This window comes from Bacillus cereus group sp. MYBK220-1 (assembly GCF_051916445.1).
GTDB classification, from domain to species: domain Bacteria; phylum Bacillota; class Bacilli; order Bacillales; family Bacillaceae_G; genus Bacillus_A; species Bacillus_A cereus.
This window is the reverse complement of record NZ_JBQAGQ010000001.1, coordinates 1,095,758-1,326,443: the sequence shown is the minus strand read 5'-3', so window position 1 is coordinate 1,326,443 and position 230,686 is coordinate 1,095,758. Positions and strand designations below refer to the sequence as shown.

The following is a 230,686-nucleotide window of genomic DNA, read 5'->3' as shown; positions in this document are numbered from 1 at the left end:
TAAAGCTATTAAGCGTCATCATTTGGATAGAGCAATACAAATTATTAATGAAGAATATTCAATCCCAACTGTTTTAAATGAAGAAATTACAGTTAAAAACTCACAAATAAATATGGCAGACATTCAGTAGGAGGAAAGAACATGCAAAGAAAGATTTTAGTAATTACTAGCAGTTTAGCAGGATTACCAACTGTCAGTGAATTTAAAACAAAAGAAGATGCAAAAGAGCAGGTTAGAAAGCTTATTCAAAAAGGAATGAGTCAAAATGTGATTCGTATAACACAAGAAATTCCAATGAATATTGAAATTCAAGTGGATGTTGAATTTGAGGAATAAGAGAGGTTTAGAAGAAAATAGATATGGATAGCATGATTGTTTTGAATGAATAAGAAAAGAATCCGTTGCAGCGGATTCTATAAGAAAAAATATCTCTAGATAAGTATAACATTGAATAACGTTTTTGAGAATTTATGAGGTGGCTAGTATGGGGATTATTCGAGTGAAAAAAGATAGTAATTATTCCGTTATAAATAATACTGGTTTAAAAGATGAAAGGTTGTCATGGAAAGCGAAAGGAATCTTAGCCTATGCGCTTACATTACCAGACGATTGGACTTTTCATATTAGTGAATTAGCTCGACATGCTAAGGATGGAGAAGATTCGCTCCGTACAGGTTTTAAGGAATTAAAAGAATTAGGTTATGTAAAACGTTATCCTGTTCGTGATGGGAATACGAAAAAAATTACAAGGTGGGATACGGAAATTTACGAAACGCCACAAAGGGACATGCCACAAATGGAAAACCAAGATGTGGTAAAGCCATATGAGGAAAATCAGAAACTACTAAATACTAATAGACTAAATACTAATAAACGAAATAATAATGATTATGATGATATGGATAAATTAGAATCTCGTGTATTCATCAATGAGAGGGTTAAAGTAAGTTGTAACTTTATTAAGGGGATGGGCATTCCGTTAAGTGAAATTGCAATTGCAGAGTTGGGGAGCTTTTGTAATTTGTTTAGTGGGGAGTTAATTCATCATGCAATTAATAAAGCCGTTGATGAGAATGCACCAAGATGGAACTACATTAAGGCTATATTGAGGAATTGGAAGGAGCAAGAAGTTAAAACATTAGTTGATGTGGCCATACTAGATAGACGTTTCGAAATGAGCAAGAAAAAGAAATATAACGGGACAGGTAGGAAGTATTCAAATAGAAAAGAGATTGTACCCGATTGGTTATATAAAGATGATGAATCAACAAATCTAGAAGAGGAAAGAAAAACTGTACAGTCTATTGATGAAGAGCGTGAGAGATTACAAGAAGTGTTAAATAAATATAGGTCATAAGAAAAAATGCTAGATGATTTACAAGTAATAAAGATTGAAAAGGCTAATAAGCATATTCATGCTATTAAATTAGTATTAAGAGACTTTGTAAAAAGAACGGAAGTGGGTGAATCAGTAAGTGTTCAAGTGGCTCAAAGATTATAAGAAATTAGAAGAAGAAATTGCTTATTTAGAATACAACTTAGACAAATCAAAAGCCGAATTGAAGCGTTGGATTAGCGGTGATTTGCAAAATGTACGATTAACCGCTGAATCGGAAGGGGCTAAGGTAGAAGGACGGATTGAGGCAATTGAATATGAATTAGCTCATAAGATGAATGAAGAGTATGATTTAAAGCTTTTGATTAATAAGTTTACAGGACTGGATCATCAAATACTTAAAATGAAATATGTTGATGGAATGACTTTAGAACAAATTGCGTTTGAATTACATTATAGTACAGGTTATATACGCCGAAAACACGCTGAAATAAGGAAGATTGTCAAGTTTTTAGATGGATTTTAATGTTACCTTTTTGTAGGATACATGCAGTGTACAGAAAGTATTGAAAAAGTGATTTATAGTAGTAATATAAGATTTCGACGAAAGGGCAACTATTTTTATGGTTGCTCTTTTTGTTGTGAAAGAAGGTGAGTAATATGAAGTGATTTGATGGATTAATGGGTCTTTAGCTTCTAGTTATATTTAGTAAAGTAGTAGTTTTACAGGCGAAAATAATAGAAAAACAAGGAGATGTTTAATGATGAGTTTATTAGCTGCTTCAGTCAAAACAAAGAATTTGCCACAACAGGTGTTACGTTGGCAATCAATGGTAGAAAGCGAATGTTCTACACAAGGTGTACCTGAATTAGTTCCTTACGTGCTTGGAATTATTATGGTGGAAAGTGGAGGGAATTCTGAAACGACACCTGATATTATGCAGTCTAGTGAATCACAAGGATGGGCAATGAATACAATTAAAAACCCGAAAGATTCAATTTATTACGGAGTGAAGCATTTAAAGGGTGCTTTTGATGATGCGAAGAAAAATGGCATTACAGATTTAAGTGCCATTGTTCAATCGTATAATTTTGGACGAGCTTACCTTCGCTGGTTAGCTTCTAACAATAAACAGCATTCATTACCGGTGGCAGATCTGTATTCTAAAACGGTTGTTGCGCCATCACTTGGAAATACGACCGGTGCTATGGTGAAATATAGTAACCCTATCGCTGTTGCCTACAATGGTGGTTATCGATATAAAAACGGAGGGAATTTCTTCTACTCTGAAATTGTTAAACAATATGTAGATTTTGATGGAGGAACTGGTGGCGGTGACAATAAGCCGTTACAACCAAAAGGACTGGGAATTGCAACGTCTAAATACCCAGAAGGATGGGGCATCAATTTATATAGTGGTCCTGGAAAAGATGCTTGGTTTACAGGTCATGTCATTAATACAAAAATGCCATATTTAATTATAGATGCTGCTTGGTATGGCGGGAATGAAAATATGCTTTGCTTAGGTTGGGAAGCCTGGGCAAAAGAAGAACACTTTGAAGTGCAGTGGTTCCACGCTTACTCAAAATATCCAGCAGGTTATGGTATTAACACATATGATGGTCCAAATGGAAATTATAAAGGAAATGTGGATGGATCTTATCCATATGGTGTTTTTGCGAGAAAAGATGGTTACATTGATATTGGACAAAACACATGGGTAAAAGAAGAGCATTTTAATGTAAGGTAATAACAAAGTTTTTTATTATTTGATTTAAAATTATAAATTTTAATATATAGAAAAATATAAAAGGGTGCTTTTTTAAGTGCCTTTTTATATTACGTATGAATAGAAAGGAAGATTATTATGGCAAAATTTATTTATCCAACAGATATAACGAGAGTAACAAGTGGATTTCGGGGGAGCAGACCAGATCATCATGGGATAGATCTTGCTGAATCGGGCTATCATCCAATTTATGCAGCAGCTAGCGGACGAGTTAGTCGTTCTTATATTTCATCCAGTTATGGTGAATGTATTATGATTGTGCACACTATTGATGGGGTTACATGGGAAACAGTATATGCCCATATGCGTAGCGGTTCTCGAACAGTAAAAGAAGGTGATTATGTTACACAAGGACAAACTATTGGGGTTATGGGGAACACAGGGGATTCTAGTGGTCAACACTTGCATTTTGAATTGCATAAAGGGTCTTGGAACATCAATAAGAGTAATGCTGTGAATCCATTAGACTACTTAGGAAAAGGAGACGGTGGTGGTACAACTGACCCTTCTGATAAACCGCTACAACCAAAAGGGCTGGGAATTGCAACGTCTAAATACCCAGAAGGATGGGGCATTAATTTATATAGTGGTCCTGGAAAAGATGCTTGGTTTACAGGTCATGTCATTAATACAAAAATGCCATATTTAATTATAGATGCTGCTTGGTATGGCGGGAATGAAAATATGCTTTGCTTAGGTTGGGAAGCCTGGGCAAAAGAAGAACACTTTGAAGTGCAGTGGTTCCATGCTTACTCAAAATATCCAGCAGGTTATGGTATTAACACATATGATGGTCCAAATGGAAATTATAAAGGAAATGTGGATGGATCTTATCCATATGGTGTTTTTGCGAGAAAAGATGGTTACATTGATATTGGACAAAACACATGGGTAAAAGAAGAGCATTTTAATGTAAGATAATATCTTTAAATCAGCATGTATTAAGTAGGATGAAAAAACTTGTTATCATACCTCTTGAGATTAGAGTAATATCTGTAAAATGCTGGGCGGAATATAGAGTGCGATTTTTGAAAGAGCAACTGATGTAAAAAGTTGCTCTTTTTCTTTTTTTTGAATGTGAGGACCATAACCCATTATATAGAATATGGGCTGTCTGAGGATTTAGTTTCTAGATGTACTTAATAATTCAGTGGAATTTTAAATGATAAAAAATAAAAAAGGAGATAATCAGTAATGGAAATTAGAAAAAAATTAGTGGATCCAAGTAAATATGGTATAAAGTGTCCCAATACAATGACACCAGAATTCATCACAGTACATAATACGTACAATGATGCATCAGCAGAAAATGAGATATCGTATATGATTGGGAATAATAATTCAGTGTCGTTTCATGTTGCAGTAGATGACAAAGAAGCAGTACAAGGTATTCCGTTTGATCGTAATGCTTGGCATGCAGGTGATGGTAACGGAAATGGTAATCGTAAATCTATCGGAGTGGAAATTTGCTATTCTCTAAGCGGTGGGGATAGATATTACAAGGCGGAGGATAATGCAGCAATTGTTATTGCTCAGTTAATGAAACAATTCAATATACCGATTAGTAATGTACGTACACATAAATCGTGGAGTGGAAAGCATTGCCCACATCGAATGCTCGATGAAGGAAGAGTGGATCAATTCATTGAGAAGATAAACAAAGCATTTAATGAAGATAATAATAAACCACTACAACCAAAAGGACTGGGAATTGCAACGTCTAAATACCCAGAAGGATGGGGCATCAATTTATATAGTGGTCCTGGAAAAGGTGCTTGGTTCACAGGTCATGTCATTAATACAAAAATGCCATATTTAATTATAGATGCTGCTTGGTATGGTGGGAATGAAAATATGTTATGTCTAGGTTGGGAAGCGTGGGCGAAAGAAGAACACTTTGAAGTAGAGTGGTTCCATGCTTACTCAAAATATCCCGCAGGTTATGGCATTAACACATATGATGGTCCAAATGGAAATTATAAAGGAAATGTGGATGGATCTTATCCATATGGGAATTTTGCAAGAAAAGATGGTTATATCGATATTGGGCAAAACACATGGGTAAAAGAAGAACATTTTAATGTGAGATAAGGATATGAGAGTAGGATCACTCGTATGATTCTCTTTAATTTTTGAAAAGGAGATGAGAACGATGGAAGAACAAATCTTCAATTCAATGATTCAACAAGGAGCATTCGCAGCTTTATTTGTATGGATGCTGTTTACTACGCAAAAAAAGAATGAACAGCGCGAAGAACAATATCAAAAAGTTATTGAAAAAAATCAACAGGTCATTGAAGAACAAGCAAAAGCATTTAGTTCGTTGTCGAAGGATTTATCAGATGTTAAGCGAAAAATCTTGGGGAACGATGATGAGAAATAAAATATGGTATTAAAGTATTTGTCGCATATGCAGGTTCTCAAATAGGAATTCGATTCATATATAGTTAATGAGAAAAAGCCCTAATACCGATAAGTATTGGGGCTTTTTCTCATTAGCTATAGTGAATAAGTTTGTGGTGGATTTTTCAAGAGGAAAGAGTAAATGAAGTCTAATATTAATGTAAATGAAATGAAACTTTGAATGCTGCTTAGTTATAACATAGTCTTATTCAGGATTTCGTTAGTTCATTTTCTAAATTTAGGGAATAAATATAGTTTAGTACCTTGCAATAAATAATACTAAGTGGTATATTATGGATAAAACAGGTACCGTGTATTGAACAGTACTAAGATAGGAAAGGAGGATGGCACTTGAACGTTCAGTTTAAAAAAGGTGTGCTTGAACTTTGTGTATTAGCACTTGTAAAACGTAAAGATAGTTACGGTTATGAACTTGTTCAGCAAATTTCTAATAAATTTTTAATATCGGAAGGGTCAGTATACCCTTTATTACGTCGTTTGACGAAAGAAGGGTATTTTCAAACGTATTTAAAGGAATCTACGGAAGGGCCACCTCGTAAATATTATCAATTAACAGAGCAAGGGGAGACGCAATTTCATTTGTTAGTAACAGAATGGCGTGATTTTGCGAAAGGGGTACAAGAAATTATTGAAGGGGTGGAATGGGATGAGTAAAGAAGGGTTTCTTAAAGAGTTATCAAGTTATCTTAGAAAGTTACCAGAGGAAGAGAGGCAAGATATTTTATTGGATTATGAAGAGCACTTTCAGTTTGGACTAGAAGAGGGGAAAACTGAATCGGAAATAATACAGAGCCTTGGTTCTCCGAAAGTAATCGCGAAAGAATTACTTGCGATGTATCGCTTCGATGAAATGAAAAAAAATCCATCGACTTCAAATGTGACAAGAGCTGTTATGGCAGCGATTGGACTTAGTTTGTTTAATTTTATTATTGTGTTAGGCCCGTTAGTCGCAATTATTGCTTTTATATTTTCTTTTTGGATCGGTGGTATTGCTAGTGTAGTAACACCATTTTTCATTATTGGAAAAGTATTTATGGGTACTTTTATATGGTTGGATCTTTTCGTTAGTATAACGTTTGTTGGGGTAGGTTTATTGTTATGTATTATCGCTTTTTATAGTACAAAGTGGTTTAAGAGATTGTGTGTACGATATGTAATATGGAACTTCAAAATGATAAAAGGAGAGTAAATGATGAAAAAACTATTTTTAATCGCTATCGCTTGTATCATTATTGGAGTAATAGGAATTTCCCAAACATATGAAAAAGCAGTACAAACTGCTGAAAAAGGCGATAAAGAAAATGTAATTAAAAACGAAACATTAAAAAATATAGAAGTTAAGTTAGATGCCGGGGATATTATTGTCCAAAAATCTCCTGACTCTTCTTTTTATGTAAAGCAATCGGGAGATGTACGTAAACAAGAGATTCGTATCGCAGAAGATGGTGACACATTAAAAATTATTGGGGAAAGAGAAAAAGGTGCTTCATTTGATTTTTCTTTTTACGATTTTAGGTTTCAAACGTCTAAATTGACTCTCCTTGTGCCCGAACGCTCTTACCAAGATGTAAAAGTAAATTCATCTGCTGGACAAATCGAAATGAGTGATGTGAAAAGTGATAGCGTAAGTGTTAGAACACTTGCTGGAGAAGTAGAGTTGAAACAAGTAACGGCTAAGAATGTGGAGGGATCGACAAAAGCTGGTGAGGTGAACTTTAAGAAGGTATTAGGGAAAGTGACCGCAAAAACAACAAGTGGGGAAATAAATATTCAAGATCATGATTCTAAGTATAATCTAGAAGCAAGTTCAACTGCGGGAGATATAGATATTACTTTATCGGAAAAACCACAAGATGCGGTAATTACTGGGCAAAGTGCTGCTGGAGATGTAACAATTTTTAATGAAGAAAATAAAAATGTAACAATTGGAAATGGCAGTAAAAAGATTAGCGGTAAAACGGCTGCGGGAGATGTGACGATTGAAACTCGTTAATAAGAAATAGAATGCATGGAAATCTATCAAAATACAAAAAGAAGATAATTACCGTATATAAATAAGGTAATTATCTTCTTTTTGTTATTTTTAATGTAAATCACGATATACGCCAATTACTTTCCCGATAACTGACACTTGTTTTAAAATGATAGGTTCTAATGAAGAGTTTTCTGGTTGTAGACGGAAATGGTCTTTTTCTTTATAGAAACGTTTAACTGTTGCTTCGTTATCCTCTGTTAAAGCGACTACAATTTCACCATTATATGCAGACTGCTGTTGGCGAACAACAACTAAATCTCCATCGAAAATACCAGCTTCAATCATACTATCTCCAGAAATACGTAACATGAACACTTGGTCTGCTCCAGCAACAATACTAGCTGGAAGTGGGAAATGTTCTTCTACGCTTTCGACCGCTGTAATTGGTAAACCAGCAGTGACTTTTCCGACAATTGGAACTTGAATAACAGATTGTGTTTCCGTATCCATTCGGTCTTCACCTAAAATTTCAATTGCACGTGGTTTTGTTGGATCGCGTCGAATGTATCCTTTTTCTTCTAATCGTGATAAATGTCCGTGCACTGTAGAACTAGAAGCGAGGCCGACTGCTTGACCAATTTCACGTACGGAAGGTGGATATCCTTTTTCTTGTACTTTTAGCTTAATAAAGTCGAGAATGTCTTGCTGGCGTTTCGTTAACTTTTCCATGTTTTCTAACACCTCGTTTTCTTTCATTTTTCTTATTAATAAGTATAACATGTGAAAAAACATTCTACAAACATAAGTTCGAACAAATGGCGGATTTATGTTACACTATAGGGAAATAATAGGGAGAAAGAGGGGTTCAAAATGAATGCAATTATTTATGCACGTGTGAGTACAACGAAAGAAGCGCAAGAAACATCATTATTACGTCAAAAAGATGAATTATTGCATTTAGCTGAGCGCTATCAAATGAATGTTACTAAGGTGATTGAAGAGCAGGCTAGTGGATATACAATTGAACGTGACGGTATATTAGAGGTGTTGGATACAATTCGAGACGAACAAATTGATGTGTTACTTATACAAGATGAAACGCGTCTTGGTAGAGGAAATGCGAAGATCGCGTTAATGCATTGTTTACATAAAGAAGGCATAAAAGTATATACGCATACACATAATGGTGAATTACAATTGTCGGATTCTGATTCAATGGTATTAGATATTATTGGTATTGTTGAAGAATATCAAAGAAAGATTCATAATTTGAAAATTAAACGAGGTATGCAACGTGCAGTAGAAAAAGGTTATCGTCCAGAAAAAAATTTAAAAAATCGTCATTTAAGTGTAGGAAGAGAGAAAAAAGAAGTGCCAATTGAGGAAATTGTACGTTTGCGAAAAAGTGAACTCACGTTTGAAGAAATTGCAGCAACATTACGTGGATTTGGTCATAATGTTTCAAAGGCGACTGTACATCGTAGATATGTAGAGTATACGAAGCAATTGCTTGATAAAGAAGAGTAACTATTGTATGATAATAATCAGTTTTGATTAGAAGGGGGATTCGAGATGATTAATCACGAACTCGTTGAACGCATTAACTTCTTAGCGAAAAAAGCAAAAGCTGAAGGTTTAACTGAAGAAGAGCAACGTGAGCGTCAATCGCTACGTGAACAATATTTAAAAGGATTTCGTCAAAATATGTTAAACGAACTTAAAGGTATTAAAGTTGTTAACGAAGAAGGTACAGATGTTACACCGACGAAATTAAAAGCTTTAAAAAAGCAAGATAATGCAAGATTAAATTAAAAGATGGGCGAAGCCCATCTTTTTTATATTTAAAAATCGTTATTTAATAACTTTCCAGTTGTTATTAACTGTTGCTTCTATCGTTTTATGTTCCAATATATAATTAGCGATAAGTTCAGACATATCTGTGGGGATATCTTTTACTACCGGTTTGTTTTGAAACATAAAGAAATTTCCCCCGCCACTTGCACGATAATTATTCATTACAACGTCATATTCTTCATTCATATTAAGAGGAGCACTGTTATGCTGTAAAGATTCTACTCTTTCACCAATTGGTTTTGAAATGTTTAATACGTATGAAATCCCTTCCCACATATCATAATTATAATGTTGTGGCTTTGGTTCTATGTAGGTAGGACTTACGGTGATGGATCCATCTGTTTTTAATGTGAAATAAGAAGCAGAGAGTTCAAGAGCATTTTTTATGTCCGCTCCAGTTAGTCTAATTACTTTTAATGTGTTCGGATAAATATAATTAGAAACGATGTCACGCATTGTTACATGTTCCGGGAAACCTGGAGATGTATTATGGAACAAACTTGTACAAGAAATTGATACATTAGCTATATCCATCTGTATTTTATTTATGAATTCGATAAAAGGATGATCATGCAAACGAGTTTGCATAGCATCTGAAATTTGCATATCCCCCTGAATGATTCCAATAGGTTGATCAAGCCACTTTTGTGTTTTCTCTTCATAATCGGCTACCAATGAAAGTGCATCTTGGTCAGCCTCAACTCCTTGTACAGATAATAATTCAGAAGAACTCTCTTTTTTAACCCATTTATGTTTTGTTTTTTCGAATGTTATTTTTACTTTTCCAACTGAGTTTCCATTACATCCGGTCTGTAAAATTGTTACACCGTTAGCCATTGTGTGAGCAATTTCCCGGTGTTGGTGGCCTGTTAATAAAATATCTATGTCTTCAATTTCATGGCACATTGCATATCCTTGGTTTTCTCCTGTTAAAACTTCAGTCGGTACCCCGGTTTGTAAATCTCGTTCAACTCCCCCGTGATACGCTACGACTAGTAAATCTGGTTTCTCATGTTTGCGAATGTAAGAAACCCACTTTTTCGTTGTTTCTAATGCATCTTCAAATTGTAAGTCTTTAATGTGATGGGGTTGTTCCCAATTGGTAATGTAGTGCGTTGTCACCCCTAAAATAGCAATTTTTATATTGGATTCAATCTGTTTGATTATATAAGGTTTTCCGAAATAAGGTTTCTTTATGTTTTTATCTAAAATGTTTGCTGATAGGTACGGGAAGTTCGCAGTAGTCACAGCATTATTTAATATACCCATCCCGTAATTAAACTCATGATTGCCGATAATTGCAGCGTCATACTGTAAGTAATTCGCTAATAAGGACATTGGGTTTTTTTTGTTTTTTTCGTATGTAACATAATGATAAGTAAATGGTGTTCCTTGAATAAAGTCGCCATTATCAATTAAAAGAACGTTTGTATTTTGGGAACGTTCTTTTTTTATAAGAGTAGAAATTTTAGCTAAACCAAGTTCTGCTGGGGAGTTATCTTGGTAGTGAATAGGATAAACAGTGCCATGTATATCGCTTGTTAATAAGATGTTTAAAGTTACAGTTTGATTTTGTTCCAATATGACTCACCTTTTCTATTGTTATCTTCCAATTCATCATATCAAATATGTGAAGAGAATTTTAATGTGAGTGTATAGAATGTGTAAAGATTCTGTAAATAATCAATTATTTGTAAAAATATGTGATATATTTCTTCATGTTTATGAAAGGTTATTTTATAACAATGAAAAATGGAGGCATTAATATGTTGAAAAAAGTTTTTGCAATGAGCACAACAGTTGTACTAGCAGCGGGATTATTAAGTGGCTGTGGAACGAAGGAATCAAGTGCAAGTAAAAATGAAGATACGAAAAAAGGGTATGTACCGAAGACTTTAAATGTTCAATTTGTTCCTTCTCAAAATGCAGATACGTTAGAGGCGAAGGCAAAACCGCTTGAGAAGCTATTAAGTGATAAGTTAAATATTCCAGTAAAAGTTAGTATTTCAACGAACTACAATACAATTGTAGAAGCGATGGCATCTAAACAAGTAGATGTAGGATTTTTACCGCCAACAGCGTACGTATTAGCACATGAAAAGAAGGCTGCAAATGTAATTTTACAAGCACAACGTTTTGGAGTAGAGGATGAAACAGGAGCTCCTACAAAAGATTTAGTAGATTATTATAAATCTGAGTTTGTTGTTAAAAAAGACTCTAATATAAATAGTGTAAAAGATTTAAAAGGTAAAAAGATTGGTTATCAAGATGTAACATCATCAGCAGGGTATGTATGGCCTGCAGCTGTTCTATTAAAAGAGGGAATTGATCCGTTAAAAGATGTGAAACCTGTTACATTAAAAGGTCACGATCAGTCGCTTATTGCTCTTTTAAATGGTGACGTAGATGCAGCTGTTGTATTCCAAGATGCTCGTAATATTGTAAAAAAAGATTATCCGAATATATTCGAGCAAACGAAAATAGTGAAATTTACGGAGAAAATTCCAAACGATACGATTTCGGTACGTTCTGATTTAGATGAAGAGTGGAGCAAGAAATTACAGGATGCTTTCATTGAAATTGGAAAAAATGAGGAAGGTCACAAAATCATTAAAGAAGTATATTCACATGAAGGATATGTTAAATCTGATGATAGTAAATTTGACATCGTTCGTGAATATGGGAAGAAAGTAAAAACGCAATAATACATATGGAAATGGCAGCTAGCCGAAAGGGAATGTTTTCAGTTAGTTTGCCGTTTTGAATACATAGAAGGTAGGTAAGATGTGTGATAGAATTTCGAAATGTCTCCAAAGTGTATCCAAATGGTACAAAAGGATTGAATAATATAAACTTGAAAATTCAAAAAGGTGAGTTTGTTGTAATGGTAGGGCTGTCCGGAGCTGGAAAGTCTACACTTCTAAAATCGGTAAATCGTCTTCATGAGATTACAGAAGGCGAAATCATGATTGAATGTGAGTCTATTACTGCTGCAAAAGGAAAAGATTTACGACGTATGCGCCGGGATATTGGTATGATCTTTCAAAGTTTTAACCTTGTAAAGCGATCAACAGTATTGAAGAATGTATTAGCTGGCCGTGTTGGATATCATTCGACATTGCGTACAACGTTAGGTTTGTTTCCGAAAGAGGATGTGGAGCTCGCATTTCAAGCGTTAAAAAGAGTGAATATTTTAGAAAAAGCATATGCACGTGCTGATGAATTATCAGGAGGACAACAACAACGTGTATCGATAGCTAGAGCATTGGCGCAAGAAGCAAAAATCATATTGGCAGATGAACCTGTTGCGTCGTTAGATCCGCTAACAACAAAGCAAGTATTAGATGATTTAAAGAAAATTAATGAAGATTTTGGAATTACAACAATTGTAAACTTACATTCTATTGCTTTAGCTAGGCAATATGCGACGCGTATTATTGGATTACATGCAGGTGAAATTGTTTTTGATGGTTTAGTAGAAGCAGCAACGGATGAAAAGTTTGCTGAAATTTATGGTGACGTAGCACAGAAAAGTGAATTGTTAGAGGTGGCAGCTAAATGAATGATGTGACGATATATTCGAAGTCGATACCGAAGCCGCCGAGTAAGTTAAAACATATGTTAACGTTTATTCTATTCATTTTACTGTTGTGGGGAAGTAGTATACAGGTCGACGCATCATTTTCAAAGCTAGTAGTTGGTTTTCCTAATATAATGGATTTGTTAAAAGAAATGGTGCCGCCAGATTGGAGTTATTTTCAAGTTATTACAACAGCAATGTTAGATACAATACGTATGGCGATTATTGGGACGACTTTAGGAGCGATTTTAGCTATTCCACTTGCACTGTTTGCGGCAAGTAATGTGTTTACTAGTACATTTTTATACAGTCCAGCTCGATTGATTTTAAATTTTATTCGAACGATACCAGATTTATTATTAGCGGCAATTTTCGTAGCTATTTTTGGAATAGGACCACTTCCGGGTATTTTAGCTCTTACTTTTTTCTCAATTGGGCTCGTGGCGAAATTGTTGTATGAATCAATTGAATCAATTGACCCTGGCCCACTAGAAGCGATGACAGCTGTAGGGGCTAATAAGGTGCAATGGATTGTTTATGGAGTCATTCCACAAGTAAAAGCACACTTTGTTTCCTATGTACTATATACATTTGAGGTGAATGTACGGGCAGCGGCTGTCCTAGGTTTAGTAGGAGCAGGTGGTATTGGACTATATTATGATCGTACACTTGGATTTTTACAATATCAACAAACTGCATCTATTATCATCTATACTCTTGTTGTTGTATTGGTAATCGATTATGTAAGTACATTGTTGCGGGAGAAATTATAATGAGTAAAACGACGATAATCGTACCAAAACCGAAGAAACCGAGTGTGTATCGCTCGTTTATTTTTATAGCACTTACATTTGTTTATATATGGGCTTTTTCAGGAGTACCGCTAGAGGGAATAAAGGAAACGGCGGGAGAAATTACAAAAGCAATTATGACAGGGATATTGAATCCAGACTGGTCGTATGTATCTTTGCCAGATGGTGAAGATTTATTACATGGATTAATTGATACGTTGGCAATTGCGATATTAGGTACATTTATTTCTGCATTTTTATCTGTTCCGTTTGCTTTTTGGGCGGCAACGAATATGAGTAGTGGAAAATTAACTTCAGGATTTGGGAAATTTGTACTTAGTTTTGTTCGTACGTTTCCTGAATTAATTATGGCTCTTTTATTTATAAAAGCTGTTGGTCCAGGCTCTTTTGCAGGAGTATTAGCCTTAGGATTGCATTCTATTGGAATGTTAGGAAAACTATATTCAGAAGGAATTGAAAACATAGATAAAGGACCGACGGAAGCGTTACTAGCAACAGGAGCAAATCGTTTTCAAATACTTTGGTATGCGGTGTTACCGCAAGTGTTACCAGATTTTCTATCGTATACGTTATACAGATTTGAAATTAATGTACGATCCGCTGCGATTTTAGGGGTTATCGGAGCAGGAGGGATTGGTACGCCACTAATTTTTGCGCTGAGTTCACGCAATTGGTCTCGCGTGGGAATTATTTTATTGGGCATTATTTTAATGGTCATTATCATTGATTTTATTTCAAGTTCGATTCGGAAACGGATTGTGTAACTGATTTGAAAAGCATCGAATGTAGATGCTTTTTTTATGTTTTAAAAACGTATTTAAAAAGTAAGTATAGAAGAGATTTGTATAAATATACAGATAATTCCCTTTCTTTTTAAAATAAAAATAATGAAAAAGTATGTCATATTGAATACCCATACATTCCCGGAAACATTGATTTTTTTATAAAAAATCAAAAAAATATCAACATATTTGTCGATACATGTTGTATAATCTTGCGTGGGAAGCTATCATATAAATGTATAAAACGTTTACTAATATAAGCGAAGGGAAGAATAGCATGTCACATTCAATCGAACAACTTTCTATCAACACGATTCGCACATTATCCATCGATGCGATTGAAAAAGCAAACTCTGGTCACCCAGGAATGCCAATGGGTGCAGCACCAATGGCTTATACATTATGGACTCAATTTATGAAACACAATCCAAATAACCCAACGTGGTTTAACCGTGATCGTTTCGTATTATCTGCAGGTCATGGTTCAATGTTATTATACAGTCTACTTCACCTATCTGGTTATGATGTAACAATGGATGACTTAAAGAACTTCCGTCAATGGGGAAGCAAAACTCCAGGACATCCTGAGTACGGTCATACAGCTGGTGTAGATGCAACGACTGGTCCACTTGGACAAGGTATTGCAACTGCTGTAGGTATGGCAATGGCTGAAAGACATTTAGCTGCTAAATATAACCGTGATGCGTATAATGTAGTAGATCATTATACATACGCTATTTGTGGTGATGGAGATTTAATGGAGGGCGTTTCTGCTGAAGCATCTTCATTAGCTGCTCATTTACAATTAGGTCGTCTTGTTGTGCTTTACGATTCAAACGATATTTCATTAGATGGCGATTTAAATCGTTCATTCTCTGAAAGTGTAGAAGATCGTTACAAAGCATACGGATGGCAAGTAATCCGTGTTGAGGATGGAAACGATATTGAAGCAATCGCGAAAGCAATTGAAGAAGCGAAAGCTGACGAAAAACGCCCAACGCTAATTGAAGTAAGAACGACAATTGGTTTCGGTTCTCCAAACAAATCAGGAAAATCAGCTTCACATGGTTCTCCACTTGGTGTAGAAGAAACAAAATTAACGAAAGAAGCATATGCTTGGACTGCTGAGCAAGACTTCCACGTAGCAGAAGAAGTATATGACAACTTCCGTAAAACAGTACAAGATGTTGGTGAAACTGCGCAAGCTGAGTGGAACACGATGCTAGGTGAATATGCACAAGCATACCCAGAATTAGCAAACGAATTCCAAGCAGCAATGAACGGTCAACTTCCAGAAGGTTGGGAGCAAAACTTACCGACTTATGAATTAGGATCAAAAGCAGCAACTCGTAATTCTTCTGGTGCTGTAATTAATGCAATTGCAGAGTCTGTACCATCATTCTTCGGTGGATCTGCTGACCTTGCTGGTTCTAACAAAACATACATGAATAACGAAAAAGACTTTACAAGAGATGATTACAGCGGTAAAAACATTTGGTACGGTGTACGTGAGTTCGCAATGGGTGCAGCAATGAACGGTATTGCACTACATGGTGGTTTAAAAACTTACGGTGGTACGTTCTTCGTATTCTCTGATTACTTACGTCCAGCAATTCGCCTTGCAGCATTAATGCAATTGCCAGTAACGTATGTATTCACACATGACAGTATCGCTGTTGGTGAAGATGGTCCAACACATGAACCAATCGAGCAATTAGCAGCGCTTCGTGCAATGCCAAACGTTTCTGTTATCCGTCCTGCTGATGGTAACGAATCTGTTGCAGCTTGGAGACTAGCTTTAGAATCTACAAACAAACCAACTGCTTTAGTATTAACTCGTCAAGACCTTCCAACATTAGAAGGTGCAAAAGATGATACGTATGAAAAAGTAGCAAAAGGTGCATATGTAGTTTCTGCAAGCAAGAAAGAAACGGCTGACGTAATCTTACTTGCAACTGGATCTGAAGTAAGCCTAGCTGTTGAAGCTCAAAAAGCATTAGCAGTAGACGGCGTTGACGCAGCTGTTGTCAGCATGCCATCTATGGATCGCTTCGAAGCTCAAACTGCAGAGTACAAAGAATCTGTATTACCAAAAGCAGTAACAAAACGTTTCGCAATCGAAATGGGTGCTACATTCGGATGGCACCGTTACGTAGGTCTTGAAGGAGATGTGTTAGGTATCGATACATTCGGTGCTTCTGCTCCTGGTGAGAAGATTATGGAAGAGTATGGATTTACTGTAGAGAACGTTGTTCGTAAAGTAAAAGAAATGCTTTAATGATTTCAGAAAAATCTCTCCGGCATGGAGAGGTTTTTCTATGTAAATGAGTTTTTTCGACAGAAAAAGTTTTTTATCTCTCCGCAGTCAGACAATCATTGCAAATTTTCTTATATATAATGAAGAGAAAAGGTTGTCCAGATTGGGAGTGGAAAAATGAAAACGTATGAATTGTATTTAATTCAAGAGGATATTGCGAAAGCTTATTTTGGTCGTGAATATTTGTTTTTTGATTTATTTGCTCGATTTTCAGAATCTGGGTCCCTTTCGGAGAAAAAAGTGTTATATAAGCAAATGATGTATATAACGATGCCATTGCAAGTAATGAAAATTCATCATAAATTAGAACAAGCTTTGCGCGTTCTTGGTAAATATGATAGAACACATCATACACATACACTTTATACGGGAGTGGAGTACGGCGAAATAATGGTGAAACCGCACTATATTCGTATGAATACCTCTGGAAATGTCTCTATGGAAACGACGTTCTTTGAGGTGTTAAGAAAGTGTGAATTAACATTTTTAGCTATGGATTATGAAAATACAAAGTACGGATGGCTGAATCCTCTAAAACAAGTACGAACATATGTGTAAAAAATGTCGAATTGTATCTTGTCTTATTGAAAAGGTTTTAGTACACTGTAAGGTAGACAACATGAAGGAGGAAAATATATGCCAATTTGGTTAGGTATTCTAGTGGGCGTAGTAGCACTAGTAGCAGGCGTGGCGTTAGGATTTTTCATTGCCCGCAAATACATGATGAATTACTTACAAAAAAATCCACCAATTAACGAACAAATGTTAAAAATGATGATGATGCAAATGGGACAAAAACCTTCCCAAAAGAAAATCAATCAAATGATGAGCGCAATGAACAAGCAACAAATGAAATAAGCGCTAAAAGACACTCGCTAAGAGTGTCTTTCTTTTTGTTAGTTATAGTTTTTAAAACTTTTAAAAATTCTGTATTTTTGGTAAACTGAAAACATCGCTCATTTTAAGGGAGGAGGAAAAAAATGAAAGTGTTTATGAATTTAGCGTGGTTTTTTAAACAAGAAAAACGAGCGTACATAACTGGAATTATTTTATTGTTTGGCGTTGCACTTTTAGAACTTGTAGCACCAAAAGTAATTGGAATCGTTGTAGATGAAATTAATGATGGAACATTGACGACCGATAAGTTACTAAAATGGGTTGTACTATTAGTAATTGTAGGTATTACGATGTACATATTACGTTACATATGGCGTATTATGATTTTCGGGTCTTCATTAAAATTAGCTCGCCAATTACGAAAAAATTTGTATGAACATTTTACAAAGATGAGTCCATCTTTCTATCAGTCAAATCGGACAGGTGATTTAATGGCACATGCGACCAATGATATTCAAGCGATCCAGCAAACTGCTGGAGCAGGTGTTTTGACGCTTGTTGACTCATTAGCTGTCGGAGGATGTGTACTCGTAGCGATGGGTTTTACAATTAGTTGGAAGTTAACATTATTAAGTTTAATTCCAATGCCGATTGTAGCTATTTCGACAAATTATTATGGCACTTTATTACATAAAAGGTTTCATAAAGCACAGCAATCGTTTTCGGAAATCAATGATAAAGTGCAAGAGAGTATGAGTGGAATGAAAGTGATTCGCTCGCTTGGACAAGAGAAAGAAGATTTACAGGCGTTTCGAAGAAAATCAGAAGATGTTGTACATAAAAATGTGTTAGTTGCACGTATTGATTCGTTATTTGATCCGACAATCTCTCTTATCGTTGGATTTTCTTTTTTAATCGCAGTATGTTACGGATCGGTATTAGTTGTAAGAGGTGAATTAACAGTAGGTGATCTCGTTACATTTACGACATATTTAGGTACCCTCGTTTGGCCAATGTTAGCGTTTGGATGGTTATTCAATATTATGGAGCGTGGGCGTGCTTCATATGATCGTGTAGAAAAAATTCTTTCACAAAAATCAGATGTAGTAAATAGCGAAAATGCTGTACATACAATAGCGAGCGGTAATGTTTCGTTTGCCGTTGATTCATTTTCGTATAAGAAAAATGAATTGTTACATTTAAACGATATTCACTTTGATTTGAAGAAGGGCGAAACGCTAGGAGTTGTAGGACGTACAGGCGCAGGGAAAACGACTTTATTAAAATGTTTAATCCGTGAGTATGATCATTTTAATGGTGAATTAAAAATTGGGGAGCGAGATATTCGAGATATAACACTTCATGGTGTCCGTTCTGCCATTTCATACGTGCCGCAAGATCATTTTTTATTTTCAGCAAGTATTGGCGAGAATATTGCCTTTGGAAAGGCGGATGCTACATATAATGAAATTACCCAAGCAGCAGAGATTGCTTGTATTCATAATGACATCCTCCAATTTTCAGAAGGATATGAAACAGTAGTAGGGGAAAGAGGTGTTTCGTTATCTGGTGGTCAAAAACAGCGAATCTCTATTGCTCGTGCTTTATTAACAAATGCTGAAATTTTAATTTTGGATGATTGTTTATCAGCGGTAGATGCAAAAACAGAAGAGACGATTTTAAGTGCCTTAAAGAGGGAGAGAGCAGGGAAAACGACGATTATTACTGCACACCGATTAAGTGCAATTCAGCATGCCAATCTTATTCTTGTTGTTGATGAAGGTAGAATTGTACAAAGAGGTACACATGAGGAATTAATGAAGGAAAACGGCTGGTATAAGGAAATGTATGAAAGCCAGCAATTAGAAGCTTTAGTCGAGAAAGGAGGCGTATGATGGTAGAGAAGAAGCGAAGTGATTTAAGTAGATTGCTTTCCTATATGAAGCCATATAAAGGGTTACTATCTTTAGCATTTATCTTTTTAGTTGGTGCGACAGTAACGGAAATGATGGGTCCTTTTTTAATTAAACAATTCCTCGATGAACACCTAGTACCGCGGGATTTTGAACGATCAGCGCTCGTTACTTTATTTGTAATTTACATAGTTGCTCATTTATTAAAAGTACTATTTACGTATTTAAATCTATTGTACTTTCAGAACATTGCTTTTAAGATTGTTCAAGATATGCGAGTTGAAGTATATGAACATGTTCAAAAGCTATCATTAAGTTTCTTTGATCGTACGCCGATTGGTACACTTGTATCGCGTATAACAAATGATACGGAAGCGATTAAAGATTTTTATGTCAGTGTATTATCAACATTTGTAAAAAATGTAGTCTTTTTAGTAGGTATTTTAGTAGCGATGTTTTTATTAGATGTAAAATTAGCGCTATTTTCTCTCGTATTAATTCCGATAATGTTTGCGATTATGGTATTATATCGCCGGAAAAGTGCAGCTTTTTATTTAGAAGTACGTAATCAACTAAGCGTGTTAAATGCAAAGTTGAACGAGTCCATACAAGGAATGAATATTGTTCAAGTGTTCAGACAAGAAAAACGTATGAGAAAAGAGTTTGAAGAAGTGAATAATAAACATTATAGTGCAGGGCGACGTACTTTGAAGTTAGACGCATTACTTTTACGACCAGCTACGGATTTAGTACATATTGTAGCTATTGCGTTAGTACTAGGTTTATTTGGGATTGATGCTTTAAAGAGCCCTGTTGAAGTAGGAGTTTTATATGCTTTTGTTAACTATATACATCGTTTCTTCCAACCTGTAAATGAGATGATGATGAAATTGTCCTTCTTCCAACAGGCACTTGTTTCGTCATCACGTGTATTTCATTTAATGGACGAGAAAGATTTAGCACCGGTTCAAAAAGGCAATGAGAATCCTCAAATCGTGGATGGAGATATTGAATTTAAAAATGTTACTTTTTCATATGATGGAAAGCGTGACGTTTTAAAAAATGTATCATTTCACGTGAAACAAGGGCAAACGGTTGCTTTTGTTGGGCATACTGGTAGCGGAAAAAGTACGATTATGAATTTGTTAATGCGATTTTATAATATTAAGTCAGGAAATATTGTAATAGACGGTGTAGATTTAGAAAAATTTGAAGAACGAGAAATTAGAAAGAAAATAGGACTCGTATTGCAAGATGCATTTTTATTTGCTGGAAATGTAAAGCAAAATATTCGTATGTATAATGAAGAAATTACGGATGAAGAAGTAAAAGAAGCTGCTCGATTTGTGCAAGCGAATACGTTTATTGAAAAGTTACCAAAACAGTATGAAACAGAAGTAGTAGAAAGAGGTGCAGCATTTTCAAGCGGTCAACGACAATTAATTGCTTTTGCTAGAACGATAGCAACGAATCCGAAAGTATTAGTATTAGATGAAGCAACAGCTAATATCGATACAGAAACAGAAGAGGCTATTCAAACAGCGTTGCAACAAATGCGAAAAGGTAGAACGACGATAGCCATTGCGCATAGGTTATCTACAATTCAAGATGCGGATCAAATTTTTGTGATGCATGATGGAGAGATAGTAGAGAGAGGGACACATCAAGAATTATTAAGTGAGCAAGGTTTGTATTATAATATGTATTTGCTACAAAATAAAGTGAGTTTGCAAAAGGCCTTGTAATACAAGGTCTTTTTTATTTTGTATACAAAATATGTTTACTCTTTGTTTCTATAGCATAAATGTCGTGTCCTCTTATGAAACTTGTACATATTGTATGTATACGAAGTAAAAAAATGATAGGAGATTTTATATGCAAAACAGATCAAGTTCAAATGTTACGTTTATTGATGTGTCTCATTGGGAAGGGAATATTGATTGGAATGCAGTGAAGGCATCTGGAATTCCAGCAGCGTATGCAAAAGCGACAGAAGGTGTAAACTACATTGATCCTACTTTTACTAAGAATGTACAAGCAGCACGAAATGCGAATGTATTAATTGGTGCATACCATTTTGCGCGCCCAGAACAAAATGATGCAATTTCAGAGGCAAAATATTTTGTGAGTATATTACAAAATAACCAGACAGACTTAATGCCAGTTCTGGATTTAGAATCACCAACAGATCCGAGTAACAGTAATTTAACTGGTAACGCTATATCGAATTGGGCAAGAAGCTTCATAAATTATGTGAAACAGGCTACTGGAAAAGATGTAATGTTATATACAGGAGTTTGGTATATTAATGAGTTCGGAATTAGCGGATTAAGTGATATACCGCTTTGGATTGCTAAATACTCGAGTACACCGCCTGCTGATGCTGGTGGATGGACAACGTGGACAGCGTGGCAGTACACAGATTCTGAACAAATTTCAGGCGTAGGAAATTGTGATGTATCAGCTGCAGTTTCATTAGAAGCTTTAAAAGGGAGTGGAGCAAGTGGTGGAGGTAATGTTTCCCCGCCTAATAATGCAACTCCAGTGTACGGGGTTGCTATAATTAATGGAGATAATGTGAATTTGAGAAGTGGACCATCTTTGCAGTCTAGTGTAATTCGCCAATTGAATCGTGGCGAAACATATGAAGTTTGGGGAGAACAAGATGGATGGCTTTGTTTAGGGACAAATCAGTGGGTATATAATGATCCGAGTTATATTCAGTATAAACATTATGTGGCGACTATTACTGGTGATAATGTAAATTTGCGTGATGCTCCATCATTAAATGGAAATGTTATAAGACAGTTACATCATGGTGAATCGTATCGAGTATGGAGTAAGCAAGATGGATGGCTTTGCTTAGGGACAAATCAATGGATATACTACGATCCAAGTTATATTCAGTATGGTGTACAATAGAGTGAAAATAAAAGGTGCCCCGTCAGAGGTGCCTTTTATTAAAAATATACAACTTTTACAAAGTCTATATCGAAACCATAGTATACTATAATAGATATATTTATAAAAAATAATCGATAATGAAATAAAGGGGTAAAAATATGAATTATGTGCTAATAGGTACGGTTTTAATATTATTAGCTGTAGTATTTGTGCTGTTTTATAAAAATAAACAGTTAGAATCAGAGAGTCAACAAGTAGAATTTGAAAAGAAACAAGCGATTGAAACGTATAAAAATGAAATTGCAGCTACGGTGATAGAGCATAAAGAACAACAAAATAATTTAAAAAATATGGAACAGAAAAAATACAATGATTTACAAGTAAGTGCAAATAGAGAAATTGAAAATATGCGTATGATGAAAAATCAATTAGCTGTGCAGCATAGTAAAGAACGTAGTGAAATGCAAAATAAGCATAATAACGAAATACATATGTTTCAAAAACTAATTGCAAATCTACGAGAATATACTAAAAACGGCGCTGAAATGAATACGTACGAAACATTACATTATATGAAACGAGGATTCATAGAGCAAGGCACCATATTAGATGCTGAAATTCAAATCATGCCGAATGTTTTTATTAAAAATAATAGTGAAATAAACGATAATCGAATCCATCATCTCATCTTGTGCAAAACTGGTATTTATCTACTTGAGACGAAAGAATGGGAAGAGAAATTAATTCATGGTTTAACGAAAGAAAATGCTGGTATATATTCATTTATGATTGATGAAATGGGTAAGTATCAACAAGAAGTTGAAAAAGAAGAGACATTTGAATATATAGTAGGTAAAGATTCGTCAACTATACAAGTGAAAAATGAAGGGAATCCAGTATATAGGGCGAAGAAACTATCTCAAATTTTATACAGTGGTTTGAAAGAAATGCAGGCTAATAGTATAAAAGAAAAAGTAAAACCAGTTGTATATTTTTATAATAAAAATGGAAAAGAAATAGTAGACCTTTCTAGTGAGGAAACACCTAGATTAAAAGATCGGGAGCAAATTGTAACGTTCTTTAGAAATGAAATATTAGCAGGGGAAGTAGTATATACAGTGCAAGAATTAGAACAGATTCAAGAAATGATTAGCCGGATGAATTATATAGTGAGTTAAAAGGGGAGATCTTTCTGAACGCTATGCTACGTGGCATTTTGTATGTCTCTTTTTGTTTATATATAGTAATGTACATTGTATTTATATTCGTCATTGATATGGTCCATATACCCTTAAGTGTAAGTAGCATTTTTGTAGTATTCATACCATTTGTTTTATTAGTCATGATTCAAAGGGCTATTTTATATGTTTCTAAAAATCGTAATGAAGAAAAGAAGCAAATGTTGGGGGGGTTAATAGTAGCACTCATACCATTAATAGTGTGCACTGTACAACTAAGTGTAAATGAATATACATCAAAGTTTAATCAAAATAGATGGTTAAATCATGCAGATAAGCGGGTACATATGGTAGATGATCTATTACAAAAATATAAATTAATAGGGAAATCAAATGAAGAAATTACACAATTGTTAGGAGCCCCAACGGAAACGAGAAGTGGGGAAGAAGGAGTTATCACTTTGTATTATCTTGGGACTGAACGTGGCTTTATTCCAATAGATAGCGAACAGCTTATTTTACAATTTGATAGAGATGGTAAAGTCATGGAATATACGGTGCATAAAGATTAAAGAAACGTGGAGGGAAGCTATATGTTATAGCTTCTTTTTTATTTTTCAATATGTCAAGGAAGGGGGAGAAGGTTTTTGAGTGGAATAAGGAATGAAAGCGGAGGTGATGCATATATATAGATGCATTGGGCGATTATTCGCCCGATTGGTGAGGGTTAATAATCAATAAGTACGGACCAAAACCCCACTGATGAAAGTTTCACTTTATCATATTGTATAAATGAAAAGGAGGTAAGACGGTGAAAGCAATCCCGACTGATGTCCTGAGTAAAGAATTGATGGAAAGAGAAGGAGTTATATCTATTACAGTAAAGGAATTTGAAAAAATAGAAGTAGCTGGAGTAGTAGTAGCTGGTCCAGCGGTTATTTTGATTAATCAAGATTAAGTACATATCATTGAAATAAAAAGCATCCATCTAGGATGCTTTTTATTTGTATGTAAGCATAAATATGATGGATAATTGTGTTACTGGAGGGAAAGTCTGTGGCAATAATTATAACAATGTTAGTAATGGGTATTTTATTAGGATTTGTTGGAGCTGGAGGAGCTGGGTTTATTATCGCGATACTCACTTTAGTATTCCAAATTCCTATTCATGTTGCTCTTGCAACATCTTTAACTGCAATGGCATTTACGACATTATCAGGTGTTGTAAGTCATTACCGTGAAGGCAATGTTGCACTTATTATAGGCGGGATTGTTGGGGGATTTGGCGCAATTGGCTCTTATATTGGTTCTAAATTTGGTTCACTTATACCAGCACATCTTCTTCATTGGTTTACAGCTGGGATGTTATTTTTATCGGCAATTTTTATGTTTATTAAATTAATTATGTTCCAAAACAAAGAAAAGTCGTCTTTATATAAACATAAAGAGTTTTCCGTGAACTACTTGTTGAAATGTGTATGCCTTGGATTAGTTACTGGAATGATGGCTGGTTCATTTGGGATTGGTTCTGCACCGTTTATTCAACTTGGATTAATGGTTCTATTGGGATTAACGATTCAGCAATCTGTAGGGACAACAATGCTTGTTATATTACCGATTGCAATTGGAGGCGGGATAGGATATAGTTCGGAAGGATATTTAGATTATATATTGTTATTGCAAGTATTAATTGGGACCATGTTAGGGGCATACATTGGCGCGAAGTTTACAAATTATGCACCGCGAACGCTTTTGAGGTTTTCGATGATTATGACACCGGTTTTAGCTGGATGTATGCTATTGATGGAATAAGGTGAAATTATAATAAGTAGGGGGTTACTGCTTACAAATAGCGGGATAAAATTAATATAGCAAACTATTAATATATTTTACGAATGAATTATGTAGGTAATTCATATTTCCCATATAAAAGGATTTGTTTTAATATTATGAGTGTAAAGTTCGAGTATTTGAAGTACTACTTGAATTATATCCCTATCCCTTTTCTAAAAATGCGAACAAGTTTTGCCCTATTCTATTCAATAGTTAATTGCATAGAAATATATTGTTCGATGACCATTATGGAACGTACATAATGGGAAAATCCCGATCCTTAAAGAGGATGCCCCTAATCTTCATGTGAAAATATGATCGGATAAGAAAGCTGACCAATTTATGGTCGGCTTTCTTTTTGTTCAAAAACAATTTTTTCTTTAATTTCTGTTTGTAATAATACAGTTTTTCCGAAGCGACGTTTGCATTCCGCACGCACTTTTTCAATGGCTAGTAGCTGAGTAGTCGCGGGAACTGTGACAATAGCTTGGCGAGCCTTTCGATTTTCTTCACAAAAGACACATTCCACAACATAATTAGAAATCATATTTTCATCCTTCCAGTTTTAATTTCTAAAAAAGGATTGTCTATGAAGTTGATGTAATTTTTCGTCATTGTTTTATTATTTTCCTCTTTTTTTCAAGGGGAAAATAAAAAAGAGGGCGAATTTTAGTAGGGGAGGGATGTTTATGGAGAGATGGATAGGTAGTGCAGCGGTATGTGTAAATGAAAGAAATGAAGTTTTAATGGTACTGCAGGGCAAAGAGGGAGAAGAAAAAAGATGGTCTGTCCCAAGTGGAGGACTTGAAAAGGGAGAGACACTAGAAGAATGTTGTATCAGGGAAGTTTGGGAAGAAACAGGTTATAATGTGGAAGTGGTAAATAAAATATATGAAAAAGAGGGTATTACATACGGTGTTCCAGTGTATGTCCATTATTATTTTGTTAAACAAATAGGCGGTAATATGAAAATCCAAGATCCTGATGAGTTAATACATGAAATTGCTTGGAAAGGGATACATGAAGTTGAACAATTGTGTTTAGCTTTTCCAGAGGATTATGAATTGCTGTGCCAATATATAGATAAAGAAGCAAGTATGTAAATACTTGCTTCTTTAATGTATCCAAGACAAGAAAAGCGGAACGATAACTAAACTAGCGCCTGCTGTTAAAAGCATGGATAAACTTGCAATTGTTCCTTCCACAGGACCGATTTCGAATGCTTTTGATGTACCGGTTCCATTTGCGCTCGTTCCTAACATAATACCTTTTGCGATTGCTGTTTTAATGCGGCAAATACGTATGAGAGAAGGACCGAGCAATGCTCCTGTTAAGGCAGTTAAAACGACAAATACAGCAGTTAATTGTGACATACCACCAATCATTTCTGAAATAGCCATTGCGATTGGTGTTGTTACGATATGTGGCGCTAAACTATGTTCTAGTGATGAATCAATTTGAAAATAATTTGCTAGTAGTGCTGAAGTAATGACTGATAAAAACGAACCGACAATGACATTAAGTAAGATAGCCATTCCATGTTTCTTTAATAAATCAAAATATTTATAGATTGGCCATGCAAAAGCAACTGTTGCGGGCTTTAATAATTCAGTTAACCAGTGACCACCAGATTCATATGTTTCATAAGGTGTATCTAATCCGAGCAATAAAGCAATTAAAATAATGGGACAGACGAGAAGAGGAGAAAGTAGACTCCAATTCCAACGTTGATACATTTTTTTTGATATCCAATATGTGAATAGTGTTAATAGTAAACAAAGAAATCCGATCATTGCGTTGATCCTTTCCGCTTTAGTAGCAATTCTGTTAAAAGTCCTGTAACTAAGGTAACGCAAAGAGTGCTAATCATAATAATTAAAATGAGATCGATTCCATATTGTGTTAGTGTATCTCTGTAACGTATGACAGCGACTGCAGAAGGGATGAAAAATAAAATAAGTTCTTTTAATAAAAAATCTGCTCCGTTCTGTATCCATTCTTTTTTAACTAGGTTAAATTTTAATGAAATTAATAATAAAAAAATACCGATTATACTTCCTGGAACTGGGAGGTGTGCCTGTTTTGCAATCCATTCACCTGTCCAAGCGAAACAAAATAGTAATAAAATTTGTCCGCTTAACTTCCACCATTTCATACAGTAACCACCTCTTTCTTTTTTTACATAAAAATTGTAAAAAAGAATTAACAATTTCTACTATACGTTCATTCAAAATATTTGTCTAATATATAAATTATATGTTATTAATATATTAGACATATTAATCGAAAGTGAAAAGGGTGTCCAAAAATGGAATTACGGCATTTGCAATATTTTGTTGTTGTGGCAGAAGAGTTACACTTTGGACGGGCAGCTGCTCGTTTACAAATGACACAACCACCACTTAGTCAACAAATACAGCAATTAGAAAAAGAAATGGGAGTTACATTATTTTCAAGAACGAAAAGAAAGGTTGAACTAACAGAAGCAGGAGAAATGTTTTTAAAAGAAGTAAAAAAAGCGTTTGAACAAATTGAAAAAGCAGTAGAAGTTGCACAAAGTGCGCAAAGGGGAGAAGTAGGATCACTTTCAATTGGTTTTGTAGGTGCGGCGATATATGATATTTTACCATCAATTGTTAGGGAATATAGAAAGAAATTTCCGAGAGTGTCTGTTGCATTACATGAATTGTCAACACCAGATCAAGTTCATGCACTTCATGATAACCGTATTGATATTGGCTTTTTACGTCCACCAATTCCAACACAATTATTAGAATTAGAGCCAATTCAAAGGTTATCTTGCACCTTATGTTTACCAAAGGCACATCCACTTGCAGAGAAAGATGAAATACATATAGAAGATTTACGAGATGAGCCGTTTGTATTTATTACGAGACCAGTATGGCCAGCTTTGTATGATACAATTTTATCTCTTTGCAGAGAAGTTGGATTTAGTCCACGTATTGTACAAGAAGCAACAGAGTATCAAACAGTTATGGGGCTTGTAGCAGCAGGGATTGGAATTACAGTAATACCCGTATCGGCAAATAAGTTATATAAAACAGAAGTTGTATATAAAGAATTATATGATTCTAATTTTGTGGCAGAAATGTCAGTAGCTTACAAAAAAATGAATAGTAATCCAGAGCTGCTAGAGTTTTTAAAAATTGCAAGAGAGAAGAAAAGAATAGAAGTAGAGGATGAGCAATAGTAGTAACAGAATATGGATTTAATTCAAATCCATAAAAGTACACCTTATTAAACAATAAAGCGGAAATGCAACTTAAGTTGCATTTCCGCTTTATTGTTCTTTTTTTAGCTCGATACTGAATAGATAAACGTGTTCATTTTCTTTTAAGAGTAGATCAATACCTGTTTCTTCATCAATGGTAGGAACGCTTACAGTTTCTTTACTTGTTTGGATTACAGCAGCTAAAATTGTTTTTTGATTGTATTTTAAATTTTTTATAGATTGGATTGTAGTAGTTGCGGAGCTATTTACGCTTGGTGGTGCTTCTTCATGAACAAGCGTTGAAGCACCTTCAATATTCATATACCACTGCCTTTTTTCTTGTATATCTTTATCGAATTGGAAATGTGGTGGTAAAAAAGAAAGCTTTACTTTCTTTTTTGAAAAATGTGAGGTAGCTATATTAGCAATTTCTTTTGTTTTTTTACCATTGTTATAATAATCAATTGTAGCATTTATTTCATCTTTATCATTTTTAAGCGTAACGTTATAAAACATGCTATTTCCTTCTTGAAAAGGAGTCATTTGTAAAATAGAAGCTTGCTCTTTTGTTAATTTGTATGGCTCAACAATGGCAACTTCATTGTTTTTTATTTGGCTACAACTTGTGAGTAATAATAAAAACAAGATTGATAGTAATTTTATACGCATGCAATCTCCTCCTTTTTACAATTATATTCTAAATGTGATTTTTTATCATTTCGTTTTCTAGGACTAAAGACTTAGAAGAAATTCCGATTGTAGTGCGATGTTTAAAATGTCATATTTTTATACACTAGTAGTATAGAATGCGTATGTAATAAGGTAGGGGAAGAATTTTATGTCTTTATGTCGGTTAGCGAGAAAAAATATAAGAACATTTGCTACCAAAAGGATGAAGCAATTTATGTGGATTGCTATGAGTATTATGATTTTGTTTTTTATGATATCGTTACAATTTAATGAAGGAGCTATTTTGAAAGTAGGGGATGCATTTGTAGTTCAAATGTATTTTTACACACTGTTTATTGTACTAATTTTCATATGTATTTTTACTACATATAAAATGATGTACTCCCTTTTGCTAGTGAGGAGAGAGGAGTTTACATCTTATGTAGCAGAAAATATAAAAAGAAAAGAAGTACTATGTTTATTATGTCAGGAGCAATTATTCATTTATGGAGCAGCGTTTGTTTTTGGATTAGTTAATGGGATGTTATTTTTAAAATTATTTACGATTATTTTTATAAGAATAGCAGGAATACAAGGGATAAATAGTGCACCGATTACAATATATGCAATAGTAGTAGTGAGTATAATTATGATTGTTATCCTTCTATTATCGATGGTGCAATGTTTTCGATTTGTTCAAAGTTTACAAGATAAAAATTCGTTGCATTTCAAGAAAAAGGCATGAGAAATCATGCCTTTTTCCATTTTACACATAAAAATAATCATGTTACAGTGAAAAGACCTGACAAAGAATGGGAAGGAAAGGTTGTATAGAATGACAAATGAACAATCAATTGTAAAAGTCGATCGGTTAACGAAGCGAATCGGATCAAAGACACTTGTACAAAATATTAGTTTTGAAGTGAAAAAAGGCGAGGTTGTCGGTTTACTCGGACCAAACGGTGCTGGAAAAACGACTTTAATGAGAATGATGGTTGGTATGATCCGTATGACAGAAGGTGAAGTATGGATTGATGGTCAATCTGTGAAACAGCAATTCGAAAAAACAGCTGCGAAAATTGGAGCGGTAATTGAGACACCTGAATTTTATCCTTTTTTGAGCGGCTATGAAAATTTAACATATTTCGGACGAATGAATGGTAATGTGACCGAAGAACGTATCGATGAAGTAGTGAAATTGTTAGGGATGGGACAAGTAATTGATCGCAAAGTAAAAGCGTATTCACTCGGCATGAGACAACGTTTAGGAATCGCTCAGGCACTTATTCACGATCCAGACGTGTTGATACTAGATGAACCGACAAATGGATTAGACCCTAGTGGAATACATGAAATGAGAATGTACATAAAAAAAATTGCACATGAACAAGGAAAAGCTGTACTTGTATCAAGTCACTTACTTTCAGAAGTTGAATTAATGTGTGACAGAGTTATCATTATTCAGCACGGGGAATATGTGGCTACGCAAAATATTCAGCATAGCCAAAGCGAAGAGATGGAGACGATCCGTATACGTGTAGATGATGCGAATAAAGCAGCAGAAATATTAGGGCATGATGTTTTAGTAAAAGATAATGAATTACTTATTAATGTAAAAGATGAAGAAATCCCAAATGTTATTCGTACATTGCTTGAGAAAAATATTCAAGTGTATCGTGTATATGAAGAAAGAAAAACGTTAGAAGAGCAATTTTTAGAATTAACAGGGGGAAAAGATATTGTTTAATTTAGTATATAACGAACTGTATAAAATATTTAAGCGGAAGCGAACGATTATTCCATTTGCAGTTATTGCAGTATTAATAATCGGATTAGGATGGGTTACGGTAAAGTATTTTGAACCGGAAACAAAAGGATGGAAAGTAGATTATACAGAACGAACTGTAGAAATTGAGAAAAAGCTTGGCATGAAAAAAGAAGCTATTTTAGCAGAAAAATCAGGGGATGAGCTTGTAAAAGAATACCAGCTTAAGATGAAGCATTTAGATACGGATACAGCACCGGCAAGCAGTTCTCCACTTTCTTTCATGAGAGATACAGGTTTTATCGTATTTCCAATTTTGCTCCCATTTATCCTCGTGTATGCAAGTACAATTTTTGCGAATGAATATAGCTGGGGAACATATAAATTTTTAACGATACGACCAGCGAGTCGCTTTAAAATTTTAACAGCAAAATTTTTAGCAATCGTTATATTTGCAGCTTTATTATTTATATTTAATATGATCTTCTCCGCTTTATGTGGACTTGTTATTTATAAATTCCAACAGCCTGCATGGAGTGAGTTTATTTTCCAAGATGGAAATATAATAAAACAAAACATTTTTGTAGAAGCAAGTAAATATTATGTTTTATCGTGGTTACCAACGGTTGTGTACGCATCGTTTGCATTTATGATTTCTGTGTTAACGAGATCTAGTGGAGGTGCAATTGGTATTTCACTATTCCTTGCTTTATCAGGCAATATTGCGTTATTAGCAGCCACTAGATATAACTGGGCGAAATATTTATTGCCAGCAAACACAGATTTATATAGTATTTCAAAGAACGGAAGTTTTATTGATGGAGTAACATTCCCGTTTGCATCATGTATGTTGCTACTTTATTTGTTCGTATTTTTATGTATTTCATATACTGTGTTTTTAAAACGTGATTTAACTTAATAAGAAAAGCCGTTCAGGGTGCTGAGATGCACTTTGAACGGCTTTTTTTTATGAGAATTGTTTAAGTGCTCTTTCGGCTAGTAAAGCAAAGTATTCTGCACTTATAGGCAGTGCCTCTTCATTAATTGTAAAAGCAGGATGATGCCATTCATGTGTACCGCTCGTTCCCATAAAGACGAATGAACCTGGTATTTCCTGTTGGTAAAATGAGAAATCTTCTCCAGCCATTGATAGACTAGGCGAGATGATATTAAGATTCATCTTTGTGGCAACTTGAGTAGATAAGTCTGTAAGAGCTTTATCGTTGTGAACAGCAGGAGGACCTGAATAAAAACGGAATTTCGTTTTTACACCTAATGCATCAGATACACCTTTAATAATACGCTCCATGAGTGCTGGAATCTTTTCACGTGTTTCAGCTTGGAACGTGCGAATCGTTCCTTCTAACGTAGCTTTTTCAGGAATCACGTTCCACGTATTTCCTGCGTGAATATTTGTAACACTAACAACTGCATTATGAGATGAACTTATATTTCGGCTTACAATTGTTTGCAGTGCCATCACAATTTGAGAGGATGCGACAATAGGATCTACGCCAGCATCTGGTACAGCCGCGTGTGTACCAACTCCGTGAATTTCAATTTCAAATCGATCAACTCCAGCCATCAGTGGACCATCTTTAATGCCAATTGTACCTACTGGTAAATCAGGTTTATTATGCATGCCGAAAATCGCTTGCACATTACGTAAATGTCCAGCATCAATAACTTTGCAAGCGCCATTACTACTTTCTTCAGCTGGTTGGAATATGAAGCGAACCGTTCCATTTAGGGAAGATTCTCTTTCTTTTAATAAGAAAGCAGTACCTAAAATGGCAGCTGTATGAAAATCGTGTCCACAAGCATGCATTTTCCCTCGTACTTTAGATGCATAGGACAAATGTGTTTCTTCTTGAATAGGAAGGGCATCAATATCAGCACGAACTGCTACAATTGGCCCGTTTTTATTACCAGACACTTCAGCGATAATTCCTGTTTCTAAATTGGAGTCAATGATAGTAATGTTTTTTTCTTCTAACCAATTTTTTATTGCTTTTGTTGTTTCGAACTCTTCATATGATAGTTCTGGATACTCATGTAAATGTCGACGGATGGAAATAAGTTTTTCTTTTAGTTGATTTGAAATAGATACCATGTAGTATGCCTTCTTTCTTCAGCAAAATATTTATCATAAGTATACAACAATAAAAGAGAGGATTCTCAAATGAAAATCCTCTCTCGTTTATCCCGTATTAATGGGCAGTCCGATTGGTTCAACTAATTAAAGTTTCACTTTATGCTGCGACTTTTTTATGCGTATGATGTTTACGATAACGTCCACGCATTGCGTATGCAATTTGCGGGATTGCAATCCCGATTAAAATAAGTGATACACCGAACCATTGTGAAGATAGTACAGCCTCTTTTAAAACGAATACGGACATAATTGTTGTAACTGGTAGTTCCGCTGCACCAAGAATAGTTGCTAAGCCAGAACCGATTTTTGGAATACCGATTGTAAAGGCAATAGATGGAATTACGATACTAAATGTTCCTAATCCTAAACCGTATTTCCAAAGACCTTGAGAAATGGCACCATTAAAAATAAATGTTGGTGGGAATACAATCATGACTAAAGTTAAAGCACCAGTCATTAAGAGAACACCGCGCGGTAATGAAGGTACTTCAACAGCAACTTTTCCGCTCACGAAAATGTATGTTGCGAATGTAACAGCAGATAATAAACCTAAAATGATCCCAGTCGTATCGAAAGCACCTGCTGATTGTTCAAGTAAACCACTTGATAAAAATGTCCCTACAAGTAAGAAAATAACAGAAATAACTTTTTCTCTTGAAGGTAATGTTTTTGTTGCGACTGCTTCAATGATAATTCCGACCCAAACAAATTGGAATAAAAGAATAATTGCAATAGAAGCTGGTACAGTTTTTAATGAAGCATAATAAAAAATTCCGGTAAAACTTGCAGATGTTCCTGCAACGAATAAAAGTAATGCTTGCTTTAAAGGAACGCGATGTCTAGAAAATAGAAGTGTAATAGCAAGCAAAATAATCCAACCGAACAAATATTGGCTGCCAATTACCTCTCCAAGTGAAAATCCTTCTGCATATGCAAGCTTAACAAAAATAGCTAAAATTCCATAACTACACGCTCCTAATAAAACTAAAAGAGAATAACGAAGCATGAAAAATTCCTCCCATCTATATGAAGTTGTTCCGTATCGAAAATATATAACTAGAGGGAAGTATACAAAATTAGAAATAAAGGGTCAAATGAAAGAAAAGTATGACATTTTATAGAATAATAATAAAAGTATGATATTTATGCATAATCTTGAAATTATTAATAGTAGAAGTATTATAAAATCAACTTTGCATTGTATAGAGCTAGCATTTGAAAAAAATATTTTTTAAACCAATATGTATATGGACGTACTAGTAACGTGCTAATTATTTGAGAAACTATGTTACCTTTGTTATGGTAGTGACAATTAAAGGAGTTTCATAATCCATTTGAGTTTTTTCTATATAATAGAAGGAAATGAAAACGTTTTATTAGAAACTGTGAGGAAGTACGGTTTTTCTTATTGCCACGTTGTAAAAGTGATTTCACGAATTGTTCATAGTATTTTTATGTGTTTTTGTTACAATATTTAGGGAGAGGAGTGGAATGATGCAAGATATTAGTATTTTTTTAGCGTTTGGCGCCGGGTTCTTATCATTTATTTCCCCATGTTGCTTACCGCTTTATCCGGCATTTTTATCGTACATAACAGGTATGTCGGTTTCTGAATTGAAAGAAGAAAATGCAATGCTTCGCAAAAGAAGTATGATACATACAGCGTTTTTCTTACTTGGATTTTCAATTATATTTATTGCAATTGGATTTGGTACAAGTTTTATTGGAGGAATCTTTACTGACTATAAAGATTTAATCAGACAGTTAGGTGGTATATTTATCATCGTGTTCGGCTTAATTATTGTTGGGGTGTTTAAGCCGAAATTTTTAATGCAAGACCGTAAATTTACATTTAAAAATCGTCCAAGTGGCTATTTTGGATCAGTACTAATTGGATTAGCCTTTGCAGCAGGGTGGACGCCATGTACCGGACCAATTCTAGTGTCTGTAATTGGATTAGCAGCAACAAACCCAGAATCAGCAATGATTTACATGATTGCTTACATACTTGGATTTGCTATCCCGTTTTTCGTACTGTCATTCTTTATTACGAAAATGTCTTGGATTAAAAGAAATAGTATGGCCTTCATGAAAGTCGGAGGATATATTATGATTGTTATGGGGGTCTTCCTATACTTTAACTGGATGACGAAAATTATCGTATATTTCTCAAGTTTATTTGGTGGTTTTACCGGTTTTTAGTATTATTCTGCGAAAATGTTGGAAATACTAACGGAAAAGCATATAATGAAAGTATATTTTGCATATAGCCACAAAAAAGGATGAGAAAATATGAACATAGTTCTTTTATCAAGTATCGTTGCTGTTTGTATGGCTGTCGGTGCGATGTTTATTCGTTTAAAAGCAGCTAAGAAACCTGCAACATTGAAAAAAATTATACTTCCGCCATTTTTTATGAGCACGGGAGCATTGATGTATGTTTTTCCTGAATTTCGATTAACTCCAGCGGAAATGTTAGAAGCAATTGGCGTCGGTTTGTTTTTCTCTATTTTTCTTATTAAAACATCTAAATTTGAAATTAGAGGACAAGAGATTTATTTGAAGCGTTCAAAAGCCTTTGTTTTTATATTAATTGGATTACTTGTAGTGCGGATTGTATTTAAAACATACTTAAGCCAATCTCTTGATTTAGGACAACTTAGTGGCATGTTCTTTTTACTTGCGTTCGCGATGATTGTGTCATGGAGAATTGCAATGTATCGTTCCTTTACGAAATTACAGAAGGAAATGGAAAAAGAAGATGGTTTTTATAATGAAAAAGATATGAAGCTAACTTAAAAACTGTATATGTACCAAATAAAAAGACAGCGTCAAAGGCGCTGTCTTTTTTATCGAAAATAATATGAAGTTACTTTGCGAGTAAAGATCGATAGTTAGAATAATCAATCTTTTTTTCTTGTAGTTTTTTAATTAAAAATTTATGATCACGCTTTGGTGTGGCAATGATATATCCTTTAATAAGTAAGTCTTGTGTAATTTGAGAGGCATTTTCTTGTAATGCAAGTTCCCCGATTTTTCCAGCAATCTTTGATTTTGCAACATCGCGAAATAGTTCTGGAACAGGACTTACAAGCTCTTCTAACAATTGTTTTTGTTCGTCAGCCCATAAATGTCTCGTTTTATTTATGTAGTGTTCTTCCCAATCCAAAATGGACATGCCGTCTTCTTTTGGTAAACGTTTTAAAAATTTTCTGAACATAAAGTATCCACCGATAGACATAAGCCCTAATAAAATAACCGTCCATAATACAATGAACCAACTGAACCATCCTTCGAGCAAGCATATCCCCCCTTAATGATAGCGGTTTTCTTTTATTCATATTATATACAGTGAGATTCATAGAAAGCAAGAACGCTTGGTCATTTTGACCAAGCGTTATCATCTAAACAAAGTATAGTTGTTCCACATGTAAATTATTATTATCATCTTCTACATATTCAATGATTAATGTGCCAACTTTACGATCTTTATCTTCAGTTGTGAAAATAGAGTAAGAAGTAAAACGTGTTTTTGATAGGCCGCTTATGTGTGTAGGTAAAGAAATGTAGTCGTTATCGCGGAAGAATTCCATCAGTTCAATATCCTCAAATTCTTTTCGGTCAACTTGTTTGTTTGTATAGCGGCGTTGAAGTTGTTTTAAAGATTCATTCCAAGAAATTGCTTTTGTGTCGTATACCATTGTTCTATCTCCTTACTGTATGTAATTATTAAGAACATACGTTCTAATCTAGTATACTCTTTTTATTAGAAAAGGGAAAGCAAAAAATAATGTAAGCTTGGATTTCCAAGCTTACATTATTGATGCGTCCGTCATAATCTCTATTTTTCATTATAAGTTAGATAAGAATAAGAAACAAGATGATATATATAATGTTGAGAGTTTTCAAGATTCTGTATATTATAGGTGTACTAAAGTGTAAGGGAATGAGAGGTGTGACATACGTAATTTCACTGCAAGGGCCGATGGCTAGCGGAAAAACAACATTAGCAAAAAGGTTAGAAAAGAGAGGGTTTCGAGTTATATATGAAAATCCATATCCAATTGTAGAGAAGCGAAAAAAATTGAATTTAGATATGAATTCAAAAGTAGGGTTTATTATGAATCAAAAAATGTTTATGGAAGCAAAAATAAAGGAGTTTCAAAATGTGAAAGATTCAGTCGTAATTTTTGATCGCGGACCAGAAGACATTGAGTTTTTTACACTCTTTTATCCAACGATTATAGGAGAAGAGTGGGATATAGAAACTGAATTGAAAGATGAATTATATAAATTAAGAGAATGCCGTTCGGATGTGATTTTTTACTTAGATGTTACGAAAAAGAATGTATATGATAGAAAAAATAATGATAGAACAAGAAACAGAAGTACGTTTGAGGAGCAATTTAAATTAGTAGAAACTGAAAAAGACTGGTATAAACAATTTCCTGTAACTTATGTGGACACGAATAGATTAACAGTGGACGATTTAGAGGTATATTTTATGGACTGGTTAAAGGAGAGAGGGCTATGAAAAAAATACTTTTATTTGTATACTCAACATTTGCAGAGTTTGAAATAACAGTAGCGACGGCATTGCTGAAAAATAAATATGAAATCATTACAGCGGGCTTAACGAATGAATTGGTTATAAGTGAAACTGGGTTGCAAGTGCAGCCACATATAGAAGTAAGTGAAGTACGTGTAGATGAGTATGAGGGGATACTTATTCCAGGTGGAGAAGAAGTACAGTTGGAAGATGCAAAACCTCTTTTTTCAATCATTCGTCAATTTCATGAACAAGAAAAATTAGTGGCGGCAATTTGTGCTGGACCGTATGCGCTAGCAAAAGCAGGGTTATTTAAAGAGATTTCTTATACTGCGACTATAGATTATCAAAAATTCGATTGTTTTCCAGTAGAAAATTTCGTGTATGAAGAAGTTGTGCAACACTCAAATATTATTACAGCACAAGGGCATGCATTTGTACCATTTGGAATAGCAATTGCCTCTTATTTTGGAGTGGCAGACAAACATAATACAGATTTTTATTGTGGTAAAGGTAATGTAGTAATGGAGAAACTTTTACGAGAAAACGTGTAAAAGCTAGCAAATGCTAGCTTTTTTCTTTTTTACACCGATAAATTACTAACGTTTTTGGATCGCGCCATATACCGTTATGGAGAGATAATTCCTTGTTGATTTCTTCTGTTAGCCATTCTTTCATCTCGGCTTGAAGATACATATTATCGGGTATATTTAACGATGGAAACATGCTGGAAATATAGTTTACTATTGGGGTAGCATGATCAAAAACGAGCGCATTATGAATAACTGTTTCTTCAACCGTTTGAAAAGCAGATGCTACTATCTCTTTACCATTTTCTAAACAAAATGGAGAGACTGCTGGTGATGTTTTCGGTAGATCAAATGCGTCAAGCATGTTGTTACACATTTCAACTATACGAGGTAATGAAACTTTAGAATTTGTTGTAGCTAAAAGTGTTCCGCCAGAACGAATGACTTTATAAAAGCCTTGAATTGTTTTTTCAACATCTTTCACATGGTATAACATATGTCTTGCAATTATTAGGTCATAACAATTTGTTTCGAAAGGAAGTTTACTAGCGTCCCCTCGTTTCCATTCTATTAAGTTATTTATTTTAGCAGCTTCAGCAAGCATAGCTTCGGATTGATCAAACCCGGTTAATGGGCCTTTATGACCATTTGTTTGTAAAAGGGAAAGGAATTTTCCACTAGCGCACCCAACCTCTAATATGTTTTCATCCCCTTGAAGGTGTAAATGTTCAATGACGATCTTATCTAAATCTACGTGTTTTTCTTCGTAATGTGTATGTGTGTCGATGCGTGTTTGTAAATGGTTGCTAACGTTATATTGACGTTTTACATCATTCATTTTGTCACATTCCGCCTTTGTGCAAAATTGTTGGATTGCATGTGTTAATACATCTGTTTTCTTTAAACCTTCGTAATGGAGTGCTGATTCAAACCTTTCAAGTAATTTCTCTTCAATTCGAAAATGAATATCTTTTCGTTTTGTCACTGAAATTTCGCCCCTTTGCATCTGTTAGTGAGACTATAGCACGTCTGGAAATTTTGTGTAAATCATTTGTGTACACAAAATTAGGGGGATGAAAAAAATGTTTGAATATGATTTTAAACTATTGACGATTTAACCGTTTTCATATATTCTTAAATTAAGTAATATTCAAATAATTCAAAAGAAATGAGAGAGTCACATGCTTCTTCAAGGAACACATCGAATTGGTCGTATGGCCATGCTGTTGGCACTTGCGGATGAGAATGAAAGTCCTGTATTATCCATTCCAAAAGGTTGGAAGTATTGTACGGGGAAAGTGGGTTCGATGAATTCGCAAAAGGTTGTCGCAGCAATGGAAACAGCGGCTAAAAGCAACCAAGTTATTGAAACAGACGTTTACAGAGAAACACATGCACTTTATCATGCAATTATGGAAGCTTTGTACGGAGTGACGAGAGGTCAAATTCAGTTAGCAGACGTTCTTCGTACAGTAGGACTTCGTTTTGCGATTGTGCGCGGTACACCATACGACGGGAAAAAAGAAGGCGAATGGGTTGCTGTTGCATTATATGGAACGATTGGTGCACCTGTAAAAGGATCTGAGCATGAGGCGATTGGTTTAGGAATTAATCACATATGATTTGCCCATAGTCTATTAGTTAGAAGGGGGCCTTACTTTTTTAGGACAGAAGTCTGTCTTAAAAAGATAAGGTCCCCTTTTGCCTTTTTAAGGAGGAAAAATGATGATTACGTTAACAGGACATACATTGACAGTTGAAGAAATGAAGAGGTTATTACTGGAAGGAGAAGGTGTAACAGCTTGTCCAACTAGTATGCAAAAGGTAGCGGAGTGCCGCGAAGTAGTTGAGAAAATTGTAGAGGACGGAAAAGTCGTTTACGGTATTACAACTGGATTTGGAAAGTTTAGTGATGTGCTTATCCAAAAAGATGATGTAAAGGCACTTCAACATAATTTAATTCAGTCACATGCATGTGGGATAGGTGATCCATTCCCGGAAGAAGTATCGCGCGGAATGTTAATTTTACGAGCGAACACGATGCTTAAAGGAGTATCAGGCGTAAGGCCGCTTGTTGTAAATATGCTTCTTGAGTTTGTAAATCGTAAAATTCATCCAGTCGTTCCGCAACAAGGTTCACTTGGTGCAAGTGGAGATTTAGCGCCTTTATCTCATCTTGCGCTCGTATTATTAGGCGAAGGTGAAGTGTTCTATAAAGGGAAACGCGTTCATGCAATGGTTGCTCTTACAGAAGAAGGGCTTGAGCCAATTGAACTTGAAGCGAAAGAAGGTCTTGCGTTAATTAATGGTACGCAGGCGATGACAGCACAAGGAGTTCTTTCTTATATAGAAGCAGAAGCAACGGCGTATCAAGCTGAACTAATTGCTTCGATGACAATTGAAGGGTTACAAGGCATTATTGATGCATTTGATGAAAATGTTCATAAAGCACGTGGTTATAAAGAGCAAGTGGATGTAGCAAGCAGAATTCGTGACATTCTTCATGATAGTAAGTTAACAACAAAACAAGGAGAACTACGTGTACAGGATGCCTATTCACTTCGTTGTATCCCGCAAGTACACGGTGCTTCTTGGCAAGTATTAAATTATGTGAAAGAAAAATTAGAAATTGAAATGAATGCGGCGACAGATAATCCGCTAATCTTTGATGGCGGGGAAAAAGTAATTTCAGGTGGTAATTTCCACGGTCAACCAATTGCATTTGCGATGGACTTCTTAAAAGTAGGAATGGCAGAACTTGCAAACATTTCAGAGCGTCGTATTGAGCGTTTAGTAAATCCGCAGTTAAACGATTTACCGCCATTTTTAAGTCCAGAACCAGGACTTCAGTCTGGTGCAATGATTATGCAATATGCTGCAGCGTCACTAGTTTCTGAAAATAAAACGTTAGCACATCCGGCGAGTGTTGATTCAATCCCGTCATCAGCTAACCAAGAAGATCACGTAAGTATGGGAACAATCGCTTCACGTCATGCACATCAAATTATTCAAAATGTAAGACGTGTTCTTTCAATTGAAATGATTTGTGCGATGCAAGCGGCAGAATATCGCGGGATTGAAAACATGAGTACAGTGACGAAGAGCTTCTACCATCAAGGGCGTCAGCAAGTACCATCTATTACAAATGATCGCATCTTCTCAACGGATATTGAAAATATTGCACATTGGTTAAAAACGAATTATTCGATAAAAGAAAGATTGGATGTAAACGCAGCACTATAAAACGAGAAAAGGGAGAGATTGAAATGGAAAAAGTAAAACAAACAATTCGCGCGCCAAGAGGTACAGAGTTACAAACGAAAGGGTGGGTGCAAGAAGCTGCACTTCGTATGTTAATGAACAATTTAGATCCGGAAGTTGCTGAAAAACCAGAAGAATTAGTTGTGTATGGCGGAATTGGCCGTGCAGCTCGTAACTGGGAAAGCTATCAGGCGATTGTAGATTCATTAAAAACGTTAGAAAGCGATGAAACGTTACTTGTTCAATCAGGAAAACCAGTTGCCATTTTTAAATCACATGAAGATGCACCTCGCGTTCTGTTAGCGAACTCAAACTTAGTACCAAAATGGGCAAACTGGGATCACTTCCGAGAACTAGAGAAAAAAGGTCTTATGATGTACGGACAAATGACAGCTGGTAGCTGGATTTACATTGGAACACAAGGGATTCTACAAGGAACATATGAAACATTTGGTGAAGCAGCTCGTCAACATTTCGACGGTTCATTAAAAGGTACATTAACACTTACTGCTGGTTTAGGTGGTATGGGTGGTGCACAACCTCTTGCTGTAACGATGAACGGCGGTGTTGTCATTGCTATTGATGTTGATAAGCGCAGCATCGATCGTCGTATTGAAAAGAGATATTGTGACATGTATACAGAATCATTAGAAGAAGCATTAACTGTTGCGAACGAGTATAAAGAGAAGAAAGAACCAATTTCAATTGGCTTGCTAGGAAATGCGGCAGAGATTTTACCAGAACTAGTGAAGCGTGATATTACGCCAGATTTAGTTACAGATCAAACATCTGCTCATGATCCATTAAACGGTTATATTCCAGTAGGTTACACATTAGAAGAAGCAGCGAAACTTCGTGAAAAAGATCCAGAACGTTACGTACAATTATCAAAAGAAAGTATGACAAAACATGTGGAAGCGATGCTTGCGATGCAAGAAAAAGGTGCAATTACATTTGATTATGGAAATAACATTCGCCAAGTTGCTTTCGATGAAGGTTTGAAAAATGCTTTCGATTTCCCAGGATTCGTTCCAGCATTTATTCGTCCATTATTCTGTGAAGGAAAAGGGCCATTCCGCTGGGTAGCACTTTCTGGTGATCCAGAAGATATTTATAAAACAGACGAAGTAATTTTACGTGAGTTCGCTGATAATGAACATTTATGTAACTGGATTCGTATGGCACGTCAACAAGTTGAGTTCCAAGGACTTCCATCACGTATTTGTTGGTTAGGTTACGGTGAGCGTGCGAAATTTGGTCGCATCATTAATGAAATGGTTGCAAATGGTGAATTATCAGCACCGATTGTTATTGGTCGTGACCATTTAGATTGCGGATCAGTAGCATCTCCAAACCGTGAAACAGAAGCGATGAAAGACGGTAGTGATGCAGTAGCTGACTGGCCAATTTTAAATGCATTAATTAATAGTGTAAACGGTGCGAGCTGGGTATCTGTTCACCACGGTGGTGGCGTTGGTATGGGTTATTCACTTCATGCGGGAATGGTTATCGTTGCAGATGGAACAGAAGCAGCAGCAAAACGAATTGAGCGCGTATTAACTTCTGATCCTGGTATGGGTGTTGTTCGTCACGTGGATGCAGGGTATGACTTAGCTGTGGAAACTGCGAAAGAAAAAGGCGTTAACATTCCGATGATGAAATAAGGAGGAGAAAACATGCTGGACACTTTACTAATAAATATCGGTCAATTACTAACAATGGATCAAGAAGATGGCTTGTTAAGACGGGAAGCGATGAACACGCTTCCTGTTATCGAAAACGGTGCGGTTGGAATTGAAAATGGTGTAATTACTTTCGTTGGAACAGCGGAAGAAGCGAAAGGATTACAAGCGAGAGAAGTTATTGATTGCGGCGGGAAAATGGTTTCTCCTGGTCTTGTTGACCCGCATACTCACCTTGTATTTGGTGGATCTCGTGAAAATGAAATCGCACTAAAACTACAAGGAGTTCCGTACTTAGAAATTTTAGAACAAGGCGGAGGCATACTTGCAACTGTAAATGCAACGAAACAGGCGTCGAAAGAAGAACTTGTTCAAAAAGCGAAATTCCATTTAGACCGTATGCTATCTTTCGGAGTTACTACTGTAGAAGCGAAGAGTGGTTATGGATTAGATGATGAGACGGAATGGAAACAATTAGAGGCAACAGCACAATTACAAAAAGAGCATCCAGTCGATTTAGTTTCCACATTTTTAGGTGCTCATGCAGTTCCGAAAGAATATAAAGGTAGATCGAAAGAGTTTTTACAATGGATGTTAGATTTATTACCAGAAATGAAAGAGAAACAATTAGCGGAGTTCGTTGATATTTTCTGTGAAACAGGTGTGTTCTCTGTGGAAGAATCAAAAGAATTTTTATTAAAAGCGAAAGAGCTTGGCTTTGATGTGAAAATTCATGCAGATGAAATCGACCCTCTTGGTGGTGCGGAAGCAGCGGCAGAAATCGGTGCAGCATCAGCGGACCATTTAGTTGGAGCTTCTGATAAAGGGATTGAAATGCTTGCAAACTCGAATACAGTAGCAACATTATTACCAGGAACAACTTTCTATTTAAATAAAGAAAGCTTTGCTCGTGGTCGTAAAATGATTGATGAAGGTGTTGCAGTTGCGTTAGCTACAGACTTTAACCCAGGTAGCTGTCCAACTGAAAATATTCAGCTTATTATGAGCATTGCGATGCTAAAACTGAAAATGACACCAGAAGAAGTTTGGAATGCCGTAACGGTTAACTCATCATATGCTATTAACCGTGGTGATGTAGCTGGGAAAATTAGAGTTGGTCGTAAGGCAGATTTAGTTTTATGGGATGCTTACAATTATGCTTACGTACCGTATCATTACGGCGTAAGTCATGTGAATACAGTATGGAAGAATGGTAATATTGCATATACAAGAGGTGAACAATCGTGGAGCACGGCCACTATTTAAAGAAAAATGCAAAGTTTATTGATCGTGAAGTGACAAAATGGAGTGAGATGATTAAAGATTGGGAGGAAGGCGTAGAAATATTCGGTGCTGCCTTAATTGGAGCACCCCTTTCTAAACCATCTATTAGTCATTCAGGAGCAAGTTTTGCTCCAAAGACAATTCGTGCGATGTTAGATGCATATAGCACATATGCAATTACAGAAAAACACGATATGAAAGAAAGTGTCTTATATGATTGCGGCGATATTACGATGCATGTGACGGATATAAAAGAAAGTCATAAACGAATTGCGGAAACAGTTGGTCATGTAACGAAAGTAAACCCGAACATGATACCAATCGTTCTTGGGGGTGACCACTCGATTAGTTTTCCGAGTATAACAGGTTTTGCAAACAGTAAAGGAAAGGTCGGAATTATTCAATTTGATGCTCATCATGATTTACGTAATTTAGATGATGGAGGCCCGTCAAATGGTACACCATTCCGTAGTTTACTAGAAAATGATGTCATTACAGGGAAACAACTTGTTCAAATTGGAATTCGTAATTTTTCTAATGCACGTGCGTACCATGAATATGCAATAGAGCATGGTGTAACAGTGTATACAATGAAAGACGTACGAGAGCGAGAAATAAAAGATATTATCACGGAAAGTATTGAATTATTAAGAAATCAAGGTGTGACTTCTATTTATATTTCTCTTGATATGGATGTGCTAGACCAAGCGTTTGCGCCAGGTTGTCCAGCAATTGGGCCTGGTGGAATGGATAGTACGACTTTACTAGATGCGATTGAATTCCTTGGTAAAGAACCGCTCGTTCAAGGGATGGATATAGTAGAGATTGATCCAACTCTTGATTTCAGAGATATGACGAGTAGAGTAGCAGCGCAAGTGATTATGAGTTTTCTTTTAGCGAGGGAAACGGTTAGTAAGCAAGTTAGTATATAGACGGAAAAGTAGATCTTTATTTATGCCTTAACAAAAACACATCACTACTTAAATGTAGTGATGTGTTTTTGTATTAAAAGAGAATGAATGTGTGTGGAACCGTTAATGGAATTGCGATTTTTATAGTGTATTGTGTAAATTTAATTTCTTGCTTCTGAAGTATTGACGTGTAAAATAATTTTATGATAAAATAAAAATTTTGCTAAAAAACTAAAAGTATGTTAAGCTTGAGAAGGTTACCATATATGGAGGTGGATTATTTGTTTCAAATTGGCGATAACATTGTTTATCCAATGCAGGGAGCAGGTATAATTAAAGCCATAGAAGAGAAGGAAATCTCAGGAGAAAAACAACAGTATTATGTTATAAAAATGTCGGCTAGTAATATGGAACTAATGATTCCAGCAGGGAGAATATTGAATTCGAATATACGTCCAGTTACGGATATAACCGCATTAGCACACATAATGGATATTTTTCAACATGGGGAATCAGATAGATTACTTACATGGAAACAAAGGTATAAATTGAACACTGATAAAATAAAGACGGGTAAAATGCAAGAAGGTGCTGAAGTTGTGCGTGATTTAATGCGTATACAGAAAGAAAAAGCACTTAATGCAAGCGAAAAGAAGATGTTAGATAACGCATATGAATTTTTGATTAGTGAACTGGGATTAATTGAAGGTATCACAGAAAATCAGATAAAAAGCTTTTGTTAAGGTTCATTACAAATAATGTATTATATCCCAAAAAAGATCTTGAATTTTTTGGGAACATAATTATAGAAAATTTATCATTTCAAAGACATTCAACTCTTTCAAACCACTTTTAGAGCATTACCTCTATTGTTATTACTACAATCAAATCCATTTTTATTTTTTAATTTCATTTATGAATGTTCGAAGTTTAATTGAATACTTCGATAAAATAGTTACTTGATTTTTGCAATCCTGATTCACACTGGCACGGACGAGGAGCCGTAAGGATGAAAGAGAGGTAGGGCTTTCATTGTTTTAGGTATATAAGTTATTATTTTTAGAAGAATACTGAACCATTTTTACTTCTATTGATAAGGTGTTTTTTTTATTAAAGAGATAAACGAATTGACAGCCATATATGGTCAACAAAAAAGGTTTCCTCCTAAGGAAACCTTTTTAATATTATTTATAGCATTTTATTTTTTGGATATTCGAATTTTTTATTGTAAAGTCGTAAAAATTGACGTTACTATCTAAAAGTAAGTATGATGCGGTTATAGTAAGATTTTTTAGGGGGAAGAAAAATGGCAAGTTCAAGTAATAAAGCAGCGAGTATTTATGAAGGAACAAATGTAAATGCTGGGGGATTTTTTGAAAACGTTGAAGAAACAAAGTTGTTTGATCCAATTCAAGTTGGAGCTTGGTCTCTTCGTAATCGTATAGCGATGGCACCGATGACAAGATGCTTTGCAGATAATGAGACTGGAGTAGTTGGTGCGGATGTAGTGGAGTACTACAGAAAACGTGCTGCGGATGGAATTGGACTAATTATTACAGAAGGAATTGTCATTAGTCCGAGAGCAAAAGGAAACCCAGGAGTACCAGGTATTTATACACAAGAGCAAATCGATTCTTGGAAACCTGTTACAGAGGCGGTACATAAAGAAGGCGGGACGATTATTGCTCAAATATGGCATGTTGGGCGTATGAGTCATCATGAAATAATTGGTGGTCAAATGCCACAAGCACCGTCGGCTATCGCTGCAGAGGGAAATGTTCCACGCTTTCGTAAACCGTTTGATACGCCAGAAGCAATGACGTTAGAAGAAATACAAGAAGTGATCGGGCAATACGCACAAGCTGCGAAAAATGCGATCGAAGCTGGATTTGATGGAGTAGAAATTCACGGTGCACACGGATATTTAATCGATCAATTTACGTATGAGTTTGCAAATAAGCGAAAAGATAAATATGGCGGTGATTTAAAACAAAGGTTAACGTTTATGAAAGAAGTAACGGCGGCTGTAATAGAAGCTGTTGGAGCTAATAAAACACTTCTTCGTTTCTCTGCTTTCAAAGGTGATAATCCTACTTATATGTGGGAAAACCCTGAGTTTGCAATTGAAACGTTCATAAATATGTTTAAAGAGGTTGGGTTAACGATGATCCATCCTTCAACGATGAATTATACCCAAGAGATTGCTGACGGAAAGAATTTTCATCAACTAGTAAGAAAATATTGGGATGGTACGATTGTTGGGGTTGGTAATTTAAATCCGAAAGAGGCCGAAGAAGCGTTGCAAGAAGGAACGATTGATGTAGCGGCATTCGGAAGACCGTTAATTGCTAATCCAGACTTTGTTCATCGAATTAAACACGCTGAAAGTTTAGTTGAATATGACGCGAAAGAGCATCTTGCTACGTTAGTATGAATAAAGATAAAAGGAGAGCACATCTAGTGTTCTCCTTTTATTATGGAATTTCATAGGGGGAAGCGGGATGAGTGAAACGCTACTCGTTATTATTAGTATATTACTATTTTTAATGTTGCTTTTAATCGTCTTTTTTATCATTACATTTTTTATAAAAAAACGAACACACCATTCTATTTTAAAATTACATCCGTACTTAGGAAGAATGCGCTACTTACTGGAAAAGATAGGGCCTGAATTTCGACAATATTGGTTTGATCATGATACGGATGGAAAGCCTTTCTCACGTTATGATTTTCAAAGTGTTATGTTTTTAGCGAAATATCGCTCTGAAATACTTGGTTTTGGATCAAAACGAGATTTTGAAGCTTCTGGATATTATATTGCTAATACATTATTTCCGATATTAACTGAGGAATTAAGTGTGAATCTCACGCAAGAGCGGGAAGGTAAAAAGTACGTGATTCATAAAGAAGGGTTATTTTCAAGAAGAGAAAAATTGACAGCGGATACAACGAATCTTTGGCTGTACGAAGAAGAAGATGCAATTATAGTCGGTGAGAACCGTAAATATCCGTGGAAGCTACATGGCATGTTTGGTGCATCTGCGACTTCTTACGGTGCGATTGGAGAAAATTATATTTTAGCGAGTGGTTTTGGAGCAAAAATGGCAGGCGGATCGTGGATTAATACGGGTGAAGGTGGCGTTATTCCAGAACATTTACATACAGGAGCGAATATCGTTGCGCAAATTGGTCCAGGGTTATTTGGATACCGTGATGAAGACGGTAATTTTTCAATGGGAAAATTCATGGAGAAAGCGAAAGAAAGTAATATTAGAGCATTCGAATTGAAATTTGGGCAAGGTGCTAAAATACGTGGTGGTCATTTAGAGGGGCAAAAAGTAAATGAGAAAATTGCTTCTGTTCGCAACGTCCGAAAGGGAGAGACGATTAATTCACCGAATCGATTTTCATTTTTAAAGAATGCAGCGGATACACTTTGTTTTATTCAACAGTTGCAAGAAAACAGCGGTAAACCAGTTGGAATGAAAATTGTAATTGGTCAGCAGGAGCCTTTGGAAGATTTAATAAAAACAATGAAAGAACTAAACATTTACCCAGATTTTATTACAATCGACGGTTCAGAAGGCGGGTCAGGGGCAACGTATAAATCGATGGCAGATTATATGGGACTGCCGCTTATTCCAGCATTACTTACATTTATTGATACAGCAAACCATTATGGTGTTCGTAACAAGTTTAAAGTATTTGCATCGGGTAAATTAATCACACCAGATAAAGTGGCGATTGCTTTAGCGATTGGGGCGGATGCTGTAAGTTCAGCCCGCGGATTTATGATGGCAAGCGGCTGTATTATGGCCCTTCAATGTAATTCTGGCCAATGTCCATCTGGTGTAGCCACGACGAATCCGCATTATCAAAAAGCGTTAGATCCGTATGAGAAGAAGTGGCGAGTCATGAATTATATTATTAGTATGAGATATAGTTTATTTTCATTAGCGGCAGCGGCGGGAGTGAAGAGCCCGCGCCATTTAACTAGAGAGCATATTGTTTTTAAAGACGAGGTGGGGAGAGTAGTTCCTCTTTCGGAATTGTTTCCTATAGTAAATCAAACCTAAAAGTATATTTGATATGTAAGATTTTTTTAAGGAATAATCATATTTTTGGAAAAATTAGGAGTATAATAGGGAAGTATTTTTAAAAATGACTATTTTTAGGGAGAGATTCACTTGCAGCAAGGTTCGTACAGTATTACAATTTTTTTACTCGTCATAGGGCTCGTTATATTTAGACGCATGCGCTCTATGAATCGACCAATTAATAATAAAGGAAGACGACTACTATTGCCATTATTCTTCTTATTACCAGGTTTTTCTTTATACGCAGCACCGATACAACTTGCTGGTTGGCAAATTGGTATAGCTGCTGGGATCGGACTGTTATTGTCAATTCCACTTATTATTTTAAGTGGGTATGAAGTCAGAGAAGATGGTCAAATTTATGCAAAAAAAAGTATCGCTTTTATTGCTACATTTTTAGTTATCGTTCTTTTACGTGCTTATTTTAGAAGACATTTACAAGGTCTAGATCCAAAGTCAATCGGCATTCTTTTCTACACTCTTGCGGTTTGTTATATAGTACCTTGGCGTATTGGATGCTATATGAAATTTCGTAAAGTATATGTAGAGAAAGCAAAATTTGAGACGTCAATAAGCTAAAAGTCATACATTTGTATGGCTTTTAGTTTTTAAAATTTATCGGGTAAAGGAATGAAAATAAGGTGTGAAAAAACACTCTTTAATTTTCAGAATATTATTACTTTAATCTCTTGAAAAATCATTGTAATCCACTGGGATAAAGGCGTTTATAAAGGTTTTCACATGTAATGAAAAGTGCTCGTTCACTTGAAAGAACAAAAAATGTTTGTTAAGGTAGGGAACCATAAGCGAAAACAAGAAAATAGAAAAAGTCATTTTTCGAAATTTTGAATGGCTTATGGACTAAGGGAGAGATTTGGTGAAGATTGAAATTATGGTTTCGCTTGCTATTTATATGGCAGGTATGTTGTATATCGGATATTGGTCTTATAAGAAGACATCCGATTTATCAGATTATATGTTAGGCGGGAGGGGACTCGGCCCAGCAGTTACAGCTTTATCAGCTGGTGCTTCTGACATGAGTGGTTGGATGCTAATGGGATTACCTGGTGCGATGTATGCAACAGGATTATCAAGTGTATGGATTGCGATAGGTTTATTAATAGGTGCGTATGCAAACTATTTAATCATTGCCCCGCGTTTACGAACGTATACAGAAGTGGCAAATGATTCAATTACGATTCCAGACTTTTTAGAGAATCGGTTTAAAGATCGTACGAAAATACTTCGTTTTGTCTCCGCTATCGTCATTTTAGTATTTTTCACATTTTATGCATCGGCTGGTTTAGTTTCAGGTGGACGTTTGTTTGAAAATTCTTTTAACCTTGATTATAAAATTGGTTTATTTGTAACAGTAGGTGTCGTTGTTGCGTATACACTATTTGGTGGCTTTCTAGCCGTAAGTTGGACGGACTTTGTGCAAGGTTGTATTATGTTTATTGCGCTTGTACTAGTGCCAATTGTTGCTTTTACGGATGTCGGTGGTGTAACAGAAACATTTAATACGATTAAGCAAGTCGATGCATCGCATTTAGATATGTTTAAAGGGACCACAATACTTGGTATTATTTCATTTTTAGCATGGGGCCTTGGATATTTTGGTCAACCACATATTATTGTCCGCTTTATGGCAATTACCTCTATTAAAGATTTAAAAACTTCTCGTAGAATCGGTATCGGTTGGATGACGATCTCAATTATAGGTGCAATGCTTACTGGTCTAATTGGTATCGCCTATTATGCTAAAAATAATGCGACATTACAAGACCCAGAAATGGTCTTTGTAACATTCTCAAATATTTTATTCCATCCGTATATTACAGGATTTTTATTATCAGCTATTTTGGCTTCGATTATGAGTAGTATTTCCTCACAATTACTTGTTATTTCAAGTGCAGTAACGGAAGATTTCTATAAAACATTTTTCCGTCGTAACGCAAGTGATAAAGAACTTGTATTTATCGGTAGGCTGTCAGTATTAGTTGTAGCGATGATTGCAGTTGTTTTAGCGTATCATCCGAGTGATACAATTTTAACGCTTGTTGGATATGCTTGGGCAGGATTTGGATCAGCATTTGGACCAGCAATTTTATTAAGTTTATATTGGAAGAGAACGAACAAATGGGGCGTTCTTGCTGGGATGATTGTCGGTGCATTAGTTGTTATCACTTGGGTACAAATTCCAAGTTTAAAAGCGACTATGTATGAAATGGTACCGGGATTCTTCTGTAGTTTATTAACTGTTATCGTTGTAAGTTTATTAACGAAAGAACCCGTTAAGGCAGTTCATCGTGAATTTAATGAGATGGAAGCAGTACTGGAAGAAGAAAAGAAATGATTTGCAAAAAGAGTAAACGGTGAATAGCGTTTACTCTTTTTACATGTAAAATGAAAGTAAGGACTTATTGACAATAAAAAATAAGTAACTTATAATAAATCTTAAGTTCGAGATAAATAATGTTCATAATGAAAATTTATTATGGTTATAAATCGAACAAATATTTTTTGTGAATTATCTTGAATTCGAGATAATTCGATAGGTTAGACGCCGATACGTAATTTTGTGATTAATATCTCGAATTCGAGATAAAATTATAATGACGGATTTTACTTTGTAGCATGGACAAAATGAATAATGAATTTAAATGTAAAAGAATTTTTATAATGAAATAAAAAAGGAGTGGAAGAAATGGAAAAGAAAACAACGGGAATCCATCATATTACAGCGATTGTAGGGCATCCACAAGAAAATGTAGACTTTTATGCTGGTGTATTGGGGTTACGTTTAGTGAAACAAACAGTGAATTTTGATGATCCAGGTACGTACCATCTTTATTTTGGAAATGAAGGAGGAAAGCCTGGAACAATTATTACGTTTTTCCCATGGGCAGGTGCTCGTCAAGGTATTATTGGAGATGGTCAAGTAGGAATTACATCTTACGTTGTACCAAAAGGTGCAATGGAGTTTTGGGAAAATAGATTAGAAAAATTCGATGTTTCGTATACAAAAATGACTCGTTTTGGAGAGCAGTATTTAGAATTTGATGATCCGCATGGTTTGCATATAGAATTAGTTGAAAGAGAAAAAGGCGAATTAAATAATTGGAGTTTTGGAGAAGTTACACCAGAAGTAGCAATTAAAGGGTTTGGAGGTGCTGGTCTTTTATCTACACAGCCTCAAAAAACTGCTGAATTGTTAGAACATATTATGGGTCTTGAGAAAATTGGAGAAGAGGGTGAATTTGTTCGATTCCGTTCTTCTGCTGACATTGGAAATATTATTGATTTGAAATTATCAACAATCGGTCGTGGCCAAATGGGCGTTGGCACAGTTCATCATATTGCCTGGAGAGCGAGTGACGATGCTGATCAGCTAGACTGGAAAGAGTATGTGTCGCGTTTTGGATATCACGTAACTCCTGTACAAGATCGAAATTATTTTAATGCGATTTATTTTAGAGAACATGGTGAAATCTTATTTGAAATTGCAACAGATCCTCCTGGTTTCGCTCATGATGAATCGTTAGAGACGATGGGTGAGGAATTAAAGTTACCGGAACAATATGAACAACATAGAAAACAGATTGAACAAACGCTTTTACCATTTGAAGTGAGAAATTTAGATTAAAGTGATTGAAGGGGGAAAAGGATTATGATGAAACATGTTTTTCAAAAAGGAAAAGATACGTCAAAACCAGTGTTGTTATTACTTCATGGCACAGGTGGTAATGAATTAGATTTACTACCACTTGCAGAAATAGTTGATCCGGAAGCGTCGGTATTAAGCGTTAGGGGAAATGTGTTAGAGAATGGGATGCCGCGTTTCTTCCGCCGATTAGCAGAGGGCATTTTTGATGAAGAGGATTTAATTTTCCGTACGAAGGAATTAAATGAATTTTTAGATGAAGCGGCTAAAGAATATAAATTCGATAGAAATAACATTGTAGCTATCGGTTATTCGAATGGGGCAAATATCGCAGCAAGCTTATTATTCCATTACGAAAATGCATTGAAAGGTGCTGTGCTTCATCACCCAATGGTACCAAGAAGAGGAATGCAATTAGCAAATTTAGCAGGGAAATCTGTATTTATTGCTGCTGGGACAAATGACCCAATTTGTTCATCAGCAGAGTCAGAGGAATTGAAGGTACTATTAGAAAATGCAAATGCGAATGTAACAATGCATTGGGAAAATCGAGGGCATCAATTAACGATGGGTGAAGTAGAAAAAGCAAAAGAGTGGTATGACAAAGCATTTTAAAAAAGAAGCATCTGCTAACGATTAGCAGATGCTTCTTTTTTATTTAAGACTGGATTGCAAGGTGAGATGAAGAAAGTGGTAGCTCAATATCAACAATTGTACCTTTATTTAATTCGCTTGAAATGTGTAATTTACCATGATGTTCTTCAATTATTTTGTAACACATCATTAATCCTAGTCCTGTGCCTTTTTCTTTTAAACTATAAAAAGGTTCGCCTAGACGGGAGATACGATCTTCTGGAATGCCACAGCCTTCATCGATAATTCGTATTAAGATGAAATTATTCTCTAATGGTTTTGTTTGGATGAAAATATTTCCGCCATTTGGCATTGCTTCTATCGCATTTTTTAATATGTTTATAAACACTTGTTTTAATTGGTTACCGTCACATTGAATATCATATACGTAATCAAAATGATCCATGATGATATGAACGCTATGCATAATTGCAGTCGGTAAAATAAATGTAACTACCTCTTCAATTAAAGTTTGTATGTTACAAGTTTGGATAGATAATACTTGTGGCTTAGACATCGCCATAAATTGACTCGTGATGGATTCCATTTGTGAAATCTCACTTAACATAACATCGATATACCATTTCTGCTCTTCACTTATTTCAGGGAGGAGCAACGTTAGAAAACCTTTTAGAGAAGTGAGTGGATTTCGAATTTCATGGGCAATTCCAGCTGTCAGTTGTCCGACTACTGCGAGCTTCTCTGATTTTCGTAGTAACTTTTCAGTTTCTTTTAGCTCAGTAACATCTCTCCCCATCACGATAAGACCTTTGCGAGAACCATCAGGATGATAAAGCGGAACTTTTGATATACTTAAGATTAGATCGAAATCATCTCTATGTATAATAAATTCCTCACCATGAAGAATTTGTCTTTGTTGCCATGCTAGTTCATCGATTTCTTCACAATGTAAAAAAGCTTCTCGGTATGCTTCATTATATTGAATGAGTTCGCTATCTTTTTTCCCGTGGTAAGGTACATGATGGAAATTGAAGCAAGAAAGTGCGTAGTCATTTGCCTCAAGCCAGCGCCCTTCATGATCTTTAAATATAACAAACGCAGGCATGGAGTTTACTAATGTACGTAATCTCTTCTCACTTTCTTTTAGCATATTCTCAATTCTTTCTGATTTTTCAAGCGGCTTCATAATAGCATATACGCCAGTAAGACGATTTTGAACAAAAATAGGAACTAGTTTTGTCACAACATCTAATAAGAATCCATTTTTATGATAAATAGATAAGATATACTCTTGTTGATTATCCGCTTCAGTATTCTTTATATTTTGTAATACTTGCTCAGAAATATGGGCTTCTAAAATAGAGGTAATATTTTTCTGTTCTAATTCTAAAGAAGTGTAACCTAATATTCTTTCGGCAGAAGGATTTATATGTAGAATAACTCCTTCTAAATTTAATGAAATAATACTATCAGGATTGTGTTCGAACAGAGATGCGTACATTTCTGTTAATGAACGATCTTGTATATGGTTTCGCAAACGTCTAGAAATGTTCGGATGACGTTTTTTTTGAGTTGGTGAATATTTTTTACGACTCATAATAGTTCCTCCGTACAAATAGCATCTAAAAAGATTTGTCTATTCATAACTATAATATAGATGTAATGTGTATTTCTATAAAAAATGGAAGTTATAGAATAAATTTTGTTTTTTTTATTTTTTGCAAGGTGAATGCAGGATGGTAATAAGGGGAGCTTATATTGTTTTATAAACCTTTTGTAAGTTACAGACGGCTGTTTTCCGTATAACATTAGGGTAGAGGAGGGGGAGAGAAAATGAAAAATTATATTCAAGGGATTGATCACGTGCAAGTAGCTGCACCTGTAGGGTGTGAAGAAGAGGCGCGTGATTTTTATGGGAATACGATTGGTATGGAAGAAATTCCAAAGCCAGAAGAGTTGAAAAAACGAGGTGGATGTTGGTTTAAATGCGGAAATCAAGAAATCCATATTGGTGTCGAGCGGAACTTTATACCAGCTAAAAAGGCTCATCCAGCTTTTTATGTGAATGAAATTAATGAATTTAAGCAAACACTTATAGAGCAAGGTGTTAAAGTGATTGATGATTATGCACGGCCAGATGTAATTCGATTTTACGTGTCAGATCCATTTGGAAACCGAATTGAATTTATGCAAAATAAAGACTAGGTGGATTCCCACCTAGTCTTTAACTTCTTCTGAAAAGTCCTAACACTTCTACAGTTTCTGTAATATTAACGAAAGCATTCGGGTCGATTTCAGAAATTGTTAGTTTCATACTTGCTAATTCTTCACGAGAAACGACGGTCATAAGTACACGCTTTTTCTCGCTTGAATAAGCACCTTCGCCATCAAGTAACGTTATTCCACGTACAACAGTTGAAAGAAGTTGTTTTTTCATTTTTTCTGCTTCATTTGTTACAATCATAAGTGTAACTTTACGATGTTTTGTATGAACAGCATCAATTACTTTACCAGTTACATAAATTGAAAGTAAGCTTGTAAGTGCAACATCCCAAGTGAAGAAGAATCCTGCGATTATTACAACGACTGCATTTAAAATAATAAGGAATCCGCCAAGTTTAATGTCTCGCTTGCGGGATAAAAGCATACCGATAATATCAAATCCACCAGTGGATCCATTACAGTTAAAAACAAGACCAATACCAGCTCCGGCGATGACACCCCCGAAGATAGAAGATAACAATGGATCTGTTGCTACGACTTTTACTGGAACGTAGTATAATGCAACAGATAATACAACTACAGAGACAACTGTGTTAAAAATTACTTTTTTTCCAAGACCTATGTACCCTAAAATAAGGATAGGTAAGTTTAATACAAAGTTAATAATGCCTGTGTTTACAGGGGTTACAATCCCTAAAATAATAGCAATTCCGCCAATTCCACTACTTAAAATTTTGTGGGGGATAAGGAAAAGATTAAAGGCAACTGCAATAATAATAGAACCGATAATAACACCAAGGAATCTGACCATTTCTTTCCCGTCCTTCACTGAAAAATTCATATTATTTCAAGATTATATATGATATTGAAAGTTTTGGGTAAAAACAGTTTATTTTGGTAAATTAGATTAATCAAAAGAATTTGAGTATTTTATCATTTGGAAGGGGATACAGTTGTGAAGATAAAAACATATCAACAGAAAAGCCCGTTGAAGCAAGAATGTGAGGATTCTTATTTTTGTAATAAAGAAAAAAAGATTTATGGTGTATGTGACGGTGCAACACCACTTGTCCCGTTTCGTGATGAAAAGGGACATAATGGAGCATACATCGCTTCGCATTTATTTGCAAGTTATTTTACTGCATTACGAGAGAATCATAGTTTACAATTTGCAGTTGCCAAAGCAAATGAAGCATTGCAAAGCAAAATGTTAGAATATGAAGTAGACACGAGAAAAAAAGAGCATTTGTGGTGCACATGTATCGCGGCAATCCAAATAGTTGGTGAGAAAATTGAATATGCGCAGCTTGGGGACTGTATGATTGTCGCAACTTTTCAAAATGGAACGATGCAAGTATTAACGAAAGACACAGTGGAAGGAATTAGTAAAAGAGCAAAAAAGAAGAGGGAAGAAGATCGTAAAAAAGGGTTATCTGTACCAGAAGAATATGTTTTTCAAGATGTTCGAGAACAGTTAAAATACAATCGTTATCTTGCAAATATGCCAAATGGTTATTCAGTTGCAAATGGAATGAAAGAAGCGATACATTATTTACAACATGGTGAATTACATACAGATGAAGTGAGTGGGATTTTTATTTGTTCAGACGGGTTATTTCACCCAGATTGGTCATTAGAACAAACTGTTGCATATATAAGAAAGAATAGTATAAACGAATATATAGCAATTATTGAAGAGCTAGAAGCGGAAAAGAGAATAAGGCCAGATGATAAAACGATTATTATGATTGATTTTTAAGAGGAGGCAGTTCAAATGGAAATTAAACGTGTCAATCTAACATTTCAAGATGAATTAGTTCCTTTAGAAAAAGTAAACAAACTGATTATTCACCATACAGCTGAAGATGGATGGGACGTGTATAAAACGCATGAATTTCATCAAACTGTAAGGGGGTGGAGCGGAATTGGTTACAACTATTTTATCGAAAAGGATGGAACTGTAGTGGAAGGACGAGGTTTACATATTGGAGCGCACGCGAAAGACCATAACCGCCATACAATTGGAATATGTATGACGGGAAATTTCGATAAATACGATCCCACTCCCCCGCAAGTGAATGCATTATATTCTTTATGTAAACTGTTTATGAAGCAATTTGCTATAAAGAAAGAAAATATACTAGGTCATAGGGAGTTAGAAGGAGTTACAAAAAGCTGTCCTGGTAATCGTTTTTCTATGGTAGAGTTAAGGAAGATATTATCTTAAATATAGAGGAGTAACAACGATGATGAATATAAAAATACCAAATGATAAAAAAGAAGAGCTTGTAGCGCAAATTCAGCAATTTTTCATGGAAGAAGATCTAGATGAAATTGGACGTTTCCAAGCAGAGCGTTTAATAGAAGAAATGATTAAATTAGTTGGACCATTTGCATACAATCAAGCAATTGGAGATGCAAGAAAGCTTGTAAGTGAGAAATTAACGAATATGGAAGAAGATTTATACGTGTTAGAGAAGAATGAAGCGAAATAAAAAAAGAGCCGATGGGCTCTTTTTTATTTTTCTTTCTTATGTTCCTTATATTCATGTACTTTTTCTTTCACATTACCAACTGTATCTTTAGCAGTGCCTTTCACCTTATCCCATTTTCCTTCAGCTTGTAATTTCTTATTGTCAGTTACTTTCCCAACAACTTCTTTTACTTCACCTTTTACCTTATCAATGGCACCTTCTACTTTTTCTTTTAAACCATGATCATGTTTAGTCATACATTTCTCCTCCTTGTAGTTTGATTAGAATTCTCTTTTCATATTGCAAGTTGAATGATGTATCTAGTAATATCGTAACAAATCTAGTTTGAATATTCAAATGATTAATAGGATAGAAAAGGATTTGTCATAAAATGTTTAAAAATGTAACGGAAGGAGAAATAAAGTAAATTATATGTCTTTTGCGGTCCATATTGATTTTGTATAAGCAATTTTCATGTGGGCACGTTCCATGTTATTTTGACTGCCGCTACCGAACCTTGCTTGTCCAACTATTAAAGTACAATTGGATTCAATAGCTGTTTTAATTCGTTTTTGAATTAATGCAGTGTGACAGCCTTTACGCTGAAATTCTGGTAAAGTAGCAGAAGCAGCTAATGATGCGACACCTTTATTTATATACAGGACACCAATACCAGCAGGGATATTTTGAACTTCAGCTATGAAAAAATGCCATCCTGGTTCATTGTAAAGAATTTCATTATTTTGGCGTACGCTATCTTTTGTAAAGGATGGCATATTAAATCCACGTACATATATGTCTGCAAAAATATCAAATTCATTTTCTTTCAGTTTTCGTAATGTAATATTAGAAGGAAGAAGTGATGAACTCTCTCTCGGTATACTATACAAAGCAGTATGGAAGCTAGATTGGTAAAAACCTTTTTGAGATAAGTATTGAAATAGTTCAGTTGTGCCTTGCGCTGGTGTAATTTCAAAACGGCAAGGAATTTGTAGTGATTCATAATAAGAAATAATTGCATCAATCGCATCTGCATTTGTAATACCTTTTACCGTATTAAAAGCAGGACCGGCAATTATTTTTGATGAAAAGGCAGTGGCACTACCGAAATTTTTCATTTGCACTTGCATTGGGTTTCCGCTCATTGTTTGTAGTCTCTCTAATCTAGAAGAGAGCATATCAATTTCTGCATTTTCAATTTCTGTTGCTATATCGAGTGTCATAACAGTAGTCATAAAATTCCTCCGTTAATAAATATATTTCATAGTACATATACGATTTTTGTTTTGAGATTCCTGTTGAAATGTGAGAGAATAAGAGGTTTTTTGGAAGGGAAATGGAAGTGAGCTGTCGAAGGGAGTGGAAACAGATTAAAGGTGGTGCTCTCATGAAACAAAAAACCGTGCAGACATGCTCTAATTGTGGTTCTCAAAACATAGGAGAAGGTGAGTTTGTCGGATATGCACAAATACGGAAAAAGGAAACGATGTTCACATCTTCACCGGTGGATGCTTATATTTGTACAGATTGCGGGAATATCCTTCTATTAAAAGTACGACATTATGAAAAGTTTAAGCAGAAGCCGTTATGATCATTGAGAAATGGTCATATCCAACGTTGTATACGAAACGACTTATGTTAAGGAAAATGAATATGAGTGATAGTTTACATATATATGAGTATGCTACAGATAAAGAGATGATAACTTTTACTGTATGGGATGCTCATCAATCGTTATGTGACACATATAACTATGTAGAAGAAATTGTGGGGCAATATAATGAAGGGCAAGTAGCACCTCTTGGAATTGTATTAAAAGAGGAGAAAAAACTTATAGGCACGTGTGGATTTATAAAATATGATTTGGTCACACATACAGCAGAAATTGCATACGCCTTATCTCGAAAATATTGGGGAAGAGGATTAGCCACGGAGGCTGCATTAGCTTTTTTCTACTATGGTTTTCATGAGTTGCATCTTAATAGTATTGAAGCGGGATGTGATTCAGAAAATGAAGCATCTGAAAAATTAATGAAACGTTTGAATATGGAGTACAAATATACAATTCAGAAGGATATGTTTATTAAAGGTAAGAATCGCGATACAAAAAGATATTGTATATCTAGAGAAGGATATATGAATCAATGAAATATCTTACATTGAAAACTCCTTTAAATGAATCAAGGAGTTTTTTTATTTTGATAACAACAAATCGGAGTTTATCTTTTTGTTCGTGTGTTAGGAGTATGGGAGATATATCGAATTTTAGTAGAAAATAAGGAATACAGTAATCGTTTTATTTTTAAACTGAAAAAGAAAGTAAGAAAAAAGATAGATAGTTTATCGTTCTGAATTATTTCCAAAGAAATAATTCAGAAAATACAGAAAAATGTCGTAATCATTTGCGGAAGTCTGTTATAATAAACGAAAAAATGAAAACGCTTTAAAGGGGGATATAACCAATATGATGATGAATGTACCGCTAACAATTAGTTCTATGATGGAAAGAGCAGAGAAACTGTTTTCGAAGAAAGAAATTGTTTCACGGACGCATGATACAGTTACAACGTTAACGTATAAGCAGTTAGGGGAAAGGACGAGAAGACTCTCCAGTGCGTTGAAAAAGCTTGGAATTAAAGAAGGTGAACGTGTAGGAACATTAGCGTGGAACCATCATCGGCATGTGGAAGCGTATTTTGCTATTCCAGGTATTGCTTCTGTTTTGCACACAATTAACATTCGTTTATCTCCTCAACATATTTCATATATTATTCAGCACGCAGAAGACCGAATTCTACTTATAGATGAAGATCTCGTACCGCTTGTTGAAAATATTCAATCACAATTATCAACTGTACAAGCTTACATTATTATGACTGATAAAGATGAACTCCCAAACACTACGCTGAAGCCTGTATATCATTATGAAAAGCTATTAGAAGAAGGCGATCCAAATTTCCAATTTGTAAAAGATATTGATGAAAATACACCAGCTGGTATGTGTTATACGTCAGCGACTACAGGAAATCCGAAAGGTGTTGTATATACGCATCGTAGTACTGTATTACACTGTATGGCACTCGGTTTAGCGGATACAGCTGCTTTATCGGAAAGTGATGCTGCAATGGCGATTGTACCGATGTTCCATGTGAACGCTTGGGGACTTCCTTTCGCTGCTACTTGGTTTGGGTCAAAACAAGTTCTTCCAGGACCGATGTTTACTCCGAAAATTTTATTAGAGATGATTCAATCAGAAAAAGTGACGTTAGCTGCGGGTGTGCCGACAATTTGGCTCGGCGTATTACAAGAGTTAGAAAATAATAGTTACGATTTATCTAGTATGACGAGAATACTATGCGGAGGTGCAGCTGCGCCGAAAAGTGTTATTAAAGCATTTGAACAGAAACATAATGTTCCGTTCATACATGCATATGGTATGACTGAAACGAGTCCACTCGTAACACTTGCGCGTTTAAAAAGTTATGAAACGGAAGTATCGTATGAAGAGCAACTAGAAATTCGCTCTAAACAAGGATATCTTGTACCTGGTGTCGAGATGAAAGTAGTCGGTACAAATGGTGACGTGAAGTGGGATGGTACTGAGATGGGAGAATTATGTTTACGAGCACCTTGGATCGCTGAAAGCTATTATAACGATGATCGTACTGTCGAAGGTTTTCGCGATGGATGGTTATATACTGGTGATGTTGTCACAGTGGATGAGGAAGGTTGCGTGAAAATTGTTGACCGTACGAAGGATGTTATTAAAAGCGGGGGAGAATGGATTTCTTCGGTCGATCTTGAAAATGCTTTAATGGCACATGATGCTATATTTGAAGCGGCTGTCGTTGCAGTTCCTCACCCTCAGTGGCAAGAGCGACCAATTGCCTGCGTTGTTCAAAAGAAAAATAGTACGGTTACAAAAGAAGAAATATATGAGTTTTTAAAACCACAGTTTGCGAAGTGGTGGTTGCCAGACGATATTGTCTTTATGGAAGAAATACCGAAAACATCTGTTGGGAAGTTTTTAAAACAGGCGCTTCGGAAAGAACTGGAGCATTTGCATAGAGAGAAATAAGTGAACTTCTATTTGTAAACTCTAATACATTAACGGTTGACAAAAGAGGGGTGGAAAGATAATATAATTTTTGTGATATGTTATCTAAAAACAATTTTAAGTTTACAAATAGGAGAAGCAAATATGAATACAAAAAATTTAGTTTTCGTCGCTTTATTTAGTTCTATTATGGGAGTGTTAGGGTTAATACCTCCGATTGCTCTTTCTATTACACCAGTTCCAATTACATTGCAATCACTCGGTGTTATGCTTGCGGGTGGGTTGTTAGGATCACGTCTAGGTGCGTTAAGTCAGCTTATTTTCTTACTTATTGTAGGAGTTGGAGCACCATTGCTTGCTGGTGGACGTGGTGGCCTTGGTGTATTTGTTGGACCAAGTGCAGGATATTTACTTGGTTACATCATTGGGGCGTTTGTTATTGGTTATTTAATTGAGCGTTTACGTGAAGTTTCTATTATAAAAGTATTATGTATTAATATAATTGGTGGTATTTTCGTAGTTTATGTATTTGGTATTACTGTACAAGCGTTCTTAATGGATGTTTCTGTATGGGAGATAATGAAAGTGAGTGCTGTGTTTTTACCAGGGGATTGTATAAAAGCAATTATTGCGGCAGTTCTCGTAACAAAATTACATCGTTCATTGAAACATATTATTACGCCCGCTTTAAAGAATGGAAAATATACAAATGCGGGATGATAAAGGGAAGAAACACGTTAATTGCGTGTTTCTTTTTATTATTATTGTAAAGAAAGGACGTCTCATATGGGGATTACAAAAGAATATAAAAAGCATGCCTCTTTACAACCAAATAAAATAGCGATAAAGGAAAATGATAGAGTTTTAACATATAAAGAGTGGTTTGAATCAGTTTGTAAGGTAGCAAGCTGGTTAAATGAAAAAAAATCGAAGAATAAAACGATAGCAATCCTATTAGAAAATCGTATAGAGTTTTTACAACTATTTTCTGGTGCCGCTATGGCCGGGTGGGTTTGTGTTCCGTTAGATATAAAGTGGAAACAAGATGAGCTCAGAGAAAGAATTGAAATTAGTAATCCGGATATGATTGTGACAGAACGATATAAGGTGAATGATCTATTGGATGAAAAAGGAAGAGTAATTGAAATTGATGAGTGGAAAAGAATGATAGAGAAATATCTTCCTACATATTCCACTGTAGAAAGTGTACAACATGCTCCTTTTTATATGGGATTTACATCAGGATCAACAGGAACAGCAAAAGCATTTTTACGTGCACAGCAATCGTGGGTTCATAGTTTTGATTGTAATGTACATGACTTTCATATGAAAAGGGGGGATTCAATTTTAATAGCTGGGACGCTCGTTCATTCTCTTTTCTTATACGGGGCAATAAGTGCATTATATGTAGGACAAACAGTGCACATTATGAGAAAGTTCATTCCGAATCAAGTATTAGATAAGTTAGAAACTAAAAATATATCGGTTATGTATACAGTTCCGACAATGCTTGAATCTTTATATAAAGAAAATAGATTAATAGAAAATAAAATGAAAATTATTTCATCAGGAGCGAAATGGGAAGCTGAAGCGAAAGAAAAAATAAAGAATATATTTCCTTATGCGAAAAGATATGAATTTTATGGTGCATCAGAGTTAAGTTTTGTAACAGCACTAGTCGATGCAGAAAGCGAAAGAAGGCCAAATTCAGTAGGAAAACCTTGTCATAATGTGCAAGTTCGAATATGTAATGAAGTAGGCGAAGAAGTACAAAAAGGTGAAATAGGAACTGTTTATGTGAAAAGTGATCAGTTTTTTATGGGATACATAATAGATGGGGTTTTAACACGGGAGTTGAATGCAGAAGGCTGGATGACAGTGCGAGATGTAGGCTATGAAGATGAAGAAGGCTTCATATATATTGTTGGTAGAGAGAAGAATATGATTTTATTTGGAGGAATCAATATTTATCCAGAAGAAATAGAAAGTGTATTACATGAACACCCAGCTGTTGATGAAATAGTTGTAATTGGTGTGAAAGATAGTTACTGGGGTGAAAAGCCGGTCGCGATCGTAAAAGGAAGTGCTACAAAACAACAATTAAAGAGTTTTTGCTTACAACGATTATCCTCGTTTAAAATACCGAAAGAATGGCATTTTGTAGATGGAATACCTTATACAAATAGTGGGAAAATCGCTCGTATGGAAGCAAAAAGTATGATTGAAAACCGGGAGAAAATATATGAATAGAGCAGTTATTGTAGAGGCGAAAAGAACACCTATTGGTAAGAAGAATGGGATGTTAAAAGAGTATGAAGTTCAGCAATTAACAACGCCGCTTCTTACGTTTTTAAGTAAAGGGATTGAGAGGGAAATAGATGATGTCATATTAGGTAATGTTGTTGGGCCAGGAGGGAATGTTGCGAGACTATCTGCTTTAGAGGCGGGACTTGGCTATCATATTCCTGGTGTAACGATTGATCGGCAATGTGGTGCTGGTTTAGAAGCAATTCGAACTGCGTGTCATCTCATTCAAGGCGGGGCAGGTAAGTGTTATATCGCCGGGGGAGTAGAGAGTACAAGTACATCACCTTTTCAAAAAAGAGCACGATTTTCACCTGAAACAATTGGTGATCCTGACATGGGAGTAGCGGCTGAATATGTTGCGGAGCGTTATAATATAACGAGAGAAATGCAAGACGAGTATGCTTGTCTTAGTTATAAGCGGACACTGCAAGCGTTAGAAAAAGGATATATACATGATGAAATATTTTCTTTTAATGGATTATTAGATGAATCTATAAAGCCAGAAATGAATTATGAACGAATCATTAAAAGAACAAAGCCCGCATTTTTACAAAATGGAACAGTGACGGCAGGTAATTCATGTGGTGTAAATGATGGGGCATGTGCTGTTCTTGTAATGGAAGAGGGACAAGCCCGAAAATTAGGGTATAAACCTGTCCTTCGTTTCGTTCGTAGTGCTGTAGTGGGAGTGGATCCTAATCTTCCAGGGACTGGTCCGATATTTGCGGTGAACAAATTATTAAACGAAATGAATGTAAAAGTAGAGGACATCGATTATTTTGAAATAAATGAAGCATTCGCCTCAAAAGTTGTTGCTTGCGCAAAAGAGTTACAAATTCCGTACGAAAAAGTAAATGTAAATGGTGGAGCAATTGCGCTCGGTCATCCGTACGGCGCATCTGGTGCTATGCTTGTAACACGTTTGTTTTATCAGGCACAAAGAGAGTCTATGAAATATGGAATTGCTACATTAGGAATTGGAGGCGGGATAGGGATTGCGCTATTATTTGAGAAAGTAGAAGACTAGCGAGGTAACTAGTTTTCTACTTTTTGAGGAACATAAACATTACTACCAGGTTTCGCTTTCATTTCGTTCCAAGCAGCAATCGCATCAGCTTTTGCTTTCCCTTTATTATTTGGATCTTCGAAAAAGTCACGAGTAAAGCGATTGTATTCAAATTGTGCACCGATAGTTGTTTTGTATGCAGGGTCTTTTTTTCGTTTGTTTTCTTCATGCCAAAAAGCTACCGCGTCTTCATATGTTTTTCCAACATTGTCTTTAAAAAACTTTTGAAGAGCTACTGTAAAGCGGAAGTTTGCTCCGATTTTTTCTTTGAAAAAAGCACGAACCTCTTCGCTACAGCGGTGATTGTTAGTAATAATCGTTTGAAGAGAAAGGTCTTTATAGGATAGGGAAGCTTTACTCACCTTTTGAACAGAGCTGTTTTTTAATATTTTACCAGTAGTTAAATAATGTGAGATACGCTCGGTTATTTCGATCTTAGAGCCACTAGCTGGCAACCCATTCTCACGACAAAATGTTTGGAGTTCTGCTTTTAACCAATAATAGTTTTGGAAATCTTCAATTGATATAGACTTTGTTAAAGGTGGACGCATGAATGTAACAACTACTTTCTTCCATAATTTTCTTTAATTATAAAACGTATGTTCTTTTTATGGAAGGGTTAATTTGTAAATATAATGGGAAGAGGAGATTACATATGGAAAATGTAATGCAAGTTCGTGTTACGGGAATTTTAATTGAAGGTAAAAAATTATTGCTAGTAAAGCAAAAAGTTGCTAATAGGAATTGGTCTTTACCTGGAGGAAGAGTGGAGAATGGCGAAACGTTAGAGGAAGCAATGATTCGAGAAATGAGAGAAGAGACAGGGTTAGAAGTTAACATTCAGAAGCTACTCTATGTTTGTGATAAACCAGATGCTCGCCCGTCTTTATTACATATAACGTTTTTGCTTAAAAGGATTGAAGGTGAAATTATGCTACCTTCTAACGAGTTTGATCATAATCCAATTCATGATGTGCAAATGGTGCCGATTAAAGATTTAAGTCATTATGGTTTTTCGGAAACTTTTATCAATCTTATAAGTGAAGGTTTTGTAAATGCAGGGAGTTATCAAGGTTTGAAACAAAATATAGGTCTGTAAATATAGGGGGAAGGATAGCCTTTCGCTATCCTTCATAACATGTTTTAAACTGCTGACTGTAAAGAAGAAACAAGCTGATTTAAAAATTCATCTCCACTCATAATTGCTTTCCCGCCACCGCGGGCACTCTTTTTATTTCCGCCACCTTTTCCTTCGATTGTAGGAAGAGCATCTTTTAAAAGAGCATTCATATCGAGCGATACTGATTTTCCGCAAGCGAGAATACATTGTAGTTTGTCATCATTTTCGATGACGAAATACGTAATTGCATGCTCTTGTTGTTCTGTAATAATAGCGGAAAGCTTTGCGATTTCTTGCATAGAACGATTTGTAAATACTTTAGAAATAAGTATGCCGGCATGTATTTCCGTAGGGTGTTGAAGTAGTTCATTTGCCTCTGCAAATAATAATTTTTCATTCATTGTTTGTATTGCTTTTTCGTTTTCTTTTTGAGAAGTAAGCAGTTGCGCCACTTTTGCTGGAATATCAGTTTCGCTACTGTTTAATTGTTTAGAAACATTTTTCATAATTTGTTGCTGTTGTCCCATTAATTTAAGTGTACGCCAACCAGCGATAAACGTTAAGCGTATACCACCTTTATTGCGCTCCCATCCTAGTACTTGAATAGGACCAACTTCACCAGTTCGTTTCGGATGCGTTCCACCACAGCCGTTGTAGTCAAAGTTTTCGATCATAACAACGCGTATATTTTCTGTCATAGTCGGTTCTTTACGAAGGGGCAACCTTTTCGCTTCTTCTAAGTTCATCCACTGGATGCGGATTGGATGGTTTTCAAAAACAATTTTGTTTGCAATTTGTATTGCTTTTTCAACCGTTTCTGCATGAAGATTTTCTGTTTCTAAATCAATTGTTACTGTTTCTTTACCAAGATGGAATCCAATTGTAGGCATGTTAAAATGGTCCCAAAAAGCAGCAGATAAAATGTGCTGAGCTGCATGTTGTTGCATATGATCAAAACGGCGATCCCAATTGATTTTACCTTCTACGTCTTCTGTATGTAATTGTTCTGCAATGTAGTGACGAATTTCGCCGTTTATCTCTTCTACATTGATTACATTGATATCATTTAATGTACCAGTATCATATGGTTGTCCGCCACCTGTCGGATAAAATGCTGTTTCATTCAAAACAACGTATAAGTTACCGTCTTTATCATAATCTTGCTTTATAATTTTAGTAGTAAAGTCTTGCTTATAAGCGTCAGTGTAATATAATTTGTGCTCCAATTTTCTTTCTCCTCCCGCATTAACTAGTTTCATTGTAAAGCAATTGAAATTAGTTTCCTAATATTTCAGAAGAAAGAAACTATTTTTAGAATTTTCTTGCTATAATAAGAAAAAGAAAATGCGGGGGTGGAATGAATATGTTATATGAAAACGGCGTAGATAAACTGCTTAGTTTAAGCAGAAATATTTCTGAATTATATCGAGAATTAAATGAAATGACCCGGATTTTAACGGATTGTAATCGAGAAAGTGTGAAGTTTGATCGGTTATATGTAAAAGAGTTACTTTGGAAGAAAGAAGATGTAATAGAGAAATATGACCAGCTACTTGTACAACTTTGTATTAACGAATGCTTTGATCTAAAAAGTGTCATTACAGGGGAATATAAGTATACATATGAAGAAGTAGAAAACATAGTTTTACAATTTAATGAAAAGTATAATGTCGCAATCTTAATTAAAGATGTGTGTAAAGAATTACAGTTCACATATGGAATTGATATGGACATAACGAGAACAACTCGGGTATCAACAGCTCAAGTATAGAAAAAGGAAAAGAAAGCAGATCCTTTGCTTTCTTTTTTTTGTGAAAATAGAGAGAGTAGGTTTAACGATGAAGGGGAAGCTACAGCATATTCATCCGCTTGGAATGAGTATTATTTTAGGGACATTGTTTGCTAGGTTTGCAACTTCAATGAGTATCCCTTTTTTAGCGATTTATTTAACGACTGTTAAAGGTGTATCAGCTGGAATGACTGGTGCTATTATCGGAACGAGTGCACTTGTTGGTGTTTTTGCTAGTTTTATCGGAGGGAATTTATCAGATCGATTTGGCCGGAAAACAATTATGCTCTGGTCCATGATCGTTTGGATTTTTGTGTTTATAGGTTTTTCACTTGCGGATCATGTTTTAAGTTTCTTTTTATTAAACGCTTTAAATGGATTATGTAGGTCGTTTTTTGAGCCAACATCAAGAGCATTATTATCAGATTTAACAAAGCCTGAGTATCGGTTACTCGTCTATAACTTACGATACGGTGCAATAAATGTTGGAGTTGCTATTGGACCAATTGTTGGATTACAGATTGGAAGTGCAAAATCAACAATTCCTTTTTTAGTAGCAGCTGGGGTATATATTCTATATACAGCTATATTAGCGTTCCAATTTAAGAAGTATCCAATGGAAAAAAAGAAAGTGAGTACAGAAAAACCTGTTACAATGTTAAATGCAATGCGTATATTGCGAAAAGATATAGTATTTTTAGTTGCTTTAGTCGGTATTATTTTGAGTAATTGCGGTTTTTCACATTTAACGACGACAGTATCTCAATATTTTGCAAATGCACATATATTTGAGGATGGGGTGAAGCTATTCTCATATATGCTCGCTTTAAATGCAATTGTTGTAGTGATTATCCAATACCCTGTTATTCAAATGTGCAAAAAGTATACACCGTTAACATCAATTATGGTTGGGACTTTATTTGTGAGCGGGGGATTATTTGGCTTTGGAATAGTAGAATCTATGCTAGGTGCTGCCGTTTGTACAATTATTTTTACAATTGGAGAAGTCTTAATGTTTTCGATGACGGATGTATTTATTGATGATATTGCTGTTGCGCATCTAAAAGGAACATACTTCGGTGCGATGGGTTTTTCGGGAATTGGAGCAGTAATAGGTCCGTGGTTTGGAGGAGTACTTCTCGATTACTACGGGTACCAAAATGGGTTTGCAGTATTTTCAGCACTAGCTATATTTTCAACTGTGGCATTTCCTGTGCTTTTAGTTACAAAAGGTTTATCGAAAAAAAGATATGATAGAAATTCTAATATAGAAATGCATGCGAAATAACATAAGCCCCAGTAACCAACTGGGGCTTAGTGTGTATTATATTAACTCTTAATTTGAAAAAAGAACTTTCATTTCATGCTTATCAGCAACTTCATTTTTGGAAATATGAATGGCTAAATATCCATTTTCTAAGCAGGCTAGCATCTTCTTATAAATAATATTATCGGGTAAAGGAATGATCCGCTGTAAAGAAATATTATTATGAAGTATGCAAATGGTTAGGCCTGTCTTCATCTTTTTAATGACTACATTTTGTTCAGTTACATTTGGTACATCTGTTTCCAAAATGTATTCTTGTTCCGTTTCGCAAAGGTCAATATGAATTTGATTTGGGAAACTAAAGTTACTACAAGAGTCAGAACAAAATTGATCCATCCATTCTTCGAAACCATCAACATGAAAAAGACAATCCTTCTTTTTCTTGCCCATGTAAGACACCCTCCGTAAAATCTCAATTCATACTATGTTATGCATGAATGAATTAGGGGTGAAGAATAAATGGAAAAATATAAACATTGTATGTGGAAAAGATAGCTAGTGTGCACTTTTTGTTTTACATATCATGATGCGCATGATGTTTTTGGCGTGAATGGTTACGGTTTTTTACTTTATGAGATCCGCTTAATGGTTCAGGTTGTCCTTTTTTTTCTTTCGCTTCACGATTGTTTTTTCCCATGGTATGTGACACCTCCTCTTCCTCTTTAGAATGAGAGAAGTTTGCAAATTTATACGAGAATGTTTTTAGAAAAAAAGGTAAAGATAATTGGGACTAACTATTACAGAAAGGGGATTATATAATGCCATATCATAAAGATAAACAACAAGCGTTTCAAGCAGCGCAGCAAGGCGTTACACAAGCAGAAAATGCATTTAACAACATTGTGAAAAATGATCCAAACTACGGTCATGATTTAAAAGAATTACGCCAAGAGGTTCAGGAAGCATATGAACAAATTCAAAATGCACTAGAGGTAGCTTCAGAAACACAACGTCCACAACTTGAGCAATATGAAAATAATCTCCAAAATATAATGCGAAATGTAGATCAATTAGAAAAGTAAATGAGGTTGTTGTTTATTCGACAACCTTGCTGCTTTAGTAAACGTTATGCTAAAACAGAAAATTTTTCTATTAGTTTTTTCTTTGCTATGTGCAGTACATATATTTCAAGTGGAAAAAGTGGAAGCGAAAATGTTGCTCAGAAAAGAGTTAGAACCAACTGGTTATGTAACATGGGAAGTACCTAATAATGAAAAAATTATTGCAATTACATTTGATGATGGACCAGATCCAACGTATACACCACAAGTTTTAGATTTATTACGTCAATATAAGGCTGAAGCGACATTTTTTATGATTGGATTTCGAGTTCAGCGCAATCCATATTTAGTGAAACAAGTGTTAAAAGAGGGACATGAAATTGGAAATCATACGATGAATCATTTGTATGCGAGTAATTCATCAGATGAAAAATTAGAAAATGATATTTTAGATGGAAAGAAATTTTTTGAAAAATGGGTGAAAGAACCTTTGTTATTCCGTCCTCCTGGCGGATATATTAACGACGCTGTATTTAAAACAGCGAAAGAAGCTGGTTATCAAACTGTTCTATGGTCGTGGCATCAAGATCCACGTGATTGGGCAAATCCAGGGGTTGAATCCATTGTAAATCATGTAGTGAAAAATGCTAAAAGTGGCGATATTGTATTGTTACATGATGGAGGAAATGATCGTAGTCAAACGGTAGCGGCACTAGCAAAAATTTTACCTGAACTGAAAAAGCAGGGCTATCGATTTGTAACGGTTTCGGAATTACTACGTTATAAACATTAGAAAAAATCCCAAAAGGAAAATAGACCTTTTGGGATTTTTCTTTACTGGTTCTTTTTACGTTTCTTATTATTTTGTCGCTCTGCTGGAGTTAAAGGCTCGTTTGCAAATTCTTCATTGTAACCAGTTCCTTGTCCTTGTGCAGATGTAGCATTCATTCCTGAAATAGTATGATTTGCTTTTCTTTTACCCATTTTATTTCACCTCTATAACATTTTTTGTATGTTGAATGATGAGCAGTTCATAGTATGTACGAACTGTAAGTAAACCGCGGATAGAGCACTTTACTTTATGATAATAGTATTCATAAGGAGCATGAAAGCTATTCAAATTTAGAAACATAAAGAAAACTTATGATAATCTATAAGTTTCTTATTATTTACTTATTTAGAAAGTTGTAATAAGATATTATCGTAAGGTATTGAAAAGTTTGTCTACATTTTATATTCAGACAACTTAGTCACGTTTAACAGGGGGGAAACATAATGGTCAAACATAATCCATTTCAATCACGTGCAACTTTTGAAGTAGATGGAAAAACGTATCATTATTATGATTTGAAAGCGCTTGAAAATGCAGGGGTTGGCAACGTATCTCAATTACCATATTCCGTGAAAGTTTTACTTGAATCAGTACTTCGTCAAGTAGACGGACGTGTAATCACAGAAGAGCATGTTACAAATTTAGCGAAATGGGGAACGAAAGATGTTCAAGATATCGATGTTCCATTTAAACCATCTCGTGTAATTTTACAAGATTTCACTGGTGTTCCAGCTGTTGTTGATTTGGCTTCGCTTCGTAAAGCAATGGCAGACATGGGCGGAGATCCTGACAAAATTAATCCTGAAATTACTGTAGACCTTGTAATTGACCACTCTGTACAGGTTGATAGAGCGGGTACGGCAGACGCGCTTGCATTCAACATGGACTTAGAGTTTAAACGTAATGAAGAACGTTATAAATTTTTAAGCTGGGCACAGAAATCATTTGATAACTACCGTGCGGTTCCACCAGCTACAGGTATTGTACACCAAGTAAACCTTGAATATTTAGCACCAGTTGTTCATGCTGTGAAAAATGCTGAAGGTGACTTAGTTGCATACCCAGATTCATTAGTTGGAACAGACTCACATACAACAATGATTAACGGTATCGGCGTTCTTGGATGGGGCGTTGGTGGTATTGAAGCAGAAGCAGGAATGCTTGGACAGCCTTCATACTTCCCAGTACCTGAAGTAATCGGTGTGAAATTAACTGGTACACTTCCAAGTGGTACTACAGCGACAGACGTTGCATTAAAAGTAACACAAGTATTACGTCAAAAAGGTGTAGTTGGTAAATTTGTTGAGTTCTTCGGTAATGGACTAAAGAGCATGCCTTTAGCTGACCGTGCAACAATTTCAAATATGGCACCAGAATACGGCGCAACTTGTGGATTCTTCCCAATCGATGATATTTCATTAGAATACTTACGTTTAACAGGTAGAGATGAAGAACAAATTCGCGTTGTTGAAGAATACTGTAAAGCGAACGGTTTATTCTATACAGCAGACAGTAAAGATCCAATCTATACTGATCTTGTTGAAATTGATTTAAATACAATTGAATCTAACCTTTCTGGACCGAAACGCCCACAAGATTTAATTCCACTTTCAGATATGAAAGATGCGTTCCATAAAGCTGTTGTAGCACCAGTTGGAACACAAGGACTTGGATTTAATGAGCAAGAGTTCGATAAAGAAGTGAAGGTTACATTAGAAGATAAAGAAGTAACGATGAAAACAGGTGCAATTGCAATCGCAGCAATTACAAGCTGTACAAATACATCAAACCCATACGTATTAATTGGAGCAGGTCTAGTTGCGAAGAAAGCAATTGAAAAAGGACTTGTAGTACCTGAGTATGTAAAAACATCATTAGCACCAGGATCTAAAGTTGTTACAGAGTACTTAGATAAGTCTGGTTTAACAACATATTTAGATCAATTAGGTTTCCAAACAGTTGGTTACGGCTGTACGACTTGTATCGGTAACTCTGGTCCATTAGCGCCAGAATTAGAAGAAGCAATCGCAGCAAACGACTTACTAGTAACATCTGTTTTATCTGGTAACCGTAACTTTGAAGGTCGTATTCATCCACTTGTAAAAGCAAACTACTTAGCATCACCACCACTTGTTGTGGCATATGCACTTGCAGGTACTGTTGATATTGACCTGAAAAATGATGAAATCGGTAAAGATGCAAATGGCAATGCTGTTTACTTCAACGATATTTGGCCATCAGCTAAAGAAATTGAAGATGTAGTTCAAAGCGTTGTTACATCTGAACTGTTCAAGAAAGAATATGCACAAGTATTTAACAGCAATGAGCGTTGGAATGAAATCCAAACTTCAAACGAAGCTTTATATACTTGGGATAATGATTCAACATACATTCAAAACCCACCATTCTTTGAAGGTTTATCTAAAGAACCAGGTGAAGTTGAAACGTTATCAGGCTTACGTGTAGTTGGTAAATTTGGTGACTCTGTAACGACAGACCACATTTCACCAGCAGGTTCAATCGGTAAGCACACACCAGCTGGACGCTACTTATTAGAAAACGGCGTACAACCAGTTGACTTTAACTCTTACGGTTCTCGTCGTGGTAACCATGAAGTTATGATGCGTGGTACATTCGCGAACATCCGTATTAAAAACCAAATTGCACCAGGAACAGAAGGCGGATATACAACATACTGGCCGACTGGTGAAGTAACATCAATCTATGATGCTGCTATGAAATATAAAGAAGATGGCACAGGTCTTCTAGTTGTTGCTGGTAAAGATTATGGTATGGGAAGTTCTCGTGACTGGGCTGCGAAAGGTACTAACTTATTAGGTATTAAAGCAGTAATCGCAGAAAGCTTCGAACGTATTCACCGCAGTAACTTAGTGTTAATGGGTGTATTACCACTTCAATTTAAAGATGGCGAAAGTGCTGAAACGTTAGGTCTTGTTGGTAACGAGTCATTTGAAATTCAAATCGACAAATCAGTTAGACCACGTGATCTTGTAAAAGTAGTTGCAACTGATTTAGATGGCAACGAAAAACAATTTGAAGTAGTAGCTCGTTTCGATAGTGAAGTTGAAATTGATTACTACCGTCACGGTGGTATTCTGCAAATGGTTCTTCGTGAGAAAATTGAAGAATCAAAAGTGTCGAACTAAATAATTGAAATGAACAATAAGGAAGCTAACAATAGTTAGCTTCCTTATTTTATGGAAAGGGATGAAACCATTTGGTTTCATCCCTTTCTTTTTACTATAAAAATGGAGGAAACGTCATGACAGAGTATAAAAGAATATTGTTGCCGTTACGACAAGAGAAAATATTAGTAATAGCAGCTGTATGTAGTGGGATAATTGCTGCCATTTTAAATTTATCACGCCCAATTTTCATGGGATTAATTGTAGACAATCTTATTCAAAGAGAGCTAAAAGGTGCGTATTTATATATAGCTTTGTTTGCGGGTAGTCGTTTTTTAATGTGGGCGAACAATCTTTTATTTGATTATATAAGTTCAAAAGCGAGTCAACGTATATTACAAACGAAACGTATAGAATTATTGCGTCACTATTTCTCATTACCGTTTGAAGAGAGTGAGAAGATTAAGCAAGGAGAGTTAGAAACTTTGGTCGTGTCTGATATTCCGAACTGGGTCAGATTATATGGCTCTATATTAATAGAATATATACACGCTATTGCCCAATTTATTGGAGCTTTCATAGCACTACAACATATAGATATACAGTTTATATTGTGGGTAACTCCGTTTTTATTTTTAAGTACAATTGTTCCAATACTGATGGGAGAAAAGGTAAGAGATATTGCAAGCGTTGCTCAAAAAAATCACTCAAGTGTTGTAGAGATGGTGTCACAGTTTGTAAAGGGGATACAAGATTTGCGGAGTTTACAAAAAGAAAAATGGGCAATTCGCTTATTTAAAAGAGTAACGGCACAATCGTATAAATCGGAAGTAAAGAAGACGATGATGCAACATTGTATTGGAGTAGTTGGAACGGTGATTGAAACAGGAGCATATATCCTTGTTCTCATTATAGGTGCACAAAAAATAATGAGGGGAGAAATAGAAGTTGGTTCACTCATTGCAGTGTTAGCGACAATTGAGATGCTCTTTTTCCCTGTCCGTTATGTGGGCGATTTATTAATAATGACACAAGTTGCAGTCGCTTCGGCAAATAGAACTTTTTGCTTTTTAAATAAACGAGCAGCAGATAACAATGTAGAAAGAGCGATGGGTATCAGGATAACAAATGTTTCATTTCAGGAGAATGACGAAGAGAAATGCAGAATTCGTAATATTGATTTGCAAATTCGTCCTGGTGAACTCGTTATTATTGTGGGAGAAAGCGGTGCAGGAAAAACAACGCTTTTAAAGTTAATAACGGGCTTGTATAAACCATCTAACGGTAGCATTGCTTATTATGGTAATGAAGCTCGTATGACTACAGTTTGGCAAGAACCACGTTTTTTCCGAACGACGGTAACAGAGAATATGTATTTCGGGGAAGAGTGTTTAGAAAATCAGTTAGAAAAAAATAGTGAACTTATAAATGTAACGCCGATTATTAGAGGGTTACCTGAAGGGAGTCAAACTGTGCTACATAAAAGCGGTGAAGAGCTTTCAGGAGGCGAAAGAAAACGTCTCGCATTATTGCGAGCGATTGTATCAAATCCAACTCTTATTATTTTAGATGAACCGACGGCTGGGTTAGATCCAGGCAATCAAGAACTGGTTTGGAATATGATTGAAGGGATAGGAAGAGATGTAACGAGAATTGTGGCAACACATGATGTAGAGAGAGCGATGATAGCAGATTGTGTTGTTGTCATAAAGAATGGGACTATTGTGGAATGTGGGAATCCTAGAGAATTATTAAATTGCAACTCATTGTACAAAGAGTTGCAAACAAAAAGATAAGAGATATGTAATGCCCTTATCTTTATTCAGCTATTTGCCGGGCAGCCCGATTGGTGAGGGCTGATTAAAGTTTCACTTTATTCGTTCTCATTAAGTTGATAAGTATAAGAATTCGGATCACTAGAATTAACTTCTTTGACGAGAGTAAGTTGATTTGTATCTGGATTATATTTGAAAATCTTAATTGTATGTTCGCTACTTAGTAATGGATTATATTCTTGAATAGCGAATGTATTTTCCGCAATTTGTGTCATATTACTGGTGGGAACATTTTCTATGGAATCATGATTTGTAGAAATTTCAACGACTTTTTCACTGTTGAAAAATAAAAGAACGATTACTAAAATAACTAAGCATATTCGTATATAGCGTAGCTCTTTGGTGATAGGGTGTTCTCCCAAAATAATCATCCTTTCTATAACTATTCTATAGTAGTAATGGTAGTCATCGTGAAAAAAGTAATAATGCCGAGGCCTGCCCAAAGGATAAATGAGATTAATGCGATATAGAGACAAATACGTCCAACTTGTTTTTTTTCAGGGTCTTTACTAAATAGTGAGATAATCCATGTGATAATTCCGATTGGGGAAAATATAAAACTAAGAATATATAGAAGTATTTTTTCAAATAAATTCATGAGAGCTCCTTTCATTGTAAAATATTCTATTTATTTCTAATTATATGATGGAAAGGTAAAAATTTAATCACAGTTATAAAAATTCTGATTATTTAGAATGTGAATATTTCCAAGCTTGTCCGTATAAGCTAAAATAAGATATATAGTATTTTGATGAATGTGTTAAAAGAAGATAATACGTTAGGGTGATATAAAATGTGGCGGAAGCTTACGATTATTGTAGTGTTACTTTGTTTAGCGGGATACGCAGCTTATGAACAGTTTGGTAATAAAGAGCAGGCGGTAAAAGTGAAGCAAGAAAAAAGTGAAGCTGCGATGAAAGAGATTATCGCAAGGAATGGTATTGAAATAGGGAAGAGTGCGCCAGACTTCGAATTAACGAAGTTAGATGGAACGAATGTAAAGCTATCAGATTTAAAAGGAAAGAAAGTGATTTTAAACTTTTGGGCAACGTGGTGTGGACCTTGCCAACAAGAAATGCCGGATATGGAGGCTTTCTATAAAGAACATAAAGAAAACGTAGAAATTTTAGCAATCAACTATACGCCTTCAGAAAAAGGTGGGGGGGAAGAAAAGGTAAGCAATTTTGCTAAAGAAAAAGGAATTACTTTTCCTATTTTATTGGACAAGAACATTGATGTGACAACAGCGTATAAAGTAATTACGATTCCAACTTCGTATTTTATAGATACAAAAGGTGTCATTCAAGATAAGTTTATTGGGCCGATGACGCAAAAAGAGATGGAGAAAAGGGTTGCTAAATTAAAATAATGGTGAAAAGGTAGAGGTGGAGAGTTCCCATTTCTGCCTTTTCTTTTTCAAGTAGTAATAACTTCATGATATGATGTAAGAAATATAATCGTTTAGAGATAAAGGAGTGTATGGAGTGGGGAATGTATCCTTACCGTTAGATTATGTTGTAATTGATTTTGAAACAACAGGATTTAACCCTTATAATGATAAAATCATTCAAGTTGCAGCGGTGAAATATCGTAATCATGAACTGGTAGATCAATTTGTTTCATACGTGAATCCAGAGCGGCCAATTCCGGACCGAATAACGAGTTTAACCGGTATTACCAATTATCGTGTTTCAGATGCACCGACGATTGAAGAGGTATTACCTTTATTTTTAGCATTTTTACATACAAATGTTATTGTGGCCCATAATGCTTCTTTTGATATGCGCTTTTTGAAAAGTAATGTAAATATGCTAGGGCTACCTGAACCTAAAAATAAAGTAATTGATACTGTATTTTTAGCGAAGAAATACATGAAGCAGGCGCCTAATCATAAACTTGAAACGTTAAAGCGAATGCTTGGAATTCGTTTAAGCTCTCATAATGCATTTGACGATTGCATTACGTGTGCTGCTGTTTATCAAAAGTGTGCAGCTATTGAAGAAGAAGGACAGAGAAAAGTAAATAAGGTCTCACTTGATGAAATCGTAGTATACGAAGCGGTGAAAGAAATGCTTGCACGTAATAAACGTAATGTAGAATGGCTACGTTGTATGAATGTAGGAAGTTATTTAGATATAAAAGCTTTTTATCCAGTTATGAGAGTAAAGGTAAAAGGGCGAAAGAAATATGTATTAACAGAGATATTAGAAGAAGATGTGAAAGAAATATGTACAAGTTTAAAATGTGAACCGGCGTTAAAAAGTGAAGTTGGTAATACGAGAATTATGCTTAATAGCTTAGAGGATGTTATGAAATTAGAAAGTTATATTTTAGAGCAGTATGATTTTGTATTACAGGCGCTTCATGATTATAAAGAAAATGAAATGAATGCAGATGAAAAGTTGAAAGAGTATTTAAATATTATGGTATAAAAAACTCCGTGTGCAATATATTGTACACGGAGTTTTTTTAGGAGTACTAAAACATAAAATTTTCTTGCAAATCTGATTAAAGAGTTTTTTGTTTGCTCATACTATGTAATAAGAAAGCGAAGGAGAGAGGGTGAACAACATGAGAAGAAGTCGCCGTAAATCGTTTGAAGAACTTGTAAATGAAAATAAACAACAATTATTAAGCGATCGTGATGCAATTGATCGCATTGAAGAGCGCATTGAAAAACGTTATGAAATGAAACTTTTTAAGCAAGCTGAATAATTCTTAACACTAGTACGATACTAGTGTTAAGGAGGCGATAGTAATGGGTAATCCGAAAAAAAATTCAAAAGACTTTGCACCAAATCATATTGGAACACAATCGAAAAAAGCTGGTGGAAATAAAGGAAAGCAAATGCAAGATCAAACAGGTAAACAACCGATTGTTGATAATGGTTAAAGAAAAGGAGAATATTACATTCTCCTTTTTTATGTATAAATTTGAGGAAAGATAGGTAATTTAAGATGGTGTGTATATACAATATTAGGAGGGAAGTACATGCCAAATCCAGATAATCGAAGTGACAACGCTGAAAAGTTACAAGAAATGGTGCAAAATACAGTTGATAACTTTAATGAAGCAAAAGAAACAGCGGAACTTTCTAATGAAAAAGATCGTGCTGCTATTGAAGCAAAAAATCAAAGACGTTTAGAAAGTATTGACTCATTAAAAAGTGAAATCAAAGATGAATCTTAACAAAATGTACAAAAAGGGCTGACTTTTGTCAGCCCTTTTTCGTAATCGTAAAATTTTCAACGAGTAAACGCCAATTTTGTGGGAATGGTAAACCGATTTTCCAGTAACTAATACCACCTATACCTTGTTCTTTCATTAAATTGAATTTACTTTGAACAGACCGTGAATCTTCAAACCAAACTTCGTGTTGCACGCCGTTTTCATCAAAATAATTAAAATGAGGAGCTTGGGCTGTGAAATCATAACGAATAGGGACATTATATTTACGAGCTAGTGCAACAGCTGCGACAGAGCTAATTGCTTTTGCGGGTGGATTTCCTTGTTTAAATGGAAGCTTCCAATCAAACCCGTATAAATTTTGCCCCATCATAATTTTTTGTGGAGGCATTTGAGATTTTGCATATTGAAGTACTTCTTTCACTGGACCGATAGGAGAAATCGCCATCGGTGGACCGCCTTGCCATCCCCAGTCATATGTCATAATGACGACGAAATCAACAATTTGCCCTTGCGCTTTATAATCGTGAGCTTCGAAAAATTTTCCCTTTTGATTTGAACTTGTTTTCGGTACGAGAGTTGTGCTCAATGTGTACCCGCTAGGTAAGCGTGTTTTTACATTTCGTAAAAAGCGATTATACGCCTCGCGGTCTTCAGGTGCTACACTCTCGAAATCGAAATGAATGTCTCGCATGCCATATTTTTGAGCTGTTTGCAAAATGTTAGTAATAAATTTGTTTTGAATCGTTGCGTCGCGTAAAATAACTGATGTTAGATCGGCACTGAAATTACCATTTTCAATATTTGTAATAACGAGCATAGGGATTGTTTTACCTTGCGTTGCAATATTAGCAATTTTAGCTGTTTCAGTAGGTTCTTTTAATGTGCCATCTCTTTTTGCCTCAAAACTAAAATAGGCTAAGTATGTTAAAAATGGATTGATGGCGCGTGTCGCATTAACTAAACTCTCTTTAATCGGTATAGTTGAAGGTTGTAAATAAGCGATGGATTCTACAGCTCGTTTTGTGCCTTTTGGTACATATAATTGTTGTCCGACATGGAGAATAGATTTTAAAGATAAATTATTAACTTTAGCTAAACTAGCGAGGGGGACATTATATGTTTGAGAAATTCGATATAGGCTGTCACCAGGCTGTACATAATAATTATTCCCTTTCGTATTAACGATAAGTGCCTGACCGACAACGAGCGTTTCAGCTGGATTTAATCCATTGTCTTTTACTATTTCGTCAGGTGTTGATCCATATTTTGATGCCAAGCTATATACGCTATCACCACTACGAACCGTTACAATTTGAATCATATGCTGGCTCCTTTCGGGAAAAGATTCACTATTTTTATTTTATTTTTGATGTCACTGTATTATGATTAAATGTATGCAAGGTAGCAGAAGTGAAAGAAGGCGAATACATATGTTTGTAGCAGAACATGAAGTTGAAATCCGTTATGCGGAAACAGATCAAATGGGTGTTGTTTACCATTCAAACTACTTAGTGTGGCTTGAGTTAGGTCGCACGAAACTTATACAAGATTTAGGTTTTTCATATGTTGAAATGGAGAAAGAAGGAATTATTTCTCCTGTGTTAGATTTACAAATTTCATACCGTAAAGCGATGCGTTACGGAGAAAAAGCAATCGTAAAAACATGGGTAGATACTGTGAGCCCACTTCGCGTTGTATATGGATATGAAATATATAATGGTGATGGTGAACTGTGTATTACTGCAAGCACAACGAATATTTGTGCGAAAAAAGAAGGGTTCCGCCCTGTATCATTTAAAAAGTTATATCCTGAGTGGTATGCGAAATATGAGGAAATTAAGAAAAAATAAAAAAGCGTGGCAGAAGCCACGTTTTTTTATTTTTCATAATTAAATTGTGGGAAGTCGTCACCTTCGTTAAGTGTAACAGATAAATTATGTCCATCGAAGAACCATTCATCATCGCCTTCAATAAAGAAATTAATACCTTCTTCTTGAATTTGAACAGCAGGATGTGCAGGATCATCTTTACGAATACCTAAAGAAAGTCCTTTTTGAACAGTACTGCAACCACCGTATTGTACGAAAAAGCGTAGTGTTTCATTTGATTGTAAGTTTAATTCAGTTTTATACCATTGTGCTGCTTCTTTTGTTACGGAAAGATTCATGTATAGTTCCTCCAAATTATGTTGCTTTTTCTTTAGTATAAAAAATAACGCAAAAAGACGCTATTAATATGCTTCACGTTTTCTTTTTGCGTTATGTGGGTTGCGATCTTATTTTTGCTTTTTTGAAAAGTTTGCTTTTGGTTCAGTTTTATTTATAATTCGTCCGATATTTGCACGGTGTTTATAAATAACCATACCTGCTAATAAACACATCGCAATAATGAAGATTTTATCCCCGCTAACAATGGATGCAATAACAGCAACAACTGCTGTTACCATAGAAGAAAGTGATACGTATCTTGTTGTAAATAAAAGGGTGAAAAATACAACAGCCAATATTGCAAAAACAACTGGTGAATAGCATAATAGCACCCCAGCAGAAGTTGCAACTGCTTTACCACCGCGGAATTTCGCGAAGATTGGATAGACATGTCCAAGAACAGCCGCTAACCCGAACCATAGTGGATGAATATCTAACCCGAAAATCATTGGTAGACTTGTTGCTAATGTCCCTTTTAAAATGTCAGCAATTGTAACGGTAAAACCTGCTTTTTTCCCTAATGTGCGGAATGTGTTTGTTCCGCCTAGATTACCGCTCCCGTGCTCACGAATATCGATTCCGTAGCCGATTTTTCCAACAACTAGTGCAAATGGAATCGAGCCAAGTAAGTAGGCAACGATAAATAAAAGATATGTAGTAACCATAAGTTCAGTCTCCTTTATTCAAATGTGTTGATAAAGGGTAAAAAGAGTTTTTCCCGTATATTGTACCATACATTTGTAAAGAGCACATTTCTTTTTTGTAAATGAAAAATTCATTATTTCGTGAAAAAAATTTCACAGTAATGTTACATTTCTCACAGAAACAGTAAGACTATATGTAGTAACATTTTAATCAAAAGATAACAACATATTGGTGGAGGGTTATAAATGTTACAAAATAATACACGTGGAGAAGAAGAATTAATGAAAGTGTTTGAGACAATAGTCCACGGCAATGAACAAGATTTGATGCAAGAAAATGCAAATGTAGACGGCCGCTCTCCAATGGGCGTAATGGGAACATTCGCATCTGAGAGTGCAAAATATTATGCTGTTGAGAATTTATTGTCAGATCAAGTGAAAAAAGCGATAAATGAAAATATATTATATCCACATGATTTAGATTTTTATGCAACAGGAACGACGACTTGTTCACAAATTCCGTTAGCGCAAATGCTTGCTAATGGTTTTCATACTGGACATGGACATATGAGACAACCGCAAGACATTAAAAGTGCATTGGCTCTTTCGTCTATTATTTTTCAAGCGAATCAAAATATGCAGCATGGTGGTCAATCGTTTGCACTCTTTGATATTGATTTAGCACCTTATGTACGAAAAACAATTGAGAGACATAAAAAACGATTACAATCATATCCGCTTACGAAAGAACAAATAGAAGAATTTGCATGGGAAGAAACGGAAAATGATACGTATCAAGCGTGTGAGGCTTTCGTTCATAATTCGAATAGTATGCATAGTAGGGGCGGAGGACAAGTACCGTTTATTTCTATTAATTATGGAACAGATACATCAAAAGAAGGAAGAATGTTAATTAAACAACTTTTAAAAGCGACACAAGCTGGACTTGGTAAAGGGGAGACACCGATTTTTCCGATTCAAATTTTCAAGATGAAAAAAGGTGTGAATTTTGAAGAAAGTGATCCGAACTACGATTTATTTGAATTAGCATTAGAGACAACGGCTGAACGATTGTTCCCTAACTTTTCATTTTTAGATGCTCCGTTTAATGCAGTACATTATGATGGAAGACCAGAAAGTGAAGTATGTTACATGGGATGTCGTACCCGTGTTATGTCTAATATACATGGAGAAGAAACAGCGATTGGTAGAGGGAATTTATCATTTACGTCTATTAATTTAGTGAAATTAGCGTTAATTAGTGGTTCAAAAGAAGCGTTTTTTGAAGCGCTAAACTATTATTTAGATTTAGGAATTAAGCAGTTATTAGAAAGATTTGCGTATCAATGTACGAAGCGAGCAAGAGATTTTCAGTTTTTATATTCACAAGGTGTATGGCGTGGTGGAGAAACGTTGCAGCCTGAAGACTCCGTAGCCTCGATTTTAAAACAAGGGACGTTAAGTATTGGTTTTATCGGTCTTGCGGAATGTTTAGTAGCTTTAACAGGAAAGCATCATGGGGAAGATGAAGAATCATGGAAACTTGGGTATGAAATTATTTCCTTTATGAGAGATAGAATGGATAAAGCGACAGAAGAACATCAACTGAATTTCTCAGTAATTGCAACTCCAGCAGAAGGATTATCAGGGAAGTTTGTGAAAAAAGATAGAAAAGAATTTGGCGTGATTAGCGGTATAACGAACCATAATTACTATACGAATTCATTCCATATTCCAGTTTATTATAACATTCAAGCGATAAATAAAATCCGTTTAGAAGGCCCGTTTCATGCTCTATGTAACGGGGGACATATTACTTATATTGAACTAGACGGAGCAGCAATGCATAACAAAAAGGCATTAAAACAAATTGTACAAGCCATGGCAGAACATGGCGTTGGATACGGTTCAATTAATCATCCTGTTGACCGTTGTAAGTGCTGTAGTTATCACGGGGTTATTGGGAATGAATGTCCAAGTTGCGGGAATGAAGATGAGGCTAATATAGAAAGAATTCGCCGTATAACAGGCTATCTTGTAGGAGATATGTCAAAGTGGAATAGTGCGAAACGTAGTGAAGAGATAGATCGGGTGAAACATAAATGAAAGTGATGAATATTATTCATGATAGTGTAGTAGATGGAGAAGGATTGCGGACAGTCGTGTTTTTTGCGGGCTGTCCGCATCGTTGCGTTGGTTGCCACAATCCGAAATCGTGGAATATTTGCAACGGAACGGAAATGACAGTAGAAGAAATTGTGAAAGAGATTGCAAGTAATCCATTAACTGATGTAACATTTTCAGGTGGAGATCCATTTTTTCAAGCTGCTGAAGTGAAAATGGTAGCAAAAATCGTGAAAGATTTGAAAAAAAACCTATGGATGTATACAGGTTATACGTTAGAAGAGATACAGAGTTCTCAAAATAATGATATGATAGAGTTGTTACATTATGGGGATGTTTTAGTCGATGGAAGGTTTGAAATTGAGGAAAAAGATTTAACACTTCCATTTCGCGGAAGCTCCAATCAACGTATTATTCGATTGAAAGAGTAAAAAGGCGGGATAGATTATATGAATAAAACAGTATTGCTTGTTGAAGATGAAAGAAGATTACGTGAAATTGTTAGTGATTATTTTCGTAATGAAGGCTTTGAAGTAATCGAAGCAGAAGATGGAAAAAAAGCGTTAGAGTTATTTGCAGAGCATGAAATTGATTTAATTATGTTAGATATTATGTTACCGGAAATAGATGGATGGTCTGTTTGTAGAAGAATTAGAAAAGAATCAGCAGTACCAATTATTATGTTGACAGCACGTTCGGATGAGGATGATACATTGCTAGGTTTCGAATTAGGTGCAGACGAGTATGTAACGAAACCATTTAGCCCGAAAGTATTAGTAGCTCGCGCAAAGACGTTATTGAAACGTGCGGATGGTGCGGTAGGAGTAGCGGAAGAAAATGCTATGTCTTTAGCTGGAATAGAAGTGAATCGTCTATCTAGAACTGTTTTAGTAGATGGAGAAGAAATTATATTGACACATAAAGAATTTGAACTTCTTGTGTATTTAATGGAGAACAAAGGAATTGTGTTATCACGTCAACATTTATTAGACCAGTTATGGGGATATGACTATTACGGTGATGACCGAACGGTTGATACCCATATTAAAAAACTTCGAAATAAGCTAGGAGATAAAGCGAAGCATATCGGTACTGTTATTCGAGTTGGTTATAAATTTGAAGAATAATCTAGAACGATTTGTGTAATTTAGCCTAGGGAAATGGTAATTTTATACTCTCTTTTGAAGGTAAAATGTACAAAAAATACTTTTTTTGTCTACAATGTTAGATAAGTGTATTTTTTTAATTGGATTTCACGATGAGTTCACAAGAAGGACACAAAACGTGACTATACTGAAAATACGAATTCACCAGAGAGGGGAAATAAAACATGGGATATTACGACGGACCAAATTTAAATGAAGAGCATAGTGAAACGAGAGAAGTGAGAAAATCAGGTAGTAAAAAAGGCTATTTCTTCACAGGTTTAGTGGGAGCTGTAGTCGGAGCGATTTCGATTAGTTTTGCAGCACCATATATGCCATGGGCTCAAAATAATGGAGCGCCAGTATCATCATTTAGTTCGGATTCAAAAGTAGAAGGTACTGTAGTTCCTGTTGTAAATAAAGCGAAAAATGAAACTGATTTACCTGGTATGATTGAAGGGGCGAAAGATGTTGTTGTAGGTGTTATTAATATGCAACAAAGTGTTGATCCATTTGCAATGCAACCGACAGGTCAAGAACAACAAGCCGGTTCAGGATCAGGTGTTATTTATAAAAAAGCAGGAAATAAAGCATATATTGTAACAAACAACCACGTAGTAGATGGAGCAAATAAACTTGCTGTGAAGCTGAGCGACGGAAAGCAAGTTGATGCGAAATTAGTTGGTAAGGACCCTTGGTTAGACTTAGCGGTTGTTGAAATTGATGGATCTAATGTAAATAAAGTTGCCACTTTAGGTGATTCAAGTAAACTTCGTGCGGGTGAAAAAGCCATTGCAATCGGTAATCCACTTGGATTTGATGGAAGTGTAACGGAAGGTATAATCAGTAGTAAAGAACGCGAAATTCCGGTTGATATTGATGGGGATAAACGACCAGATTGGCAAGCACAAGTTATTCAAACGGATGCAGCGATTAATCCAGGTAATAGTGGTGGTGCATTATTTAACCAAAATGGTGAAATAATTGGGATTAATTCAAGTAAAATTGCACAACAAGAAGTTGAAGGAATTGGATTTGCTATTCCAATTAACATCGCAAAACCAGTTATTGAATCTCTTGAAAAAGATGGAGTAGTAAAACGTCCAGCTCTTGGAGTAGGTGTTGTTTCACTAGAAGATGTGCAAGCTTATGCAGTCAATCAATTGAAAGTACCGAAAGAAGTAACAAACGGCGTTGTATTAGGTAAAATTTACCCAATATCACCAGCTGAAAAAGCTGGTTTAGAGCAATATGATATTGTAGTAGCATTAGATAATCAAAAAGTAGAGAATGCTCTTCAATTCCGTAAATATTTATATGAAAAGAAAAAAGTAGGCGAGAAAGTAGAAGTTACATTCTACCGTAACGGTCAAAAAATGACGAAATCGGCTACTTTAGCAGATAATTCAGCTACAAAGAATCAATAATCGAAATAAAAGAAAGTCTCTTTCATATTGAAAGAGACTTTCTTTATCGGCTATACTAAAGGAATAGGAGGGATTAATTATGACAATTGAAAACCCAACTCGTACGGAAATTGGTGAAGTGTTAAAGAAAAGCAAAACAATTGCGGTTGTTGGATTATCAGATAAGCCAGAACGTACATCGTATATGGTTTCAAAAGCAATGCAAGATGCTGGATACCGCATTATTCCAGTTAATCCAACAGTAGATGAGGTGCTCGGAGAAAAGGCAGTTTCTTCACTAAAGGATATTAAGGAACACGTTGACATTGTAAATGTATTTCGTCGCTCAGAGTTTTTAATGGATGTTGCAAAAGAATTTGTAGAGATTGATGCAGATGTTTTTTGGGCACAATTAGGAGTACAAGATGAGGATACATATAAACTTTTAAAAGAAAAAGACTATACTGTAATAATGGATCGTTGTATTAAAGTAGAACATGCGATGACAAAATAGTATAGATTTAAAGGTAGAAAGATTGATTCAGCCCTCATTATAGATAAGTAGGGCCGATGAACGAGGTGTTCATCATGAGATTTTTTAAAGGCTGTTTTTGGGGATTGTTATTTGTAATCCCATTTTGGATCTTGATCATTTGGATCATAATAAAGGTTTGGAATGTGTAATCTTGGAATACATATCCATTTCTCGTTGACAAACGATTATTTTTCTGAAATAGTAGCCTAGAGGAATCCTTGTGAGAAAACAAGGATTTTTCTATTGAAGATGGTATATAAAAGAGATAAGATAACTTGCCAAAACTATAGTCGAGGCGTTATTCTATAATAGAAACATATGTTCTGATTTTGGATTAGGAAAGGGGCAAGGAGTTTGGCGAAGCATCAGTTCCAATATAATGAAGATGCGATTCAAGTGTTAGAAGGACTTGAAGCCGTTCGAAAACGCCCGGGTATGTATATCGGGAGTACGGATAGCCGTGGATTGCATCATTTAGTATATGAAATAGTAGATAACTCCGTTGACGAAGCGTTAGCGGGATTTGGCGACGAAATTTCAGTCGTAATACATAAAGATAATAGTATTAGCGTTATAGATAAAGGGCGAGGAATGCCTACGGGAATGCATAAACTTGGGAAACCTACACCTGAAGTTATTTTAACTGTACTTCATGCAGGTGGTAAGTTTGGTCAAGGTGGTTACAAAACGAGTGGTGGTTTGCACGGTGTTGGGGCATCGGTTGTAAATGCCTTATCAGAATGGTTAGTCGTAACGATTAAGCGTGACGGAAATATTTACGAACAACGCTTTGAAAATGGCGGTGTTCCTGTAACGACGCTTGAGAAAATCGGGAAGACGAAAGAGTCTGGTACTACGATGCATTTCAAACCAGATACAACGATTTTCAGCACGACAAATTACAATTATGAAACATTATGTGAGAGATTACGTGAATCTGCATTCTTATTAAAAGGAATGAAAATCTCGATAAAAGACGAACGTAATGATTTAGAAGATATATTTCATTATGAAACAGGAATCGAAGCTTTCGTTTCATATTTAAACGAAGAAAAAGATTCAATTCATCCGGTTGTATATTTCACTGGTGAACAAAACGGGATTGAAGCAGAACTAGCATTCCAGTTTAATGATGGTTACTCAGAAAATATTCTTTCGTTTGTAAATAACGTACGTACAAAAGATGGTGGAACACACGAAGCTGGATTTAAAACAGCGATGACGCGTGTGTTTAACGAGTATGCTCGTAAAGTAGCACTATTAAAAGAAAAAGATAAAAACTTAGAAGGTACAGATATTCGTGAAGGTGTAGCGGCTATCGTTTCGGTACGTGTACCAGAAGAAGTGCTTCAGTTTGAAGGGCAAACGAAGGGGAAACTAGGTACAAGTGAAGCGCGTTCTTCAATTGATGCCATTGTATCTGAGCATTTAGCATACTTTTTAGAAGAAAACCCTGATGTAGCTACACTTCTTGTGAGAAAAGCAATTAAAGCAGCACAAGCCCGTGAAGCAGCCCGTAAAGCAAGAGAAGAAGCGCGTAGTGGTAAGAAAAAGAAAAAATCAGAAGGTACGTTAAGCGGGAAATTAACACCTGCACAATCACGTAACCCGCAAAAAAATGAACTGTACCTAGTAGAGGGTGACTCTGCCGGTGGTTCTGCGAAACAAGGACGAGACCGACGTTTCCAGGCCGTATTACCGTTACGTGGTAAAGTAATTAATACAGAAAAAGCAAAGCTTGCTGATATCTTTAAAAATGAAGAGATTAATACAATCATTTATGCGATTGGCGGCGGTGTAGGAAATGAATTTGATGTTGAAGATATTAACTACGATAAAGTTGTAATTATGACCGATGCCGATACGGATGGGGCTCATATTCAAGTATTGTTATTAACGTTCTTCTACAGATATATGAAGCCACTTATCGAAGCTGGTAAAGTATTTATCGCACTTCCTCCTTTATACAAAGTAAGTAAAGGAAAAGGTAAGAGTGAGGTAATTGAATACGCTTGGTCAGATGAGGAATTAGACGGTGTAACGAAAAAAGTTGGAAAAGGCTATATGTTACAACGTTATAAAGGACTTGGTGAAATGAATGCGGATCAATTATGGGAAACAACAATGAATCCTGAAACGCGTACATTAATTCGCGTGAAAATTGATGATGCAGCAAGAGCAGAGCGTCGCGTTACAACATTAATGGGCGATAAAGTAGAACCGCGCCGTAAATGGATTGAACGTAATGTACAGTTTGGTATGCAAGAAGAAGGAAATATTTTAGAAAATGAAATGATTATGGAGACGGAGGTGGAATAACATGCAAGCAGAGAAGTTTCATGACCTCCCGCTTGAAGACGTGTTAGGTGATCGCTTTGCACGTTATAGTAAATATATTATTCAAGATCGTGCACTTCCAGATGCACGTGATGGCTTAAAGCCAGTACAAAGACGTATTTTATATTCTATGTATGTAGAAGGTAATGTACATGATAAAGCGTTTCGTAAATCAGCTAAAACAGTAGGTAATGTTATCGGTAATTATCATCCACATGGAGATTCCTCTGTATATGAAGCAATGGTACGCTTAAGCCAAACTTGGAAAGTACGTAATGTTTTAGTTGAAATGCATGGTAATAACGGTAGTGTTGATGGGGACCCAGCGGCAGCGATGCGTTATACGGAAGCTCGTTTATCACCAATCGCATCTGAATTATTACGTGATCTTGATAAAGAAACAGTTGAATTCGTGTCAAACTTTGATGATACGAGTGAAGAACCAGTTGTATTACCAGCAGCGTTCCCGAATTTATTAGTGAACGGATCTACAGGGATTTCCGCTGGTTATGCAACAGAAATTCCTCCGCATCATCTTGGAGAAGTTATTGATGCTACAATGATGCGTATCGATAAGCCAAATAGTACTGTTGACGATTTATTAACAGTTATGAAAGGACCAGATTTCCCAACAGGCGGTATTATTCAGGGGATTGATGGTATTAAAAAGGCGTATGAAACAGGTAAAGGTAAAATTATTATTCGCGGAAAAGCAGAAGTTGAAACAGTGCGCGGTGGGAAACAACAAATTGTAATCACTGAAATTCCTTACGAAGTGAATAAGGCAAACCTTGTAAAGAAAATGGATGAATTACGTCTAGATAAAAAGTTAGATGGTATTGCTGAAGTGCGTGATGAGACAGATCGTACTGGTTTACGAATTGTTGTTGAATTAAAGAAAGAAGCAAACTCCGAAGGTATTTTAAATTATTTATATAAAAATACAGATTTGCAAATTCCATATAACTTTAATATGGTAGCGATCAATAATCGTCGTCCAACACTTATGACATTACCGAAAATTTTAGATGCTTATATTGGACATCAAAAAGAGGTTATTACGAGACGTTCGCAATATGAATTAAGAAAAGCAGAAAATCGTCAACATATTGTAGAAGGTTTAAAGAAAGCATTATCGATTTTAGACCAAGTAATTGAGACAATTCGAGCTTCAAAAGATAAACGTAACGCGAAAGATAATTTAAGTGCAAAATTTGGTTTTACAGAAGCACAAGCAGAAGCAATTGTTTCCTTGCAATTATATCGCTTAACGAATACAGACATTACGGCGTTACAAGAAGAAGCAGATGAGCTTAATAAGAAAATTATTGAGCTACAGGCAATTTTACAAAGTGAAAAAAGATTACTTCAAGTAATTAAAACAGATTTAAAGAGAGTTAAGAAAACATATAGTGATGATCGACGCGCGATTATTGAAGATCAAATCGAGGAAATTAAAATCGATGTAGAAGTGATGATCCCACAAGAAGATGTCATCGTTACTGTAACGAAAGAAGGATATGTGAAACGTACTGGATGGCGCTCACATAATGCCTCAAACGGCAAAGACTTCGGTATGAAAGAGGGTGACATCTTACTTGAACGATTCGATACGAATACGACAGAGACAGTCCTCTTATTTACGAATAAAGGAAACTATATATATCTGCCAGTATACGAAATGCCAGATATTCGTTGGAAAGATTTAGGTCAGCACGTTGCTAATATCGTTTCACTCGACCGGGATGAAACAATCATTTGGGCAACGGTTGTACCGAACTTTGAGGAAGAAAAACGATTTATCGTATTTGTAACACGAAATGGTATGATAAAGAAAACAGAATTAAATCAATATAAAGTTCAGCGTTATTCAAGGGCATTCGTTGCTGTAAACTTGAAAAAAGATGATGAAGTTGTCGATATATTTGCGACAGATGGAACGAGTGATATTGTTCTTGCTACACACGGTGCATATGCACTTATTTTCCATGAAGATGAAGTAAGTCCAGTCGGTGTAAGAGCTGCTGGTGTTAAAGCAATTAATTTAAAAGAAGATGACTATGTCGCTTCTGGTAAACCGTTAAATGGTGACAAAGATCAACTTATTCTCGTAACACAGCGCGGTGCTGTAAAACGTCTAAAAGCATCAGAAATTGAAAAGTCAACGAGGGCGAAACGCGGTCTTGTTATTTTCAAAGAATTAAAACGTAATCCGTACCGCATTGTCGGTATTGAAATTGTTCGGGACGATGAATTAGTTTACATGAAGACAGAGAAAAACATTGTAGAAGAGATTGATCCGAAAGCGTATCGAAATAAAGACCGGTATAGTAATGGTAGCCTTGTGCTAGATGTTAATGATACTGGTGAAGTAGTAGAAACGTGGACGAAGAAAAGACCAGAATAAAGAGGGCATCTTGCTATGAATAGTAGCAAGATGCTTTTTTCTAGGCAATTTATTATGTAAATAATAATAATCTTGTTATAATAACTGAATGAAATCGTTCTCATAAAGTGAAACTTTAATCAATGGGGAGTTTCTTCATCCTCACTGATTATTAGTTGAACCAATCGGGCTTTAACAAGCAGTTGATTCCTCACCTAATGCCTTAGCTTTCACTGAATTTTGAGTTAGGAATCTTACTGCCCGTTAAAGCGGGACAAATGGAGGGGCAACATGAAAAAAATAGGTGTAGGGATTGTAGGATATGGTTTTTCTAGTACGACATTTCATATCCCACTATTACAAACAATAGAAGAATATGATATTCGTGCTGTATTATCCTCAAAAGAAGAGGTAGTAAAAGAAACATTACCAAACGCTAATGTTGTTAGTACAATTGATGAATTGGTGAAGCGAGCTGATGTTGACTTAGTTGTTATTACATCACCTAATACAACTCATTTTCCATATGTAAAAGAAGCAATTTTAAAAGGTAAGCATGTTGTTGTAGAAAAACCATTTGTTGTCTCAATTGAAGAAGGAGAAGAGCTTATTTCATTAGCAGAGCAGCATAATGTAATGTTAAGCGTATATCATAATCGTCGTTTTGATAATGATTTCTTAACAATTAAGAAATTGTTAGGAGAAAACAGAGTAGGGAATGTATACGCATATGAATCGAATTTTGATCGTTTCCGTCCACATGTACGTGATCGATGGAGAGAAAAAAATCTACCAGGATCCGGTATATTATACGATTTAGGATCGCATTTAATTGACCAAGCGTTATCAATATTCGGGAAACCAGATGCGATAAGTGCAGATGTAATAAAACAACGACCAGGTGCAGAGGTGGATGATTATTTCCACATAGTACTTCATTACGGAGTTAAACGTGTCATTTTACGTAGTAGCAGTTATGTGAAAAAAGCTGGACCGCATTTTATAGTGCATGGAGAGAAAGGTTCTATCGTGAAGTACGGTATGGATTCGCAGGAAGAGCAATTAAAAAATGGAATGAAGCCAGGTGATAACGGTTATGGAGTAGACGATGAAGAGGATTTTGCTACTTTAGAAACAGAAGAAAGCTTAGAGCGTATTCCAACAGAAGTCGGTTGTTATGACAATTATTATAAAGGTGTACGAGATAGTATATTAAATGGTGAGGAACTACCTGTAACAGCAAAAGAAGGTTTAGATGTTATTAAACTGATTCAATTAGCGATTGAAAGTAGTGAAAAGGGTAGAGTCATTTCTATAAAATAAAAAAGACACGAAATTCGTGTCTTTTTTATTTTTGTGGAACAGAAAGACCATAGAAGAACATCGTAACGATATCTTTTATATGTTTTTCCCGATCTCCTTCAAGAAGTTGTGCTCCAAATTCATCACCTAATTTTGTAAACATTTGAATGTAAAGTAACATCATTTCTTTAGTAAGGTGTGGATTAATTTCGTTTTTGCGCTGAGCTCGTTCTAATATTTCTAAATACCAGGGTAGGATTTTTTCATTTTGATAACTATAAATAAACTTACGGAGTTCTTCGTCCCTTTGCATCATTTGTAGTAACATATCAGGTTGAAATAATCCGCCAGTATTCATTTTTCTTACAATCATTTTTTGCATCATATCATGAAAAGGTAATTTTTCTTCTGCAAGCTCTTTATAATATTGAAATTCAGATATGATAAATTCTTGTATAAGCTCCCTAAATAACGCATCTTTACTTCCGAAATGATTATAAATTGTAACTTGAGAAACGTTTGCTTCTTTTGCGATATGTTCTATTTTCACTTCATTAAATCCACGTTCTGAAAATAATACGAATGCTGCTTCTTTAATGGCACGCTTTTTCTTTTCTTTTACTCTTTCAAAGCCGTTCAATGCAATCACCTCACTTAAAATATACAAGAAAAAATAATGGAAAACAATAATTTTGAAATATGGACTAATAAATATTTCAAAAAGTTGTTGCGAATATGGAAGATGAGGAGTACAATAATTTTGAAATATCACACATTAAATATTTCAAAAAATGAGGTGGAATTATGATTTCAGTTCAAGATGTCACAAAACAGTTTTCGAACGGAAAAGGTTTGTTTCATATTACATTTGATGTAAAAGAGGGAGAAGTATTTGGTTATTTAGGACCGAATGGTGCCGGGAAATCAACGATGATTCGTAATTTAATGGGATTTATAAAACCGACAACTGGTAAAGCGACAATTTTTGGATTAGATTGTTGGAATGAAGCGGCGAAAATTCAAAGGGAAGTTGGTTACTTACCGGGTGAAATTTCTTTTATTGAAGGAATGAACGGATTAGAGTTTTTAAAATTAATGCAAGGAATGCGAGGATTAAAGGATACGAAAAGACGAGATGAACTGATAGAGCGTCTGCAATTTGATGTGAAAACACCGATTCGCAAAATGTCTAAAGGAATGAAGCAAAAAGTAGGGATAGTCGCTGCATTTATGCACGATCCAGAGGTGTTAATTTTAGATGAACCAACATCTGGACTTGATCCACTTATGCAGCAAGTATTTATAGATTTAATATTAGAGGAAAAGCAAAGAGGAAAAACAATCCTAATGTCATCACATATTTTTACTGAAATTGAGAGAACTTGTGATAGAGTAGCTATTATTAAAGATGGTCGACTCGTAACGGTTGAAAATATTCACGATTTACAAAGTATGAGAAGACAGGTGATAGATGTAACAGTATCATCACAAGAAGAGATTGAGTCCCTTACAAAGTGTAATTTGCAATTTGAAGCGGTAAAAGGCAGAGAGGCATCTATCATTGTACAAGGAAACTATCAAACTGTTTTACAAACACTTTCAAACTATAATGTAACGGCACTTCAAACGAGAGCGATGGATTTAGAACATTTATTTATGCATTATTACGATAAGAAAGAAGGGGTAACGCATGAATAAGCAATTATTTTTAGCTAGTTTGAAAGAAACACAAAAAAATATTTTGAGTTATGCGTCTGGTGCAGCTTTATATCTGTGGTTATTAATTTGGATATTCCCGTCAATGGTATCAGCGAAAGGGCTAAATGAATTAATAGCTGCCATGCCTGATAGCGTGAAAAAAATCGTTGGTATGGAAAGTCCGATTCAAAACGTAATGGATTTTCTAGCGGGCGAATACTATAGTCTATTATTTATTATCATTTTAACAATTTTTTGCGTAACAGTTGCGACACATTTAATTGCTCGTCATGTAGATAAAGGCGCAATGGCATACTTGCTAGCAACACCTGTATCTAGAGTGCAAATTGCGATTACACAAGCTGCTGTTCTCATATTGGGACTTCTAATTATTGTATCTGTTACGTATGTAGCTGGGTTAGTAGGTGCAGAATGGTTTTTACAAGATAATAACTTAAATAAAGAATTATTTTTGAAGATAAATGTAGTCGGAGGGCTCATATTTTTAGTCATTAGTGCGTATTCATTTTTCTTTTCTTGTATATGTAATGACGAAAGAAAAGCACTAAGTTATTCAGCGAGTTTAACTATCTTATTTTTCGTATTGGATATGGTAGGGAAGTTAAGTGATAAGTTAGAATGGATGAAAAACCTATCATTATTCACGCTGTTTCGTCCGAAAGAAATTGCTGAAGGATCATATAATATATGGCCGGTAAGTATAGGTTTAACTACTGTAGCGCTTTGTATTTTTATCGTAGCGATTGTAGTATTTAGGAAGAGGGATTTACCGTTATAGAGTAGAAAGTCCACTGAGAAAGTGGGCTTTTTTTATTTGTAAATTTAAACTATTATGTTTATTGCATCCTTATAAAGGATATTTATCTTTTTAGTTACAAAAATATTCAAAAAAGTGAACCTTTTTCTAGGTTCATACGTCTAATATATGTAAAGTTAAATTGGAAGTGATGAAGTGAGGATGAAACAGGAGGAGCAATTGTGAAAGTAATCCCTTTATATAAAATGATTGTAAAAGAAGAAACGGATGTTTCTTTAGCGAAAAAAGGTGATCATGAAGCCTTTATAGCGCTTATACATACAGAAAAAGCGAAGATGTATCGAATAGCAAAGGCGATGTTACGTGATGAGACAAATATAGAGGATGCGATACAGACAACAATTTTAAAAGCCTATGAAAATATAAAAAAATTAAAAAAAGAAGAATTTTTTCAAACTTGGTTAATTCGAATACTAATAAATGAGTGTAACAATATTATTAGAGCGTATAAAAATGTAATTGTGACAGAAGAGAATGATTATATTATGAGTGCGTGTGATCAGTATGAAGATATAGATTTGTGTAATGCGATTCAATCGTTACATGAAGAATTAAGAGCTGTTACGGTGCTTTATTACTATGAGGACATGAATCAAGAGAGTATAGCAAAGCTGTTAGAAATACCGAAAGGAACAGTGAAATCAAGATTATCACGTGCGAGGGAACAACTACAAAAACGATTAAAGATGGAATAGGGGGTGTAAAGGATGGATAATGAAAAATTATTTGATGAGAAATTAAAAAAGAGAATAAAAGATGAAACTGTTATAGTACCTCCAGAGTTAAATGAAAAGATTAATGGCACGCTACATAATCTTAAGGTAAAAAAGAAGAGTTACAAAATTCATATGATGATAATTAGTGCAGCGGTTTGTATACTTTCAGTGGTATCTATGTCTGAGTTTTCTATACAAAGTTTTGCGCAAAATGGTGGAGTATTTGAATATGTAAAGAAAAAAGCGTTTTCTGATTATGAAAATGAAGAAGAAATAAAATCGAATGTACATTATCCAGATAAAGAAAAGATTCATCAAAAAATGCTAGATTCTATTGATTATTTTAAAAATATTTCAGGACAATTTGAGGAATATTCTAGCTCATCAAGAATTGCTACAACATATAAGTATGCGATTGATACGGAGAAACAAAGAGGTATCTCTTCGAAAGAAGATAAACTAGCCAAAAAACGAACAATTATATATAACGAGGGCAAGAAAAAAGAGTTTGATGATGAGAAGTATACCTATAAAGAGACAAAATGGAACCCGAAAGAAAGAAACAATGAACTATTAAAATTAAATCCTACGGAAAGGTTAGTGAGAAAATCAGATGAGAAAAAGAGATATGATGATGAATATGTAGGGCTAGCTAAATATAGTATTCAATCAGAATTCGCAGATTTATTAATTCGATATAAAGATTGGAATTATAAAGAAACGAAATATCTTGGATTAGATTGCTACAAAATTGAAGGAGTTATAAACATAGAGATGCCTGTTAGCACCTCTGAAGATTTAAGAGGGAAATTCGAAATGGTTGTGGAGAAAAATACAGGGATTATGTTGAAATTTCTTAGTTTTCAAGAAGGCTTGATTCAATATTCAGTTACGACTGAATGGATACAAATAGATAAGGGATTGAAAGAAAGTATGTTTCAAAAGGATAGCGCTAAATATGAAAAAATGAAAAACATATTGGATGAATAGAAACAGGAGGAGAGTAAATGGGGAATCATTCATTTTTAAGAGAAGAGAAAAATAAGCAAAAATATAAAAAGAAAAAGATAATAAGTTTACTACTGGCGGTATTACTATTTGGTGGAATTGGCTATGGAGCCTATGTATATATGAAAACTTCTAGTCTTGTACAAAAATCTAATTTGAATTTAGCACGAGGTGAAAAATCTAATTTACGTGAGAAATCTGTAAAGCCAATTGCAAATCATGTTTCACTTTTAATTATGGGAATTGATGAAAATCAAGAACGACAAAAGGAATATAATGGTGCATTTCATACAGATGCATTATTGTTAGCGACTTTTAATAAAGACGATAAAACAGTGAAATTAACGAGCATACCGCGTGATACATATACATATGTTCCAGTTGAAAAGAAAAAAGATAAAATAACCCATGCATATGGAAGTGGTTTCGTTAAAAATGGTAAAGATGGAGGACCGCAAGCTTCTGTGGAAGCGGTAGAGAAATTGTTACAGGTGCCTGTTGATTACTTTGTGAAATTTAATTTTGGTTCCTTTACTAAAATTGTTGATGGGTTAGATGGTATTGAAGTGGATGTCCCAGTTGAATTTACGGAGCAAAATAGTAAAGATGAACCTGATGCGATTCATTTGAAAAAAGGATTACAAAAATTAAATGGGGAAGAAGCACTTGCACTAGCAAGAACGCGCCATATTGATAGTGATGCAATGAGAGGACAGCGCCAACAACTGGTTATTGAAGCGATTTTAAGTAAATTAAAAAGTGTAGGATCGGTTACGAAGCTAGAAAAAATAGTTGAGGCGGTTGATGGTGATTTTAAAACAAATTTAGTAATGGATGATATTTTATCTTTTTATAAATACGGTTTAAACGGTTCAGTTGAAAAAATACAATTAGCTGGTGATGATTTATACTTACCTAATGGCCCAAACGGGCAACGTGTATATTATTATAATCCTAATAAAAAAGATCTACAGAGTTTGAGTAATACTCTTAGAACACATCTAGGATTAAGTGAAAAACAGATTGAGGAGAATTAAAGCAGATGTAATGTCTGCTTTTTTATTATGTTAAATAGTATGTCTTTTATCCTTAAATGTTATATACTATTTTCAAATTTAAGATAATAGTGTAACATAAATTATAGTTTAAGTTAAATAACAGGGGGGCTATTACATAGAATATATCATTAGCAATTATTGAAATAGTATGGGAGAAATGAAAATACAGGGGAGTATCAAAAATGAGAATCGTAAAGAATTTAACATTCCAAGTTATTGTGGCTATTATTTGTGGTATTGCAGTAGGGGCAATTTGGCCGAGTGTTGGACAACAAATGAAGCCAATTGGTGAAACATTCATCAATATGATTAAAATGGTTATTGCACCGATTATCTTTTTAACAATTGTGCTAGGTATTGCAAGTATGGGAAGTATGAAAAAGGTAGGCCGTGTTGGTGGGAAGGCACTATTATATTTTGAAATTGTTACAACAGCGGCTTTAATTATTGGTATCATCGTAGCGAATGTTGTACGTCCAGGAGATGGATTAGATCCCTCAAAACTAAAGGGCGGAGATGTTTCACAATATGTTCAAAGCGGACAAGAAATGAAATGGATGGATTTCTTTTTACATATCGTGCCGTCTAACATGTTTGAAGCATTTGCCAAAGGTGATATTTTACAAGTTCTGTTCTTCTCCATTTTATTCGGCGCAGGGTTAACGATGTTAGGGAAAAATGGACAACCGGTTATTGACTTTTTTGAAAGATTATCGAAAGTATTTTTTAACATTTTATCAATTGTAATGAAATTAGCACCGGTTGGAGCATTCGGTGGGATGGCATTTACAATTGGGAAGTATGGTTTAAGCACGCTCATACCACTTGGTAAATTAATGATTTGTGTATATGCGACAATGGCATTATTTGTTTTTATTGTTTTAAATTTTATTTGTAAACTGTACAAATTTAGTTTGTGGAAATATTTAGCGCATATTAAAGAAGAATTACTTATTGTTCTCGGGACATCATCGTCAGAATCAGTACTGCCGCGGATGATGACAAAGATGGAAGACTTCGGGTGTTCGAAGCCGGTAGTAGGTTTAGTCATTCCAACAGGTTACTCTTTTAACTTAGATGGAACAACGATTTATTTATCAATGGCAACTATATTTTTAGCGCAAGTTTTTCACGTCGATCTTTCACTAGGTCAACAATTAACTATAATAGCTATTTTGTTAGTTACATCTAAAGGAGCAGCAGCAGTAACCGGCGGGGGATTCATTGTACTAGCATCTACTCTATCTGCAATGAATGTTATCCCATTAGAAGGTTTAGCGTTATTACTTGGTGTAGATCGTTTCATGTCAGAAGCACGTGCTATCGTTAATTTAATTGGTAACGGTATTGCAACTGTAGTTGTTGCGAAAAGTGAAAATGAATTTGATGATGAGAAGTATACGAGAGTAGTAGAGGAAATGAAAAGAGAGAAAATGGTCGGGTAAAAAGTCAGCTTTGCTGACTTTTTTATTTTTGTAGAAAAGATGTTTTTAGATATATGCATTATTTATTAGCAATAATTAACAAGTATTCAAGTGGTAAATGAGATGAAAGTGATTAAAACAACGAATGTGTATGAATGCGAAATAAGGTTTGAACAAAATATGGAATTTTTATGAATATTACTGTAAAAAAATAATTTTTTAAAAATTTTCAATAATAATACTTTACAAAAATTAAAAAATTAGTAGAATAAGAATTAGTAAGAATCGTCTGATAAATATATAGAGAAAAACAGAATTATCAGAAAATTCTTTAATAGCTATCGTTAAGAATTAGGGAGGGTACAAAATGAAAAAGAAACAAATGAAAAAACTAACAGCAGTTGTAGCACCGGTTTTAGCAATGAGCATGGCGTTAACAGCATGTTCTACATCAGGTGGAGATAAGAAGACAAGCACAAATTCTAGCTCTAGTGGAGATAGTAAATCAGGGGAAAAATTAGCAGCAAAACAAGTGTTAAATCGAACAGTAACACAAGAGATTCCGACGATGGACTCTTCAAAATCAACTGATACAGTATCTTCACAAATGCTAGGTAATACGATGGAAGGGTTATATCGTCTTGATAAAGATAATAAGCCGATTCCAGCAGCAGCAGAATCTAGCACGAAAAGTGAAGATGGTAAAAAATATACGTTCAAACTACGCAAAGATGCAAAATGGTCAAATGGAGATCCAGTAACTGCGAAAGATTTCGTATACGCTTGGCAACGTCTATTAGATCCAAAAACAGCTGCTGAGTATGCATTTATCGCATTCCCGATTAAAAATGCAGAAGTAGTAAATAAAGGAGAAAAACCTGTAACTGAATTAGGAGTAAAAGCAGTAGATGATCTTACGCTTGAAGTTGAGTTAGAGCAAGCAGTACCGTACTTCTTAAACTTAGTAGCATTCCCATCATATTATCCATTAAATGAAAAGTTCGTAAAAGAAAAGGGCGAGAAGTTCGGTTTAGAGTCTGATACAACTGTCTATAACGGACCGTTCGTTCTTAAAGATTGGAAGCATGAACAAGGATGGCAATTAAAGAAAAATGATCAATATTGGGATAAAAAGACTGTGAAACTGGAAGAAGTTAACTTTAGTGTTGTTAAAGAGGCTGCGACTTTAGTCAATCTATATGATAGCGGTCAAGTTGACTTTGCTTTATTAAATGGAGAGTTCGTTGATAAATATAGAAGCAAGAAAGATGAATTTGGCACATATTCACAAGTGAGTACGTATTTCATTCGTATGAACCAAAAACGTGATGGACAAGACACGCCATTAAAGAGCAAAAAATTACGTGAAGCAATTGCGCTATCAATTGATAAAAAGAATTTAGCAAATGTAATTTTAAATGATGGATCAAAAGAAGCTGACTTCTTAGTACCAAAAGGGTTAGCAATTGGACCGGACGGTAAAGATTTCCAAGAAACATTTAAAAACGGTTTGAAACCAAATCCTAAAAAAGCTGCTGCAGCTTGGGAAGAAGCGAAAAAAGAACTTGGAAAAGATCAAGTTACGATTGAATTCTTAAACTACGATACTGGTAATGCGAAAAAAGTTGGCGAATATATTAAAGATCAGATTGAGAAAAACCTAAAAGGTGTAACAGTTAATATTAAACTTCAACCATTTAAGCAAAAACTAAAATTAGAAACTGAACAACAATATGATATTTCGTATGGCGGATGGAATCCGGATTATGCAGATCCAATGACGTTCTTAGATATGTTTGAGACTGGACATTCTCATAACCAAATGAGCTTCTCTGACCCTAAATATGATGGCATGGTGAAAAAAGCTGGAACGGAATTAATGAGCGATGCGAAAAAACGTTGGGAAGAGTTAGGAAAAGCTGAAAAAACATTACTTGAAGAAGATGTAGCGATTGTACCTTTATATCAACGTGGAGATTCTTATGTTTTACAACCAAATGTAAAGGGAGTAGTAAAACATAATATCAGTCCAGAATTTAGCTTTAAATGGGCATATGTAACTGAAAAATAATAGAGTTAAAAAAGCATTTCAAAGTAGCTTAGCTACTTTGAAATGCTTTTTTTGTGAGCTTAAAATACTAATTTTTAGTATGGTTAAATAGAGGAGAATAAGGTGTATAGTATGTACATATAGTAGATGGGGGATAAATCCTACTAGAATAAAAAGTCAGAATATTTAAAATTAAACTATTTACAAATGCGAAAAAAAGAGTAGAATAACATTAGTTGTAATTTTCTGAAAAACGAATCTTTAGTAAGGGGTCTCTCAAGGGTTGGTAATGTACATATAATTAGGGAGGGTACAAAAATGAAGAGAAAAAAGATGAAAAAGTTAACGGCAGTTGTAGTACCAGTTTTAGCGATGAGTGTTGCATTGACAGCATGTTCTGGGTCAGGTGGGGAAAAGAAAACGACTACTACATCAAATAGTGGGGAAGAAAAAAAATCTGATATTAAATATGCAGCGAAACAAGTATTAAATCGTACGGAAAACCAAGAAATTCCGACGATGGATACTTCTAAATCTACTGATACATTAGGTGCGCAAATTTTAGGGAACACGATGGAAGGCCTATATCGCCTTGATAAAGATAATAAGCCAATTCCTGCTGCGGCAGAGTCTAGTACGAAAAGTGAAGATGGTAAAAAGTATACGTTTAAACTGCGAAAAGATGCAAAATGGTCAAATGGTGATCCTGTAACAGCGAAAGATTTCGTTTTCGCATGGCAGCGCTTACTTGATAAGAATACTGCGGCAGAATATGCATTTATTGCTTACTATATTAAAAATGCGGAAGCGATTAATAAAGGAGAAAAACCTGTAACTGAATTAGGAGCGAAGGCGGTAGATGATTACACGCTGGAAGTAGAATTAGAAAAACCGGTACCGTATTTCTTAAATTTATTAGCATTCCCATCATACTATCCATTAAATGAAAAATTCGTAAAAGAAAAAGGTGATAAGTACGGTTTAGAAGCAGATACAACTGTGTATAACGGTCCATTCGTTATGTCTTCATGGAAACATGAACAAGGTTGGCAGCTGAAGAAAAATGATAAGTACTGGGATAAAAAGACTGTGAAATTAGAAGAAATTAACTATAGTGTAGTAAAAGAGGTTGCAACGAAAGTAAACTTATATGATACAGGATCAATTGATTTTACATTACTATCAGGAGAGTTTGTAGATAAATATAAATCGAGCAAAGAAGAATATGGTGAGTATGCGGAATCAAGTACATTCTTCTTACGTTTAAATCAAAAACGTAACGGACAAGACACGCCTTTAAAGAGCAAAAAACTTCGTGAAGCAATTGCATTATCAGTTGATAAAAAAGGATTGGCAAATGTAATTTTAAATAATGGATCAAAAGCAACAGATCAATTGGTTCCAAAAGGACTTGCGACAGGGCCAGATGGTAAAGATTATCAAGATACATTTAAAAATGGTCTGAAATATAATCCGAAAAAAGGAGCAGCAGCGTGGGAAGAAGCGAAAAAAGAACTTGGAAAAGATCAAGTTACAATTGAATTGCTAAGTTATGATGATGGAACTGCGAAAAAGATTGCTGACTATGTAAAAGATCAAATTGAGAAAAATTTAAAAGGTGTAACGATTAATACAAAAATTCAGCCGTTCAAACAAAAATTAAAATTAGAAACTGCGCAAGATTATGAAATTTCTTATGCAGGTTGGAGTCCAGACTATGCGGATCCAATGACATTTATTGATATGTTTGAATCGAAGAGCCCGTACAACCAAATGAGTTATTCAAATCCAAAATACGATGAAATGGTAGGAAAAGCAGGTAATGAATTGATGAGTGATGCGAAAAAACGCTGGGAAACGTTAGGGAAAGCTGAAAAGTTATTCCTTGAAGAAGATGCAGGGTTAGTTCCTTTATATCAAACAGGAAGATCGTACGTAATGAAACCGAATGTAAAAGGAATTGTGAAACATAACATCAGTCCAGAATATAGCTTTAAGTGGGCGTATGTAACTGAGGATGGCGGAAAAAAATAAAGTGAAAGCATTTCAAAAGTGGCTGAGCTGCTTTTGAAATGCTTTTTAGTATGCATAAGGGAATAAATCTCGTTAGCCTATTGAGAATCGGGTAGGTAATTAGGAAGGTTCTATCGGAGGAAAATAGAGAGGTCAGTAAGTAGTAAGACAGATGAATGATAGTAAGAGACCTCATGCTAATAAGAAAAATATAGAACGTAGTAATAGATTGGAATAAGGGAAGGGATGTTTACATATAGTAGACGGGGGATAATTCATATAGTAGTTAAAACAGCAAGTTACTATAATAAAAAAATAAATATTTAGAAATTTACAAAAATACTTTACAAAATCTAAAAAAACAGTAGAATATTAATTAATAAGAATTTTCTGATAACGAAAGTTAGTAGAGAATTTCTAAATGTTAATATCGTACATATAATTGGGGAGGGTACAAAAAAATGAAGAGAAAAAAGATGAAAAAATTGACAGCGGTCGTAGCACCAGTTTTAGTAATGAGTATGGCATTAACAGCTTGCTCTGGATCAGGAGATAAAGAGAAGGCAAGCACAACACCGAAAAGTGGTGAAAAAGAAGGCGGAAAGTTAGCGGCGAAGCAAGTGCTTAATTTAACAGAGTCTCAAGAGATTCCATCTATGGACTCTGCTAAAGCGACAGACCAAGTATCGTTTCTAGCTTTAAACAACGTAATGGAAGGTTTATATCGACTTGATAAAGATAATAAGGCAGCTCCAGGGGTTGCTGAATCATATAAAAAGAGTGATGATGGTAAAAAGTATACATTTACATTAAATAAAAGTGCAAAATGGTCAAATGGAGACCCTGTAACAGCGAAGGATTTCGTGTTTGCTTGGAAACGTGCGGTAGATAAAAATACAGCAGCGGAATATGCATACATTATGTTTGATTTAAAGAACGCAAAAGCAATTAATGATGGGAAAGCACCACTTGATACGTTAGGTGTAAAAGCTGTAGATGATTACACATTAGAGGTAGAATTAGAAAATCCAGTTCCTTACTTTGTAGAATTAACTTCATTCGGAACATTCTATCCGTTAAATGAAAAATTCGTAAAAGAAAAAGGTGAAAAATTTGGTTTAGAAGCAGATACAACGTTATACAACGGACCATTTATATTAACAGACTGGAAACATGAAGAAGGATGGAAATTAAAGAAAAATGCACAATATTGGGATAATAAAACAGTTAAGTTAGATGAAATCAACTTTAACGTAGTAAAAGATAGCGGTACACGTGTAAACTTATATGAAAGTGGACAAATCGATCGTGCGGGACTTACATCTGAAATGGTTGACAAATATAAATCAAATCCAGACTTCTATACACAAAAAACACCATCAACGTTCTTCTTACGTTTAAACCAAAAACGTGGTGGGCAAGATACAGTATTAAAAAACAAAGATTTACGTTTAGCGATTGCAAAGGCATATGATAAAAAAGGCTTAACGAACGTTATTTTAAATGACGGATCTACACCGGCAGATTACTTAGTACCAAAAGAATTTGCGAAGAGTCCAGATGGAAAAGACTTCCGTAAAGATAACGGAGATATTTTAAAAACAGATGTGAAAAAAGCAAAAGAGCATTGGGAAAAAGCGAAAAAAGAACTTGGAAAAGAGCAAGTAACGATTGAGCTATTAAACTACGATAGCGATAATGCGAAAAAAGTAGGGGAGTTCTTAAAAGGAGAACTTGAGAAAAACTTACCAGGGTTAACAGTGAACTTGAAAAATCAACCGTTTAAACAAAAGTTAAAATTAGAATCAGATTTAGATTATGATTTATCTTACGCTGGTTGGGGCCCTGATTACTTAGATCCAATGACATTCATTGATATGTTCGTTACAAATGGTCCTCATAACCAAACTGGATATTCAAATCCAAAATATGATGAAATTGTAGAAAAAGGTAAAGGCGAGCTATTAACGAAAACGAAAGAACGTTGGGATAGCTTACTAAAAGCTGAGAAAATGTTACTTGATGATGCTGTAATTGCACCATTATATCAACGTGGTGATGCTATCGTTCAAAGACAGAAAGTAAAAGGTATTGTTCACCATCCAGTTGGTGGAGACTACAGCTATAAATGGGCATATATTACAGAGGATAAATAAGATGAGGGGCGTACAATACGCCCCCTTTTTCTATGCACTTTTCTTCCGTCCTCGAATATATAAAATAAAAAAGGGAGAATCCCATGAAACGAAACACATACATCGATTTCCTAGCTTATTACGGAATAGGAAGTGCTCATCCTGGTGGTTTTACGTTAACAAAACAATTGTTAGCACAACTGCCTTTTAAATATGGAGCGAATGTCCTTGAGATAGGTTGCGGTACGGGGAAAACAGCGGCATATATGACAAGGGAATTTGGTTATAAAGTAACAGCGGTTGAAAAGAATGAAATTATGATTCAAAAGGCAAAAGATAGATGGTTGTTTGAAGGGTTAGATATACAATTAATTGAAGGAAATGTAGAGAATTTACCGTGTTTGAATAACTCATTTGAGTTCGTACTTGGAGAATCAATCATCGCTTTTACAGACAAAGAAAGGGTTATCTCGGAGTGTTATCGTGTATTACAGCAGGACGGTAAGCTTGTTGTCATTGAAATGATTATTGATAGGCACATTGATAAGGGTGAGGAAGAAAAAATCGCCCAATTATATGGTATGAAAGAACTGTTAACTGAGAATGAGTGGGTACAATTATTTCAGAAAGCAAATTTTAAAAGAATTACAATTGCGGGTGGTGGCACGATTGCAGAAACAATCTCTGGCTCTGTAGAAGAGCCAGAATGGAATGTATCCTCACATATTCCGAATGAGTTATATGAGGCGTGGGCACAGCATGAAAATGTACGGCTTATGTACCAACACATTTTAGGGCATCGTATTTTTATATGTGAAAAATAAAGAAAAAGAGTTGGCTAAAGGTAGCCAACTCTTTACTATGTTAAATGAAAAATAATGCAGCTAATGTAATTCCGAAGATGAAACCAAATCCGAGTTCAACACCCCAGCCACAACCGCCGCCTCCCCAGCCGCCGCAACCACAACTACTACAACCACGACCACCACATCCGCAGCTGCTGAATCCACCACCGCATCCGAATCCACAACTATCACACCTGCTAAGGCCTCCACAAAGGTCACAACCACCGTTTGCATAAGCGTCGTAGTATCCGAACCCTGAATCAAAAGATGAGCGCTGTTGCACCGGTTCAATCCATACAGAGTTTTGTGTCACATCGATTATTTTACCTAAATGTATACGGCCATCACGGTCTTCAATCCGAACAACTTTTCCGAAATAACGTTGGCATGTATGATAACATTTTTGTCTATGCATATTCTTTCCTCCTTCCGCATTACAGTAATACGATATGTAAGGGGGACAAGTGCGGCTTGTACGAATGCCCTATCTATCATAATTGTTATAGGAAAGGGGAAATATAAGAAGAGGATATATAAGGAGGAAAAGGCATGAAATCTACAGATCAGTTTCAGACATACGAAGTACCATGGGAAGATTTTATTGAAGCGTTACGAGAGGAAATGAAGAAGCAAGTAGGGACAGATATTATTGATACAGTAGTTTGCAATTTAGAAGATGGTTTTGAAGTGTATACATATGTGCAGGGGGATTTAGATTTTGAATATAAGGAAGCGCTTGAGAGAAAATACGGAAGTGATGCGAAGACACCTAATGTGTTAACGATAATGTTATTAGCTAGTATTTATAATACAGGTGAAGAGAATATACGCTTGCATGCGGATCATAAAGAGAATCCGATTGTTGAAGTGTATGTAAAGCAATGAAACACGCTGTGAAAGGCGTGTTTTTTAATTGTATGATAAAATGTTAGAAAATTAAGAAAGAAGGTGATGAGTTGGGAATTAAACATCTTAATTTAACAGTTGCAGATGTAGTAGCTGCAAGAGAGTTTTTAGAAAAGTATTTTGGCTTAACTTGTAGTGGAACAAGGGGGAATGCCTTTGCAGTTATGCGTGATAATGATGGATTTATACTAACGTTAATGAAAGGGAAAGAAGTTCAGTATCCAAAAACATTTCATGTAGGATTTCCACAAGAAAGTGAAGAACAAGTAGACAAGATAAATCGAAGATTGAAGGAAGATGGATTTTTGGTCGAGCCTCCTAAGCATGCCCATGCGTATACGTTTTATATTGAAGCACCTGGTGGATTTACAATAGAAGTGATGTGTTAAGTCAAAAATCAAACTTTTTGTTATGTGTTTTTAAAATAAAAAGTAGGAAAAGTCTGTTTTAAGCGTGGAGCTTAAACAGGCTTTTTTACTTATATAATTGGATAGAGAATGCTAGAAGGAATATTACCAAGTGTATGATCTGTTTACATAATAAGGTTATGGTGGGTTAGTTGTCCTAAAATACAAGTCATATATCTTGTTTCCTCTCATAAATTTAAACATAGGAATTTGTCTACAAAGGTGGCGAAGCCTCATCATGAAAATCCGAATTTGTGCCACGTTCATGTTGTTTCTATTTATATGTTTACCTTTATCAGCTTTTGCAAAAGGAGAGGAGGCAAAGGAAAGGGTCGTTTCACTTGTATATGACGATTCGGGCAGCATGAGAAATAACGATCGCTGGAAATATGCCAATTATGCTTTGCAAAGTTTAGTTGCGCTATTGGATGAAAAAGATAAATTTTCTTACGTTCCAATGAGTAAGCCGAATGATCCATTAAACATTTCGTTAACGAAGGATAAAAGGCAAACAGAAATTGAGGGAATTGGAGCGTGGAAAACGTATTTAAATACTCCATTTAGCGCGGTAGAAACGGCGATGCAATCTATAAAAAAGGAAGCAGATATAGATGGAAAACGTGAATTTTGGCTTATTGTATTAACTGACGGGGCATTTAATGATTTAGAGAAAGATAAGGTTGGCGGAAAAGAACAAATTTTGCAGAAATTAGCCCAGTTTAAGAAAGAAATGGATACAAAAAAGATATCGTTACATCCAGTCTTAATTACGATGGAAGAAGATTTAGGACAACAAGAAAAAGAACAACTAAATACGTTCAAGGAAATATGGAAGAAAGAGATAAATGGTGTTACGATGCCGTCAAGCGGAGAAGATGGCATTGTAAAAAGTGTAAATCAAGTGGCAGCATTAGTTGCAAATCGTGATCCATTCTCCTCTGTTGAATCGATTGTAAAAACGAAAGTAGTGGGGAAAAGAGTAGAGATTACAACACCATTTCCGTTAAAGCGTATGACGCTTGTACGACAATCGCCTTCTCTGCCCGATTATCAGGTCACACAAATTTCTAAACCATTACAATTACAATCTTCTTTTTCCATACATGCACCAGGAGAAGCAAAATTGTTCGGAAATATAGTTCATATAAGTACGGAAAATGAGGAAGTTATTAAACCAGGAACTTATACGATAGAAGTGGATCAGGACATTGAGAAAGAAGGACTACAAGTATTAGTTGAACCAGCGCTTAATTATACGGTTTCTACTTATGACAAAGATGATAGTAGTCAAAAAAATGTAGAGAACATGTACGAAGGTGTTACTGCTGTTATTGAAGCAAAGCCTACGGAGTTGCCAGTTCAGTCTTCTTACTTTCAGGCAGAAGTAGAAATAGATGGAAAACAATATGCAATGAAGTGGAACGATAAAAGGCATGTGTTTTATTACGAAACGAAGCTTGGTAAAGGGTTAGTACGCGGGAAAGTTCATATGAATATAAAGGGGTTTTATAGACAGACGAAAGAATTTAAAATTGAAACAGCTGAGAAACCGAAATTATCACTTCAAACTGTTACAAAAGATTATGAAGAAAAAGTGACAAATTTAGAGAATAGTAAACCATTTGTTTTACAACCACAGTTAGATGGTAAGTTAATGACAGAAGAAGCTGTAAAAAAACTATTAAAATCTACTGGTGTCACATCTAAACAATCAATCAATTATGAAATAAAGCAACATGGAAATCAAATCTATGTTTATCCTCGTCCCTATTACTCCGACACATTTAATTTTACAGATACCGGCACCGTAGAAGCTACCATCGTAATGCAGGATTCAAAGTTACAAGAAGTAAAGAAAAACATAACATTCCATATTCAAGATGCTCCGTTTTATGAAAAATATGCGCTTATTTTTAAGTTTGTCATTCCTATCACTTTATTACTGCTAGCAGTAGGAATCATTGTTTTAGGATGGATTGTTCGGCCAAGATTTCACCGGAAAGCACTACTGTATTATGAATGGGATCAAGAGGTAGCGAAAGATTGGCTATATCAATCTGAACCAGAATTACTTCGAAATAAATGGTGGAACCATTATTTTGGTATCCCATTTAGAGCAGAAAGAAAAACCGTGCAATCCGTTACGTTTATAGCGAAGAAAGGTTCGAAATCTGTCTTTGTAGCGAAAGAATCACAAGTAGTTGGAATGATTATTGATGGAATGTTTATAGCAGAGGATGAAGTAGGAATGGAACATAAGACACTATATCCAAATGAACTTTTACTAATTGATAGGGGATATGGTAAAGAGATTTACAAGTACGAATGTGAATAGTAGGTAGGGATAAGAAGGGGATGGAGTATTGATCCTCTTTCCCTTTTTTCAAACAAGCAAGAATAGGAAGGTGGTTCACATGACATTACAAGTTCCAACAATATTAATTGGTTTAGGTGGAATCGGTAGTACTGTGACGCATCAAATATATGAAAAACTGCCTGAAGAGCGCCGGAAAAAGGTAGCAATGCACGTATTTGATACAGATGTGAATACATTAAGTAAATTCGATCATATTCGAAAGTTTAAGACACAAACAAGTTCTAGTAAAACGCCTAGGGAGTATATTGCGGGAGATCCAACGATCCCAGAGTGGTTTCCGATGGATCCGACTATACTTGATAAACCATTAACAGAAGGAGCAGGACAGTTACGCGTCATTTCACGTTTAGCGTTACGTGCTGCGATGAAAGAAGATAAATTGACGTCTTTTTGGCAAGAAATCGAGAAGATTTTTCCGGTTACAAGTGATCAAACGGAATATGGTGTGCGTGTCATTATAGTAACATCACTAGCAGGCGGAACAGGTTCAGGGATGTTTCTGCAAATTGCTTTATATTTACGTGAAATGCTTCGGAAGAAATTGCAGCATCATAACATTTTAATACGCGGTGCGTTTTTAATGCCGGATGTTTTAGTAAAGACGAGAACGGTTAGCGCGAAAGAATTTGAAACGGTGCAAGCAAATGGCTATGCATCGTTAAAAGAATTACATGCTATTACGCTCGGGTCTACTGGAGAATTATCAAAACGCGGCGGTGTAACAATTGAATTAGAGTATCGCCCTGATCAAGTAGATGAAGACGGAAGAACGAATCATACAATTAAACAACATCATTTACCGTACAATTATTGTTTCTTATACGATTACGAAAACCTACATGGACACCATTTACACAATTTATCAGACTATATGGAACAGATGGCAAATACAATTTATTTACAGTTATTTAGCCCGATGTCCACAAGTCATTTTGCACAGGAAGACAATCAAATTCAGCAATTAGCAGAATCAAGCGGAAAAGGACGATATTGCGGGGCAGGAACGGCAAAACTCATTTATCCATATGAACATGTGTTAAAATATTGTGCTTTAAAATGGGCTGTGCAAGGTTTAGATGAATCGTGGCTTCATTTAGATCAACTGTTTCAAGAGAAGAAGCAAAGATACGATCAAGATGTAAAACGTGGGATGCAACGTGAAAAGCCGGAGAGAGGTAAAAGTTATTTAGAGGACTTGGAGCATCTTGCTACCCGTCCAGAGCAAGCTCATATTTTCTATAGACAAATGTACAATGAAACACGTGAAGGAGCAGAGGGTGGTAAGCTCGGAGTTGCGAAATCAAAACTTTTTTTAGAAGCTGTAGAAAGTTATGTACAACGAACGGTGCAAAAAGATGAGGAATTAAATCGTCTGCAACATGAGTGTAAAATTTCAGCTACGAAATTGAAAATGATGGAACAAATGAAGGGTGAAGTGGCAAGAGTGGATCATGCGGTTCGTTTATATGCGTATGCGATTCCGAGCCGGGTACATGAACATGTAACGACACTTTTATATGACATGATTGAATCAGACCGCTTTTCACCAAGTGGCTCTGAAGGGCAGTCCTATCAATTAAATACATGGTTTTTAAAGAAAACAGATCCCGTTCACCCAGTAGCAGCACGTTTTATGTTATATGAAATTCGAAAGCAGTTAGTAGAAAAAATGAATCGACTACATGAAAATAATGAACAAAAGCGTAATGTAATTCAAAATTACGATAAAAAATTTAATGTGGGTAATATTGATGGAACGGTAACGGCTGTACGCCGAGTAGAAATTGCTCAACAACAAGGCTGGTTCGGAAAAATGATTAATAATCAGCAACGTTTATTCAAAAGAGAATTTGAAGACATCGTAACGCAATATGTACACAAATTAAATGAATATCGAAAAGAAATGCTATTAGAACTTGTATATCAATCGCTATATCAAGCAGTTAATAAAATGATTCAATATTGGGAAAGATTTTTTGATAATTTACATGAAACACGTGAAAATTTACTGTTTGAAATCCAAAAGCGCAGTAAGGAATTTGAAGGGAAAACAAACCCGACGAATGTATATGTATTAGCTGAGGAACAGCTGCAAGAAAAGATATGGCAAGATATGCAGCAACATTTAAATTTAGGTGTACTACCGAAAGATATATCAGCGGAAATTTATATGAGTTTGTACGGGGAATACTGTCGTGATGCGAAAACAGAAGAGATTCAGTCGAAAAAGGTAGAGGATTTCTACCGAGAACATATACTGAGCTATTGTTATGACGAACTGCAAGTACGCTATCGTGATAAATTAGAACTGAATATTATTGAAGCGTTGCGAAAAGAAGCAGATTATAAGAAACGTGATCGCGATGAATACGTTCGTGAAAAAATTGAAGACCTGTTCCATTTAGCGAGTCCATTCGTTCCGAAAGTTGCTCATCATAGGGAATTACAATATTGGGGTATACATCCTTCTTTAAAGAAAGAGTTGCAAGAGGAATTAATTCAAGAAATGTTTAAAGAAAAAGATACAGTACATGAAGCCTTTTCGCCATTTGAAGTGATCTGTTATCGAGCGCATTACGGCTTATCGCTGCAAGACTTTCCTAAATTATCATCAGGACATATTTCAAATGGATTTATGAATGATAAAGGTGACTATTTCCAATCGTATTATCGCCGTGTAAACAAATTAAATAGTAAAAAATCTAGTTTAACGCCGCATTTAGATAAGTATTGGCATTTACCAGCCTTTATGCCAGATTTAAACGCGACTCAAACAAAATTAGATTATGATAAATGTAATCGTGCATTACTATACGCATATATGTATCGCTGGATTAGTTTAGTTGCTGTTGATGGACAGTTTGTGTATCAATATAACGGTGTAGGACGTAGCTTTTTAATTCAGTCGATGGGGAAAAATATTTCAAGCGAAAGTTATAAATTACACAGAGCGTTGCTTCATAATCCGTTTATTTATGAAAACATCTTGTCACGATTTGAAGAAGAGCAAGAAAAGGCGATGATACAAGGTGGACATTTATATACACATCCGTTCGTATTAGGAGCCCAAGATGTAAGATGGCTTAGAAAAGAACATGTCCACAATCTTTTAGATATGATTTTAATGTATGACCGTGAAGCGAAGTATGATCCGACGTTAGAAGAAACATCAGATGAATTATTAAGACTATTCCTTGATGAAATCGAGTTGTATTTCCAGAACTATTACGGTACAGGTGCCGATATGGTGGCAAAGAAAGAGAAAGAAATGTTTATTAAACAATTGTGGGATCGCTCGCATGCAAAAGGATATGTAGATCCAAATAGCGCTCCGTATAAAAAATGGCAAAATTTATTAGGTGTTCAAGATGAAGAAGAAACGTCAAAAACGAATGTATAATGAATGAAAAGGGAATCCTTAAAAGTGGCAATACAACTTTAGAAAAGAGGGATTCTGATGCCGTTTTTAGGAAGTGTATATCAAATATTTGGGTTATATCCGGAACTTTATTATGGGATGATTTCAGCGGAGCTGCAAGAGGAAGCTCAGAAGGAGCATCTTGAAAATAGTAGTGCAGAAGCTGAAGCGGAAGAATAAAAAAAGTGCAGATGAAAATCTGCACTTTTTTGTTAGTATTAAAATGGTAAAATAACCTCAAATGAATTATTATTTTTAAATAATAACTCATTTGAGGTTATTATGATTTTCATTGCATTGTATGCAATGAAAATTGTATGAAAATCAATGTAATAAAATGTGTATGAATATTAAGGTGGAAAACAACAATGTTTTTGAGAAAATAATTATGTATAAAAATAACATTTGATACATAATCAACCGATTATTTTTGATTGATTTATTATTGACAATATAATTAATTGTATGATAAATTCAATCAGCATTCTTAATGGTTTTTTTGTACCATTAATATTTTGAAAATTCAATATGCTATAAGGGAATTGATTTTTCTGTTTTTTTGAGGTGGGTTACTAAGTCTATAGGGGAAGTGAACTATGTATATTTTTATTTTTAAAATAGAACAGTAATAAAGAATGTAACAAGTAAGAGATAAACTTGAAAAAGAGGTTTCAAAGAATGAGTCTTTTCATAAAGAAAGCAATGGATGAAGAAAAGAAAAAAGTATTGAATCAAACTTTAGGAGCGATTGATTTAACTCTTTTAGGTATTGGAGCAATTATTGGTACAGGTATTTTCGTATTAACTGGTATTGTAGCAGCGAAACATGCTGGTCCGGCGATTGTATTATCTTTTGTATTAGCGGCAATTATATGTGCATGTGTAGCTTTCTGTTATGCTGAATTTGCATCTACAGTTCCAGTTTCGGGAAGTGTATATTCATATACATATATGACACTAGGTGAGATTTTTGCATTTATAGTTGGCTGGTGTGTTATGCTGGAGTATTTATTAGCGACTTCTGCGGTTGCAGCAGGCTGGTCAGCATATTTTCAGTCATTGCTACTAGGTTTTAATATTCACATTCCTACGGTTTTTGCTTCGGCACCAGGAATGGGGAAGGGTGGAATCATTGATTTACCAGCAGTTCTTATTATTTTAGTTGTTACATTTTTATTAAGCCGTGGTGCAAAAGAAAGTGCACGAATAAATAATATAATGGTTATTATTAAACTGGCTGTTATTGTAGGATTTATTGTTGTAGGGACACAATATGTAAGACCAGAGAATTGGCAACCATTTCTACCGTTTGGTTTTCACGGTGTGGTAGGAGGCGCTGCTACTGTATTTTTTGCTTTTTTAGGATTTGATGCAGTTGCAACAGCCGCAGAAGAAGTGAAGCGTCCACAACGTAACGTGCCAATTGGGCTACTTGTTTCCTTGTTCATTTGTACGGTTCTATATGTAGGTGTTTCATTCGTGTTAACTGGAATGGTTCCGTTTACGGAATTAAATGTTGCTGATCCGGTTGCATATGCGTTGCGCATTGTAGGAGAAGATAGAATTGCTGGGTTGTTATCGGTGGGAGCGATAGCAGGGCTAACAACAGTTCTGTTAGTAGCTATGTTTGCATTTGTTCGTGTATCTTATTCGATGAGTCGAGATGGATTGTTACCAAAAAGACTTTCAAGTGTCCATAAACGTTTACAAACTCCATTTTTTAATACATGGGTTACAGGTATACTAGCAGCTTTATTAGCGGGATTAGTGGATTTGAATTTATTAGCTAATTTAGTGAATATGGGAACGATAACAGCATTTGTGTTTGTATCTATAGCTGTCATTGTATTAAGAAAGACACATCCTAATATGAAGAGGCCATTCCGTGCTCCTCTAGTACCTTTTTTACCTATCGTTTCGATAGTAAGTTGTATATATTTAGCTTTGAACCTTTCTAAGCTTACTTTAATTAGTTTTGTGGCATGGATTATAGTAGGGGTTTTCATATATTTTGTATATGCTAAAAAACATAGTAATGTTAGAAATAGAAATAAAGTATAGTCCATTGAAATAATACTTGTAATGGAAATGAAAACACGCTACTTATTCATATAAGAACAAGTAGCGTGTTTTTTCTATTTAATAATCCCATTTTCTAAAATTTTCATAGTTGGTGCCACTTTCACATTAGCTTTTGAAAAGGCACTCGGCCAATCATCTTCGACTTGTTTCCATTCTTTATATTGAAACGCTCTCGCATAATCACCAAATCCGAATGGATCAAGTTGCTGTTTTTGAATGTTGTGGATTAAATCGTTCAAATCTTTGTTTAGTTGTTTTGTAATAAGAGAAGTTAATTTCTTTCTATCTTTGTCTATATCCATATTGAATGTAAGTTCAGAGACAGCAATTTTTAAATCCATTTTAACATTAAATTTGAAGTGGTTATCGCTATAGTCTGTATGGATATCACGATTCATGCTAAGAACATTTATTGTTACGAAATCGCCGCCATCGGTATCTTTTAAATCACTATTACTTTCAACTGAAGTAGAAGGGATTTTCAATGTAAGCGAAACCGGTGTATTCGCTTTCTTTTGTAACAAAAGAAGAAGGGCGCTTTCATAACGATTTAATGACATTTTATAAATTCCGCGAGAAGTTAATAGCGCGGAACCAGTAACGATAACATCCTTTTTACCTTTTTTTATTTCTGAAATAGCAGGTGTTATACCTTTATTAAACGTTTGCCTGTGAAATTCATGGAATGTCGTAAAAACGGTCCGATTGTACAGTTTGTTCGTGTTAATTAAATCTGTTAAATACTCGGGAAGGGCAGGCTTATCTTTAAAGTTATTATATATAACTGAAGAAATTGGACCGTCTACTGCAACCATGCGCATGTTTCCAGTGTTTTTAGGATCACGATACCAAACATCAAGGTAAGGCATAGCCCCTTCTTGTTTTAAAAAATTTGTGCTAAATAAAATGAGCTGTAACTTTTCTGTAGATACTAAACCGCCACTTGAACTATTAAACGTTGCTTTTGCTTCTCGAGGTGTACGTACTTTCGCTTCATGTGTTTCGTACTTTTTTTCTACGTCTTCATTAAAAATAGGATTTACGTGGTACACAATTAATTTTCCTTTTGCTTTTGCGTCAAAGCCGTAAATTAATGAAATCGATTGTTTTTCTAAGTCGAGGCGATCTCCACAGCCTGTTAAAAAGGTTATGAGAAAGTAAAGTATAGTGAAATGAATAAAGCGCCTCATTTAAACTCTTCTCCTTTTCCAATGCTGATAAAGTGTCATGTATAAGAGAAATACGACTGGGAATAGAAAAACGATAAAATAACTTGCAGTTCCCCAAAATTCTCGCAACGAACTTATTTGGTAAGAGGAAGGGATATAAAAGAATAAGATGAAAATACACCCGAATAATAAAACATAAATAGGTAATGAACTGCTTTTTTTGTTAAGTAATTGATTAATTCCATCTGAAGCAGTGAAAATATAAGGAATACAGGAATCAAAAATAATAAAGAGATAAAATGACAAAAAGATAATTTCAAATCGCTCAAGAAATGAGAAGTGAAATGGTGTAACAAGAGAAAGAGTCGGCCATAAAAACTTTGTTATACCATCTGGACTAAAATAAACAAAAGAGACAAACGTGACTTGAAGATAAATAAATAGCGTAATCAAATTTGCAAGAACAATTCCTTTTTTTGCAGATGATTTATTACTGAGATAAGGATAAAGGACAAATGCAAACTCAAATCCGAGAAACGCAATGATAGTTGATTTTACTGTGTTTAAAACTGGTATCCAGCCTTCTTTAAGAAGAGGAAGAAGATAAATCCAATGCCCATCTTTAAGCGGAATAAACAATAGAAAAGGCATCCATAGTGTGAAAAATACAGTGAAAACAGCATAGCGACTTATAATAAGAACGCCTTTACATGCTAGCATTAACATTGGAATAGATAGTAAAATCATAATTAAAAACATTGGAGTTCTAGGTAAAATCCAAATGTGAATAACGTATAAGAGGGAAAAAATTAAGGAAATAGCTGCAAGGACAGCATATAAAATCCAAAAAATCATTCCTACTCTTCCTAGCCACTCCCCAAGATAACGAGTCAGCACATCGAGTAAAGTATATCCAGGATGATTTTCCATAATTTTCACAATACATAAACTGACTAAAGTAGTGAGAGCACATCCAATAATAATAGACATCCAGCCATCTGTATTTGCCCCTTGTGCAACTTCACGCGGAAGTGTAAGGACACCGAATCCTACTTGAACACCACTAATCGTTAAAATGTATTGAAATAAACTAATCTCCCTCTTTGCACGTTTTGTCACTTATTATCCTCCTTTTCCTCAACATCTCTTTGCCGGTTATCTTGTTTTAATTGTAGAGATAGTGGTCGTTTCTTCATAATTTTCCATGGGAAACGTACAAGGGTATCTTTTAAATCCGAAGCAAATAACGGAGAAAAAGGACTACCATAAGGAACACCGAGAGATTCCATAGAAAGTATATGAATAATAATGATTGCCATCCCAACCATAATTCCAATGACGCCAAATAAAGAGGCGGCTATCATCATTGGGAATCGAAGAAGTCGAATTCCTGCTGACATTTCTAAGTTAGGAATAATGAAGGAGGCAACCGCAGTAATTGATACGACGATAACCATAACATTACTAACAATCCCAGCTTGAACGGCAGCTTGTCCAATTACAATTCCTCCTACGACGCCGATTGTTTGTCCAACAGGCCCAGGAAGCCGAATCGCTGCTTCTCGGAGCATTTCGAGAACTAATTCCATTAATAAAGCTTCTAATATGGGGGGAAAAGGAATTTTGGCTCGAGATTCTCCAATCGTTAACAACAATTTGAGCGGAATCACTTCATAATGGAAGGAAATCATAGCAATATAAAGAGCAGGAGCAAATATTGCAATAAATAGCCCAGTGAAACGAAGAAGTCGTATAAAAGATGGAATCATGGGTCTGAAGCTGTAATCATCTATCGTCTGAAAAAAGGATGAAAAGGTCATAGGTCCTATTAATACGCCTGGTGAGCGATCTACAACAACGGCAATTCGCCCATCTAGAATATGATGTGCTGTTGTGTCAGGGCGTTCAGTTATTGATAATTGCGGAAAGAGAGTAAAGGAATTATCTTCAACAAACCCCTCTAATTCACCAGTAGTAAGAATCGCATCAACTTTTACTGACTCGATACGGGATGCCATTTCTTTTACGACATTTTCGTTCGCAACATCTGCTAGATAAAGCAAAAAAACCTTTGAAGTAGCTCGTTCACCAACAGTGAATTCCTTCACTTTTAATTCGCGATTTGGAATATATCGACGAATAAGTGCAAGGCTGTCGCTCGCTACTTCATTAAATCCTTCGTGTGAGCTTTTTATGGAGCTCTCTGTTGTAGGTTCTTCAATGCTCCTTTTTGGTGCCGCTTGCGTATCAAGCTCTAAAGTGGATAGTTGTCCGTTTATAAATAAAATACTTTTGCCGTGTAAAAGAGATTGTTCAATGTCTGTCCACTGTTGAACTTTTTTAATATTTCCGATAGAAACAGAGGCTTCCCAAAAATCGTCTTCATTCCACTCTTTAAATAAGAGAGGACGAAGAATGTTTACGTTAATAACAGTTTTGTCTACAAGTCCTTCCATATATATAAGTGCAGCTTCCTGTCCGTTTTTTAATGGAAAAGTGCGTGTTATTAATTCTGGAATACCGCTAAACATTTTGGACAAGTGCTTTAAATTAAGGGAAAGGGAAGAAGAGATAGATTTATTTAATGCGTAATCAGCTTGCTCTTGGGTAGAAAAAGATTTTTCACCACGAATCCATTTATTAAAAGACCCCATTTGTTCGCTTACTCCTTGTTATGTTTTATCTCGATTGGTGAGGGCTGATGATCAGTGGGGGATGAAGAAAACCCCCCACTGATTAAAGTTTCACTTTATATGGGTTATTATGGATAGTTACAAGCTGATATATGCGTAGTTTAAATTTTATATTGTATATTTTTAACTTTAACGCTATAATTATAGTGTTAAAGATGGAATCGTGATATGACCTGTTATGACTCTATCGTTTTATTTATGAATAAATGGATTGGTATTTTAGCAAGATGTGCTAATAAACTACTCCACCATGATAATAACGTGCCGAAATGCGGTGCGTATATTTTCGTGGTGGAGTTTTTTTATTCTCAAAAAGGGGGAAAGACCATGAATAACAACATGGTTCATATTACAATTGACGGAAAAAAGTATACAGCGGAGCCCGGTTCAACGATATTGGGTGTTATTAATGAGAACGGGATTGAACATCCGCAAATTTGTTACGTGCCAGAAGTAGATCCTATTCAAACATGTGACACTTGTATTGTAGAAGTTGACGGAAAGTTAATGCGATCTTGTTCGACAGTAGTGATGGAAGGTATGAACATTGAACGTGCTTCTGTTCGCGCAAAAGAAGCACAAACAGAGGCGATGGATCGGTTACTAGAAAATCATTTATTATACTGTACAGTATGTGACAACAACAATGGGAACTGTAAACTGCATAATACAGCAGAATTAATGGAAATTGAACATCAAAAATATCCGTATGAACCGAAAGTAGATGTAAGTGAAGTTGATATGACGCATCCGTTTTATCGCTATGATCCTAATCAATGTATTGCATGCGGTCAATGCGTTGAGGTGTGTCAAAACTTACAAGTAAATGAAACGTTATCGATAGACTGGGAAGCGGAACGCCCACGAGTTATTTGGGATGAAGGAGTAAATATTAATGATTCTTCATGCGTTAGCTGTGGTCAATGTGTAACGATTTGTCCTTGTAACGCTTTAATGGAGAAAACGATGCTCGGTGAAGCTGGATTTATGACGGGATTAAAACCAGATATTCTTGAACCGATGGTAGATTTAATTAAAGAAGTTGAGCCTGGATATAGCGGTATTTTTGCGGTATCAGAAGTGGAAGCGGCCATGCGTGATACTCGTACGAAGAAAACGAAAACAGTATGTACATTTTGTGGTGTAGGTTGTTCGTTTGAAGTGTGGACGAAGGGGCGTAAAATTCTTAAAGTACAGCCATCTTCAGATGCACCAGTTAACGCAATTTCCACTTGTGTAAAAGGGAAATTTGGTTGGGATTTCGTAAATTCTAAAGAACGAATAACAAAACCTTTAATTCGTAAAAATGGAACGTTTGTTGAATCTACATGGGAAGAAGCACTGAATGTAGTTGCAAATAAATTAGGCGCTATTAAAGAAGAGTACGGTAAAGGTTCTATCGGATTCATTTCTTCCTCTAAAATTACAAATGAAGACAATTATGTAATTCAAAAATTAGCTCGACAAGTATTTGGAACGAATAATATTGATAACTGCTCACGTTATTGCCAATCACCAGCAACGGATGGTTTGTTCCGTACAATTGGTATGGGCGGTGATGCCGGAACGATTAAAGATATTGCGCAATCTGGTCTTGTTATTATTGTAGGATGTAATCCGACAGAAGGTCATCCTGTTCTAGCTACACGTATTAAACGTGCACATAAATTACACGGACAAAAGTTAATTGTAGCTGATCTTCGTAAAACCGAAATGGCAGAGCGATCAGATGTCTTTATTAGTCCAAAACAAGGAACAGATCAAGTTTGGTTAATGGCTGTTACGAAATATATGATCGATCAAGGTTGGCATGATCAGGAATTCATTAATGAGAATGTAAACTTCTTTGAAGATTTCAAAGAAAGCCTAGAGGAATATACACTTGAATATGCAGAAGAAGTAACAGGCATTTCAAAAGAAACACTTATTCAAATGGCTGAAATGATTCGTGATGCAGATGGTACATGTATCCTTTGGGGTATGGGGGTAACGCAAAATACAGGTGGTTCTGATACTTCCGCTGCAATTTCAAACTTACTTCTTGCAACAGGGAACTATCGTCGTCCAGGAGCAGGTGCATACCCACTTCGAGGCCACAATAACGTACAAGGTGCTTGTGATATGGGGACTTTACCAGGATGGCTTCCAGGATATCAGCACGTTACTAACGAAATGGAACGTGCGAAATTTGAAACTGCTTACGGAGTGAAAATTGATAGTGAACCAGGTCTTAATAATATCGAAATGCTTCACGCAATTGACGAAGGAAAAATGAAAGCAATGTATCTTGTAGGAGAAGATATGGCTCTTGTAGATTCTAATGCAAATCATGTACATGAAGTGTTATCGAGCCTTGATTTCTTCGTTGTGCAAGATGTTTTCCTTTCTAAAACTGCTCAATATGCAGATGTTGTATTACCAGCAGCGCCATCTCTTGAGAAAGAAGGTACTTTCACAAATACAGAGCGCCGTGTCCAAAGATTATATCAAGTTCTTCCTACGCTAGGAGATGCGAAACCAGACTGGTGGATCGTCCAGGAAGTTGCGAATAAACTAGGTGCAAACTGGAATTATAGCCACCCAAGTGAAATCTTTGCTGAGATGGCAAGTTTATCACCATTGTTCTCGCAAGCGAACTATGAAGTGCTTGAAGGATGGAACAGTTTCCATTGGGGAAGTTTTGATGGAACGAATACACCACTTCTGTTCCAAGACGGATTTAACTTCCCAGATAAAAAAGCTCGTTTTGCGATTGCTGACTGGGTACGTCCAGCTGAATTTCCAGCTGAGTTTGACCTTCACATTAACAACGGTCGTATGCTTGAGCATTTCCATGAAGGGAATATGACAAATAAATCAACAGGTATTCAAACGAAAGTACCTGGTGTTTTCGTTGAAATCTCTCCAGACCTTGCAAAAGAACGTGGCGTAAAAACAGGTTCGTTAGTTCGTCTTGTCTCTCCTTTTGGAGCATTAAAATTACGTGCACTCGTTACAGATCGTGTAAAAGCGAATGAGTTATATTTACCGATGAACTCTACAGATAACGAAACGGCAATTAATTTCTTAACAGGTCCTGCTGTGGATGTACGTACGAATACACCTGCGTATAAACAAACAAAAGTACGTATGGAAGTATTAGAAGTTGATGGCGAAAATCCGATGCCAAAAGCGAACCCACGCAATAAAAAACGTCACCCTCAAGCTGGAATTGAGGTACATCGTAAGTGGGCACGTCCAGGGTATGTGCATTTAACGGATAAGTAGGAGGAGAAAACTATGGCTGCACCTATAAAAATGATTCAAAAACAAGAATTAACTGAGGAAGAAATAAAACAGCAAAAGTTAGATGATTTAAAAGAGCTTCTAACTAATAATGAAGAAGCTCTAAATCAGATGTTTAATATAGTAGGGGAATTAAATGACATTGGAATGCTAGAAGCTGCAAATTCAATGCTAAAAGCGAAAGAACCAATTGCGAAAATTGTTCTAGGTCAAGTAACTCGTGAGCCTGTTACAAATTTAATTAATAATATGATGGGCGCTGCAGGTGCGTTAACTGAACTTGACCCAGAACTTACGAAAAAGCTTATAGGTAGTTTATTAGTCGGGCTAGAAGAAGGTAATGAACATCTAGAAAGTAATAAAAAAGTAGGGGTATTCGATCTTATGAAAGTATTGAAAGACCCAGATATTAACCGTGCTATCGGGTTTGGGCTTCATTTCTTAAAAGGTATGGGGAAAGGGTTAAAAGACGAATAAACTTCATGAAGTGAACCTTTCCGCCCAAATATTTGTAGGAAATAGTTTGGGCGGAAGGCTCATTTTGGTAAAATATATAATAGAGTAAAATGAGGCTTTTGGGAGGTATAATTGTATGTCAAAAAAAGTACATGAATTTAATGATATGATACGAAAACTTCGAAAGGAACTTTTCGGAAAAGGACCAGAACGAATTCATACTGTTTTTGCGGAAAATATGGCTATAGCGACTCTTTATGGAAACTTAACACCTACTGAAAAATTTATTTCAAGTACGATGGACGGTGCGGAAATGGTTCATATGGCTAGAACGAAAATGATTCAAGAAGTGTATGCTGCGAATTCCCGTGAACATTTGGAGGAACTTGTTGGAGCGAAATTAGTGAATTTGTTTTCAGATATGAAAGTAGAAGAAGATATTGCAGTTTCTGTATTTGTTTTTGATAAAAATATAACGTGAGAGAAGGATACTGATCGTGAAACCGATACAGGTAGAAAGAGAAATCTTTCGTTATGAACAAGGAGCATTTAAACATATAGAGGACAGCATTGTAACAGAGTTTCCTGTCACCATTAAAATGAACGGACAGGAGTTTGTTACAATGGTTAGTACTCCAGAATATATAGAAGATATGGTAATAGGCTTCTTGGCGTCTGAAGGAATCATTCGGAAGTATGAAGACATTGATAGTGTATGGGTGCAGGAGAAAGAAGGATTTGTGCATGTAACAACGACAAAAGTAAATCCGTATTATGAACAAATGCAAAATAAACGCTATATTACGTCTTGTTGTGGTATGAGTAGGCAAGGGTTTGTTTTTGCAAATGATGCACTAAGTGCAAAAAAAATGAAGGGTGTCCATGTACAGGTTGCTGCCGATGATTGTTTTCGGTTAATGAAAGAAATGCAGCAATCTGCGGATACGTTTCATCGTACTGGTGGGGTTCATAATGCAGCTTTATGTGATGTTAATGGTATTATTTTAAGCCGAATGGATATTGGTAGGCATAATGCACTAGACAAAATTTACGGTTATTGTTTAAGAAACGATATTTCTATAAAAGATAAAATCATTGTTTTTAGTGGTCGTATTTCTTCGGAAATATTATTGAAAGTTGCAAAAATCGGTTGTGAAATTATACTATCAAAATCAGCTCCAACTGAGTTAGCTTTGCAACTAGCGGAAGATTTAGGTATTACGACAATAGGATTTATTCGTAATCACTCCTTAAATGTATATACCCATCCAGAACGTGTTTTAAATATAAAATAAAAGTGAGGCAATGAAGATGAAATCAGTTACATTAGACAAGTTGCAACGTCCGTTAAAGGATTTACGTATTTCAGTTACTGATCGCTGTAATTTTCGCTGCCGATATTGTATGCCAGAAGAAATATTTGGTCCTGATTACTCGTTTTTGTCTAATGATAAAATTTTATCTTTTGATGAAATTGAAAGGATAACACGTATTTTCGTTTCTTTAGGTGTGAGAAAATTACGGATTACAGGCGGAGAACCGTTACTTCGAAGAGGGCTTCCAAAGCTTATTGAGCGCCTTAATAAAATTGATGGTGTAGAAGATATCGGTTTAACAACCAATGGATCGTTACTTAAAAAGTTTGCTCCTGATTTATATAAGGCGGGACTATCACGTGTAACAGTTAGCTTAGATTCCTTAGAAGAAGAGCGGTTTTTCTATTTAAATGGTAATAGGAGCAAAGTGCAAAGGGTTCTGGAAGGAATACAGGCTGCAGCTGAAGTTGGAATGAAAATTAAAATAAACATGGTCGTTCAAAAGGGAAAAAACCAACAGGACATTTTGCAGATGGCGCAATATTTTAAGGAAAATAAGCATATTCTTCGTTTTATTGAGTATATGGATGTTGGAAATTATAATGGTTGGGATTTAAAAGAGGTCGTCTCTAAACAAGAAATAGTAGATACGATTCATCAAGTTATGCCGTTAGAACGGATAGAAGCAAATTATTCTGGTGAAGTGGCTACTAGGTATCGTTATATAGGAAGCGATGAGGAAATAGGTATTATTTCATCAGTAACAGATTCTTTTTGCTCATCATGTACGAGAGCTCGTATTTCTGCAGAAGGAAAATTATATACTTGCTTATTTGCTTCTAAAGGAAATGATTTAAGAGAATTGCTTCGTTCTGAACATACAGATGAGGACATTACAGATGTAGTACGCGATATATGGAATAATAGGGAAGATCGTTATTCAGATGAACGCTTAAATCATACAAATAAGAAAACAATACCTAAAATTGAAATGTCACATATCGGTGGTTAATATATAAAGCTAGCGTCATAGTGAAAAATGGAAAATTTACAAGAGTTGTGGATTTTCTATTTTATAGTAAAAGTGATGATTGATATCTCTGTAAAAGATGTGCAGAGAAATTAAGCAGCATTCAAAAACCTTTATTTTGAGGAGGTTTTTTGAAGCTGCTTTTTTATTTGGAGAAAATGGAGGAATGGGTAATGGCATTTCATAAGCCGGAACAAATTGCTGAGCTTGTCATTGAGGCCGGTGTTCAAAAAGTAAGACAGACATTGCCAGCGATGCTTATTCTCGGTTTTTTAGGAGGAGCGTTTATTGCGATAGGTTTTTTACTTAACATTCGAGTTTTAGGGAATTTACCTGAGCGCTGGGGAAGTCTAGTGAATGTTTTAGGAGGAGCAGTATTTCCTGTTGGACTCATGCTCGTAGTATTAGCAGGAGGAGAATTAATTACGGGAAATATGATGTCACTGTCTATGGCGCTTTATGCAAAGAAAATTACATTGATAAGTGTACTGAATAACTGGGTTTGGATTACTCTCATGAACTTTATTGGAGCAATTTTCGTTGCGTATTGCTTTGGACATCTTGGCGGATTAACAGAGGGAGAGTATTTAAATAAAACGGTAGCGATAGCGGAAGGGAAGTTACATGAATCATTTGGGAGAACTTTGATTTTAGCAATTGGTTGTAATTGGCTCGTTTGTCTTGCTCTTTGGCTCGCTTACGGGACGAGTGATTTTGTCGGGAAAATCATCGGAATTTGGATTCCAATTATGGCATTTGTAGTGATTGGATTTCAGCAAGTAGTAGCAAATATGTTTGTCATTTCCGCTGTTATTTTTGCTGGTCATCTAACGTGGATGGATCTGGCTAAAAATTTTGTTCCTGTTTTTATCGGAAATGTAATTGGAGGAGCTGGGTTTGTTGGTTTTGCTTACTTTGCTTGTTATCAGAAACAACATTCTAATATGAAATAGAGTTCTTGAGAGGAAGGGTATGTAATGGCTGATCGGTATTCACGACAACAGTTGTTCAAACCAATTGGGAGTAAAGGACAAGAAAAAATTCGAAATAAACATGTGTTAATTGTAGGGGCAGGCGCATTAGGAAGTGCAAGTGCCGAAAGTTTCGTACGTGCAGGTGTTGGCAAGTTGACGATTATCGATCGTGACTACGTTGAATGGAGTAATTTACAAAGGCAACAATTGTACTCTGAACAAGATGCGAGAGAGAAAATGCCGAAAGCAATTGCTGCAAAAAATCGGCTAGAACAAATTAATTCGGAAGTACAAATACATGCTTTCGTAATGGATGCAACTTCAGAAAATATGGAAGGTCTATTAAAAAATGTAGATGTAATCATTGATGCAACAGATAATTTTGATATTCGATTTGTAATAAATGATTTATCACAAAAACATAATATTCCGTGGGTATATGGTTCTTGCGTTGGATCATATGGTATGAGTTATATAATTATTCCGCAAGAGACACCGTGTTTACATTGTATGCTGAAAAATATCCCTGTTACAGGTGTGACGTGTGATACTGCTGGGATTATTAGCCCGACTGTTCAAATCGTCGCAGCATATCAAGTGGCAGAAGCGCTCAAAATTTTAGTGGAAGATTTCTCAGCAATTAGAAAAACATTTTTCATGTTTGATATATGGAGTAATCAAAATCATTTTATAAAATTAGGGAAAATAAAAACAGACGCTTGTCTCTCATGCGGTTTGAATCGAACTTATCCTTATTTATCATACGAAAATCAAACGAAAGCAGCTGTTTTATGCGGAAGAAATACAGTTCAAATTAGAACAGTAGACAATAGGAAATACAATTTTGATGATATAGAAAAAGTATTAAAAAAACTGGGAAAAGTAGATCGGAATCCGTATTTACTATCTTGCCAATTCGATGATTACCGCGTGGTTGTTTTTCGAGATGGTCGTGTTTTTATTCATGGTACAAATGATATTTCGAAAGCGAAACAACTATATTATCGCGTATTCGGTTAATAGAGAGGGTGTCAACAATGGAAAGAAGAGTGCCAATTACGGTTGAAGAAGCTGTTCGTAAAGTGATGGGATTTGCTGATAAAGGCTTAAAGGAGCTATTACCAATTGAATTAGCTTATGGACGTATATTAGCGGAGGATTTAGTAGCTGACCATGATGTACCGTCATTTAATCGTTCGCCGTATGACGGATTTGCTATTCGAGCAGAAGATACTAATTTAGCAAGTTATAAAACGCCAATTGTATTTGAAGTGGTGGGTGAAATTGGTGCAGGATCGCTATTCCATGAGAAAGTAGGTCCGTTTCAAGCAGTTCGAATTATGACGGGAGCACAAATTCCGAATGAGTGTGATGCGGTTGTTATGTTAGAGCTGACTCGTCAATATGAGAAGAATGGCAACAATTATATGGAAGTGAAGCGATCATTCAAAACGGGCGACAATATTTCTTTTCAAGGTGAAGATGCTCGTAAAGGAACGGTTCTTGCAAAGAAAGGATCGTACATTAATCCAGGTATTTCAGCTCTTCTTGCTACATTCGGTTATAGTGAAGTGCCAGTTGCGAGAAAGCCTGTAATTGGACTGTTAGCGACTGGGAGTGAATTGCTTGATGTCGATGATTCATTACAGCCAGGGAAAATCCGAAACAGTAATACGTATATGATATTGTCTCAAATTCGAAGAGCGGGCGGCAGAGTAAAATATTTTGGGAAGTTTAGTGATGATTTTAATACGTGTTTTACAGCTGTGAAAGAAGCGCTTGGCCAAGTAGATATGTTAATTACAACGGGCGGTGTATCAGTAGGAGATTATGATTATTTACCAGCTATTTACGAAAAGTTAGGTGCATCTGTTCTTTTTAATAAAGTTGCAATGCGACCAGGAAGTGTTACGACTGTAGCACAATTAAATGGCAAGTTATTATTTGGTTTATCAGGAAATCCATCCGCTTGTTACGTAGGGTTTGAATTATTCGTAAGACCGTGTATTCGGACGTATATGTTTAGTGAAAAAGTACATTTAAAAAGAGAAAAAGCGTTATTAGGAGAAGATTTTCTAAAACCGAATCCATTTACAAGATTTGTACGAGCAAAATTGCAATATGATGAGGGGAAATTAATCGCTTATCCATCAGGGTTTGATAAATCTAGCTCAGTTTCTTCATTGGCAGAATCAAATGCGTTTATCGTATTGCCGGGCGGGACAAGAGGATATAAAAAAGATATGTTTGTTGATGTTCTATTATTAGAAGATAACGAAGGTAGTGAATGGCCTTGGACATTTCATAAAGTGAGAGGTGGTTCTAATGAGACAAGCGCTATTTGAAATTGTAGATAATCCGATTTTAGTTGAAGAAGTAACGAATAAAGTCGCAAGAAGGGAAGCAGGTGCGATTACAACATTCATTGGTACGGTGAGAGAATTAACAAAAGGAAAACGAACGCTACATTTAGAGTATGAAGCATATAAACCGATGGCAGTAAAACAACTTATGAGAATTGGTGAAGAGATTAGTGAAAGATGGCCGGATGCAAAAGTAGCAATTACGCACCGTGTAGGGCGGCTAGAAATAATGGATATTGCGGTAGTCATTGCAGTTTCATCACCGCATCGTAAAGTAGCTTATGAAGCGAATGAGTACGCGATTGAACGTATAAAACGAATTGTTCCAATTTGGAAAAAAGAATTTTGGGAAGATGGAACGATGTGGATTGGAGATCAACTTGAAAACACACCATATCCAGAAGGAAAACCAAAGAAGGAAGAATGAGAAAATGATTACAATTTTATTATTTGCAAATCTGCGTGAGGAAGTTGGATCGGATCGATTAGTAATTTCAGAAAAGCAAGAAATGACAGTGCAGCAATTAAAAGAATGGCTCAAAGTCAGCTATTGTTTACAATCGCTGGATAAAGTGATGGTGGCTGTTAATGAGGAGCTTGTAATGAATGAAGAGATGATAAAGGCTGGAGATATAGTCGCATTAATCCCGCCCGTTAGCGGCGGGTAATAAGCTTTTTCACCAGATGAAGCGCCAAGAAGATGTTGTATATAAATTAGAATAAGAGAAGGGATGAGTTCCATGCTTACTCAAGAACAAATAATGAATGCATTAAAACATGTAGAGGACCCAGAGTTACACAAAAGTGTTGTAGAATTAAATATGGTTAGAAATGTACAAATGAACGGAACAGAGGTTAAACTTGAAGTAGTACTAACAATCCAAGGTTGTCCGTTAAAAGCAAAAATTCAACAAGATATTGAAGAATCACTTCACGCAATTGGTGCTTCTAAAGTGGATGTAACATTTGGTTCTATGACACAAGAAGAACGTGCAGCTTTAACAGAGAAGTTAAAGAAAAATACTAGAACAGAAACTGGTATGCCGAGCATGCTTCGCCCGGATTCAGGAGTACGTTTTATTACTGTAACGAGTGGAAAAGGCGGAGTTGGAAAATCAACGGTGACAATTAATCTTGCAACTGCACTAGCTCGTATGGGCAAGAAAGTGGGGATATTAGATGCAGATATATATGGTTTTAGTATTCCAGCTATGATGGAAACGAATACGAAACCAACGATGATTGATCAAACGGCAATTCCAGTCATTAGTCACGGTGTTAAAATCATGTCGATGGGATTTTTTACAGAAGGAAATAACCCAGTTATGTGGCGCGGACCGATGCTAAATAAATGGATTCAAAATTTCCTTGCGAATACGCACTGGGGAGAATTAGATTATTTATTACTTGATTTACCACCAGGTACAGGAGATGTTGCGATTGATGTTGCAGCGATGATTCCGCAAGCGAAAGAAATAATTGTTACAACTCCGCACAATGTAGCTTCATTCGTTGCTTCAAGAGTCGGTGTAATGGCAAAACATACGAAGCATGAGATTTTAGGTATTGTGGAAAATATGGCTTATTATGAAGAGCAAGATGGATCGAAAAATTATCTCTTCGGAAAAGGCGGCGGCGAAATGCTTGCAGAACAATTGCAAGCAGAAGTAATTGCCAAGATACCTTTTGCAAAACGTGAAGAAAATAATGGTTCATCTGTATATGATGAAGATTCTCTTGTTGGAGAAGTGTTTACATCGTTAGCTGAGGATATTATTTATAGAGGATAGAGGGGGAAGTTTAGTATGGCATGTAACATTGATCATTCTATTGAAGATGTGATGAATAAGCTTGAAAGTCAAAAGAATTTTTTACCTGAAGGGATCTTTAAAGAGTTAAAGAGTTTTTTGCAAGGTATTCATTCGCAGAAATTATTAAATGATGTTTTTCACCTCCTAAAAAAGTATGATTTAGTCAGTGAGGAAGAACGAGAGACGAGAAACGCACAATTGTTGTACATTTTGAATTAAGTACTCTTTGGCTTTAGAATTTTTTCAGAAGGGGTGAATGTGATGGATATGAAAAAGATGATTGAAACGATAGAAGTAACTAGAGTGACTGACGAGGAATTATCGATTTCGAATTTACATCCAAAGCTTGTGAAGTTGTATAGTCAAAAAGATAGTGCAGAGTACACGAAGCTATTAAAATATATTTTATCATTATCCGTACAGCTGAAGCTGAATCTTGTATTGAAATATTTTGGTGTACGTCCCATTGTTGCTGTAGACGAGCGGGGGCAATTTCAAGAGATATTTAAATGCTTAGCTAAGAAAGATGAGAATGGGGAATGGTTTCTAAATTTTGTTTCTTTATATGTAGGGCTAATTGTAGTTCTTCGTTTTGATGAGAAAGTGATTGAGAGCAATTTTTTTGATGATATGGTAGTGGATGAATGTAATGAAATATAAGATTCTGCTCATAACATTTTTCTATATTAAATGCTTTAACTGCGATTTTAGTTGGTTATGTAAATATGAAGGTAGCTAATTAAGAAAAAGGAATGAAACTAGTTGGATAAAAAGAGTTCTTCAGTTGTTTCCGTCGTTTTTTCGTGTTACTATTAATCGAATTTTTCATAAGGAGAGAAAGCGATGAAATGGATTTATTTTCTTATTATTAACGTTATAGCTTTTAGCCTTATGGGGCTTGATAAACGAAAAGCAAAGAAGAAACAGTGGAGAACGCCAGAAAGTACGTTGTTTTTATCGGCGGCAGCTGGAGGAGCAGTTGGAGCTTGGATCGGCATGTATATGTTTCATCATAAAACTCATAAAAAGAAATTTGTTTTCGGCATACCGTTACTTGTTGTAATAACGGTATGTTTATTATTCGTTGTATGAGAAATGTCGAAAGAAATGCAGATTGATTATTGGTAAAGTGAGCATGTGAGACCGTATAATGGAGAAAAAATGAGAAGAGGAGAAAAAGGAAGATGGGGAGTCAATCAGCAGAGCAAAAAAAAGGGATACTATATGCGGCTGGTGCTTATACGATGTGGGGAATTCTACCGATTTATTGGAAATGGGTTGAGGAAGTTCCAGCAGATGAAATATTAGCACACCGCATCGTTTGGGCATTTGTTTTTATGTTACTCGTATTAGGTGTTACGAAGAGGTTTCGCCAGTTTATTGGGGAATTTGTGAATCTTTTTAAACGACCTAAATTATTAATGTCATTAACAATAGCTTCAGTCTTGATTAGCGGAAACTGGTTTGTTTACATATGGGCCGTTAATCATAATCATGTTATTGAAGCGAGTCTTGGCTATTATATTAATCCGCTTATTAGTATTTTACTTGGTACAGTCGTTTTAAAGGAAAAGTTAAACTTTTGGCAATATGTTGCAGTTGGTTTAGCAGGAGTAGGGGTTGTCATTTTAACAGTACGTTTCGGATCTATTCCGTGGGTTTCTCTTTCACTTGCCTTTTCATTTGGATTATACGGATTAACGAAAAAACTGTTAAACTATGATGCCACAATTGGACTTACGATGGAAACGATGTTAGTGACGCCGTTTGCAATCATTTATCTTGTTATGACAGGAGCACATGGTTTCGGCTCATTTGGATCTATTTCAATGTTATCAACGTTACTTTTAATAGGAGCAGGTATTGTAACGGCATTACCACTATTTTATTTTGCAAAAGGAGCACAACTTATTCCGCTTTATATGGTGGGATTTTTACAATATATTGCGCCAACAATTAGCTTAATTTTAGGTGTATTTGTATTTGGTGAACATTTCACATCTACACATATGATTGCATTTTTCTGTATATGGGTTGCTTTATTTGTATTCTCGGTAGCGAAGACAAAGTTTTTAGTGCAGAAACAACCGAAATTTATAAAAAATAAATCAGCAAAAGTATCATAATGCGTAGTATTTTCTACGCATTTTTCTTTATACTGATACTATATAGGATTTCCATCATAGCTAGTAGGGAGCTGAGAACGTGGAAACAATTTTACATAATGATCCGCTTATGGCCGCTGTAATTTCATGGTTTTTAGCACAATTAACGAAAGTAGTCTTTAAATTAGTCAAAACGGGTGAATTTGATTTTGCAAAGTTTTTCGCTTCAGGTGGGATGCCGAGTTCTCATGCTTCAACTGTTACAGCACTTGCTACAGGAGTTGGGGTAGTAGAAGGTGTGGAAAGCTCGATGTTTGCGGTTGCTACTATTTTTGCCATTATTGTTATGTATGATGCTTCAGGAGTAAGGCTTGCAGTAAGTAAACAAGCAAAAATATTGAATGAGTTTTTTCACGGTAGACAAACAGAATATAAGAAGTTAAATGAACTTGTTGGGCATACACCGTATGAAGTAGTAGTTGGTGCTTTATTAGGGATTATTGTCGGAGTAGGATATTGTTTATGAGCGGAACATTTTATATGTTCTGCTTTTCTTTGTTTTTATACATATTCAGCTACCTTTTTGAATATCGTTATACGGATTTCGAAAGGGTGGGTGAGTAACTTGTTATTATATGAAAAAGTGCATGAAGAAATAGCGAGAAGAACAACTGCACTTCAAACAATGCAACGGCAAGATGGTACGTGGCAGTTTTGTTTTGAAGGAGCGCCACTAACAGATTGTCATATGATTTTTTTATTAAAATTATTAGGTAGAGATAAAGAGATAGAACCGTTTGTAAAAAGATTAGCATCACTTCAAACAAATGAAGGAACATGGAAATTGTATGAAGATGAAATGGGTGGTAATTTATCTGCTACAATTCAATCTTATGCTGCCTTACTTGCATCGGAAAAATATACAAAAGAAGATGCGAATATGAAGCGAGCGGAAATGTTTATAAATGAGCGCGGTGGGGTAGCGCGTGCTCATTTTATGACGAAGTTTTTATTAGCGATTCATGGAGAATATGAATATCCTTCTCTCTTTCATTTGCCAACACCAATTATGTTTCTGCAGAATGATTCCCCTCTCAGTATTTTTGAACTGAGTAGCTCAGCACGTATTCATTTAATTCCGATGATGTTGTGTTTAAATAAAAGATTTCGAGTAGGGAAAAAGTTATTGCCAAATTTAAATCACATTGCAGGCGGGGGCGGAGAATGGTTTCGGGAGGATCGGTCTCCAGTTTTTCAAACGTTAGTAAGTGACGTGAAGAAAATTATAACGTATCCACTTTCTTTGCATCATAAAGGATATGAGGAAGTAGAACGTTTTATGAAAGAGCGTATTGATGAAAATGGAACATTATATAGCTACGCAACTGCCTCGTTTTATATGATTTATGCTTTACTTGCATTAGGACATTCTATTCAATCACCAATTATTCAAAAAGCTATAACGGGAATCACATCTTATATATGGAAGATGGAGAGAGGGAGCCATTTGCAAAACTCTCCATCAACTGTATGGGATACAGCTTTACTCAGTTATGCTTTGCAAGAAGCTCAAGTTCCGAAAGCAAGTAAAGTGATTCACAATGCATCAGCATATTTACTAAGAAAACAGCAAACGAAGAAAGTAGATTGGAGTGTACATGCACCGGATCTCTTCCCAGGTGGTTGGGGTTTTTCGGATGTGAATACGACGATTCCAGATATTGATGATACAACTGCTGCGTTAAGAGCATTGGCGCGAAGTAGAGGGAACGAAAATGTAGACACTGCTTGGAAGCGAGCGGTTAATTGGGTTAAAGGATTGCAAAATAATGATGGTGGTTGGGGGGCTTTTGAAAAAGGGGTAACGAGCCGTATATTAGCAAATTTACCAATCGAAAATGCAAGTGATATGATTACAGATCCTTCTACACCAGATATTACAGGAAGAGTATTAGAATTTTTCGGAACGTATACGCAAAATGAATTGCCCGAGAAACAAAAACAAAGTGCGATAAATTGGTTAATGAATGTACAAGAGGAAAATGGATCGTGGTATGGGAAATGGGGAATTTGTTATATATATGGTACGTGGGCAGTGTTGACTGGTTTACGGTCACTAGGAATACCATCTAGCGATCCATCAGTGAAACGAGCAGCTTTATGGCTTGAACATATACAGCATGAAGATGGTGGCTGGGGAGAATCTTGCCAAAGTAGTGTGGAAAAAAGATTTGTTACTTTGCCATTTAGTACACCATCCCAAACAGCATGGGCGTTAGATGCCCTCATTTCTTACTATGATAAAGAAACGCCAGTTATTCGAAAAGGTATTTCATATTTGCTCTCCAACTCTTATATAAATGAAAAATATCCTACTGGAACAGGTTTACCAGGTGGGTTTTATATTCGTTATCATAGTTATGCTCATATATATCCGTTGCTTACTTTGGCTCATTATGCAAAAAAATATAGAAAATAAACCGAGAGATGTCTCTCGGTTTATTTTGTTGGGTAGTAGGTCCCTTTTGAAAAGAATAAGGTTGTGATGTACCTTATTTTTCGGTTGATTGGCGCTTTTGACGTGCATCAGCGGCATTTGCACGTGCGTTTGCTTCTAAGTCATTGTGGTCAGCGAGTTCGCGAGAGAACTCAACATCAATGCCATCCGTTGCTTTGCTTTGTTTGAAATTCTTTTTGTTCATTCGACACAATCTCCTTGCGTTTATGCGACGTTGCAAAGTTAGTTTGACACAAATAGACTTTTTTATACAAAGAGGAATTGGAAAGCAAGGAGCCGAAATATACAGTATAAGTAATAGAAATGGGGGGATAGGAATGGAGTTTTTAAATGGGAAAACAGCTGTTGTAACAGGAGCTGCACAGGGAATTGGAAAAGAGATTGCAAGGGTTTATGCAAAACTAGGGGCGAAAGTATTAATTAGCGATGTAAATGAAGAGAATCTACAAAAAACGACACATGAGTTATCAGATGAAGGATATGAAGTGTGCTCATATCGATGTGATGTGAGTAATCAAAATGAAGCAAAGTCGTTAATTGAATATGCGGTTCAAAAATTTGGTACGTTACATATTTTGGTGAATAATGCTGGAATTACAAGAGACGCAATGTTACATAAAATGGAGAAGTCTGCCTGGGAACAAGTATTACAAGTGAATTTAACTGGAGTTTTTTATTGTATGCAACCCGCGCTTCTTTACATGAGACAACAAGGGTATGGACGCATTATTAATATATCTTCAATTAGTAGAGAAGGAAACATAGGTCAAGCAAATTATGCGGCTACAAAGGCAGGAGTTGTAGGATTAACGAAAACAGCAGCGAAAGAAGTTGGAAGTTTCGGTATTACTTGTAATGCGATTTGTCCGGGGTTTATGGATACAGATATGACCAAAACGATACCAGATAAAGTGAAAGAAAAGATGGTTGGCGCTATTCCAGTTGGTAGAATTGGAACGCCAGAAGATATTGCGAACGCAGCAGCCTTTTTAGCATCAGAATACGCATCTTATATTACAGGTGAAGTATTAAATGTGAGCGGAGGACTGCAAGTTTAAAGGAATACATAATGAAAAGAACCTGACCAGGTAGGTCAGGTTCTTTCTCATTAATTTAAGTTAAGCCAAACGCTCTTTACTTCTGTATAGTTATTTAATGCGTAAGATCCCATTTCACGGCCAAGACCAGATTGTTTAAATCCTCCAAATGGAGATGCTGCATCAAAGACGTTATAACAGTTTACCCATACTGTACCTGCACGTACTTTACTTGCAACATAGTGTGCTGTTTTAACATTTTCTGTCCACACACCAGCCGCTAAGCCGAATTGTGATTTATTTGCACGTTCAATTACTTCGTCAATATCGTTAAACGGTATTGCAGAAATAACTGGACCGAAAATTTCTTCTTTTGCGATCGTCATTTCATCATTTACGTCAGCGAATACTGTAGGAGAAACGAAGTAGCCTTGATCGAATGGATTACTTCCTCCGCAAAGTACTTCAGCGCCTTCTTCAATCCCTTTTTCAATGTAGCCCATTACACGTTTTTGTTGTTCTTCGGAAACGAGAGGGCCAATTGTTGTTTCAGGGTTAAGACCGACACCTTGATTTAGTTTTTTAGAATAGAGGACGAGATCAGCCATGACATTATCATACATTTTCTTCGGAACAAATAAGCGTGATCCAGCAGAGCATACTTGTCCTTGGTTAAACATAACACCAGAAAGTGCACCAGGAATCGCGCGAGATAAATCAGCATCTGGCAATATGATATTTGGTGATTTACCGCCTAATTCAAGTGTAACGCGTTTTAATGTTTCGGATGCTTGTCGCATAATTTGTTTACCGACAGGAGTAGAACCGGTAAATGCAATTTTGTCAACGAGTGGATGATTAACGAGAGCTTGTCCAGCTGATTCACCGAATCCAGGTACGATATTAATAACACCTTTCGGGAATCCAGCTTCTTCAATTAATTCAGCTAAGTATAGAGCAGATAGTGGAGTTTGTTCTGCAGGTTTTAAAACGATTGTACATCCTGTAGCAAGCGCTGCTCCCATTTTCCACATTGCCATAAGGAGCGGGAAGTTCCAAGGGATAATTTGACCAACGACACCAACAGCTTCATGGCGTGTATAGTTAAAGTAATCACCGGAAACAGGAATTGTTTGACCAACGATTTTCGTAGCCCAACCAGCGTAATAGCGCATATGCTCAATTGCAAGTGGTATGTCTGCTGCCATTGTTTCACGGATTGGCTTTCCGTTATCTAATGTTTCGAGCTGTGCAAGCTCTTCTTTATGTTCTTCCATTAAATCAGCTAACTTGTACATAAGACGGCTTCGCTCAGCGGTGCTCATACGAGACCAAGGACCTTCGTCAAAAGCCATACGAGCTGCGACTACAGCTTTATGAATATCTTCGCGACCAGCTTCAGAAACGACGGCAAGAGTTTCACCAGTTGCTGGGTTAGGTGTTTTAAATGTTTTACCGGAAGCGCTTTCGATGAAAGATCCATTCACATATAACTTTTTTGTACCTTGAAGAAATTTCTCTACCTTTTCATGAAGATTTACAGCTAGTTGACTCATTGTATAACCCCCTTGAAAATATAATGTAAACGCAGTACGAGACGGCGCTTATTCCGAAATCAAGGATGTGGAAACTAGATGGAAAGCCTCTAATTAAAATCATAATTAAGAAATACTGAAAATTCAAATTTCATTTGTGTTACAATTGTGAAAAATATGTAATGTAAGAGAAGCTTCTATATGATTATAAAAAATCCTGCTTGTTTTTGCTTTCTAGTAGGAAAAACTAGAAGAACAATGGTACAATAATACATCGTGAGAGGAGGGGTAAAAATGAAAGATTATCATGATGATCCACGCTTTCGAATAGCCCATAGAGAAGCGTTAATTGGTCTTGGACTTGCTATTATTAATTTTATAATATGGTACGGATTTGCTTATGGGCTTGGTAGTAAAAATCCGAATGAATATACATATGTATTAGGTTTTCCCGCATGGTTTTTTTATAGCTGTATCGTTGGATTTATCGTTATGGTTATTTTACTTAGTTTAGTTGTTCGTTTTGTATTTCAAGATATTTCACTCGATGAGGAAGAAAAAAGTGAGGAATAATAGATGAATTGGTATGTAATCATTCCAATGATAATTTCGTTTATCGTTGTATTTTTAATTGGTGTATATGCTTCAAGACGTGTGCAAGCAACTGCTCATAATAAATTTTTACAAGAATATTTTCTTGGTGGGCGTGAGCTAGGCGGTTTATTATTAGCGATGACAATGATTGCTACGTACGGTAGTGCAAGTAGCTTTATTGGTGGCCCTGGTATTGCTTACAATATGGGGCTTGGATGGGTACTGTTATCTGCGATTCAAGTTGTAACAGGCTATATCGTTTTAACGGTTATCGGTAAAAAGTTTGCAATTATCGCTAGGAAGATGGAAGCAATTACTCTTATCGATTATTTAAAAGGGAGATACAATAATAAAGCAGTTGTTATACTTTCTGCGTTATGTATTATTATCTTTTTATTTTCAGCGACAGTAGCCCAGTGGGTCGGTGGTGGACGATTAATCGAGTCACTAACGGGTCTATCGTATACAACAGCACTATTTTTATTTACTTTTTCTGTACTTGTGTACGTATTAATTGGTGGATTTCGTGCAGTTGCTCTATCAGATACATTATTAGGAATCATTATGTTAGTTGGAACGACAATCATTTTAATTGCTACTGTCATTGCTGGTGGTGGAATTGAAAAGATTATGCAGGAACTTGTTCAAATTAATCCAAAGTTAATTACACCATTCGGAGCAGATGGCAGTTTAACGAAATCATATGTTACATCATTTTGGATTTTAATTGGAATTGGCGTTGTCGGCTTACCGCAAATTAGCGTGCGTGCCATGTCTTATAAAAATTCAAAAGCGATGCATCAAGCTTTAATAATTGGAACCGTTGTCGTTGGCACAATTATGATCGGTATGCATTTAACTGGTGTATTTGCAAGAGTAGTACTTCCAGGTATAACGGTACCAGATAAAGTAATGCCGCTACTTGCGATGGAAGTGTTACCTCCTTGGTTAGCTGGAGTTTTCTTAGCTGCACCGATGGCAGCGATTATGTCTACAGTAAACTCTTTATTATTACTTGTAAGCTCGTCAATTATTAAAGATATATACGTAAATTACATAAATAAAGATGCAGCAGACAGTACGATAAAAAAAGGAAGTTTATGGATTACTGGTATTGTAGGACTACTCGTTTATGCAGCGGCGATTAAACCACCAGATTTTTTAATATGGCTAAATTTATTTTCTTTCGGTGGATTAGAAGCAGCATTCATTTGGCCAATCGTATTAGGGTTATATTGGAGGAAAGGAAATGCTACAGGAGCGCTTGCGTCTATTTTAGTTGGGGTAGGCTCATATATGTGTATTCATCTTTTCTATCCAAATCCGTTCGGTATACATACAGTTGTCTTCCCGATTTGTTTTGCGTTTATCGCTTATGTTATTGGAAGTATGAGTGCTGTAAAAAAAACAGTATAGGTTAGCTGAAGAACGTAGTCCTTATAAGACTGCGTTTTTTCTTATGAATTTGTTCTTTTTTTATTCTGTATATCCACGGTTATTCATAAATTAATAACAACTGAGGGGATGGAGTTGAGGTCGATGAAAAAAGTGTTATTTTTAGGAGACCCAGGAATTGATGACTCTTTAGCAATTATGTATGGATTGTTGCATCCTGATATTGATATTGTTGGTGTAGTAACGGGATATGGAAATGTAACACAAGAAAAGGCGACAAGTAATGCCGCATATTTATTGCAAATGGCAGGACGGGAAGATATACCTGTTATTAATGGTGCGAAAATTCCTTTATCCGGAGATATTACGACGTATTATCCAGAAATTCATGGGACAGACGGTTTAGGGCCAATTAAACCTCCAAAAACTTTTTCACCAAATATAAAGCCTTTTTGTACATTTTTTGATCTTCTTGAAAAATATAAAGGAGAATTAATAATAGTCGATGCTGGTAGATCAACAACATTAGCGACAGCATTTATTTTAGAAAAGCCGATGATGAAGTATGTGAAAGAATATTATATAATGGGCGGTGCTTTCTTAATGCCTGGCAATGTAACACCAGTCGCAGAGGCGAATTTTCATGGTGACCCCATTGCGTCACAATTAGTTATGCAAAATGCCAAAAATGTGACATTAGTGCCACTTAACGTTACATCTGAAGCAATTATTACACCGGAAATGGTAAAATATATTACGAAACACTCTAAAACGAGTTTTAATAAGTTAATCGAGCCGATATTTACGTATTATTATAAAGCATATAAAAAGTTAAACCCGAAAATAACAGGTAGTCCAGTACATGACGTCGTTACAATGATGGTTGCGGCAAATCCATCCATTTTAGATTATGTATATCGTCGTGTCGATGTAGATACAGTTGGAATTGCAAAAGGAGAGAGTATTGCTGATTTTCGGCCTCAACCTGATGCAAAAGCATTAAAAAATTGGGTGCGAATTGGTTGGTCGTTACATTATAAAAAGTTTCTTGAGGATTTTGTGAAATTTATGACGTAGACATAATAGGAGCATACAAGTTAAAATAATGGAGATGGTTATTTAAATGACCATCTCCATTATTTTGTTTTTAAATGATAAATAGAGAAGAGTTACACAATAGGAGAGGAATTTTACTTGAAAAAAACTATAGTATGCGCAGTAATTGTGGGTATTTTTGTTTTGCTAATATCGGGTAACTTTTTAGTGAAAAAAGTGTGGAGTTCAAATAATGATGATGCACAGTATATTGCATCTTTTATTGAAGAACATAAAGATGAAAAAAATAGTGCGCTTCTAGTAAAGAGAAATGATAAAGTTGTTTATTCTGTAAACCCAAATGTTGTATTGCCAGTTGCTAGTACGATGAAATTAATTGTGGCGCTTGAATATACGAAACAAGTTACTGAAGGGAAAATTGATTCTTCTAGTTTCGTGTCGATTAATGATGTGAATCGTTATTATGTGCCGAATACAGATGGTGGTGCACAAGATAGATGGCAAAAGTATTTGGAGAAGACGGGCAAGATAACTGAAGGAGCGGTTTCTTTAGAAGAAGTGGCAAAAGGAATGGTTAAGTTTAGTTCGAATGCAAATGCTGAATACTTAATGGAATTGTTAGGATTAGATAACATCAATCGAAATTTACAAAGTTTATCACTTCCTGCACATCAACCACTATTTCCAATCGTTTCATCTTTGTATATCCCGGGATATTTGCATAAAGAATTACATGTTCCAAAATATAAAATAGAGAAAAAGTTAAAAGAAATGTCTCAAGAGCAATATCGTGAATATGCGATGATTATTCATGAACGCTTAAAGAAGAAGGGACCATTATTACAGAAGGAAATTCCGCTTTATTTAGAGGAACGTTACGACAAAATTTGGTCAGATAGATTACCAGCAGCTTCTGCAAATGATTATATGGTATTACTTCAAAAGGCAAACCATAAAGGTGGCTTGACAGAGGCTGAAGAAAAAGTGTGGGCAAATATCGTTGAAACAGACATGAGTGCCAAGAAATACCGTAAAACATTCAGACATGCGGGGCAAAAGAATGGTTACACACCATGGACGGTTACAAAAGCAGTTTACGCTATGGATAAACGTGGAAACTGTACGGAGATTGTGTTTTTGGCGAATAATTTAAATGAAGACGATAGTGCAGAAATACGGAAACATTTAGCAAACTTACATTTCCAAGTGTTGCAAAGTGATAAGTATGATGCGACTTTTATTAAATAAACTCGGTGCAGAGAGCACCGAGTTTATTTTTATGTACAAGCACTTTTTTTCTATCTCTGGGTATGATGGGTAGTAATACTTAGGTGAGAGGGGAAAAGGTGATGAAACAAAGTAAAGAAGAGTTTATAAAGAGTGAAGGCGCTGATTTCCCTGGGAAAACATATGTGGATTGTGTATTACAACATGTATTTCATTTTCAAAGAAATTACTTATTGAAAGATATGTTTCAAGTGCATAAAGCACATATTACGATGCTGACGGAAGAAAATTTAATGAAAAAGGAAGAAGCTAAAGTTATATTACACGCATTAAAAAAGGTAGAGGGAATTCCAGAAGAGCAATTGCTCTATACAGAGCAGCATGAAGATCTCTTTTTTTTAGTCGAACATTTAATTTCTCAAGAAGCGAAATGCGATTTTGTAAGTAATATGCATATTGGTAGAAGTAGAAATGATATGGGCGTAACGATGTATCGCATGAGTTTAAGGCGATATGTATTACGATTAATAGAACATCATTTGTTATTGCAAGAAAGTGTACTGCAACTTGCCGTTGATCATAAGGAAACGATCATGCCAGCTTATACACATACACAACCAGCACAGCCAACAACATTTGGTCATTATACGTTAGCAATTTATGATACGATGCAAAGAGATTTAGAACGAATGAAAAAAACGTACCAGCTTTTAAATCAGTCTCCAATGGGGGCAGCTGCACTCTCTACAACAAGTTTCCCGATTAAACGAGAACGAGTTGCTCATCTACTTGGATTTACAAATGTAATTGAGAACTCATATGATGCTGTTGCTGGAGCGGATTATTTATTAGAAGTTAGCTCGCTACTTATGGTAATGATGACGAATACGAGTAGATGGATTCATGACTTTTTGTTGTTAGCAACGAAAGAATATGACGGTATTACTGTTGCAAAGCCATATGTACAAATCAGTAGTATTATGCCGCAAAAACGAAATCCGGTTTCAATTGAACACGCTCGTGCAATTACGAGTAGTGCTTTAGGAGAAGCATTTACAGTATTTCAAATGATTCATAATACACCATTTGGTGATATTGTCGATACGGAAGATGACTTGCAGCCATATTTATATAAAGGGATTGAAAAGGCAATTCGTGTTTTTTGTATGATGAATGCAGTGATCCGAACGATGAAAGTAGAAGAAGAAACGTTAAAAAGTCGTTCCTATAAACATGCAATAACGATAACGGATTTCGCCGATGTTTTAACAAAAAACTATGAAATTCCATTTCGGCATGCTCATCATGCAGCAAGTGCTATTGCAAATATGTTATTGGAGCAGAAAAAAGAACTACATGAATTACACTTCAAAGAGGTAAATATGTACTTGCAAGAACATTTTAAAATAAATTTATTAGAAAAAGAGTGGAAAGAAATTATATCGCCAGAAGCTTTTATTCAAAAAAGAAATGTATACGGTGGACCGAGTAAAAAAGAAATGAATCGTATGATTAAAAATCGACAAGAGTCATTTCGAAAAGAAGAAGATGTATTTGAAAAGGAAAAACAGAGAATTTTACAAGCTGAAAATGCTTTGAATACATTAGCTTTGAATATTATTGAATCGTAAAAGAGGGATTTAATGAATTAATCGCCAATACTTAATTAAAATATAAATAGAGAGAAGAGATTGTCGATGATTCAATTACATGTATATGAAGAGATTTTTCATTTTAAAGAAGATGTTACACCATTTCTAGAAAAGAATGAGCAGGAAAACAATCTCATATTAGGTGTATTACAAATGGTCCAACAACCAACATTTATGGGGATAGCGAAACAAGGAGAAGAAATTGCGGTTGTATTTCTGCAAACAGAAGAGAAGAAACAAATCATTGTTGCAACTTCTGAAATTGCGGGAGTAACTATTGAGGAACTTGCAAAAGAATTAACGAAAGTATATCCGGATATTCCTGGATTGATCGGTAATAAGAAAATTGTACAGAAATTAGCGGAAGAGATTGCAGTATTAGAAAATAAAAAAACGCATGTTGCAATGGAGCAAGGTGTGTATAAGTTGAACAGAGTAAAGAAGAAGTGTAATGCGAATGGACTTTTTCGAGCGGTAAATAATGATGAATTACCATTAATAGAACAGTGGATATATCAATTTTGTGAAGACGTAAAGCTTCCTACTACGAAAGAAGAAGCAAAACAAACTGCGTATACATTAATAACTACAAATCGACTGTTTGGTTTGGAAGTGGATGGGAAACTCGTTTCTGTAGCTGCAAAAACGAGACCAACTAAAAATAATATAACAGTTAATTTTGTATATACGCCGAAAGAAGCAAGGAAAAAGGGATACGCATCTAAGTGTGTAGCAGCACTTAGTCAACGTATGTTAGATGAAGGGTACAAGACGACTACGTTATATACTGATTTAGCGAATCCGATATCGAATAAAATTTATCAAGAAATTGGTTATGAGAAAATTGCGGAGTCTGTGCTTATATTTTTAGAGAAGTAAAACAAAAAGGTGTGCGATTTTTGCACACCTTTTTGTTATTCATCAATTCTAATAATCTCGCCTTGAGGGAAGTCCTCAGTTTCTAGTAAGTTACGAATAGCTTTCGCAACATATTCAGGTGATAATAGTTTTCCTTCTTCTTTTAATGCAATGAAGCGGTCCAAGTTTATGAAATCTTCTTTATTTGTTTCACGAATTTGTGATTGCATATTAGTATCAACAACGCCAGGTGCAAAAGCGACGATTTTTACTGGATATTCTTTTTCTGCTTCTTCAGTTGCTACGCACTGTGTAAACATATTTACACCAGCTTTCGTTGTACAATAAGCACCCCAGCCAAAGTAAGGATTTTTTCCTGCACCAGATGAAATGTTAATAACGCGTTTATCTACTTTCCAGTCTTTCGTATGTTTCATAAATGTAGATGTAAGAATCATAGGTGCAAGTAAATTAATGTGAACGTTCGTAATGAATTGTTCGCTTTCAGCTTTTTCGATTGGCTTCATAGGTGCAACTGTACCCGCATTATTAATTAAATGAATAGAGGATACATTGTCTTTTTTAATAGATGAAATGATCTCTTTAAAGTTAGTTTCTAAGTTATGTACATCTTGAAGATCTAGGGAATGAAAAATGCAATTGCTGTTATATTGCTCTGCAAGTTTCGTAAGCTCTTTATTTTCTCTTCTAGAAATAGAGATGACAGTTGTATTTTTTTCTAATAATTGCGTAGCGATTGCCTCACCTAAACCTTGTGAAGTTCCTGTTATGATAACGTAGCGCATAGTTTTATAAACCCCTCTCATATGTGCGGAATTTTGTTGGACAACGTACATTGTATAGTTTGTCTACATTTTATAGTATAGAGCACTTTTTACTATAATTGAAATGAGATGATTGTGTGCCTTTTATAAATAGGTTTACGACAACAGTACCTGGTGCCGTCACGTTTACTGGGAATACGCTGGGACTTAGCCCTACATCACCTGCACCAGGTAATATTTTTGGTACACTTGCTGTGTTTACGACAGTAAATACAGCATTGCAAGTACCAGGGTTCCCAGCAGGGACAACAGATGAATGGCAATTGAATTCTTCAAGTGCAATTTTAAATCTTCCAGCGGGAAGCAGTGTATTATATGCAGAATTAGTTTGGGCTGGTACTTTCCGGACTGATACGGAAGATGTGTTACCATTTTTAAATGATAACATTACATTTACAACGCCAGCAGGGACGTTTTCTGTTACGCCAGATCCTGCTACCGCGCAGCAAGGTTCAGTAGGAAATCAGTTTTATTATGCTCGCTCTGCCAATGTAACGAATCTTGTTAGTGCAGGTGGGGCAGGCACATATACAACGGGTGCTGTGCCAGCTGCAAGAACTTCAGCCGACCCAACAATCAGTCGTTCAGCTGGATGGACGCTTGAGGTTGTGTATCAAAATGCAAGTTTACCACTTCGAAATTTGTCAGTATATGCAGGTCAAGAAATTATCGATGCTTCATCCCCGCCAGTTGATGCTACAATTTCAGGTTTTGCTACGCCGGCAACAGGAGCTGTTACAGGAAGAGTGCTCGTAACTGCTCAAGAAGGTGATTCTAACATTGTTGGAGATCAACTTCGCTTTGGGCCGAATGCAAATGCTACAGTTGCATTATTCGGACCGAGAAATCCTGCGAATAATTTCTTTCAGTCACAAATTTGTAATGACAGTGGAAATTTAGATACGAGCGGCACGTTTGGAGATTTGAATCAGCCGTTAGGGGTAGCTTTGGCCGTCCGAAGACAGGGGTGGGATATTACGAATGTAGATGCCTCCCCATCTTTAGTAAACAGTCAAACATCAGCAACGGTTCGATTTGTTACAAATGGAGATGGATACGCTGCAGCTGGTTTTGGTGTTCAAATTGATGCAACAGGTCCAATTATTAATCCTGTTAAATCAGTTAATAGAACAGTCGCGGGGGTAGGGGATACTCTCACTTATACAATTACGGTCCCAAATACAGGAACAGGAAGTGCAGAAAACGTTGTATTACGTGATAGTATTCCGAGCGGAACGACGTTTGTTGCAGGTAGTGTTACGGTAGGGGGAGTAACACAGCCGAATGCAAACCCTGCTAATGGAATTAATTTAGGCACAATCCCAAATAACACGCAAAGAATTGTTACATTTCAAGTTCGAATAACATCATTCCCGAATCCCAATCCTATTTTAAATCGTGCAATGGTGTCATATCAATTCCGTCCCTTCGTTGGTAGTCCTCCTATTACAAGTACGTCTTCTTCAAACACAGTACAAACGACAGTGAATCAAGCAACTATAAGTATGCAGAAATCTGTAGATTTACAAACGGCAACGCTTAATGATGTATTAACGTACACAGTTAATGTCACAAATAATGGAAACGTCACTGCGAACAATGTTATTTTTGTTGATAGTATCCCTGCTGGAACAACATTTGTCGCAAATAGCGTTACGGTAAATGGAGTAGCGCGTCCAGGAGCGAATCCAGCAAGTAGTATTAATCTTGGAAGTATTAATGCATCGCAAACGACTGTAGTGCGCTTTCAAGTTCGAGTAACATCGAACCCTCTTGTCAATCCAATTCCAAACCGTGCGAGTGTAACATTTACCTTTACTCCAGTGCCTGGTCAACAACCAGTTTCAGGGCAAGCGACAAGTAATACTGTAGTTACGACAATTAATATAGCTGATATAGCAACGAGAAAAACAGTGGATAAAGCTTTTGCAACGGTTAACGACGTTCTTACGTACACGGTAACAATTCAAAATACAGGAAATGTACTTGCAACGAACGTTATTTTTCAAGATCCGATCCCAATTGGAACGACATTTATCGTAAATAGTGTGACTGTGGATGGGGTTTCACAACCTGGGGTAAATCCAGCGACTGGGTTTACAGTAGCTAATATATCTCCTGGCGGAAGTAGGACTGTTACATTTCAAGTACGAGTAACATCTACGCCGTCAGGAGGTACGATTCCGAATCGCGGAAATGTATCTGCTAATTTCGTCGTTATTCCGAATCAGCCACCGATAACAATTAATAGACAAACGAATACAGTTGTGACACAAGTTAATACAGGCGGTTTAAATGTAATAAAAGAAGTAAATACAACGCAAGCGGCGGTAGGGGATACTTTAACGTACACAATTGCCGTCCAAAATACAGGGAACGTTCCGTTAACAAATGTATTTTTCCAAGACCCTATTTCTTCTGCTGTTTCATTTGTTGCAAATTCTGTAACAATTAATGGAGTACAGCAAAGTGGACTAAATCCGAATACAGGATTCTCTCTTCCGAATATTCCTGCGGCTCAAACGGTTGTAGTCACATTTGACGTAGTAATTGTACAGAATCCAGAAAATGAAGATATTTTAAATCAAGCAAATGTAACAGCAAGCTTTCAAGTGAATCCGAATGAACCACCAGTAACAATCAATGTACCGAGTAATGTTGTGAATACGACAGTACAATCAGGAAACTTTGAAGTTGTGAAAGCAGTCAATACGGATGTTGCAACGGTAGGAGATGTTTTAGTATATACAATCGAAGTTATAAATGCAGGTAGTGTACCAGCTGCAAATGTATTTTTCCAAGATTCAATTCCACAAGGGACATTATTTATTGAAAATAGTGTATTGGTTGATGGTGTTTTACAAGAGGGGGCAGATCCAGGACTAGGATTCCCATTAAATGATTTACCTACTGGCGCGAGTGTAATTATTTCATTTGAGGTATTAATTGATGAAATTCCACCAGGGAATAATGTTGTAAATAACGCGAATGTAACTGGAGATTTTCTTGTAAATCCAACAGAGCCACCAATTACTGTGACGGTTCCAAGTAATACTGTTATGACAGTTGTGAATTCCTCAGGGTTAAATGTAATGAAGAGTGTAAGCGCTACTGAAGCAGGTGTAGGAGATACACTAACATATACAGTTGCTATACAAAATAGTGGAACGGTAGTAGCGACAAATGTATCATTCCTTGATCCGATTCCAGCTGGAACCACTTTTGTAGCGAATAGTGTAACGATAAACGGGACACCTCAACCAGGTTTAAACCCGACAACTGGATTTCCACTTGCTAATATTCCAGTAGGAGGTATGGTGACGGTCACTTTTCAAGTGACAATCACGAGTGTACCACCAAATAGAGTTCTTCCGAATAATGCGAATGTCACTGCTGATTTCCAAGTAAGTCCTCTCCAGCCACCAATTACAATTGTAACGATTAGTAATATTGTTGTGACGCGAGTGAATGTAGGATCACTTAATGTAATGAAGAGTGTAAATACACCACAAGCCGGTGTAGGAGATACGTTAACGTATACGATTCTTATTCAAAATACAGGAACTGTTCCTGCAACGAATATTGTTTTTCAAGATCCAATTCCGTCTGGTACTGCCTTTGTAGCAAATAGTGTGACGATAAATGGAGTCGTACAGCAAGGCGCGGATCCTATGGCAGGATTCCCGGTACCAAATATTCCGGTCGGGCAAACGGCTACCATTACGTTTCAAGTTACAGTGACGGGTGTTCCGAGCGGTGGAAATATAAGAAACCAATCGAACGTTACTGCAAGTTTTCTTATAAATCCAGCAAACCCTCCAATAACGACTGTTACAAATAGTAATTTTGTAGTGACGCAAGTAAACACAGCACAGTTAAATATACAAAAATCTTCATCTGTACAACAAGCAGCACTTGGAGAAACTTACACGTATTCTGTTGTCATTCGAAATAACGGTACAGTAACAGCAACGAATGTCTCTTTCCTTGATCCAGTTTCTCCAGAAACAACATTTGTAGCAAATAGTGTAACGATAAATGGAACGCCACAACCTGGATTTGACCCAAATGTTGGTTTCCCGCTTCCTAATATTGCAGCTGGAACAGCATTGACAGTAACGTTCCAAGTTACGGTAGTTGCACCGTCTACACGTGGAGCAGTATTAAATACAGCATCTGCTACAGCCACTTTCTTATTAAATCCTTTACAACCACCTGTAACAACAACGAATTCAAGTAATACAACGGTAGTTACAATACCGTTACCTCCTCCTGGTGAAGTAACAGCAACAAAAACAGTTGATGTTGCAACTGGGGCTGTTGGGGATGTATTAACGTATACCGTGCTCATTTCAAACGTAGGGATTATCCCTGTTACAGATGTGTTCTTCCAAGATGTCATACCAGAAGGAACGATGTTTGTTGACAATAGTGTAACGATAGGTGGAGTGCAGCAACTTGGTTTAAATCCAGAAATAGGATTTACAGTTACGCCATTATTAATCGCTGGTGGAAGTATTGAGGTCACATTCCAAGTGACGATTACAGAAATTCCAGATAATGAAGTCATATTAAATGATGCAGACGTTACATTTACTTCACAACCAAATCCGCAGGAACCACCGATTACGGAAACGATATTAACGAATTTAGTCGTTACGACAATTAATATAGCGTTTATTTTTCCAGTGAAAATAGTAGATAAGGAAGTAGCGACTGTAGGAGAAATATTAACGTATGATGTATTGATTTTTAATTTCGGAACAGTGCCAGCGACGAATGTTCAATTTATCGATACTACTTCCGCCGGTGTAGCATTCGTACCAGGAAGCGTGAGTATAAACGGGGTACCAGCACCAGGATTAGATCCTTTCATTGGTTTTACAGTTCCAGATATACCTGTAGATGATTTTGTACTCGTCACATATCAGGAAGTGGTTACGAGCATACCAGAAGGTGGAACGATTGTTAACTTTGTAGATGTTACAGCTACGTTTGCTGTAAGTGAAACAGAGCCGCCTATTACGGAAACGACGACAAGTAACACGACATTAACAGAAATAAATGAATCTGGTTTGAATGTTTTAAAATCAGTAAGTCAGCCGGTTGTTGCAGTAGGCGATACAATCACATATACAACAGTAGTTCAAAATACGGGAACAGTGATAGCGACGAATGTTCAATATAGTGATGTATTACCATCCTCTATAACATTCGTACCGAATAGTGTAACGATAAACGGTGCGTTACAGCCTGGATTAGACCCTAACACTGGCTTCTCACTTCCGGATATAATTCCAGGTGAAAGTGTAGAAGTCACATTCCAAGTAACAGTTGTTAGCGTTCCGTCAAACGGAACAATTGCCAATACGGCAAATGTTACCGGAAGCTTTATTTTAGTACCAGGAGAACCACCAGTTATAGTAAATCAGCCAAGTAATACAACACTCACAACTGTAAATAGAGGACGCTTTAATGTTATTAAACAAGTAAATAGAGCCGCTACTCTAGTTGGAGATGTATTGACGTATACAGTGCAAATAACGAATACAGGAACAGTAACAGCTAACAATGTTCAGTTTATTGATACGATTTCAACAGGTGCGTCATTTGTACCAAATAGTGTAACGATAAATGGAGCTCCGCAACCAAACTTAAATCCGATTACTGGATTTGGAGTTGGAGATATCCCAGTTGGTGAGACAGTTATAGTGACGTTTCAAGCGACAGTTACAAACATCCCGTCATCAGGAACAATTACGAACGTTGCAAATATAACAGGAAGCTTTACTTTAGTGCCAGGAGAGCCACCGGTTGTAGTAACAGAGCCGAGTAATACGACGATAACTAGAGTGAATAGAGGACGATTCAGCGTTATAAAATCTGTAAATAAAGAAGCGACACGATTAGGAGATACGTTAACGTATAGTGTGCAAGTTACAAATACGGGAACGGTAACAGCGACGAACGTTCAGTTTAGCGATGTTCCATCACCTAGTTTAGAATTCGTTCCTGGAAGTGTACAAATAAATGGGATTCCGCAAGTAGGTTTAGATCCATTTGTAGGCTTTGCATTGCCTAATCTTGCAGTAGGGGATAGCGTATTAATTACATTTGAAGTAAATGTAATCGCAGTTCCGCCTTCTAGTAGCATTATGAATACAGCAAGAGTAACGGGTGATTTTGAATTAATTCCAGGAGAACCTCCGTTTACAATTACGAATTCAAGTAATACGACAGTCACACCAGTAAATAGAGGCAGTTTAGATATGCAAAAAGAAGTAGATCATTCAATTGTTGGAGTAGGAGAAACAGTAAAGTATACGGTTCGAATATTAAATACTGGTACTGCTGATGCGATGAATATTCAATTTATCGATGTCCTATCTCAGGAAGCTGTTTTTGTACCAAATAGTGTAACTGTAAATGGAGTAGCTCGTCCGGGAGTAAATCCGCAGGTTGGATTTACGATTGTAGACATTCCAGTCGGTGAGACGGCGATTGTAACATATGAAGCTACGATTACAAGTTTTCCAGATGGTGGTACAGTAGTGAACGTTGCTGGGGCGTTAGCAGAATATATTTTAGTACCAGGGGAGCCGCCAGTTACAGTGATGGATACGAGCAATACCGTTATAGTGACGGTAAATACTGCAATCTTATTTGTTGCAAAAGGAGCAAACTTTGAAGTAGCAATGATAGGGGATGTTGTCACTTACGGAATCGCTGTTATAAATGATAGTACAGTTCCTGTGACCAACATTGTGTTAACAGATATCATTGATCCGAATACGCTATTTATAAATGGCACGGTAACGGTAAATGATGTATCTTTTCCATTCGCTAACCCGAATACTGGTATTCCGTTAGGTGATTTTCAGCCAAATGATGCAGCAATTATTAATTTCCAAGTTGTAATAATAGGAGGGCAAATAAATAATTTAGTTACAAATACTGCTACAGCGAATGGGCTTGCAACTGTAAATCCGAATGAGCCGCCATTAGTAGTTGAAGGTGATAGTAATACAGTTGTTATCCCGTTTATTCCTCAAAATGTCTCAATGACAGTCGTAAAAACGGCAAATTTACAGGCAGCAACAATTGGAGATGTTATTACGTTTACGACAGTTATTACAAATACGGGGGATACAGCAATACAAAATATTCGTTTTCAAGATATGTTAGATAGTAGTGTTCAATTTGTTCTTGGAACTGTAACGGTTGATAATACGCCAGTGCCAAATGTAAACCCAGTATCAGGATTTATTATAGGAAGTTTAAATACTGGTGAAGCAAGGACAGTTTCGTTCCAAGTAGCAGTACAGAGCGCGCCAAATGGTTCAGGAAATTATATAAATCAAGCGAGTATTCGTTTTGAACATCAAGTAGGCACAGTGTTGCCACCTGTTACACAAATAGTAGAAAGTAACATAGTTGTCATTCCATTTGTTCCAACAATTGAACAAATTTGCGAAACGAATCTTAATTGCTTAGGGAAAATTCCTTTTCAATGTTCTCCGTGTGATCATTTGTAAATAAAGAAAAAATAAATGAAGAAAGAGCATCCTGTAAGAGAAGGATGCTCTTTCTTCATTAATCATGTAGATTCTTTTTCGGGCGAGGTGAAAAATTCGTCGATTTTGTCGGAAAGTAGTAATGGAATAGCTCCTTTTATAACAGAAATGTCCCAGTCCCACCATGCAAGATTCTCTAGTTTGTCAATTGTTTCTTGCGGGAAACGATATCGAATAAATTTTGCTGGATTACCAGCCACAATTGCATATGGAGGGACGTCTTTTGTAACAACACTTTTTGCACCAATAATGGCACCGTTACCAATTGTAACACCAGATAAAATGCAGGATTGATAACCAATCCATACATCATTGCCAACTACGATATCACCTTTTGAAGAAGGGTGACCAGTAATATGTGCTCCTTCATCAAAAAGTGCATTAAATGGATAAGTTGTTATCCAGTCTGCGCGATGTTCACCGCCAAGTATGAAAACGACTTCTTCTGCTAATGAACAAAACTTACCTATTTTCAATTTTGTTTCATCGTTCCAAGAAAAAATGGTTGGCCCTACTTTACTATAAGTATAATCACCAATATCATATTTATTATATTCAGGTTTTTGATTTAAATATAACATGCTTCTTCAGCCTCCTTTCTCAATTAAGTGATACGTATGGAATATTATATGCAAGATGTAGTAATGTGAACTGTATTAATAGGTGAAATGAACAAAAGGGAGTGGGATGTATGCGATACGAAATGGGTTTATATAATAAACCGTTTCAGTCAATTCAATCAGGGGAAAAAGTATATGAAGTACGCCTATACGATAAAAAACGTCAACTAATAAACAAAGGCGATGAAATCGTATTTACGAATCTTACGACAACAGAAATGATGACGGTAAAAGTAACGGAAATAAAGCGATACGAGAGCTTTAAAGCTATGTATGAACAAATCGATAAAAAATTATTGGATTGTGAAAATGATAGTTTAGAGGAGATGTTAGAAAGTACATACAAAATATATACGAAAGAACAAGAAAAAGAGTGGGGAACAGTTGCGATTCGTATTGAGGTAATAAAATGATAAGAAATCGCGGAGCCGCTATCATTGTACAGAAAGGAAAAATCGCTCTTATAAAACGTATTCGAGAAGAGGAAACATATTATGTTTTTCCTGGCGGAGGGATTGAGGAAGGTGAAACGCCTGAAGAGGCAACGAAAAGAGAGGTATACGAAGAATTAGGGGTACATATACAAGTGGAGCACCTTATTGCAAAGGTAAAATATAAAGGAAATGAATATTATTATGCTGCCTATATTACAGGCGGAGTGTTCGGAAGCGGAACAGCTGAGGAATTTCAGCTGGAAGGTAGGGGGAATTATATTCCGTTATGGCTACCGATAAACGAGTTGGAAAAAGTGAATATAAAACCTTATGAAGTGGTCAGAAATATATTTAATCATTATAAAATATAACGTCTGACAACATACAAAAAAAACCATTGACATAGTCTTCTGATTTAAGTATTGTATTCGAGTATGTTTATAATCAGGAGGTTTATATGAGCAATCAAACTACTACACATCATGTGAAAATGACAACAGCGGATCCATCTGGAATTGGTCTATTTGGATTAGCGATGGTAACACTTGTAGCATCATCTCAAAAGTTAGGCTTAACAGATGGCGTTTCACTTGTATTACCGTGGGCAATCTTTTTAGGAGGATTTGCACAAATCTTTGCTTGCATTCATGATGCAAAGCATAACAATACATTCGGTACAACAGCATTCGGTGCGTACGGTCTATTTTGGCTAGGTGTTGGAATGACTTGGTTAATTCAACTTGGAGTATTTGGCGAAAAATTAGCACAAGCTGCAGATTCAAAACAGCTTGGTGTAGCCTTTATCGGATATTTGATTTTCACAATCTTTATGACAATTGGTGCAATGGAAACACATAAAGTATTATTTATGATTTTCGTCCTTATTGATTTCTTATTTATCGGTCTTTCATTAAGTACTTTAGGTGTTATGCCGCATGCAATGCATAATTTAGCAGCATATTCTGAACTTCTTATTTCATTGTTATCTTTCTACGGTTCAGCAGCAGCAGTGTTAAATACACACTTCGGAAAAGTTGTTTTACCAGTAGGAAAGCCTTTTGGTATTTTTAAAAAATAATAAAAAAGCACAGATGATTGTATAGTCATCTGTGCTTTTTTATTTATTCCGCTCTTTGTGGGCTGTCTGAAAAAGCCTGATTGGTGAGGACTCATTAAACTTTCACTTTATCCCGCTATTTGCCGGGCGGTAAGACACCCCGCCTCAAAATTCAGCGGAAACAAAGAAGTTAGGTGGGGATGAATACCCTCACTGATTAAAGTTTCACTTTATTTGAAATAAGTAATGTGAAATGTAAATAAAAGTAGAAAGAATCAATTGAAATTGATTCTCATTATTAATATAATGAGAATGAGAATCATTTATTGTTAGAGGGGGATGCCAAAGTGGCAAAAATTTTAATAGCTTATGCAAGTATGTCAGGAAATACAGAGAGTATTGCTGATTTAATTAAAGTTAGTTTAGATGCTTTTGATCATGAAGTAGTATTGCAAGAAATGGAAGGCATGGATGCTGAAGAATTATTAGCTTATGATGGAATCATTTTAGGATCTTATACGTGGGGCGATGGTGAATTACCATTTGAAGCGGAAGATTTTCATGATGACTTAGAAAATATAGATTTAGCTGGGAAAAAGGTAGCGGTATTCGGATCGGGTGATACGGCGTATGAACTGTTTTGTGAAGCGGTAACGATATTTGAAGAACGTCTTGTGGAACGCGGTGCAGAGCTTGTACAAGAAGGGCTGAAAATTGAATTAGCTCCAGAAGATGAAGAGGATGTTGAAAAATGCAGTAATTTTGCAATTGCATTTGCTGAGAAGTTCTAAGAATGGGAGTGTCAACGTGGAGACAATGTTAAGTGCAACTGCTATTACAAAGTTAAGAGATGGAAAACTGTTGTTAGCTACTACATATAATGGCTTATTTGTTGAACAAGACGGAGAATGGAAACGAATTTTAAATGGTTTTCAAAAACGAATTAGGGATTTACATAGCGAAGATAATGTAGTTTATGGTGTAGGTGACGAAGGGATTTTTATTCGCAGTATGAATGGTGGAGAGAACTGGACAATTCAGCGTTTTCCAACAAAAGCAACGAGTTGGAATGTATGTAGCACTGTACAAGGAACTGTTGTTGCTCATGGAGAAAAAACGCTGTATCTTTCTCATAATTTCGGTTTGACATGGGAAACTATTCATCCGTTTCTTGAGTATGGCAGTGCGGCACCGTCTATTCGATCATTATTTTTATATAAACATTACTTATTTATTGGTACGAAAATACATGCTAAATATGGTGGTGTTTGGCTCTTTGATTTGAAGACACGTAAATTAAAGAGGATTAAAATTGCGATGAATCAAATGATCTCCGCGTTGACTTTACACAATTCTTATTTAGTAGCGGCAAGTGGATCGTGCAAGGGAGTTAGCGGGAATATTTCTTATTGTAAAATAGATGAAAGTATTGCAAGTGAAAAAATATATTGGCATACATGTCAAAGTGAGCAGAAAGCAAGTAGTTATTTAGACTTAAGTGTAGATCAACATGTTTTATATACAACTTCAACGCAAAATAAGGCGGGGATTAGTAGTGTGTGCCGTGTGCTTCTTGAAGAAGGTATTGTTACAGTATGTGATTCAGTTAAAGGGCACGGATGGCGCATTGTTAATCAAAAAGATGGTTATGTAGTAGCCGGATCAGGTGAATTAAAAGCAATGCAGTGGGAACAAAAAATAATTTAAGAAAAAAACTTTACTTTTATTATATTGATATGATATAGTATATTTAAACCATTTTACTTTTAATAATATAGAGATTTAAATGAGCTGTAACTTCCGAGGAGGATAGCAATGTTAAATCTCCTCAGGGGTTGCAGTTTTTTAATATCTGGCTTATTATTGTAAGGTGGTTGAAAATGAATATGTACATATAGGTACATTGTAGGAGGATTTTTTTCATGCAAAACGGTAAAGTAAAATGGTTTAACTCAGAAAAAGGTTTCGGTTTCATCGAAGTTGAAGGCGGAGAAGACGTATTCGTTCATTTCTCAGCTATCCAAGGCGAAGGCTTCAAAACTTTAGAAGAAGGTCAAGAAGTTACTTTCGAAGTAGAACAAGGTAACCGTGGACCTCAAGCTACTAACGTAAACAAGAAGTAATTTTTGAAAAAAGAAGGGCTCGCCCTTCTTTTTTTTTGCATTTTTATAGATGTCCTCCTACTTACATATCATAACAAGACTGAATTTTCATTCATTTATTCGGAGTATTTTTGTATAAAGTACATGAATAAATAAATACTGAAAATAAAGTGTTTGTGTGAAAAGGAATTTAGAAAGAGGTAAATAAATTGAAAAACGCTACACATTTCATTGTGTTTGATATTGAAAGGAATTTCAGACCGTATAAATCAGAAGATCCATCAGAAATAGTTGATATCGGAGCTGTAAAAATAGAAATAGGTACAATGAAGATAATTGAAGAATTTTCGGAGTTAGTAAAACCAAGTGCACGATTAACTCGTCATACAACAAAATTAACCGGTATTACGAAAAAAGATTTAATGGGTGTAGAAAAATTCCCTCAAATTATAGAGAAATTTATTCAGTTCATCGGCGAAGGTTCTATATTTGTTTCATGGGGAAAAGAAGATTATCGCTTTCTATCTCATGATTGTACATTATATGGTGTTGAATGCCCAAGTATAGAAAAAGAAAATAGAATTGATTTGCAAAAATTTGTTTTCCAAGCATATGAGGAATTGTTTGAACATACGCCAAGTTTACAATTTGCGGTAGAACAGCTCGCTTTAACGTGGGAAGGAAAACAGCACCGTGCTTTAGCAGATGCTGAAAATACAGCAAATATACTTCTTAAAGTATATAGCGAGAGAGATATTAATAAGCGATACAAAAGACATGGTGAACTTGAACTTGTAAAAAACGGAAAACTAACAGAAAAAGCGAAAAAAAAGATGCGAAAATGGGTGTTTAAAGAACTAAAGAAAAATACAGAACGCCCTTTTGAATGGAGTACATTTGAAAGTGGTGACACGTGGGAAAGTATAACGGAAAGATATTATATAAGTGAAAATACAGTAGAACTCCTGAAAAAACATTTTCGTACAGCAGTGAGAAAAGCGGAACGGCAGATTAGGTATTTGGCTGAGATGGAGGAGAATACAGAGGTTAAATGAATTTATCCTCCACCTCTAACTACATACATGTAATAACAGCGTATTGATATTAAATAGGCATCAATTTGTTGTTGTGATTGTGCATTATAATTGTTTTGGGATTGTTAAGACGTAATAAGCGTTTTAAACCGTATTAATAAAATAAAAATATATATAAAGAAAAGAGTGTAGTTTAATGGAAACAATCTTTAACATTTTAACTGTTTTAGTTTTTGGGATAATATTTACCACACAATTAGCATTAACTACACTTTCTTTCATAGTAAAGAAGAATTGGAAAAAACTTAATATCTCTTTAAGTTGTGGTGTATTAAAGTTTAAAATAGAAGAGTAAGATTGAGTTTTGTACAAGGGAGGTGTGATAGTGGTAGACTTGGATATTAAAGATGTCACAGTAAAGATGGAATTAAACGGTGTCTTTTGGAATGAGGATCGGATTGCTGAAATGAAGGTGACTACAAAAGAAGAGCATTCTGTTATTCTTCGTCTAGTAGTTGATTTAGAAAGTAAAACTATTAGGGCGACGAGTGCGGAAATAGTGGATGGATTCTGCCCTCTGTGCAAACAGAAAAGGGACGAATGTAGTGAACTTAATGACTTGCAAAACAAAATGGAAATTTTAGAAGAAGCCTACGATTGGGTGAGAGAACATCCGGAATATCGTTTTCAATTATCTTTTTACGAGTACAATAAATTTGAGGTAGTAAAGTGAAATTTGCATCTTAACAACTTATAGAAGGACTTGGTCAACTAGAAATATTGAAGTAGATATTTCTAATGGAAATAAGCTTGTATAACAAGGAAGGGATGTATTTGATTCTGCAACAAATGTCATCTTGCATCAAAAAAATTTGAAAATAAACATGTTTTATTATAAAGCAGAAAAATCGATTCTTAGTAGAATCGGTTTTTAATATAAACAAAAGAGCGCTTATTAAAAGCGCCCAGTAACAACAGTTATATGGAAGTATTTATCCCGTAAAAGCCCGATTGGTGAGGGTTAATAATTAGTGGGGGATGAACAAAACCCCACTGATTAAAGTTTCACTTTATTCAATACCGCTCGGATCAAACGAATACTGCTGCTTATTCTCAATCCGCTCAATCACATCTTGCAGCTCATCTGGCTTCAGAAACTCAATAGGAGAGAAGCCTTTTTCAAATGTAAGTGTGTCTGCTTCAATCATAAGTACATATCGATCATTTACCTTCGCAATATGTATTTGATCCCCGAAATCAGCAAGCAGGGCCTTCACAGAGATATGATCTGCTTTTAGTTTTAATTCGACTTCAGGAGCATGCTCGACGATTTGAGCAGTTGCTTCCATTACTTCTTCGGTTGAAAATTGTTCCATAATTTCGCGTTTCGGACTGGCAGCCCATACTTCCATCGCTTGGTCGAATTGTTCGCGTTCTTCCGTACCTTCTTCAAATACATCTTCAATTTGGTCGTATACCATGTCCATTACTTGTGTTTTCATAATTTCAGGCATAGAGCGTTCGTATTCGACGAATTTTAAGAAGTCTTCAAAGTAGCGGGCATGTGATGCTTGGTGTATTTTTAGTTCGCCTACTTCAACCATACCTTCTTCAGGCATGTACGGATATTGGATAGATTTCATATTCTTTGTTGTGATGGCCATTTCAACGTTACGAATCAGTGTTGATTCATCAGAAATAGAAGCAACCTTTGGTTCAAAGTCGCATTTCATTACGAATACGAATGGATCATCAAAGTATTTGCGTAGTTTTGCCTGAGCAATTAAAAATACACCACCACGTACAGCGCTTGTGTCAAGATATGTATAAACGAGAGGTTCGCTCATATCTTTAAAGTTTTCTTTTGTTTCTGCAAAGCGAATACGATTAAAAAGGTTGTAATGAGGGTTTGAATCAAGTTCGTGCCCTTCTTCTACAATAAAGCGACCAATTTTTGTTGGGGCTTGTTCTGTTTTTGCATGACGTTCTACTTTTCGCTTCGATATTTTTAATAACTCACCATTCAAAAATTCTTTTAAGGAACTATCTTCATATTCTTCAGCGTCTAAAGTTTGAAAATGTTTGTAGCGTTTATCAACTGCTTCACCTTTTCCTTCTACTTGTACAACATAAAAGGAAAGATAATTTATTTCAAAATCCATATTTATCACCTTGTTTCATTTCATTAACTCTTATCAGTATAGAGATGGAAAAAACTTTCGTCAATTTATATAAGGAAGGGGAAGCCCCTTCCTTTATATAATCTTTATTTTCTCGATTAAAATCCGTCTTCTAATGCTGCGAATGGAATGTTTAGTCTGTTTTCTACTGTGCGTAAACGTTGGTTTAAGCGGTTTAGTCTACGTGTATGGCGCTCAACTGTATTTTCTAGTTGACGAACTCTTTGTTCAAGCTCATTTACGCGTCTTTCTAATTGACGATTTCCAGTGCCAGGAAAAGAGATTGGAAGTTGGAATTGTCTATTTTGGTCATATGGATTCGTGTGCTCTGCTTGATCTATATAAGATTGATATTGTGTTTGTAAGTCATACTGTGGTTGTTGGTACGCATATTGATTATATGGATCATATGGATTGTAGGGATACATAATAACATCCTCCATTTCTTTAAAATAGGTTGAATTCACCATAATGTATGTGCAAAAGCGGAGTGGTGGCACGGCAAATACCTATTTATGTTGACGGGATTTCTCTTTATCCCGCTATTTGCTGGGCAATAAGACCCCCATGTCAAAATTCAGCAGAAACAAAGAAGGTCGGGATGCCCGTAAAACCCCCACTGATTACAGTTTCACTTTATAAAAAATAGCTTGAGGGTTTTTGATTTGTATTTCTTTTGCTTAATGGTATATACTGGATAAAAGAGAGAGTTTACATAAAAGTTACAATTCTATCAAACTCAAACTTTTATGTAAATATGTATAGACATTTATAAAAGAAAAGAGTAATTTATATAGAGTGAAAAATAACTTGTAACATTTTATAAACATATTGTAAAATGATTGTAACAAAACATACATAAAAATGAAATAAATACATAATAGTGATGTTGGGGAAAGGGAGAGAGTATATTGTTCCGTAAAGTAAAGGGTATATTGGTTGGGGTGTTATGTGTAGCTATAATGAGTGGCTGTGGTGCAAAAGTAAGTGATGTTGCATTGGTAAGTGATATTGGTGGGCATACTGTAGAGGCTAAAGCAGAAGTGCAGGATACTATTAGTTTAGTTGATGGTCGAACTGGTACTGAAGTGAAAAAATTAGATTTATCTAGTTTAGGCTATTTTGAAGATGAAGCGAAATTTAAAAAGTCTGTAACAAAGGTTGTTGGTGAGGTTGGAAAAAGCGTCGACAAAAAAATGGTTCCTTCACGTATAGCACCTGATGGAAGTTGGCAAGAAGGAAAACCTTCTTATGAATTAATGGAAAAAGAATTAGTAGATAAATTGTTAAATGTTGGTATGTGGGATGCTACGTATCAGTTGCCGATTGTGGAGAAAAAACCAGTCGCAACATTAAGTGATGCGCAAGGAAATGGTACGGTAATTGGTAGATATGAAACGAACTTAGGTGGTTCAACAGGTGGCCGTATTGAGAATATTCGTTTGTCAGCAGCGAGCATAAATGGAGTTGTGTTAGCAAAAGGAGACCGTTTCTCTTTTAATTCATTAATCGGTGATACAACACCAGATAAAGGATATCAATTAGGGAAAGAAATAGTTGATGGTAAATTAGTAGATGGATATGGCGGTGGTGTTTGTCAAACATCTTCAACTTTATACAATGCAGCAGATCAAGCTGGCCTGAAAATGGTGGAGAGAACTACACATTCTAAAACGGTAGGTTATGTTCCACAAGGAAGAGATGCTACAATTGCATATCCATATTTAGATTTAGTATTTGAAAATACGAATGATGCACCTGTGAAGCTTTATATGGGCATTCAGGGTGGAAAGCTAGTTGCTGAAGTACATAAAATGAGATAAGAGTTAAAATGCCGCCTTTTCTAAAAGTTAGAAAAGGTGGCATTTTTATTATGAAAATAAAAATGCATGTGAATTCTGACTTTTCTTATTTACATAGGATGATTTTAGTTGTATCCTTCATAGTAACGGTTATATGTAATGGGAAAATATAGGGATAAGGAGATGAAGTTATTCATGGTAAAAATTCATCCGAAAACACGTATTGGTCATGTTGAATTTAAAGTGAAAGATTTAGAGCGTCAAATTGCTTTTTATGAGAATGTTGTAGGATTAGAGGTAATTAAGCAAGAGGGGAATAAAGCATATTTATCTGGAAAAGGTGGAAAGAACGCGTTACTTGTTCTTGAAAGGTTAGAGGACGGGGTACTGCAAGAACCGCGTACGACTGGTATATATCATGTAGCCTTTTTAGTTCCGACTCGTGAAGCTTTTGCTTCTGCGCTATTTGGGGTTCTTCGTAATAAAAATGTAATTGACAGCCCGGATGAGCAAGAAGGGCGTTATACATATTCAAATGAAATTTTACCAATTTCAAGGTTTAATAGTGCAAGTGATCATACATATAGCGAAGCTTTTTATTTGCAAGATTTAGAGGGGAATGGTATTGAAATTTATGCAGACCGTCCGCGTGATCAATGGGGAGAAGGGCCAGGAGGAAGTACACCACTTGATTTAAAAGAATTGGCAACACTTGTTGATTATGAGTTTGATGGTTTGCCTGCTAATACTGTCGTTGGGCACGTACATTTACGAATAGCTGATGTAGAGAAATCACATGAATTTTATGTGGAAACAGTAGGTTTTGAAGTACAACAGCGTGAAGAGGATTGCTTATTTATTTCAGCAGGGGGATATCATCACCATATTGGTGCAAATACGTGGAACGGAGTAAACAATCCACACCCACCAGTACATGCAACTGGGCTAAAGGTGTATACGATTGTACTACCGTATAAAGAGGCGTTAGATGAAGTGAAAGAAAGATTAATAGAAAAACAACATGAAATAAATGAAACTACAAATGGGTTTGTGGTGGTAGATCCAAGTGGTATTACAGTGCAATTTGAAATAGAAGCAGTGTAAAATAAGCGAGAAAGTGTATAATCACTTTCTCGCTTATTTGTGATCATTCATAGCTCAATCCAATATCTTCTTACTACATTCCCATCTTCCTCAGTGAAATCATGATCACGAAGCCCGCCGTTATGTAAAATCGTTTTTTCAGAAGCGGTATTCACTGCGTCGCAAACGACAAGTACTTTCGTGATGTCTAATTCCTTCGTTTTTTCTAATGATAATGCTAGTAATTTCGTAGCATAACCTTTTCTTCTTTCAGAAGGGCGAATGCCATAACCGATATGACCGCCAGCGTTAAATAGATGTTCAGTTAAACTATGACGTATATTAACAGCTCCGACAATTCTATTATTATTTGTAACGAGCCAATATGTAGAATCTGGTACCCAAGTTTCAGGGATATTTATTCCGTTATGCGCATCGAGAAGTTCTTGAACCATAGCTGGGAAGTTAGCAGGATTTTTTGAGATAACCCACGGGATCATTGTTTCACCGCTATCTTTCCATTCGTTATAGAAATCTAAGTATTCTTCTTGTAAATCAGTAGTAGGTGTAAGTAACGAGACGTTCATTGTTAGTAAGCTCCTTTGTTTATGTAGTATTTATAAAAAATTATGATACAAAATGAAAGCGTTTTCTGAAGTTTCTCAACCTAATTTCATGTAATTCACCTTTTATTTTTTAGAAAATTAGTGAAGGTTTAAAATTAGAAGTTATTTATTTTATGTTAATATTTTAAATATTAACATAAAACGACCGGAGTATTAAGTGTATTTTAGTGGTATTCCTTCATGTTGATAAATGGATGTTTGTGATATTTTTTGTTTTATCTATCTATAATGAATGAAAGGGGGAAGTGCCCGTGAGTGTAGATTTTGATTTTATTATACGAATCGGTGTTGCTGGCTTGTTAGGAGCAATGATTGGTATTGAAAGAGAAATTCGATCGAAAGAAGCTGGATTAAAGACTCATTTCCTCGTAGCGGTAGGAAGTGCGTTAATAATGGTTGTTTCGAAATATGCCTTTTCAGATATTGTGTTTGAAGAGCATATGTCTCTAGACCCAAGTCGTATTGCAGCACAAGTCGTTAGTGGAGTTGGTTTTTTAGGTGCAGGCACAATTATTATTCAAAAGCAGGCGGTGAAAGGATTAACGACCGCGGCTGGTTTATGGGCTACTGCCGGTATAGGATTAGCAATTGGAGCGGGAATGTATGTAGTAGGCATTGGAGCGACGATTCTCGTTTTAATTGGTTTAGAAATTGTAAGTCGTATTTTTAAGGTGCAATTTTTATTTCCACAAAATATAACAGTGCAAATGTTTGTAAATAAACATGAAGCGATACAACAAATATTAGAAACACTACAAGTGAAAGGCATCCCAATACTCTCATATGAGGTGGAAGCTTCACAGCAAGGTACAGAAACTGTTTATAAGGTAGGAATGCAACTGAAAAATATATCGTCAGAAGAAAAGAATGAGTTTATTCAGCATATGCAAACATTACCGGAAGTTACGTTTATAAAGTTAAAATCATAGTGTTGAAAACGAGGATAGATGTAGCAGAAATTTTGCTATTATCTATCTTTTTTTGATATAAAATGCACGGAAAGTCAAGCGTTAATTTTACATGGAATGGATACATGTGTGAACGTTACCTTATTTTTTCTCAATACAGGACAAAAAGTAAAAATAGTAAAATAATGGAGCGGGACACTAAAAATGTAAGGTAGGGGAGAGCATGAAAGGCTATTCAAAGAAAATGTTAGTAGGGGTAAGTTTTGCTAGTTTAATGTTAGGGAGTTTTCAAGGGGGAAGTTTGGCAGAAGATACTAAGGGAGAGCAAGTTTCTTATCGAAATGTGCTCAAAATGGAGCCAGTCGGTGTACAACTACCAGTACAAGAATTAGCTCATTCATCGAAAGTGCTCGAAAGCAAGTCTTTTGAGAAAAGGCTACAATTTGCCGATTTATCACAAAGACCACCTGAGGTGAAAAAAGAAAGTAAGCAATTAGCTGTAGCGAAAACTTATACAATTGCTGAATTAAATCAATTAAGCAATCAGCAGTTAGTAGATTTACTTGTAACAATTGATTGGGAGCAAATTACGGGGCTATTTCAGTTTAATACAGACAGTCTAGCATTCTATCAAAATGATAGTAGGATGCAGGCGATTATTGATAAATTGAAGCAGCAAGGACAAGCCTATACGAAGGATGATTCAAAAGGGATTGAGACATTAGTGGAGGTATTACGTTCAGGATTTTATTTAGGATTTTATAATTCGGAACTTAGTAAATTAAATGAACGGAGTTATCATGATAAATGCTTACCTGCATTAAAAGCGATAGCTAACAATTCAAATTTCAAGCTGGGTACATTAGAGCAAAATAGAGTGGTATCATCATACGGAAAGTTAATAGGAAACGCTTCGAGTGATGTGGAAACGATAACATCAGCTGCAAAGATTTTTAAACAATATAATGATAATTTCTCTACATTAGTAGATAATCTTTCAGCTGGAAATGCTATTTACGATATTATGCAAGGTGTTGATTACGATATTCAATCGTATTTGTACGATACGAGGAAAGCACCGAAAGATACAGTATGGTATCAGAAAATAGATAGTTATATTAATGAATTAAGTCGTTTTGCATTAATGGGAACGATTACAGCAAAAACCGGTTGGCTTATTAATAATGGCATTTATTATACAGGTAGACTCGGTACGTTCCATAGTACAGGAACGAAAGGGTTACAAGTTGTAACAGATGCGATGAAAATATATCCATATTTAGGGGAGCAATATTTCGTAGCTGCTGAGCAAATTGCAACGAATTATGGCGGAAAAGATGCAAATGGTAAAGTGGTGAATTTAGATCAAATAAGAGAAGATGGAAAGAAAAAATATTTGCCAAAAACGTATACGTTTGATGATGGGGCAATTGTTTTAAAAGCTGGAGATAAAGTGACAGAAGAAAAAGTAAAACGTTTATATTGGGCGGCAAAAGAAGTGAAGGCACAATTCCATCGTACGGTTGAAAGTGATCAACCTTTAGAAAAAGGAAATCCTGATGATGTATTAACGATGGTTATTTATAATAGCCCAGCGGAATATCAATTTAATCGTCAATTGTACGGATATGAAACGAATAACGGTGGTCTTTATATAGAAGGAACAGGTACGTTCTTTACTTATGAGCGTACACCAGAAGAAAGTATTTATAGTTTAGAAGAATTATTCCGGCACGAGTTCACGCATTATTTACAAGGTAGATATGAAGTACCAGGGTTATGGGGACAAGGAAAAATATATGAAAATGAAAGATTATCTTGGTTTGAAGAAGGAAATGCTGAATTTTTTGCAGGGGCAACGAGAACGGATAATGTTGTACCGAGAAAGAGTATTATAGGAGGGTTATCTTCAAACCCAGCAGAGCGTTATACGGCAGAGCGAACGTTAAATGCAAAGTATGGAACGTGGGATTTCTATAATTATTCCTTTGCTTTACAATCGTATATGTACAATAAGAGATATGATATGTTTGATAAAATACATGATCTTATTAGGAAAAATGATGTAACAGCATATGATGCATATCGCTCTACATTAAGTAAAGATGCGAATTTAAATAAAGAATATCAAGACTATATGCAAATGCTAGTTGATAATCGTGAGAAATATAATGTGCCATTAGTATCAGACGATTATTTAGCGAATCATGCATCGAAGCCAGTTTCAGATATTGCAGCAGAAATAACAGCGGAAGCAAAATTGAAAAATGTATCAGTGAAGAAAAATAAATCACAGTTCTTTAATACATTCACACTACAAGGAACATATACAGGAACTGCAGCAAAAGGAGAATATGAAGATTGGAAAACAATTACACAAAACGTTAATGATACGTTAAAACGTTTAAGTGCAAAGGAATGGACAGGCTATAAAACAGTAACAGCATACTTCGTAAATTATCGCGTGAATGCATCAGGACAATTTGAATATGATGTTGTGTTCCATGGTATTAATACGGAAGAAGGGGCAGAGAATAAAGCACCAGTTGCGGTTATAAACGGTCCGTATAGTGGAAATGTAAATGAAGCAATTTTATTTACAAGCAACGGATCAAAAGATGAAGATGGGAAAATTATTTCATATAAATGGGAGTTTGGTGATGGAGCAGTAAGTAATGAGCAAAATCCAACTCACGTATATACAAAAGAAGGAGCATATACGGCTAAATTAACAGTAACAGACGATAAAGGAGCAACTAATACTGCTACAGCGACTGTAACTGTTCAAAAGAAAGAAGATAACAGTGTAGAAAAAGAACCGAATAACTCATTCCAAACAGCAAACAAATTGCAGTTAAATCAAGTTTTACGTGCTAGTTTAGGAAATGGCGATACAAGTGATTTCTTTGAAATTAATGTGGAGACTGCTAAAAACCTTCAAATTAACGTAACGAATGAAAATAATATTGGAATGAACTGGGTACTTTATTCTGAAGCAGATTTAAATAATTATGTTACGTATGCTCAGCAACAAGGGAATAAATTAGTAGGTAGCTACTACACGTATCCAGGGAAGTATTATTTACATGTGTATCAGTATGGCGGGGGGACAGGGAATTATACGGTAGAAGTGAAGTAGTAGAAGGGGAGTTGTCTTTTTCGATGAATGGAAAAAGGTCTGTACTTTAATGAAAAAACAACTGCAGGAAATGTCACTAGTGATAATAACAAATTAAGTGTCGCGAGATATTATATTTACATTAAACAAATCTAATCAGTAAATGAGATAAAATCGATGAACTAGTATTTCATCACGATGTAAGAAAAGTTATAAATATTAAGTGCGTTTAATATAGTTAAACTAAAGGATCAGAGTGTATCTGTAACAATAGATAAGCTCTGATCCTTATTATATTTAATTAACGCATATGAATTTAAGATAATTAATAAGTAAGCTAGCTAGCGTGATTCTTAAAATTCATTTATGTAATTAACTAAACAGAAAATTGTTATCACATTAGCAAGGGATACTAATAGAAAAGCGTGTCCCTTTACCTAATTCACTCTCTATTTCTATATCTCCGTTTAATTCTCTAATAATACTATAAGCAATCATAGTACCAAGCCCAGTTCCTTTTTCTGTTGTTGAATAGAATGGCAAAGCAATTCGTTTTATTTGTTGAGATGACATCCCAATTCCTGAATCAATAATATCAATTATGATATTTCCTTTTACTTTTTGTATATTTATTTGTAATAATCCACCATTTTTCATAGCCTCAATTCCGTTTTGGATGATGTTGTTTAGACAGAGTTTGAATTTTTCGGGGGCCCCATTTATATAAAAGGAATCTGTACTATTTTGTTTGATTTCAACTTTGTATGATAGAGCGAGTGGTGAAATAGTATCTTTCACCTGATTTAAAATGTGATTAATATCTATTTTTTCTTTTAGGGTATTCTGTGGTTTGGTTAAAGATAAATAGTTATTAATAGTAGATTGTATTTGCTGCATTTCAATTAACATGATTTCTAAGTATTGATCCTGAGATAGCTTAGAGGCATGTTTTTCATTTAATAATTGAGTGAATCCATGTACCGTGGTTAGTGGATTGTGGATTTCGTGTGCAATTGACGCTGCTAGTTCGCTAGCTATATAAAATTTTTCAGCCCGTTGCAGTTTTTCTTTCATTTTATATTTCTCAATCATTTCCTCTATAAAATAAACTGATAATAATACTGTGAAAATATTAATGATTATATAATTTAATAAAAATTCTATGAGAGTAGAGTCTATTTTACCTCCTGTATTTATTTGAGTTACAATACCGCAAATAGAAAGGGAAGCTGTACATACTAAAATAAGAAGTAAGCTTAATAATATCTTTTTTTCTTTAAAATACATAGGTAATAAGTAACGAAAGAGCATTGTTATAACAGAAATGATAGTAAAGATAATAAATGATGGAAGAACGCCATTTCCGCCTAAGTAAAACCGGTAAGAAAGATATAAAATTCCTATAAAAACAATGTTTTTTGTATTTCCATATAGAAAAACTAATATTATAGGAATAAAACGTAAATCATAAATAAATCCCACATGTAAATGAAAAGGAAAAGTCATACAAAAAATAATAGCAATGGAGGAAAGGATAGAAAATAACATATTATTACATGTTATTTTTTCTTTAAACTCTAGCCAAAATACGTGATAGCTAAGGATACAAATTATTATAATAAAGGTATTTAATAAAAGAGTAGAAATTCCCATAGTTTTGCATCTCCGATAGTTTGTAAGTAGAATTATGTATGAGTTGGACATAGATGTTTAGTATTAGTAGACTTTTTATCTAAAAAAGGAAGGGTACTTGAAAAGTGCTGTTATATTACTCGTATTAAAATTGATAAGGAAAATAGAAAAAATAATAGATAAAAAATCTATTTAAATTTATGTATATATGAAATTATAAACTAACTTTTGTATAGGTGAAATTTGGATTGAGTTACTGATAAAATAAGTCTTTTTAAGTATGAATATTCTGTGAAAATGATATGCGTGGTGACTCCTGTTTTGTAGCCTTCGTTATATTAACATGGAATATATCAAATTACAAAGTGAAATTTTAGAAAAATTTTATTAGTACATTTTATCTGAAATAGAAATGCTATTTATTTGAGTATTTTGGTACTTACTCGTAGAAAACTTTGTTAGAAAAAGATTTTAAAATTTACATGTTTTTTATGAAGTGTAATATTGTAGCTTTATCTATGTGGCTTTCTCAATAACTATTAAGGCGTAAAGTTAAAATATATAGGTTTATAGATATGAATTATTACATAAAAGCGCACTTAAAAAAGGATGTATGATGGTAATAGAATACAAACATCAAGGGGGAACTTAAAATGAAGTTAAATAAACTAGTGCTTAGTTGTGGAGTAGTTTCAGCATTAACACTTGGTGTGTTAGGGAATAATACTTATGCTGAAGAAGTACACAAAACGAACGATCCAATTCATGTAGTTGAACATGTTTCTGCAGACTTATTATTAACCCAAACAATGGATTATAGTGGCGAAGCTGTAACTTCTTTCGTATATGATGGGAGTGCTGACTTAAGCTTCTCTATGAAAAATAATGGTCAAAATACAATGGGATATAGTGTAAAAGGTCCAAATACAGAGCTAATTGTTGGTGGTTATATAAAACCTGGAGAACAACAAATTAATGTTACAAATGTACGGAATGCTTTATCTTCATTACCGAATGGAACATATAAAATTTACGTTTCAAATGATGATGGTTCTAAGGGGCAATTCCAAGTTTCAGTAAGATCTATGAATTAAATTTAAAACGCTATGCTTTTAAGTTAATTTAATCTTTACTTATCGGAAAGAAGCTAAATTGAATTGAGAATTACCGATAAAAATAAAAACGAGCACCTTATCTAATTGAGAGGGTGTTCGTTTTTTGCTATTAAACAGAAAATAATTATAAATATATTTTGATATTCCCATTGCTAACCTACTAGATTGTGTCAACGAGAGAATGTCTACTATAAAAGATAGTAAAATAAAGATGATGGAACATTCCGCTAAATTATATGGGGAAATAGAAAAACCACCCTTATATGAGTGGTTTTTAGTAATTATTTTTAGGTTATACATTTAAAATTAGGCTAAGTTATAGAAATAATAAACATTTAATCCGTTGTTATTATTTTGGTTCTGGATAATGATTGTAGTATGAGATTCTAATAAATTCTTGGTAGACATTTGTTAATTTGGCATCTCTAAGAGCATCGTTGAATTTTTGCATACGTACACTCCCTTGAGCGTAGCCTCCACCTGGAGTATAAGGGTTTCTAGCTTCAAAGTCATCCAAAAATACTTTTAATTTTTTATAGTCTTGAGATTGATAGAAAGCCACGGCCTCTTCAGGAGTGACATCAAAGTAAGAGGATGACGTTGAGTTATAAGAAGCTGCTTGAGCAGTAGGTGCCTCTAGCATAGTTGCAGCTCCACCGAACATAGTAAGCGCCATAGAAGATACAATAATTTTTTTAAACATAATAAAACCTCCATGTAGAATATTAGATTAATAGTAATCCTGTAATCATTATAGTTACAATTAAAATGATTATCAAATGCAATATTGCATAATATATCCCGTTATTTTTGGGCAGTAAGACTCCCGCCCAAAAATTCAATGAAAGCAAAGAAGTTAGGTGGGAATCGGGCAGATTAAAGTTTCATTTTATTCTTTGAACGAGAAGTCACCTTTATATTTAAATGGAGGAGTGTAATAGATTAAAAGAGGTGTATAAATTACTCAGGTTAACAAAAAAATGAAAAGGCTATTTTAAATAGGGGAAAGCTTAATAACTGGAGTAAAGGAATTGCTATTTATATATTTAACATACAAATTTGTCTTTTAAATTGTAGGCGTGTTTTAGAATTTGTATATAGTAAATTCGTTAAAAAACTTGATAAATAATAAAATGTGTAAATTTTTTGACTATTTTATTAAAATTATTTAATATTTGTAATTTATTGTTTTATAATGATAATTGGGTCGATCGTGAATGTTTTAGATATTGCGATATATACTCGGATTAATTTATTCTAGGGAGGTTACAAAATTGGGTAAGAGAGTCATTATAAGAGTTTTTACATTATTATCAGTACTGGCATTATTCCTTAATGTATTTTTACCTAGGGCTAGTGCAGAGGTTATGACGCATGAGAAATATTCAATGGACTGGAGTTATAGTAATAGTCTAGGTAAGTACATTCGCACTGAAATGATTAAAAATTCAAGTGGTCAAATTGCTTATTGCTTAACCCTTGGATTAAAATCACCAAATGGTGAAGATCTTCCTGAAATGGGGAAAACAGATAATGTAGTATATAGAGTCTTATTAAATGGTTTCCCGCAAAAAAGTGCTGAACAGCTGGGAGTAGCTAATAAAAATGAAGCGCATTATGCAACGCAACTTGCGGTTTGGAATGCATTAGGTCAACTCGATGTAAATGAATTAAAACATGAGAATAAAAATGTTGAAAAAGCAGCTAAGGCTATTATTAGTAATGCTAACAATAGTGAAGAGACTCAAGATGTTTTTATGAATGTGATTCCTGCTGAAAAGCAAAAAGCAGAATTAAAGGGTGAATTCTTCGAAACAAATCTATATTCAGTACAAACAAATGCTAAGAGTGGTTCTTATAAGGTAGTAGCGAAAAATGCACCTAATGGAGTTAGAATTGTTAGTGAAAATGGAGAAGTGAAAGATCAGCTTTCAGTTGGAGAAAAATTTCGTATCCAAATTCCTAAGAATACAAAAACGGGTGAATTTAATTTAAGTGTTGCTGCTAATTTAACTAAAGTTCAAGCAATTGCTTATCGTGGTACGGATACTGTTCAGAATGCTACAGTACTATTAGAGAGAAATGAAGAAAAGCTTAGTAGTGATCTTGCAGTAAATTGGGAAGCAGCTGGTTCTTTAAAAATTAAAAAGGTTGGAGAAAATGGAGAAGTTTTAGCTGGTGCAGTATTTGAGGTCTTTAATGCAAATAATGAATCAGTCGGAAAAATCACGACTGGTGCTGATGGTATGGCAGAATTAAACAACTTACCAATTGGTACTTACACATTAAAAGAAATTAAAGCACCAACAGGCTATGTTTCAGATGATAAACCACAAACTATTGAAGTTAAGACAGGGGAAACAGGAGCTGTCCAAATAGTAAATAACAAAGTAAAAGGTAACATCGAAATTAAAAAGCTTAGTGATTCAGGAAAGATTTTACCAAATGTTGAATTCACAGTCTTCACTGAAGATGGAAAAGAAGTGAAAAAAGTAGTAACAAAAGAAAATGGAATTGCAAACGTTGAAGGTCTTACGTATGGTAAATATTATTTCTTAGAGACAAAAACACCTAATGGATATATTGGAAATAAGACAAAGTATCCTTTTGAAATTAAAGAGCACAATAAAACACTTACTTTTACAGTGGAAAATACCGAAGTGAAAGGTAGTGTAAAATTACTAAAAGTAGATAATGAAGATATTAGTAAAAAATTAGAAGGTGCAGCATTCGAGCTAAAAGATGCAAGTGGAAAAGTAGTTGGGGAATATAAGACAGATAAAAATGGTGAGATTAACGTCAAAGATTTAGCGTATGGTAAATATTCATTTGTAGAAAAGGTTTCTCCAAATGGTTACGTTCTTGTTAAAGAACCGATTGTGTTCGAAATAAAGGAACATGGAAAGATTATTGAGCTATTGGCAGTTAATCATCTTATCAAAGGTGATCTAGAAATTACAAAGGTAGATGTAGCTGATGGAAATAACAAGCTTCCAAATGCAGAATTTACGATTTATAACGAAGCAGGAAAAGAAGTAGTAAAAGGAAAAACAGACGATAAAGGAATCGCTAAATTTGAAAAGTTACCATTTGGAAAATACACATATAAAGAAACTGTTGCACCAAAAGGTTATGTATTAAATGAAGAAACGTTCTCTTTTGAAATTAAAGAGAATGGTCAAATCATTAAACACATTGTCAAAGATGAAAAGATTCCTTCAATAGAAACAAAAGCTACTGATAAAACAGATGGTACAAAAGAAATGCACACGTCTAAGTCTGTAACAATCCAAGATAAAGTGGAATACAAAGACCTACAAGTAGGCAAAGAGTATACTTTAAAAGGTAAATTAATGAATAAAGAGACTAATAAACCATTAGTTGTAAATGGTAAAGAAGTAACTGCTGAAACGAAGTTTACACCAAAAGAAGCAAATGGTTCTATTACACTAGATTTCACTTTTGATGCAACTGGTTTAGAAGAAAAAGAAGTAGTAGTATTCGAAGAGTTATTGAAAGACGGAAAAGTTGTTACGACACATGCTGATATCAATGATAAAGGTCAAACAGTTAAGTTCGTTAAGCCATCAGTAAAAACGACAGCAACAAACAAAGCTGATGGTTCTAAAGAGTTAGACGCTTCTAAATCTGTAACAATCCAAGATAAAGTGGAATACAAAGACTTAATCGTGGGTAAAGAGTACGTTGTAAAAGGCAAACTAATGGATAAAGCAACAAACAAGCCATTATTAGTTGATGGTAAAGAAGTAACAGTAGAATCTAAGTTTACTGCTAAAGAGAAGAATGGTTCTATCACATTAGACTTCACTTTCAATGCTTCTGCATTACAAGGTAAAGAAGTAGTAGTATTTGAAGAACTGTATCAAGATAATATATTAGTAGCTATTCACGCTGAAATTGAAGATAAGGGACAAACAGTGAAATTTAAAGAGGGAAAATCGGAACAACCAAAACCAGAACAGCCAAATTCAGGTAAAAATACGCCAACACCAGAGCAACCTAACGAGCAAGTAAAAGAACAACCACAACTTAAGAAAGAAATTCAATCTAAAATTGGATGGTTACCGCAAACAGGTACTAATCTTACAAGTTGGATCTCTATGGCTGCAGGAGCATTACTGTTAATTGTTGGTGGAGTGATTTTCTTAAAACGTAAAAATGCATAGAAATTAAAAAATAAGCACATCTGTTTTTATAACAAGATGTGCTTATTTTTATCATTTTAGCCAAGAAGACTCCTATATTTAAGTGTGAATGGCATTTAAAATAGCAACTTTATTTGTAGTAAACAATACATAATTTTGTTTTACTGTTTTAATTAAAATACGGTCTGTTGTCCCATAAGATGTTCCAATACGTATTACATCTACTTCTTCAACACCAGCATAGGTAGCATCTTCGGTAACCTCAATCACATCACGTAATGGAATTGTAATCTCCGCCAATTGCCATGAAATAATTAATTCTTCATTTGTTTTTTTTACATTAATGCCTAGCATTATACCAAGACCCTTCAATAATAATATGCTACACTTCTAATCTTATTATATAAATTTTTAGATTGTTTATCTATATATAGGAATAGAATTTATTTCTATTTGTGAGCATCTTAATGATGTCAAACAAATAGAAGGATATACATTCTTTCTGTTAAGAACTATATAAACAAAAGCAGACCTTAGAAGAATATATGAAAATAGAATTGAAGAATTAAACTGGCTAGCAATAGAAGTGAGATTGTAAAAGGTAGGGGATATAAATTAAGGTGTTTTTTAATTTCATTGGTGAGGAGGGAAGGTATCCCTATTCTTTTTTCGTTCCTTGTAAAATTTGAGGATGTCCTAAGGGAGTGAAAAGATGGATTGTGTGGGTGTATTAATAAAGGCCACTTTCGGTGACTTCTAGAGATGTTTTTTGAGGGAATACAATATTATAAGTTGTAGTATTCATTGCAGCAATTGACTATATTATAGGAGCATTCACGTTGGGATATAACAGAGAATTATAGAGTAAAGTGGGATTCAAAAGCATTGTTAAAAATGTGGTTGTTATAAGTTATTCTCCTATCAAAATAATTAGTCTTTGCTCAAAATTTAAGACTGCTATTTTATTATATCAAGTAACTGTTTATGTTATTTAATAATTACTTGGTTTACTATTAAGGTGGTTATCTTACAAAAGTGTAAGGTTATTTTAATTGACACTCGTATGTATAAGTAACTATACTGGTTACACAATGTTGGTGAGTATATTTAATAATCTCTATCTATAAGTGTGTGTCCGAGGATTATTTTGGAGTAATAGTTCTATTTTAAATTCGTTATCTGCTATATAGTAATACGAACAATTTAATCTATTCTTTATTCAAGGTCGTATTATTTAAAGATTAATTATAAATGATATATTTACCAAATTGTAATAACTTGATAGAGGTGTTACATTTTGAAATACAAATTAATTGCTACAGGAATTCTTGCTGGAAGTCTATTATCCTACTCATCTAATACATTTGCAAATACTCATAAGTTCCCAGATGTTCCTGCATGGGCGGACAAATCCGTTAATTATTTAGTTGATAAACAGGTATTGAATGGCTATCCAGACGGAACTTTCGGTTCAAATGACTCATTAGACAGAGCTTCGGCTACAAAAATTATGACAAAAGTTTTAGGTCTACAAATTGACTCTAATGCAAAACCATCATTTACAGATTCACAAAACCACTGGGCGACTCCGTATATTGCTGCTGCTGAAAAAGCTGGTATTGTTAAAGGTGAGGGTAATGGAATCTTCAATCCATCCGGAAAAGTAACTCGCGCTGCTATGGCTACGATGCTAGTAAATGCATATAAACTACAAAGCACACCAAATCATAATGAGCAGGTTAAATTTGAAGATTTAAAAGGGCATTGGGGAGAAAAATATGCCAATATTTTAATCGGTTTGAAAATTTCCAATGGTACTGAGAACGGTTGGCAACCAAATAGATTTATAACACGTGCTGAAGCTGCTCAACTTACTGCAAAAACAGATATGATGCAACATCGTCAAAAAAACCCATTAGAAAGTAAAACAATTATTATTGATCCTGGACATGGTGGCGAAGATCCTGGGAAATCCACAAAGGGATTACCTGAAAGTAAGATTGTACTAGACACTTCTTTACGTCTACAACAATTACTTGAAAAGCATACACCATTTACAGTTTTATTAACTCGTCAATCTGATAATAGACCAGGACATGATCAAAAAAGTTCTTTACAGGAACGTGTTAAATTTGCTAAGAAAAATCGGGGTGATATCTTTATAAGCGTACATGCAAATGCTTTTAATGGTAATGCAAAAGGGACAGAAACATATTACTATAAATCTTCTAAATCTGAAAAAACAAATCCTCATGTGGAAGAAAGTCGTGTTTTAGCGGAAAAAATTCAAACACGTTTAGTAGAGGCACTTCAAACACGAGACAGAGGAGTTAAACATGGAGACCTTCATGTTATAAGGGAAAATGACATGCCAGCTGTGTTGACGGAACTGGCATTTATAGATAATGGTATTGATTACAGTAAATTATCTACGGAAAATGGCAGACAAATTGCAGCAGAAGCCATTTATGAAGGAATTTTAGATTATTATGAATGGAAAGGAAATAATGTATCTGAATATAGGCTGTAATAAGTAATTGAAAATATAGTAATTCTCGAAATGAAGAATTCTATAATTTTTTTAAAATTTTTTAAACAACAATTTTAAATTTGTATTTAAAATTGTTGTTTAAATCGTTATTTTATGTTTTAATAATGTTGATAATAGTTATCAATAATAGTGAGAGGAAGATTAGTGAAATATGTGTTTTTAGTTAGTGTCATAAAAGTTAATGAATTTCTATATTGTATGGCTATGAATATATCTCTATTTTTGTGAACTAGAAATAATATATTTATATCTTTTAAATGTTTAAGAAGGAGTGGCTGTCTGTATGAAAAAAGCAAAAGAAATAGCTAAATGCGTTGCGGTAGCGTCCGTTATTATGTCTGGATCATTTGGTTTACAAGCAACATCTGCATTTGCAGATTCTAAAGGAACTGTAGAAAATCTTCAAAATGGTGGGAAGGTCTATAATAGTTTTAAAACTACTTATGACATGAAGCAAAATATCAAAAATTCAATAAAGGTTTCTTTTATTGAGGATCCTTACGCAGATAAAAAGATTGCAATTGTTACCACTGATGGTAGTAATATAGATGCTAAATATACAATTAATAGCGGATACTATAACGCAGGTTTAAAATGGCCATCAGCCTATCATACTGAAGCAGAAATAACAAGTGGTGATAGTGCTCAATTCCATAAAGCTGCCCCAGTTAATACAATGACTTCAGCAAAGGTCACTTCGGAGGTAGGGTATACACTTGGTGGAAGTGTTAAAGTAGGAGTAAATGATAAAGGGCCAAATGCCGATGCAAGTATCACAGGTAGCTTTGCTTGGAAAGAAAGTGTATCTTATGATCAAGTAGATTATAAAACGGTATTAGAGACTCACACAGATAAAAAATTAAATTGGAAAGTAGGATTCCAATCATTTAACTTCCCAGAGTGGGGAATTTATAATCGTGATTCATTCAATACTTTCTATGGTAATCAACTATTTATGAAATCACGTAGTTATAATGAAGGAACGAATAATTTTGTTTCAAAAGATACAGTACCAGCTTTAACAGGATATGGTTTTTCTCCAAACGTAGTAGCGGTTATTACTGCTGATAAAACAGAAACTACATCAGATTTAAAAATAACAAATCGTAGAATTTCAGATCAGTACAATATCGAATGGGTAAGTTCAAAATGGTGGGGAACAAATAATAAAGATACATATAATGAATTCTTTACGAACCACTATAAATTAGACTGGAAAAACCATCAAGTTACTCTTGATAACCAAAAAGCCCTTGAAGAACAAATGAATAGTATCAACAGCGTGAATGATAAACTTAACAAAGGAAAAGGGAAATTATCTCTTTCAATGAATGGAAATCAACTTAAAGCTACATCTAGCAATGCTGGTTATGGTATCAGTTACGAAGATAAAGATTGGGGTATCTTTGTAAATGGTGAAAAGGTCTATACTTTTAATGAAAAATCAACTGTAGGCAATATCTCTAATGATATTAACAAATTAAACATTAAAGGACCTTATATCGAGATTAAACAGATCTAGTCAGTAAATGATGGCCGATTGATGGATAATTATCTCATCAATATACGAGTTTATTTTAAATCTGTATAATGTAATGAAAGGACCAAAGTTTATCTATAAAATAGATAAACTTTGGTCCTTATTATTTTTTTGTTTGCACACGAAGTTAAGATAATATTAGATGTTTTTTGTCCAGACTTTCACTCGATTAGAAAAGAGCGTAAAGTATTTGAAAGCTATTGATATTACGCAAGGGGATATTGTTTAAAGTAATCAGAACTTCATCGGTTGTTAAGTTACCACTTTAAATATATAATTAAATTTCATTAAAAAGATACTCTATTCAAAGTCCTTATTGGGCTTTTGAAATGAAATATATACTATTTGAGGTGTGTGAAATGGGGAAATCTCGAGAGCAGACGATGGAAAATATTTTAAAGGCTGCTAAGAAAAAATTTGGAGAGCGTGGCTACGAAGGTACGAGCATACAAGAAATTGCAAAAGAAGCGAAAGTGAATGTTGCTATGGCCTCTTACTATTTTAACGGGAAAGAAAACCTATATTATGAGGTGTTTAAGAAATATGGTCTTGCTAATGAGCTACCCAATTTTCTTGAGAAGAATCAATTTAATCCTATCAATGCCCTTAGAGACTATTTAACGGTTTTTACTACACATATAAAAGAGAACCCTGAAATTGGATCATTGGCATATGAGGAGATTATTAAGGAAAGTGCACGATTAGAAAAGATTAAACCGTATTTCATAGGTAATTTTGAACAGTTAAAAGAAATATTACAGGAGGGTGAAAAGCAAGGAGTTTTTCATTTCTTCTCCATAAATCATACGATACATTGGATCACTTCTATTGTTTTATTTCCAAAGTTTAAAAAGTTTATTGATTCTTTAGGGCCAAATGAAACGAATGATACAAATCATGAATGGATGCCAGAAGACTTAGTGGACAGGATTGTTACTGCATTAACAGATAAACCTAAAGTGTAAAATTATAAAGAAGTATAATGTATTCTTTTTATTGAAAAAATACAAACCTTTTGGAAGTGAACCTAGTAGTATTAATTTATAGATTTATATACTTTTATGAAAATAAATGAAGTAAATTCAATTTAATCTTATTTATCTTATAGGGATTATAAGTTATACTAAAAGTAGGTACAAAATGTACCATTTGAAAAAGAGTGCATTGCAAAAAGGAATCCGTAAAGGATTCCTTTTTTTGTTTCTTTGAAAATGAAGCAATGTTCTAATAATTAGCAGTCCTTTTTGCATGTTAAATAAGGACTTACTGAGGTTATAATGAGAAGAAAAAGAACCCTATAGGGTTCTTTTTCAAGGCATATTAACAGTAAGGAGAATCATGAAATGCTACTTCAAATCTTTATTAGGGGAAAGATTTTGAAAAAGCTTAACATGTATTTATTTTTACATAAATGTAAGATGTAGTAAATTGATAATATTTATACTTACTATTACTAATATTCAATTAAGATAGTTAATACTATTTATATAGTGTTAACTGGTGTATAGTACAGTATAGATTTAGAAATTTAATATTAGATTACATTTGTTAAAAAAGTTAATAGATATATTTTTTCAAATCCTAACTAACATTTAAACGGTTTTAATTGAAATTGGTTGTGTATTAACCCTTATAAGCCAATAAAAGTAAATAAAATAAACAAAGACCCTGTAATAAATACAGGGCCGGATACAGGGTTAAGGGAACGCATAGTTTCTTAATATCATAGTAGCATATATTCTTTGTATAGCTACATGAGGATTTTGACAGAATTAAGAACAAGACAGAAAATCTGTAGGAAAGCAAATATAGTGCTGGAAATGTGATTTTAAATTAAGCTATAGGTATATTGAAATGGATGAAAACTCTTGAGTACCATGATTAAATTGCCTTTAATTATGAGGTTTAGGTTAGAGGGATAATTGGATCTTACTGAAAAGAAAAAATGTTTTTTAGATTAAAAGAAGAAAAGACACCTTTTGGGTGTCTTTTCTTTAGGTAAACAGTTCACATATTGCTGAATTAGATACGAAACCATAATTCGACTACGAAGTAAATCCTAACATAATCTGAACAGAAAAAATATGTAATATTACATTTTTAGTTTTTAATTATTTTATTCAATATAGAGAAGCAACGTAAATAAAAGGGCATGCAGTCGTATCTGCAGCCCTTTTTAGGAGGAATTCAAGATACCATTAGGACACGTATTGGTAAACAGGTTCAAAAATAGTATGTGTGAAAAGAAAAAGTCCTATACCAAAAGTAGACAGGACCTTATCTTTTTTACATTTTAAAAAATGAAATTCTGTCCTTTTGAAATCAGTACAGCACACACTTGGTTTGAAATGAAATTAGAAAAAGTATACATGAAAATGGCAGACAACTATTTTGTTGCCTGCCGGTGCCAGTGGGTTGAATGAGTTAGTCAATTCAATAAATTGTGCTATCCCATTACCAGAAGAGTGAAGCCGTTAGTCCAAACGGCTTAGACATAGTTTGTCTAATAAAGAAAAAATTATGAGTAGAAATTTTGTTTGCTCTATATGAAAAGATAAATAGATATTCATCAGACAAGGATAATTTAGCATATCTTGAATAGGGTGTAGGAACGAATTAAAGAAAGGGATATTTGTTTAGGAAGGGACTGACTCAGGGGTGGGACTTTTGGACAGGGTTTGGGGAGCGGTGATTGCCTTTGGCATTGCGACTAATATCGTTGCTTGTATAATGGCAGTATACATTCAAAAATATGAGCTAATGATAAATCATCTTACAAATATTTTATTTTTAATAATTATCTCTTTAACGTTTATAAAGATGAAAATTAACAGATGGGTGGCTTTAGGATTTACATTAGTTGTAATAGAGAAAGGTATTAAAGCGGGCTATGACTTCTACACACATAATTATTATAGTGTCAGTTGGAGTTTAGCTATCATTGTCTATTGCATATACGAGATGGAAAAGTATCATATTGAAATAAACGAATAGGCGCAACAAAAAGGTGTTAGTAGGTGGAATTCTTTTTAAAATACTATAAAAAAGACACTACAAGAGTGTCTTTTTTTTGAAAATACTCTATAATTAACTTTGGGGAAGGTAATGTTAGAGTATTCGTTTAGCATTATCTTTATATTTGATAAACCATGAAATCGAAAGATTTTGTGGTTTATTTTATGAACAATAGATATTACAGTATTGGCAGTGAGTTATTAATCATTTTAAGCATTAGGGGAGAATGGATTAAAAGTCTAACATCGAATAACGGTTCCGGAATATAGTGTTGCGAAATGATCTCCCATATCCCAAACGGTACTTGCCTGTATATAGCCCTTAAAGCCTTCTGAAGAATAATAAATCTCTTTTGGTATACTTTCTTTAGTTTGGAAATGTGCTTTAGAGTACTTTACATAATGGTTTTTAACAACTTTTGCTTCTGGAACAATAGTGTTTTTTTGTTCCAATTTTGGCCTAGCACTAGAAGGTGGTATGAATTTTACATTGTCTTGGTAATTAGGATCTAAGGTGTCAGCTTGTACACTGTGTGACGAAACAAAGGTGCTTAGACTACTTCCCGCAATTAAAGTTGCAAATACTAACTTTGAGAATTTTGTTAATCTACTCATTCTATAATCTCCTTTTTATTATTTTGTAAGGTATCTCCTTACACCTCACAGTCTATATCCACTACAAAAGGGTGTACATACATATTGATAGACAAAATTCTACAAAATACCGCATGTTTTTGGGATTTATGTATAATAATCCAATGTCTAATAATCTATTAAAAGTAAAAAGGTAGGTCTTATATAAAAGAAAATGAATAATTTATACAGGTAATGTATATGGAATTATTGTTTAAATATTCTAAAATGAGTTGATAAAGATGTTGGTAGGTTTTTTGGAAAACAAATAATTCCCTAGGTGAAATTTGGAAGGAAGATTCTCTGTTAGAGTTTTTATAAGGGAATTCATTTTCGTAGATTCAAAATGTAAAAATAACTAAAAGAGCAAGTGTTTCAATGGGTAAAAAGCTATGTTGAGTCTTTTTTCTCTGTCGGTGGTCGTCTAATCAATGAAATGACGGATGCTTATGATAGTTTGTGTCTAGCAACATTCGTGTATAAACGAATGAATTAAGAAAAGGGTGAAATATTGGATAACTCGAAATGGATGCCTTTAAGTAATGTTGATGATGATGAGGAAATTTGGGTAGGAGCAAGAGTTAGGTTGTACAATGTTGGTATGAATAGAGAAGATAAAGAAAATAATTTCTATGAATATATTATTTCTTATATCTACGACAACACTAACTACTTACAACTAACTAATTTAACAACAGGAAAAGCAGGTTATATTATTTGTGTCATTGAAAAAGAATTACCAAATAATTATGCTTTGGGCAGAACATTAAAGCAAAGAATAGGTTTAGAAAATACCTATTTTAGATTTGAATAATCAACAAATAAGGGAAGCACCAACTCTAAGGTGTCTTCCCTTATTTAATACTTTTTATCAATAATCAATATTAACAGAGCCTAAATAAAAAAGTGAGAAAAATGATAAACACTCTTCTCACTTTCATCAATTAGGGTGGCATATATATAAATATGCGTTTGGGTGGATTTTGGATGAAAAATCCACATGCATAGTATAACAAAAAAATTATGGCTTTTCGCATGTAATATTGCATATGAAAAATAGTAAAGTTTTAAATTTTAATATTAACAACTTATATATATGTGTTACAATGTAATTCTCTAATTTATTTTATTCTCCTATTTAGAATTTATAGTTTAGTGATTCAATAATACAAAAGTGGTTTTAATAAATAGATAAAACGATGAAATAATACAGTTAGAATGGTTAAAAGGCAGCTAAATATAAGTATTAAAAAAAAATTACTTATTTATGTTTAGTGAATGTATTATGGTAAGAATTTCATCCGATTGGATTAGCGCTAAACTAGATTTTTATCCAAACAAATCCAATAATTATTTTTTAAATGAAGTATATGTTGCATCAAGTTTATTTGGAATAATTCGTAGTCTAATAATTGCTGAATCTAGAAAAATAACATATTCGAAAGGAGGACAGATAAAACTCTGTCTGTGAAAATTAAATCTCTAAATTATAAAGTATGGATAATAGGATGTAATTGTGGTTTCATTTCGAATGGTACCATAAATGAATGTGGAAAAGTAAAGGAGAAAAATTTAAATAAACTATATAAGTAGTAAAAATGAAAAGGAGAAGTAGCTAGTGTTTAATATAAAAGAAAGATTGGGGCAAATAAAGCTTAAAACGAAGTTGTCTATGGCATTTATAGCAATATTAATTATACCAAGCCTTATCGTAGGAGTATTATCTTATAATAAAGCAAAAACAGATCTTAATGAAACAATTCTACAATCAGCAAAAGATAATATAAGTATTTTAGATAAGATTGTTGATGATGAATTAGAAAATAAGCATACAGATATCACTCATTTTGCAAAGGTACTCACACAAGGGGATTATAATCCTGAACAATCGCAAAATGTACAGAATAAATTTGATCAATATATACAGTTACATCCAGAGATAGAAACAATTTATACGGCATCCAGTAACAATCAATTTATTCATGCACCTGTTGGAAAAATACCAGAAGGGTTTAATCCGCTAGAAAGCAGTTGGTATAAGGATGCAGTAAAAGCAGATGGAGAGATTATTGTTTCATCTCCATATAAATCAAAGTCTACAGGAAATATGGTAATTGCAATTGCAAAGCAGAATGCAGATAAAAGTGGTGTCATTGGCGTAGATTTGAATATTAAAGATATCGTAAAAACATCCAAAATGATAAAAATTGGGAAGCAAGGATTTGTATCTATAGTTAGTCAAGATAAAACTATAGTTGTTCATCCATCACTAAAACCTGGAGAGAAATTAGATAAAACTTTAGTGGATGAATTGTACAAGACAGAAGATGGAGTAATTACTTATAGCCTCAATGGTGAAGGTCGAAACATAAGCTTTAAGACAAATAAAAAAACAGGTTGGAAAATAGCTGGCGTAATGCCTACGAAAGAAATTGAAGAAGCTACCAATCCTATTTTTTATAAAACGCTCACTATAATAGGTGCTTCATTATTGTTAGGTGGAATTGTAATTCTATTCATACTTAGATCTATTATTACTCCACTAAGACAATTAGTCATTTCAGCTCAAAGAATTAGTCAAGGAGATTTAACCGAGAAAATAGATATTCGTTCAAAGGATGAACTTGGGCAATTAGGTGGTAGTTTCAATACAATGGCAGAGTCGTTACGTAATATTATTTCTCAAATTAACACATCTGCAGGACATGTAGCTGCGTCTTCTGAGGAACTAACTGCTAGTGTAGAGCAAGCAAGTGTTGCGACAGAACAAATTACAAAAGAGATGGAAGAAATCTCGAACAGTGCAGAGGTTCAAAATAATGAAGTTGAGTCTGGAGCTGAATTAATTGGTGAGGTAACACGAAATATTCAATACGTAGCTGAGAATGCTTCTGAAGTATCGGCTTCATCCATATACACTAAACAAAAAGCAAATGAAGGTGAACAATTAGTAGAACAAACTGTAACACAAATGCAGTCTATCCATCACTCTGTTTCTCAATCCGATAATGTCATAAAATTATTAGATAAGAAATCACAGCAAATTGGCAGTATATTAGAAGCGATTCAAAATATTGCGGAACAAACAAATTTATTAGCATTAAATGCAGCGATTGAAGCAGCTAGAGCTGGGGAACAGGGGAGAGGGTTTGCAATTGTTGCTGATGAAGTTAGAAAGTTGGCGGAGCAATCATCCGAATCTTCAATGGAAATTGGAAGTTTAATTAAGGAAATACAAGCAGACGTACATGAGACTGTAAAAGCTATGAATGAAGTAGGCGTAGAAGTACAGTCGGGAATTAAGGTTGCTAACGATACAAAACAAAGTTTTTATGAGATTTCAAAATCTGCAAATGATATTGTATCAAAAGTGCAGGGTATGGTAGAACTATCAAATAAAATGACAACTGATGCAATGAAAGTTGATACATCGATTGATCAAATAGCTATGGCTGTAAAAGAAAATTCTTCAAGTATGCAAACGATAGCTGGTTCATCTGAGGAACAACATGCTTCTATGGAAGAGATAAATTCTTCAGCAATACAATTAGCACAGATGGCGGAAGAACTTCAAGAGTTAATTGGTGGATTTAAGATTTAAGTTGAGATTCTAGGAGAGAATGCTAGAATCTTGTTACAGAGTGGAAATGAAAAATCTTATAACATAGTAAATAAGTATAATATGTACTCTCTATGCGTATTGAACAGGCAGATAAGCCATTTAAAAACCCTCCATTTGGAGGGTTTTTAAATACATTTACATTAAATTTGTGGTGGTGCACCACCATAATCGCCAACACTATATGAAGGAGCAGGATAATGCCCATGAGTAGCAAGCTGATCTGTTTTAGAAAACTGAAAAATTCCCACCGTTAATACCCCAATAAAAGCAATGCCTGATAATAATAAGCTAATTTTTTTCATTATTTTAACACTCCTTTTGCGATTGATTTTTGTCTTGCTTGATAACAAATATGGAAATAGTCACTTACTTTTTGGTGGTTCTCTAATTGTCTACATTTTGTGGCAAATAATTCGGCGTATTCGACAACATATTCCCATAATTCTTCTTCCTCAAAGTATAAGATTCCTTCTTGAATGATTTTTTCTAATTCTTCCAATGGAATATTTTCGTTTAATTTTTTTAAAATAGAGAAGTGGTGTGTGTATTCTTCGTTATGAATTTCTCTACAAATCTGTAGTCCCTTATCAATGAGTTGGCTGGCCGTTGATTGTTCTCCTAACTTATAATGTTCCTTAGCTTGTAGGAAGATGGCCTTGAAGTGTGTAGGGATTTTCTCTGTTACTTCTGAAAGGTGACGAATAGCTAAAGTAGACATACTTTGATCAGAATACAGCCACCCCATAGTATTTTTTACGTATAACAAGGAATCTTCTTCCCTATTTTTTTGTAGTAAATCAATTGCGCAATGTAGATATTCTTCTGCTTGTTCGTACTGTTTTAAATAGATGCAGCAACCACCTAGCAAACTATTACAAAAGGCTGTTTTTACTTCATAACCTTCGTACTTTGAAAAGATTGCTCTCGATTTATTTGCGTACTCGATAGAAGCGAGATTGTTATAGGTATGGTGATAGAAAGTAGCAATTCTATAGTAAAATTCAGCATGTTCAATTTCATCTGGTATAGCTACCAATATTTTTTCTGCTAGTTTATAATGTTCCTCTGCCTCAGTATAATTAGATATAAAAGTGGAATGAATGGATTTGAAAAAATGATAATAGAATTGTAGAAATTGATCTGTAGGCATATCATAATCGCTAATAGTATCAAAACTATTTTGTTGAATACCAAGGCTATCTGTTAAGACCTTGTAACGAAATTCGAGTAGTGAATAGTATAGTAACAAATTTTGATCCTGATGTTCTTGATCCGGCTCAATGCTTAACTTATTAATTTTTTCATCAATTTTCTTTTTTAGATTAGTAGCTTTTATAACTTGTTGAGATAGCATAGCTCGATACCAGTCGTTCAATAGAGAGGTTAATTGCTCATTTCCCTTTACTGAAACACTCATAATATACGCCCCCATTTTCTAAAAAAATCCTAATCCAATTTAATTATAAACATCATAACAAAATAGAAGAAAAAATGGAGTGATATTACAATATTTTTCAAGAAAATTCATAAAAAACAATCAATTTGTGTCGAATATACTTAGAATAAAACATCCAAAAAATTATCAAAAGATGATATGAGTCTTTATACGTTCTATCAGGTGAACTTAGAAACTGTGATTGAAGATTTATGAAATTTCCTTTTCTTAAAACGGATCAATTACATATTAATTTTTAAATTATTTTATCGGATACATATAGTATGTATCCGATAAAATATATAAATCTTGCGTATGTAAATAAGAAGAAAATAAAGAAAACAAAAAAGAACTTGTAAGAATTCCTACAAGTTCTTTTTTAGATAATGTAAAAGGTGAAACAGACTATGTCATTATTTGTAATAGTAAAATTATCTTACGTATGGTTTTGTTTTATTTTATTTTATCATTTTAGCCAAGAAGACTCCTTCCTCAAGGGGCGTGAAGGGCCACAGTCCAGTGAGTAGGTGGGAGATGAATTGGCCTCGAACAAGAGATGGCAGGAAGCCATCTTAATTGTTCGACATATAGAAAGTATTACTCTACTATCTATCGAATGTACGTTTGGTGTATAATAGTCATATACCGAAATGGAGGTGAATCAAATAATGATTAATAAAGCCTATAAGTTTCGTATCTATCCAAATCAAGCACAAGCAATTCTAATCAACAAAACGATTGGGTGTTCTCGCTTTGTATTCAATCATTTTTTATCCTTATGGGATCACGCATACAAAGAGACAGGAAAAGGCTTGACCTATGGTATATGCTCTGCCAAACTACCTGCCATGAAGAAAGAGCTTGTTTGGCTAAAAGAAGTGGATAGTATTGCGATTCAGTCGTCTGTTCGCAACCTTGCGGATGCTTATACGCGCTTTTTCAAAAAACAAAACAGCGCACCGCGCTTTAAATCTAAGAAGAACAACGTACAATCTTATACCACAAAACAAACAAATGAAAACATTGCCGTTGTAGGGAACAAAATAAAGTTGCCGAAACTAGGCCTTGTTCGATTTGCCAAAAGTCGCGAAGTAGAGGGGCGTATTGTAAATGCTACAGTTAGACAGAACCCTTCTGGTAGATATTTTGTGTCACTATTAGTTGAAACAGAAGTACAAGAACTTCCAAAAACACATTCTTACATTGGAATAGATGTAGGACTAAAAGATTTCGCTATTTTGTCAGATGGAACACACTATGAAAATCCGAAATTTTTCCGATCATTAGAAGATAAGTTGGCGAAAGCACAGCGTGTTCTTTCTAGAAGAATGAAAGGATCTTCTCGCTGGAATAAACAACGAGTAAAGGTAGCTAGAATTCATGAATACATATCAAATACTAGAAAAGATTACTTGGACAAAATTTCAACTGAAATCATCAAAAACCACGATGTTATCGGTATAGAGGATTTGCAAGTATCGAATATGTTAAAGAATCATAAGTTAGCAAAAGCAATTAGTGAGGTATCTTGGTTGCAATTTCGATCAATGTTAGAATACAAAGCAAAATGGTATGGCAAACAAGTCATTGTCGTATCGAAAACATTTGCTTCTAGCCAATTATGTTCTTGTTGTGGATATCAAAATAAAGACGTTAAAAATCTAAACCTACGTGAATGGGACTGTCCTTCTTGTCGTACACACCATGATAGGGATATTAACGCAAGTATCAATCTAAAGAGTGAAGCGATAAGGCTTCTAACCGCAAGGACTGCGGGGTTAGCCTAATCAATTAGAGTTCGATAGAACTCTTTACTTAGGAATCCCTCACTTCTAAACGAAGTGAAAGTGGGGGTAGTTCAAAGAAGATGTACTATATTGAAGATTTGTTCTTATTGTTGATTAAAGGGAAATTTAAGACTGGTAAGGGGAAAGTGCATAAAAGAGAAAGTCTCCTTTATTTATTCTGAAAAGATAATTCAAAAAGCTATTTGTGTATAGAATAAGCTATGCATAAATTCATCAACATTGGTGATAATAAATAAGAGAATCAATATATAAGCATAAACTTGTTAAAGCTCAGTGTAATTCTATAAATAGTAGATGAAATTATCTGAAAAATAACATTATTTACTTTTCGAGTAGGATAAGTAGAAAAAAAGGAAGTTTTTCTTTGAAGAAAGCTCTTTTGACAGGAATAGATTTTTTCATAACTAGAACAAATAAATTAATAATCACATATACTGTATTGTCGTTAAAGCAAGACATTATTTTCTCAGAACAAGGGAATCACTAGAAAAATACGTGATTCCTTTATTCTTCAATATAATGTCAATAGTTGATTTGAAATAACCGAAGAAATAAAATTTTTGTTAATGGACAATCACATAATTTTAGGTATAGTAGGTTTATAATTTAGACTATAAAAATTAATGTATCTTTTATTATTTTAACCAAGAAGACTCCCTCCATAAGGAACTCACAGCAAGTATGGGTAAGTGGGAGTAGTTCAAAGCATGCAATATTGTTTGATTTGGCTAATACATAGATTTCTCATCTCAGAACTGGTGTAAGAATTATAATGTTTATACCATTCTATTGTATTTTCTAAAGTCTGTTGTAGGGACCATTTTGGCTGCCAATTAAGATTGAATTTTGCTTTGCTAATGTCAAGGTTTAGTAAATTTGCTTCATGAAAATTTATTGGATCTATATTTTCTGCTGTCCAATCCCCGCAGCCCCAAATATCTAGTAAACTGGTCACTAATTTTTCTACTGAAACAATATTGCTTAGGGATGGCCCGAAGTTCCATGCTCCTGAATAAAGGATACCATTATTTATAATTTTTTCTGTAAGGAGTAAATACCCGCTTAAGGGTTCTAGTACATGTTGCCAGGGTCTAATAGCAGTAGGGTTTCTAATAATAATGTTTTTGTTTGATTCTAATGCTCGTATACAATCAGGAATAATTCTATCTATTGACCAATCACCACCACCAATTACATTACCAGCTCGAACGCTTGCAATTATTTTCTTGTGTTGAGAAAAGTTTTCTTCTGAAAAGTAAGAATTTCGATAGGAAGAAATTAAAAGTTCGCAGCATCCTTTGCTTGAGCTATATATGTCATGGCCGCCCATAGGGTCAATTTCACGATAACCCCAAGGCCATTCTTTATTTTCATAGCACTTGTCACTTGTCACCATGATTCCTATTTTAGCTGATTCATGTAATCGAATTGCCTCTAGTACATTCATAGTTCCTACAACGTTTACCTCGTATGTTTCTCTAGGATATTCATATGAATACTTAACTAGAGGTTGGGCAGCTAAATGGAATACAATTTCAGGTTTATAATCTGTAAAAACCTTATTTAATTTATTAAAATCTCTAATGTCTCCACGAATATCAATTATATTATTTTGAAGGTTAGTAATGTTAAAGTTATCATTCTTATTTTTAGGATCTAATGAATATCCGATTACAGTAGCACCTAATTCATTCAACCATAGGGATAACCAAGAACCTTTAAAACCAGTATGTCCAGTAATTAAAATTGTTTTTCCGTAAAAAGCATTATTAAAGTTTTGGTTTAACAATTAGTCCACCTCCTTTAGTACCCTATTTTTAGGGGGTTAGGTATAAATGTTTATTATTTTTATACCAATTAACAGTTTTTATAATTCCTTCTTCAATATTAATTCTAGGTTCCCAGGAAAGAGAGTTTTTTATTTTTTGCACATCCGCTTCAGGAACCCATCTTTCATTTGTTCTAGAGGAAATTGCACCGTAATTTGGTCTGGAATTGGTTTTCAAATGTTTGAATAATAATTCTACATAATGTTTCAAGGGGTGAATAGTGCCGCTCCCAATATTAAAAATTTCATTTTGTACAGTAGTATTTTCTACTGCTAGGATACAGGCATCTATTACATTTTCTATATAACAATAATCTCTTAATTGATTACATAAAGTTAAATTTACATCTTTGTTTTGTAATACTCGCAAGATTATATAGCTAAAAATTTTATGCGGCTCTTCGCCTTCTCCGAATATGCCAAAAGGTCTTAATGTTATAAGATTAATATTGTTTTCGCTAGCAATTTGATGGGCGAGTATAGTAGCAGCAGCTTTGGTACTTCCATAGATATCCACAGGAGTTAGTAACATATTTTCATGAATAGGTTCCATCTTGTTACCGTATTCAGAACTACTCCCAAAATTGATGATTTTTTTACAATTCACCAATTTTGCTGCTTGAATAATGTTACAAGTCCCTATAACATTTGTTTCTATAGCATGGATGTAATCTGTATGGGCAGAATTTACACCATAGGCTGCCAGGTGAAAGATATAATCGGGATTAATTTTCTTTATTGCATCTTGTACTTGTTTTTTATCTCGTATATCTATTTCATAGGTTTCAATATATTTTAGAATATCCTTTAGTCTCCAAGAGTTTGATGGTGTTCTTATGAAAAGAACAATTTTTGCTTGTAAATTTAAAAGTCTTCGTGCCAAGTGAGAACCAATAAAACCGTATCCACCAGTAATAAGGAAAGTTTTATTTTTAAATGAAGCAATCATAGTGATAATCTATCCTTTATTAAGATGTATTTTTAGTTGCTGAAATAAATAGATTTATTTTTAAATAAGGAAAGTATCAGTCTTAATTGTGATGAGGGGAGGGGTATTTAAAATAATTTTTTATTGTTGTTGTATCAATTTGATCAGCAAATAAAGAGGAGGAAGGTTTTTGAAAGGTATTATGAAGGGTATGACATGTCTTATTCAATTGTTCAATATAAGGAATGTATATATAATCTAAAACTGCTGGAGGTAATTCTAAAGTTTCGTGTTTCCATAAATCGAACTCATTTGGATTAATAATTTGCATACTTCCAAAATGAAAAGCTATTAATTCATCTTGATCAATAAAAACTTTATTATCTGTTTTGGATATAGAACTGCTATTTAAAATGACATTCCAAGGTGCTGCATCAATACCTCTATGAGTCATGATTTTTATATTAGAAAAGATGTTAGGAATGTGATTTAAATATTTTTGATCACCCCATCTATCCATTTCAACATCATAATGATTATTACAATATTCTAGGCATTTATCTTTCCACCATGTTAAAATTTCTTTACTATTTTGATCGTTTTTGAAGCCTACTAAACCAGCTTGGTATATACCGTGTATGCTTTCAATTTCAGTAGAGCTTCTTTGAGGGCAAAGGAATACAGAGTATTTCCACCACTCATCAAGAATGATATTAGGTGCTGTAAAGAAATACATATCAGCATCACAATATATAATGTGATCAACTTCCGGATAAAGACTAAGGACATGTAGACATAGGGGCGCTTTTAATGTCCAACAATACTCTTGTAAACTTCTATCATTTTTTATACTGAGGAGTTCATGATTTTCAATTTCTTTTACCGGAATTAGTATGGCGTGCTTTAATTTTAATTTCTCTAATATTTGATAAGTTAGATCATCCATACAACAGATCCATACAGTAAATTTAGCGTTGAAATTTTCTAAGGAATAATAAGAGGTCAATCCTTGAATTAATCGTTCTTTACTTATAATCATGGAAAAGTTCATAAAATGATTGGATTGATTCATTTTTCTTCTTAATTGTGAATCTTTATATAAAGTTTGAGCTTTATTTATATCTTTTTTACTTAAAAATTGTTTAGTATCTTTATTGAATTTATCCTTTAATTGCTTTAAAATAAATTGAATTCTCTCTAAATACGGAGTGTAAATATGGTTTAATATATTATTGGGTATTGAAATTTCTCCCAAAGACCAAAGATCAAAATCATTTTCAGTAAAGATAGTAATACATGCAAAATGGTAAACAACTAGTTTGTCGTTTTCAATAAATATATCATTTTTAGTCTTGTCAATTTTATAATCGTTATTATATATACAGTTCCAAGGCGCAGCATTTATACCTAAGTTATTTGAAATTTTTACTTTTGGAAAATATATAGGGATATAATCTAAATACTTTTGGTCTCCAAATTTCCCCTCTTCAGCCTCGGCACTGCACCAATCTATACATTTATTTTTCCACCATCTTACACTTTTTAGTCCATAGAGATCATTCTTAAATCCAATTAGACCAGCCTGATATTTTCCGTACATTTTTTCTACCCAATCACGATCTCTTTGGGGGGTTAGGAAGATAGAATGGTCACCCCATTCCTCAAAAATAATATTAGGGTCAGAGAAAAAGCATAAATCACCATCACAATATAGAATAGATGGTAAATCATAATTGACCAATAAATATTCTATCAAGACAGATTTTAAAGTCCAACAATATTCATTTACTTTTCTTTTTCTCTTAATTGCTTTTAGTTCACGATCTTCTAATTCTTCAACTTGTAAAAGGTTTACATTAGTTAAACTCATTTCTTTTAATAGTGAATATGCAAAAGGATCTATACAACAAATCCACAATGTGAATTTTTCTGAGTACTGCATTAATGATTGCTGTAAAGCAATAATTTTCAAGACATACTCACTACCTACAATGACGCAGAAATGATTATTTAGATCATGTTGTTGATTATAGAATTGGGGATTAATTCTTTTTTGAGTATTTTTTTTGGAGAGATTTGAAGCTTTAATTCCTGTTGAAAGTGGGTTAACTATTTTCTCATTAGAGGGGATGTACAATCGAGGTAAACTTATTTTTTTATCATTAGAGTTCAATGCTTATTCAGTCCTCTCCACTAAAATTTATTTGGATTCCAACTTTCATTTACAGTTTTTAAATCTTTAGGTGTATCGACACTAGCCCAAAAGTCATTGTGTTCATAGACGGCGAGCTCATTGTCTTTTATTAAATTTCGAAGAGGATCTTCTTCTAGAACACAATCATCATTATTACTTAAATAATTGAATATTTCTTTGTTAAATACAAAAAAACCGCCATTAATTACTTCATCAAGTAATGGTTTTTCTTTAAAATCAATAGCAATTCCATCTTCGACCGCCAATAGGCCGTATTGACTATTTTTTTTAATTCCAGTTAATGTAGCAATTTTTCCTTTTTCTTTATGGAATGCTATTAGTTGATCAATATCTATATTGGCTAATCCGTCACCATAAGTTAATAAAAAGGTTTCACCCTGTACAAAGGATTCAAGTTTTTTTAGTCTTGCCCCGGTCATTGTATCAATTCCTGTATCTATAAAGTGTATATTCCAATTTTCTAATTTCTGAAGTAGCGTATATTGACTGGTTTTAAAATTCAAACTAAAGTCATTCTCTTTCCAGCTAAAGTCCATAAAATATTCCTTAATTTTCTCACCTTTATATCCTAAGGGTAAAATGAAATCAGAATGTCCATATTTTCTATACCAATTCATTATATGCAAGAGGAGAGGCTTTCCTTGAACTCGAACTAATGGTTTGGGAATGTCCTCTAAAATTCCTTGCATCCGAAGCCCTTTTCCGCCACACAAAATTATGACTTTCATAGATTTATTTCCTTCCTCTCTATATATTTTACTAATTTAAACTATGTAGTTTGTTTGGTAAATGTATACACGGTTGTACCATAATGACAATCAACTAAAAAAAATATGTTAGATTTATAATTCAGATGCTGATTAAACGTGGAGAATACACACTGTAGTTTATCATTAATTATATGTAAATTAGGTTCTTTTAAAATCTATGCTTTAGTTTATTTAATATTAATGAAAGAAATTGCTTGTTCTTAAGATAAAAGAAGGGGAAGGAAATCAAGGGAATTGAAGAAGCTTATAATGAAATATCCAAGAAGACAAAATATAAGATAAAGTATGGAAGTAAGTAGTCGTGAATGCACTACATAAGCAGAATATGCTGATCGCATAAATGATTATACAGAAATCAATAGAAGAATAACAAAGGGAATTAGCCATTTAAAGGAAAATGGAACAACTATTTTTACATTTTATAAATTCAAAAAAGAGCACCGCATAAAGGTGCTCTAGTGATGGAACTAATTTTGTAAAGAACTATTTATTCAATAAAGAAGGACTTACGAATTATTATATGAACGTTTTGTTAATTAAGTGTGTATCAATTAGACAGGAATTTTATTTTTCTACACCTATTTGATTTTACGGGCCAAATCATGTTAAAAGTAAGAAGAAAATTATTAAGTTAATGTTATTTTGTTTAAAATAACATCCCAATCGGAATCATCACCTTCCCATCTATCCTGATAACGTGGGAGTTCAATTGAACAAACCCTCGATATTCCCCAATTTTGTTCAACAATATTAGATATACCCTCCTTGAAATTAACAATAAGAATATTAAAATCCTTATTTGTAATTTTAGATAATACGTTTTGTAATTCAACCGCTTCATCTCGATTTCCCCAAATTCTAATGAATAAAATGGATTCACTACTATTTATTTTTTCAAGGAATCGATTAATTCTAGTGTCTAATTTAGCTTTAAAAGAAGGATAGGTTGATTTCAAATCCTTTTCGGAATTAATAGGAAAATCATGCATTGAAAAACAATTATAATAAGTGTCCTTTATACAGTAGGTAATTCGTTCTGCCCATTTAATTTGATTATCAAATTCTGATTCAATAAGACCGTAACTTTCGGAACCTTCTATAACCATATTTTCCAACTTCATGAATTTTTTAAATCGATTTTGAAGTAATCTGTTTACATCTGAAAGTGATGGATAATAAAACCAATCTAAAGGTCCAGAAAATGTTCTTAAATTGTGTCTTTTGATTTGGTTGGTGACTTGACACAATCCTCCTAAACTTACAATTACGCCATAGGATTTTTGTATATCTTCTAGGTTCATCCTCATCATCCTTTATAAAAGTAATTTAAATTATCTGTTCAGTATATGATGCAATAACATATTGATGTGGACCTATATATCACAGTACATAGAGCTAAGACATTTGTATAAATTTAAAAAGTCAAATACCTAAGTTGAGGGATTTCATCTTTGACGTTATATCATGGAGTTATTATTGGAATGAAAGCTGGTAGGGATATTGCGCCAGAGTTATATATTCTCCAGTAACTTAATTTAGAAACCTGTTCTTGATTACTGTAGTAAAATTGTTGTTCTTTTAAAAGAATCCTTAGATAAAAAAGAAAAATCTATTGGCTAGCATTTAACCAGTAGATTTTTCTTTTCATCTTCATAGTTTTCCTGCCTCTCTTAAAGTTATGATATATAATCTTTTAAAGACTGACACGGTGCATTTTTTTTCATAATGCACGCAAAAAAATCAGTTTAAGAATTATGTGAAATCGTGTCAAAAAATTAAAGGTAATTATATATGTATTTAAGATGATATCCATCTGCGTGTATTTTTTTAAATTTTTAGATAAATGCAATGATAATGGCTTCTTAAGAATTAATTTAGCACCTTGTTTATTTAGAAAAGCCCTATAAACCATTTAGTTCATAGTAAAAGTAATATATTTGATATTAAATGTCTTGCATAATGCGATGAAATTTCACAATTTTTTATCAATATATACAGAAAAAAAGTAACGAAACTTAAGTGATATTTAATACTTTTCATATTTGTGAAGTATGTGAATTTGTTTATTATAACATCTAAGATGTTAGATGTTATTTTTTAAACATTACTTATCCGGATTCATGAAAAGTATTTTAATATATTTTTTATTTTATATAACAATATATAGTTTTGATATTAAAACTAAAATATGGAAGTAACATAGGGGATTTACGCATATAGTAATGTTGATGGTAAAATTAACAAAATTTTCATTTGAATCAGATAAAGCTATGATGTTTTTAACTTATAATAATGTTACTACGATGAAAAAATGGCTACTAATTAGTTAATTTAAAAATCAATTTTAGATAGGAAGAGGATAATGAAGACCAGAGATAGTTATAAAATTATTGTAATTGGTGCTGGGACAGCAGGACTATCTTCTACTGCACATTTATTACGAAATGTACCCCTATTGAAAGAAAGTATAGCAATTATTGATCCATCAAAAAAACATTACTTTCAGCCACTATGGAGTTTAGTGGGGGGAGGAATTGTTTCAAAGGAAAGTACGATGCGTAATCAGGAATCGCTTATTCCAAAAGGGGCAACGTGGATCCCTAAAAGTGTTGTTAAGTTATTTCCATCTGAAAATAAGATACTTTTAGATGACGGACTGCTACTTGAGTATGAAATTCTTATTGTAGCAGCTGGTATACAAATAAATTGGGACAGTATTAAAGGCTTAAAAGAGTCTATTGGCACTAATGGGGTATGTAGCAATTATTCTTATACATATGTTGATTCTACTTGGAGAGAAATCGAAAAATTTAAAGGAGGAAATGCGCTTTTTACCCACCCTAATACTCCTATTAAATGCGGTGGTGCTCCACAAAAAATTATGTACTTAGCAGAGGAGTATTTTTGTAATAGTGGTTTAAGAAACAGAAGTGAAGTAATGTTTTATTCTGCAAACAATAACATATTTCAGGTTCCAAGATATGCAAATACTTTAGAACAAGTACTAGAAAGAAAGCAAATTATAACGAATTATAATAAAAATCTAGTGGAAATTATCGCCGAAAAGAGAGAGGCAATTTTTGAAGATACGCAAACACTAAAAAGAGAAACCGTACCATATAGTATGATACATGTTGTTCCGCCAATGGGGCCACCTAATTTTATTAAAGAGAGTGAGATAAGTGATCATCAGGGGTGGGTAGATATAAGCCCTTATACTTTGCAGCATGTGCAATATAAAAATATTTTTGGACTTGGAGATTGTACCAATTTACCTACCTCTAAAACTGGAGCAGCAATTCGAAAACAAATACCCGTCTTAAAACAAAATATTATGGACGTACTTAGCGGAAGAGATTTACAGGCTAAATATGATGGATATACATCATGTCCGATTGTTACAGGATATAAAAGTCTTATACTTGCTGAATTTAACTATGAACATGAGCCTCAAGAAACGTTTCCATTTAATCAAGCGAAAGAACGGTATAGTATGTTTTTACTTAAAAGATATATGTTGCCATATATGTATTGGAATTTAATGTTGAAAGGGATTCTATAGGAGAAGATAAAAAGTGGTTACAAAAATTGAAAATTAATTTGAAATAACTAATTGGAGGGAATAGCTATGCTTTTAAAATATTTTTATGATGAAAAATTAGCACATGCTTCCTATTTAGTCGGTTGTCAGAAAGAAGGCGTAGCAATCGTTATTGATCCTAGTCGCTATATAGAACAATATATAGAATTTGCTAAGAAAGAGGGGATGGAAGTAATTGCTGCGGCTGAGACCCATATTCATGCTGATTTTCTTTCTGGGTCTAGAGAACTTTCTAATCTTTACCATGCAAATTTATATGTATCTGATGAAGGAGATTGTGATTGGAAATATCAATATCTTAACGAAGGTCGATACAAATTGGTTAGAGAGGGCACAGAGTTTAAAGTAGGTCATATAAAATTTAATGTAATTCACACCCCAGGGCATACGCCTGAAAGTATTTCTTTTTTAGTAACTGATACAAGTCAAAATAATTATACGAATGATAAACCGATAGGAATATTCACAGGTGATTTTATATTTGTAGGAGATATAGGAAGGCCGGATTTATTAGAAACTGCAGTCGGTATTAAAGATACTGCAAAAATAGGAGCGAAACAATTATTTGATTCTATACAAAAAATAAAAATACTTCCTGATTATTTGCAAATATGGCCATCACATGGTGCGGGAAGCGCATGTGGAAAAGCATTAGGAGCAATTCCAACTTCTACATTAGGTTATGAAAAGATGTTCAATTGGGCATTTCGGTGTAATGAAGAAAGTGATTTTATATCGACTTTATTGACGGCACAGCCAGAGCCTCCAAAGTATTTTTCATTAATGAAGAATTTAAATAAGTATGGTCCGCCAATTCGTAAGAAGAGAAAAAGTACTGCTATTAATACAGTAGAAGAACTTCAAGAAATTTTGAAGAGCGTTTATCAAATAGTTGATATAAGGGATGTAGAGAGTTTTGCTGCAGGTCATATCGAGAAGTCAATTAACATACCTTATAACAATTCTTTCACAACTTGGTGTGGATGGTTATTAGATTATAAAAAAGAAACTTTAATAATTCTAGATGAGGAAAAGGTTAAAGTAGAGGCAGTTATTAGAGAATTTGAATCTATTGGGTTAGATAATATTATTGCTTTTGCACCCTTAAAAGTAATACAAAGACTTGATAGATTTGAAAGTTACAAAGAAAAAACATCGATTGAATTATATCCGCATATAAAAGGTGGAAGCGTTAAGGTTATCGATGTGCGTAGTAAAAAAGAGTGGGAGGAAGGACACCTTCATGATGCAATACATGTCACTTTAGGTAATCTATTTGAACAACTAGATTATATACCGAAAGATTTTCCAATAGTTTTGCAATGTCGAACCGGATTACGTTCCGCTATAGCAGCTAGTATTTTACAAAGAGCTGGTATAAAGGAAGTAGTGAATTTAAAGGGAGGATTTCTTGCATGGAAAGAAGAAGGGCTTCCTTATACAACATGCAATCTCAATGTGTAGGAAAATATTATATGCTAGGTAAGAATAATTAAAAGAAGTTATAGATGACGTGTTAGAAAAGGGAATCATAATTGTCGCAGATTCAGGAAATACATTAGGATTATTAATTGATTATCCAGTTAAATATGAAAATGTAATATTTGTTTTAGCATTAAATAATTTAACATTGGATCCATCTTTTATGGAATGGCAGTGTTGGAAGTACTTAGGTATTATCAATAAGAACCCAATTTAAAATTCTCTTGGATGCAAGAGAATTTTTTTATTGGGAATAGTAAGGGGGAGGGGAGGTGCATTACATATGGGAAAAGGTAGAAGTAATAATGCTGGTAAAAAGCAACCGAATTTTGATGATTCATCTAATTTTGCTAAACAAAGCCAACCGACAGAAAAGAAGAAGAAATAAGAACAGGAGCTCTCTTGATAAAGGGAGCTCCTGTTAAAAGTGGACTGACGTTTCAGAATAACAGATCGATGGATTAACCCAATAGCCATAAATACAAGGTTTTAATTTTTCGAAGGGCACCTAATTTAATATTATTGTCCCGCTTTTTTATACTTATTGACGCGTTAAATCCATTTAAAATGCTCCTTAATGGCGTTGGGCGTGACCTTCATTAAAATTTTTTAAACCTAATGGGACTTACCATTAAGAGGGCGAGGATTAAAGTAATCCATGCATTACTATATGAAAACAATGCCATGCCAGCCAATGATAATCCTGCAGCTGGAATAGGTAATCCCTTAAAATATCCAATAGTTGGTTTAATACTAAATTTAGCTAATCTTAAAGCACCCATTGTTGGGAATAGGATAAATGCCAAAGAAGTTAAAATAGAAGGTGTTGCTATCGTATGAAATAAAAGCGCAGGAGCGACGCCGAAACTAACAATATCAGCTAAGGAATCCAATTCTACGCCAAACTCACTGTTCACTTTTAATTTTCTTGCAATTCTTCCATCAAGAAAATCTAAAACAGCTGAAAAGAAAATGAGAATGGAGGCTGCTCCTAAATATTCACTCATATTCAAGGTGATTGAGAAAACACCGCACAATAAATTTCCAATCGTAAATAAATTCGGTATAACTTTTACAAGCTGATTAAACAAGTTTGTTCCTCCTAAATTAATTAAACTTCACATTTCTGTAGCAATTTCTATATATTCTTCCGTTATTCTTAAAAATATATGACCACTGTATTACTGTAAGCTAATTAAATTTCGATAAGAGAAAAATTGATTTCTTAAATGTTCCACGGGTTTATAAAAATGTTTAATCATTTTCAGTACGCGTTATTGAATATTAGCACCTGATAGTTGATATTTCGAGTAGTCAGGGATTTTCCGGTTCTGGTGCAAAAAATTAAAGGTAATTAAAAATAATCTCTAAAAAGGAGACATAATGATACTATTATTTTAAAAAGGTTCGTGGTTGGTATCGAATATGAAAAAATAGAATTTTTATACAAAAATCACCCGAAAGGGTGCCTTTTGTACCTCTTAAAATGACTGAAGATGTGTTTACTTGAGTTCATTAGGTAGTTAGAGGTTGATAGACTATCTTTAACGAAAATGTTGAGTAGTTCATCTTCATTATATATCAATTTAATAATGATTGGGATTTAGAAAGTTCCATGGAAAGTACATATCAACCTGATTGGAAGATTGGAAATTTAATAACTGGTGATACATTTTACTTAACGCAACATTTTGGTGCGCAAATGAAAATTTTTAAAGTCCACACAAATGGTACCCTAGAACGATTCCAAACAATAGAACCAGAATTAAAATAAAATTTTTGTAGCATCAATTAAATTCATTTCTTTTTATGCAAACACACTTTCAGCGGAACTAACTTCTTCACTATTTTGCGCTGGAAAGACTGTATAAAAAATGGTTACGTTTTCTGATCTTGAAATAACCCTCTCAAATTGCAATCCTGCTTTTTCTAAAAGCTTTACTGCATCAACAATAGAAGTAATTGCTACAAAAGTTTTTCAAATAAAATTTATAAAAGCTTGATAGGTAATACCAAGGGAAAAGACCGTAGCTACTATATGTGCAGTCCATTTAGGCATATTTAAATTTAATACGGTATTGTACAACATTCCATATACGATACAAATGATTAATATGAATGCAATGAATTGAAGAACTAATAAAAATAGCGGTTGTTCCATTTATTCTCACTTCCTTTATTTGATATATTAATATAATTTATTTAAATGTGAAAGTTTTATTTCTATGAATTTCCAAAAAATGTGATATGAAAGGCATAGTAGTAATCACAAGAATTACTGCAAAACTATAAATGGAACTAAAAGTATTATGACGAGATCAGTAAAATAGTAAAGAAGGTCACCATTCACGGCGACCTTCTTTACTATGCGTTATACCCAAATAATTTTAAATCTTCTCCTGAATCTGAAATGATTTTCTCAAATCGTAATCCTACTTTTTCTAAAAGCTTTCCTGAGGCGATGTTATCTACAGAAGTAATTGCTACAATTCGTTTCATGCCAAGCTTTTGTACACCGTATTCGATTATCGCAGAAGCTGACTCGTAGCCATATCCTTTTGAACGGAATGTCTCTAAAAAGGCAAACCCGATATCAACGTTTTCTAATGAATCTCTTTTAATAAGGCCACACATACCAAGTGGAGTGAGATCTTTTTTTCGTTCTACTAAGTAAAGGCCGAATCCAAGTTTGTTATACATATCGATGGGACCGTTTACAATATAATTTTTTGCATCTTCTAAGTTACTAACTCCTTTGTCACCGATAAACTGAATCCATGCAGGATCGTTTACTAACTCAAGAATAAAAGGAGCGTCTTTTATATCAAACCAGCGAAGATTAAGACGTTCAGTTTCAAGAACTATCAATAATTACACCACCTTTAAAAAGTTATAACAATTAGTATGGATTGTGTAAAACAAAAGTGCAACATATTTTAATGGGGGTGTTTGTTCACATAAAGTTCGTTTGTTTTGTATAGAGAGATATCTTATAATTAGGATTAATTGTAAAGAGTGAGATGCTTATACAATGACTCCTAGGTGACTAGGAGTTTTTACTATATAACTATCATTATTACTAAATATGACACACTATACATTCTACTCAAGGAGGTACATAATGAAGAAATTATATAATGCATCGTTTACGTATTTGATTATCGGTTTATTATCAGGGATTTTCGCTAGGGAGTATGGTAAGTATAAAGGGATTTTAGGGTCTACTTTGTTAAATCTTTTGCATACGCATACACTTGTACTTGGCTTTTTCTTCTTTTTAATTGCTTTAGGATTAGCAAAAGTATTCGCGTTTCATGAAGTGCAAGGGTTTAATAAGTGGTTTGTTTTACATAATATTGCATTAACATTAATGTTAGGTTCGCTAGCAGCGAGAGGGCTTCTTCAGTTAAATGGAGCTGACTTTAAAGGGTTAACTTATATTGTAGGATTTTCTCATTCGTTGATGGCAGTTACTTTAATTTGGTTTATGTTGTTAATAAAGAAATCGTTTAAAATGTAGTGAAAAAGAACTTGTAGCGTGTGCTGCAGGTTCTTTTTTGTATGTTCAGGTTTAATAATCTTATTTTTCTAATTATTTTGTATAAAGATGGTATACTTGTTTTAAAATTAAAAAGGAGAGTTGATTATGGAAATAACAATTGAACATGTAGTAAATGAATTAAAAGGCATACTTCCTGAAGATCGAGTAGTAATAAATATGACAGTACGAGAGTTACATAGTAAAGATGAATCTTACCATAGTAGTAGTTTGCCTGATGTAGTTGTTTTTCCAAAAACGACCGAAGAAGTTAGCGCGATAATGAAAATAGCGATTCAGCATGGAACAGCTGTCGTTCCATTTGGAGTAGGATCCAGTTTAGAGGGACATGTAATTCCTTACGAAAAAGGAATTACAATGGACTTTTCTCTTATGAACAAAATACTTGAAATAAGAGAAAATGATTTTCTTGTGAGAGTACAGCCAGGGGTGACGCGCTCTCAGCTTAATAAAGAATTGAAAAAGTATGGATTATTTTTTAGTGTAGACCCAGGAGCTGATGCAACGTTAGGAGGAATGGCTGCTACAAATGCGAGCGGAACGACAGCGGTAAAGTATGGGGTAATGCGTGATCAAGTTCGAGATTTAGAAGTCGTTCTTGCTGATGGAGTAGTAATACATACCGGGAATTTAGCGGCGAAGTCATCATCAGGTTATCATTTAAATGGTATTTTCGTAGGCTCAGAAGGAACACTTGGATGTTTCACGGAGTTAACTTTAAAAGTATACGGTATACCAGAACATGTTATGGCTGCGAGGGCATCGTTTCCAACTATAAATGATGCAGTAGAAGCTGTAATTAACATATTACAGGCAGGTATTCCAATCGCGAGAATTGAACTCGTTGATGAATTATCTATGAAACAAGTAAATCATTACAATGAAACAAGTTACAGAGAAGAACCGACACTGTTTTTAGAGTTTCACGGCAATGAAGCAGGGTTAAAGCAAGATATTGAATTTACGAAAGAAATCGTTCTTGATCATAAATGTATAGAAATTGCGTTTGAGATGGAAACAGCAGCGAGAAATAAACTGTGGGATGCAAGACATAACTTAGCGTACTCTTACGTGCATAGTTATCCTGGTAAAAAGCTAATGAGTACAGACGTATGTGTACCAATTTCGGAATTAGCTGGAGCGATTCAACATGCGAAAGAGGTATTACATAAAGTAGGGCTTATTGGCGGTATTCTCGGTCATGTTGGGGATGGGAATTTCCATGTACTCTTAATGATTGACACAAATGATAAGGAGGAAGTGAAGAAGGCAGACGAAATAAATGAAAGTATCGTTCAGTATGCTCTTAAACGAGGAGGAACGTGTACAGGAGAACATGGCGTTGGAATCGGGAAACGAAAGTATCAAGAAGAAGAACATGGGGAGGCATTATTTGTAATGGGGAAAATAAAGAAAGTTCTTGATCCGCAAAATATTTTGAATCCGAAAAAGGTGTTTCAATTAAAAGATAGGGGCTGAGTGGATGAAAGTAATATAGCTGGAAAGTATTTTGCATTTTGGACCGGCTGCTGCACTCCCAAGTGTATTAGCGGCAGTATGGCATAACATTGCAGGGCCAATATTAGCAACCATCTGGTCAAAAAATGCAAAGAACACTGTCAGCGATGAAAATGTATCAATAAATATAGAAAAATAGGAATGATAAATAATGCAAAAACGTATTGTACATTTTGAAGGAATGGTTGTATTTTTAGCCACGATTTATATGTATTCGATATATGAGTTTAGTTGGATTATATTTTTTGTATTCCTTTTAGCGCCGGATCTATCAATGTTAGCATATGGGATTAATAATCACGTTGGTGCGAAAATATATAATGTATGTCACACATATATCATATCCATATTAATTGTTCTAATAGGTGTCTATTTTAAGATAGATACCGTTATAATGATTGGCTTAATATGGACAGCACATATTGGAATGGATCGAATGTTTGGATATGGATTGAAATATGAGACGGATTTTAAGGATACTCATATTCAGAGGTTATAAGAAAAAGTATTCATATTTACAGCGGGTCTATTAAAATATTGAACAAAATTCAGTGAATGAATTTCGTTCAATTGTTGAGAAATATATATATATATAGATAGATATAAATAATCGAATTATGTTATTTTTATGATAATTAAAAGAAGGAGAGTGGATTTGATGAATATACAAATCACTGGCAATGAATTAATTAATAAGATGCTGAATGATTGGTATCGAGATATTAGAGCTCAACGTATAAGTGAAGCAAAAAAAATAAAAGAAGAGATCGATAAAAAGCTTTATATTATCGAATCAGATATAAAGGTTTCATTTCACTATTATCTGTTAGAATTTCGATATAAAGTGCTAATAGATGGTTTAGGTAATTTGAAAAAAGCTTTTGATAAAATAGATGCATTGCCTAAACCAAATGATGAATATTCTAATTATTATTATTATTTATTCAAAGCCATTCATTATACAATTCTTACTAATTATAGTGAAGCTAGCAACTATTTTGAAAAAGCTGAAGGGTTATTAGAGCATATTTCAGATGAAATTGAATATGCAGAGTTTAATTATAGAGTTGCTATATTAAAATACCACTTGCATTACGCATATTCAGCTATTGAATACGCTTCAAAAGCAAGAGATATCTTTGTTAAACAAGCAGGGTATGAAGTGAACATAGCGCTGTGCGAAAATATATTAGGATTATCTTTTTCGGAATTAAAGCAGCATGATAAAGGTGAGGAATATATTGCGTCAGCAATAAACATTTTACAAAAAAATGATGCTGAAATGTTAGTATTAAGAATCAGACATAATTTAGGTTTATTGTATGCGAGTCAAAATCTTTCAGTTTTAGCAATTAGACACTTATCTGAGGTTTCTAAAAAAATGCCTACTCATTATAAGGCAATCTTTTTAGAGGCAAGAGAATATTATAAATTAGGTGAAATAGAAAAAGCGAAGGAATTAATTGAAAGTGGATTGAAGGTTTGTGAGGAATTAAAAAATGATGAATATAGATATCACTTTTTAATTCTAAAGGGATTTTGTCAACATTTAGAGGTAGAAAAAATAGAAAAAATTATTGTTGAAGGTTTTTCTTACTTTGAAAGAAAAAATTTATCGGAGTATATTCACGAATATACTGAAAGTCTGGCACTAGAGTTTCATAAAGTAGGTAATATAGAAAAAGCAGAAAAGTATTTTTTTATGAGTTATGAAATAAAAAAGAGAATATTTGAAAAAGAAGCATTAAAATAAAGAAAAAACTTGGATTATCTATAATGGGAATAGCAGCTGGAGTTATGGGGTTTTATGGTAGAAGGTCTTTGCAATAAATTAGCTCACAGTGGATATGGTGGAACGTTTATAATTATAAAACCTAATGAAAATCCATATGCTGTCTCTGAAGATACAACGATGCCTGCAAAACAAATCTTCTATTAAACGTGGGTAATTAAACAAGTCACAAATTATAATTTGTGACTTGTTTAAGGTTGGATACTAAATGTGTTGCTTTCAATATTGAAAGCAACTTTTAAGTTTGTGATTAATAGTGAACTTAATAAATTTTGGGTTAAAATAAAAACAAATTTTTAATCAAGTCCCACAAAAAGTACGATAAGGGCGATTCGTCGGTGCAGGTGGAATGCAGTATTCTTCTTGATCTGTAGAATACGCATAAGGGTTTGATAAAGCTTCAAGAAGTTTCTCCATTACGCTATAGTCGTCATTTGTAACAGCTGCTTCTAGTGCTTCTTCTACACGGTGGTTCCTCGGGATGATTGATGGGTTATTATTTTTCATCATCTCGTAGGCGTTTTCTTTCGATTGTTCTTGTCTGTCTAATCGAGATTGCCACAGTTTGTACCATTCTTTAAATTCAGGACTTTTAAATAGAGCTGTATTTTCGATAGCATCAAGAGTTAATGAACGGAATGTATTTGTGTAATCCGCTTTATATTTCTCCATCATTTTTAAAAGTTGCTCAATAAGTGAGTGATCTTGTTCTTCGTTGCTAAATAGTCCTAATTTCTTTTTCATTCCAAGGAACCACTGTTTTTCATACTGTACGCTAAATTTCGAAATTTCGTCTTGAGCGATTTTTAATGCTTCTTCTTCATCTTCGTGCAGAATTGGTATTAAAGATTCAGCTAGTCGTGCTAGATCCCATGCGGCCATATATGGTTGATTTCCATATGCATAACGACCTTGTGTGTCAATAGAGCTAAATACAGTTCCTTGGTCGTAATTGTCCATAAATGCACAAGGACCGTAATCAATTGTTTCGCCACTGATCGTTATATTGTCAGTGTTCATTACGCCGTGAATAAATCCAACAAGTTGCCATTTTGCGATAAGACTGGCTTGTCTTTTAATGACTTCTTGTAGTAATGCAGTATATCGGTTTTCATGAGATTCAATTTCTGGGTAATGCCTTTTTATTGTATAGTCAGCTAGTGATTTCAGGTCCTCTATTGAACCACGAGCTGCAGCATATTGAAATGTACCGACGCGAATATGGCTACTAGCTACTCTAGTTAAAATTGCTCCAGGTAACTTTGTTTCACGATAGGTTGGTTCACCGGTTGTGACAACTGCTAAACTGCGGGTAGTTGGAATATCGAGTGCATACATTGCTTCGCTAATAATATATTCACGTAGCATCGGACCGAGTGCAGCACGGCCATCTCCTCGGCGTGAATAGGGAGTAGGGCCAGAACCTTTCAGTTGAATATCGAAACGCTCACCTGAAGGAGTAATTTGTTCGCCAATTAAAAGAGCGCGACCGTCGCCTAACATATTAAAATGTCCGAATTGATGACCAGCATATGCTTGAGCTAATGGATGAGCTCCTTCTGGGAGTGCATTACCAGCGAAAATAGCAATTTCAGCTTCCTTTTTCAGTTCTTCAGGGGTCAAGCCAAGAGATATCGCTAATGAATGGTTTAGTTTAACTAACTCCGGTGAACTTACGGGAGTAGGGGGGATTTCTGTATAAAATGATTGTGGTAAAGTCGTATAACTATTATCTAAATTCCAACCTGTTTCATTATTTTTAGTCATTGTATCTCCTCCTTTTTGTATTTTAAGTTATGTATTTGTACGTATGTATTCTTTGTAAAGTTAACTAAAAGTATAATATAATATTTCCCCTTGCAATCTATTGTAAGGACTTCATTGCACTATGTCTATTTAACAGCAAATTTAAAACCTCCATTTTAAGAAAATGGAGGTTTTATTATTATTTAATTTTTACAATTATTTTTCCTTTTGCTCTTCCAGACTCTGAATATTCCATTGCTTTTTGCGCATCTTCAAAAGGGAAAATTCGATCGATTACCGGTTTAATTTTTCCGGCTTCAATATAGTTTGCAATAGTACGTAATTGATCCCCGCTTGGCTTCATAAATAAAAATGAATATTGAGCATTATGCTTTTTTTCAAGTGCAGTAAGTTTTTTGCTGGCTAATGAAAATAAGAGAGTTTTAAAGAATCCTGAACCAAATTCTTTACCGAAGCGAGCATTCGGCATACCTGAAACGGAAACAATGTTTCCTCCGCTTTTTATAATATTGAATGATTTTTCAAGTGTTGCACCGCCGATTGTATCAAATACCCCATCATAATTTTTTAGTATATCTTCAAATTTTTCTGTTTTGTAATTAATAATTTCATCTGCGCCAAGAGACGTTACTAAATTCGCACCAGCTTCACTAGCAGTCGTTGTAACAGTAGCACCCATTATTTTTGCTAACTGAATAGCGAAAGTACCAACACCACCGGACCCAGCGTGAATTAAAATCTTTTGTCCTTTTTGTAATTGCATGATGTCATGTAAAGCTTGATAGGAAGTTAAGCCAACGAGTGGAATCGAAGCCGCTTCCTCAAAACTTAGATTTTTTGGTTTTAAAGCAATATCATCTTCATGAATGGCTATATACTCCGCGAAAGTACCAATCTTATTTTTTCTTGGACGAGCATATATTTCATCACCGACTTTAAAACGAGTCACTTTTGATCCAACCTTCGTGATGACACCGGAAAAGTCATTCCCAAGGATTAGAGGCATTTCATATTTCAGTAACATTTTAACTTTTCCATCACGTATTTTAAAATCAATTGGGTTAATACTAGCTGCATGAATTTCTGCGAGCACTTCATACTCATTAATTTCAGGAGTAGGTACCTCTGCCATACGCATTGGGACTTTTCCATATCTATCAATTATCATTGCTTTCATATCTTATACCTCCAAGTTTTAATAAAAGTTTTGCAATAGCTTCTCAATATCTAATACAAGATTTTTTAATAAACCTAATTTTGTACGTATATCAATATAATAAAAATTTTTTGTACCTTCTTTTCTCATTAAAATAATGCCAGCTTCTCGTAAAATCTTAAGGTGATGTGATACTGCTGGACGGGAAAGGTGTGTTTGCTTCGTGATTTCTCCTACACGTAATCCTGTTTGACATTCCGTTTCCATTAGCACTAATAAAATAGCTTGACGTGTTTCATCACCAATTGCCAATAATACTTTTTGAGAATCAATAAAATCTTTTTTTATAATATTTAATTGTTCTTGTTTATTCATTTCAATCACTTTGCCTCCAGGTAATTAGTCGAAAGGTTTAAGATGATAAACCATTATTTCGATACGGTAATGCTACATGATTGTTGCATGAGGTGCAATATTGAGAAAGAAAATCGAGACGAATGAATTTTTTATTGTTGAAAATTATAGGGAGATAGAAAAGGGATTGGAAGGATTACATAACACAATAGATGAAGTTTTAAAAACAAAAAATGATGTAACAATAAAATAAGCGGTCGTAACCTTGTATAATCCATAAGGTTACGACCGCTTATAATGTTTGTATTATTTTTGATTTTTACGATAGAACATGGTTCAACGTAAAGTACATTCTTTTGTTTTACACTTTCATACAGACACAATTCAGGTAGATTATAGATGTATGAAAAGGTAAAAGGAATTTTGGGGCGTAATCTATCTATATGATAATTCAAAATGAAATATAAGTCTATATTTTAATGTTTTTTTTGATTATATTTATGTCACTGTGCTCAGAACAATGATGTGGAGGGTAAATATATGAAATCGAATTATGTACCAGTTTTAATTGTTGGAGGGGGATTATCTGGGTTAGCGTCTGCGTTATTTCTTGCAAAACATAACATTGAGTACTTACTTATTGAAAGGCATCCATCTACTGCCATTCATCCGAAAGCAGGTGGTCTTACTTTACGTACAATGGAGTTATTTCGAGAATTAGGCTTGGAACAAAGAATTAAATTGGCAGGTAAAGCATTAGAGAACTGCCGAGGAAGAATAGCGGTTCATACAATAGCTGAAGCGAATAAAGAAGAATTGGAACAAATGAGAGCGACGCAATACAGAAACGATGAAGAGTTACTTCAAAAAATAGAAAAGATTAGTCCATCAAAACAAACTGCATGTTATCAAATTATTTTAGAAGAGATGATGTTACAAGAAGCAAAAACGCTAGGCGGACAACTATCTTTTTATCATGAATTAGTTTCATTTGAACAAAGTGAAAACGGGGTAAAAGCAAAGCTTCGAAATCGTGAAACAGACAAAGAAAGTGTCATACATTGTGACTATGTAATTGCAGCGGATGGAGCGAAAAGTAAAATACGTGAGCAGTTAGGGATTAAAACTGAGGGTCGTGGAACCATTGGTGGCTATTATATGAATATTTATTTTGAAGCTGATTTAAGAGAGTTTATACAAGGAGACGCATTCGGTTTTTCGATGATACTTCATCCGGAGGTTCTTGGTGCACTTATCCCGGTTGATAACGTAAAAAAATGGATTTATCATGTAGCCTACGATCCATTAAAAGGAGAGGGGCTAGAGGACTTCACTATAGAACGTTGTAAACAAATTATTCAAATAGCAATTGGAAGTACAAATGTTGAATCAAAAATATTAAGTGTTTTACCGTGGAAAGCGGCCGAAAGTACAGCGGTGAAATTTCAAGGGAATCGAACCTTTTTAGTTGGAGATTCAGCACATATTATGCCGCCAACAGGAGGATTTGGTTCAAATACAGGAATACAAGATGCGCATAACTTAGCTTGGAAATTAGCGGCTGTTATAAAAGGGAAGGCAAAACCAAAACTGTTAGAAACATATCATGAGGAGAGACACTCTGTTGCAAAATTAACGACAGCTTATGCAAGTAGTTTACTGTTTCGTGCTGCGAATAGAGAGGAAGGCAGTTTGAATAATATGGATGGTTTAGCTGTTACAGTTGGATATCAGTATGGTTCAGAGGCAATTATAGATGATTCAGTCACTCCGCATAGAATGGATAGCATAGAGTTGAACGGAAGACCTGGAACGCGAGCGCCACATTTATGGGGAACGTATGAAGGGAAGAAAGTTTCTACATTAGACTTATTCGGTAACAGTTTTGTATTACTTACAGGAGTAGAAAATAGTTCTTGGGCTGAGGCAGCACATGCTGTTTCAGCTAAATTAGGAATACATATAAAAGGGTATCGTGTTGGCTTAAGTGGAGACTTTGTTGTTCCAGAAGATATTTTTAGCAAATTATATGGTATAGAGAATGGAGGTGCTGTATTAATTAGACCAGATGGCTTTATCGGATGGCGTTCGGAAAAAACGGTAGTAAATCCAGATATAGTATTGGAAGGGGTAATGAGAAATTTATTATGTGATTTTTAAGTAACTACAGAAATATTGTTTTATGCGCTTCACTGTACTGAAAAAAATATTCACAAATTTCAATAGGTTTGATATGATTAAATTCGACAAGTTAATAGAGGCCGGAGATATTTGAGAAAAGCCATAAATTTATTTAGGGACACAGGAGTGTATTCTAAATAATTTATGGCTTTTTTTATTGAATGAACCGTACAAAATAGGGAGTTACATGTGAAAAGGAGGGCTATAGAAATTAAATAGGATAATACTAGTTTTCTATATTAATAATATAGAAAACATTTGTAAGATTGGAATTTTAATATAGGTTTATAAAAATAATGAAAGTGTGTCTTCTGTTTCGTATAAATCTCATTAGCTTGTTGAAATTTGCAACGTAGGAAGGGTTAGAAGGATGAGAAAGATTATTAGCGTTTTAGTTATTTTCTTTATGACGGGAAGTATCTTTGCTGGGGGAGCTGTTCATGCGAAAGCAGAAGGAAAGCATGAATGGAATACGAATAAGTTTTTAAATATTGCACATCGCGGAGCAAGTGGACATGCACCTGAGCATACTTTTGCTTCTTATGATTTAGTGAAAAAAATGAAAGCGGATTATTTAGAGTTAGACATTCAATTAACAAAAGATGGCCAATTAATTGCAATGCATGATACAGCAGTTGATCGCACTACAAATGGAACAGGAGAAGTACGCGATAAAACGTTAAGTGAAATAAAGAGTTTAGATGCTGGGTCATGGTTTAATAAAGCGTATCCAGAAAAGGCTAAGCAAGAGTATGTTGGGCAAAAGGTTCCAACTCTTGAAGAAATATTCCAAAAATATGGAAGAAGTATGAAGTATTATATTGAAACAAAATCACCAGATGTGTATCCAGGAATGGAAGAGAAATTGTTGGCGTTGTTACAAAAATATAATTTAGTAGGCCAAAACATGTCTTCTAGCCGTGTTATGATTCAATCATTTAGTAAAGATAGTTTGAAAAAGATTCATAGTATGAATGAAAATATTCCGTTAGTTCAATTGCTTTGGTATTATCCAAATGAAAACAATGAAATTGTTGAATGGTCTGGTATTACACATGAACCGAAAAGTGTAACAAATGATGATTTTCAAGAAATTAAAAAGTATGCAGCTGGTATTGGACCAAACTTACGTAATGATAACGGAGAACTAATTATTGATGAGTCATATATGAAAATGGCTAGGAAAAATGAACTGTTAATTCACCCTTATACAATTAATGAGAAACCCGATATGAGACTGTTAATCAAATGGGGTGCTACAGGAATGTTTACAAATTATCCGGATCGATTACATAGTGTATTGAAAGAAAAATAAGTAAAAAAGGGTATACCAGTGTTTTAGGTATACCCTTTTTAATCTAACTCCCCGATAAACAGAATCTCTTTTTCATAGCATTCATCTGCATCATAAATAATTTCTTGAAAGTGAAGCGTTTTGAAGGAATGACAAACTGATATTTTCCATGTCTCCCAAAAATCAATTTCATTTGAAAGAAGAATCCATTTTTGAAATTCACTATCTCTATTAAAGAAATTATGAAAGTAGTCCTCATTTTTAAATATAATGATTTCCGAATCCCACAAATTATTTATAGAAATCAAAACAACAACTCGATATGTATGTGTATCGCTCGGTTTCATATTTATTAAATGATTTGCTTGATTTAATAAGGTTTGAATACATAACCGTTTTACTTTTCTAGGTGTTTTACGAGAGTCAATAAAAGCTTGCGAAACTGGCAATAGCATATTCCAATATTCATCGTTATAGAAAGTAGAAGGGAACGTTTTTGTATGTTCCTCAATTCGGTTTATCATAGTGTTTGTTTTTCGGTTCATACCACGTATTTTCTTTTCACGCATTGTGAGTCATCTCCATAAATTTTTGTAATGCAGCAGAGTGATATATATCTTTTCTAGTAATAAAAGTAGTAGGAACTTTTTTGAAGCTATTTGGTAAAGGATTGAATGATATGTCATGTTTATGACCACTTAAAATAGACTTCATCATAATTGCTATGCCCATACCTGATTTTACACATGCGAGAATCGCTTCAATTGTTCCAAACTCTAATACTCGCTTAGGTGAAATTCCTTCTTCTTGAAGCCAATCTTCTAATAAATTTCTATAATAGCACCCATGACTAAATGCAAGTAAATTCATGTCTCCTATGTCTTTAAAGGAAGATAAAGGCTTTTTGCTAATGAGAACTAATTCTTCTTCACGAAATATATTTGTATGAAGTTCAGCATGCTGAGTAGAGCCAGCTATAAACGCTCCGTCCAGTTTTCGTCCTAGTACAAGCCTAATCAATTGTTCCGTCGTATTTGATTCTAAAATCAATTCGACTTTTGAGTATTTCTCATAATAGGCCGTTAATATAGATGGAAGTCTTACAGCGGTTGTAGATTCTGTACATCCAATTTTTAAAGTGCCTCTTGGTTCGATCCCATTACTTTGAACTGCTTTAACAGATTGATCCATTAAGTAGATAATTTGTTTGGCGTATGTTAATAAAATCTCACCGTTAGAAGTTAAAGTTACACCTTTTCCGTTTCGGTAAAATAAAGGCACACCTAATTCGTTTTCTAGTTGTTTCATACGCATTGTTACGCCAGACTGTACATAGTTTAAATTTTTAGCTGCGTGAGATATGTTTTTTTCTTTCGCAACTTCGTAAAATACAGTTAAATCTTTTATATCCAAATATCATCCCTCCAGAAAAGGTATCATTTTTTTTGATGAATTACATGATAAATCTTTATTTTATATGATATCAGAACTTTCATACAATGGAAGGGGATGGAGGGATTATTGTGTTAATGGAAGAAAGGGTGAATAGTACTTATAAGTGGGTTATGTTAATTTTTGCGACGGTTGCTCAAACAACAGCGACACTTATAACGTATGGTGTTGGAGCGTTTGCTTTATTTTGGAAAGAAGAATATGCACTTACGAATACGGAGATTGGATTGTTAGTAAGTGTTGTAAATATAGGACCGCTATTTTGTATGCTTTTTGTCGGGCGGCTACTTGATCAATACAATGAAAAGTTGTTAATTTCGATAGGTTCATTTTTACTAGGAGGTTCGTTTTTACTGACTAATATGGTCAATGGATTTAATGGGTTACTCTTTGTACTTTTATTAGTAGGAACGTTTTATAGTGTTTCGCAGCCAGGAGGAAGTAAGGTGATAATGAAGTGGTTCTCAAAAGAAAATCGCGGGTTAGCGATGGGGATTAGACAAGCCGGTATACCGATTGGTGGTACATTAGCGGGAGTATTGATCCCGGTTCTTACAATAAAATATAATATGGCCTATGCGGTAAATAGTATTGCATGTATTTGTATAATTGGAGGGTTTTTATTTTTTATATTTTATAAGGAACCATATATTCAAGAGAAAGTTAAACAAGAACGTAGTAAACTTTCTTTTTGGATGCAGTTAAAAGAAGTGATGTGTAAAAAAGAGTTATATGCAATTTATATAACTGGCATTTGTATGATTTCATTGCAAATGGTGTTAGTTGCGCACTTTATAAAATTTTTAGTATTGGAACAATCAATCACGCCAATTTTAGCTGGAAAAGTATTTTCCGTTATGTTCTTTTCTGGAATGGTTGGTAGGGTTATATTAGCAGCTACTAGTGATTTATTTTATAAGGGGAATAGGCGTACCCTCTTATTTATAACTGTTTGTATTTCTATTTTCTTCATTCTAATATTAGTAATGAGCATACATACAATAACGAATGTATTGTATGGTGTAAGTGCATTGTTAGGGTTCTTTTCAATTGGATGGTTTAGCCTTTTTATAACTGAAGTTGCGGAATCAGCAAGTGAAGAATCGGTAGGGATGACAGTGAGTTTTGCACTTACATTAAATCAAATTGCCATTATTGCTGCGCCTGCTTTATTTGGTTATATTGTAGATAAGAAGGGATATACGTATGCGTGGTTATGCATAGTTGTATTACTAACTATTTCAGCGGTTAGCTTATATAGGAAGTATAGAAAATGAAGGAATGTTAGTAATGTAAATCTTTTATGAAGAAAGTCTAAAGAAATGTTGAATGAGCGACATTTCTTTTTTTATTTGTTGTATAATCAAAATGTAAATGAGATTCGTTTTCAATTTCGTTCATTACCTCTTTTGAAATTACCTGTAATTTTAGCCATAATTAGCTGTTTTTCTTTATCGTTATTTGCATGATTTATTTTATTTAAAAATTTTTCAGCATCATTTCCTTTTAATATTTTTATCTGTTTTCCGTAATATTCAATTAATGCCATGTTATTTTTTGTTATCCGATAATGAAACATCTTATCATCTAAACGATTGCGTTTATCGGTGTTTTTCATATTACATCTCCATTCTTTTTAGTATGTAACAAATGTTACAAAAGAATTTGAAATTATAGTGTAATGCATCCGATTGTATGTTGGAAATTTTGCAAGAAAGAAATACAATAGAGAGTAGTCAAAATTGAAAATGAGAAAAAGGAATCTAGTTTTAACAGAGTGAATATTAAATAATATTATAATATACTTGATAATTAAAAGATATAAAATAGAATGGATGTACGTTAAGTGAAACTAGATAAAAGAGGGTTCCTAGTATGTTAAAGAAATGGTTAATCGTTTTCTTTATTTTTGCAGTTTTTTGTGGAAGTATTGTTACACTAATACATGCAAATAAAGGAAAAAAATATGATGCAAAGGCATTTTCTAATGTAAATAGTAAGCAAAAAGATGTTAAGCAGGAAATTGATGCGAATGAGAAAAAGCGTTATGAAATTGCAGCTGGAAAACTAGATCAGTACTTAAAAGATAAAGGATTTAATGGGAGTGTTCTTGTAGCAAGTAAAGGTCATGTAATTTTACGAAAAGGCTACGGTTATGCGAATGTGAAAGATCAAGTATTAACAACGCCAAGAACGAAATATCGCATTGGTTCTATTACGAAAACAGTTGTTGCAATATCTATTATGCAACTAAAAGAAAAAGGGAAGTTGAACATTGAAGACAATGTAAATAAATATATCCCATCGTTTCCGGCAGATAAAAACATTACGTTACGAAACTTGTTAACACATACGTCTGGATTACCAGAACAGGGACAAGGTAGTGTTGACGCAGCATCACGGTTAAAATTAGTAACGTGGATTGGGGCACAAACGTTACAATTTCCAGCAGGGACAGGATGGAAATATACAGATTATAATTATATGGTGCTTGCATATATTGTAGAAAAAATATCGAATAAACCACTTGCTGAATATGTGAAAGAAAATATTTTGACTCCCGTTGAAATGAATGAATCTGGAATGGGCGCAACACTTCCAGAAGATATTTTCTTAGCAGAAGGGTATACGAAAAAAGATAATAAGTTAATAGCCACGCCGCGCTTAAAAATGAACTGGCTGTATGGTTGTGGTGAAATGTATACGACTGTTGAAGATATGAAAAAGTTAGATGAAGCTATTATGGATGGTAAACTACTTTCTAAACAAAGTGTATCAGATATGTTTTCTGCATCACCTGCAAGAAAATATGGATTTAGTTTCTATATTTACCCAGATTATTATCATAACCACGGTGTATTAGCTGGCTGGAACACTTTTAATAATTTTAACTGGGATAAACGAACGTTTGTTATATTATTTTCTAACGTCCAAAATGGTATGAATGACGCATTTAATCAAGAATTTAGGAAAATGGCGAATGATTTAATAGAAGGAAAATAATTATAAAAAATCGGTATGGATATGTAATTATCAATACCGATTTTTTTATTTTGTAAAGTTTTACTTACTGAATAAAGTGAAACTTTATTCAGTGGAGGGGCTTTGTTCATCCCCCACTGAGTAGAAGCCCTCATCAATCGGGCTTTTACGGGCAGCAGGGCCCCCACCTAACTTTTTTGCTTGCGCTGAATTTTGAGGTGAGGGTCTTACTGCCCACAAATAGCGGGATAAATAGGTAAGAAAGGTGATTGGCATATGAATAAATCTAAATAGGTAGTTAAATGCTAAGTAATGCAAAGAACAATTGGTAATTTTTACATTGATAAAAAAGCTTGAGCTTCACACTATGTGAAGCTTTATATTATTGGAGACAAGAACAGGAGGTTGAAAAAATGAAAAAAGCAATAAAGTTTTGTTTAATAGCTACATTATCTACAACAATTATTAGTGGATGCTCTTTTGAGGGTAACAATGAAAATGTTAAAGGGAAAGAAGGGGAAAAAGTAGAGGTACAGAAAAATGCTGGGAAATATACGATGCCAGATGAAAAAGATAAACATGAAGGTACATGGCTGCAATGGCCACATGAATACACATATGGTGAAGAGTATAAGAAGGAAGTTGAACCTATTTGGGTTAAGATGGCAAGTGCTTTAACTGAGGGTGAGAAAGTCCACATTGTTGCATATGACCAGGAAGAAAAAGAAAGAATCAATAACCTTTTAACAGATGAAGGGTTAAATATGGAGAAGATTGATTTCTTTATCGCGCCTACTGATGATGTATGGGCAAGGGACAGTGGACCAATTTTTGTTTATGACAGCAATAAAAATCTCAAAATATTAGATCCAGCATTTAATGGTTGGGGGAAGAAAACACCTTATAAAAATGATGCTCAAATACGTAAGAATGTTAGTAAACAATCAGGAATTGAAAGAGTTGATTGGGGGAAATTTGTCCTTGAAGGCGGCGCAATTGAATTAGACAGCAATGGGACTGCTTTATTAACTCGAAGTGCAGTAACGAATAAAAATAGAAATCCTGATTTATCAGAAAAGGAAATTGAAAAATATATAAGTGACCTTGGGGTATCAAACTTTATTTGGTTAGACGGAGTACCTAATTTAGATATTACGGACTTTCATATTGATGGATTTGCTAAATTCCATAATAAATCTACCATTGTAACGATGAAAGAAGATGACCTAGCCGAATGGGGTTTATCTAATAAAGATATGGATACATTGTTAGATGCAAAAAATGCTTCAGGACAGAAATATAAGTATGAATACTTGCCGCTTAGTAAAGAAAAGGTTGCTTTAGAAAATGGAAAAACTCTCGATTATAAGGGGTCGTATATCAATTATTATATCGGAAATACAGTTGTATTAGTGCCTAATTATAATGATCCGAATGATAAAATTGCAAACGATACGATTCAGAAGTTATACCCAGATCGTAAAGTAGTCGGTATTGATGTGAGAGAGTTGTATAAAAACGGCGGTATGATTCATTGTGTGACACAACAACAACCCATTGCATTGAAGTAATTGATTGTAATTTCGTTGTTCTGCTATATAGACAAAATAGGTGGAATCTTATTACCTATTTTGTCGTTCCTTATTATTTATAATAATAAAATTTTAATATAATGATAAAAGAATTATAGTGTATATTCACTTTTCGTTTTATATGGTAAAGGGGAAAAATGTTTGTGTTAAAAAATTTTAAAATAGTGTTTTCGTATTTCCCTATCGTTTTACAGTACATTTTAAATGTAGCTTTAATTTGCTTAGGGTTTATTCTAAGTGTGTTTCTTATGAAAGAAGTCATTCAGTTTATACAAGAACTGAAATTGGATGGTAATGAATCGAGTTATCATTTAATTGATAGTATCGTCGTATTCTTTCTGTACTTTGAATTCATCGTAATGATTATAAAGTATTTTCAAATGAATTTTCATTTTCCATTACGATATTTTATATATATAGGTATAACAGCTATTGTGCGTCTCATCATTATAGATCACGATAGTCCGTTAGATTTATTGTTATATGCCTGTGCAATCTTTGTATTAATTAGTGCATTGTTCATTGCGAATTCTAAAATGATGCGTCGGGATTTAGAATAGTGACATTTGTTGTTGAATTAAATAAGATATTTTATCTTTTTGCAAAAAAGGAGTAACGGTATTGAAAGAAATAATCTTAACCAGCCTCATAATGATAGGGTTTATGATTCTATTATTTAATTGTATACTTTCATGATTTAAAAGAATAAAAGGTTAATAGAGAAAGAGGTTTTTGTAAATATGATTCATTACAATAATCAAAATAGTTTACATTTATAAGTTTTGCATTTATAGGTATTGAAGCAATAGGGGTTGAAATTGAAGATCCCTTTGGTCAGGATCCAAATGATCTTCCGCTAGAAGGAATTTGTATAGGAGTAGAAGCGCATTTGGTGAATCTATATAATCAAAATGATCTATTAGAAGTAATGGGTTTGAATCTTGATAAAAAAATCATTTAATCATTTATTGTTGTTTTAAAATAGGTTATTTAAAAACTTGTCAAGAGTCAATTTAAGGCTTAACGTCAGCTTTATATTTTTTATATAAATATATAATATTCCTCCATGCTATAATCCATTCATGAAATGTACATGTTGCATGAGTTGGAATGAAAAAGACATGAATTGAGGATTAGTTGGCTTTGTGAAATCAATTATGTAACTACTATTAAAAAGCGAGGTAAATAATATGGAACAAAAACATAATGGAATTATTTTTACTGCAATACCAGACGAATCAAATGAATATTATCAACCATTTTATGAAGACTTGATTTACTTTAATGAATGTTTAAATGAAAAGAAATCAATTGCGGATCAACTTATATCTTTATCTGCTGAAGAACAAGACTTTCATACGAGCTGTTTTGAGTATGATGATATTTGGCTAAGAGATGTTGCACCGGTTGTCACAAATCATCTAGTTAAATTTAAATATCGACCAAATTATTTACCAGATGATCAAGGGCGATATTTAGATCAACAATTTAATAAATGGTTGAAAAAGAATGACTTTGAATATGAAAAATCCCCATTAATATTAGATGGCGGTAATCTTATTTGGAATAAAAAAGATACTGTAATATTAACAGAACGCATATTTGATGATAACGATGATTGGACAGAAGAGGAAATTATTGAGCAGTTAGAATGGGATTTAGATGTGAGCCGAGTTATTATTATTCCTGCTGAAGAAGGGGATGTACTAGCACACGCAGACGGAATGGTTAAATTTATTGATGAACATACAATGTTTATTAGTGATTTTTTAGGGGATCATGAATTTAGATATAGTGTTCAAGAGATTATTCAAGAACAAATGCCAGAAGCTGAATTTATAGTTGTTCCTTCATCATATACAGAGAAAGGACAATATGATCAAGAGATAGCATCAGCAAAAGGGTTGTATATAAATATGTTAGAATCATGTGATGCTCTTTATGTTCCTAAGTTTGGACTAGCTAAAGATGAGGAAGTTTTACGATATATTCAACAGTATACGGAGAAGCAAGTTATTCAAATTCATGTAGGAGAAATATCAACAATGGGAGGCGCAATGAATTGTTTAACGTGGTATTGTCCAAGCCATTTGTTACCTTCAAAAATGAGAAGATTAAAAAATCAGAATGAAGATTTTTCAATGAAGAAGATTTTTGATTGGTTTTAATAAATAAGTAATGAAAAGAAAATCTATTCAAGGAGTATTGATATGTATACCATCGCTGAGTTTTCTCGGATTTGTAAAATGAGTACGCGGATGTTAAGACATTATGACAAAGAGGAGATATTAAAACCGGCATATGTGAATCCGGTTAATGGGTATAGATATTATGAACAAGAGCAGCTGGAAGTAGCGTTGAAAATCAAAAAGTTAAGGGAGTATAAATTTCCTCTTCCAAAAATTAAAATTGTTTTGCAGTCATCAGATCAAGATTCGTTTGTTCAACATATACAATCACAAATTATCGAGTTGTCTCATGAAGTGAAGCAAAATTTACAGGTTATTTCAGAAATGAATGAAATGGTAAAGGTGAATAGTAGTCTAAATATTGCTCGTCATAGAAATTACGATATATTAATGGGAATGAGGAATGAAGTAACGATAATTACTCAAAGAGTAAAAATAGATATAGATGATATGGATGATTATTTTTATGACTTATATGAAGAGGTACAAAAAAATAATTTTCAAATAGTCGGTTCACCATCTGCAGTCTTTTATGATGAAGAATATATTCCAAGTAACAGTGATATTGAATTAAGAATCCCGGTTATGCAGGGGAATGATGAAGACGTAGCACAAGAGTATGAAATGAAACAACTAAGTCCACATCATATCGTTACTACTATGCATTATGGAAGTTACGACTATATAGGTTACGCTTATATAGCGTTAGAAGAATGGATTGAAAGAAATGGGTATGTGATAATTAATTCGCCATATGAGGTTTATATAAAGGGATCTGAATGTGATTGTTTAGCAGAAGAGTATGTGACACAAATTTGTTTTTTAGTTACGGAAATAGAATGAGAATAAGGATTGACATTAACATTATGTCAATCCTTATTCTATGTACGAAAGCAATTTATCATAATAAAAAGGCGAAATAAAGAGTCACCTTATAAAGTTGCTACAAGTAAATGAAGATATTCCTGTTGACCTTAACACGATGTCAAAGTATAGACTGGACATACATTCATATAAGGGGTGAACACGTATGAGAAATATAGAAAATAGTTTGTATTATATGCCTGCGGAATGGGAGAAACATGAAGGTACATGGCTCCAATGGCCACATGATAAAACACATAGGGGTGAAGGTTACAGAGCTAAGTTAGATGATATTTGGATATCGATGGCAAAGGAGCTTCACTATGGAGAAAATGTCCATATTGTTGTATGTGATGAAGAAGAAAAAATACATGTCCAATCGAAGTTAATGGAAGCTAACGTGAATATGAATAAAATTGATTTCTTAATTCAAGAAACTGATGATATTTGGATAAGAGATAACGGACCAATCTTTGTAAAAGATAAAGAAGGGAACCGCTATCTAACGCACTGGATATTTAATGGTTGGGGAGATAAATATCCGTACGAAAACGACGCTAATATTCCGAATAAAATAAGTGAAATGTATCGCATTCCAAAAGTTGAATCTAGTGTCTGTTTAGAGGGCGGGGGAATTGAGATAAACGGAAACGGGACCTTAATGGCGGCGGAAACGTCTATTATAAATGAAAATCGAAATCCTACACTAAGTCAGAAAGAAATTGAAATGGAGTTAACGAAATATTTAGGAGTAACGAATTTTATATGGATAACTGGTATACGCGGAGAGGATAATTATGATGAAGATACAGATTATCATATTGATGGCGCGGCACGGTTTGTAAATGAAAATACGATATTGTATGAATATGATCCTTTCGGTGAAGGAGAGTCATATCTTTTGGAGGCGTACGAAAAGCATTATCAAGAATTGCGACAAGCAAGAAATATAGATGGCAAGCCATTTCAGCTCATTCCAGTACCAGTAACAAGAAAATTGGCAAAAGAAGCAGATTGTAAAGGATCGTACTTAAATTTTTACATTGGTAATGAAGTTGTATTGGTACCTATATACGGTGATGAACATGATAAATTAGGGCTTCAAATCATTGAAGGTCAATTTCCAGGGAGAAGAATTGTCGGTATATATGTTAACGAATTGTATGCATACGGTGGTATGATTCATTGTGTGACGCAGCAGCATATAGAATAGAGTAATTCAAATAAAAAGCATGCAGAGCATATACTCTGCATGCTTTTTATAATGTTGAAAACTCCTCAACAAGTTGAGTGAATTGTTTCAATGCACTTTCAATCGGTTCTGGCGTAGTTAAATCAACACCAGCTTTTTTCAATAGGTTTAGTGGATAGTCAGAACTTCCACCTTTCAGGAATTCAATATAATTTTTCTGAGCATTCGGATCATCACTTAATAGTTTATCAGCGATTTGAATGGCAGATGCGAATCCAGTTGCATATTTGTATACGTAAAACGGGCGATAGAAATGAGGGATTCTAGCCCATCCGTATTTTACTTCTTCATCAAATACAAGTGAATCACCGTTATATTCTTTAAATAGCTTTTCATAAATTTCACTGAAGACTTGTGCATTTAATGGTTTACCTTGTTCAGCCATTTCATGTGTGATTTTTTCAAATTCTGCAAACATAATTTGTGTAAAGAAAGTACCTTTAAATTTCTCAATAAAATGGTTAATTAAATGGTTACGCACGTCCGTATCTTTTGCTTCTTTTAATAAATAGTGAATTAATAACACTTCATTTACTGTAGAAGCGACTTCTGCGACAAAGATAGAATAATGTGCAGAAATTCTTGGTTGGTATCCATGTGAATAGTGCGTATGCATACCGTGACCGCATTCATGAGTAAGAGTGAACAGGCTGTTTAAATCATCGTGATGATTTAAAAGAATGAAAGGATGAACGCCGTATACACCAAAGTTATAAGCACCAGAACGTTTTCCTGGTGTTTCTCTTACGTCTATATATCTTTTATCTTTAAAACTTTTTAATGTCTCAATATATTCTTCTCCTAAAGGAGCTAGTGATGCAATCATAATGTCAAATGCTTCACTATATGGGATGTCTTGTTTTGCACCTTCTACTAAATCGACGCCTAAGTCGTATTGTCTTAGTTCATCTACGTTTAATTTTTCTTTTCGAATTTCATTGTATGTATGTAATGTTTGAATGTTTTTTTTCGTTGTATCAATTAGGTTTTCGTATACTTCTTTCGGAACCATATCGCCAAATAATGATTTCTCTAGCGCTGATGGATAGTTTCTTAATTTCGAAACAGTAACATTATTTTTAATAGCAGCGGATAAAGTAGATGCGATGGAATTCTTTAACTGAACATATGGTTTGTAATATGCTTTATAAGCTTCTTTACGCTTTTCACGATTCGTATCTTCTATTAACTTTGCATACATTCCGCGTGTTAAGTTCACTTTTTCTCCATCGTCAGTCGTCACTTCACCAAATAATATATCTGCATTATTTAACATACCAAATGTGTGCTGTGGAGAAGAAAGAGCTTCACCCATTTGTGATAAAATTGCTTCTTGGTCCTTATTCAATACGTGTTTTTTATAACGATATAATTCAAATAAGTCTTCTTTATAATATTGTAAGCCTTCTGTATCTTCTATATAAGAATGTAATGTGTTTTCGTCTATGCTAAGTAAGAAGGGGGAAAAGAAAGATTTCGCTGCACTTACTTTCACGTGTAATTGTGATACTTTATCGACAAGAGATTGCGCGTCAGTATCGCGTGTATCAAGGTCAGATTGTAATCGTGCATAAGCGAACATTAAAGATATTATGCTAGAAATTTCTTCACTCTTCGTTAAATAAGCTAATAAACTATTGCCATTGTGAATATTGCCATTAAACTCGTGTAATTCCTTCGTTAATACTTCAATTTTATGAAAATCACTTTCCCAATCTTCAATTGTATGGTAAATGTCTGTTAAATCCCATTTTTCTATATCAGCTACTTGTAATCGATCTTTAAGTTCTGTCATAATCATTTCCTTTCTAAACATGTAGTTATATTTCTATATAACTATGAAATACAACAAATTGCAAAAAATCCCTGCTGAAAATTGAAAAGCCTTGCTAAAATAACAAGGCTTACATACTTATAGTGTAATTCCGAATTTTGAATGTAAAAGGTTTGTATATTGCATGTCTGTAACGGTTTCTTTCGTTTTTTTACCATTTTTCGCTACTGTAAGGCTATCTTTCGTTAAAGAGGCATGCCCATCTTCAGTTAGTTTTACAATAAGAGGTACTTTATTAAAGGGTGATCCTTCATGTTCAACGATAATTTTTTGTGCTATATTTGCTTTTTCTTCATCCACTTCTTCTATATAAAATGCATAGCCTAACGTCCAATCATCAGCAGAAGATTGATCCAAGAACTCATTGTTTTTCCGCATCTCTAAAATGTAGTTTCCCTTTTCGGTCATTTCTTTACGAATACGATAATCTCCTGTAACAGAGTGAATGACTTCACCTGAGAAAGGGACAGGGGCAAGAGGTAAGTATGATCCGAATCCTACTTCAATTAAATAAAGTTCATTATGATGTGTTAAAACGGTTGCGATATGGCCAGAATCAACAGCCCATATGGAGTTTGCAGCGTTATAAACTGTTCCTGGAACGAGATGAACATCGAATCCAGAATCTTTCAGGAAGTAATACATAGTAGGATTGAGTTCATAACAAAGACCGCCACGGTTATTTACTAAAATTTTCTCTTTCAAATTTTCTTTTGATATTTCTTTAAAATTCTTTTCGAGAATATTTAAGTTTTCAAAAGGAACAGTTTGTGCCATTGCGTACATAATGTTAGATAAATCTTCAAATGAAACTGTGTCTTTTTCTTCTATATGTAATCGTGCGAAAAATTGTTTTTGAAAGTCTGTCATCGAAATCCCTCCGTTATGCTTTTATAGGTAAATTGTAAACAATCTTGAATAGGATGTGAAATGAAAACTACGTTGAATATTTGAAATTAGATTAAAAATAATATGGGAGAGTGAGAGATTGCTACTTTACTAACGGTGGGACGAATATTATAATAATTCTGATAAACTATGCAAACGCTTTCTTGGAAGGGGATGGTGTACAGATGTTTAAAAGAATAACAATAGTCGGATTGTCAGTTGTTATGTTTTTACCTAGTATATATGAGGGGAGTAAGGCATATGCAGACACAGTTAACAATGGAACGTTAATGCAGTATTTTGAGTGGTATTCTCCGAATGATGGGGATCATTGGAATCGTTTGCGTACTGATGCTGAAAATTTAGCGGAAAAAGGAATTACATCTGTTTGGATACCACCTGCATATAAAGGAACTATGCAAAATGACGTAGGATATGGAGCATATGATTTATATGATCTGGGGGAATTCAATCAAAAGGGCACAGTGCGGACGAAATATGGGACGAAAGCACAATTGAAATCTGCAATTGACGCTTTACATAAGAAAAACATCGATGTATACGGTGATGTAGTTATGAATCATAAAGGTGGGGCTGATTATACAGAAACTGTCACAGCAGTTGAGGTAGACCCGAGCAATCGAAATAATGAAGTATCAGGTGATTATGAAATTAGTGCGTGGACGGGATTTAACTTTCCAGGGCGTGGAGATTCTTATTCTAATTTCAAATGGAAATGGTATCATTTTGACGGAACGGATTGGGATGAAGGAAGGAAATTAAACCGAATTTATAAATTTAGGGGCATAGGTAAAGCATGGGACTGGGAAGTGTCTAGCGAGAATGGGAATTATGATTATTTGATGTATGCGGATCTTGATTTTGATCATCCAGATGTTGCGAATGAAATGAAAAAATGGGGAACGTGGTATGCGAATGAATTAAATTTAGATGGTTTTCGTTTAGATGCTGTTAAACATATTGATCATGAATATTTGCGCGATTGGGTAAATCACGTTAGACAGCAAACAGGGAAAGAAATGTTTACAGTAGCTGAATATTGGCAAAATGATATCCAGACTTTAAATAATTATTTAGCGAAGGTTAATTATAATCAATCTGTGTTCGATGCACCACTTCATTATAATTTTCACTATGCTTCAACAGGAAATGGGAATTATGATATGAGAAATATTTTAAAAGGAACGGTAGTTGCGAATCATCCTACACTTGCGGTTACTCTAGTTGAAAATCATGATTCACAGCCTGGTCAGTCATTGGAATCTGTAGTGAGCCCTTGGTTCAAACCGTTGGCATATGCATTTATTTTAACGCGTGCAGAGGGGTATCCTTCTGTTTTCTATGGTGATTACTATGGTACAAAAGGAAATAGTAACTATGAAATTCCAGCGTTAAAGGACAAAATTGATCCGATTTTGACGGCACGAAAAAACTTTGCATATGGTACGCAGCGGGATTATTTTGATCATCCAGATGTGATTGGCTGGACAAGAGAAGGTGATAGTGTACATGCTAATTCTGGTTTAGCAACATTAATCTCTGATGGACCAGGAGGGGCGAAGTGGATGGATGTTGGAAAGAATAACGCAGGGGAAGTATGGTACGATATTACGGGTAATCAAACAAATACTGTAACAATTAATAAGGACGGATGGGGGCAATTCCAAGTAAGTGGAGGATCAGTTTCCATATATGTTCAGCAGTAATTTGGTGATGAAAAAGAAGAGGTAGACTGAAATATAAGTTTTCCTCTTCCTTTTTACATTCTGTATAGTTATAAAAGTATGACACCTTTACTTCTCACGTAACATATAGTATGATGATTTCAATAAATTAGA

The 230,686-nt window shown here is 34.6% G+C and carries 220 protein-coding genes and 3 pseudogenes (1 of these 223 only partly in view); 164 read left to right on the top strand and 59 right to left on the bottom strand.

Translation table 11 applies throughout. The annotated features are described in order from the left end of the window. From ACTFRU_RS06690 to ACTFRU_RS06640, 11 genes are all read left to right on the top strand, one after another. Window positions 1-130: the 3' end of an ORF6C domain-containing protein gene (locus ACTFRU_RS06690; protein WP_025710427.1), read on the top strand. Its footprint begins 629 nt before the window's first position; the window shows 130 of its 759 coding nt (coding positions 630-759); the start codon falls outside the window, past its left edge; its stop codon occupies window positions 128-130. Window positions 131-141: 11 nt separating this feature from the next. After that, window positions 142-336, top strand: coding sequence for a hypothetical protein (locus ACTFRU_RS06685; protein ID WP_001189064.1), 195 nt, complete (start codon window positions 142-144; stop codon window positions 334-336). Window positions 337-484: 148 nt separating this feature from the next. After that, complete coding sequence (locus tag ACTFRU_RS06680; RefSeq protein ID WP_025710428.1) at window positions 485-1,357, top strand: DnaD domain protein; 873 nt, start codon at window positions 485-487, stop codon at window positions 1,355-1,357. Window positions 1,358-1,475: 118 nt separating this feature from the next. After that, window positions 1,476-1,862 (top strand): DUF1492 domain-containing protein, encoded by a 387-nt coding sequence (locus ACTFRU_RS06675; protein WP_025710429.1) that lies wholly within the window; start codon window positions 1,476-1,478, stop codon window positions 1,860-1,862. Window positions 1,863-2,100: 238 nt separating this feature from the next. Further along, window positions 2,101-3,087 (top strand): lysozyme family protein, encoded by a 987-nt coding sequence (locus ACTFRU_RS06670; protein ID WP_167913535.1) that lies wholly within the window; start codon window positions 2,101-2,103, stop codon window positions 3,085-3,087. A gap of 117 nt (window positions 3,088-3,204) precedes the next feature. Beyond that, on the top strand, window positions 3,205-4,047 hold the full coding sequence (locus ACTFRU_RS06665; protein ID WP_088859613.1) for a M23 family metallopeptidase: 843 nt from the start codon (window positions 3,205-3,207) through the stop codon (window positions 4,045-4,047). Between the two features lie 273 nt (window positions 4,048-4,320). After that, window positions 4,321-5,217: a peptidoglycan recognition protein family protein gene (locus ACTFRU_RS06660; RefSeq protein WP_440037543.1), complete on the top strand. Its 897-nt coding sequence runs from the start codon at window positions 4,321-4,323 to the stop codon at window positions 5,215-5,217. Between the two features lie 61 nt (window positions 5,218-5,278). Beyond that, complete coding sequence (locus ACTFRU_RS06655; protein ID WP_000392444.1) at window positions 5,279-5,509, top strand: BhlA/UviB family holin-like peptide; 231 nt, start codon at window positions 5,279-5,281, stop codon at window positions 5,507-5,509. Window positions 5,510-5,880: 371 nt separating this feature from the next. Continuing rightward, window positions 5,881-6,204, top strand: coding sequence for a PadR family transcriptional regulator (locus ACTFRU_RS06650; protein WP_001102628.1), 324 nt, complete (start codon window positions 5,881-5,883; stop codon window positions 6,202-6,204). After that, on the top strand, window positions 6,197-6,739 hold the full coding sequence (locus tag ACTFRU_RS06645; protein WP_000031387.1) for a DUF1700 domain-containing protein: 543 nt from the start codon (window positions 6,197-6,199) through the stop codon (window positions 6,737-6,739). The genes ACTFRU_RS06650 and ACTFRU_RS06645 overlap by 8 nt, the downstream gene beginning before the upstream one ends. Then, complete coding sequence (locus tag ACTFRU_RS06640; RefSeq protein ID WP_000976237.1) at window positions 6,740-7,543, top strand: DUF4097 family beta strand repeat-containing protein; 804 nt, start codon at window positions 6,740-6,742, stop codon at window positions 7,541-7,543. Window positions 7,544-7,633: 90 nt separating this feature from the next. On the opposite strand, the gene lexA is transcribed toward ACTFRU_RS06640, so the two are convergent. Further along, on the bottom strand, window positions 7,634-8,254 hold the full coding sequence (gene lexA / locus ACTFRU_RS06635) for a transcriptional repressor LexA (protein WP_000413738.1): 621 nt from the start codon (window positions 8,252-8,254) through the stop codon (window positions 7,634-7,636). Window positions 8,255-8,395: 141 nt separating this feature from the next. On the opposite strand from lexA, the gene ACTFRU_RS06630 reads away from it, so the two are divergent. Both ACTFRU_RS06630 and ACTFRU_RS06625 read left to right on the top strand, forming a co-directional pair. Next, window positions 8,396-9,052: a YneB family resolvase-like protein gene (locus tag ACTFRU_RS06630; protein WP_000991469.1), complete on the top strand. Its 657-nt coding sequence runs from the start codon at window positions 8,396-8,398 to the stop codon at window positions 9,050-9,052. 45 nt (window positions 9,053-9,097) lie between these two features. Further along, window positions 9,098-9,337, top strand: coding sequence for a DUF896 domain-containing protein (locus tag ACTFRU_RS06625; protein ID WP_000607016.1), 240 nt, complete (start codon window positions 9,098-9,100; stop codon window positions 9,335-9,337). A 39-nt stretch (window positions 9,338-9,376) separates the two neighbouring features. Here the strand turns inward: ACTFRU_RS06625 and ACTFRU_RS06620 are convergent, their stop codons facing one another. Then, a complete protein-coding gene (locus ACTFRU_RS06620) occupies window positions 9,377-10,960 on the bottom strand; it encodes a bifunctional metallophosphatase/5'-nucleotidase (protein WP_000437455.1) in 1,584 nt (527 codons plus the stop codon). Between the two features lie 185 nt (window positions 10,961-11,145). Between ACTFRU_RS06620 and ACTFRU_RS06615 the strand changes: the two genes are divergently transcribed. The 14 genes from ACTFRU_RS06615 to ACTFRU_RS06550 all read left to right on the top strand — a co-directional run bounded on the left by ACTFRU_RS06615 (window position 11,146) and on the right by ACTFRU_RS06550 (window position 25,514). Then, window positions 11,146-12,084 (top strand): phosphate/phosphite/phosphonate ABC transporter substrate-binding protein, encoded by a 939-nt coding sequence (locus ACTFRU_RS06615; protein WP_000915065.1) that lies wholly within the window; start codon window positions 11,146-11,148, stop codon window positions 12,082-12,084. A gap of 83 nt (window positions 12,085-12,167) precedes the next feature. Next, complete coding sequence (gene phnC / locus ACTFRU_RS06610) at window positions 12,168-12,941, top strand: phosphonate ABC transporter ATP-binding protein (protein ID WP_000569244.1); 774 nt, start codon at window positions 12,168-12,170, stop codon at window positions 12,939-12,941. After that, window positions 12,938-13,732, top strand: coding sequence for a phosphonate ABC transporter, permease protein PhnE (gene phnE / locus ACTFRU_RS06605; protein ID WP_001000763.1), 795 nt, complete (start codon window positions 12,938-12,940; stop codon window positions 13,730-13,732). Before phnC ends, phnE (ACTFRU_RS06605) begins: the two co-directional genes overlap by 4 nt. Beyond that, window positions 13,732-14,535, top strand: a complete 804-nt coding sequence (gene phnE / locus ACTFRU_RS06600; protein ID WP_000047891.1) for a phosphonate ABC transporter, permease protein PhnE — start codon at window positions 13,732-13,734, stop codon at window positions 14,533-14,535. The genes phnE (ACTFRU_RS06605) and phnE (ACTFRU_RS06600) overlap by 1 nt, the downstream gene beginning before the upstream one ends. Window positions 14,536-14,830: 295 nt before the next feature. Then, the gene (gene tkt, locus ACTFRU_RS06595; RefSeq protein ID WP_000019766.1) at window positions 14,831-16,831 is read left to right on the top strand and encodes a transketolase; all 2,001 of its coding nucleotides are present in this window, start codon (window positions 14,831-14,833) and stop codon (window positions 16,829-16,831) included. 156 nt (window positions 16,832-16,987) lie between these two features. Then, window positions 16,988-17,428: a sporulation inhibitor of replication protein SirA gene (gene sirA, locus ACTFRU_RS06590; protein ID WP_025710101.1), complete on the top strand. Its 441-nt coding sequence runs from the start codon at window positions 16,988-16,990 to the stop codon at window positions 17,426-17,428. Between the two features lie 78 nt (window positions 17,429-17,506). Then, on the top strand, window positions 17,507-17,728 hold the full coding sequence (locus ACTFRU_RS06585) for a YneF family protein (RefSeq protein WP_001123317.1): 222 nt from the start codon (window positions 17,507-17,509) through the stop codon (window positions 17,726-17,728). A 122-nt stretch (window positions 17,729-17,850) separates the two neighbouring features. Then, on the top strand, window positions 17,851-19,602 hold the full coding sequence (locus ACTFRU_RS06580) for an ABC transporter ATP-binding protein (protein WP_000862455.1): 1,752 nt from the start codon (window positions 17,851-17,853) through the stop codon (window positions 19,600-19,602). Beyond that, a complete protein-coding gene (locus tag ACTFRU_RS06575) occupies window positions 19,602-21,365 on the top strand; it encodes an ABC transporter ATP-binding protein (RefSeq protein WP_000229520.1) in 1,764 nt (587 codons plus the stop codon). Before ACTFRU_RS06580 ends, ACTFRU_RS06575 begins: the two co-directional genes overlap by 1 nt. Window positions 21,366-21,495: 130 nt before the next feature. Further along, a complete protein-coding gene (locus tag ACTFRU_RS06570; protein WP_440037542.1) occupies window positions 21,496-22,542 on the top strand; it encodes a GH25 family lysozyme in 1,047 nt (348 codons plus the stop codon). A gap of 140 nt (window positions 22,543-22,682) precedes the next feature. After that, window positions 22,683-23,702, top strand: coding sequence for an NERD domain-containing protein (locus ACTFRU_RS06565; RefSeq protein WP_001110284.1), 1,020 nt, complete (start codon window positions 22,683-22,685; stop codon window positions 23,700-23,702). 23 nt (window positions 23,703-23,725) lie between these two features. Beyond that, entirely contained in the window at window positions 23,726-24,274 is a 549-nt protein-coding gene (locus ACTFRU_RS06560; RefSeq protein WP_074555573.1) for a hypothetical protein, read from the top strand. 239 nt (window positions 24,275-24,513) lie between these two features. Then, window positions 24,514-24,660 (top strand): BC1881 family protein, encoded by a 147-nt coding sequence (locus ACTFRU_RS06555; protein ID WP_000644411.1) that lies wholly within the window; start codon window positions 24,514-24,516, stop codon window positions 24,658-24,660. 98 nt (window positions 24,661-24,758) lie between these two features. Then, window positions 24,759-25,514, top strand: a complete 756-nt coding sequence (locus tag ACTFRU_RS06550) for a sulfite exporter TauE/SafE family protein (protein WP_000974667.1) — start codon at window positions 24,759-24,761, stop codon at window positions 25,512-25,514. A gap of 361 nt (window positions 25,515-25,875) precedes the next feature. Here ACTFRU_RS06550 and ACTFRU_RS06545 read toward each other — a convergent pair whose 3' ends face one another. Beyond that, window positions 25,876-26,082 (bottom strand): DUF3903 domain-containing protein, encoded by a 207-nt coding sequence (locus tag ACTFRU_RS06545; RefSeq protein WP_000625222.1) that lies wholly within the window; start codon window positions 26,080-26,082, stop codon window positions 25,876-25,878. Between the two features lie 142 nt (window positions 26,083-26,224). Between ACTFRU_RS06545 and ACTFRU_RS06540 the strand changes: the two genes are divergently transcribed. After that, window positions 26,225-26,638: an NUDIX hydrolase gene (locus ACTFRU_RS06540; protein WP_000442982.1), complete on the top strand. Its 414-nt coding sequence runs from the start codon at window positions 26,225-26,227 to the stop codon at window positions 26,636-26,638. A 12-nt stretch (window positions 26,639-26,650) separates the two neighbouring features. Here ACTFRU_RS06540 and ACTFRU_RS06535 read toward each other — a convergent pair whose 3' ends face one another. Then, on the bottom strand, window positions 26,651-27,328 hold the full coding sequence (locus ACTFRU_RS06535) for an LrgB family protein (RefSeq protein WP_000578954.1): 678 nt from the start codon (window positions 27,326-27,328) through the stop codon (window positions 26,651-26,653). After that, a complete protein-coding gene (locus ACTFRU_RS06530; RefSeq protein ID WP_098581863.1) occupies window positions 27,325-27,690 on the bottom strand; it encodes a CidA/LrgA family holin-like protein in 366 nt (121 codons plus the stop codon). Before ACTFRU_RS06530 ends, ACTFRU_RS06535 begins: the two co-directional genes overlap by 4 nt. 153 nt (window positions 27,691-27,843) lie before the next feature. Here ACTFRU_RS06530 and alsR point away from each other — a divergent pair, with 153 nt between their 5' ends. After that, on the top strand, window positions 27,844-28,746 hold the full coding sequence (gene alsR / locus ACTFRU_RS06525) for an acetoin biosynthesis transcriptional regulator AlsR (RefSeq protein ID WP_000423235.1): 903 nt from the start codon (window positions 27,844-27,846) through the stop codon (window positions 28,744-28,746). A 90-nt stretch (window positions 28,747-28,836) separates the two neighbouring features. Here alsR and ACTFRU_RS06520 read toward each other — a convergent pair whose 3' ends face one another. Beyond that, window positions 28,837-29,436, bottom strand: coding sequence for a hypothetical protein (locus tag ACTFRU_RS06520; RefSeq protein ID WP_025687645.1), 600 nt, complete (start codon window positions 29,434-29,436; stop codon window positions 28,837-28,839). Between the two features lie 169 nt (window positions 29,437-29,605). On the opposite strand from ACTFRU_RS06520, the gene ACTFRU_RS06515 reads away from it, so the two are divergent. The 3 genes from ACTFRU_RS06515 (at window position 29,606) to ACTFRU_RS06505 (ending at window position 32,120) form a co-directional block, all read left to right on the top strand. Next, entirely contained in the window at window positions 29,606-30,181 is a 576-nt protein-coding gene (locus ACTFRU_RS06515) for a hypothetical protein (RefSeq protein ID WP_025710103.1), read from the top strand. Window positions 30,182-30,271: 90 nt separating this feature from the next. Beyond that, window positions 30,272-31,183 carry an ABC transporter ATP-binding protein gene (locus tag ACTFRU_RS06510; RefSeq protein ID WP_000180622.1) on the top strand — a complete coding sequence of 304 codons (912 nt, stop codon included), beginning with the start codon at window positions 30,272-30,274 and terminating at the stop codon, window positions 31,181-31,183. Beyond that, window positions 31,176-32,120, top strand: a complete 945-nt coding sequence (locus ACTFRU_RS06505) for an ABC transporter permease (RefSeq protein WP_000482759.1) — start codon at window positions 31,176-31,178, stop codon at window positions 32,118-32,120. The genes ACTFRU_RS06510 and ACTFRU_RS06505 overlap by 8 nt, the downstream gene beginning before the upstream one ends. 48 nt (window positions 32,121-32,168) lie before the next feature. Here ACTFRU_RS06505 and ACTFRU_RS06500 read toward each other — a convergent pair whose 3' ends face one another. Continuing rightward, window positions 32,169-33,314: a M20 peptidase aminoacylase family protein gene (locus ACTFRU_RS06500; RefSeq protein ID WP_000253675.1), complete on the bottom strand. Its 1,146-nt coding sequence runs from the start codon at window positions 33,312-33,314 to the stop codon at window positions 32,169-32,171. A gap of 139 nt (window positions 33,315-33,453) precedes the next feature. Further along, the gene (locus tag ACTFRU_RS06495; RefSeq protein WP_000947043.1) at window positions 33,454-34,362 is read right to left on the bottom strand and encodes an EamA family transporter; all 909 of its coding nucleotides are present in this window, start codon (window positions 34,360-34,362) and stop codon (window positions 33,454-33,456) included. A gap of 322 nt (window positions 34,363-34,684) precedes the next feature. Here ACTFRU_RS06495 and ACTFRU_RS06490 point away from each other — a divergent pair, with 322 nt between their 5' ends. From ACTFRU_RS06490 to ACTFRU_RS06480, 3 genes are all read left to right on the top strand, one after another. Then, window positions 34,685-34,834: a peptidase T gene (locus ACTFRU_RS06490; protein ID WP_071732505.1), complete on the top strand. Its 150-nt coding sequence runs from the start codon at window positions 34,685-34,687 to the stop codon at window positions 34,832-34,834. Window positions 34,835-34,850: 16 nt separating this feature from the next. Continuing rightward, window positions 34,851-35,558: a cytochrome c-type biogenesis protein CcdA gene (gene ccdA / locus ACTFRU_RS06485; protein ID WP_001152676.1), complete on the top strand. Its 708-nt coding sequence runs from the start codon at window positions 34,851-34,853 to the stop codon at window positions 35,556-35,558. A 90-nt stretch (window positions 35,559-35,648) separates the two neighbouring features. Continuing rightward, window positions 35,649-36,155: a CcdC family protein gene (locus tag ACTFRU_RS06480; RefSeq protein WP_001028439.1), complete on the top strand. Its 507-nt coding sequence runs from the start codon at window positions 35,649-35,651 to the stop codon at window positions 36,153-36,155. A 70-nt stretch (window positions 36,156-36,225) separates the two neighbouring features. Here the strand turns inward: ACTFRU_RS06480 and ACTFRU_RS06475 are convergent, their stop codons facing one another. Both ACTFRU_RS06475 and ACTFRU_RS06470 read right to left on the bottom strand, forming a co-directional pair. Further along, window positions 36,226-36,657 carry a DUF2621 domain-containing protein gene (locus tag ACTFRU_RS06475; RefSeq protein ID WP_000889377.1) on the bottom strand — a complete coding sequence of 144 codons (432 nt, stop codon included), beginning with the start codon at window positions 36,655-36,657 and terminating at the stop codon, window positions 36,226-36,228. A gap of 103 nt (window positions 36,658-36,760) precedes the next feature. After that, window positions 36,761-37,057: a hypothetical protein gene (locus ACTFRU_RS06470; RefSeq protein WP_000262401.1), complete on the bottom strand. Its 297-nt coding sequence runs from the start codon at window positions 37,055-37,057 to the stop codon at window positions 36,761-36,763. 245 nt (window positions 37,058-37,302) lie between these two features. Between ACTFRU_RS06470 and ACTFRU_RS06465 the strand changes: the two genes are divergently transcribed. Then, the gene (locus ACTFRU_RS06465; RefSeq protein WP_002024590.1) at window positions 37,303-37,890 is read left to right on the top strand and encodes an AAA family ATPase; all 588 of its coding nucleotides are present in this window, start codon (window positions 37,303-37,305) and stop codon (window positions 37,888-37,890) included. Continuing rightward, window positions 37,887-38,459, top strand: coding sequence for a DJ-1/PfpI family protein (locus tag ACTFRU_RS06460; RefSeq protein ID WP_000722233.1), 573 nt, complete (start codon window positions 37,887-37,889; stop codon window positions 38,457-38,459). The genes ACTFRU_RS06465 and ACTFRU_RS06460 overlap by 4 nt, the downstream gene beginning before the upstream one ends. Window positions 38,460-38,472: 13 nt before the next feature. Here the strand turns inward: ACTFRU_RS06460 and ACTFRU_RS06455 are convergent, their stop codons facing one another. Continuing rightward, a complete protein-coding gene (locus tag ACTFRU_RS06455) occupies window positions 38,473-39,420 on the bottom strand; it encodes a class I SAM-dependent methyltransferase (protein ID WP_044306940.1) in 948 nt (315 codons plus the stop codon). A gap of 196 nt (window positions 39,421-39,616) precedes the next feature. On the opposite strand from ACTFRU_RS06455, the gene hutP reads away from it, so the two are divergent. The 12 genes from hutP (at window position 39,617) to ACTFRU_RS06395 (ending at window position 53,949) form a co-directional block, all read left to right on the top strand. Then, window positions 39,617-40,057 (top strand): hut operon transcriptional regulator HutP, encoded by a 441-nt coding sequence (gene hutP / locus ACTFRU_RS06450; protein WP_000926516.1) that lies wholly within the window; start codon window positions 39,617-39,619, stop codon window positions 40,055-40,057. A 103-nt stretch (window positions 40,058-40,160) separates the two neighbouring features. Continuing rightward, window positions 40,161-41,678 (top strand): histidine ammonia-lyase, encoded by a 1,518-nt coding sequence (gene hutH / locus ACTFRU_RS06445; RefSeq protein ID WP_000631874.1) that lies wholly within the window; start codon window positions 40,161-40,163, stop codon window positions 41,676-41,678. Between the two features lie 23 nt (window positions 41,679-41,701). Continuing rightward, window positions 41,702-43,360, top strand: a complete 1,659-nt coding sequence (gene hutU, locus ACTFRU_RS06440; protein ID WP_000416711.1) for a urocanate hydratase — start codon at window positions 41,702-41,704, stop codon at window positions 43,358-43,360. Window positions 43,361-43,372: 12 nt separating this feature from the next. Beyond that, window positions 43,373-44,644, top strand: coding sequence for an imidazolonepropionase (gene hutI / locus ACTFRU_RS06435; protein WP_000887539.1), 1,272 nt, complete (start codon window positions 43,373-43,375; stop codon window positions 44,642-44,644). Beyond that, a complete protein-coding gene (hutG, locus tag ACTFRU_RS06430) occupies window positions 44,623-45,594 on the top strand; it encodes a formimidoylglutamase (RefSeq protein WP_000399850.1) in 972 nt (323 codons plus the stop codon). Before hutI ends, hutG begins: the two co-directional genes overlap by 22 nt. 260 nt (window positions 45,595-45,854) lie before the next feature. Next, the gene (locus tag ACTFRU_RS06425) at window positions 45,855-46,316 is read left to right on the top strand and encodes a CarD family transcriptional regulator (protein ID WP_170317877.1); all 462 of its coding nucleotides are present in this window, start codon (window positions 45,855-45,857) and stop codon (window positions 46,314-46,316) included. A 563-nt stretch (window positions 46,317-46,879) separates the two neighbouring features. Then, window positions 46,880-48,007 (top strand): alkene reductase, encoded by a 1,128-nt coding sequence (locus tag ACTFRU_RS06420; RefSeq protein ID WP_440037541.1) that lies wholly within the window; start codon window positions 46,880-46,882, stop codon window positions 48,005-48,007. 67 nt (window positions 48,008-48,074) lie between these two features. Further along, window positions 48,075-49,649, top strand: coding sequence for an FMN-binding glutamate synthase family protein (locus ACTFRU_RS06415; protein ID WP_000005171.1), 1,575 nt, complete (start codon window positions 48,075-48,077; stop codon window positions 49,647-49,649). Window positions 49,650-49,760: 111 nt separating this feature from the next. Further along, window positions 49,761-50,249, top strand: coding sequence for a cytochrome c biogenesis protein CcdC (locus ACTFRU_RS06410; protein ID WP_001183922.1), 489 nt, complete (start codon window positions 49,761-49,763; stop codon window positions 50,247-50,249). A gap of 298 nt (window positions 50,250-50,547) precedes the next feature. Continuing rightward, entirely contained in the window at window positions 50,548-52,026 is a 1,479-nt protein-coding gene (gene putP, locus ACTFRU_RS06405; RefSeq protein WP_000687591.1) for a sodium/proline symporter PutP, read from the top strand. Window positions 52,027-52,377: 351 nt separating this feature from the next. Then, the gene (locus ACTFRU_RS06400; RefSeq protein WP_440037540.1) at window positions 52,378-53,316 is read left to right on the top strand and encodes a ring-cleaving dioxygenase; all 939 of its coding nucleotides are present in this window, start codon (window positions 52,378-52,380) and stop codon (window positions 53,314-53,316) included. A gap of 24 nt (window positions 53,317-53,340) precedes the next feature. After that, a complete protein-coding gene (locus ACTFRU_RS06395) occupies window positions 53,341-53,949 on the top strand; it encodes an alpha/beta hydrolase (RefSeq protein ID WP_000975488.1) in 609 nt (202 codons plus the stop codon). Window positions 53,950-53,992: 43 nt separating this feature from the next. Here the strand turns inward: ACTFRU_RS06395 and ACTFRU_RS06390 are convergent, their stop codons facing one another. Continuing rightward, window positions 53,993-55,525 (bottom strand): BA3702 family sensor histidine kinase, encoded by a 1,533-nt coding sequence (locus ACTFRU_RS06390; protein ID WP_000087654.1) that lies wholly within the window; start codon window positions 55,523-55,525, stop codon window positions 53,993-53,995. Between the two features lie 236 nt (window positions 55,526-55,761). Between ACTFRU_RS06390 and ACTFRU_RS06385 the strand changes: the two genes are divergently transcribed. Further along, entirely contained in the window at window positions 55,762-56,133 is a 372-nt protein-coding gene (locus tag ACTFRU_RS06385; protein WP_000800771.1) for a VOC family protein, read from the top strand. 19 nt (window positions 56,134-56,152) lie between these two features. Here ACTFRU_RS06385 and ACTFRU_RS06380 read toward each other — a convergent pair whose 3' ends face one another. Beyond that, window positions 56,153-56,962, bottom strand: coding sequence for a YitT family protein (locus ACTFRU_RS06380; protein WP_000251344.1), 810 nt, complete (start codon window positions 56,960-56,962; stop codon window positions 56,153-56,155). Between the two features lie 126 nt (window positions 56,963-57,088). Between ACTFRU_RS06380 and ACTFRU_RS06375 the strand changes: the two genes are divergently transcribed. Genes ACTFRU_RS06375 through ACTFRU_RS06365 form a run of 3 tightly spaced genes read left to right on the top strand, consistent with a single transcriptional unit; the run spans window position 57,089 to window position 58,646 of the window. Continuing rightward, window positions 57,089-57,910, top strand: coding sequence for a protein phosphatase 2C domain-containing protein (locus ACTFRU_RS06375; RefSeq protein ID WP_025710107.1), 822 nt, complete (start codon window positions 57,089-57,091; stop codon window positions 57,908-57,910). 15 nt (window positions 57,911-57,925) lie between these two features. Continuing rightward, window positions 57,926-58,378 (top strand): peptidoglycan recognition protein family protein, encoded by a 453-nt coding sequence (locus ACTFRU_RS06370; RefSeq protein WP_000404001.1) that lies wholly within the window; start codon window positions 57,926-57,928, stop codon window positions 58,376-58,378. Window positions 58,379-58,397: 19 nt separating this feature from the next. Continuing rightward, a complete protein-coding gene (locus ACTFRU_RS06365; RefSeq protein ID WP_000981065.1) occupies window positions 58,398-58,646 on the top strand; it encodes a DUF2164 domain-containing protein in 249 nt (82 codons plus the stop codon). Window positions 58,647-58,669: 23 nt separating this feature from the next. On the opposite strand, the gene ACTFRU_RS06360 is transcribed toward ACTFRU_RS06365, so the two are convergent. Both ACTFRU_RS06360 and ACTFRU_RS06355 read right to left on the bottom strand, forming a co-directional pair. Beyond that, window positions 58,670-58,882, bottom strand: coding sequence for a CsbD family protein (locus tag ACTFRU_RS06360; protein ID WP_000160410.1), 213 nt, complete (start codon window positions 58,880-58,882; stop codon window positions 58,670-58,672). A 171-nt stretch (window positions 58,883-59,053) separates the two neighbouring features. After that, window positions 59,054-59,860, bottom strand: a complete 807-nt coding sequence (locus ACTFRU_RS06355; RefSeq protein ID WP_000214346.1) for a GNAT family N-acetyltransferase — start codon at window positions 59,858-59,860, stop codon at window positions 59,054-59,056. Between the two features lie 152 nt (window positions 59,861-60,012). On the opposite strand from ACTFRU_RS06355, the gene ACTFRU_RS06350 reads away from it, so the two are divergent. The 7 genes and pseudogenes from ACTFRU_RS06350 (at window position 60,013) to ACTFRU_RS06320 (ending at window position 66,016) form a co-directional block, all read left to right on the top strand. Further along, window positions 60,013-60,216: a hypothetical protein gene (locus tag ACTFRU_RS06350; RefSeq protein WP_000810948.1), complete on the top strand. Its 204-nt coding sequence runs from the start codon at window positions 60,013-60,015 to the stop codon at window positions 60,214-60,216. Further along, the gene (locus tag ACTFRU_RS06345; protein ID WP_000582837.1) at window positions 60,213-60,773 is read left to right on the top strand and encodes a GNAT family N-acetyltransferase; all 561 of its coding nucleotides are present in this window, start codon (window positions 60,213-60,215) and stop codon (window positions 60,771-60,773) included. Before ACTFRU_RS06350 ends, ACTFRU_RS06345 begins: the two co-directional genes overlap by 4 nt. A gap of 63 nt (window positions 60,774-60,836) precedes the next feature. Further along, window positions 60,837-60,977: pseudogene (locus ACTFRU_RS06340) on the top strand (helix-turn-helix domain-containing protein); the annotation flags it as partial. Between the two features lie 112 nt (window positions 60,978-61,089). Next, window positions 61,090-62,703 carry a long-chain fatty acid--CoA ligase gene (locus ACTFRU_RS06335; protein ID WP_000980205.1) on the top strand — a complete coding sequence of 538 codons (1,614 nt, stop codon included), beginning with the start codon at window positions 61,090-61,092 and terminating at the stop codon, window positions 62,701-62,703. A 123-nt stretch (window positions 62,704-62,826) separates the two neighbouring features. Then, a complete protein-coding gene (locus tag ACTFRU_RS06330) occupies window positions 62,827-63,402 on the top strand; it encodes a biotin transporter BioY (protein ID WP_001093333.1) in 576 nt (191 codons plus the stop codon). Between the two features lie 66 nt (window positions 63,403-63,468). Continuing rightward, window positions 63,469-64,932 (top strand): acyl-CoA synthetase, encoded by a 1,464-nt coding sequence (locus ACTFRU_RS06325; protein WP_000513158.1) that lies wholly within the window; start codon window positions 63,469-63,471, stop codon window positions 64,930-64,932. Beyond that, complete coding sequence (locus ACTFRU_RS06320) at window positions 64,925-66,016, top strand: acetyl-CoA C-acyltransferase (RefSeq protein ID WP_001078005.1); 1,092 nt, start codon at window positions 64,925-64,927, stop codon at window positions 66,014-66,016. Before ACTFRU_RS06325 ends, ACTFRU_RS06320 begins: the two co-directional genes overlap by 8 nt. An 8-nt stretch (window positions 66,017-66,024) precedes the next feature. On the opposite strand, the gene ACTFRU_RS06315 is transcribed toward ACTFRU_RS06320, so the two are convergent. Beyond that, complete coding sequence (locus tag ACTFRU_RS06315) at window positions 66,025-66,606, bottom strand: DUF6434 domain-containing protein (RefSeq protein WP_001247730.1); 582 nt, start codon at window positions 66,604-66,606, stop codon at window positions 66,025-66,027. A 104-nt stretch (window positions 66,607-66,710) separates the two neighbouring features. Here ACTFRU_RS06315 and ACTFRU_RS06310 point away from each other — a divergent pair, with 104 nt between their 5' ends. Further along, on the top strand, window positions 66,711-67,154 hold the full coding sequence (locus tag ACTFRU_RS06310; RefSeq protein WP_000432587.1) for an NUDIX hydrolase: 444 nt from the start codon (window positions 66,711-66,713) through the stop codon (window positions 67,152-67,154). A gap of 44 nt (window positions 67,155-67,198) precedes the next feature. On the opposite strand, the gene ACTFRU_RS06305 is transcribed toward ACTFRU_RS06310, so the two are convergent. Beyond that, entirely contained in the window at window positions 67,199-68,401 is a 1,203-nt protein-coding gene (locus ACTFRU_RS06305; RefSeq protein ID WP_006927344.1) for an alanyl-tRNA editing protein, read from the bottom strand. Between the two features lie 137 nt (window positions 68,402-68,538). Here ACTFRU_RS06305 and ACTFRU_RS06300 point away from each other — a divergent pair, with 137 nt between their 5' ends. Together ACTFRU_RS06300 and ACTFRU_RS06295 are read left to right on the top strand one after the other, a co-directional pair. Continuing rightward, window positions 68,539-68,946 (top strand): hypothetical protein, encoded by a 408-nt coding sequence (locus tag ACTFRU_RS06300; protein ID WP_000965149.1) that lies wholly within the window; start codon window positions 68,539-68,541, stop codon window positions 68,944-68,946. Window positions 68,947-69,013: 67 nt separating this feature from the next. Beyond that, a complete protein-coding gene (locus tag ACTFRU_RS06295) occupies window positions 69,014-70,252 on the top strand; it encodes an MDR family MFS transporter (protein ID WP_000676812.1) in 1,239 nt (412 codons plus the stop codon). 48 nt (window positions 70,253-70,300) lie between these two features. Here the strand turns inward: ACTFRU_RS06295 and ACTFRU_RS06290 are convergent, their stop codons facing one another. Next, a complete protein-coding gene (locus tag ACTFRU_RS06290) occupies window positions 70,301-70,681 on the bottom strand; it encodes an Hsp20/alpha crystallin family protein (RefSeq protein ID WP_000516749.1) in 381 nt (126 codons plus the stop codon). Window positions 70,682-70,805: 124 nt separating this feature from the next. Next, the gene (locus ACTFRU_RS06285) at window positions 70,806-70,928 is read right to left on the bottom strand and encodes a small acid-soluble spore protein P (protein ID WP_000517649.1); all 123 of its coding nucleotides are present in this window, start codon (window positions 70,926-70,928) and stop codon (window positions 70,806-70,808) included. Window positions 70,929-71,049: 121 nt separating this feature from the next. Between ACTFRU_RS06285 and ACTFRU_RS06280 the strand changes: the two genes are divergently transcribed. Further along, complete coding sequence (locus tag ACTFRU_RS06280; RefSeq protein WP_001146295.1) at window positions 71,050-71,313, top strand: hypothetical protein; 264 nt, start codon at window positions 71,050-71,052, stop codon at window positions 71,311-71,313. Between the two features lie 46 nt (window positions 71,314-71,359). Next, on the top strand, window positions 71,360-72,085 hold the full coding sequence (gene pdaB / locus ACTFRU_RS06275; protein WP_061665781.1) for a polysaccharide deacetylase family sporulation protein PdaB: 726 nt from the start codon (window positions 71,360-71,362) through the stop codon (window positions 72,083-72,085). A gap of 41 nt (window positions 72,086-72,126) precedes the next feature. Here the strand turns inward: pdaB and sspO are convergent, their stop codons facing one another. Then, the gene (sspO, locus tag ACTFRU_RS06270) at window positions 72,127-72,276 is read right to left on the bottom strand and encodes a small acid-soluble spore protein O (RefSeq protein ID WP_000518058.1); all 150 of its coding nucleotides are present in this window, start codon (window positions 72,274-72,276) and stop codon (window positions 72,127-72,129) included. A gap of 291 nt (window positions 72,277-72,567) precedes the next feature. Between sspO and acnA the strand changes: the two genes are divergently transcribed. After that, the gene (acnA, locus tag ACTFRU_RS06265; RefSeq protein ID WP_000238564.1) at window positions 72,568-75,291 is read left to right on the top strand and encodes an aconitate hydratase AcnA; all 2,724 of its coding nucleotides are present in this window, start codon (window positions 72,568-72,570) and stop codon (window positions 75,289-75,291) included. 116 nt (window positions 75,292-75,407) lie between these two features. Further along, complete coding sequence (locus ACTFRU_RS06260; RefSeq protein ID WP_000141522.1) at window positions 75,408-77,066, top strand: ABC transporter ATP-binding protein; 1,659 nt, start codon at window positions 75,408-75,410, stop codon at window positions 77,064-77,066. 77 nt (window positions 77,067-77,143) lie between these two features. Here ACTFRU_RS06260 and ACTFRU_RS06255 read toward each other — a convergent pair whose 3' ends face one another. Next, window positions 77,144-77,476 carry a YmzC family protein gene (locus ACTFRU_RS06255; RefSeq protein ID WP_074555548.1) on the bottom strand — a complete coding sequence of 111 codons (333 nt, stop codon included), beginning with the start codon at window positions 77,474-77,476 and terminating at the stop codon, window positions 77,144-77,146. 11 nt (window positions 77,477-77,487) lie between these two features. Continuing rightward, a complete protein-coding gene (locus ACTFRU_RS06250; RefSeq protein ID WP_001047912.1) occupies window positions 77,488-77,703 on the bottom strand; it encodes a hypothetical protein in 216 nt (71 codons plus the stop codon). Window positions 77,704-77,898: 195 nt separating this feature from the next. On the opposite strand from ACTFRU_RS06250, the gene ACTFRU_RS06245 reads away from it, so the two are divergent. The 5 genes from ACTFRU_RS06245 (at window position 77,899) to tlp (ending at window position 80,295) form a co-directional block, all read left to right on the top strand. Then, window positions 77,899-78,474 (top strand): redoxin domain-containing protein, encoded by a 576-nt coding sequence (locus tag ACTFRU_RS06245; protein ID WP_000269083.1) that lies wholly within the window; start codon window positions 77,899-77,901, stop codon window positions 78,472-78,474. 115 nt (window positions 78,475-78,589) lie between these two features. Next, window positions 78,590-79,537, top strand: a complete 948-nt coding sequence (locus ACTFRU_RS06240; RefSeq protein ID WP_025710109.1) for a 3'-5' exonuclease — start codon at window positions 78,590-78,592, stop codon at window positions 79,535-79,537. Window positions 79,538-79,676: 139 nt separating this feature from the next. Next, window positions 79,677-79,820 carry an FbpB family small basic protein gene (locus tag ACTFRU_RS06235; RefSeq protein WP_001254699.1) on the top strand — a complete coding sequence of 48 codons (144 nt, stop codon included), beginning with the start codon at window positions 79,677-79,679 and terminating at the stop codon, window positions 79,818-79,820. 43 nt (window positions 79,821-79,863) lie between these two features. Next, window positions 79,864-79,998 (top strand): acid-soluble spore protein SspN, encoded by a 135-nt coding sequence (gene sspN / locus ACTFRU_RS06230; protein ID WP_000527987.1) that lies wholly within the window; start codon window positions 79,864-79,866, stop codon window positions 79,996-79,998. Window positions 79,999-80,097: 99 nt separating this feature from the next. Beyond that, window positions 80,098-80,295, top strand: coding sequence for a small acid-soluble spore protein Tlp (tlp, locus tag ACTFRU_RS06225; protein WP_001133511.1), 198 nt, complete (start codon window positions 80,098-80,100; stop codon window positions 80,293-80,295). A gap of 28 nt (window positions 80,296-80,323) precedes the next feature. Here the strand turns inward: tlp and ACTFRU_RS06220 are convergent, their stop codons facing one another. Beyond that, the gene (locus tag ACTFRU_RS06220; protein WP_000614858.1) at window positions 80,324-81,616 is read right to left on the bottom strand and encodes a glycosyl hydrolase family 18 protein; all 1,293 of its coding nucleotides are present in this window, start codon (window positions 81,614-81,616) and stop codon (window positions 80,324-80,326) included. 109 nt (window positions 81,617-81,725) lie between these two features. Here ACTFRU_RS06220 and ACTFRU_RS06215 point away from each other — a divergent pair, with 109 nt between their 5' ends. After that, complete coding sequence (locus tag ACTFRU_RS06215) at window positions 81,726-82,145, top strand: acyl-CoA thioesterase (RefSeq protein ID WP_000495812.1); 420 nt, start codon at window positions 81,726-81,728, stop codon at window positions 82,143-82,145. A gap of 26 nt (window positions 82,146-82,171) precedes the next feature. Here the strand turns inward: ACTFRU_RS06215 and ACTFRU_RS06210 are convergent, their stop codons facing one another. Then, window positions 82,172-82,462: a HesB/YadR/YfhF family protein gene (locus tag ACTFRU_RS06210; RefSeq protein ID WP_001054455.1), complete on the bottom strand. Its 291-nt coding sequence runs from the start codon at window positions 82,460-82,462 to the stop codon at window positions 82,172-82,174. A 108-nt stretch (window positions 82,463-82,570) separates the two neighbouring features. Beyond that, a complete protein-coding gene (gene plsY, locus ACTFRU_RS06205; RefSeq protein ID WP_000258974.1) occupies window positions 82,571-83,167 on the bottom strand; it encodes a glycerol-3-phosphate 1-O-acyltransferase PlsY in 597 nt (198 codons plus the stop codon). Window positions 83,168-83,392: 225 nt separating this feature from the next. Between plsY and ACTFRU_RS06200 the strand changes: the two genes are divergently transcribed. From ACTFRU_RS06200 to ACTFRU_RS06165, 8 genes are all read left to right on the top strand, one after another. After that, window positions 83,393-85,252, top strand: a complete 1,860-nt coding sequence (locus ACTFRU_RS06200) for an anaerobic ribonucleoside triphosphate reductase (protein ID WP_000940063.1) — start codon at window positions 83,393-83,395, stop codon at window positions 85,250-85,252. Next, complete coding sequence (gene nrdG, locus ACTFRU_RS06195) at window positions 85,249-85,701, top strand: anaerobic ribonucleoside-triphosphate reductase activating protein (protein WP_000867081.1); 453 nt, start codon at window positions 85,249-85,251, stop codon at window positions 85,699-85,701. Before ACTFRU_RS06200 ends, nrdG begins: the two co-directional genes overlap by 4 nt. A gap of 18 nt (window positions 85,702-85,719) precedes the next feature. Continuing rightward, window positions 85,720-86,397 (top strand): response regulator transcription factor, encoded by a 678-nt coding sequence (locus tag ACTFRU_RS06190; protein ID WP_001044679.1) that lies wholly within the window; start codon window positions 85,720-85,722, stop codon window positions 86,395-86,397. Between the two features lie 203 nt (window positions 86,398-86,600). Continuing rightward, window positions 86,601-87,842 (top strand): S1C family serine protease, encoded by a 1,242-nt coding sequence (locus ACTFRU_RS06185; protein ID WP_025710111.1) that lies wholly within the window; start codon window positions 86,601-86,603, stop codon window positions 87,840-87,842. A 79-nt stretch (window positions 87,843-87,921) separates the two neighbouring features. Then, entirely contained in the window at window positions 87,922-88,335 is a 414-nt protein-coding gene (locus ACTFRU_RS06180; RefSeq protein WP_000151390.1) for a CoA-binding protein, read from the top strand. Window positions 88,336-88,710: 375 nt separating this feature from the next. Then, complete coding sequence (parE, locus tag ACTFRU_RS06175) at window positions 88,711-90,675, top strand: DNA topoisomerase IV subunit B (protein WP_001062199.1); 1,965 nt, start codon at window positions 88,711-88,713, stop codon at window positions 90,673-90,675. A gap of 1 nt (window position 90,676) precedes the next feature. Then, complete coding sequence (gene parC / locus ACTFRU_RS06170) at window positions 90,677-93,100, top strand: DNA topoisomerase IV subunit A (protein WP_001147470.1); 2,424 nt, start codon at window positions 90,677-90,679, stop codon at window positions 93,098-93,100. A gap of 270 nt (window positions 93,101-93,370) precedes the next feature. Continuing rightward, the gene (locus ACTFRU_RS06165; protein WP_000719782.1) at window positions 93,371-94,402 is read left to right on the top strand and encodes an oxidoreductase; all 1,032 of its coding nucleotides are present in this window, start codon (window positions 93,371-93,373) and stop codon (window positions 94,400-94,402) included. A 25-nt stretch (window positions 94,403-94,427) separates the two neighbouring features. On the opposite strand, the gene ACTFRU_RS06160 is transcribed toward ACTFRU_RS06165, so the two are convergent. After that, window positions 94,428-95,030 (bottom strand): TetR/AcrR family transcriptional regulator, encoded by a 603-nt coding sequence (locus tag ACTFRU_RS06160; protein ID WP_002024578.1) that lies wholly within the window; start codon window positions 95,028-95,030, stop codon window positions 94,428-94,430. Window positions 95,031-95,185: 155 nt separating this feature from the next. Here ACTFRU_RS06160 and ACTFRU_RS06155 point away from each other — a divergent pair, with 155 nt between their 5' ends. The 10 genes from ACTFRU_RS06155 to ACTFRU_RS06110 all read left to right on the top strand — a co-directional run bounded on the left by ACTFRU_RS06155 (window position 95,186) and on the right by ACTFRU_RS06110 (window position 108,145). Beyond that, entirely contained in the window at window positions 95,186-96,079 is an 894-nt protein-coding gene (locus ACTFRU_RS06155; RefSeq protein WP_025710113.1) for an ABC transporter ATP-binding protein, read from the top strand. Next, window positions 96,072-96,878, top strand: a complete 807-nt coding sequence (locus ACTFRU_RS06150) for an ABC transporter permease subunit (protein ID WP_001041419.1) — start codon at window positions 96,072-96,074, stop codon at window positions 96,876-96,878. The genes ACTFRU_RS06155 and ACTFRU_RS06150 overlap by 8 nt, the downstream gene beginning before the upstream one ends. 200 nt (window positions 96,879-97,078) lie before the next feature. Beyond that, entirely contained in the window at window positions 97,079-97,612 is a 534-nt protein-coding gene (locus ACTFRU_RS06145) for an RNA polymerase sigma factor (RefSeq protein ID WP_000864730.1), read from the top strand. Between the two features lie 12 nt (window positions 97,613-97,624). Continuing rightward, window positions 97,625-98,623, top strand: coding sequence for a hypothetical protein (locus ACTFRU_RS06140; protein ID WP_000368255.1), 999 nt, complete (start codon window positions 97,625-97,627; stop codon window positions 98,621-98,623). A gap of 17 nt (window positions 98,624-98,640) precedes the next feature. Next, the gene (locus ACTFRU_RS06135) at window positions 98,641-99,678 is read left to right on the top strand and encodes an LCP family protein (RefSeq protein WP_000526716.1); all 1,038 of its coding nucleotides are present in this window, start codon (window positions 98,641-98,643) and stop codon (window positions 99,676-99,678) included. A 203-nt stretch (window positions 99,679-99,881) separates the two neighbouring features. Beyond that, a complete protein-coding gene (locus ACTFRU_RS06130; protein WP_001223628.1) occupies window positions 99,882-101,144 on the top strand; it encodes a dicarboxylate/amino acid:cation symporter in 1,263 nt (420 codons plus the stop codon). A 346-nt stretch (window positions 101,145-101,490) separates the two neighbouring features. Then, the gene (locus tag ACTFRU_RS06125) at window positions 101,491-103,194 is read left to right on the top strand and encodes a peptide ABC transporter substrate-binding protein (protein ID WP_427259769.1); all 1,704 of its coding nucleotides are present in this window, start codon (window positions 101,491-101,493) and stop codon (window positions 103,192-103,194) included. Window positions 103,195-103,491: 297 nt separating this feature from the next. After that, window positions 103,492-105,207 carry a peptide ABC transporter substrate-binding protein gene (locus ACTFRU_RS06120; RefSeq protein ID WP_025710114.1) on the top strand — a complete coding sequence of 572 codons (1,716 nt, stop codon included), beginning with the start codon at window positions 103,492-103,494 and terminating at the stop codon, window positions 105,205-105,207. A gap of 440 nt (window positions 105,208-105,647) precedes the next feature. After that, window positions 105,648-107,342 (top strand): peptide ABC transporter substrate-binding protein, encoded by a 1,695-nt coding sequence (locus tag ACTFRU_RS06115; protein WP_025710115.1) that lies wholly within the window; start codon window positions 105,648-105,650, stop codon window positions 107,340-107,342. 83 nt (window positions 107,343-107,425) lie between these two features. Beyond that, window positions 107,426-108,145 carry a class I SAM-dependent methyltransferase gene (locus tag ACTFRU_RS06110; RefSeq protein ID WP_000828241.1) on the top strand — a complete coding sequence of 240 codons (720 nt, stop codon included), beginning with the start codon at window positions 107,426-107,428 and terminating at the stop codon, window positions 108,143-108,145. Window positions 108,146-108,185: 40 nt separating this feature from the next. On the opposite strand, the gene ACTFRU_RS06105 is transcribed toward ACTFRU_RS06110, so the two are convergent. Beyond that, window positions 108,186-108,581: a hypothetical protein gene (locus ACTFRU_RS06105; RefSeq protein ID WP_000555006.1), complete on the bottom strand. Its 396-nt coding sequence runs from the start codon at window positions 108,579-108,581 to the stop codon at window positions 108,186-108,188. 134 nt (window positions 108,582-108,715) lie between these two features. On the opposite strand from ACTFRU_RS06105, the gene ACTFRU_RS06100 reads away from it, so the two are divergent. From ACTFRU_RS06100 to ACTFRU_RS06075, 6 genes are all read left to right on the top strand, one after another. Beyond that, the gene (locus ACTFRU_RS06100) at window positions 108,716-109,051 is read left to right on the top strand and encodes a hypothetical protein (RefSeq protein WP_000842887.1); all 336 of its coding nucleotides are present in this window, start codon (window positions 108,716-108,718) and stop codon (window positions 109,049-109,051) included. Between the two features lie 71 nt (window positions 109,052-109,122). Continuing rightward, window positions 109,123-109,461 (top strand): VOC family protein, encoded by a 339-nt coding sequence (locus tag ACTFRU_RS06095; protein WP_000511518.1) that lies wholly within the window; start codon window positions 109,123-109,125, stop codon window positions 109,459-109,461. A gap of 256 nt (window positions 109,462-109,717) precedes the next feature. Beyond that, entirely contained in the window at window positions 109,718-111,814 is a 2,097-nt protein-coding gene (locus ACTFRU_RS06090; protein ID WP_006928458.1) for a vWA domain-containing protein, read from the top strand. A gap of 79 nt (window positions 111,815-111,893) precedes the next feature. After that, the gene (locus ACTFRU_RS06085; protein WP_000175124.1) at window positions 111,894-115,256 is read left to right on the top strand and encodes a tubulin-like doman-containing protein; all 3,363 of its coding nucleotides are present in this window, start codon (window positions 111,894-111,896) and stop codon (window positions 115,254-115,256) included. A 57-nt stretch (window positions 115,257-115,313) separates the two neighbouring features. After that, on the top strand, window positions 115,314-115,454 hold the full coding sequence (locus ACTFRU_RS06080; protein ID WP_001116192.1) for a hypothetical protein: 141 nt from the start codon (window positions 115,314-115,316) through the stop codon (window positions 115,452-115,454). Between the two features lie 498 nt (window positions 115,455-115,952). Then, window positions 115,953-117,335, top strand: a complete 1,383-nt coding sequence (locus ACTFRU_RS06075) for an APC family permease (RefSeq protein ID WP_000051661.1) — start codon at window positions 115,953-115,955, stop codon at window positions 117,333-117,335. A gap of 74 nt (window positions 117,336-117,409) precedes the next feature. Here ACTFRU_RS06075 and gerSC read toward each other — a convergent pair whose 3' ends face one another. Genes gerSC through ACTFRU_RS06060 form a run of 3 tightly spaced genes read right to left on the bottom strand, consistent with a single transcriptional unit; the run spans window position 117,410 to window position 121,179 of the window. Next, window positions 117,410-118,546, bottom strand: a complete 1,137-nt coding sequence (gene gerSC / locus ACTFRU_RS06070) for a spore germination protein GerSC (RefSeq protein WP_025710117.1) — start codon at window positions 118,544-118,546, stop codon at window positions 117,410-117,412. Beyond that, window positions 118,547-119,644, bottom strand: a complete 1,098-nt coding sequence (locus ACTFRU_RS06065; RefSeq protein WP_000166518.1) for an endospore germination permease — start codon at window positions 119,642-119,644, stop codon at window positions 118,547-118,549. Further along, window positions 119,641-121,179 carry a spore germination protein gene (locus ACTFRU_RS06060; protein ID WP_000534516.1) on the bottom strand — a complete coding sequence of 513 codons (1,539 nt, stop codon included), beginning with the start codon at window positions 121,177-121,179 and terminating at the stop codon, window positions 119,641-119,643. The genes ACTFRU_RS06065 and ACTFRU_RS06060 overlap by 4 nt, the downstream gene beginning before the upstream one ends. Window positions 121,180-121,545: 366 nt before the next feature. On the opposite strand from ACTFRU_RS06060, the gene fdhF reads away from it, so the two are divergent. The 17 genes from fdhF (at window position 121,546) to ACTFRU_RS05975 (ending at window position 137,037) form a co-directional block, all read left to right on the top strand. Next, window positions 121,546-124,485 carry a formate dehydrogenase subunit alpha gene (gene fdhF / locus ACTFRU_RS06055; protein ID WP_001063653.1) on the top strand — a complete coding sequence of 980 codons (2,940 nt, stop codon included), beginning with the start codon at window positions 121,546-121,548 and terminating at the stop codon, window positions 124,483-124,485. A 12-nt stretch (window positions 124,486-124,497) separates the two neighbouring features. Then, window positions 124,498-124,980: a DUF1641 domain-containing protein gene (locus ACTFRU_RS06050; RefSeq protein WP_000729897.1), complete on the top strand. Its 483-nt coding sequence runs from the start codon at window positions 124,498-124,500 to the stop codon at window positions 124,978-124,980. 115 nt (window positions 124,981-125,095) lie between these two features. Further along, entirely contained in the window at window positions 125,096-125,440 is a 345-nt protein-coding gene (locus ACTFRU_RS06045) for a DUF2294 domain-containing protein (protein WP_000039582.1), read from the top strand. Between the two features lie 16 nt (window positions 125,441-125,456). Beyond that, complete coding sequence (gene fdhD / locus ACTFRU_RS06040; protein WP_000802688.1) at window positions 125,457-126,254, top strand: formate dehydrogenase accessory sulfurtransferase FdhD; 798 nt, start codon at window positions 125,457-125,459, stop codon at window positions 126,252-126,254. Window positions 126,255-126,270: 16 nt separating this feature from the next. Then, entirely contained in the window at window positions 126,271-127,287 is a 1,017-nt protein-coding gene (moaA, locus tag ACTFRU_RS06035; protein ID WP_000844127.1) for a GTP 3',8-cyclase MoaA, read from the top strand. Between the two features lie 191 nt (window positions 127,288-127,478). After that, complete coding sequence (locus tag ACTFRU_RS06030) at window positions 127,479-128,258, top strand: formate/nitrite transporter family protein (RefSeq protein WP_000863998.1); 780 nt, start codon at window positions 127,479-127,481, stop codon at window positions 128,256-128,258. 24 nt (window positions 128,259-128,282) lie between these two features. Then, the gene (locus ACTFRU_RS06025; protein ID WP_000785260.1) at window positions 128,283-129,299 is read left to right on the top strand and encodes a molybdopterin-synthase adenylyltransferase MoeB; all 1,017 of its coding nucleotides are present in this window, start codon (window positions 128,283-128,285) and stop codon (window positions 129,297-129,299) included. A 17-nt stretch (window positions 129,300-129,316) separates the two neighbouring features. After that, window positions 129,317-130,624, top strand: coding sequence for a molybdopterin molybdotransferase MoeA (locus ACTFRU_RS06020; protein WP_000442201.1), 1,308 nt, complete (start codon window positions 129,317-129,319; stop codon window positions 130,622-130,624). Further along, entirely contained in the window at window positions 130,605-131,069 is a 465-nt protein-coding gene (moaE, locus tag ACTFRU_RS06015) for a molybdopterin synthase catalytic subunit MoaE (protein ID WP_001248111.1), read from the top strand. Before ACTFRU_RS06020 ends, moaE begins: the two co-directional genes overlap by 20 nt. Before the next feature lie 4 nt (window positions 131,070-131,073). Beyond that, on the top strand, window positions 131,074-131,310 hold the full coding sequence (moaD, locus tag ACTFRU_RS06010) for a molybdopterin converting factor subunit 1 (protein ID WP_000628503.1): 237 nt from the start codon (window positions 131,074-131,076) through the stop codon (window positions 131,308-131,310). A gap of 72 nt (window positions 131,311-131,382) precedes the next feature. Beyond that, window positions 131,383-132,432, top strand: coding sequence for a P-loop NTPase (locus tag ACTFRU_RS06005; RefSeq protein ID WP_000957518.1), 1,050 nt, complete (start codon window positions 131,383-131,385; stop codon window positions 132,430-132,432). A gap of 15 nt (window positions 132,433-132,447) precedes the next feature. Further along, complete coding sequence (locus ACTFRU_RS06000) at window positions 132,448-132,672, top strand: hypothetical protein (RefSeq protein ID WP_000752375.1); 225 nt, start codon at window positions 132,448-132,450, stop codon at window positions 132,670-132,672. A 42-nt stretch (window positions 132,673-132,714) separates the two neighbouring features. Then, entirely contained in the window at window positions 132,715-133,113 is a 399-nt protein-coding gene (locus ACTFRU_RS05995) for a hypothetical protein (RefSeq protein WP_000367302.1), read from the top strand. Between the two features lie 183 nt (window positions 133,114-133,296). Continuing rightward, window positions 133,297-133,545 (top strand): DUF1294 domain-containing protein, encoded by a 249-nt coding sequence (locus ACTFRU_RS05990; RefSeq protein WP_000871349.1) that lies wholly within the window; start codon window positions 133,297-133,299, stop codon window positions 133,543-133,545. Between the two features lie 92 nt (window positions 133,546-133,637). Further along, complete coding sequence (gene rarD / locus ACTFRU_RS05985) at window positions 133,638-134,579, top strand: EamA family transporter RarD (protein ID WP_000535541.1); 942 nt, start codon at window positions 133,638-133,640, stop codon at window positions 134,577-134,579. Window positions 134,580-134,658: 79 nt separating this feature from the next. After that, window positions 134,659-135,084, top strand: a complete 426-nt coding sequence (locus ACTFRU_RS05980) for a divergent PAP2 family protein (RefSeq protein WP_000447822.1) — start codon at window positions 134,659-134,661, stop codon at window positions 135,082-135,084. A gap of 99 nt (window positions 135,085-135,183) precedes the next feature. Then, window positions 135,184-137,037: a terpene cyclase/mutase family protein gene (locus ACTFRU_RS05975; RefSeq protein WP_025708955.1), complete on the top strand. Its 1,854-nt coding sequence runs from the start codon at window positions 135,184-135,186 to the stop codon at window positions 137,035-137,037. A gap of 73 nt (window positions 137,038-137,110) precedes the next feature. Here ACTFRU_RS05975 and ACTFRU_RS05970 read toward each other — a convergent pair whose 3' ends face one another. Then, window positions 137,111-137,260 carry a YfhD family protein gene (locus ACTFRU_RS05970; protein WP_001035815.1) on the bottom strand — a complete coding sequence of 50 codons (150 nt, stop codon included), beginning with the start codon at window positions 137,258-137,260 and terminating at the stop codon, window positions 137,111-137,113. 133 nt (window positions 137,261-137,393) lie between these two features. On the opposite strand from ACTFRU_RS05970, the gene fabG reads away from it, so the two are divergent. Continuing rightward, window positions 137,394-138,134, top strand: coding sequence for a 3-oxoacyl-ACP reductase FabG (gene fabG / locus ACTFRU_RS05965; protein ID WP_025708953.1), 741 nt, complete (start codon window positions 137,394-137,396; stop codon window positions 138,132-138,134). Between the two features lie 50 nt (window positions 138,135-138,184). Here fabG and dhaS read toward each other — a convergent pair whose 3' ends face one another. Further along, complete coding sequence (gene dhaS / locus ACTFRU_RS05960) at window positions 138,185-139,669, bottom strand: aldehyde dehydrogenase DhaS (RefSeq protein WP_000080281.1); 1,485 nt, start codon at window positions 139,667-139,669, stop codon at window positions 138,185-138,187. 273 nt (window positions 139,670-139,942) lie between these two features. Between dhaS and ACTFRU_RS05955 the strand changes: the two genes are divergently transcribed. The 6 genes from ACTFRU_RS05955 (at window position 139,943) to ACTFRU_RS05930 (ending at window position 146,451) form a co-directional block, all read left to right on the top strand. Further along, a complete protein-coding gene (locus ACTFRU_RS05955) occupies window positions 139,943-140,221 on the top strand; it encodes a YhdT family protein (RefSeq protein ID WP_000656239.1) in 279 nt (92 codons plus the stop codon). 3 nt (window positions 140,222-140,224) lie between these two features. Beyond that, the gene (gene panF / locus ACTFRU_RS05950) at window positions 140,225-141,658 is read left to right on the top strand and encodes a sodium/pantothenate symporter (protein ID WP_001104820.1); all 1,434 of its coding nucleotides are present in this window, start codon (window positions 140,225-140,227) and stop codon (window positions 141,656-141,658) included. A gap of 123 nt (window positions 141,659-141,781) precedes the next feature. Further along, entirely contained in the window at window positions 141,782-142,714 is a 933-nt protein-coding gene (locus ACTFRU_RS05945) for a nucleoside hydrolase (RefSeq protein WP_000756457.1), read from the top strand. A 117-nt stretch (window positions 142,715-142,831) separates the two neighbouring features. Beyond that, complete coding sequence (locus tag ACTFRU_RS05940; protein WP_000751366.1) at window positions 142,832-143,941, top strand: serine hydrolase; 1,110 nt, start codon at window positions 142,832-142,834, stop codon at window positions 143,939-143,941. Between the two features lie 101 nt (window positions 143,942-144,042). After that, on the top strand, window positions 144,043-145,551 hold the full coding sequence (argH, locus tag ACTFRU_RS05935; protein WP_025708950.1) for an argininosuccinate lyase: 1,509 nt from the start codon (window positions 144,043-144,045) through the stop codon (window positions 145,549-145,551). A 66-nt stretch (window positions 145,552-145,617) separates the two neighbouring features. Beyond that, on the top strand, window positions 145,618-146,451 hold the full coding sequence (locus ACTFRU_RS05930) for a GNAT family N-acetyltransferase (RefSeq protein ID WP_044306926.1): 834 nt from the start codon (window positions 145,618-145,620) through the stop codon (window positions 146,449-146,451). Between the two features lie 35 nt (window positions 146,452-146,486). Here ACTFRU_RS05930 and ACTFRU_RS05925 read toward each other — a convergent pair whose 3' ends face one another. Next, entirely contained in the window at window positions 146,487-147,236 is a 750-nt protein-coding gene (locus tag ACTFRU_RS05925) for a (S)-benzoin forming benzil reductase (protein ID WP_001271056.1), read from the bottom strand. A gap of 116 nt (window positions 147,237-147,352) precedes the next feature. Between ACTFRU_RS05925 and ACTFRU_RS05920 the strand changes: the two genes are divergently transcribed. Continuing rightward, entirely contained in the window at window positions 147,353-154,810 is a 7,458-nt protein-coding gene (locus ACTFRU_RS05920; RefSeq protein WP_088859609.1) for a DUF7507 domain-containing protein, read from the top strand. 62 nt (window positions 154,811-154,872) lie between these two features. On the opposite strand, the gene ACTFRU_RS05915 is transcribed toward ACTFRU_RS05920, so the two are convergent. Beyond that, complete coding sequence (locus tag ACTFRU_RS05915; protein ID WP_000966302.1) at window positions 154,873-155,430, bottom strand: CatB-related O-acetyltransferase; 558 nt, start codon at window positions 155,428-155,430, stop codon at window positions 154,873-154,875. 110 nt (window positions 155,431-155,540) lie between these two features. On the opposite strand from ACTFRU_RS05915, the gene ACTFRU_RS05910 reads away from it, so the two are divergent. The 8 genes from ACTFRU_RS05910 (at window position 155,541) to ACTFRU_RS05875 (ending at window position 160,829) form a co-directional block, all read left to right on the top strand. Further along, window positions 155,541-155,882 (top strand): ASCH domain-containing protein, encoded by a 342-nt coding sequence (locus tag ACTFRU_RS05910; protein ID WP_001268346.1) that lies wholly within the window; start codon window positions 155,541-155,543, stop codon window positions 155,880-155,882. Continuing rightward, complete coding sequence (locus tag ACTFRU_RS05905; protein ID WP_044306924.1) at window positions 155,879-156,274, top strand: NUDIX hydrolase; 396 nt, start codon at window positions 155,879-155,881, stop codon at window positions 156,272-156,274. The genes ACTFRU_RS05910 and ACTFRU_RS05905 overlap by 4 nt, the downstream gene beginning before the upstream one ends. Window positions 156,275-156,360: 86 nt before the next feature. Beyond that, on the top strand, window positions 156,361-156,981 hold the full coding sequence (locus ACTFRU_RS05900) for an acetate uptake transporter (RefSeq protein ID WP_000070938.1): 621 nt from the start codon (window positions 156,361-156,363) through the stop codon (window positions 156,979-156,981). A 326-nt stretch (window positions 156,982-157,307) separates the two neighbouring features. Further along, window positions 157,308-157,751 carry a flavodoxin gene (locus ACTFRU_RS05895; RefSeq protein ID WP_001062752.1) on the top strand — a complete coding sequence of 148 codons (444 nt, stop codon included), beginning with the start codon at window positions 157,308-157,310 and terminating at the stop codon, window positions 157,749-157,751. 16 nt (window positions 157,752-157,767) lie between these two features. Further along, window positions 157,768-158,667 (top strand): WD40/YVTN/BNR-like repeat-containing protein, encoded by a 900-nt coding sequence (locus tag ACTFRU_RS05890; RefSeq protein WP_006922620.1) that lies wholly within the window; start codon window positions 157,768-157,770, stop codon window positions 158,665-158,667. 215 nt (window positions 158,668-158,882) lie between these two features. Then, the gene (cspB, locus tag ACTFRU_RS05885; RefSeq protein ID WP_001179150.1) at window positions 158,883-159,083 is read left to right on the top strand and encodes a cold shock-like protein CspB; all 201 of its coding nucleotides are present in this window, start codon (window positions 158,883-158,885) and stop codon (window positions 159,081-159,083) included. Between the two features lie 188 nt (window positions 159,084-159,271). Continuing rightward, entirely contained in the window at window positions 159,272-160,117 is an 846-nt protein-coding gene (locus tag ACTFRU_RS05880; protein WP_000786417.1) for an exonuclease, read from the top strand. Window positions 160,118-160,481: 364 nt separating this feature from the next. Further along, complete coding sequence (locus ACTFRU_RS05875; protein ID WP_025708941.1) at window positions 160,482-160,829, top strand: hypothetical protein; 348 nt, start codon at window positions 160,482-160,484, stop codon at window positions 160,827-160,829. A gap of 337 nt (window positions 160,830-161,166) precedes the next feature. Here ACTFRU_RS05875 and ACTFRU_RS05870 read toward each other — a convergent pair whose 3' ends face one another. Both ACTFRU_RS05870 and ACTFRU_RS05865 read right to left on the bottom strand, forming a co-directional pair. Then, window positions 161,167-162,258: a DUF3900 domain-containing protein gene (locus ACTFRU_RS05870; RefSeq protein ID WP_000345046.1), complete on the bottom strand. Its 1,092-nt coding sequence runs from the start codon at window positions 162,256-162,258 to the stop codon at window positions 161,167-161,169. A 116-nt stretch (window positions 162,259-162,374) separates the two neighbouring features. Further along, window positions 162,375-162,704 carry a hypothetical protein gene (locus ACTFRU_RS05865; RefSeq protein ID WP_000283715.1) on the bottom strand — a complete coding sequence of 110 codons (330 nt, stop codon included), beginning with the start codon at window positions 162,702-162,704 and terminating at the stop codon, window positions 162,375-162,377. Between the two features lie 483 nt (window positions 162,705-163,187). Between ACTFRU_RS05865 and ACTFRU_RS05860 the strand changes: the two genes are divergently transcribed. Beyond that, entirely contained in the window at window positions 163,188-164,099 is a 912-nt protein-coding gene (locus ACTFRU_RS05860) for a VanW family protein (protein ID WP_000488973.1), read from the top strand. A gap of 138 nt (window positions 164,100-164,237) precedes the next feature. Next, entirely contained in the window at window positions 164,238-165,182 is a 945-nt protein-coding gene (locus ACTFRU_RS05855) for a VOC family protein (protein WP_002024552.1), read from the top strand. A gap of 47 nt (window positions 165,183-165,229) precedes the next feature. Here ACTFRU_RS05855 and ACTFRU_RS05850 read toward each other — a convergent pair whose 3' ends face one another. Continuing rightward, on the bottom strand, window positions 165,230-165,748 hold the full coding sequence (locus ACTFRU_RS05850) for a GNAT family N-acetyltransferase (RefSeq protein ID WP_001103123.1): 519 nt from the start codon (window positions 165,746-165,748) through the stop codon (window positions 165,230-165,232). Between the two features lie 290 nt (window positions 165,749-166,038). Here ACTFRU_RS05850 and ACTFRU_RS05845 point away from each other — a divergent pair, with 290 nt between their 5' ends. Next, the gene (locus ACTFRU_RS05845) at window positions 166,039-166,716 is read left to right on the top strand and encodes an MgtC/SapB family protein (RefSeq protein WP_000109719.1); all 678 of its coding nucleotides are present in this window, start codon (window positions 166,039-166,041) and stop codon (window positions 166,714-166,716) included. Between the two features lie 202 nt (window positions 166,717-166,918). Continuing rightward, window positions 166,919-169,834 carry a collagenase ColA gene (gene colA, locus ACTFRU_RS05840; RefSeq protein ID WP_025708938.1) on the top strand — a complete coding sequence of 972 codons (2,916 nt, stop codon included), beginning with the start codon at window positions 166,919-166,921 and terminating at the stop codon, window positions 169,832-169,834. Window positions 169,835-170,212: 378 nt separating this feature from the next. On the opposite strand, the gene ACTFRU_RS05835 is transcribed toward colA, so the two are convergent. Continuing rightward, window positions 170,213-171,466 (bottom strand): ATP-binding protein, encoded by a 1,254-nt coding sequence (locus ACTFRU_RS05835; protein WP_440037539.1) that lies wholly within the window; start codon window positions 171,464-171,466, stop codon window positions 170,213-170,215. A 632-nt stretch (window positions 171,467-172,098) separates the two neighbouring features. Between ACTFRU_RS05835 and ACTFRU_RS05830 the strand changes: the two genes are divergently transcribed. After that, a complete protein-coding gene (locus ACTFRU_RS05830) occupies window positions 172,099-172,539 on the top strand; it encodes a hypothetical protein (RefSeq protein ID WP_000773519.1) in 441 nt (146 codons plus the stop codon). Window positions 172,540-172,909: 370 nt separating this feature from the next. Here ACTFRU_RS05830 and ACTFRU_RS05825 read toward each other — a convergent pair whose 3' ends face one another. Further along, the gene (locus ACTFRU_RS05825) at window positions 172,910-173,263 is read right to left on the bottom strand and encodes a hypothetical protein (RefSeq protein WP_000473483.1); all 354 of its coding nucleotides are present in this window, start codon (window positions 173,261-173,263) and stop codon (window positions 172,910-172,912) included. A 571-nt stretch (window positions 173,264-173,834) separates the two neighbouring features. Between ACTFRU_RS05825 and ACTFRU_RS05820 the strand changes: the two genes are divergently transcribed. Further along, window positions 173,835-176,747: a SpaA isopeptide-forming pilin-related protein gene (locus ACTFRU_RS05820; protein WP_440037538.1), complete on the top strand. Its 2,913-nt coding sequence runs from the start codon at window positions 173,835-173,837 to the stop codon at window positions 176,745-176,747. A 78-nt stretch (window positions 176,748-176,825) separates the two neighbouring features. Here the strand turns inward: ACTFRU_RS05820 and ACTFRU_RS05815 are convergent, their stop codons facing one another. Further along, on the bottom strand, window positions 176,826-177,080 hold the full coding sequence (locus tag ACTFRU_RS05815; protein ID WP_440037537.1) for a SunI/YnzG family protein: 255 nt from the start codon (window positions 177,078-177,080) through the stop codon (window positions 176,826-176,828). 943 nt (window positions 177,081-178,023) lie between these two features. Here ACTFRU_RS05815 and ACTFRU_RS05810 point away from each other — a divergent pair. The 4 genes from ACTFRU_RS05810 (at window position 178,024) to ACTFRU_RS05795 (ending at window position 183,811) form a co-directional block, all read left to right on the top strand. Beyond that, entirely contained in the window at window positions 178,024-179,256 is a 1,233-nt protein-coding gene (locus ACTFRU_RS05810) for an N-acetylmuramoyl-L-alanine amidase (protein WP_000875660.1), read from the top strand. A gap of 304 nt (window positions 179,257-179,560) precedes the next feature. Further along, the gene (hlyII, locus tag ACTFRU_RS05805) at window positions 179,561-180,799 is read left to right on the top strand and encodes a hemolysin II HlyII (protein WP_016123131.1); all 1,239 of its coding nucleotides are present in this window, start codon (window positions 179,561-179,563) and stop codon (window positions 180,797-180,799) included. Window positions 180,800-181,176: 377 nt separating this feature from the next. Further along, window positions 181,177-181,782: a hemolysin II regulator HlyIIR gene (gene hlyIIR, locus ACTFRU_RS05800; RefSeq protein ID WP_006928663.1), complete on the top strand. Its 606-nt coding sequence runs from the start codon at window positions 181,177-181,179 to the stop codon at window positions 181,780-181,782. A 1,693-nt stretch (window positions 181,783-183,475) separates the two neighbouring features. Further along, window positions 183,476-183,811: a hypothetical protein gene (locus ACTFRU_RS05795; RefSeq protein ID WP_025708929.1), complete on the top strand. Its 336-nt coding sequence runs from the start codon at window positions 183,476-183,478 to the stop codon at window positions 183,809-183,811. 260 nt (window positions 183,812-184,071) lie between these two features. On the opposite strand, the gene ACTFRU_RS05790 is transcribed toward ACTFRU_RS05795, so the two are convergent. Beyond that, window positions 184,072-184,446 carry a hypothetical protein gene (locus ACTFRU_RS05790; RefSeq protein WP_000088960.1) on the bottom strand — a complete coding sequence of 125 codons (375 nt, stop codon included), beginning with the start codon at window positions 184,444-184,446 and terminating at the stop codon, window positions 184,072-184,074. 547 nt (window positions 184,447-184,993) lie between these two features. On the opposite strand from ACTFRU_RS05790, the gene ACTFRU_RS05785 reads away from it, so the two are divergent. Next, window positions 184,994-185,278 carry a hypothetical protein gene (locus ACTFRU_RS05785; protein WP_002024558.1) on the top strand — a complete coding sequence of 95 codons (285 nt, stop codon included), beginning with the start codon at window positions 184,994-184,996 and terminating at the stop codon, window positions 185,276-185,278. 804 nt (window positions 185,279-186,082) lie between these two features. Beyond that, entirely contained in the window at window positions 186,083-188,065 is a 1,983-nt protein-coding gene (locus tag ACTFRU_RS05780; protein WP_440037536.1) for a methyl-accepting chemotaxis protein, read from the top strand. Between the two features lie 161 nt (window positions 188,066-188,226). On the opposite strand, the gene ACTFRU_RS05775 is transcribed toward ACTFRU_RS05780, so the two are convergent. Beyond that, window positions 188,227-188,388 carry a hypothetical protein gene (locus tag ACTFRU_RS05775; RefSeq protein ID WP_000724107.1) on the bottom strand — a complete coding sequence of 54 codons (162 nt, stop codon included), beginning with the start codon at window positions 188,386-188,388 and terminating at the stop codon, window positions 188,227-188,229. After that, window positions 188,388-189,503 (bottom strand): Rap family tetratricopeptide repeat protein, encoded by a 1,116-nt coding sequence (locus ACTFRU_RS05770; protein ID WP_000116953.1) that lies wholly within the window; start codon window positions 189,501-189,503, stop codon window positions 188,388-188,390. Before ACTFRU_RS05770 ends, ACTFRU_RS05775 begins: the two co-directional genes overlap by 1 nt. A 686-nt stretch (window positions 189,504-190,189) precedes the next feature. On the opposite strand from ACTFRU_RS05770, the gene tnpB reads away from it, so the two are divergent. Next, window positions 190,190-191,308: an IS200/IS605 family element RNA-guided endonuclease TnpB gene (gene tnpB / locus ACTFRU_RS05765; protein WP_006922732.1), complete on the top strand. Its 1,119-nt coding sequence runs from the start codon at window positions 190,190-190,192 to the stop codon at window positions 191,306-191,308. Window positions 191,309-192,029: 721 nt separating this feature from the next. Here tnpB and rfbG read toward each other — a convergent pair. The 5 genes from rfbG to ACTFRU_RS05740 form a co-directional block, all read right to left on the bottom strand. After that, complete coding sequence (gene rfbG, locus ACTFRU_RS05760) at window positions 192,030-193,118, bottom strand: CDP-glucose 4,6-dehydratase (RefSeq protein WP_000934345.1); 1,089 nt, start codon at window positions 193,116-193,118, stop codon at window positions 192,030-192,032. A 28-nt stretch (window positions 193,119-193,146) separates the two neighbouring features. Beyond that, the gene (locus tag ACTFRU_RS05755) at window positions 193,147-194,106 is read right to left on the bottom strand and encodes an NAD-dependent epimerase/dehydratase family protein (protein WP_000561952.1); all 960 of its coding nucleotides are present in this window, start codon (window positions 194,104-194,106) and stop codon (window positions 193,147-193,149) included. Between the two features lie 82 nt (window positions 194,107-194,188). Then, the gene (locus ACTFRU_RS05750) at window positions 194,189-196,258 is read right to left on the bottom strand and encodes a glycosyl transferase (RefSeq protein WP_440037535.1); all 2,070 of its coding nucleotides are present in this window, start codon (window positions 196,256-196,258) and stop codon (window positions 194,189-194,191) included. 20 nt (window positions 196,259-196,278) lie between these two features. Continuing rightward, entirely contained in the window at window positions 196,279-197,028 is a 750-nt protein-coding gene (locus ACTFRU_RS05745; protein WP_000864434.1) for a sugar phosphate nucleotidyltransferase, read from the bottom strand. A gap of 668 nt (window positions 197,029-197,696) precedes the next feature. Beyond that, window positions 197,697-198,371, bottom strand: coding sequence for a papain-like cysteine peptidase (locus tag ACTFRU_RS05740; protein ID WP_001047153.1), 675 nt, complete (start codon window positions 198,369-198,371; stop codon window positions 197,697-197,699). A 1,061-nt stretch (window positions 198,372-199,432) separates the two neighbouring features. Here ACTFRU_RS05740 and ACTFRU_RS05735 point away from each other — a divergent pair. Together ACTFRU_RS05735 and ACTFRU_RS05730 are read left to right on the top strand one after the other, a co-directional pair. Further along, window positions 199,433-200,632 carry an FAD/NAD(P)-binding oxidoreductase gene (locus tag ACTFRU_RS05735; RefSeq protein ID WP_025708911.1) on the top strand — a complete coding sequence of 400 codons (1,200 nt, stop codon included), beginning with the start codon at window positions 199,433-199,435 and terminating at the stop codon, window positions 200,630-200,632. 66 nt (window positions 200,633-200,698) lie between these two features. Further along, window positions 200,699-202,135, top strand: coding sequence for an MBL fold metallo-hydrolase (locus tag ACTFRU_RS05730; protein WP_025708910.1), 1,437 nt, complete (start codon window positions 200,699-200,701; stop codon window positions 202,133-202,135). 617 nt (window positions 202,136-202,752) lie between these two features. Here the strand turns inward: ACTFRU_RS05730 and pssA are convergent. Continuing rightward, entirely contained in the window at window positions 202,753-203,244 is a 492-nt protein-coding gene (gene pssA, locus ACTFRU_RS05725) for a CDP-diacylglycerol--serine O-phosphatidyltransferase (protein WP_000483080.1), read from the bottom strand. Window positions 203,245-203,768: 524 nt separating this feature from the next. Between pssA and ACTFRU_RS05720 the strand changes: the two genes are divergently transcribed. Further along, on the top strand, window positions 203,769-203,927 hold the full coding sequence (locus tag ACTFRU_RS05720) for a DUF5065 family protein (protein ID WP_000446433.1): 159 nt from the start codon (window positions 203,769-203,771) through the stop codon (window positions 203,925-203,927). A gap of 204 nt (window positions 203,928-204,131) precedes the next feature. Here ACTFRU_RS05720 and ACTFRU_RS05715 read toward each other — a convergent pair whose 3' ends face one another. Both ACTFRU_RS05715 and ACTFRU_RS05710 read right to left on the bottom strand, forming a co-directional pair. Further along, complete coding sequence (locus ACTFRU_RS05715; protein ID WP_000437513.1) at window positions 204,132-204,314, bottom strand: hypothetical protein; 183 nt, start codon at window positions 204,312-204,314, stop codon at window positions 204,132-204,134. 203 nt (window positions 204,315-204,517) lie between these two features. Continuing rightward, the gene (locus tag ACTFRU_RS05710; protein ID WP_000636209.1) at window positions 204,518-205,021 is read right to left on the bottom strand and encodes a GNAT family N-acetyltransferase; all 504 of its coding nucleotides are present in this window, start codon (window positions 205,019-205,021) and stop codon (window positions 204,518-204,520) included. 253 nt (window positions 205,022-205,274) lie between these two features. On the opposite strand from ACTFRU_RS05710, the gene ACTFRU_RS05705 reads away from it, so the two are divergent. From ACTFRU_RS05705 to ACTFRU_RS05680, 6 genes and pseudogenes are all read left to right on the top strand, one after another. Beyond that, window positions 205,275-205,673: a DUF2871 family protein gene (locus ACTFRU_RS05705; protein WP_000737896.1), complete on the top strand. Its 399-nt coding sequence runs from the start codon at window positions 205,275-205,277 to the stop codon at window positions 205,671-205,673. Window positions 205,674-205,799: 126 nt separating this feature from the next. Further along, a complete protein-coding gene (locus tag ACTFRU_RS05700; protein ID WP_025708906.1) occupies window positions 205,800-207,191 on the top strand; it encodes an FAD-binding oxidoreductase in 1,392 nt (463 codons plus the stop codon). Between the two features lie 34 nt (window positions 207,192-207,225). Beyond that, window positions 207,226-207,369: pseudogene (locus ACTFRU_RS05695) on the top strand (bile acid:sodium symporter family protein); the annotation flags it as partial. Window positions 207,370-207,381: 12 nt separating this feature from the next. After that, entirely contained in the window at window positions 207,382-207,729 is a 348-nt protein-coding gene (locus ACTFRU_RS05690; RefSeq protein WP_001172063.1) for a DUF4260 domain-containing protein, read from the top strand. Window positions 207,730-207,888: 159 nt separating this feature from the next. Continuing rightward, the gene (locus ACTFRU_RS05685; protein ID WP_025708904.1) at window positions 207,889-208,983 is read left to right on the top strand and encodes a histidine kinase; all 1,095 of its coding nucleotides are present in this window, start codon (window positions 207,889-207,891) and stop codon (window positions 208,981-208,983) included. 54 nt (window positions 208,984-209,037) lie between these two features. Continuing rightward, on the top strand, window positions 209,038-209,169 hold the full coding sequence (locus tag ACTFRU_RS05680) for a hypothetical protein (protein ID WP_033695106.1): 132 nt from the start codon (window positions 209,038-209,040) through the stop codon (window positions 209,167-209,169). A gap of 153 nt (window positions 209,170-209,322) precedes the next feature. On the opposite strand, the gene ACTFRU_RS05675 is transcribed toward ACTFRU_RS05680, so the two are convergent. The 3 genes from ACTFRU_RS05675 to ACTFRU_RS05665 all read right to left on the bottom strand — a co-directional run bounded on the left by ACTFRU_RS05675 (window position 209,323) and on the right by ACTFRU_RS05665 (window position 212,329). Beyond that, window positions 209,323-210,789, bottom strand: coding sequence for a protein adenylyltransferase SelO (locus ACTFRU_RS05675; protein ID WP_025708902.1), 1,467 nt, complete (start codon window positions 210,787-210,789; stop codon window positions 209,323-209,325). Between the two features lie 178 nt (window positions 210,790-210,967). After that, entirely contained in the window at window positions 210,968-211,966 is a 999-nt protein-coding gene (locus tag ACTFRU_RS05670; RefSeq protein ID WP_025708900.1) for an NADP-dependent oxidoreductase, read from the bottom strand. A gap of 18 nt (window positions 211,967-211,984) precedes the next feature. Then, window positions 211,985-212,329 carry an ArsR/SmtB family transcription factor gene (locus tag ACTFRU_RS05665; protein ID WP_000571870.1) on the bottom strand — a complete coding sequence of 115 codons (345 nt, stop codon included), beginning with the start codon at window positions 212,327-212,329 and terminating at the stop codon, window positions 211,985-211,987. Between the two features lie 91 nt (window positions 212,330-212,420). On the opposite strand from ACTFRU_RS05665, the gene ACTFRU_RS05660 reads away from it, so the two are divergent. The 3 genes from ACTFRU_RS05660 (at window position 212,421) to ACTFRU_RS05650 (ending at window position 215,795) form a co-directional block, all read left to right on the top strand. Beyond that, on the top strand, window positions 212,421-212,552 hold the full coding sequence (locus ACTFRU_RS05660; RefSeq protein WP_001227549.1) for a hypothetical protein: 132 nt from the start codon (window positions 212,421-212,423) through the stop codon (window positions 212,550-212,552). Between the two features lie 287 nt (window positions 212,553-212,839). Beyond that, window positions 212,840-214,459 (top strand): FAD-dependent oxidoreductase, encoded by a 1,620-nt coding sequence (locus tag ACTFRU_RS05655; RefSeq protein WP_025708897.1) that lies wholly within the window; start codon window positions 212,840-212,842, stop codon window positions 214,457-214,459. 391 nt (window positions 214,460-214,850) lie between these two features. Continuing rightward, on the top strand, window positions 214,851-215,795 hold the full coding sequence (locus tag ACTFRU_RS05650) for a glycerophosphodiester phosphodiesterase (RefSeq protein WP_025708896.1): 945 nt from the start codon (window positions 214,851-214,853) through the stop codon (window positions 215,793-215,795). A 38-nt stretch (window positions 215,796-215,833) separates the two neighbouring features. Here ACTFRU_RS05650 and ACTFRU_RS05645 read toward each other — a convergent pair whose 3' ends face one another. Beyond that, window positions 215,834-216,343: a DUF3916 domain-containing protein gene (locus ACTFRU_RS05645; protein WP_025708894.1), complete on the bottom strand. Its 510-nt coding sequence runs from the start codon at window positions 216,341-216,343 to the stop codon at window positions 215,834-215,836. Then, a complete protein-coding gene (locus tag ACTFRU_RS05640) occupies window positions 216,336-217,187 on the bottom strand; it encodes a LysR family transcriptional regulator (protein WP_025708893.1) in 852 nt (283 codons plus the stop codon). Before ACTFRU_RS05640 ends, ACTFRU_RS05645 begins: the two co-directional genes overlap by 8 nt. A gap of 86 nt (window positions 217,188-217,273) precedes the next feature. Here ACTFRU_RS05640 and ACTFRU_RS05635 point away from each other — a divergent pair, with 86 nt between their 5' ends. Then, window positions 217,274-218,503: an MFS transporter gene (locus ACTFRU_RS05635; protein WP_033695104.1), complete on the top strand. Its 1,230-nt coding sequence runs from the start codon at window positions 217,274-217,276 to the stop codon at window positions 218,501-218,503. Between the two features lie 110 nt (window positions 218,504-218,613). Here the strand turns inward: ACTFRU_RS05635 and ACTFRU_RS05630 are convergent, their stop codons facing one another. Then, window positions 218,614-218,844, bottom strand: a complete 231-nt coding sequence (locus ACTFRU_RS05630) for a hypothetical protein (protein ID WP_440037534.1) — start codon at window positions 218,842-218,844, stop codon at window positions 218,614-218,616. 257 nt (window positions 218,845-219,101) lie between these two features. On the opposite strand from ACTFRU_RS05630, the gene ACTFRU_RS05625 reads away from it, so the two are divergent. From ACTFRU_RS05625 to ACTFRU_RS05595, 7 genes and pseudogenes are all read left to right on the top strand, one after another. Further along, the gene (locus ACTFRU_RS05625) at window positions 219,102-220,229 is read left to right on the top strand and encodes a serine hydrolase domain-containing protein (RefSeq protein ID WP_000915192.1); all 1,128 of its coding nucleotides are present in this window, start codon (window positions 219,102-219,104) and stop codon (window positions 220,227-220,229) included. Between the two features lie 392 nt (window positions 220,230-220,621). Beyond that, on the top strand, window positions 220,622-221,779 hold the full coding sequence (locus tag ACTFRU_RS05620) for an agmatine deiminase family protein (protein ID WP_000709181.1): 1,158 nt from the start codon (window positions 220,622-220,624) through the stop codon (window positions 221,777-221,779). A gap of 164 nt (window positions 221,780-221,943) precedes the next feature. Beyond that, window positions 221,944-222,360 carry a phosphate-starvation-inducible protein PsiE gene (gene psiE / locus ACTFRU_RS05615; RefSeq protein WP_000916566.1) on the top strand — a complete coding sequence of 139 codons (417 nt, stop codon included), beginning with the start codon at window positions 221,944-221,946 and terminating at the stop codon, window positions 222,358-222,360. A 209-nt stretch (window positions 222,361-222,569) separates the two neighbouring features. Beyond that, window positions 222,570-222,761, top strand: a pseudogene (locus ACTFRU_RS05610) (bestrophin family ion channel); the annotation flags it as partial. 229 nt (window positions 222,762-222,990) lie between these two features. Next, window positions 222,991-223,968: an agmatine deiminase family protein gene (locus tag ACTFRU_RS05605; protein ID WP_025708888.1), complete on the top strand. Its 978-nt coding sequence runs from the start codon at window positions 222,991-222,993 to the stop codon at window positions 223,966-223,968. 42 nt (window positions 223,969-224,010) lie between these two features. After that, window positions 224,011-224,832: a MerR family transcriptional regulator gene (locus ACTFRU_RS05600; protein ID WP_025708886.1), complete on the top strand. Its 822-nt coding sequence runs from the start codon at window positions 224,011-224,013 to the stop codon at window positions 224,830-224,832. A gap of 187 nt (window positions 224,833-225,019) precedes the next feature. Then, window positions 225,020-226,066, top strand: a complete 1,047-nt coding sequence (locus ACTFRU_RS05595; protein WP_025708884.1) for an agmatine deiminase family protein — start codon at window positions 225,020-225,022, stop codon at window positions 226,064-226,066. A gap of 46 nt (window positions 226,067-226,112) precedes the next feature. Here ACTFRU_RS05595 and pepF read toward each other — a convergent pair whose 3' ends face one another. Both pepF and ACTFRU_RS05585 read right to left on the bottom strand, forming a co-directional pair. After that, window positions 226,113-227,900, bottom strand: a complete 1,788-nt coding sequence (gene pepF, locus ACTFRU_RS05590; RefSeq protein ID WP_006925387.1) for an oligoendopeptidase F — start codon at window positions 227,898-227,900, stop codon at window positions 226,113-226,115. A gap of 117 nt (window positions 227,901-228,017) precedes the next feature. Continuing rightward, window positions 228,018-228,809: an arylamine N-acetyltransferase family protein gene (locus ACTFRU_RS05585; RefSeq protein ID WP_044307092.1), complete on the bottom strand. Its 792-nt coding sequence runs from the start codon at window positions 228,807-228,809 to the stop codon at window positions 228,018-228,020. A 203-nt stretch (window positions 228,810-229,012) separates the two neighbouring features. Here ACTFRU_RS05585 and amyS point away from each other — a divergent pair, with 203 nt between their 5' ends. Continuing rightward, window positions 229,013-230,554, top strand: coding sequence for an alpha-amylase (gene amyS, locus ACTFRU_RS05580; protein WP_440037533.1), 1,542 nt, complete (start codon window positions 229,013-229,015; stop codon window positions 230,552-230,554). Window positions 230,555-230,686: the final 132 nt, after the last annotated feature.

What these genes read in the sequence shown, in the direction of transcription:
- ACTFRU_RS06255 (WP_074555548.1), bottom strand. Translation starts at nt 77,476, where the DNA reads ATGATTATTTTGGGAGAACACCCTATCACCAAAGAGCTACGCTATATA.
- ACTFRU_RS05865 (WP_000283715.1), bottom strand. Translation starts at nt 162,704, where the DNA reads ATGTATCCCTACAATCCATATGATCCATATAATCAATATGCGTACCAA.
- sspN (WP_000527987.1), top strand. Translation starts at nt 79,864, where the DNA reads ATGGGTAATCCGAAAAAAAATTCAAAAGACTTTGCACCAAATCATATT.
- ACTFRU_RS06025 (WP_000785260.1), top strand. Translation starts at nt 128,283, where the DNA reads ATGGCTGATCGGTATTCACGACAACAGTTGTTCAAACCAATTGGGAGT.
- ACTFRU_RS06185 (WP_025710111.1), top strand. Translation starts at nt 86,601, where the DNA reads ATGGGATATTACGACGGACCAAATTTAAATGAAGAGCATAGTGAAACG.
- ACTFRU_RS06355 (WP_000214346.1), bottom strand. Translation starts at nt 59,860, where the DNA reads ATGACTACTGTTATGACACTCGATATAGCAACAGAAATTGAAAATGCA.
- ACTFRU_RS06165 (WP_000719782.1), top strand. Translation starts at nt 93,371, where the DNA reads ATGAAAAAAATAGGTGTAGGGATTGTAGGATATGGTTTTTCTAGTACG.
- ACTFRU_RS06300 (WP_000965149.1), top strand. Translation starts at nt 68,539, where the DNA reads ATGTTATATGAAAACGGCGTAGATAAACTGCTTAGTTTAAGCAGAAAT.
- ACTFRU_RS05720 (WP_000446433.1), top strand. Translation starts at nt 203,769, where the DNA reads ATGGAAAGTACATATCAACCTGATTGGAAGATTGGAAATTTAATAACT.
- phnE (WP_001000763.1), top strand. Translation starts at nt 12,938, where the DNA reads ATGAATGATGTGACGATATATTCGAAGTCGATACCGAAGCCGCCGAGT.
- ACTFRU_RS06460 (WP_000722233.1), top strand. Translation starts at nt 37,887, where the DNA reads ATGAAAAAAATACTTTTATTTGTATACTCAACATTTGCAGAGTTTGAA.
- ACTFRU_RS05740 (WP_001047153.1), bottom strand. Translation starts at nt 198,371, where the DNA reads ATGAACCTAGAAGATATACAAAAATCCTATGGCGTAATTGTAAGTTTA.
- ACTFRU_RS05655 (WP_025708897.1), top strand. Translation starts at nt 212,840, where the DNA reads ATGAAATCGAATTATGTACCAGTTTTAATTGTTGGAGGGGGATTATCT.
- ACTFRU_RS06535 (WP_000578954.1), bottom strand. Translation starts at nt 27,328, where the DNA reads ATGATCGGATTTCTTTGTTTACTATTAACACTATTCACATATTGGATA.
- ACTFRU_RS06585 (WP_001123317.1), top strand. Translation starts at nt 17,507, where the DNA reads ATGCCAATTTGGTTAGGTATTCTAGTGGGCGTAGTAGCACTAGTAGCA.
- ACTFRU_RS06370 (WP_000404001.1), top strand. Translation starts at nt 57,926, where the DNA reads ATGGAAATTAAACGTGTCAATCTAACATTTCAAGATGAATTAGTTCCT.
- ACTFRU_RS06670 (WP_167913535.1), top strand. Translation starts at nt 2,101, where the DNA reads ATGAGTTTATTAGCTGCTTCAGTCAAAACAAAGAATTTGCCACAACAG.
- ACTFRU_RS06665 (WP_088859613.1), top strand. Translation starts at nt 3,205, where the DNA reads ATGGCAAAATTTATTTATCCAACAGATATAACGAGAGTAACAAGTGGA.
- ACTFRU_RS06545 (WP_000625222.1), bottom strand. Translation starts at nt 26,082, where the DNA reads ATGATTTCTAATTATGTTGTGGAATGTGTCTTTTGTGAAGAAAATCGA.
- ACTFRU_RS05990 (WP_000871349.1), top strand. Translation starts at nt 133,297, where the DNA reads ATGAAATGGATTTATTTTCTTATTATTAACGTTATAGCTTTTAGCCTT.
- ACTFRU_RS06155 (WP_025710113.1), top strand. Translation starts at nt 95,186, where the DNA reads ATGATTTCAGTTCAAGATGTCACAAAACAGTTTTCGAACGGAAAAGGT.
- ACTFRU_RS05595 (WP_025708884.1), top strand. Translation starts at nt 225,020, where the DNA reads ATGAGAAATATAGAAAATAGTTTGTATTATATGCCTGCGGAATGGGAG.
- ACTFRU_RS05685 (WP_025708904.1), top strand. Translation starts at nt 207,889, where the DNA reads ATGAATATACAAATCACTGGCAATGAATTAATTAATAAGATGCTGAAT.
- plsY (WP_000258974.1), bottom strand. Translation starts at nt 83,167, where the DNA reads ATGGTTACTACATATCTTTTATTTATCGTTGCCTACTTACTTGGCTCG.
- colA (WP_025708938.1), top strand. Translation starts at nt 166,919, where the DNA reads ATGAAAGGCTATTCAAAGAAAATGTTAGTAGGGGTAAGTTTTGCTAGT.
- ACTFRU_RS06660 (WP_440037543.1), top strand. Translation starts at nt 4,321, where the DNA reads ATGGAAATTAGAAAAAAATTAGTGGATCCAAGTAAATATGGTATAAAG.
- tlp (WP_001133511.1), top strand. Translation starts at nt 80,098, where the DNA reads ATGCCAAATCCAGATAATCGAAGTGACAACGCTGAAAAGTTACAAGAA.
- ACTFRU_RS06140 (WP_000368255.1), top strand. Translation starts at nt 97,625, where the DNA reads ATGGATAATGAAAAATTATTTGATGAGAAATTAAAAAAGAGAATAAAA.
- fabG (WP_025708953.1), top strand. Translation starts at nt 137,394, where the DNA reads ATGGAGTTTTTAAATGGGAAAACAGCTGTTGTAACAGGAGCTGCACAG.
- ACTFRU_RS06075 (WP_000051661.1), top strand. Translation starts at nt 115,953, where the DNA reads ATGAGTCTTTTCATAAAGAAAGCAATGGATGAAGAAAAGAAAAAAGTA.
- ACTFRU_RS05970 (WP_001035815.1), bottom strand. Translation starts at nt 137,260, where the DNA reads ATGAACAAAAAGAATTTCAAACAAAGCAAAGCAACGGATGGCATTGAT.
- nrdG (WP_000867081.1), top strand. Translation starts at nt 85,249, where the DNA reads ATGAAAGTGATGAATATTATTCATGATAGTGTAGTAGATGGAGAAGGA.
- ACTFRU_RS06190 (WP_001044679.1), top strand. Translation starts at nt 85,720, where the DNA reads ATGAATAAAACAGTATTGCTTGTTGAAGATGAAAGAAGATTACGTGAA.
- parC (WP_001147470.1), top strand. Translation starts at nt 90,677, where the DNA reads ATGCAAGCAGAGAAGTTTCATGACCTCCCGCTTGAAGACGTGTTAGGT.
- ACTFRU_RS06100 (WP_000842887.1), top strand. Translation starts at nt 108,716, where the DNA reads ATGAAATCTACAGATCAGTTTCAGACATACGAAGTACCATGGGAAGAT.
- ACTFRU_RS05775 (WP_000724107.1), bottom strand. Translation starts at nt 188,388, where the DNA reads ATGAAAAAAATTAGCTTATTATTATCAGGCATTGCTTTTATTGGGGTA.
- rarD (WP_000535541.1), top strand. Translation starts at nt 133,638, where the DNA reads ATGGGGAGTCAATCAGCAGAGCAAAAAAAAGGGATACTATATGCGGCT.
- hlyII (WP_016123131.1), top strand. Translation starts at nt 179,561, where the DNA reads ATGAAAAAAGCAAAAGAAATAGCTAAATGCGTTGCGGTAGCGTCCGTT.
- ACTFRU_RS06080 (WP_001116192.1), top strand. Translation starts at nt 115,314, where the DNA reads ATGCCGTTTTTAGGAAGTGTATATCAAATATTTGGGTTATATCCGGAA.
- ACTFRU_RS06285 (WP_000517649.1), bottom strand. Translation starts at nt 70,928, where the DNA reads ATGGGAAAAAACAATCGTGAAGCGAAAGAAAAAAAAGGACAACCTGAA.
- lexA (WP_000413738.1), bottom strand. Translation starts at nt 8,254, where the DNA reads ATGGAAAAGTTAACGAAACGCCAGCAAGACATTCTCGACTTTATTAAG.
- ACTFRU_RS06390 (WP_000087654.1), bottom strand. Translation starts at nt 55,525, where the DNA reads ATGAGTCGTAAAAAATATTCACCAACTCAAAAAAAACGTCATCCGAAC.
- moaA (WP_000844127.1), top strand. Translation starts at nt 126,271, where the DNA reads ATGAAATCAGTTACATTAGACAAGTTGCAACGTCCGTTAAAGGATTTA.
- ACTFRU_RS06005 (WP_000957518.1), top strand. Translation starts at nt 131,383, where the DNA reads ATGCTTACTCAAGAACAAATAATGAATGCATTAAAACATGTAGAGGAC.
- ACTFRU_RS05900 (WP_000070938.1), top strand. Translation starts at nt 156,361, where the DNA reads ATGAGCAATCAAACTACTACACATCATGTGAAAATGACAACAGCGGAT.
- ACTFRU_RS06110 (WP_000828241.1), top strand. Translation starts at nt 107,426, where the DNA reads ATGAAACGAAACACATACATCGATTTCCTAGCTTATTACGGAATAGGA.
- hlyIIR (WP_006928663.1), top strand. Translation starts at nt 181,177, where the DNA reads ATGGGGAAATCTCGAGAGCAGACGATGGAAAATATTTTAAAGGCTGCT.
- ACTFRU_RS05645 (WP_025708894.1), bottom strand. Translation starts at nt 216,343, where the DNA reads ATGCGTGAAAAGAAAATACGTGGTATGAACCGAAAAACAAACACTATG.
- ACTFRU_RS06515 (WP_025710103.1), top strand. Translation starts at nt 29,606, where the DNA reads ATGTCTTTATGTCGGTTAGCGAGAAAAAATATAAGAACATTTGCTACC.
- ACTFRU_RS06260 (WP_000141522.1), top strand. Translation starts at nt 75,408, where the DNA reads ATGACAGAGTATAAAAGAATATTGTTGCCGTTACGACAAGAGAAAATA.
- ACTFRU_RS05825 (WP_000473483.1), bottom strand. Translation starts at nt 173,263, where the DNA reads ATGTTTAAAAAAATTATTGTATCTTCTATGGCGCTTACTATGTTCGGT.
- ACTFRU_RS05680 (WP_033695106.1), top strand. Translation starts at nt 209,038, where the DNA reads ATGGTAGAAGGTCTTTGCAATAAATTAGCTCACAGTGGATATGGTGGA.
- ACTFRU_RS06630 (WP_000991469.1), top strand. Translation starts at nt 8,396, where the DNA reads ATGAATGCAATTATTTATGCACGTGTGAGTACAACGAAAGAAGCGCAA.
- gerSC (WP_025710117.1), bottom strand. Translation starts at nt 118,546, where the DNA reads ATGAGGCGCTTTATTCATTTCACTATACTTTACTTTCTCATAACCTTT.
- ACTFRU_RS06480 (WP_001028439.1), top strand. Translation starts at nt 35,649, where the DNA reads ATGAACATAGTTCTTTTATCAAGTATCGTTGCTGTTTGTATGGCTGTC.
- ACTFRU_RS06250 (WP_001047912.1), bottom strand. Translation starts at nt 77,703, where the DNA reads ATGAATTTATTTGAAAAAATACTTCTATATATTCTTAGTTTTATATTT.
- ACTFRU_RS05910 (WP_001268346.1), top strand. Translation starts at nt 155,541, where the DNA reads ATGCGATACGAAATGGGTTTATATAATAAACCGTTTCAGTCAATTCAA.
- ACTFRU_RS05690 (WP_001172063.1), top strand. Translation starts at nt 207,382, where the DNA reads ATGCAAAAACGTATTGTACATTTTGAAGGAATGGTTGTATTTTTAGCC.
- ACTFRU_RS06360 (WP_000160410.1), bottom strand. Translation starts at nt 58,882, where the DNA reads ATGACTAAACATGATCATGGTTTAAAAGAAAAAGTAGAAGGTGCCATT.
- ACTFRU_RS06050 (WP_000729897.1), top strand. Translation starts at nt 124,498, where the DNA reads ATGGCTGCACCTATAAAAATGATTCAAAAACAAGAATTAACTGAGGAA.
- ACTFRU_RS06120 (WP_025710114.1), top strand. Translation starts at nt 103,492, where the DNA reads ATGAAGAGAAAAAAGATGAAAAAGTTAACGGCAGTTGTAGTACCAGTT.
- ACTFRU_RS06350 (WP_000810948.1), top strand. Translation starts at nt 60,013, where the DNA reads ATGAAACAAAAAACCGTGCAGACATGCTCTAATTGTGGTTCTCAAAAC.
- sspO (WP_000518058.1), bottom strand. Translation starts at nt 72,276, where the DNA reads ATGGGTAAAAGAAAAGCAAATCATACTATTTCAGGAATGAATGCTACA.
- ACTFRU_RS06020 (WP_000442201.1), top strand. Translation starts at nt 129,317, where the DNA reads ATGGAAAGAAGAGTGCCAATTACGGTTGAAGAAGCTGTTCGTAAAGTG.
- ACTFRU_RS05830 (WP_000773519.1), top strand. Translation starts at nt 172,099, where the DNA reads ATGAAGTTAAATAAACTAGTGCTTAGTTGTGGAGTAGTTTCAGCATTA.
- moaD (WP_000628503.1), top strand. Translation starts at nt 131,074, where the DNA reads ATGATTACAATTTTATTATTTGCAAATCTGCGTGAGGAAGTTGGATCG.
- ACTFRU_RS05855 (WP_002024552.1), top strand. Translation starts at nt 164,238, where the DNA reads ATGGGAAAATATAGGGATAAGGAGATGAAGTTATTCATGGTAAAAATT.
- moaE (WP_001248111.1), top strand. Translation starts at nt 130,605, where the DNA reads ATGAGACAAGCGCTATTTGAAATTGTAGATAATCCGATTTTAGTTGAA.
- ACTFRU_RS06210 (WP_001054455.1), bottom strand. Translation starts at nt 82,462, where the DNA reads ATGAATCTTTCCGTAACAAAAGAAGCAGCACAATGGTATAAAACTGAA.
- ACTFRU_RS06000 (WP_000752375.1), top strand. Translation starts at nt 132,448, where the DNA reads ATGGCATGTAACATTGATCATTCTATTGAAGATGTGATGAATAAGCTT.
- ACTFRU_RS06330 (WP_001093333.1), top strand. Translation starts at nt 62,827, where the DNA reads ATGAATACAAAAAATTTAGTTTTCGTCGCTTTATTTAGTTCTATTATG.
- ACTFRU_RS06500 (WP_000253675.1), bottom strand. Translation starts at nt 33,314, where the DNA reads ATGGTATCTATTTCAAATCAACTAAAAGAAAAACTTATTTCCATCCGT.
- acnA (WP_000238564.1), top strand. Translation starts at nt 72,568, where the DNA reads ATGGTCAAACATAATCCATTTCAATCACGTGCAACTTTTGAAGTAGAT.
- ACTFRU_RS05670 (WP_025708900.1), bottom strand. Translation starts at nt 211,966, where the DNA reads ATGAAAGCAATGATAATTGATAGATATGGAAAAGTCCCAATGCGTATG.
- ACTFRU_RS06235 (WP_001254699.1), top strand. Translation starts at nt 79,677, where the DNA reads ATGAGAAGAAGTCGCCGTAAATCGTTTGAAGAACTTGTAAATGAAAAT.
- ACTFRU_RS05630 (WP_440037534.1), bottom strand. Translation starts at nt 218,844, where the DNA reads ATGAAAAACACCGATAAACGCAATCGTTTAGATGATAAGATGTTTCAT.
- ACTFRU_RS06685 (WP_001189064.1), top strand. Translation starts at nt 142, where the DNA reads ATGCAAAGAAAGATTTTAGTAATTACTAGCAGTTTAGCAGGATTACCA.
- ACTFRU_RS05705 (WP_000737896.1), top strand. Translation starts at nt 205,275, where the DNA reads ATGAAGAAATTATATAATGCATCGTTTACGTATTTGATTATCGGTTTA.
- ACTFRU_RS06640 (WP_000976237.1), top strand. Translation starts at nt 6,740, where the DNA reads ATGATGAAAAAACTATTTTTAATCGCTATCGCTTGTATCATTATTGGA.
- ACTFRU_RS06575 (WP_000229520.1), top strand. Translation starts at nt 19,602, where the DNA reads ATGGTAGAGAAGAAGCGAAGTGATTTAAGTAGATTGCTTTCCTATATG.
- ACTFRU_RS05995 (WP_000367302.1), top strand. Translation starts at nt 132,715, where the DNA reads ATGGATATGAAAAAGATGATTGAAACGATAGAAGTAACTAGAGTGACT.
- ACTFRU_RS05715 (WP_000437513.1), bottom strand. Translation starts at nt 204,314, where the DNA reads ATGGAACAACCGCTATTTTTATTAGTTCTTCAATTCATTGCATTCATA.
- ACTFRU_RS06325 (WP_000513158.1), top strand. Translation starts at nt 63,469, where the DNA reads ATGGGGATTACAAAAGAATATAAAAAGCATGCCTCTTTACAACCAAAT.
- ACTFRU_RS06135 (WP_000526716.1), top strand. Translation starts at nt 98,641, where the DNA reads ATGGGGAATCATTCATTTTTAAGAGAAGAGAAAAATAAGCAAAAATAT.
- ACTFRU_RS05730 (WP_025708910.1), top strand. Translation starts at nt 200,699, where the DNA reads ATGCTTTTAAAATATTTTTATGATGAAAAATTAGCACATGCTTCCTAT.
- ACTFRU_RS05745 (WP_000864434.1), bottom strand. Translation starts at nt 197,028, where the DNA reads ATGAAAGTCATAATTTTGTGTGGCGGAAAAGGGCTTCGGATGCAAGGA.
- ACTFRU_RS05635 (WP_033695104.1), top strand. Translation starts at nt 217,274, where the DNA reads ATGGAAGGGGATGGAGGGATTATTGTGTTAATGGAAGAAAGGGTGAAT.
- ACTFRU_RS05925 (WP_001271056.1), bottom strand. Translation starts at nt 147,236, where the DNA reads ATGCGCTACGTTATCATAACAGGAACTTCACAAGGTTTAGGTGAGGCA.
- ACTFRU_RS06570 (WP_440037542.1), top strand. Translation starts at nt 21,496, where the DNA reads ATGCAAAACAGATCAAGTTCAAATGTTACGTTTATTGATGTGTCTCAT.
- ACTFRU_RS06495 (WP_000947043.1), bottom strand. Translation starts at nt 34,362, where the DNA reads ATGCTTCGTTATTCTCTTTTAGTTTTATTAGGAGCGTGTAGTTATGGA.
- ACTFRU_RS05785 (WP_002024558.1), top strand. Translation starts at nt 184,994, where the DNA reads ATGCCTTTAAGTAATGTTGATGATGATGAGGAAATTTGGGTAGGAGCA.
- ACTFRU_RS06150 (WP_001041419.1), top strand. Translation starts at nt 96,072, where the DNA reads ATGAATAAGCAATTATTTTTAGCTAGTTTGAAAGAAACACAAAAAAAT.
- ACTFRU_RS05790 (WP_000088960.1), bottom strand. Translation starts at nt 184,446, where the DNA reads ATGAGTAGATTAACAAAATTCTCAAAGTTAGTATTTGCAACTTTAATT.
- ACTFRU_RS06680 (WP_025710428.1), top strand. Translation starts at nt 485, where the DNA reads ATGGGGATTATTCGAGTGAAAAAAGATAGTAATTATTCCGTTATAAAT.
- ACTFRU_RS06395 (WP_000975488.1), top strand. Translation starts at nt 53,341, where the DNA reads ATGATGAAACATGTTTTTCAAAAAGGAAAAGATACGTCAAAACCAGTG.
- ACTFRU_RS06290 (WP_000516749.1), bottom strand. Translation starts at nt 70,681, where the DNA reads ATGGGCAAGAAAAAGAAGGATTGTCTTTTTCATGTTGATGGTTTCGAA.
- ACTFRU_RS06625 (WP_000607016.1), top strand. Translation starts at nt 9,098, where the DNA reads ATGATTAATCACGAACTCGTTGAACGCATTAACTTCTTAGCGAAAAAA.
- ACTFRU_RS05625 (WP_000915192.1), top strand. Translation starts at nt 219,102, where the DNA reads ATGTTAAAGAAATGGTTAATCGTTTTCTTTATTTTTGCAGTTTTTTGT.
- ACTFRU_RS06335 (WP_000980205.1), top strand. Translation starts at nt 61,090, where the DNA reads ATGATGATGAATGTACCGCTAACAATTAGTTCTATGATGGAAAGAGCA.
- ACTFRU_RS06310 (WP_000432587.1), top strand. Translation starts at nt 66,711, where the DNA reads ATGGAAAATGTAATGCAAGTTCGTGTTACGGGAATTTTAATTGAAGGT.
- ACTFRU_RS06105 (WP_000555006.1), bottom strand. Translation starts at nt 108,581, where the DNA reads ATGCATAGACAAAAATGTTATCATACATGCCAACGTTATTTCGGAAAA.
- ACTFRU_RS06115 (WP_025710115.1), top strand. Translation starts at nt 105,648, where the DNA reads ATGAAGAGAAAAAAGATGAAAAAATTGACAGCGGTCGTAGCACCAGTT.
- ACTFRU_RS05585 (WP_044307092.1), bottom strand. Translation starts at nt 228,809, where the DNA reads ATGACAGACTTTCAAAAACAATTTTTCGCACGATTACATATAGAAGAA.
- ACTFRU_RS05700 (WP_025708906.1), top strand. Translation starts at nt 205,800, where the DNA reads ATGGAAATAACAATTGAACATGTAGTAAATGAATTAAAAGGCATACTT.
- pdaB (WP_061665781.1), top strand. Translation starts at nt 71,360, where the DNA reads ATGCTAAAACAGAAAATTTTTCTATTAGTTTTTTCTTTGCTATGTGCA.
- ACTFRU_RS06560 (WP_074555573.1), top strand. Translation starts at nt 23,726, where the DNA reads ATGCTACGTGGCATTTTGTATGTCTCTTTTTGTTTATATATAGTAATG.
- ccdA (WP_001152676.1), top strand. Translation starts at nt 34,851, where the DNA reads ATGCAAGATATTAGTATTTTTTTAGCGTTTGGCGCCGGGTTCTTATCA.
- ACTFRU_RS05755 (WP_000561952.1), bottom strand. Translation starts at nt 194,106, where the DNA reads ATGATTGCTTCATTTAAAAATAAAACTTTCCTTATTACTGGTGGATAC.
- ACTFRU_RS05605 (WP_025708888.1), top strand. Translation starts at nt 222,991, where the DNA reads ATGGAACAAAAACATAATGGAATTATTTTTACTGCAATACCAGACGAA.
- ACTFRU_RS06320 (WP_001078005.1), top strand. Translation starts at nt 64,925, where the DNA reads ATGAATAGAGCAGTTATTGTAGAGGCGAAAAGAACACCTATTGGTAAG.
- argH (WP_025708950.1), top strand. Translation starts at nt 144,043, where the DNA reads ATGAAACAAAGTAAAGAAGAGTTTATAAAGAGTGAAGGCGCTGATTTC.
- ACTFRU_RS06400 (WP_440037540.1), top strand. Translation starts at nt 52,378, where the DNA reads ATGGAAAAGAAAACAACGGGAATCCATCATATTACAGCGATTGTAGGG.
- ACTFRU_RS05945 (WP_000756457.1), top strand. Translation starts at nt 141,782, where the DNA reads ATGAAAAAAGTGTTATTTTTAGGAGACCCAGGAATTGATGACTCTTTA.
- ACTFRU_RS06420 (WP_440037541.1), top strand. Translation starts at nt 46,880, where the DNA reads ATGGCAAGTTCAAGTAATAAAGCAGCGAGTATTTATGAAGGAACAAAT.
- ACTFRU_RS06060 (WP_000534516.1), bottom strand. Translation starts at nt 121,179, where the DNA reads ATGGGGTCTTTTAATAAATGGATTCGTGGTGAAAAATCTTTTTCTACC.
- ACTFRU_RS06655 (WP_000392444.1), top strand. Translation starts at nt 5,279, where the DNA reads ATGGAAGAACAAATCTTCAATTCAATGATTCAACAAGGAGCATTCGCA.
- ACTFRU_RS06565 (WP_001110284.1), top strand. Translation starts at nt 22,683, where the DNA reads ATGAATTATGTGCTAATAGGTACGGTTTTAATATTATTAGCTGTAGTA.
- hutI (WP_000887539.1), top strand. Translation starts at nt 43,373, where the DNA reads ATGCTGGACACTTTACTAATAAATATCGGTCAATTACTAACAATGGAT.
- ACTFRU_RS05915 (WP_000966302.1), bottom strand. Translation starts at nt 155,430, where the DNA reads ATGTTATATTTAAATCAAAAACCTGAATATAATAAATATGATATTGGT.
- ACTFRU_RS05600 (WP_025708886.1), top strand. Translation starts at nt 224,011, where the DNA reads ATGTATACCATCGCTGAGTTTTCTCGGATTTGTAAAATGAGTACGCGG.
- ACTFRU_RS06295 (WP_000676812.1), top strand. Translation starts at nt 69,014, where the DNA reads ATGAAGGGGAAGCTACAGCATATTCATCCGCTTGGAATGAGTATTATT.
- hutP (WP_000926516.1), top strand. Translation starts at nt 39,617, where the DNA reads ATGCTTCTTCAAGGAACACATCGAATTGGTCGTATGGCCATGCTGTTG.
- alsR (WP_000423235.1), top strand. Translation starts at nt 27,844, where the DNA reads ATGGAATTACGGCATTTGCAATATTTTGTTGTTGTGGCAGAAGAGTTA.
- tkt (WP_000019766.1), top strand. Translation starts at nt 14,831, where the DNA reads ATGTCACATTCAATCGAACAACTTTCTATCAACACGATTCGCACATTA.
- ACTFRU_RS06465 (WP_002024590.1), top strand. Translation starts at nt 37,303, where the DNA reads ATGAGAGGTGTGACATACGTAATTTCACTGCAAGGGCCGATGGCTAGC.
- ACTFRU_RS05620 (WP_000709181.1), top strand. Translation starts at nt 220,622, where the DNA reads ATGAAAAAAGCAATAAAGTTTTGTTTAATAGCTACATTATCTACAACA.
- ACTFRU_RS06520 (WP_025687645.1), bottom strand. Translation starts at nt 29,436, where the DNA reads ATGCGTATAAAATTACTATCAATCTTGTTTTTATTATTACTCACAAGT.
- ACTFRU_RS06125 (WP_427259769.1), top strand. Translation starts at nt 101,491, where the DNA reads ATGAAAAAGAAACAAATGAAAAAACTAACAGCAGTTGTAGCACCGGTT.
- tnpB (WP_006922732.1), top strand. Translation starts at nt 190,190, where the DNA reads ATGATTAATAAAGCCTATAAGTTTCGTATCTATCCAAATCAAGCACAA.
- ACTFRU_RS06200 (WP_000940063.1), top strand. Translation starts at nt 83,393, where the DNA reads ATGTTACAAAATAATACACGTGGAGAAGAAGAATTAATGAAAGTGTTT.
- amyS (WP_440037533.1), top strand. Translation starts at nt 229,013, where the DNA reads ATGTTTAAAAGAATAACAATAGTCGGATTGTCAGTTGTTATGTTTTTA.
- ACTFRU_RS05675 (WP_025708902.1), bottom strand. Translation starts at nt 210,789, where the DNA reads ATGACTAAAAATAATGAAACAGGTTGGAATTTAGATAATAGTTATACG.
- ACTFRU_RS06615 (WP_000915065.1), top strand. Translation starts at nt 11,146, where the DNA reads ATGTTGAAAAAAGTTTTTGCAATGAGCACAACAGTTGTACTAGCAGCG.
- ACTFRU_RS06315 (WP_001247730.1), bottom strand. Translation starts at nt 66,606, where the DNA reads ATGCGTCCACCTTTAACAAAGTCTATATCAATTGAAGATTTCCAAAAC.
- ACTFRU_RS06220 (WP_000614858.1), bottom strand. Translation starts at nt 81,616, where the DNA reads ATGATTCAAATTGTAACGGTTCGTAGTGGTGATAGCGTATATAGCTTG.
- ACTFRU_RS05905 (WP_044306924.1), top strand. Translation starts at nt 155,879, where the DNA reads ATGATAAGAAATCGCGGAGCCGCTATCATTGTACAGAAAGGAAAAATC.
- ACTFRU_RS06345 (WP_000582837.1), top strand. Translation starts at nt 60,213, where the DNA reads ATGATCATTGAGAAATGGTCATATCCAACGTTGTATACGAAACGACTT.
- hutH (WP_000631874.1), top strand. Translation starts at nt 40,161, where the DNA reads ATGATTACGTTAACAGGACATACATTGACAGTTGAAGAAATGAAGAGG.
- ACTFRU_RS05930 (WP_044306926.1), top strand. Translation starts at nt 145,618, where the DNA reads ATGATTCAATTACATGTATATGAAGAGATTTTTCATTTTAAAGAAGAT.
- ACTFRU_RS05650 (WP_025708896.1), top strand. Translation starts at nt 214,851, where the DNA reads ATGAGAAAGATTATTAGCGTTTTAGTTATTTTCTTTATGACGGGAAGT.
- ACTFRU_RS06415 (WP_000005171.1), top strand. Translation starts at nt 48,075, where the DNA reads ATGAGTGAAACGCTACTCGTTATTATTAGTATATTACTATTTTTAATG.
- ACTFRU_RS06540 (WP_000442982.1), top strand. Translation starts at nt 26,225, where the DNA reads ATGGAGAGATGGATAGGTAGTGCAGCGGTATGTGTAAATGAAAGAAAT.
- ACTFRU_RS05815 (WP_440037537.1), bottom strand. Translation starts at nt 177,080, where the DNA reads ATGCTAGGCATTAATGTAAAAAAAACAAATGAAGAATTAATTATTTCA.
- ACTFRU_RS06280 (WP_001146295.1), top strand. Translation starts at nt 71,050, where the DNA reads ATGCCATATCATAAAGATAAACAACAAGCGTTTCAAGCAGCGCAGCAA.
- ACTFRU_RS05735 (WP_025708911.1), top strand. Translation starts at nt 199,433, where the DNA reads ATGAAGACCAGAGATAGTTATAAAATTATTGTAATTGGTGCTGGGACA.
- ACTFRU_RS06085 (WP_000175124.1), top strand. Translation starts at nt 111,894, where the DNA reads ATGACATTACAAGTTCCAACAATATTAATTGGTTTAGGTGGAATCGGT.
- ACTFRU_RS05955 (WP_000656239.1), top strand. Translation starts at nt 139,943, where the DNA reads ATGAAAGATTATCATGATGATCCACGCTTTCGAATAGCCCATAGAGAA.
- ACTFRU_RS06510 (WP_000180622.1), top strand. Translation starts at nt 30,272, where the DNA reads ATGACAAATGAACAATCAATTGTAAAAGTCGATCGGTTAACGAAGCGA.
- ACTFRU_RS06030 (WP_000863998.1), top strand. Translation starts at nt 127,479, where the DNA reads ATGGCATTTCATAAGCCGGAACAAATTGCTGAGCTTGTCATTGAGGCC.
- ACTFRU_RS06215 (WP_000495812.1), top strand. Translation starts at nt 81,726, where the DNA reads ATGTTTGTAGCAGAACATGAAGTTGAAATCCGTTATGCGGAAACAGAT.
- dhaS (WP_000080281.1), bottom strand. Translation starts at nt 139,669, where the DNA reads ATGAGTCAACTAGCTGTAAATCTTCATGAAAAGGTAGAGAAATTTCTT.
- ACTFRU_RS05835 (WP_440037539.1), bottom strand. Translation starts at nt 171,466, where the DNA reads ATGGGAATTTCTACTCTTTTATTAAATACCTTTATTATAATAATTTGT.
- ACTFRU_RS06090 (WP_006928458.1), top strand. Translation starts at nt 109,718, where the DNA reads ATGAAAATCCGAATTTGTGCCACGTTCATGTTGTTTCTATTTATATGT.
- ACTFRU_RS06470 (WP_000262401.1), bottom strand. Translation starts at nt 37,057, where the DNA reads ATGGTATACGACACAAAAGCAATTTCTTGGAATGAATCTTTAAAACAA.
- ACTFRU_RS06580 (WP_000862455.1), top strand. Translation starts at nt 17,851, where the DNA reads ATGAAAGTGTTTATGAATTTAGCGTGGTTTTTTAAACAAGAAAAACGA.
- cspB (WP_001179150.1), top strand. Translation starts at nt 158,883, where the DNA reads ATGCAAAACGGTAAAGTAAAATGGTTTAACTCAGAAAAAGGTTTCGGT.
- fdhF (WP_001063653.1), top strand. Translation starts at nt 121,546, where the DNA reads ATGAATAACAACATGGTTCATATTACAATTGACGGAAAAAAGTATACA.
- phnE (WP_000047891.1), top strand. Translation starts at nt 13,732, where the DNA reads ATGAGTAAAACGACGATAATCGTACCAAAACCGAAGAAACCGAGTGTG.
- ACTFRU_RS06645 (WP_000031387.1), top strand. Translation starts at nt 6,197, where the DNA reads ATGAGTAAAGAAGGGTTTCTTAAAGAGTTATCAAGTTATCTTAGAAAG.
- pepF (WP_006925387.1), bottom strand. Translation starts at nt 227,900, where the DNA reads ATGACAGAACTTAAAGATCGATTACAAGTAGCTGATATAGAAAAATGG.
- ACTFRU_RS06365 (WP_000981065.1), top strand. Translation starts at nt 58,398, where the DNA reads ATGATGAATATAAAAATACCAAATGATAAAAAAGAAGAGCTTGTAGCG.
- ACTFRU_RS06180 (WP_000151390.1), top strand. Translation starts at nt 87,922, where the DNA reads ATGACAATTGAAAACCCAACTCGTACGGAAATTGGTGAAGTGTTAAAG.
- hutU (WP_000416711.1), top strand. Translation starts at nt 41,702, where the DNA reads ATGGAAAAAGTAAAACAAACAATTCGCGCGCCAAGAGGTACAGAGTTA.
- ACTFRU_RS06530 (WP_098581863.1), bottom strand. Translation starts at nt 27,690, where the DNA reads ATGAAATGGTGGAAGTTAAGCGGACAAATTTTATTACTATTTTGTTTC.
- ACTFRU_RS06245 (WP_000269083.1), top strand. Translation starts at nt 77,899, where the DNA reads ATGTGGCGGAAGCTTACGATTATTGTAGTGTTACTTTGTTTAGCGGGA.
- ACTFRU_RS06385 (WP_000800771.1), top strand. Translation starts at nt 55,762, where the DNA reads ATGAAAAATTATATTCAAGGGATTGATCACGTGCAAGTAGCTGCACCT.
- ACTFRU_RS06130 (WP_001223628.1), top strand. Translation starts at nt 99,882, where the DNA reads ATGAGAATCGTAAAGAATTTAACATTCCAAGTTATTGTGGCTATTATT.
- panF (WP_001104820.1), top strand. Translation starts at nt 140,225, where the DNA reads ATGAATTGGTATGTAATCATTCCAATGATAATTTCGTTTATCGTTGTA.
- sirA (WP_025710101.1), top strand. Translation starts at nt 16,988, where the DNA reads ATGAAAACGTATGAATTGTATTTAATTCAAGAGGATATTGCGAAAGCT.
- ACTFRU_RS05850 (WP_001103123.1), bottom strand. Translation starts at nt 165,748, where the DNA reads ATGAACGTCTCGTTACTTACACCTACTACTGATTTACAAGAAGAATAC.
- ACTFRU_RS05870 (WP_000345046.1), bottom strand. Translation starts at nt 162,258, where the DNA reads ATGGATTTTGAAATAAATTATCTTTCCTTTTATGTTGTACAAGTAGAA.
- ACTFRU_RS05770 (WP_000116953.1), bottom strand. Translation starts at nt 189,503, where the DNA reads ATGAGTGTTTCAGTAAAGGGAAATGAGCAATTAACCTCTCTATTGAAC.
- ACTFRU_RS06380 (WP_000251344.1), bottom strand. Translation starts at nt 56,962, where the DNA reads ATGGTCAGATTCCTTGGTGTTATTATCGGTTCTATTATTATTGCAGTT.
- ACTFRU_RS06045 (WP_000039582.1), top strand. Translation starts at nt 125,096, where the DNA reads ATGTCAAAAAAAGTACATGAATTTAATGATATGATACGAAAACTTCGA.